The sequence below is a fragment of the Streptomyces sp. NPDC104226 genome (assembly GCF_055584085.1).
Window position 1 is genome coordinate 1 of record NZ_JBVJMS010000001.1, and the last position, 225,098, is coordinate 225,098.

The following is a 225,098-nucleotide window of genomic DNA, read 5'->3' on the forward strand; positions in this document are numbered from 1 at the left end:
CGCCGACCCGCCACCGCCGAGCTCCCCGGGCTCCGCTACGCCTTCGCACTGGCCATGGCCGCAGCACTCCGCGCAGCCGGCCTCACCGTGGAAGTCTGAGCCACATCCCGCGCATCGCCGCACACATCGACCAGTCCCAGCCCGAACTGCGCCCCCGCGGTATCGCCTGGGCCGAGATCGGTGAGGCCCTGGGCATCACGCGCCAGTCCGCATGGGAACGCTGCGCCAACCCCGAGTAACACGGCCAAGACAGAGCATCTTGTTGCCCCTCCGACGCCGCCCGACCGGCTCTTCACAACAAGACCGGACCAGCTGCGGCCCTCACGGCCCTGCGTGCATGTCCGAAGACAGGGACACCGCGTCACCAGCAACCTGCACCCAAGCCGGCTTCGCCGCCCGCAGCGGACGGCGAAGCCGGCCCTCGGGTCAAGTGACGGCGTCAGGAGCAGGTGTCGGCGTTGTAACTGGCCAGTCTGTCGTTGCCGTTGCGGTCATTGAAGTGGTAGCGGCCGTTCGAATCGACGCTGAGGCCGAAGCTGTTCACAGCCCCGACGTAGGCGTCAGCTTTGCCGTCGCCCGTCCAGTCCTGCAACGCACCGCCGGCCCAGCTCCAGACCGCGGGACCGGCCTTGCCGTCGGGGGTCAGACCGATGTCGTCCTTGAGTTCCTTGGTGGCCGTGCTGGTAGCGGGGCCGAAGTCTCCGTCGACACCGGAGGCGCTGAGGTATCCCTCGGCCCACAGGATCTTCTGCCACAGGCAGGTGGCGTTGGAGTGACGGTACGCGGCCGAGGAGATCGTGCCCTCGTCGTCGAAAGAGTAGTAGTAGGGCCCGGGGGTGCTGTCGACGAAGCCGCTCGCGATGCTTGCGGAAGCCGGAGTCGTGGAAAGCACGGTGAGGATCATGCCGGCGGCACCGGACGCAGCGAGTGCGGCAAGGCGAGTCCTGCTGGTACGCAACGATTCCTCCTGATATCTGCCAGTCCCGGATGCCATCGAGCACCACCCGGGGTCCGCGACCACCTGCCACGGACAGCAGGATCCTCACCCGATGCCGATACCGAGGTCTTGTACATTCCGGCCCGCAGCAGCTCACACCACCAAGCCCAGCCCACACGAGGCAGACCAGCCTGCGAGCCGGAGCTGCGGGGCCGGCACTACAGAAAAGTTGTCCAGCACATGCGTGTCGAGGCTCAAGTCGACCAGCCCGAAATACGGCGCCCCGTCATGGTCGCCGTACCGCAAGCATGCAGGAGGCTGCTCAATGGGCACCTCACATGCCATCAGCCGCGTCGCGTGCCTCAGCATCAATCCGATCGCGGGGGCGACTTGGCAGCGCGGCTCGACAGCCGCGTACTGCCTTCTTCCACACTTGTGGTCAGGCGGCCCAGCGGGCGGCGGTGACCAGGGCGAGGGTGATCGTGACGACCGCGCAGGATCCGTGGGCGACGACCGCCTTGAGGGGGAAGTGCCGCTCGGGAGTGGCCTCCGCCTGGGTGTGGAGGCCCGAGCTGGGCATCCAGCGCATCAGCATCATGAATCCGAACGCGGCAACGACAAGGAGCACCGCACACGCTGCCCACCCCGAGGCCTCGACCGCGCCCCAGATGTACAGGCCCCACATCAGCAGGCCGGCGACCGCGAACAGGACGTGGCCCAGGACCAGCCAGAGGGGCAGCCGTGTCACGCCCTGGCCGCGCTGGCGCAGGCCGCCGTTGCGGATCCAGACCGTCGCGAGGTAGGCACCCAGTGCGGCCGTCAGCAACCATGCAGCCAGGACAACGACTCCCACGGCCCTCCCCCCCTCCCCTGCGCCGCCGGTAGGCCGCAGTCCTCCGGACGGGGAGGACCGCGACGCCCAAGAACAACGCACGCCCGCCTTCGGGCACAGCGCATGCGGCCCACGATCACTCGTTCGGATGACAGATTGTTCGATTCCGCACGCGGAGACGACATCACGTGTGATCCGTAGCCGTGGGGCGATCAGGACCGTCGAGTTGTTTCTGGGAGGTCACCACCAGCGTGCGGGGTAGCGCTGCTGTCCACGCACCAGACGGGAGGTGAGGTACTGCACCAGGACGAGGATCGTCGCGGCACCCGCCAGGAGCGGGACGAAGTGCGCGGGAGCGGGGGACTGCAAGGACACGATGGCACTGGTCGCACACGCCGGGGCGTGCGCAACCCTCAACAGTCCGGTCACAGCGAACGTCGCCGCGGCCGCGGCGACGGCCGCCCCCGAGCCCGCGTGCCCCAGAGCCAGCACCCCGTACCCGGCGCCGGCTCCGATCAGGTGGCCGATCAGCACACTGCGGGGCTGCGCCGCCGCCGCGGTCGGGGCAGCATGCACGACTGCGGCACTGGCGGCCAGGGACGGGATCAGGACCGGTGCGTGGATGACCGCGCCCAGCGCCGCCAAGACCAGCAAGACCGTCACAACGGCGCCCAGCCCGTGCACCGAGCCCGCTCTCGCCCGCCACCGGGACCGTTCCATGGCAGTCGGTCCGGTATCCGCCGACGGCGACGACGGCTTGGACAGGACGACGGAATCGGTGCTCAAGAACACTCCCGTGACACGCGGCCCAGGGCCAGACGGAGGCTGGTGCGGCAGCCGCCACGAACCTAACAACGCTGATCGGGCCCGCATCAGTGGATGATCCGCCAGCCCTGCCGCAAGGACAACTGGATGTATCGGTGATCCATACCGCACAACGGTCTCAGAACACCGGCGATCAGACCACACCGATCAAGCGCCGCAAGGACCCCCGCCACACCGCGACGCCACCCGAACGTTCCGTCTCGTCGACGCATGATGACGCCTCCCACCGACAATCCGGCGGCCGAACCCGCGGGCCGGTGCGTTCCCTAGGTACGCCGAGGGCCCCGCACCGGAGGGGTTGGTGGGGGCCCTGGAAACGGCGGGCGGCCGGCCGGATCCCGAGGAGGGGAACTCCGACCGGCCGACGGCCGCGTCACCCGGCGCGGGAGGAGCCGACCGGGTGAGGTGGGGTGGATCAGGCGGCGGCGAGGGAGATCTCGGTGGCCTTGATCAGGGCGACGACCGAGCCGCCGGCCGCGAGGCCGAGGTCCTTGGCGGCGTCGGCGGTGATCGCGGCGGTCAGGCCGCCACCGTTGATGTCGACCTTGACCGAGGCCATGGCCGCACCGGCTGCAACGTCGGAGACGGTGCCGGCGATCTGGTTGCGGATCGAGACGCCCGTGACGGGGCCGGTGGCCAGGGAGACCTCGGTGGCCTTGACCAGGGCCTTGACCGCGGAGCCCTCGGCGAGGCCGAGGTCCTTGACGGCGTCGGTGGTGATGGCCGCGGTGATGTCCTGGCCGCCCTCCAGGCGCACCTTCACCGAAGTCATGGCCGCACCGGAGGTGATGGCGGTGACGGTGCCGGCGATCTGGTTACGGATGGACAGGCTCATGAGGGATGCCCCTTTAAGGAAGTCGAGGAAAATCTATTACTAATTGCAGCGGGGAAGTGAATTCCCTTGCCGCGCTTCCGACTCTAGGGCATCGGAAAACGGCCTGCTGGAGGCGCGTTGCAGATGCGGGACGGAATCCGCCGCTATCAGGCGCAGATGCCAGGGGGGCGTACGACCCCTCTTCCCTGGGACCTAAGACCCTGGTGACGTGGGGTTCTTCGGCCGTCCGGCCAGATGGCGATCGTCCTGCGGTATCGCTGCCCCTTGTAAATGCGAGATTCGTTGGCGATTCCGGTAGCAGATACGAGTTGAATCGAATAACGAGTTCGGCACATGCCGACATTGCCTTCTTCGCGCACTCGGGGTATTTCTGTACCCGGCGTTCCCCGGTCTTCCGCCGCGACCTGCCGGTCTGGCTGTGGTCATGAGCGCCTCTACAACGTCAGGCCGTAGGCAACGGCAAGGGACGGCAGCTTTGGGAGATCTCGACGAACCCGCGTCTAAGGTCCGGTGCCTTGCCGCGAAGCTGCGGGTGCGCCGTAGCCGGGCACCCTCTCGACCATCGACGATGCCCGCCATATGCACCGAACAGACCATCAGCCTTCTCTGGCCTGCACGCCCGGCACCGGTGGTGTTCAGAGTGGGAGCGGCCATCGGTGTTCTCGGGCGGAAGGACCGCCTTGGGCCGTGCGGATTTTCGCCTGCCGCTACTGACTGGCCGGGGGGACCCACGACACCAAGAAGGGTTGTACGGCGTTACGCACGCGCGGGTCCGACCGGCTGACACACCTGCGCGCTTGCGCAAGGCAGGATCAGCGCTGCGGCGTTCCTGGCCGTACTCCGTGACGTATGGTCAGGAACGCCGCCAGCTCATAGCGGCATCAGGCAACAGCGCCGGCTTCCAAAAGGATCATCGCGTGGATCGCGAAATCCGCGCCCACGGCAGGCCGCATGATCCGGCCGCCTGATACCCGGCCTGCGTTCCAGCGAATGCATTCGCTCCCTGCCGGTTACCGATCTCCTGCTGCGGGTCGGACGTCGGCGAGGAAGGCTCCGGATGCCGCCGGGCCCGACCCGCTTCCAGGACCAGGTCCAGCTACGCCTGCGTGTTAGTAGTTGAAGTTGCTGCTGAGCACCTGCTGAATGACGGCGTCCGAGTCCCATTGGTTGGTGAGGAGGTCGTTCCAGGCGTTCGCGGCACCAAGGTTTCCACCAGTGAGGGCGATGCCGAAGAGCTCGATGTCGCCGTAGCCGGAGTAGTCGCTCGATCCGAGCACGCTCCACGTGTTGGGGTCAACGCCTTTGCGCCCGTCCGGCCCAGCCGGCTCGGTAATGTTCGAGACGTTGGACAGTGCGACCAGACCGAGCTGGGTGTTTCCGCCGGCGTTCGCCGTCACCGCTCCGCGCACCTGGCTGATCCCTGATTCCAGGCGGACCTTGCACGCCGTACCCGCGCTGTCGCAGGCGCTGCCTCGGAACACGTTCTGGCCGGGGCCGCTGTCGGTCCACGTGAACCCGGCCTGCACCAGCGCCTGCTTGGACGCCGCACCGAATCCTCCAGAGGCCGGGTCGGCGACCGCGATCCGGTGGCCACTGGTCGCGAGCCAGGTCACCACCTCCGGCATCGTGTCAGGCTGGCCCCCGGAGATCGGCGGGGCGTCGCACCGAATGGAGTGCGGTTTGCCATTGCCGCTGCCGCTGGCGTCCACGCCGAACGCCAGCGGCGGACTCGCGCCGTCGGAGGGGTCCACGCCCGCGGTCGGACCCGAATAGTCGCCGGAGCAGCTAAAGAGCACCAGCCTCCCGATTGCCAGGACGTGCTTGCTGGTGACATCGCCGTTGCACTCGGTGCTCACACCCGCCGTGCACGTCCCACCGTCCGCGGTCGGGATGACCGCGTCCACCGTGGCTTCGTCGGCCCCCAGGAGCGCGTCAATGTGCAGGGGCCCATCGACGCAGTGGTTCGAAGAGGCCGGATTGCACGTGGCGTAGGGGCCTGCTCCCTGCAGCTGCTGGCGCAGATATCCCGGCGAGATCCCCCTCATCGTCGATGTATCGATCGCCGGCTTGTTCCAGAACCCGCCGATCTGCGCGGCGCTGTTCGCCGTGAACGGAGTAAACCCCTCCAGCGCGCCTATCCGCCCCTTCAACTCCTGCAGCACGGGATACATGTCACTCCCGACAGCGATCTGCGAATCCGTCGATGCGGACGCTGCCGGCGTCGCAGCGGCAATCAGTGCCGTGGCGACGGCGCCCGCCGCGAACACGTTCCTTACCCGGCGTAGCGCGGTACGGCCGGAGCCCTGGGCACTCCACGTGCGCCTGGACTGTCGTTGCATCTGATGCTCCTCATTGATCTGGTTGGCTACACCTGTCTCACGGACACCCTGCTCGAGAGGTCAGGAAAATTCCGAAAATGCATGGGCATATGCGAACTTTCAAGCGCGACAGCGCCGCACATGCCCAAAAGGTGATCACGCGGGAGACATGGTAGTCAATGATTGACTACCATGTCTGCTGTGGTCGTAGCGCACCTGCGCAGACTGCAGCGGGTCAGACGAGCGAGTGCCGTCAGCCGTTGCAGGGAAGGGGCCGCTGCACTCCTCATCGGCCGGGCCAGATGGGCGGCCTGGACCGAGCGCGCAGAGCAGCTCACTGGGCATGCTTGGCCTGTTTGAGGCGGCGCCCACGCTCGTCAGCGGCCGAATCGGCCGCCGTGGCGCGACAGCAGTCTGAGCCGCCGCCCTCGCCAACACCCCCGTCGCCAGGGCGCGGCGCGACCCCCAGACACCGGGCGAACAGTGTCAGGCCCCAGCGCCGTCCGCTCGGGCGAGGGCGGCCATGAAGTGGATGTGGCCGTCTGCGTGCCGTACGGCGATCCACCGGCCGGCCTGCACATTCGCGGTGCAATGCTCGCGGTGGCCTTCAGCGCGGCCGCGCGTACCCGTCCGTCAGCTGCTCACCGGTGCCAACGTCATCCAGTGCGCCCGTGACGTCGAGAAGGAAGGGCTGCTGAGGCTCGGTCCAGCTCCAGGGCTCGCTCGCGGACCGGCTCGAGCCGGTAGTGGACAGGACGGAGAGGACGAAAGAGCGGTGCTCTGGTTCCGGGTCGTACCGGTGTGAGGTCACCGCGGCGAACGTCTCCGCATCGAGGCAACGGGTGAGGACCCACAAAACCGAGTCCCAGTCGCTCGCCCCCTCCTCCCCCGCGAGAGCTCTGGCCATCAGCTCGGCCACGGGCGTGAGGCCGCCGAAGGCCCATTCCAACCGGGTGAGGACCGCACCGGTGGTCGCGAAGAAGGCCCAGGTCAGCGACCTGGGCCTTCTTCACTGTCCGAACGGATCGGACTTTGCCGTGTTCTCGCTCCTTGACTGTCCTTGCCAGTCGCTCCTACCAGGCGCCGGTGATGGGGGTGTCACCCGGGTTGCCGAACCGCTTGTTGTAGATCACCGTGTCGGAGTTCTTCGCGGCACCGATGAAGTCGGAGGTCGCGGCGCGGTAGATACCGACCTTGTCGGTGCCGTCGCCGTTCCAGTCACCCTTGATCGGGGTATCACCCGGGTTGCCGAACTTCACCGTGTGCGACACCGACGCCGTCGCGTTGGAGTCACTCAGGTAGAAAGTCGTGTCACCCGGCCGGTAGACACCCACCGTGTCGGTGCCATCCCCGTTCCAGTCACCCGTCATCGGCCTGTCACCAGCCACACCCATCCTGCGGGTCACCGCCACCGAAGCGTTGTCGTTGGTGAGGGAGAACGTCTGGTCACTCGGACGGTAGATACCGATGGTGTCCTTACCGTCACCGTTCCAGTCCCCCACCACCGGAACGTCATCGGGATTGCCCAGCATCCGCGACACCGCAACCGACGCGTTGTCGTTGGTGAGGTAGAACGTCTGGTTGCTCGGCCGGTACACACCAAAGGTGTCCTTGCCGTCACCGTTCCAGTCACCCGTCAGCGGCACATCCCCCGACGCACCGAACCCCGCATAGCCGGCCAGCCCACCCGACGCGTCCGAGATGTAGAACACCGACTCACCCGGACGGTACACACCCGCGAGGGAAGGGGAATCGGCGGGCGTCGCCGGATAGGGGTCGGCGTGGTCCGAGCCGAGTCCGGCCGCCGGGCCGCAGTGGGGCCAGGCGCCCTGGCCCTGGCCGGCCAGGACCTTCTCGCCTATGAGGATCTGCTGCTTCTTCGTGGCCTGGTGCGGATAGGCCGCGTACTGCGTGCCGCCGAACGCCTTCCACGTGCTGAGGCTGAACTGCAGGCCCCCGTAGTAACCGTTGCCCGTGTTGATGCTCCAGTTCCCGGTGGCCTCGCACTGGGCGACCTTGTCCCAGGTGCTGACCGAGGCCGCCTGGGCGGGCTGGGCCGCGACAGCCGTCAGGCAGGCGGCGGCCAGGGCCAGGGAACCTGCAGTGCGGAGGGCGGTCGACAGGGTGTGACGCATGGGTGGGAACTCCTATGGCGGTACGGGCAGGTAAATGTGTTCCGTCAGTGGACGGCGGCAGGGGTGCCGGCCGGTGCGCGACCCGGTCGTCGGGTCGGCGGCGCTGCGGCGGTGCGAGCCGGCAGGCGCGGGCCGTTCGCGGGCGCCTGCCGGGTGACTCGGGACTTGAGCGGGGGCTACCAGGCACCGGTGATGGGGGTGTCGCCCGGGTTGCCGAAGCGCTTGTTGTAGATCACGGTGTCGGAGTCCTTCGCGGCACCGATGAAGTCGGAGGTCGCGGCGCGGTAGATACCGACCTTGTCGGTGCCGTCGCCGTTCCAGTCACCCTTGATCGGGGTGTCACCCGGGTTGCCGAACTTCACCGTGTGCGACACCGACGCGGTGGCGTTGGAGTCGCTCAGGTAGAAGGTGGTGTCGCCGGGACGGTAGACACCCACCGTGTCGGTGCCATCCCCGTTCCAGTCGCCCGTGATCGGGGTGTCGCCCGCGACACCCATCCTGCGGATGACCGCCACCGAAGCGTTGTCGTTGGTGAGGGAATACGTCTGGTCTCCCGGACGGTAGATGCCGATGGTGTCGGTTCCGTTTCCGTCCCAGTCGCCGACCACCGGGACGTCGTCGGGGTTCCCCAGCATCCGGCTCACCGCCACCGTCGCGTTGTCGTTGGTGAGGTAGAAGGTCTGGTTGCTCGGCCGGTACACACCAAAGGTGTCCTTGCCGTCGCCGTTCCAGTCACCCGTCAGCGGGACATCGCCCGACGCACCGAACCCCGCATAGCCGGCCAGCCCACCCGACGCGTCCGAGATGTAGAACACCGACTCACCCTTCCGATACACACCCGCGGTGGTCGGCTGGCTGTCGTCGACGATCTTGTTGTAGCGGAGCGCCTTGTAGTCGCCGTTGGGGTGGCCGTCGATGCTGGAGGCGTTGATGGACATGCCGGTGATGTGCTTCACCGGGGTCGATCCGAAGGTGTAGTACGAGAACTTGGTGTGCGCGGCGTCGTCCCACTTGTCGAAGAGGATGACGTGGTCGTAGTAGCTGTTGAGGACGTCACCGGCCTTGAGCTGGCTGCGCGGAATCTCGTAGGTGTCGGCGCTGTCCCCGATGCCGTGGGTGCTCAGGCTGCTGGACAGGTGCCAGGTCATGGACACATAGCCGGAGCAGTCGGTGCGGTAGTTCTTGCCGGCGGAGTCGGGGTACGAGCCGCTCTGGTTGTACGTGAGGTTCTTGCCGAGCCAGTACTTGGCGCGCTCGATGACCTCGCTTCGGGATATGGCGCCACCGACGTTGGATGAGGAGGCGGTGGCCGCCGCGAGGGTCGTGGCCGTGGCGGGGGCGGCCTGGGCGGGGATCACGGTGGCGGTGCCGGCGAGACCGGCGATGGCCAGGGTGGCGGCGGCGCAGGCGGCGGAACGCTTCATGGACATGCGTGACTCCTGAAAGTGCTGGAAACAGGTGGGGTGGTGAGATCCGTTCGGGATCACTTGTCGAGCTGTGCGCCGAGGGTGCGCAGGACGGTGGCGTCGCCTCGGAAGTCGTAGGACGGGGGGGTGCCGGCGGTGCCCGGGGATGCCACCTCGTCGAAGTGAAGGAGGGCGAGGACGGTGCCCCGCTGTACGGCGTAGATGTGGTTGGCCTGGTCGCCGGGGGACGAGAGGCCCTGGACTGCCGTCCAGCGGCGCTGCCAGGCCGCACCCTCGGGGGTGGTTGCCGTGTCCCGGACGGTGGCGTCCTGGGGCAGTGCGTTCTGCTTCTGAAGGGCGCGGCTGGTCGCCTGGCAGTTCTTCATCGCCTCGGCGGTCTTGCGGAACGCGGCGGCGGCCGTGGCCTCGTCCGGGAAGGTGAGGGTGTCCTGGACGGCGACGGTGTCGCGGGAGGAGCCGAGGTAGCCCTGCTGCTTCCAGGCCGTCGCCTTCGCGACGCTCACACACTCGTTGAGCTGGAAGTCCCCGCTGAGCGGGAGCGACTTGACGTTGCCCATGGGCTTCCACTGCTGCCGGGTGCTGTCCGGGAGTTCGGTGGGGTTGAGCACGGGCTGCGAGGGGGCGGCCCCACTCGGCCTGGCCGACGAACTCGTGCTCGGCTCGGTGGCCGGGGCGGCGGGCGCGGTCGTAGGGGCCGGGTTCGCGGTACGGGTCGCGGTGGGCGCGGCCGGCACGGTGGCTGCGGCCCGGGGCGTGATTGCCGGGGCAGGGGGCGCCGGGGCGGCAGCGATCGGCACCGGAGCGTCCGTCGCGGAGGCACTGGCCTGCTGGCTCACGCCGTAGACGGCGGCCACCGCAACGAGGCTGGTTCCGGCGAGAACGGCGGTGCGGACGCGACGGGACGCGGCGGTGCGGGGCATGGCGGATCTCCTGGGAGTGGGCAGGCCGAAGGAAGCCTCGGTGCGGGGAAGTCGGGGGCTCGGCAGGAAGCCGGGGCCCGCAGGGCGGAGAGGACCGCCTCAGTGATGCGTGACGGTGGCGTGGTAGCCGTGCGCGGTAAGGGGCGCGTGGGCGTCAGCGAGGATGGCGCGAGCCTGGTCGAGGGCCGCGTCCTCGGACGCGGCTCGCAGGAAGAGGTAGACGTCGATGCCTTCGTCGGAGGCCTTGGCCCGCAGGTGCTCCAGATTGCGGGACGGGGCGGTGCGCGCCCAGATCAGGTCGGAGACAACGGCGAGTGCGCTCTTGTGTGCGGGGCCTGGAGGGGTTGCGGTGAGTGAGGCGCGGACGACGCGCATCAGGGTCAGTCCCAGTTGATGCTGTTGGTGCCGGCCATCGGGGCAGTGTCCCAGTTGATGCTGCCCGGAACAGAGACCGAGGGCTTGGCGGTTGCGCCGGTGGCGGCTGCCGAGGCCGTCGTGACGGTGGCGGCGCACAGGAGGGAGGCAAGGACGGCAACAGCGGCGATTCGGGCGGTGCGGGACATGGGATTCCTCTGGATCGAAGCTTGTGGGGTGGTGAGTGCTGCTGCGCGCTGCTCCGGACCGTCCTTGCGGCTCTGGCCTTGAGTCGGGGACTTTCGCCCCCGCCGTTCCGGTGATCACTATGTTGCTGCCCGTCTGACGTGCGCAGAAGGGGTTCAGGCAGGCACCAAGACGCCAGGCACCTTGGTGCCATCTGTGGCTTACGATCAAGGAATCGGCCGCTGATGCGCGCGGCCGGAAATCAGTTGGGGGACTGAAGAGTGCTGCAATCGCTAGGGCTGGGACCGGATGTCGAAGCCGTGTACCGGGGGATGCTGGCCGACCCTTCGGGGGGTGTGGCCGAACTGTGCGCGAGTCTCGGACTCACCGAGACGCAAGTCCGCAACGGCCTGGACCAGCTCGTTGATCTCGACCTGCTGCGGCCCTCACGGGACAGCCCGGGCGCACTGCGCGCGGTGACCCCCGATCTGGGCCTGGAGCTGCTGCTGCGCCGCCAGGAGGAGGACCTGGCCCGGCGCCAGGCGGAGTTGGCCCGCAGCAAGGCGGCCGCCGTGCGGGCCGTATCGGAATTCGCGGACCTCCGGCCGAACACGGAGGTCGACGGAGCAGAACGCCTCGTCGGCATGGACGCCATACAGAGCCGGCTGGAGGAACTGGCCCACGGGCTGGCACGGGAGTTCACGGCAATCCTGCCCGGGGGCGCCCTGTCCGAGGCCAGCCTGGAAGCCTCGCGCCCGCTCGACCGACGCGCACTCAAACGCGGCATCGAGATGCGCTCGGTCTACCAGGACAGCGCCCGCAACGACCCGGCGACACTGGCCTACGCCCGGTGGCTGACGGAGGAAGGCGGCCAGGTCCGCACCAGCCCGCTCCTGCCGCCCCGCCTGCTGATCTTCGACGCCGAGGTAGCCGTCGTACCGATCGACCCCACCAACTCCCGCCTGGGAGCACTGTGCACCCGCGCGCCCGGCATCGTGGCGTCCCTGCTGTCCTTGTTCGAGCAGACCTGGGGCTCCGCCGTCCCGCTCGGCGCGGACCGCGCCCGCTCCACCGACACGAAGCCCACCTCAGGCGAACTCGAACTCCTCAAGCTCCTGGCCTCGGGCATGACGGACGAAGCAGCCGGCAAGCGCCTGGGGGTCTCCCTACGGACCGTACGCCGCCAGATGTCCGCGCTGATGGAACGCCTCCACGCCAGCAGCCGGTTCGAGGCCGGCCTGAAAGCGGCCCAGCAGGGCTGGCTCTGAGGGGGCCGCACGACAGGACACCAAACTGCAGCGCGGCTTCAGCATTCCGCTCCACCGGAGGGGACATCCTATAGATGACCGCACGATGCTGCTGGCCCTCCCGTACAAGGAGAGGTGGCGCCGGCTTGAGGTCCCCTTCGCGGCCCCGGCACGGGTTCACCGCTCCGAGCGCTCCCTACGACGTCGGGCTCATCCGGCTCGGCGACGGCGTACTCGAACCCGGCCCTGTAGGCCACGCAACGGGTCCCTCTACCCGGAGCAGCGTGGCCGCCACGTACAGGGGCACTGTCCTGGGAGGCTGGTGGGTAGAGCTCGTCCGGGTCTTCCTTCGCACGTCGGTCCGGGCGGGCCGCCTTCTGGAACCTGGTGGGCGTGGTCAGCTGTAGGGGCTCCAGCGTCCGAGGCGTGCCAGGAGTCTGCGGGTGGCGTCCTCGTTGAGGCCGAGTTGGGCGGCTGCTTGCGTGGTGTCGAGGTCGTTGGCGGTGGCGCGGGCGGCCCAGTAGCCAACCCGTTCCGCCGTGACCTCCAGGCGACGGGCCGCCCGCACCGCGGCGACCGGCGCGGTCTTGGTCAGCCGGTCGATCTCCTGCTCCAGCTGTGCCAGCAGCGTGGTGACGGTCCCGGGCAGGGGGACCGTGCTCGCCTCAACCTGGTCGGTGTGCCCGTCCCAGTCGCCTTCGCCTGCGTCCGCCTGCTCGCTCCCGCCTTCGGCCAGATCCTGGCAGCCGATCACCTCCCAGTCCAGGCAGTGTTCGAGGCCTGTCCAGCCGCAGGAGCACACCGCGCGCACCGCGGCGGCCCGGGGGACGTGGGGCCAGCGGCCGTCGTAGACGCTCCACTGGGAGACCGGGTCCCCTCCCCCACCAGAGCCACTGTCGAAGTACACCGGCGCCGGAACCGTCCCGTCTCCCAGGACGGCCTCGACCGAGCCGGTGTGGGACGAGCCGAACTCCTCCGTCGTCCAGGTCTCACGCCTACTCACCACGACCCCACCCCTCTCCCCTGCCCCCGTGTTCAGACGGCCCACGGTGTGGGGCCGCCCGACCACGACGATGCCGCAGCCGGGCCGCCGGCCAGGCGGATTTTCACGAAGTGGTCGCGGGGACCTCAGCAGCGCCGATCAGGTGGGACAGCCGTACCGGACCCAACTCCCCAGGTAGCGATGCCGGGACCGTTTTCAGGATGCCGACTCGGCCGTACCGTCCGCCGCTGACCGAACGGTTTCCGGCTCGGGCCTGCTCGAAGGCCTCCGCCGCCGTCAGCCGCCCGCGCACCTGAGCGGGGGGTGTGCGCGGCTTGTGGCGGACCGTGCGCTGCCCGGGAATGGCGCAGCCCGACTTCTGCGTCCTGGAGCCCTTGGTTCCTCGCCGTGGGGGTTGCGATCATGGGCGGTCTTGGGACCATCGCAGAGCGAGGGGGAAGCGTGCACGAGGAATCGATGCCTCTTCAGTACGGCACCACGACGAAAACGAGGTCCATCGTCCTGGGCGTACTGGGCCTGTCCGTGGCCGGGTTCCTCATCAGAATCTGGACGGAGGAGTATCGCCTCTGGTTCCAGACATCGATGACCGTCGTTGCGGCGGTCACCCTCATCTTCGTTCTCTGCACGGCGCCGCGCACCTTCACCCGCGTCGACGACGACGGCATCACCTTGCGGTCGAGCGTACGAATTCGGCGCCTCGACTGGGCCGACATCTACGACATCCGCACCGTCGCCCCGCCCTACCCGGGATAGGGGAACCTGCCGTAGCCTCGACGGTGCTCTACGCCTACCGGGCCGACGGTCGACGCGTACTTCTGCCGAACCTGGACACCTCCGAACTCACACCGGAGAGCTTCCCCCGGGAAGCAGCTGCCCTGCAGCAGTTGCTTCATGACCGCCGGGCAGTCGGCTGGACGCCAGACCCGCAGGTGGAAGCGCATATCGCCCGGCACGAAGAACGGTACGCGCGGCATTACCGGGCCCTCACCAGCAGAGCCTTCACCAATCTGACCGTCGTGGTCATGGTCGCCGTCATCATCGTCTGTGTCGCCGTCTTCTGACAGCACATGGCAGGGCGGCTTGTTTGTCTCCGGCGAGGCACTCAGTCTGTCGACACGCTGAGCTGAACTGCTGCACGGCTCATGCAGCAGTCTCGCTGTCATCCGCGCGCGATCACCAATGGCGCCTGTCCTCTGGCGGGCGATGCTTGACCTTGCCACTGGCGGCAGGGTTGGACGCTGTGCGGCATGAACAGCACCGCACCCCGCACCAGCAGGATCGTCGCCGTCACCGGAGCCGGCACCGGGATCGGCCGGGCCACCGCCCGTGCCTTCGCCGCCGAAGGCGCCCACGTGGTGGCGATCGGACGGCGAGCCGAGCCTCTCGAAGAGACCGCTGCCTCGAGCGCCAGGATCACACCGCTGGCCGCCGATATCACCGCCGAAGGCGAGCCCTGCCGGATTCTCCGGACCGTCCTGGAGAGACACGGCCGGCTGGACGTGCTTGTCAACAACGCCGGCATCGTGCGCAGCGGCGCTCTGGACACCCTCACGCCACACATGATCGACGCTCAGCTCTCCACCAACCTCGTGGCCCCCATATTGCTGGCACAGGCCGCGCTGCCGCTTCTGGAGGCGTCGCGCGGAGTGATCGTCAACGTCAGTACGTCGGTGGGACAGCGCGCCTGGCCGGGCAGTTCGGTCTATGCCGCGACGAAGACCGCTCTGGAGCTGCTGACTCGCAGCTGGGCCGTCGAGCTGGCACCCCGGGGGGTACGGGTGGTGGCCGTCGCGCCCGGCGCGGTCGACACACCCATCGGCGAGCACCAGGGGCTGACGGCGGAGCGGATGGCCGCCGTGCGGGAATGGCAGCTGGCGCACACCCCCCTTGCCCGGATCGGCCGCCCCGAGGAGGTGGCCTGGGCGATCACCCAGCTCGCCTCTCCGGCGGCCTCGTTCATCACCGGAGTGGTACTCCCGGTCGACGGCGGAGCGGTCGTGGCGTGATAGGAGTGGACCGGGAGGTGGGGCAGGTGCGCATCGGCGAGCTGGCCAAGAAGACAGGAGCGACCGCTCGGGCACTGCGGCACTACGAGCAGGCCGGACTGATCTCCTCCGACCGGGCCTCCAACGGATACCGCGTCTACGACGAGCGGGCCATGGTGCGCGTGGGCAACATCCGCTACCTGCTGAACGCCGGGCTCACCCTGGACGACGTACGCATCTTTCTGCCGTGCCTGGACGGTGACGTGGCTACGGCACCGCCCTCGGACAAAGGGCTGCAGGTCGCGCGACAACGACTGGCAGTCCTCGATCGGCGGATCTCCGCCCAGACCGCCGCCCGCGACCGGCTGACAACCGCGCTGCAGCAGGCTGCCGGTGGCCAAGTCCGCCCGCAGCCCTGACCCTCCAGCCCGACACCGACAGGTGGCCCGAGACCAAACGGCGGGCGACAGGGCTTCACCAACGAAGGCAGCCGCACGTACCCGGACGGCAACTCCGACCCGCAGGGAGCGGCAGCCCTGAAGACCTCCGGCATCGGCGGAGGCTCGTGCAGCGAAGGGGCGAGGAATGCGCAGTAGGCGTTCCCGCGGGGCCTGACAGCCCTCGCGCGGTGAGTCGGGCGGGAAGGCGCAGCACGGCCGGTGCCGCGCGCCCACGGCGAGGGGTCGCGGTCGAGGGGGAAGCGGAGCCGGTGATCGTGAAGCTGGGCGTGTGAGTCTCCAACCAAGCTGGGGGTGGACTGGGCGTGACCGGATCGGCCCGGATCGAAGCCCGTGTCGCTGCTGGTTCCCTGGCGGCTGTTGCGGAACGCCGGCCGGTCCGGCCGGCGTTCCGCAGTGAGGTTGCCATCCGCTTTTTGGTCAGGTCCGCAGGGTGGTGATGGCCTTCTCGATGCGGCGTTGGCGTGTCTCGGGCTTCTTCGCGCTCTCGATGGCCCGCACGTGCTCGCGCTTGCGGCTGTGCGTGAGGGTGTCGTAGACGGCGCGGGCGGCCGGGTCTGCGTCCAGGGCCCGAGCGAAGTCCTCCGGCTCGACGACGACGCGCGGCTCGGTGTCGAGCTCGACCTCGACCTCGACCTCCTCGCCGATCTCGACGCCTGCGGCCTGCCGGTTGGCATGGCTGAGGCCGATCAGGTGGCGGCCGCGCAGGAGGGCGATCCTGCTCTGCCAGGAATGCCCGTTGATCGTGATCGTCACCGGCGGCCGCGAGCCCTCGCCGAGCGCTGCCACCACCTCGGGCGGAACCTCCAGGCCCCGCATGGGCTCGGGAGGCTCGACATGGGCGCGGAACTTCACGGTCTTCTCCCCTTTTACTCGGCGTAGGGCTGGTCGGTGCCCTGGTCGCTGTAGCCGAGGCTCCAGACGTAGCCGTCCAGGTCGGCGAAGGTGCCGCCGTAGCCGCCCCACGGCAGCGCACCCGCCGGCTTGAGGATCTTGGCGCCGGCCTTGTGGGCCTCTGCCATGACCTCGTCGACGCGCGCCTGACTGCGCACCACGTACGTCAGGACCAGGCCGCTGAAGCCGCTTCCTTCCTGGTCCGTGCCCACCTGCTGGGCGAGACCCTCACGGCTGTAGAAACCGACGGGCGAGGCACCGTCGGACTCGAAGAACACCGATATGCCGAAGTCGCTCTGTACCTTCCAGCCGAGCCCCTCGACGTAGAACCGCTTGGCGGCCTCCATGTCGCGGACTCCGAGCAGGATCGAGCTGACGTGCGCCTTCATTGCGTACTCCTTGCGCTGTGTGTGACGGATGGTGCTCATGGTGAGGCTAGAGGCGGCCCGATGAGCCCAGCTTCTCGATTTCTGATCGATCCGGCGAAGGTCACAGACCGGAGCCGCCGGTGGCATCAATCACCTTGCCGGTGACCCAGCGCGCGGCGTCCGAGGCGAGGAAGGCCCCCACGTCGGCCACGTCCTGCCGCCGGCCGACGCGGCCCAGCGCGGCCAGGGAGGCCGCCCGAGCCTCGGCCTACGGGTTGCCGCGCAGCCAGCCCGCGTTGACGTCCGTGTCGATGATCCCGGGCCCGACCGAGTTCGCCGTGATACCGCGAGCGCCCAGCTCCTTCGCAAGGTTGAGGATGAAATTGTCCAGAGCGCCCTTGGCGGCACCGTAGGCGATGATCTCGGGCATGGCGACGCGGGCTGCGCCGCTGGAAATGTTGATGATCCGGCGGCCGGCGCCGCGCAGTCGCTTCAGCCCTTGTGGGAGTTGTTCGAACGCGTGGTGCCCGTCGGCACCGGAACGTCCTCAGGTCGGTGGCCGGCGTCGGCATGGGGATCGGGAGGTGCTGGCTGCGATCATCTCCGTGGCCACCTCTGGGTGCACCTGGATGGCGGGCTGGACGCGCCGGACGGCTGCTGCTACTTACGGGTGAGGGTTTGATCGTCCCCGTTATCAGGATCTCCCACGCTGCGCCGCATCTTCGGATGCGCCTTCGAGCCGCCGAATTCCCATGGGTTGCCGTCGCAGACGGTGGTCCAAACCTGCTGCGCTTCCTTGTCGTCGGGATACGCGCCCCACTTGCCCGTGCCGCTGCACTCCGACACCTTGTCGCCGTCGTTGTTGAACTCGGCAAGGTTCGTTACGACGACGGTGCCGTCGTCCTTGAAGAGCAGGGTCCCGGTATCGCCCTCGGTCCAGGTGCCTACGATGTCGGCCCGAGCCAATGTCTGTGACTGCCCCATGCACCCCGTGGCCAGCGTCAACACCGCGACCGCCACGACCACTCCACGCAACCCCGCAGCGACTCGCCCTCGTTCATCACGCATGACTCCCCCTTGCGTACGCCAAACCCTGGTTCCTTCGGACACCAGATCGTCAAGCGCTCACGCTGCCACGAAATCTGAACATGTTCAACTCTACTCGGCGTGCATCGGCAGCCCCGCTCCGCACCGTATTGAGCGGTGCACCTTGGCCGCTCGCCGTAAGACGCCCTTCACGCCCTGGGGGCCGGCCGCGCCCTGGGCACCCGCGTCGCCGCGGTCACCCTTGGCGCCCTGGGCTCCGGCCGCGCCGGTGATAGCGAGCAGGTGCCGTGGTCTGCGGCGCGGCGGGAGGCATACGCGAACGACCAGGCATCCCCTGACACGCTGATCGCGGTCTCTGCGGTCTCGAACAGGAGCAAGTCGGACAATGATCCGGCCGAGTGGCTGCCGTCGGACGGCGCCTACCACTGCACGTACACCGCGACCTGGGTCGCAACCAAACTCCGCTGGGACCTCGCCGCCGACGAAGCCGAGGTCCAGTCGCTCCTGGGGCTCGCGGAGGACTGCCCGACCACGACCATCGCCTACGAGAAGGCCCTGTAGGCCGAGGGACGGATCCCTCTTCCCCGGAGCAGCGTGGCCGGCGCGTACGGGAGCGCTGGCCTGGGAGACTGGGGGCTGGAGCTCGTCCGGGTCTTCCTTCGCACCTCGGTCCAGGCGGGCCACCCGCTGGATCCGGATCGGCGTGATCAGCAGTAGGGGCTCCACCGTCCGAGGCGTGCCAGCAGCGTGCGGGCGGCGTCAGCCGGTCAGGAAGAGCGCGGCCTCGGCGGCCGTGGCCGCGACTCCGACGGGCACCCACTGCCCGGACTCGACGTCCAGCTCCAGGAGGACGCGGGGAGCATCGGGGGCGAGGTGCGCGGCGCGGCCACGGGCGGCGGGGTCGAGGGGTTCGGCGCGGCGATGGCCGGTGATCTGCTGGTCCGATGCGCGGCGTTGGTCGCGGCGGGCCGCCCACTGCTCCAGCGACGGTTCCTCACGCTCACCCACGACACTCCCCTTTCATCGCCACTGCGCGCCCGGCAGCAGGTTGCCCGGGTCGTCCAACCATGGTGTCTCACCGTCGGGGGTGACGGTAAGCCCGAAGCGGTCGAGAGCGGGGCGGCCTTGCTCCTCCCACCAGGCGCAGGCGGCTTCTACGGCGTCCCAGAGCCGTCGGGGTCCGTGCTGGTAGACGGTGCCCGGTCCGTCCTCCTCCGGCCAGCGCACGGCCGCCCACGACCGGTCGCTCAGGGAGTAGAACCAGGCGGCCAGGGTGCCGTCCTCCTCGCGGAAGACGGTGTGGGTGAGGTGGGGGACGGCGAGCCCGATGACGAACTCGGCGTCGGTGAGCTGTCCCGGCTGGAGGACCGTGCCGGCCGATCCGGGCCAGGTGGTGACGTAGTCGGTGTGGGTCGGCCACACGGTCCGGTGCGAGCGGGCCCGCATGAACTCCAGCCCGGCGCGGAACCGTCCGGACGCCTCGCCGTCGCCGAGGACATCGAGGCGCAGCAGGGCGTCCCGGTTGCTGTAGTGGGTGCCGTACGGGACGGCGATGACCCCACCTGGGCGGACCTGGTCCGTCCAGGCCCGGGGGATGGAGCGGACCCCGAACGTGCACAACAGCCGGTCGTACGGTCCGCCCGCCGGGTGTCCGGCGAGGGCGTCACCGGTGAGGACTTCGGCGTAGAGGCCGAGCCTGCACAGGTTCTCCCTCGCGGTGGCCGAGACGGCCGCATCCACGTCGATGGTGACGACGTTGGCGGCGCCGCAGCGGTGGGCGAGGAGGCCGGCTGTTTCCCCGGTGCCGGTGCCCGCGTCCAAGACCTGCATGCCGCTGTCGGCCTCCAGGGCGGCGAGGAGCTGAAAGACCGTGGTGGGCTGTGAGCTGGACGACGTCGCCACACGCCCCGGGGCGGTGCCGCGATGGGCGCCGTCGTCCCACTGCGTGACGATCGACAGGTCACTGTCCGCGAACCCGTACCAGGCCGCCGGATCCGTACGCCGGTCAACGGTGACGGCCCGGGCCGCCTCGGCCTCGCCGCCGGATAGAAACGGCCACATCAGGCGCGGCAGGAATGCCGCGCGGTCGACGGCGGCGAACGTGGGCGCCCAATCAGAGGTGAGGGCGCCGGATTCCATGAGGCCGCGCCCCAGCTCGGTACGGCTGGGGCGCTCCTGGCGTGCGGTTGCAGTCATCTCTACTTGCCGTGCTTCCCGCCACCGGAAGGGGTGGAGGTGTCGGGGTTGGACGGGGGCGGCGGGGGCGGGGTGGAGATCGGCGCTGACCCGCCACTGTGGCTCCCGCCGCTGCCTCCACCACTCCCGCCGCTCCCGCTGCCTCCGCTTCCGCTGTTGTTGTCCATGACGGTCTTCCTCTCGTCGGTGGTGCGGTACCGGCCGGGCGGGCGCCAGGCCGGCGGCTGGTTCACTCCACGCGCTCGACGTCCCGTAACAGCGCCTTGACCTCCCTGCCGGACGGCAGTCGGGCCCACAGAAACGCCATCTGCGCGTCTACGCCGGGCCACCCGGAGCCGAGTTGGACCACGGTGCCGGTGAACTCTGCCGAGGCTTCGCGGCTCCGGTCCTCGGGCTCGACGTACGTGGTCCCGGTGACGGTGTCACCGACCCGGTACGGCTTGATGGCCACCCGGCGGGCCACCGCAGTCACCGCTCACCGCCGGTCTCGTCCTCGATGCCGGCCGGGTGCTGGACAGCCTCGTGCACGGGATCGTCATCCCAGCGGGCGAGGAACACGGCCAGACCGTGATCGGCCCGTACGCGCAGAGCGGGACTCGGCGCGAACGGCGGCACACCGTCTCGGGGGTCCTCTGACACGGCGTACCTACCTCTCTGGAAGGCGCAACGGCGACGGCGAGCACTGGCCGGCATGCGTGGTGCCGACCACAGGAGCCGGCGGAAGCCCCTGCCGGATTCCTCGGGTTGACCGTACGGGCGCCCGTGGTGGAGTAGGACTGACTGCGGGTACGAGTTCGGGTAGCGGCCCCGCCCCAGGGAGCGTCATGACCGCAAAGGACACCGCCCGGCCACGGTCGGGATTCATCAGCGGCTTCGTGCTGCGCACCGCCCGAGAGTCGATCCCCGCCACGCAGCAGGGCCTGGCCGAGCTCCTCGACGTCGACCTGGCGACCGTGCAGGGCTGGGAGTCGGGGCGCCGCCCGCTGGCCAACATGAAGGCCGGAGCCCTCACCGGCATGCGCCGCCGCCTGGCCGTCCTCGGCGCCGATCAGCACGTCGTGGTGCTCCTGGACGCGGCCATGGACGCGGACCGGATCGTGGCAGCCTGCATGGCCCCAGCCGACGGCGGCCGCACGCTGGGCGAATGGGTCCACACCCGCGACACCACCCACATGCTCGCGTGGGCGCTCACGGGCACCCCGCCTCCGTCGCTCGCCGAGCGCCTGGAACGGCCCCGGCGCGGCCCCGTCCCCACCGCCCCGTTACTCGACCCCGGCGACCGGCAGACCGTCTTCGACCAGCTCCGCACGGCCGCCGAGTCCGCGAAGCGCACGGACCCGCAGGGCATCCTGCTGCATCGTCAGGCTCTCTACCTGGCCTCCTACGACCGCACCCCGCAAGCACGCGCGTGGACCGCCCAGGCCCTGCACGCCCGGCGTGCCGTCCTGGCCCGCCGCGGCTGGACCCCTCAGTGGGCCGAGGCCCGCTCCACGGCGACCGCCCTGGCCCGCCTCGGCGACCCCGTGCCCTTGTGGGACTTCATCGAGCGGGCCATAGCCGGCAGCGACGACGGCGAAGCCGCGAACCTGACCTACTGGGCGTACTGGCTCGGCGTCGCCCGCCAGCCCCAGGCCGACGACACCTTCATGCGCGACCGCACCCTGACCGGCTGGGACCCCGTCGCCCTGCTGCGTGCCCTCGCCGACGGCATGCACCTCGCACCCGGGTACGTCGACCTGTACGCCCACTCGCTGTGGGCGCTGCTCACCGCACACCCCTGGCTGCCCCGCGCTCTGCCCCAGGTCACCGCATCCCTGACCGGGCGCGCGGAAAGACTCCTCGGGGACGGCGTGATCTCCCCCAGATCCAGACGCGAACTCGGTTCCCTCCACTACGTTTTACGACAGAACGCATGATCCGAACCGGAGGTCACCACATGGCAGACGAGACGCCGAACGCCCAGGGCACGGCCGGGTTCCTCTTCGAGATGGGCGTCCTGAAGAACGCGAAGCGCACCGGCTGGTGGTTCACCGGGAACAACAACCCCGAGTCCATCGCCGAGCACTCCTTCCGCGTCGGGATCATCGGCTCCGTCCTCGCGATGATGGAAGGCGCCGACGCCGGCAAGGTCGCCCTGATGTGCCTCTTCCACGACACGCAGGAGACCCGGATCGGGGACATCCCGCACATCGGCCGCCGCTACATCCAGGCCGCCACCAACCAGACCGTCACCGCCGACCAGGTCTCCGCCACCCACCCGGCCGTCAAGGCCGGCGTCCAGCGCATCGTGGACGAGTACGAGACCGGCAGCAGCCTCGAAGTCCTCGTCGCGCACGACGCCGACAAACTCGAATGCCTCGTCCAGGCAGTCGAATACCGGGCCCAGGGCTACAGCGAGGTACAGGACTGGATCGACACTTCCCTCGCCAGCCTCAAAACACCCTCCGCGCAAGCCCTCGCCGAAGCCGCACTCACCATGTCCCCGCTCCAGTGGCGCCGCACGTTCCTCGGCGGCTGACACCAGCCCGCAGCAGGCAACGGGCAGCACAGCGCCGACGCCGTGCCACCCTAGGAGGCCTTTGTACGCCGCGGCGAACAAAGGCCTCCTAGGGTGGCTCCTCGCCTCCTCCAACAGCCACGGCTTCGCCTACTGGCTGTTCCTCACCCTGATCGTCGCCACCAACCTCGGCGCCTTCTGCGTGATCCCCTACGCCCTCGTCCTCGGCACCACCAGGAGCTGCTGACCCTCCGAGCCGGAGCCGCACAGGCCCGTGGCCTACGGCGTCCCGGGACGCGGTCCGGTCGTTCCGGCCTGAGGGTTGGCCGGGCAGCATCCGCCGTGTGGCGCGGGGCGTCTTACCTGCGGTTCCCGCGACGGGTGAGGGCCCACCTGGAGGCGACTCCGAGTACGAGGACGGCCGCGCCGGTGAGGGCGATGGCCGGCGTGGTGTTGCTGCTGCCGGTTTCGGCGAGGTTCTCGCCTTCGAGCGGGGCCGAGCCTCCGTTCGGCCGCATGCCCTGGGAGGAGGACGCGGAGTTGGTGGTGGGGTCGTCGTCGCCGTGGCCCGCGTGCTCGACCGAGGACATGCGTGCGCCCTGGGTGATCTGTGCGTCGGTGGGGGCTTTGGCGTAGGGGCAGTCCGGAGTGCCGATCCGGTCCCAGCGGCCCCGGCCTGGGCGACCGGGCTTCGTGGGCTTGCCCGGCCTCGAGGGCTTGGCGGTCGGGGTTCCGCCGGTCGATCCGGTCGACCCCGAACCGGGCGCCGGAGCACCCGGGCCGTCCGGGTTTCCCGTGGAGGGGGCCGCGGTCGGCGCGCCGCCCGTGCTTCCGCCGCCATCAGCGCCGAAGACCACGTCGGAGCAGCTGTAGAAGGCTTCCGGGCTGTCGGAGCGCTGCCAGATCGCGTAGATGAGATGGCGTCCGGTGCGTCGGGGAACCGTGCCGGTGAAGACGTAGTCCTGCCCCTGCATCTGGGGGTTGTTGACGGCAGCGAACGGCTGGTCCTCCAGGTCGGACCACTTCAGCGGCTTGGTCGGGTCGTAGCTGTCCTTGGTGATGTAGAGCTGGAAACCGCCGGCGTGCGGGGCGGTCCCCTTGTAGCGGAAGGTGTGCTGTCCGGACTTCATGGGGCTGGCGGGCCAGTCACCGCGTGCGAGGTCCAGGCCTTTGAAGGTGGGGTTGCCCGCCGAGCAGAGCTGTCCGTCGGGGATGATCTGGCGGCTTCGGCCCCCGGCTGCCGGGATGTTGACACCGTTCCAGTCGTAGAAGGCCTGCTTCCCGCTGGCGGCGACAGCCGCTTTGCATGCGGCGGAGACCGGGTTCTCCGGACCTTCCGCGTAGCAGGCCGCGACCCTGCTGACGGGATCGGTCATCGAGCCGTGTGCTGAGGCCGGGAAGGCGGCGTACGCGGCGATACCCAGCGGGGCGAGAGTGAGCGTGGCGATACGGACAGCGGATCGACGAGCAGGCACAGGCGGATCTCCTCACAAGGGTGGCGCACGTTCTCCGAGACCGGGGAGACCGCGCGGCACCGGCCTCTCCCCTGGACGCGGCGCCGCCGCGTGACTCCCCGGCGGACACGAACGTAGCCACCGCCCCGCTACCGGATCACGGGCTTCCACCGGGATTACGGCAGCCTTAAGATCCACCTAATCCGAACATGCGCCCCATCGCCGTGGGCCTCCCGCCTGTGGGAGCAGGCCGGGGCCGGAACAGGCTGCATCGGGTGCGCCGATGCGACCTCCGCCATGTCGCCTTGGTTCTCCTTTGCGGGTCGGTCGCAGCAACTCGATTCCCTGGCGGGCGAGTTGGTTTTCGAAGTCGCGGCCGAAGTCCGCGATCACCGTCTGGCCGGGACGGTCGGCGATGGGGGCGGGGTTCATCCGCGATCAGGGCTCTGGAGAGTTTCGCGTTCGTCGGCTTTGGCTCCGGTCGGGGCGAAGGTGACCGGCAGGCCCTGGTGCAGACCAGGTGCAGGCGCAGGCCCCAGAAGAAGCGGCTGTGGCTGGTGCAGTAGCCGCATTCGGCCCATCCGGCCAGGTCGGAGCGTTGACGGTCTCGCGGGAGCGGCCGCATTCGATCGGGGGTGTCCACGACCCAGGCGTCGTCGTTCCACACCGAGGTGCTGGCCGCCAGCAGCCGGGAGACCCTGCGCAGCCGCTTGTTGTAGCCGGGCTGCTGGGGCAGGTACGGGAAGTGGGGACGCAGATGGGGGCGGGCGTATCGCAGCCATCGGGCCTCGGAGGTGAAGCCGAACCCGGCCTGCATCACCGCCAGGGCAACCAGCTCGGCATCGGTGAGCCGCGGCGCGATCCCCACAGGCGGACGCCAGGGTGCCAGGTCCGGGCGTTGCTTCAGCACGTCGTCGGTCGTCGCATAGAGTGCCGTCGCGAGGGCGTCCAGGCCAATTGTCACGAAAAGATCTTGTATGGGAGGTACTTACCCCCAGTGCACCCCATCGAATAGATCATCCAGCCAGTCGTGCGGGCCACCGGCACGCCAGAAGGGACCGCACCATGTCCAGCGACCGTCTCATGCGCATCCACAGCGCCGAGTTCCAGGCCATGGCCGAGAGGGTCCTGCAGGTCACCGAGCTCACCGCCCGTCTGAATGTCTTGCCCTTCGAGGACGACGCCGGCAAGGCAGCTCTGTTCGAACAGATCCTCGGCAAGCCGCTGCCGCAGCGAGTGACGATCTATCCGCCCTTCTACACCGACCACGGCCTCAACCTCGAGCTCGCCGAGCGCGTGTTCATCAACCAGAACTGCACGTTCCTGGACTACGCCGGCATCCGGCTCGGCGAGCGCGTGATGGTAGGCCCGAAGGTCACGTTCATCACCAGCGGTCATCCGGTCGACCCCGAGGAGCGGCGGCTGTACCTCACAGGTGCACCCATCGACGTCGCGGAGAACGTGTGGATCGGAGCCGGCGCCACCATCCTTCCCGGCGTCAGCATCGGCCGTGACTCCGTGATTGCCGCCGGCGCTGTCGTGGCCGATGACGTTCCGCCCGCAAGCCTGGTGACCGGCAGCAAGGCCAGCGTGTACAGACAGTGGTGACACTCCGCAGGATCACGGACCCCTTGGAACTGATCCTCTAGACCGGGGTCGGGGGCTACTGACTTCGGCTTGCCAGGGTGAACCTTGGCGAAGTGCCTGATGGGCTTGGGCGCTGGCTGCACGGACGACCGTGCCAACGGGGTCGCTCGGGCCACCCGTCCTGCCGATGTCCGGCAACCGGACCGGCTCATGGGTGCCGCCAGCAGCCCGTGACCCCGCCGCGGAGCCCCACACATACTGTTGCCCCGTACGTGAGCAGGTCATACGGGGGTAGGGAACATGGTGGACGAGACGGTAGGTCAAAGCTCCGGGCACCGTACGGAAGTTTTCGTGTGGCTGGGTCTCGCGCTACTTCTGGGCGCACTGTCGGCCCTGGTATTGATCCCCCAGGCACAGCATCTGCGCTCGCTCCGAGACGGTGTGCGCGTCGACGCCACCATGCACACCCGCGGCACCTGCACGCTGGGACGGTGCAGTATCGCCTTCGAGGCACAGGGCCGCACCGTCGTGGCTGTCTTGCCGCCGGGCAGTAGTGGCAGCAAAATCCCCGTGGGCGCGCACCTCACCGTCCTCTACCGGGCGGACGATCCGCAGGTAGTCGCCGCCGCGGACGACGTGGATGGCGGTGTGGCGGCCTTGCTGGCCGCCTCGACCAGCGCGGGGGCCGTGTTGTTCCTGCTTCTGCCGGTCATGAAGTCGGTGGCCCGAGCGCGGCGGCGGCGCGCGGCGTCCAGCGCCGGTGGATGAAGTGCCCGCGCCACACGACTCGTCAAGGTGATGCCGGGGCGTCGAGGGTCAGGCTGGTGTCTGCTATGAAGCCGTCGAGGGTGTCGGGCCGGTAGTGAAGCCGTTTGAGACGGTTGCGGACGAGGGTTTCGAGCCGGTCGAGGACCATGATGGCGAGGTTGGCCAGGCTGCGCTTGACGCGCGCCCAGACGCCTTCGACTGGGTTCAGGTCGGGCGCCTAGGCGGGCACGTCCGCTCCGCGACGAGGTCCCGCATCTTGCGCAAGACATGGGTGTTCGGCCGGTCCCAGATCAGCACGATCGACGCCCTGACCAGCTGATGGACGCCGTCGACCAGCACGATGAAGGCCCGCTCGTCCATGCTGCGGCGCTTGCCCTAGCCTGCGAGGTGGTTCCGCAGCCGGTGGCACAGCCGGCTCCGGGAGCCGGGCCGCGTAGCGATCAGGCCGGCGACCGACAGCCGTCCCAAGCGGCGCCCGCTCACCGTCACGACCGGGGTGCGGCCTCGCCTGCCCCAGGTCCGCCCCCGGGGCGAGCGACGGGCGAAGCCGCTTCATCCTCGAAGCAGACATAGCCCCCGCAGGCGCCCGGGCGGCAGCGGCGACGACGACCTGGTCGACGCCGGCACGGTGCGCGTCGACGAGGATCCGGGCGACGACGATCCCCCGGGCATCGAGGCGGCCCATGCCAGCGGCGATGCCGGGCCGGGCCGGGGAAGAGCGGATCGCGTCGCGGACCACGCCCTCGGGCACCGTCGCCTTCGTCCGGCCAGCCAGACAGCCACAGCGTTACGGCGGTGAACGCGCGACGGGCAGCACCTCCCGATCGGGGAGTAAGCAGGCTTCCCGCGGCGGCCTGGGCCCCGGCCCGGCCCGGCCCGGCCCTGAGCCGATGCCGCGGCGTGCGGCGCCGGGGCATCGGGGTGGGCTGGGCGGTGCGGTGGAGGAGCGGACGGCGCACCCGGGTCCGTACGGCGTTGGTGGCCGGAATGACGGCTCTGGTGCGAACGGCGGTTGCTCGGCGGAGTTGTGCCGGGAACCCTCCGTTAGGGAACGACCACGGACTCCACGGAAAGGTCGATGGTGAACGCCACCCGGTCGAGTCCGGGGCCGTCGTAGTCCGGCTTCACGGCTGAGGCCGTAAAGCCGAGTCGGGTGTGAAATGCCTGCGACGCACTGTTCTCCGGGCTGGTGATGCAGTGCACGTAGCGGCGCCCGTGTGACCGGGCGAGCGCGAAGAAAGCCCGGTAAAGGGCACGCCCGACACCCTGCCCGTGCAGAGCCGGGTCGACACCGACGAAGTGCACATAGGCGGTTTCGGGCTCTGTCTGCGACAGGAAACCCACCAGGAAGGCGGCAACGTCTCCACTGGCGCGTTCGACCAGGAAACTGGTGGTGGTGAAGTGCTGGAAGTACAGCCGGGGCAGCAGCAACGCACGTTCCGTCGCCCCGGCCTCCCCCTTCAGGCCACCCCACCACACGTCCAGTACGGCGAGCACGCGCAGATGGTCTTCGTCGGCAAGGTGTCGAGCCCTCAGGCCAGCGGCAAGATCGTCGATCATCTGTGCAGTCTGTCAGCCGTGCGAGGCGCACCGCGAACCCGGCCGGCTGGGCGCGACGACTCGAAAGTGCACACGACAAGCCGACACTGACCGCACTCAGTTACCCCAGTAGCTGGCCGCCCTGGGGGAAATCTTGATGCCCTCCGTCACCCCCACCAGACCCCCTCTACGACCGCCGAGGACCCCGACCGGACGCCATGACCTCTCCGACAGGCACGTACGGCTCCCGCGCCGGGACCCGCGGCCCAGCCGCCGGATCGGCCGCCAGGACCGCCATCGCAAGAGAGGGGACGACGGCGACGCTCCGCGTCCTCACCGCGAACTCCTCCTCCCCCACACCCCGCAGACCCCTCCCACGGGCAGGCCGGCCACTTCGCCGCGGGCAGCAGCCGAAGGCCTACCCAGAGGGCGTCCGCCGCGCAGTCGAGCTGGGTCGAGCGTTCCGACAGGTCTATCCGCAGGCCCCGCCCCGGCTTGCGGCGGCCCGTCCGCAAGGATCCGGACGGACCGGGGTACGGGCCCGCGGTGCCCAGGTGGGTGATTCAGTCGTTCCAAGGAGTGGTGGAGGCCTTGGACCAGGCGTGCTCTGCTCCGGACGAATACGAGAGGTCCCAGGGCCGATGACGTCACCGTAAGGCGCCTGCCTGTTTCAGCAAGCGTGTACACGAGCAGCTGCCGGGTCTCCGACTCAGGCGGACGCATTCCGGCGCGTGCCGCCAACTCCTCGCGGACCACGTGGGCGTAGCCGGTCAGTTCCAGGGCGGCCAGGTCCAGGGCGCAGGGCGGCGGGACCCTCAGCGCCGTCCAGGACAGGACCTGAGCTGTCAGCGCCAGGTGGACCTCGCCGCCCCGGTGGCGCCGCTGACCGGGGAGGGCGGGAGAGGGCCTCAGCGCGCCGACGCCGTCACCGGTCCGATGCCGAACCCACCCGCCACGCCATCGACGCCGGTGGGAGGTAACGCCCCGAGAGCCGCGATGGAGACCGGCACCGGTGCCGCCCTCGTGCCCTGGTTCCCGCCCCCGCCGGGTGACCCGATGGTGTCCGTCAAGGGGCTGCCGCTGGGTCACGAGCTGAAGACAGAAGCCGCCGTCAACCCGTTCCTGCCCCCAACGCCCCCAGGGGGCTTTGGCGGACGTGGGCCGTCGGCTGGTTCCTGGTGTGCTTCGAGGCCGGTGGGGCCTTTACTGCGCCCCGCCCGACCGGTCACTGCCGGCAGGTGACCGGCTCGTGCACTCCGACCCGGCTGCCACCCACGCCACCGTTGTGCGGGACAACGACGTATCGCAGTTCGGCGCCCCTGCCACCTTCACCGTGCTCGGCGCCTCGCAACACCACGGACGGGTCGGCGCGACCCCGACCGGGGCGGGCCGACGCCAGGTCCCACGGGCACTCGCAGGCCGCACGGGGTCATCCCTTCAGAGACAGCACCTGTCCGGCGACCACGAGGAGCACCTCTTCGCAGGCGGCACCCACCGCCGCGTTGAGCCAGCCGAGCTCGTCGCGGTACCGCCGCTCCCGGGTGGGGCAGGGCCGGGAACCGGATCCCACCTCGCTGCTGACCAGCACCACCCGCCGCCGGGCAGCCCGGACCGCGGCAACCAGCTCGGCGGACCGGGCACGCAGCTCCTGCTGGCCGCCGCCCAGCCAGGCAGTCTCGTCCGCGGCGCCGATTCCCTCCATCCCGTGGGCCAGCCACGCCGACAGGCAGTCGATCAGCAGCGGCGGACCATCCTCGGCGAGGAGCGGAAGCAACTCGCGGGTCTCCACCGTCCGCCAGTGCGCGGGGCGCCGCTCCCGGTGGAGCCGTACCCGGTGCTCCCCTTCGGAATCCCCGTCGCCGGTGCCTCCGGTGGCGGCGTACACCACGTCCGGGTGGGCCTCCAGGAAGCGCTCGGCCTGGAGGGATTTGCCCGAGCGGGTTCCGCCCACTAGCAAGGTACGGCGCTGCGAGGCCGGGGCCGGCGCGGCACGGCCCGTGTGCAACGCGGTCCCGTCGGGAACGGCCCGGGCACCGGCCGCGACGCAGCGGCGGGTCAGTTCGGCGCCGAGCGGGTCGTCGTGGTCCAGGTGCACCGCGATCACATCGGTGCCGGGGCCGATCGCGCCGGAGGTCCGCAGCCGGGCCAGGGCCTCCGGGCGGCCCAGCACGTCCGCGAGGACCACCTCGTACGGGTGCTCGGCGATCCGCTCCACCCGGCCCGCCGCCTCCCCACTGCCGGTCGGCGCGGCAGCGGTCCGGGCAGGGGCCGCGCCGGGCGGCAGGTACAGGGCGCGGGCGCCGTCGGGGCCGGTCACCGCGTAGCCGGTGCCCGGTACGTCGACGCGGACCGCCCGCACCCGGTGCCCGGAGGTCGCCGTCAGTTCCTGCCCGGCGGACAGCCGCACCACGGCGGGCAGGCCGGGCGGCGGAGCTTCGCCCGGGCCGCCCTGCTCGGGACGGGCCGCCAGCACGCACCGGATCCCGTACGGCGCGTGCCCGGCCCGCGCGGCGCCGGCGCCCGCGCCGGGCGTCGCGTCGAGGAGCAGGACCCCGTCCACGAGGACCGCCGTCGCGGCCCGGGCGTGCGGACCGACGGAGGCGGCGCACCCCGCGCAGGGGCAGCCGGGCCTGGGCAGCCCGCCAGGAGCGGCGGTGCCGAGCAGGGTGAGTTCCACAGGTGGTCCTTCCGAAAGGGTGCGGTCCGGCATGCCGGGAGGCGTGGAGCGGGAAGGTACTTCCCCTTCCCCGCCGGTGCATCGCCGGTCCTTCCAGGGAACGTGCCGCGCCCCGAGGCCCGCGTCCTCCGAACGGCCCCGGGGCCGGGCGAACCGTCCGACTCGGGCTACGGTGCATTTCACCGAGGCGGGGATCGCGGGTGCCCGGCACCTGGCAGAGGCTCCCGTGGGCCGGCACCGGACCGTCCTATGGAGCAGTCGACCGCTCGGGACCCCGTTCAGACCGCTGACCTCGGCCCGGCCGGCCGATGGCTCGACCGCGGACGTGCTGATGGCCGGGGGGGGGAGAGTCGTACGCCGGGTCCTACCCGCAGGACTCTCCGGATCCACCGACCCCGCCGTGACCGCGGCGGCTGCCAAGACCGGCACGTGGGACGAGATCGGCGCTGGCAGCGGGGAACTCCTCGACGCCGTCCGGGCATGGGAACGGTGGGGTCGGCGGCTGAAGCCCTGCTTGAGCACGGCGGTAGCGATACGGCAATGCGCCCCACGTCGTAGCGAGTGGTGGGTCGCTGGCTCTTCGAGCCGAGGGGTCTGCCGGGGCCGGGCCAGACAGGGCAGGCGGGGGCGCAGGTTTCTGCACCGTCGGCAGACCGGGGCCGGGGTGAGTCTCCTGGGTTCCCCCGGCCTCTGCCTGGGCCGCCGCACTTCCTCCCCGAGACCAGCCTTCCTGTGTCCGCGGCGGCCTGCGCGGGCGTCTGCGGTGCGGTGGTCGGCCGCCGCTTTCCCCCTGCCCGCCGCCGCTGCCCAGGCTGGGGGCCAGCCTGTGGGAACGTGCCACTGCGTTGCTCTCGCGATGGTCGTCCGCCGTTTCGTTCGTTCGGAGGACGGGGTTAGAGAAGGAGGATCGCTGAGATAGAGGGACCGATTCCTTTCCCCTCCTTTCGTCCTCAGGAGATCGCCATGCCTACTGACACTTCTCCCACCGGTTCTCGCCGGTCGGAACCCGACTTCCTGGAGCTGCTTCGGATTCCGGTGATTTCCAGCAGGTATTCGCAGGAGCAGGAACTCTGTGTCGCCGCTTGCGGTGCCTTCTGTTTCCAGGGCGGCGGCGAGCGGCAGTCGCCGAGGGTCGGAACCCGAGCCGAGAGGCAGACACTTGGTTGACCCGCGTTCGGCCTTTAGTGCTCGGGGAGGTTTCCCGGCCTTGCTGCCTTGGGTTCCTCTACCTGGGCGAGGGTCTTCCAGGGCAGCTGCGGCTTGATCAACTCGGTTTTGTAGAGGCCGATGGTCGATTCCATCACGGCGTTGTCGAGCGCGTCGCCGACCGTGCCGATGCTCGCCGCGAGGCCGGCGGCGTCCAGGTGCTCGGCGAGCCGGAGACACGTGTGTTGCGACCCGGCATCCGGGTGATGTATCAACTCACGTCGGACGTCTGGGTGTTGGTCGCGGTCGCGTTGCCACAGGGCCATCTCCAGGGCGTCCAGGACGAGCTGGCTTTCCTTCAACGTGGCGGCGGACCAGCCGACGATGCGGCGGGAGATGCCGGTGAGGGATCAGGGCGCCGGTTCCCTGGTAGCCGCCGTCCGCCAGGACCGGCGCGTCCCAGCAGACCCGGTCGACACCCGACTCGGTGAAAGCCCGGCAGTCGTTGCGGTTGCCAGGCAGCGGCAGGCCGACAGCGACCACCAACCGGCTGTTGGCGTCGATCACCACCTGCAGGTTGGTTGAACAGCGGCAGTTCTTGCTGGAAGCAGCGACCGTCCTGTCCCGGGTGGGTACCACGGTGCCGTCCACGATCACCGCGGTGTCCTGCCGCGGCCGCCGCGCAGGCGAGATCGCCAGCAGCGGTGCGAGGTGGTCCAGCACCCCGTCCGCAACGGACTTCGAGATCCCGAACAGCGGCGCTACCTGCCGCAGGGTCAGGTTGGTCCGCCAGTACGAGGCCACCAGCAGAACCTGATCCTCCAAGCAGCGCCCCCACGGCCGGCCACGCTGGACGTCACCGCCACGACGGCGGACCAGCGCGACCAGCTTGCGGAACTGCTACTCGCTCAACCCCGAGGACGGCTCGATCCACATCGGATCGCTCGCCGAGATCAACCCACCCATGCTGTGACCAACACGGAAGCAGGACGCCGGCTACGGGACAACCTTTAGCCCGCCAGCGTCCACCCGTTGCCCGGCAAGCAGGACGCCGCCAAGAAGACAGCGAAGAGGCCAGCCGCCAAGAAGCCCTGCCGCAGCTCTCGCTGCAGGATTAGTGACCACCCAGCCGAACCCAGAACCTAGTTCAAGGAACCGCAGCCCCTCCAGCAAAACAGTGTGCCCGTCCAAGCGCCCACGCAGCAGCATCCCAATGCCCGACACACGCACCCCCGCCCATGCGCCGAACCACGCATACATGGGCTCGCTGCCCAGGCCCACACCCCCGCAGACCCAGGCACCCACGCCCGCACCACCCCTACACCCACACAAGAAAGTCCAGGCACTCGCCAGCCGCAGAACGTGGCCTCACCAGGCGAAATGCAAACCCGTCGCCTGCGCACCTTCCCCCCATATTTCCCCGGACTCTTCCCCTCACCCCTCCCCCAATACTTCCCCCCGCTCTTCCCCCGATGCTTCCGGTCGCAGGACGGTGCCGTGCAGGGAGCGGCGGTCTCCTGTGCGGGCGTAGTGGCGGACAGCGAGTCCCGCGCTCATGGGCGAGCTGATCTTCACCTCGGAGTACGAGGCTGCCAACTGACGGAGCGCCAGGGACATGGCGCGAGAGGAAGAAGGACGTGGATACGCGAGGAGCGCCGCCCATTTAGCCCCCGCCCTCGTTTGCCCCCGCCCCGGACGGGCCGCCGCGTCGCGGCCGTCTGGCGGCCCCCGACCCGGTGGCGCCCAGCGACGGGACATAAGCGCCCGCGGCTGTCCTACGGCCCCAGAGGCGGGCGCTCGAGGCGGGCAGCGCGGCCCGCGCCCAACGAGGGCCGAGACGGTTCCTCTCATCAACCGCATCCGGCGGCCGAACCGGCCCGGTCCCGCCGGGTATCAGCCGCCGGCCCACGCCGAGCCCATCACGTCCGGCCGTACCCGGCAGCGAACCTCACCAGAAACCTCCCCGTTGCAGGTCACGGGCCCGCGCTGGTCCTATCTGCCGTCCGGGCAACTGGTGGTGGACCGGGATCCGGAAACTCCCCGATAATCTCCCCAGCGCAGGTCAGAGCTGTGCAGGCGTCTACGTCACCGGATCCCCCTACCCCCGATACCAAGCCGGCAGCGGAGCCCAGGCCGGAAGCTCCATGCCCTCGACGGCAGCCCTTGCTCCTGTTACAAGCGCCGCGCCCTGGCCGGAGGAGTACCGTGTCGGACCACTCGGGTAGCCTCCGGGCAACGCCGACCGGGCACGGAAAGGGGGCTGCTGGTGAGCAGCAACTGGCATCGGGAGAGCAGCGCGCGACGGCGAAGACGATTTCGTACATGGCCGATGCCGAATACCTACGGAACGCGAGCACGCTGCTGCGGGCGCACCTCGCCGACCGGCGTCCACCCCGGTGGCTGTCGGTATCTCGCCTCTGGCCGTGGTTCCGCGACGTGTGGGAGGCACGAGCTGCAGACCGCCACGGCTGGGTATGGCGGGCCGTTCCCCGGGACGCCGACCTAGAGCAGATGCACAGCGCCCCTTCCACCGCTCTCCTTGCCGCCGTCGTCCAGCAGGCCGAGGCATTGCAGGCCAGCCTCCACGGCGCACGGAACCTGCACCGGCTGCACGAGTCGTACATCCCCGAACGCACCGGAAACCCGGTCGACGACCCGGCCGGTAGCGGCGGCAGATCAGCTCCCACGCTGCCCGGGTTCCCCGGACCCGGGCACTTCCTCAACCGCGCCTTCCCCCAAGGTGACGGCATCCGCATCCAGCCCGGTCGTGAGCAGGAGTTCGATCGCCTGGCGTACGACCGGTCCGCGGTGCACACACGAGCCCGCGCCTTCGGCGACGCCGTCCTCGCTCTCCTCGTCAAGCACCGCACCGACCACGTCATGCCGGAGCCTCCACGGCCTCGCGGCGCCGGTCACTGACCGGAACGCGAGAAGCAGCCGGCACCGAACCGGGCAAAATCTCCTGGGCAGTGGTCTTCTGGCCAGAGGCCTGCCCGGCATCGGCCATTCCTGAAGGCGTCGCCAGTTCTTACAAGAGGGATACCGGTCCTCCGCGCCAAGATCCTACCCAGCCCCCGACGATCACCGTCGGACGGTGATCTGGAGGTTTGTGACCGTGGCCGTTGGCTCTTACCCCGCTGGAGGCTGTGCCCGCGTGCCGCAGCACCGCGGCGCGGCGCTGACCGGCGGCCCTGACGTGGCCGGTTGCCTCGACGTTGGCCGGGCGGCCCACCAAGCGGCGCTGCCTGCCCAGCCGGTCACCGGACCGGCCCGGCCCGCTACGGCAACGGTGTACCGGATGAGACCGTTGGGCAGAGCCGGCGGCGGAGCCGCGCCCGGTCCTGTTGGGTTGGTGGCCTCAACAATGGGTGACTCGATCTCCAAAAGCTTCCACCGGCTCCGATGCGCGGGGCGGACGGCCTTCGGGGGCCTGCACCCACGCTCAGTGTCGGCCGGGCACGTCCGTAGGAGGTGCCCGGCCGGGTTACGGTCAGCAGCCGCTGTGCTTGAGGGCACTCCAGGTCTTCGGCCCGACGATGCCATCGACCGGCATGTTGCACATGGTCTTGACCCGGTTCTGGAACTCCCTGACCGCGCGCTCGGTGGCCGGACCGAACTGGCCGTCAACGCCAGAGCTGCCGATGTTCACGTTCCAGTACTTGAGCAGACACTGCGCCTGCTTGACCGCCGAACCGCTCGAACCGCGGCTGATCTGCGGCTGGGAGTCGGTGTAGTTGCAGCCGTACACACCCGTCACGGAGGCGCCCGAGTTCGTGGCTGCCACGGCGCCCGGGGCCATGGCTACACCGGTGCACAGCGCGGCCGAGGCAACGAGGAGCGTCAAGCGCTTGCTCAGCATCATGGTCAGTCGTCCTTTGTTTACGGACCGCCTGCCTCACGGGCAGTACCCGGCGGCGAGCTGTCCTGGTGCGGAACCGGTAGTTGAACGGTTCCGTGGTGGTGCCGGGACGTGAACCTACGGGGAGCGCGTCAGCCCCGTCGTCCCACAAGGGATTGATCCCCGTGGCCAGCCTCCACCCGGTGCGGGAGGCGGCTCATACCCACAGTGGACACCGGGAGTTGGAGACGGGCGCACGGCTCTGCTCGAAACCGGACCTGCACGCGGAAACCTGCCGGTCGGAGGTTGTACGGCATGTCCGGCCCAGCCGGCGCCACCCACATCGAGACGCAAGGAGTGATCGACCACCATGACCGGATCCGCACCGTTGAAAGTGCTCGTGGCCGATGACCAGTTCCTCACCCGGGCCGGGCTCGTCGGTCTGCTCACTGCCGCGCCAGGCTTCGTCGTCGTCGCTGAGGCCGGGGACGGGATCGAGGCGGTCTCGCTCGCTGCCGCCACCCGGCCCGACGTCGTCCTGATGGACGTTCAGATGCCGGGCATGGACGGCATCACCGCGACCGCGCGCATCCTCGCCGCAACGCCTCCGCCCCCGCCCCGCGTACTGGTCCTGACCACCTTCGACCTCGACGAGTACCTTTACGGGGCGGTGAAGGCCGGAGCCTCGGGCTTCCTCCTCAAGGACTCGGGCCCCAAGGCCCTGCTCACGGCGATCGAAGCGGTAGCGAGCGGTGACACGATCCTTGCACCATCGATCACACGCCGCCTCGTGGAGGCGTTTGCCGCGCAGAGCGCGGGCCCCCCGGGCAGAATGGGTACGCAAGGCCCAACATGGACGAGGGACAGTAAGGGCACCGCGGTCCTCGCGCCGTTGACCACGCGCGAGTGCGAGGTACTCGAGCTGGTCGGCCGGGGCCTGTGCAACGCGGACATCGCATGCCGGCTGGTCATCAGCGAGGCGACGGTCAAGAGCCATCTAAACCGGACGATGACCAAACTGGGCCTCGAAAGCCGGGCCCAGGCCGTGGTGACGGCCTACGAGAGCGGCCTGGTGGTCCCCGGAGGCAACTGCTGACCATGCAGTCGGGGACCATCTAGTGTGAACCGTCCCCCTGATCGTGGACACCTGGAGACTGGGATCTGAGGTTCCAGAGGGAGTAGCACCAATTGGGAATCAAGTACACGAAGCGGTACACCGATGAGTTCAAACGGGACGCGATCGCGCTCGTCGACTCCACGGGTAAGACGGTCACCGCCCTCGCCCGGAATCTGGCATAAGCTCGGAGTCCCTGCGCGGCTGGTTCACCAAGGCCGTCACCAAAGCCAAGGTCACCGGGCTCGGCACCCTGTCCCTCGGCTTTGACGACGGCACTCGACTCAGCATCGGTCCAGATCCCGACTACGAATCCTGGAGCCTCACCAGCTCAGGACTCGAACCAGTCCTGGTAGGCCCAGGCGGCGAAACCGACTGGCAGCACTGACCACTTCAGCTGTGTTGCAACGATCCCTGGAATCCGCCCTGGAGGGTGCCGCCGGAGCGGCGGGTTGCCCGGCAGGCGGCGAGTGCGGTCGCGCTGGCGCCGCAGGAGGCGAGGTCGTGGCCCATGGCGTCGACGAGGGTCAGGTGCAGGGTGCCGTCGGTGAAGTTGTGGTCGAAAGCATCCCCGCCGATGTCGTAGGCCGGTTCCAGGACCGCGGCGGAGGTGACCGTGGCGGTGCCGATGGTGCGTGGGGGCAGAAATGCCCAGAGCAGCTCGGCCTGGACGGTCATGGCCCGGGTCCGCTCGCGGCTGATCAGCGCGTCGCTGTAGGGGGACTTGGAGACGAGCAGCAGCGTGACCAGTCCGGCCAGGGCCCCACACGAGTCGAGCAGGCTTCGGGTCATCTCCGGTGCGGTGACCTTCATGACACCGATCCGCTCGATGCCGTCGATCATCGGTACCCACGCCGTGCCGCCGTGCCGCGGCTGTTGGACCTGCTGGGTGCGGTAGGCAAGGCCGCCCAGGGAGGAGTCGATGTCGACGATCTCCTCGCCCTGCCCGGTATCTGACGTGCCTGGCAGGGCGATGAGCCGGGTCTGCTGGAGGTCTGTGACGTAGAGTCGTACAGCGGACAGGCCCAGGCGCCGGCCTGTCTCATCGACAGTGGACGGGATGTCACGGACCTCGAGACGGTGCGAGCGTGCCAGAAGCTCCGACAGCACGGCATCGGATCCGTTCATCGGCCGCTTCCATGTCACACCTCGTATCTCCGACGACGAGCCGGAACCCGCTCGTCGTCCTCACCCAGGTGCTCCTGGACCCAGCCGACACGACGGCTCTACGCTCCCCAGTTTCATCCGCCCGGCGGCAGCCATGACGACGCAGAACCTGCCGCCGATCATGCGACGGCCGGCCCCGCGCCCTTGCCACGCAGCCCCCTCGGGTCCTGCGGCCGAACCGCACCGCATCTGCGCCACCGTGGCGATCTCCACCACCATGGCTGCGGCGCGTTGCTGAAGGAACGGCTGCTGAAGGCGGCCCTGCTGACCTCCTCGATGCACAAGACAGCCGGCGGCCCGCGTGATCAGCGCGGTCACGGTAGAACCTTCTGCCGCAGCGCGTGGCGCTGTCGGTGGCGCCGTCTACCCTTCCCTGCATGTCGGTCAACATTGATCTCGCCTTCACCGTTTCCGGTGTCACGGGTGAGCCGCAGGCTTGGGAGATCGTCCGTGCTCTCGAGGAGCTGCTGCGTGAGGAGTCCCTCATCCTCCAGGTCTCACTGGGGGTGGCGGTGGACGACGACGGCGCGTTCTTCGTGTCCGGTGAATCCGACTTTCCGCTTGCGATCAGCCGCTTCTACCTGTGGCGGCCGCATTTCGAAGGGCTCTTCACCGCGACCGTCGCAGAGGTAGCTGCCGGTGCGAACGGGAAGATTCAGTGGGGCTACCCCGACGAGGAATACTGATTCCCAGTCGGCAGACGTGATCCCCGGAGCCCCGGCGCGGGGACCGACACCCCCGTCGCCAGCCCTGCCGCGGGCAACGAACTGTTCCGGTCGGGTCCGCTCAACCTCTGGACCCGGCACCCGCAGCGTTGCTTGGCTGGAAACGCCGCGCGATTTCCCGCAAAACCCGTGATGCAGGAGACGACCATGGGATTACGGTTCTGAGGCAAGGATCCCGACAGCGACACCGGGCGGTGCCCGTCGGTGTGGGTGGACGAGGAAACCGGTGACCTGCTCGAGCGGGGACATCCCTACCTCCGAGGCGGTCGTCCGTGTCCCGGCCTCGCTGAGGAAGCTCCTGAAGGAGGCGTGCGATGACGCAGACCGACGGCGTCCCGTGCTTTGACGAACTCTTCGACGGCGCACGCGTCTACGCCCTCCGCCTCGAGATGCGCGACGCCTACGGGGTGACCGCCAAGTCGCCCGGGTTCGCCGGCTGGTTGGAGACCGGGGAGCGGGAGATGGACACGGAGTCGGAGTACTGGAGCTTCTGGGTCGGGCTCGTGCGTCGTACCGTCGCCCGGGGCGTGATCGTGCGGCGGGCACGGGTGGTGTCCGAGCCGCTGTCGGACTACGCCCGGTACGGACTGGCCGGGGCGGCCGTCAACCAGCTGGCGGGTGGGGAGGTCCGGTACCTGTCGCGTCGCCGCGCGTCTGACATCGCTCTGCCTGGGAACGATCTTTAGAGGCGAACCCTGATCGACGTCACCGAGCGTGAGGCCGGTAGATAGGCGTGGGCTGGTTGGCGTCGCGAGGGACGGGGTTACCGTTCGCGTCACTCCTGTGCCTCTGCATGGTGCAGGGGTTGCCATCGGCGTCGTACCAGTTCGGGAAGGTGGGTGCGCCGAAGAGGGAGTAGTCCTCACTTCCAGCGAGGATGCCCGGGGTGTATTTGCGCGGGTGCTGGTCGTCGTTGCTCTTGCTTGATCTCTCGTCTGGCTTGTCGGCGACGAAGAAGACGATCTCTACGCGTGGCCCGCGATGCTGCTCGGGCCGGAAGGCAGGGGGGCTCAGCAACGTCGAGCGCCGCCGTGCCGACGCCCTCGCCGAGCTGGGATACATAGCCCCGGGCGTACGCCGCCGCCGACACGGTCACCGGCCGGCCCGGCCGCAGTGCGATGACCTCTAGCTTGGGACCCATGGCACTGGACTGGAACACGCTCCTCGCCGAGCAGCTCGACTGGCACTGGCAGCACCAGCTGCGTTCGCGTCTGGACGGCCTCACCGACGACGAGTTCTTCTGGGAACCCGTACCGGACTGCTGGTCCGTGCGGCCGCGCGGCAGAGGGACGGCCCCGATTCAGGGCGGCTCTGGCGACTTCACGATCGACTGGTCCTATCCGGAGCCGGTTCCCGCGCCGGTCACGACGATCGCCTGGCGCCTCGGTCACGTCCTCGTCGGTGTGCTGGGGGCGCGCAGTGCCTCGCACTTCGGCGGACCGCCCGTGGACTACATGACGTACGCGTACCCGGGCACCGCGACGGAGGCGTTGGAACAGCTCGACGCGGCGTACGCGCGGTGGGTCACCGGGGTGCGTGGCCTGACCGTGGAGGGGCTGGCGCGGCCGTGCGGCGAGGCCGAGGGCGCGTACGCGCAGGAGCCGATGGCGACACTCGTACTGCACATCAACCGCGAGATGATCCACCACGGCGCGGAGGTCTCCCTGCTCCGGGACCTGTACGCGCACACACACCGGGCCTGAGGCCATCAGTGCAGGGAACTCGCCTCGCCAAGGGTGGAGCTCGGCATGGAGCTGGAGGGCAGGCGGTGGTGGAGCGCCGCTTGGCCGATCAGTGCACCGGGTTCGTCCGGCCCGGAGGTCGTCATCGTCGGACTGGGCGCGCAGTCGGCGGTCGCGGTCAGGCCGCTGGCAGGTCCGAGGGAATGGGGCGTACTTCGGTCGGGTCTCTGCCGGGTTCCCGACCGGGCCGTGGCATGCCGAGGCCCGGTCGGCGATCTCCAGGGCCCGGTCCTCGCCCTTGAGGTCGACCACCCAGTATCCGGCCCCGGCGTCCTCGGGCTGCCGGGCCTTCCTATCGGCCGGGCAGGGGGTCGACCACTACGCCGGGGTTGAGGATCGCCGCCGGGTCGAGGACGGCTTTGCCCGCCTGGACGGCGGCGGCGAAGAGGTCGGGGCGCTGCCGGTCGTACCACGGGCGGTGGTCGCGGCCCACCGCGTGATGGTGGGTGATCGTGGCTCCGCAGCCGATGAGAGCCTCGGAGACCGCTGCCTTGATCTCATCCCACTGTTCCACCGTCCTCCCCCACTTTCCGGTGGCGTAGATGCCGAAGTACGGGGCAGGACCGTCCGGATAGACGTGGGAGAACCGGCAGGTCACGACGCCGACGGCGCCGACCTGCCGCATGGCGTCCTGGGCTGCCCCGTTGACCGCCGCACGCAGTCGGTCGAACCGGTCCCATGTGCACGCGGTCTCGAACGTCTCCACGATCATGCTCTGCGCGGCGAGCGCGTCCCGCTGGTACGGCATCCGAAGGAATGAGGAGCGCCAGGTGTCCGCGGCTCCGCCGCGCGCGGGATCGTCGGCCCTGCCGGTATAGCGCGGCTGGTCGGAAAGGACACCGCCGTGGTCCCGGCACAGTTCCAGCGCCCGTTCCATCGGGGCGGTGACGGGGTGGTCGGCCGACTCGAAGCCGAGTACCAGGACGGCCGTCGGCGAACCCGCGTTGATCAAGGCTTCCACGGGATCCAGGAGTCTGCAGTTAGCCGGGTCGAGCCCGGACTGCGACAGCGCGCGTACCGCCCGGACACCCGCGTCGTAGTTCGAGAACCCGACTGAGGCGCCGGCCCGCCACCGGGGGCGGTCCTGGAGCCGGACCCATGCCTGGGTGATGACGCCGAGCGCGCCCTCGGAGCCGAGGAACATCCGGTCGGGGGAAGGACCGGCCCCGGAACCCGGCAGCCGCCGTGTTTCGACGGGCCCGGCCGGGGTGATCACCCGTAGCGATTCGGTGAGGTCGTCGATGTGGGTGAGCCGCGTCGCGAAATGGCCGCCCGCGCGGGTCGCCAGCCAGCCACCGAGGCTGGAGAACTCGAAAGACTGCGGGAAGAACCGGAGGGTGTAGCCGTGCGTGCGGAGCTGCGCCTCCAGGTGCGGGCCCAAAACGCCCGCCTGGACGAGCGCGGCCCGGCTGGTGAAGTCGACTTCGAGGACCCGGTTCATCGAGGTCAGGTCCAGGCTGACCACGCCGGAGTACCCATCACCAACACGGGGTTCGACGCCGCCCACGACGGACGTGCCGCCTCCGAAGGGGATCACCGCGATGTTCGCGTCCGTGCACCACTCCAGCACCCGGACGAGATCACCTTCGGACGTAGGCCTCATGACGAGGTCCGGCACGTGGGTCAGTTTCCCCAGCAGTGCCCGCGCTACGTCCCGATACGCCTGTCCGTGGCTGTGCGCCAGCCGGTCGGACGTAGCCGCCGATGCGTACGGCGCCAGAGCCGCGGGCGCCTGTACGCGGCCCGCGGCCACGTCGAACGAGGCTATCGGCGGCGCCTCGTGCACGGTCAGATCCGCGCCCGGAAGCAGCGCAGCGACGCGCCGGGTGAGTTCCTTCCGCTCGGGACCTGTTACCCGGTCCTCCACGTTGCCCCATCCCCACCACGATCGTGTCTTGCCGCTCACTGGGCACCTATCTGAACGTCGAGTAAGTTACCGGGTGGTCAGATTGGCATAGGGTGAGGCCATGAGCAAGCACGAGGAAGGCCCGGCACTCCGGCGCGCGGGCACGAAGGGGATGCCTCGCAGAGACCGGGAACGGCTGATCCTGGACGCCGCAGCGGAGGAGTTCGGCACGAAGGGGTACGCCCGCGGTTCGACCGCGGCCCTGGCGGCGCGGGCAGGGGTCACCAAGCCCATGATCTACGAGTACTTCTCGTCGAAGGACGGCCTCTATCTGGCGTGCCTCGACCGAGCGGGGTCCCGCCTCAGGACGGCCGTCGAATCCGCACAGACGGGACCGAACGACATCACGCGCGCCGCACGCACGCTGGAGGCCCTGTTCCGGACCCTCGAAGGACGGCTGCACGATTGGGGGCTGGTCTACGACCCGACCTTGCCGGCTGAAGGGGAGCTCCACAGCGCCGCCGTCGTGTACCGGCGGGAACTGAACCGCATGGGCGCAGTCGGCGTGGCCGAATTCCTCGGTCCCTCGGCGGCGGACGATCCGCTCGACGCCGAACTCGTCACGCACCTTTGGTATGGGGCCGTGAGCGCTGCCGTCGCGTGGTGGCGCGGCCACCCCGAGCAGACCGCCGAAGGCATGGTCATGCGCATTCAGCGCATCTTTGCCGTGCTTGCCGTTCCTGCGCCGCCACTGCCTCGAGGCTGACGCCAAGTCCCGGAGGGCAGATCCGTTGTGCCGGTCCTCGCGCCGGTGAACGGCGCCTACGTAGGTGATGACCACCGACGCGTAGGCGGTGTCCGCGCCGCCAGAGTGGCCGCATGAGAAGCGAAGTGGGTTGTGGGAAGGTCGTGTTGTGGGTACGGGACGGCGGCGGATCCGGGCCGGGAACCACGCGGCAGGGGGCGGCGGCGTCACGGGCATGCACGAGCCGGCCCGGAACGAGCGAATCGGGGGGGGCCGACGGTGTCCGAGACCGCCCGCGCGGCCTTCGTACGCACCGGCGGGTGAATCCGGATCGGCCCGACAGGTGAAGAGGGGACGTACGGAGTTACGACTCCGTGCCCGTTGCCGCTACAACGCCGCCTGTGACAACGACCCCGCGCCATGCGGCACCCGTCTTCGTCCTCTCGTTCCTCGCGCTCGTGGCGGGGACCGCTCCGGAAGTCCCCGCGCACGCGGCGACGCCGCCCGATCCGATCGTTTTCGTACACGGCTGGAACAGCGACGGCTCCACCTGGAACACCATGGCCGAACGGCTGCGCCGCGACGGCTGGCCGGCCGAACGGCTCCGGCAGTGGAGCTACCCCACCGATCAGTCCGACATCACGACCGCCTCGCAGTTGGCCGACGTCGTCGACCGTGCACGGGCGGACACAGGCGCCGGTCAGCCCCTCACGCGAACACGCTTGGGACTGACTGCGGTCTCTGCCGCGACCGCACTGGGAAGCGGTCACGCCATGGCGGGCCTGCTGAAACTGAAGAGCAGGGTGACTGTCGGGCCTCCTCAGCCCGCCGGGGTCCTGGGGACCGGCCGGACGAGGGTGCAGCAAGCGAGTCCGATCAGGAGCATGGCCACGGGGAAGGCCAGCGCCGCTTGGGTGGCGGTAGTGGGGGTGTCGCCGAGGCGTGCCTGGAGGAGGACGCCGGTGGCGGCGCTGCCGAGGGCTCCGCCGAGTTGCCGCGTGGTGTTGAAAACTCCTGAGGCCGCGCCGACCAGGGATGGCTCCAGGGTCCGGGTGGCAATCCCGGCAAGCGGCACCGAGACCAGGCCGACCCCGACACCGGCCACGAGGAGCAACGGCATCAGCACCCAGATGCTGATGCCGGGGCGCAGCAGCCCGGCGAGAGTGGCGGTGCCCAGGGTGAGCAGGGCGAAGCCCAGGGCCGCGAGGGCGCGGGGACATGTTGTGTCGGACCACTTCCCGGCCAGACGCGCGCACAGGGAGGACAAGGCGAACATCGGGACGGTGGCGGCGCCGGCCGCCAGGGGGCTGTAGCCGAGGTTGCTCTGCAGGTAGATCATCAGCGGCAGGAAGAGTCCTCCCATGGCTGCTCCCATGGCACCGCCCCCGACGGAGGCGGCCGAGAAGTTCCGGTTGTGGAAGAGCCGCAGCGGCAGGAGCGGCTCGCGGGTGTTGTGATGCTGCCACCACACGAACACCGCCAGACACAGGACGCCGAAGACCAGGATCGAGGGGATCGTCACCGGTCCGGCAACTGTGCCCCAGTCGTACGCTTCACCGCTCTGCACCCCGAAGACCAGCGCGGTCAGCCCCACACTGCTGAGCGCGATGCCCCACAGGTCGAGGCGGTGCTCCTTGGTGGGCCGCCAGTCGGGCAGCAGCCGGGCTGCCGCGATCCAGCCGAAGATCCCGACGGGGATGTTGACCAGGAAGATGCCGCGCCATCCGGTCCATGTGATCAGCAGACCTCCGATGACGGGGCCCGCGGCCATCGCTGCACCGCCGACAGCACCCCATACCCCGAGCGCCTTGCCGCGGCGCTCGGCGGGGAACATGTGCACGATCATCGACATGGTCTGGGGCGCGATCAGCGCGGCGGTCAGACCCTGCACGGCCCGTGCCGCGATCAGCACCTCAGGGCTCGGGGCGATTGCACAGGCCAGCGAGGCCACGGTGAAGCCGGCCAGGCCGGTCAGGAAGATCCGCTTGGGACCGTATCGGTCGCCGAGCCGGCCCGCGAGGATCAGCGGCACGGCGTAGCAGAGGGCGTAGGCGCTGTTGACCCAGACGGCCTCGTTGAGGGACGCCCCGAGCGAGGCCTGGATGTCGGGGACGGCCACGTTCACGACCGTGGCATCCAGGCAGATCATGAAGAAGCTGACGCACAGCGCGTACAGCGCTGTCTGAGGGCTCGCGGGCGAGCCGGAAGACGTGAGGTTACGAAGCAGGCGGTGCAATTTCAGTCGCGTCCTTGGCATGCCCGCCCCGGCCGCACCAAACGGCGCCGGAAACCGAAGCGGGGAACGAAAGCCCGTCACGGGCGATGGCGCTCACACACACTTCGATTCGCACAGCAGGACTCCAAAGACTCGACAACACACCGAACACCTGGATCGGTATCCCTTTCATCTTCACAGCCGACACCGACACCGGGCATCCCCCGATTGGCTTTAACGCCTTGCTTCGGGCTCTGGTCCACTTCTCGTGGGGGCTCACGGACAGTGATGTCAGTGGCGTGTGGTCGGATGGCCGGACTCTGTCGTTAATCCGCCGGCAGGCCCTCATGACGTCCTCGTACCCGTCTCTGACTCGCGCCTTGGCCGAAGCCTTGGTCGATGTCCTGTGGTTCATCGACGGTAGCGAGGACGAGCAGATGGACCAGGACGACGCGGTCAAGGTCATGGAGGGTGTGGGCCTCGTGGTCAGCACGCTACCTTGGCCCGGTCCGGGTTGATGGAGGCGAGCCGGGCGAGGGCCTCGTCCAGCGGGTGGCCGCGCAGGTGCGCGGTGTGCAGGCGGTAGAGCGCTTTGGAGAGGGCCTGCGAATCCCGGGCGGGGCCGAGGTCGCGAACGGGGGCGTATACGAGCCGGGCGTTGCCCTGGGCACAACGCACGGTGCCCTCGAGCAGGCCGGACAGGTGCCGGTCGGCTTCCCCGAGCACAGCATCGGCAAAGGCGCGGACGGCGTGGCCTTCAGGTAGCCGGAGGACGGCCCGGCGGACGTCGGCGACGACGAGGAGCGGCGCGAACTGGCAGAGTCCCGCGGCGGCAGGCCAGGGCTGCCGCCCATTCCTGCCAGCTTCCTCGCGCTCATCATCAAGGCTCTCTGCACCGGCTGTTCAGAACCACGATCGATTTCGACCTAGATTCGACGGCATCGCGGCGGAACCTCGACGACCGTCATCCCGGCACGGCGGGCACGCCATAGTCGATCGGACCCTGCCAGCGTCATGCCGTATGCCCTGCCCTCCCTCAACACCTTTGGAGAAGACGCACGTGAAGCGCACCCTGGTCGCTCTTACCACCCTCGCCGCAACCTTCGGGGGCGTCTTGGTCGCCATGGCCCCGACCGCCGCGGCAGCCGATGGCTATTGCAGCGTAGGTAAGATTGTTACCCGTGGCTCGTACTGGACCCAGGTCCCCGCAACCAGCGGTGGGTCCACCGATTGCCTCATGAGCCGTGGTTCCAGCAGCCCGGCAGTCGAGCAGCTCCAGTTCGCCCTGACCATCTGCTACGGCATGGACACCGGGGGCACCGACGGGGTCTACGGCGCCAAGACCGAGGCAGCCGTGCGATCGCTGCAAAGGGCAACGGGCCAGAAGGTCGACGGGGTCTACGGGCCCAACACCCGTAAGGTCGTGGAGTGGCGCTGGTACGCGAACATCGGTGCGAAGTGCGATCGCATCTGACGCTGTGTAGGAGGCAACACAGGCTGTCCTGCTCACTTCCCCGAGCAGTGCACGCAAGAAAGGCTCCTCCCCCATGTCCCTGAGAATCAAGTTCGCCAAGGGCGGTATCGCTCTCACGACGGCGGGCGCGGCGATACTCGCTAACGCGGACGGAATCGTAGGCAACGAAACCGGTACCCAGTTACTGGGTTTCGGGAGCCCCTACTACAACGGGACCTTCTCGACGGGCCCGGGAGCGTTCTACTGGAAGCTGCCCGGCACCAAGGAGTTCAGGAACTGAATCCGGGTCCGGTCTCACCACCCGCTTCCGAGGGGTTCCAGCTCAGGCGGCTGGGGTCGCTCGCCGTCGCCACCGCTGCGATCGCCCTCGCCATCGGATTCACCGGAAGCGCCAGTGCTGCTACCTATGGCGGACAGGTCCCGATCTCCAGCGGCTGCGCGAACTCCGCCGTTACCGCGAAGTCGAGCCCGATCTACGTCAACAGCACCCAGGGCGGCACGATCGAGCTGCGCTACAGCACCTCCTGCCGCACCGTCTGGGGCCGTGTGCGCTCAACCGGCCCCTACGGCGCGGCCACCGTCACCCGTACCTGGGACTGGGAGTGGAACCGCTGCGACAGCCTGTCGTGGAACTCCTGCATGGGCCAGTACTCCTGCTACACCGCGATGCTGAACGACGCGGGCGTCCAGTCCTACGCCACGGGCTCCGCCTCGATGTCCAACGGCTACAACTCGGTGACCTCAGCACCGGTCGCTACTGAGTGAGCCGCGGGCGGCAGCCGCTCGGCCCTGCCCCACTCATCCACACGACGAACACCGAAGGACCCAAGGAATGAACCTCAAGAAGATCGCCGGCGCTGCCCTCAGTGTGGTGATGCTCGCGGGTCTCGGCACCGTGGCCACCGCCACGAGCGCCTCGGCCAGTGGCAACTGCTACTTCATCCAGTACTGGAACTCGGACCTCGCGCCACGCAGCTACTGGGTTCCCGACCACAACCTCTCCTACAACCCCGGCCGCCAGGACGCCTGCGTCGTCATCGTGCAGCAGCAACTGAACTCGGCTTACAACGCCGGCCTCGCGACGGACGGCTATTTCGGCCAGAACACCCTGAACTGGGTCAGGCGCTTCCAGAGCGACTTCCACTGCGCCGGCGGCGTCGACGGCGTCGTCGGGCGCAACACCGCCAGCTGCCTGGACTGGGTCACCGGCACGTACCAGGCCTCCTAGTAGCCGTCTTGTCATGTCGGGTCTCTGGTAGTTCGCTGACTGCATGAGCGCTGGGGACCTTGCCGCGGTGCAAGTCCGGCTGGAGGGGTTCACGTCCGCGCTCTTCGCGCCGCTGGTTCGCCGGGATCAGCGGGCGAAGGACCAGTCGTATCTGCGTGGCCTGCCGCTTGACGGCCGGCGCATGTCGCTGCAGCCAACGGCCGAGCGGCCCAGTGTGGGGTTGGATCATCAGCGGTTGCAGCACTTCACGACTTCTTCGACCTGGCCCGTCACTGATGTGCGGGCCACGCCGGCCCGCCGGGTGGGGGCCGACGGTCAGGCCGGGCAGATCGCCGAGAATCGCACCCCTGCGCACCGCGCTTGAAGTCCATGGAGCTGTTGGAGACGACGAAGCCGGCCCCGGTAGACGACCAGCTGCATCGGCGCCGTGTCCGTGTACTCGGTCGCAGCCTTCGGGGCTTCGATCGTCTTCGTGCGGGTGCTGCCGATGGTGTAGGCGCGGCCGTCAGCAAGGAGAGCGAGCTGGGTCGCCGGCCTGGGGCGCCATGATCATCCCTGAACCAGCCGAGAGCCAGGGACGGTTCGGAAGCGGTGGACGCCCGCTCCGGCGCACTCCAGACCCTCGTCAGGTGTTCCCTGACGCCCTAGGGTGTCAGGGAACACCTGACACCCTAGGAGTGTGTGATGGCCCTTCCCGACCCCGCAGCCGAACTCGCCCGCTGTTCCTTCTGCGGCAAGCCCAGCACCGAGGTTGCCAAGCTCATCGCCGGTCCTGGCGTCTACATTTGCAACGATTGCGTCTCCCTGTCGTCCTCGATCATCGACGGCACCCTCAACAGCAGCGCGAAGGGCCCGCGCGGGCCCATCTGGGACTCGATGGCCGACGACGAGCTGCTGGGCCACATCCCGCGCATCGCCGCGCACATCGACGAGTCCCAGGCCGAACTGCGCGCCTGGGTCCAAGAACTGCGCCGCCGCGGAATCGCCTGGGCCGGGATCGGCGAGGCCCTCGGCATCACCCGCCAGTCCGCATGGGAGCGCTTCGCCGACCAGGAGTAGCACCGCTGGACACGGTCCTGCCCGTTCCCGCACCGCACCTGCAGCGCGGCCGGGCCGGCCACGCCGGTCTTCTCCGAGGCCGTGATCGAGCCGCCTGTGTCAAGCCATGACCGGAAGGTCGGCTACTGGGATGCAGAGCGGGCGGGCGGGTTACGTCATCTGCCGGTTGTCGGTAGCCCGGCCCTTGGTGGTGCCGGGAGCCCTCGGCCGCCGCACGGCCCTGGATAGCTTCCTGAAGAGCTACCCCGGGGCCGCCGGGTTCAGTGACCGGGCGGCGCCGTCTTGCGGCCCCGGCGCTTCTTGAGCACAGACCCATGACCCGGCGGTGTCAGTGCGGGCAGTTAGGATCCGCTGTTCGGTTGTCCGATCGGACGGGGTGGGTCGGCAGTGGGGGGCTGGGATGAGCGTGCATTTGCGGGGAATCGCGTCGGAGTTGGCGCAGGTGCTGTGGCGGGAGCACACCGTGTACCGGGACCGTGAGGGCGGGGTCGTCATCCGCGGCGAGCACGTGCGGCGATGGATCAGCCTGGCGCCGGCCGGCGGACCGGGTGAGGTCCGGGTGCGGGTCGGCCGGATCCTGGAAGGCGGCACGACGGCCCCCGCACGTGCCGAGGCCGTCGCGAGCCTGTCCGTCGGGCCGACGGAGCTGGCAACAGTGTGCCGTCGGCTGCTCGCCGAGGCGTCAGTCGATGCAACCACCGCTCCCCCGCCGGGCCGTGGCCGACGTACTCCCCGACGGGGCCGCCACACTGGCTCAAGCTCGTGGCTCGTGGTACTCGCCGTGGCCGGAACCATCGTCGGCATCTATCTGGCCCGGGCCTCCGGCACCCTCTGACGCATCGGTGATGAGACTCTTTGAAAGTGGGTCAGGCGCCGGGCTCGGTGCCCGCCTCGCGGGCGGCATGCCGCTGGACTTCTTCCGAGGGCGCCACCAGCGGCCCGGCCACCGGTCCGGCGGACTCCGGCCGGTCCATGGCGCCCCGGCACAAGGTGGCCACCCCGGCCGTGCCGGCCAGGACCGACAGGACGAAGTCCGCCTGCACCGAACCGAGGTGGCCCGCCCGCAAGGCGGCCACGAGAACAGCGCGCCGGTCACCAGCAGGCCCTCCACACCGATCCGGTCCCGGCCCGACAGCGACCACCAGGCCGCCCGTACCCGCTCCGGGCCTGCCCGCGCCGAGCGCTGCATCCACTGGGCGCAGCAGAGAGTCACGCCCTGCCGGAAGTTCGCAGGAAAAGACACCTCAGGCCGAGCCGAGAAGGTCCCCCGCGCGCCTTCGGCGGGACCTTCACGCTGCTCCGCTCCCAGCAGCGGCCCCCCAGAGCGATGGCTGCGGCAAAGCCGTGGACGCGACTACCTGGGACCTCACCGAATAGGGCCTGACCTGCCCATTTATCGTCAGATATCTAGGATGGGCATGCACCGGCGACGGCGTGGAAGCAGCTTCGGCTGCTTCGGCGACATCCGCTCGCACACATACTCAGGACGGCCCAGGGGAGGGTGTTTCATGACAGAGTCCGGCAACCTCAGTCAGCCCGCGAACGTGAACGAGTACAACGCCAGTCACATCCAGGTACTCGAGGGCCGCGAGGCCATACGCAGGCGCCCCGGCATGTACATCGGCTCGACCAGCGAGCGCGGCCTGCATCAACTCGTTTACGACGTTGTCACGTATGCCGTCGACGAGCACCTGGCCGGCCACTCCGACAGCCTCGACGTCACGATCACCGCGGACGGCGGCGTCCGCGTCGCTGACAACGGTAGGGGCCTCCCCGTGGAGGTGGAGGAGGCAACGGGCACGTCGGCCGTCGAACGCGAGCTGACGGAGCTGTCTTTCGGCTCCAAGCCCCACAGCGGCTACTGGGTCCCCGGCGGCCTCAGCGGCCTGGGCCTGTGCGTGGTCAACGCCCTGTCGAGCCGGCTCACGGTCGAGGTCCACCGAGATGGGCGCCGCTGGTCGCAGGAGTACGAGAAGGGCACCCCTGTGACTACCTTGACGAGGAACGAGGAGACGGGCGAACACGGAACCACGATTGCGTTCCTGCCCGATGCCGACATCTTCGAGACCACCCGCTACTCGTTCGCCACGCTGTCGCAGCGCCTCCAGGAACTGTCTTTCCTCAACGGGGGCCTGGCCATCTCACTGACCGACGAGCGTCCGGAACGGTCGGTCCGCTACCACCACCCGGACGGCCTTCGGGCCTACGTCGCCCACCTCAACCCCTACCCCGCGAGCCTGGTCCACTCCCCCGCCATCTCCTTCGAGTCGGAGAACGAGGACGGGGACAAGACGATCCTCGTGCAGGCCGCCCTACAGTGGAACACCTGCTCCACAGGCGGGTTCCACTCCTTCGCGAACAGCACCCGCACCCATGAGGGCGGCGCCCACGAACTGGGCTTCCGTACCGCGCTCACAGAGGTCGTCAACGACTACGCGCGGCATCAGCGACTGATCGGTGGAGGCGACGAAGACATCACCGCCGAAGCCATCTTCGAGGGGCTGAGCGCGGTCATCTCCGTAAAACTCGCCCACCCCGTCTTCGCAGGCTCCACCAGGACCAAACTCAGCAATCCCGAAGCAGACGCCTACGTCCAAGAAGCCGTCCGAGAACACTTCACCAACTGGCTGCACCACCACCCCGACCAAGCCGCTGCCATCATCCTCCACATCGCCAACGCCTCCACCTGACCTGCGAAGAAGCGACAACGGAGCTCCAGCCGGCGAGCAAGTCCACTGGACAGGGGCAAACACCTGGATAGACAGGTGCCGATTACCTGCGGAGTACGGGCTACTTCGCCTCGGTTACGTTCTTGGCGCAGTAGAGGACCGCGTAGCGATGGCTGTCCCAGGTCGCACGTGGATCGTCAACGTGGAGTTTCGTGGTGATCTCCGAGCGCTGCTCGGGGCCGCCGGCGAGGAACACCGTGAGCTCGAAGACGATGTCTTCGACGTCTTCCTCCACCTCAGCGGTGAGCTCGACGACCACGAAGTGAAGGACGATCTCTTCCGGCCGAGGCTCGACGGCGACGGCGAGAACATCCGGTCCGATGAGCCCCAGCGAGGCCTGGAGCGTTTGGATCAGCAGATAGTTCCTCCGGAGCAGGTCACGCTCCTCGGTCGCCGTGATCTCCGGGTTGTAGTACTGCCTGCCGGGATGATCCATCTCCTCAGCGTAGCCCCCGGGCCGAACAGGATTCACAGAAAGATCCCTAGCCCGCCGGTTGGTATCAAGGCCGCCTCTCAGCCGGAGCCCGGAAGCCGCGCTCCGGTACCGGGCGCGGGAACATGCCGTACGGGCACGTCGAGGGCGCTTTCCCGCTCGGCCGGTGGCCCTCCGACCAGCGCCGCGCATTCCGGGCCGGATCCATGAGCGGGGAGCACGCCGCCGAGCGGGAAGGGCTGGGAATCATACGGGACTCCGTCGGGACTCCGTCGACGCCAACTTCGAGACCAACCTCGCGGCCGCGCGGGCCTACAACCAGGTCCACGGGGCCCTGGCCACCCCGCGGCACGCCACCGCCCTGGACAAGCCCGTCGGACAGTGACTCACCAACGTCCGCCGGCCCGGCGGGCTCGGCCAGGACTCCGTACGCGCCCAGCGGCGGGCCGCCGCCTTCGCGGGGATCGACGAGGACTGGAACCCGGGCATACGAGGGTGGACGGTGGACTGGCAACGCCAGGGATCTCAGATCCAGAAGTCTCAGGCCATCGTCATGCCCGTGCTCGAATAGCAGCGGCAGAAGCAGTCGAAGGCCCCGAGGGTGAATCTCCTCGGGGCCTTCGGCATAGCTGGTTGCGGTGGGGCTGGTCAGTCGGTCTCGGCCAGGTCGGCCGTCGGGCCCGATGTGGCCTGCAGGCCCTGAAGGCCCGATCGCCCCCGGCCTGTGGCCGCTGTTTCATAAGTGGTCCCTCGTGAACCACCGCTTCGGACGCTGCTCGAACTGCGACCGCTACCTCAGGAATCCCACGGGCAGGACCTGCCAGCGCAAGGGGCGGACCCCCGGCGCCACTGGCCGCGCTCGCTGCCGCGCAGAGAGGATACGGGCCGGCCGTCACCTCCAGCAGGCTCGCCGACCGCTACGGCATCGGCACCCGCGGCGCCGAACGCCTCATCCACGAAGTCCGCACCGCTGCTCAGAGCTGGGGTCTGTCGTCGAACTCCCGCCAGCCCCGGTCACGCCACGAGGGCTGCGGGGGCCGGGCGGGCGGCGGTTCGGTGGTCGGGGGCCGGGAGTTCCAGGCGCCGCCCCGTGAAGCCGGCCCGTAGCCGCCGGTCGTGGGTGACCACCACGAGGGTCCCTGCGTACGGCGCCAGCGCCGCCTCCAGTTCCTCCACCACGGCGGGGGCCAGGTGGTTGGTCGGCTCGTCGAGCAGCAGCAGGTCCAGCGGGCCGGCGGTGACGAGGCGGCCCAGCTCCAGCTTCCGGCGCTGGCCGGCCGACAGGTCCCGGACCGGCCGGTCCAGGTCGGCGGCGGCCAGCAGGCCGAGCCCTGCCACCCGCGCCGCCCTGGCCTCCCCGAACAGTGCGGAAGCCGACCGGGCCTCGTCCGCGAGCAAGTCGTCCTGCCGCAGCATCCCGACCCGGCCCGGCACCCGCAGGGTCCCTCGGGTCGGAGCCAGTTCACCGGCGAGCAGGCGCAGCAGGGTGGACTTCCCGGCACCGTTGGGCCCGGTGACCAGCAGCCGTTCGCCCGGTTCAAGGCGCAGCGACAGCGGATCGAGTCGGCCCGGTACCGCGATCCCCTCGGCGTGGACGGCCCCCACCGCGTCGCCTCCAGTGAAGCCGCCGGTGAAGACGAGCGGCTCGGGGGGCCGGGGCACCGGGTTGTCGTCCAGGCGCTGGAGCCGTTCCCTGGCGTTGCGGATGCGGCTCATGGCGCCGTGGGCACGCGATCGCGCCCGGAACGCGCCTGCTCCGCTGAAGGCCGCCGGGGCCTTGCGCGGGATCACCGCGAGCCGGTCGATGTGCCGGTCGGCCAGCCGTTCGACGCGCCGGGTCTCCTCGCGCCATTCCTCGTACTCCCGCTCCCAGCGCGCCCGGGCGGCGGCGCGGGCGGCCAGGTGGCCCGCGTAGCCGTTGCCGTGGCGGTGGACTGTGCGGCGTTCCTGGTCGACCTCCAGGACGGTGGTGGTGACGCGGTCCAGGAAGAGCCGGTCGTGGGTGACGGCGACGACGGTCCCGCGATGGGTCAGGAGGCGTCGCTCCAGCCAGTCGACGGCCTCGTCGTCGAGGTCGTTGGTCGGCTCGTCCAGCAGGAGCAGTTCCGGTTCGGAGGCGAGGGCGCCGGCGAGGGCGAGCCGGGAGCGCTGCCCGCCGGAGAGGGTGCCGAGGACGCGGTCGGGGTGCAGCGCCTCGCGTTCGCCGAGTCGGCGCAGGGCGGTGGCGAGCCGCCGTTCGGCCCCGTGGCCGCCGCGTGCCTCGTGGCGGGCCAGCAGGACGTCGTAGGCGGCCAGTTCCTCCGCTCCGGCCAGGTGCATCCGCGCCTCGGCCGAGCGGATGTCGCGCTCCAGGGAGCGCAGTTCGGCGAGGGCGTGGTCGACGGCGTCGCCGACCCGCGCAGTGAGGGGGAGGTCGAGGGTCTGTCCCAGGTGGGCCAGACCGCCGGGAGCGCGGACGAGGACCTCGCCCCGGTCGGGGCGCTCCAGTCCGGCGAGCATCCGTAGCAAGGTGGACTTGCCGGAGCCGTTGTCCCCGACGACCCCGACCCGTTCGCCGGGCCGGACCGTCAGGCTCACGCGGTCGAAGACGGGACGCGCGTCGTAGCGCTTGCCGACCTCGGACAGGACGATCTGGGTTGCGGCGGGTGGAGTGCGCAAGCGCGTTCCTTTCGTTGACGACAGGGGAGGCGGGACCGGAAACCGTTGCGAGACGGACCGTCTCGTCTTGTTGCGTGGGAGACGTTACCCCACGCCGACCCGCCACGCAAGACGCTACGTCTCGCGACATCCGGACAAGGTCGAAAGGGGCGACCGCAAGAGCCCTGGGCCTCACGCCGACCCCATCTCCGGCCCCCTCCGGTGCCCGGCCGCCGCGGGGCCTCGTGGGGGGCCTGGGTGGGGGTTGTCGCCGAGCTCGGGGACCTGGACCACGGTGGCCAGCAGCTCCCGGGCCCGGACGGTGATGGTGTAGTCCAGGCAGTGCTTCACCACGGAGCACACCGCCTCGACACCGAGGTATGAGCCTGCGGGGTTTGAGCTCGGGGATCGGGAGCAGTAGCGGGCTACGACCAATCCGGTACATCACGAGGAGGTCCCGATGTCGGGCACGGAGAAGACCAAGGCCACCGTCGAGCAGGCCAAGGGCAAGGCCAAGGAAGCCATGGGCCGCATCGCCGGCAGCAGGCGAATGACCGCCGAAGGCCACGCCGACCAGGTCAAGGGCAAGACCCGGCAGACCAAGGAAGACATCAAGGACACCCTCCGCCCCTGAAAAGCCCGCGCACGGCCAACAGCCGTCGCACCCCATGCTGGGCCCCGACCTACCCCCCCCAGGTCGGGGCCCAGCCACATTCCGCACCTCCCGGCGTCAGGGAGGAGGCGCTCGCCGGCTACAGCACGTAGTGGTCTGTCGAGCCCGTCACGGTGGTCTATCCCGCCATCTCCCGGTTGGCCGGGTCTTCGAGGAGGTGCTCAGGGGCACGGGACCCGCAGCAGTGGCGGGCGTCGGCAGCGGTGCGAGGCTGGAGGAGAGGCCCCGAGTCGAAGTGTGATCGGGTGAGGAGGCGATCACGGTGCCTGGAATGGACTCGCTGGTGTCGTTCGCGCCCTTCTTGGTGCCCGTGATCACCGGCCTGGTCGGAGCGGTCAGCCTTCTCGTCAGGGACCGTCGCGAGGCGCGTAGCGCCGACCACCACTACCGCCGAAGGCTGGAGAAGGCGCAGATGGAGGTGCAGTTCATCACCGGCTGGATCGAGGCGAAGAAGTCAGCTCCGAGCGACGGCCCCACCCCTGAGCCGGGCCGTTGGCTGGACGAGTGCTACGCCTCGGTACGCCGCTACGAGGAGGCCTCGCACCGCCGCCCCGGTGGCCCGGGCAGGTTCCGGCGACTTCTCCTGCTGCGCCCGCTGCGGGAAGGACCGGCCAGACTCGTACGGATCGCCTACTGGCTGGTCCTGCTCGCCTTCAACGCCACCCTCGCCTGGTGGGTGAGCTTGATCGTGGGAGGGCCGCCGAGCTTCCTGAAGACCGACGCAGGGTCCCATACCGAGGAGATCGAGTCGGTGCTGGGCCTGGCCGGCGGATTCCTCTTTGCCGCCGTCCTGCTGTGGGTGTGGACGGTACGTCTGGACGCGTCCGATCCGCGGGATGCCGTCCCGTGCATCGACTCGGCGGCCTGGTCGGCGCGGGAGGCCGAGCGTCGGCGTGGGACGGCTGCGAAGCCGCGGCCAGCGCGTAAGCAGTAGACGGGGGAGGTCCCCGGCGGCGGGAGCCGTGTCCTTCGCGGTGTCCGCTCGGCCGGAGGGCACCGGCGACCGAGGGCACGATCTCCCTGCCCGCCTGTGAGAACGCGTGCATGGAGGCGAGGGACCACTGCACGTACGCCGCGACTTGGGTCGGCACCAAGTTCCGCTGGTCCCCCGCCGCCGATGAGGCGCAGGGTCCAGGCGCTCCTCGGCGACGCCGTGATCAGTCGCCGTACCGCCTTTGGTACTCGTCGACAGCCACACCCACCGAGTCGCCTCCGCGCACCTCCCCGATACCCAGGGCTTTCAACTTCGCCTTGGTCTCGGCCTCGGCCTTATCCGACGGAGTCTTCTCCGCCGCGGCCTTATCCGGATCCGGTTGCGGGCTCGCGTTCTTCTCACTCACGTCAAACCGCCTTCCAGACAGGAGAGGGGCGCTTCCATCGTCACACCGCGTCCGAGCCCCTGCCCGGTGGAGCCCCCACCCCACGCCGCTCCGACGCAGCAGAACCGGGCCCTCAGGCCCGGTTCGTGCCGCTTCTTGCCCGTCCCCGGTCGGCCTCAGCGGCCGGTGCGGCGTGCCGGCGCGTGGGCGGTGTTCCGCGCGAAGCAGCCGTGGGCGCAGAGCGCACCACAGGCGCCCTTGCGCAGCGTGGTGTCGGCGAGGGCGCGCCATGTGGGGAGGGGCGTCAGGCCGAGCGTGATGTCGGAGACGTCCGCGTCTCCTCGTGTGTTCGTGGCTACCGTGTTCACTGTTCCTCCTCCGAAGAAGTCGTCCGGTCCTCTCCAGGACACCACCGGAGCGCCGGCCCGCCTGTCCTCCAGACGGACGATCGGCGAGAGGAGGTACCCGTCCGGGCTCGGGCAGGAGTGTCCGTACCGGTCGGGGGGCGGGTAGCGGGTCAGCCGACGATGCCGACGATGGCGGCGTTGCTGAGATTGGCGAGGGTGCCCGCCAGCAGGGCCAGGAGGCCGAACCTGGCGACGTCGGGCCGGCGCTCGGGGGCCAGCGCTCCGAAGGAGCCGAGCTGGATGGCGATCGAGCTGAAGTTGGCGAAGCCGGCGAGGGCGAAGGTCGTGATGAGCACGGTCTTGTGCTCCAGGCTGGGGATCTCCGGTCCGAAGGAGGCGTAGGCGACGAACTCGTTGATGACCAGCTTCTGCCCGAGGTAGCTGCCCACCGTCGTGGCTTCGCCCCAGGGCACCCCGATGAGCCACGCGACCGGGGCGAAGAGCCACCCCAGTACCCGCTGGAACGTCAGGCCGTCCACGCCGACCCAGCCTCCGACCGCGCCGAGGATGCCGTTGGCCAGGGCGATGAGCGCCACGAACGCGATGAGAAGGCAGCCCACGATGACCGCGAGGCGGCCTCCGCTCAGGGCTCCACGGGCGATCGAGTCGATGGCGTTGGCCGACTCCGTGTCGCGCACGCCGCGGATGTCGGCCTGGTCTTCGGGCTTCTCCGTCTCGGGGTAGATCGCCTTGGCGATGACGAGCATCGCCGGGGCGTTCATGACGCTCGCCGCCAGCAGGTAGGGCAGGGGGGCACCGAGCAGTGAGTATCCGACCAGCGTGGAGCCGGCCACGGAGGCGAAGCCGCCCGTCATGCAGGTGAACAGCTCGGAGCGTGTGAGTCGGCGCAGGTACGGGGCGATGAGCAGCGGCGCCTCGGACTGTCCGAGGAAGATCACTGTGGTGGCCCAGATCGACTCGACCCGGCTGGTCTTGAGCAGCCAGGAGATGGCGCCGCCCACGATCTGCACGATCCACTGGATGACGCCGAGGTAGTAGAGCAGCCCGACGAGTGCGCCGAGGAAGATGATGACGGGCAGCACGCCGAGGGCGAAGGGGATGTTCGAGCCCTTGGCGAGCGAGCCGAAGAGGAACTCCGTTCCCGCCGTCGTGTAGGCGATCAGCTTGGCGATCATGTCGGCCAGCCCGCGCAGCGCCTCCCGGCCGGGTCCCCATTTCAACACCAGCAGGGCGAAACCCACTTGCAGGGTGAAGCCGATGCCGAGGGTCCGCCAGCAGATCCGGCGGCGGTGCCTCGAGATGGCGTAGCACAGGCCGTAGATCACGATCAGGCCGAGCAGTCCCTGCAGCCGTGTCATCGGACGCGTTCTCCCCATCGGGCCGGTCCGGCCCCTCGCGGCCTGGCGACTCGCGTGTGGGCCGGACGGTACCGGGCGCACGCCGTCCGACCCTTCGGACCACAACCCGGACAAACAAGACGGTTCGAACCTACGAGACAGCTCCTCCTGAACCGTCCAGGACACGCCCGATCTCCCTCGCTCGCGTCGCGGGGATCGCGCCAGCGCGAGCTAGTGCGCGTCGCCGACGGCGCCGCGCAGCTCGGCCTCCAGGTCCAGCGGGCCGAGTGGCTGGCGCCCCTTTACCCAGGTGTCCCGTGGAGTGAGCCACATGACCTCGAATTCCAGGCCGTCCGGGTCCTTGGCGTAAAGGGATTTGGTGGCCCCGTGGTCAGTACCGCCCAAGAAGGCATCCGCTGCTATGAGACGCTTGCGTATTCCCACCAGGGAATCCAGCGAGTCGCACTGCCAGGCCATGTGGTACATGCCCGTACCACCGGGTGGAGCGCTCGCTTCGACCTCGGCACGAAAGAGACCGAGGTCGTGGTGGTTGGGGCTGACGGGAGAACGAAGGAACGCCTTTTCGTCTCCGTGCTGCTCGATCACAGACAGGCCGAGCACCGAGCAGTAGAAATCGGCAGAACGATTCACGTCCCGGACCCAGAGAACCACGTGGTTGACTCGTTCGACGGTCATGGTTCGCTCCTCGCTCCGAACTTCGCTGATCTCTCCTATTTCAACACTCCGGGGGCATCCAGGATATTCGCGTGCGTGAAACCTGACGGAGCACGGTGAGGACGATCCGCGGTCATCCGCCTGTTGACCGATCGGATGACGCGGCAGGGGCCAACAAACCGGAGTCTGGACCGTATTCGAGACGGGAGGACCCTGATGCCGCACTACAGGAATGTGGGGTGCTACCCACCGAAACGCCACATCTACTGGGCGGGACCGGAGGGGTCGCCCCTGGTGGAGGAATTGCTGGGTGATGACGGATTCGACGGTGAGTCGTCGCTGCTGTACCACGTGCACGATCCGGCAGGGGTAGAGGGACATGCTCCGTGGGAACCGCCTTCCACTGACACCCGATCCGGTTCGGCGGCTCTGCATTCCGCTCTTCATTTCCCTCGCCGGCCGGCCCCGGCGGACGGTAGGCCGGCCGATGCCGTGCGACACCGCGTCATGTTGGTCGGCGGGGACAGGCTTCGCGTCTGGCGCGCCGTGGCCACGGATCCCTCCCCTCTCTACCGCAATGCCTGCGCCGACGAGTGCGCTTACGTCGAAGCGGGAAGAGCCCGGCTGGACACCGCCATGGGCAGCCTGGAGGTCGGCCCCGGCGACTTCGTCGTCATCCCCGCAGGCGTCGTGCATGCGTGGCACCCCACGACGGACGCGGGGCACGGGCCCATCCCCTCGGCCGACCCGGGACGGCGCACACCCCCTGCGGCGCGGGACACGACGCCGCCTCTGCGCCTGACCCTCTTCGAGGCAGCGGGCCGCATCGGGCCTCCGGCCCGCTACGTGTCCCCCAACGGGCTGCTGCTGGAGGGCAGCCCGTACTGCGAGCGCGATCTGCGGCATCCGGACTCGCCGCGCGTCGTCGACGCGCACCGTGCCGCCGTGCTGACCCGGCACGGCCGCCACGGCACCGCGATCACCTACCGCCACCACCCGTTCGACGTGGTCGGCTGGACCGGGACGCTCTACCCGTACGCCCTCAACGTCGCGGACTGCGAGCCGGTGACCGCCCGCCTGCACGCACCGCCACCGGTCCACCAGATCTTCGCCATGCCCGGCGGAGATCTGCTGTTCTTCACCCCGCGCCTGCTGGAGTACCACCCGCAGGCGGTCAAAGTGCCCTACCAGCACGTCAACCTCGGTGGCGACGAACTGCTCCTGTTCGCGGACGGCGATTTCGGCTCCCGCGCGGAGAGCGGCGTACGCCAAGGGTCGGTGGCCGTGTTCCCGCCGGGCGTTCCCCACGGTCCGCCCCCGGGTCTGGCCGAGGCGACCAGCGGTCACCGTTCGACCTCCGAGTGGACGCTGCTGCTCGACGGACACGAGCGCCTCGAACCCGGCCGCGAGGCCCTGCCCCTGCTGGACCCGGGCTACCCGTTGACCTGGTAGCCCCGCACGACGGGAGCTCTCACATGAGCACGAGCCCGCTGCCCCTCCTCCACACGTGCCACCTCCCCGCCACGGGCGAGGAGCTGCGGTCGGCGACGGCCGAGGTCGACACGTTGATAGGTGATCGCAGACCGCCCGCCTCGGAAGCCGAGTACGCCCGGCTGCGGCAGTTGCTGGTTCCGCTGCACTACGAGCCCGCCGGCCCTCAGGAGCCACCCGCGGTCGACGAGCCGTTCAGCGAGCACGACGCCTTCTTCGGCGTCACCCGGGCGCACGGTCCCTTCGGCCTCTTCCTGCGCAGCCTCCTCGCGGCGGAGATCGACACCGTGTCCGACCTGGCCCGCACGGTTTCCTCCCTCTCCCCCGCTGAACGTGCCGCGCTGGTGGGAGGCGGTTCGGCCCTGCTGTCAGCGGCGCGTGCGCACCGCGGATCGGGCACGCTCGTGGCGCCACCGGAGTCGTCCGCGCCGACCCCGGCCGACCGACGCACCGCGCGGCTCCGCTGGATGTCGGGGCACCGTCTCTTCTTCACCCACCTCCAGGCGATCACCGTGACCAGCAACTGCGCCGTCGCCGCGCGGACGGCCGCCGAGCAGACCGCGTACCTCGAGTACACCGTGCTGTTCTGTGCGAGCACGGCCCTTGCCATGCGGCACGCGGCCGACTTCGCCCCCGAGCTCTACGCCCGCTCCGTACGGCCCATGATGACGCCGCCGCTCGTCAGCCCGGGGTTCAGCGGGCTCCAGACCCGGGACCACCACTATCTCGTGCGCTCCCTCGAGAGCCTGGGCACGCACCTTCGGCCGGAGGTCCTCGCAGGGCAGGCGTACGAGCGCCTCATGGCCGAACTTCAATCTCTCTACGCGGCGCACGTCCACGTGTGCAGCCGCTTCGGCGGTGACACGCATGCGAGTCTGCGGATGGAGGCCAGCAAGGAGGACAGCGGCACGACGGGTGCGGAACGCGCCCAGCAGTACGCGCAGAGGCGGCTGCGCAAGCTGCACCGCAAGCAGCCCGCACGATGACCACGACCGTCACGGACTGGCACGCCCACCTCTGGCCGCGCGCCTACCTCGACTTCCTCGACGCGCACGGCCAGGACTGCCGGCACCAGCGCAGCGTCCGCGCGGGGGACGACAGTTCCGCGATGCTGCGTCTGCGGTTGCAGCAGATGGACGAGAGCGGCATCGACCGCCAGGTCTTCGACGCGGCCGCCCTCTACCCCACGCTCGGCACATCCGGGCAGAACGCCCGGGCAGCCCGGATGGCCAACGAGGCCACGGCCGAAGCGGTCCGTTCGGCTCCCGGCCGGTTCGCGTTCCTGGGCCTGCTGCCGCTCCCTTCGGTAGCGGCGTCGCTGCGCGAGCTGGAGCACCTCGTGAGCGGACTGGGAGCGCGCGGAGTCGTTCTTCCCCCGGCCTTCCAGGGAACGTCCGTCCTTGCCCCCCGGTACCAGGCCCTCTACGCGGCCCTGGACGCCTGCCGGGCAACCGTACTGTTCCACCCCGCCGGAACCGGGGCCGGGCCGTCGGTGTGCGACCCCGCCACGGTCAGGTGGTCGGTGGGGGCGATCGCGGAACAGACCACGGTCGTCCTGGACTGGCTGGCCGCAGGCATGTCCGAGCGGTTTCCGCACATCCTGCCGATCGTCACCAGGGGCGGAGGCGCCTGCTTCCTGCTCGACCCCGCCACCGTGCACCGCATCGCCGGATCCACCCTGCACTTCGACAGCCACGTTCAGGGCAACGCCGCGAGCCTCGCACTGACCGCACACCACACGGGCCCACACCGGCTCTTCCTCGGTACCGACTACCCGCTCGTCCACGGCGCGCGCCTGCACGCTGCCGTCCGGCAGTTCCACACGGTGCTCGACCCACACGGGCAGGGGGGAGGCGGCAATGTGCCGGCGTACGAACTCATCGGCGGACTCATCCGGAAGGGGGACCGAATGGATGACAGGTGGGGCGGCCCGGACGGGGTTCTGTAGTGGGGTCGGTGCACAGCAGATCCAGCCCCCGCCCCCTGGGGTCCGCCACACCACGGTGCGGCACCGACGGACCCCATCGTCCTGGAGGACCTGAACCATGCGCCTCATCCGAACCCTTGCCACCGCCGCCCTGACCGTCAGCGCCCTGGGCATCGCCGGAACCGCGACCATCGCCTCGGCCGCGACCACCAGCAGCGTCAGCAGCACCACGACGGCGTTCCCCCACACCGCCCCCAGCGGCAACCAGGTCCTTGCCTCCACCGTGCAGGGCGGCTGCAGGGGATGCCTCCCGTAGCCTCCGGCGGAACCTCGTCGCGCGGCGGCGGCTGCCCCACCAGGGCAGCCGCCGCCCCTTTGGGCGTCCCCGTGGGTGTCGGAGCCCGGGGCGCAGCCGGCGGTTCGGAGCGGGTCCGCACGGCCGGCAGGACGAGGTCAGGACAGCAGCAACAGACAGTCCCAGGCGGTGCGCGGCGTACGGGAGGGCAGGTCCGCGAAGTCGGCCAGGGCCAGGGCCGCACCCGAGGCTCCCGTCAGGAAGCCGGCGTCCCGGACGAGGGACTCCGGCCGCTCCCCCGCGAGCAGGCGCACGGTCCGTCCGGCGGCGCTTTCGGCCAGTGACGGGCAGCGGCAGCGCACCGCTGCCCGGAGGAGCCCGGCGGCGCCGTGGCACAGGCCCGGCCCCCGGATGTCCCAGGAGCCGGGAGGGCGGCCGGCGAGCGCCCGCAGGACGCCGACCGCCCCGTCCGCGTACCGCTCCTGTCCGGCTGCGGACGCGGCGAGGTCCAGAGCGCGGGCGATGCCCGGTGCGCCGTAGCACCAGGCGTCGCGGCGGCCGCCGGCTGGTCCGTCGGGTGTCCACGGCGGCCAGGAATCGCCCTCCCGGTGATCCAGGAGCCAGTCGGCGGCGACCTCGATGGCGGTCTGCTGGTCCGGTACGGACACGCCTGCGGCCTCGGCCAGGGAGAGCAGGGCCAGCGGGCCGCCGATGCCGTGGGCCATGCCGGTGTCGGCGCTTCCGGCGGGCGCGGCGGACGGGACGCGGGTGGCTGCGGTCACGGTGGACCAGCCCGGCCTTCCGGGCGTCCCGTCGAGGACCATCCGGGTCAGCAGGGTCAGGGCGGCCGTCAGCCCCGGAGCCGCGTCGGCCGCCCGGCCTCCTTCCGACGCGGCGAGCAGGAGGCGCCCGATGCCGCTGAGGCCGCGGACCACGTCGTAGACCGGCGGGGGCAGCGGTGCGCGAGCAGGCCCGTCGCACGGTGGTGCGCCGGCCGCGATCGCCTCGGCGCGGCCGGACAGCCACCGGATCCCGGCCCGTACCGCCTCCTCGGGGATGGCATCCCCGGGGAGGTATCCAGATCCGACGATCAGGGAAGCGGCGAGGCCGCCCGGGCCGCGGAACGCGCCGTCGACGCCGAGGGGTCCCCGGTGGCGCAGGGCGGCCGCGGCCATGTCCCAGTGGGCCCGGGCACGGTCGGCGGCGGCCGGGTCGGCCGTGCTGAGGCGGGCATGGAGCAGGGCGGTGCCGGCGAGTCCGTCGCTGAGGGTGTGGACGCGCTCGGCGGGGAGGCTTCCGGCGATCCCGGCCGGATCGGACAGGGCCGCGGCGATCTCCAGGACGGTCGTGGCGGCGCGTGCGGCGGTCACGGGCGGTGCAGGGCGTCCGCGGCGAGGGACCGCACCAGGCGTTCCGTCGCGGGGTCCGGACCGAGCAGCCGGTTGACGTGGAGGTGGATGACGTCGGAGGCGCAGAGTTCAGGGATGCCGGGGGAAAGCGGCCGGCCCGGCACCGTCGGCGGGCCGCCTTCGGTCGTGCGAGGCGCCGTCAGCGCCGCACGGTAGGCCACCAACGCGGTGTCGCGGGCCTGCCAGGCCTCACGGAGCGCCGTGCCGGGAGCGGTGGATTCGGGCAGGAGGGCCCGCAGGGGGCCGCGGAGGGCTTCGCGGTGGCGGCGTTCCCCTCGGCTCAGCCCGGGCGCCGCGACGGCGCGGGGCGAGCCGTCGGCCAGCAGTCGGGCCACGGACACGGCGCCCGCCGCGGCGAGCGCGATCCGCTGGTCCTCCCGGACGGTGCCCTCCGTGCCGGGGGCGGCCGCGTCGGCGGTGATCACGGCCAGCGCCAGGGCGCTGTCGGCGGTGAACACCGCTTCGGCGGCGGCCAGGCAGGAGGGTCCGCCGTACCGCTCGGTCTCCGGTGCGTACGGTTCCCAGCGGGCCTTGCCCGCCAGCCCGTCGGCCCGGAGGGTCCGTGCCCACTCCTCGGCCACGGACCGCACAGACGTGTCCGGCCGGCCCGGCCGAACGCCGAAGCGGACCCTGAGCTGCGGGCCGAAGCCGGGGGTGGCGTAGCGGATCCAGAAGCAGGGGTCGCAGTCCGCTGGCGCGAGAGCGGCCAGGGCGCCGGCCAGCCGGCGCAGTGCGGAGTCCTGTCGCGGGCCCGCCACCTGCACGGCCAAGGAGAGCCATCGCCGTCCGGCCGTACGGGCCGGGTCCGGGGCCTCGCGGGTCCGGAGCGCACAGCGCGGGTCGAGCCGTACCCGGTCTTCCCCGGCGCCGGCCCGGCGTAGTGGGACCACCACTTCGAGCAGGTGGGCGCCTTCGCTGCCCTGGACGACCGCGGGATCCGCCGCGGCGCCGAGCGGCTCCAGTACGGCCCGTGCCCCGTGCCGGGTCCGGGCGCGCAGGATCTCCCGGTCCCGGGGGTCGTCGAGGTCCAGTGGCAGCAGCCGGTCAGCCTCCTCCACGACCACGTGGCGCGGAGGGAGCGGCCGGGTATCCGTGCGCCAGGCATGCAGTCGGGCGGCGAACTCCTCGGGCCGGTCGGCCGCTTCGGTCAGGGGCAGGGGGAGGGTCCAGCGGGCCGGGGCGAGGATCACGTCCCGGTGGCGGACGCGGGGGGTGGCGGGCAGTTCGGCGTACGGTCCCCAGGACCAGGTCCGCCAGGGGCGGGTGCCGGCCTGGCCGAGGAGCCGCAGCAGCCGGACCTCGACGGGCAGGAGCCCGGGGGCAAGGCGCTGCATGACGACGGGAACGACCTGGCGCCCGTGCCGCGGCGACCAGAGCACGAGCCGCCGTCCGTCGGAGGCGACGTACAGGTCTCCCGGTACCAGGTCGCCCGGCCGTGGCGGGACGCCGACGGCAATGCGCGGCCCGGGGCCGTCCGCGGGCGGGGCGAGTGCAGCCGCGGCGGGGTCCGCGAGCCGGCACACGACGGGGGCGACGAGGGCGTCCGGGGCGTCGGCCGTGGACGGACGCCCCGGGTCCGAGGCGAACGGGTGGCCCGGGCAGTCCTCGACGGAACGAGGCTCCTGGACGGGTGGCTCGGACGGGGTCTGCGGGGTCGCCGGGACATGCAGCGGGTCCCGGGAGGCGTCGATGAGACCGAGCGCGGCGAACCGGGCGGCCGCGGAACCGGCCTGTTGGGATCCCGCGCCGGGACAGACCGCGAGCCGCAACGGCCCGGTGGCGTCGCGGACGACCCGGACGTGGATCTCCGCCGAGCGCGGCGGGGGTTCGGTGCCGGGGGCGGCGAGCCGGTCCACGAGGGCCTCGGTGAGCACGACTTCGTTGTCGGGGCCGTGGTGCACGGCCAGTTCGGCGAGGAGTGCCAGGCGGGCGGGTGCGGGGTCGGTGCTCGCACCCAGCCCGTCGTCGGGATCCGGCGGGCCCAGGCCCGCCGCGGTGTCCAGTACCTCGGCCAGGGGAACCATGCGGTGGGGCCCGTACGCCGCGAGGAACCGCCGGTGGTAGTCGGTCAGCGGGGGCTTGGTGTGCGCCGTCCGCCACAGCACGCCCGCGGCCTCCGCGGCCTCTTCGGCCAGGCGTCGCGGCAGCACGATCTCGGCGTCGGCCCTGGTGTCGGCCACCAGGGGGCGGGCCGGCCGGGCCGGGCCCCGCATCAACTGTCCAGCCCGTTGCAGCAGTTCCAGGCGCCGGGCATCGCCGGGCGGGTGGGCGTCGGCTCGGACCAGCAGTTCCTGCAGCCGGGGCAGGACCCGCCACGCGTCGCCCGGACGCGTGAACGAGGCGAGGAGGGCGAGCGTACGGGCCAGGGTGCCGCCGGCGGTGAGATCGGTCAGAAGGAGGCCGGACCGGATCATCTGGAGGAGCAGGGTCCGTGCGGTGCGGTCGTACGACCGCTCATCGGCGGCGTGTTCGGCCGGTGTGCGTCCGGGCAGGGCGAGCGGCGGGTCGCAGGCGGTGGCGGCACCGTTGAGGATCCCGCGCAGGAGGGCGAGGACCTCGACGGCCGGTCTGCCGTTGGCGCAGACATGGAGCAGCATCCGCGACACCGGGGTGACTCGGACACTGTGGACGCCCGCGCCCCCTCCCGGAGGCGCGCACTCGACTTCGAACCTGCCGTCGACGACGCGGAAGGTGTTGTCCGTGGTCACGATGGCACGGTCGAGAACGTGCGGGTCGTCGAGCATGCGGTGTGCGAAGTCCGCGAGCCACGGACCGCTCGGTGCGGTGACCGCCCGGTGGGCCGTACCCAGGGTCAGCCGTTCCGTACGGGCATCCCCGTGGCCCGCCGGGCCGGGGTCCGCGAAGCGTACGGGGGCGACTGCGCTGAACACACCGCTGGGGGTGGGGCGCGTGCGCGAGCGGATCTCGTAGGACCGCAGGGACCGCTCGCTGCCGGCGTCCCCTCCGCTTACGGCACCCGCTCGTCCCGGCCTCCGGGAGCCGATCGGATCCGGGACGGCGGGCGGAGCGGACGGCGGAACGTACAGGTCAGGGGCGGCCAGGAGGAGGGCCTCTCGCAGTACCTCCCGTGCGCGCTCCGCTCCCCCACCGTCCCCGGGGCGGGCCTCGAAGGGTCTCAGGGGGATGCGGGCCAGCGCTCCCGGCACGGGCTCGAACACGCGTCGTCGCATGGCGTGGTCCTCTTCCTCCGTAGGGCCGGAGCACGCCGGCGAGTTGCGCTGCCGGTGACCGTGAACCGCTGCCGTGCTCCGGTCCCGCCGGGTGGGCCTTACCGGACCTCCTGCCGTCCCCGCCCAGCACCCGGGTCGACACAGCCCGTGGTCACCCATTCGGGGACGGACAGGTCCCGGGTCCCGGCGGCCGCCGTGTCGGCCGTGCGGGGACCCGCCGTGTCGACGCGGGGGTCGAGCCGAAAGGCGTCGGCCAGTTCGTGTGCACTCATCGGATCTCCCTTCGCCTGCCGTTCGGGCAGGCCTGTCGGTGTTCGGCTGCCAGGCTAGGAACAGGCCGTGCGGGACGGTGTCCTCCGTTCGTACGGTGTGCGGGACGAACGGAGGGGACGGGGCACCGCCGATGCCTTGAGTGCTCCGCCACCACGCCCTATCGTCCGACGGTCGGAAGAACTGCTCGGCGGGTGCGACCGGTGGGAGAGCGGACATGGCGCAGGCGAGGCGTGTCGAAGGCGGGGCCGATGCCGGGCTGAACGGGCAGGTGGCCCTGGTCACCGGCGGATCGGCCGGGTTGGGCCTGGCCATCGCGGAGGGGCTGGCCCGCGCCGGATGCACCACCGTGGTGGCCGGCCGGCGACCCGAGCTGTGCCAGGAGGCCGCGGCCTCGATCACGGCCCGCACCGGTGGGGTCGCTCACGGCGCGCCCTGCGACGTGACCGACGAGAAGGCGGTTCACGAGCTCGTGCGGGCCGTCCACGCCGAGCACGGCCGGCTGGACGTCCTGGTCACCAGCGCCGGGATCCAGCCCCGCGGCGATCTCGCCGCCCTGGACGCCGCCACGTTCCGGCACTGCCTCGACGTCAATGTCGTCGGCACCTTCCTGGCCTGCCAGGCAGCCGTCCCGTTGATGCGTGAATCCGGATACGGCCGCATCGTCACGCTGACCAGCGCCCTCGGGCTCGTCGGCGCCGCGGGCAGGGCGGCGTACGCGGCCAGCAAGGGGGCGGTCATCCAGTTCACCCGCAGCCTCGCGGTCGAACTGGCGGGCACCGGCATCTGCGCCAACGCCCTCGCCCCGGGCCCGTTCCGTACGCCGATGACCGCCGGCACGGAGGACCACCCCCGCATACAGGAATTCCTGGCCCACCACATCCCGCTGGGCCGCTGGGCCGACCCCGAGGAACTGGTCGGCGCAGCCCTCCTCCTGGCCGGGCCCGCCGCCTCGTACGTCACCGGCTCGGTTCTCACGGTCGACGGGGGCTGGACCGCGCAGTGAGCCGCGGTCAGATCGTGGAGAGCCCCCACCACGGTGCGGGGTCGACGGCTTAGGCGTAGGGACAGTCCGGGGTGCCGATCCGGCCCCCGCCTCCAGGTCGGACCACTTCTCAGGGCGGCCGCGTAGGTGCCGGGCGCAGTTGTGGCTCGGTCCGGCCCGGGGGCGAATGCGGCTTCCGCGAGACCTGCCGCAGTCAGGAGTCGGGAACAGCGGCGATCCCCACGCCGAATTCGAACCCGAACCCCAGGTCGGGGCCCGGTGTGCAGCCAAGGTCGGGAACGAGTACCCAGCCAGGTTCCACGTCCGTGCCGAAACCGGACCCGGAGGTCGTCAGCGACCCGTCCGGCCCACCCCGCTCACGTGCCACGGCACCTCGATGCCCTTGCCATCGACGGAAAACGCCCACTCTCGATCACCCTTCCACAGGAGCTGCACCGGCACGCGGGGCTGCATGCCGGAACCAGCCTCAAGCCCGAACAAGACGGAACAATGAGACGGGTATGCGGAAGAACCACCCAGTTGGTGATGGTTTGATGACGAAAGCCCTGACGGACAGCCCTGCCGGCCACCGCGAGCAGGGGACACAGGGCCGGGACCTCGGGCGGGAGCCACCCAGACCGATCCCTACAGGCGGCTTGTTGCATGGTTTCCATCAATATTTGCAAAGCCCTGCATCAGTATTGCGTCTGCGTGTTCGCGTCAATACGCTCTCCCGCATCGAGCTCGCGCTGCCGCCGCACCGTTCGCTGACCACCCCCTTCCGGCAGCGGGGTTGACGACCAGCCGGAGGAGATCCACATGGGTGTCACGCGTCGTACGGTCCTGCAGGCCGCCACCGCGGCAGGGGTAGCCGGAGCCGTCGGTGTCGGACCGGGCGCGCTCGTCGGGCAGGCCGTCGCGGCGAGCGCACCCGGCGACGTGGTCGGCAAGGTGACCGTGGGCTACCAGGGCTGGTTCGCCTGCGCCGGGGACGGTGCTCCGATCAACGGCTGGTGGCACTGGTCCCAGAACTGGGGCCAGACCCCGTCGACGTCGAACAAGGCCATCGTGGCCTGGCCCGATGTCCGCGACTACCCGGCGACGTACCGCACCGCCTTCGGCAACCTCGGCAACGGACAGCCGGCTTCACTGTTCTCCTCCTACGACCAGTCGACCGTCGACGTGCACTTCCGCTGGATGAAGCAGTACGGCATCGACACCGCCGCACTGCAGCGGTTCAACCCCACCGGTGGCGAGGGTCCGACCCGCGATGCGATGGCGGGCAAGGTCCGCGCCGCGGCCGAGTCGGCGGGCGTGAAGTTCTACGTGATGTACGACGTCTCCGACTGGACGTCCATGCAGACGGAGATCAAGGCCGACTGGACCGGCAAGATGCGGGCGCACACCGCGTCGTCCGCCTACGCGCGCCAGAACGGCAAGCCGGTCGTGTGCGTCTGGGGCTTCGGCTTCAACGACAACCAGCGCCCGTTCGCCCCGGAGGCCTGCCTGGAGGTTGTCAACTGGTTCAAAGCGCAAGGCTGTTACGTGATCGGCGGGGTGCCGACGTGGTGGCGGACGGGTGACCGGGACTCCCGGCCCGGATTCTCCGGCGTCTACCACGCGTTCGACATGCTCTCGCCGTGGATGGTCGGCCGGATCGGCAACGCAGGGGACGCCGACAACTTCTACAACGTCGCGACCGTGCCCGACCTCGCCGAATGCGCCGCTCACGGCATCGACTACCAGCCGTGCGTCCTGCCCGGCGGGGTGGGTGACCGTCAGCGTGCCCACGGCGACTTCATGTGGCGCCAGTTCTACAACATGGGCCGGGCCGGGGTCCCGAGCGTCTACATCTCGATGTTCGACGAGTACAACGAGGGCAACCAGATCGCCAAGACCGCCGAGTCCCAGGTCTGGGTGCCGACCGGCTCGGGCTTCCTGGCCCTCGACGAGGACGGGACCGCCTGCTCGTCCGACTACTACCTGCGGCTGACCGGTGACGGCGGCCGGATGCTGAAGGGCCAGATCGCCCTCACCGCCGTCCGGCCCACCCCTCCGGTCCTCGGCGGTGACACCGTGCCGCCGACCGCCCCGGGGAACCTGCGCGTCACCGCTCTCACCGACACCACCGTCGCGCTGGCCTGGACGGCCTCCACCGACAACGTGGGCGTGACCGGCTACCGGATCCGCCGGATCATCGACGGTGCCGCCACCCCGGTCGGCACCGCCGCAGGGAACACCACCTCGTTCACCGTGGCCGGGCTCACCGCCTCCACCTCCTACACCTTCGACGTACAGGCACTCGACGCGGCCGGTTCCGTCTCCCCGCCCTCCGGGCAGGTCCTGGCCACGACCGCTGCCGGCGGCTCTCCCACCGTCAACCTCGCCCTGAACCGGCCGACTTCGGAGAGCAGCCACACCCAGGTGTACGGCTCGGGCAACGCGGTGGACGGCAACGCGAACACCTACTGGGAGAGCTCCAACAACGCCTTCCCCCAGTGGCTGCAGGTGGACCTGGGGAGCACGGTCGGTGTGCGCCGCGTCGTCCTCGCCCTGCCCCCGGCCGCGGCCTGGGCCGCCCGCAGCCAGACCGTGGCCGTCCACGGCAGCACCGACGGTGCCTCCTTCGGCCAGCTGCTCGGCGCCACGGCCCGTACCTTCGACCCTTCCACCGGGAACACGGCGACCCTGACCCTGCCCGAGGGTTCGACCACCCGCCACCTGCGACTGGTCTTCACCGCCAACACGGGCTGGCCGGCAGGCCAGGTGGCCGAGCTCGGGGTGTACGGCAGCTGAGGATTCACGCTCGGGCGGAAAGGGCCGCAGCGACCACGGAGCGGGCCGCTTCCTGGACCTCCGCGAGGTGTTCGGGGCCGTCGAACGACTCCGCGTAGATCTTGTACACGTCCTCGGTGCCCGAGGGGCGGGCCGCGAACCAGGCCCGGTCGGTGGTCACCTTGAGCCCGCCGAACGCCGCCCCGTTGCCCGGGGCGTGGGTCACCACGCCGGTGACCGGGTCACCGGCCAGGGTGTCCGCGGCGACCTGCTCCGGGGAGAGCCTGCCGAGGACGGCCTTCTCCTCCCGGGTGGCCGGGGCGTCGATGCGGGCGTAGGCGGGCTCCCCGAAGCGGGCCGTGAGCGAGGCGTACCGCTCGGAGGGGCTCTGCCCGGTCACGGCCTGGATCTCCGAGGCCAGCAGGGCGAGCAGGATGCCGTCCTTGTCGGTGGTCCACACCGAGCCGTCGCGGCGCAGGAACGAGGCCCCGGCGGACTCCTCGCCGCCGAAGCCGAGGGAGCCGTCGGTCAGTCCGTCCACGAACCACTTGAAGCCGACGGGTACTTCGACGAGTGGGCGGCCGAGGTCGGCGGCGACCCGGTCGATCATCCCCGACGACACGAGCGTCTTGCCGATGCCCGCCGCGGCCGGCCAGCCCTCTCGGTGTCGGTAGAGGTAGTCGATCGCGGTGGCGAGGTAGTGGTTGGGGTTCATCAGCCCGCCGTCCGGGGTGACGATGCCGTGCCGGTCGGCGTCCGCGTCGTTGCCCGTGGTGAGGTCGAAGCGGTTCCGGCCCTCAATCAGGGAGGCCATCGCGTACGGGGAGGAGCAGTCCATCCGGATCTTCCCGTCCCAGTCCAGCGTCATGAACCGCCAGGTCGGGTCGGTCAGCGGGTTGACGACGGTCAGGTCGAGGCGGTGCTCCTCCGCGATGCGCCCCCAGTAGCCGACCGAGGCCCCGCCCAGCGGGTCGGCGCCGATGCGGACGCCCGCCGCGCGGACGGCGTCGAGATCGAGCACGGAGGGGAGGTCGCGGACGTAGCTGCCGAGGAAGTCGTACCGGCCGGTGGTGGCGGCCGTGAGGGCCCGCGCGTACGGCAGCCTGCGCACCTCCTTCGAGCCGCCCGTGATGATCTCGTTGGCCCGGTCCTGGATCCAGCCGGTCGCCTCGGAGCCGGCCGGCCCGCCGTGGGGAGGGTTGTACTTGAACCCGCCGTCGCGGGGCGGGTTGTGCGAGGGCGTGACGACCACCCCGTCGGCGAGGGCTACTGTGCGGCCTCGGTTGTGCGTGAGAATGGCGTGCGAGACGGCGGGGGTGGGGGTGTACCCGTCGTCGGTGTCGAGCAACAGCGTCACGCCGTTCGCGGCGAACACCTCGATGGCGGTGACTCTGGCCGGTTCGGACAGTGCGTGCGTGTCAGCGCCGAGGAACAGCGGCCCGTCCACCCCTTGGGCGGCCCGGTACTCGCAGATGGCCTGGCTCGTCGCGGCGATGTGGTCCTCGTTGAATGCCGTGTCGAGGGACGAGCCCCGGTGGCCCGAGGTACCGAACGCGACGCGTTGCGCCGGGTCGGCGGGATCCGGGTGCAGGGCGTAGTACGCGGTGACCAGCCGGGACACGTCGACAAGATCCTCCGCGCGCGCCTGCTGACCCGCTCGCTCGTTCGCCATCCGCTTGCTCCTCCGTACCGGTCGGGACTCCCGCGCGGGGTCCGCGCCACTCCATGGTCGGGCGGGCGCCGCCCGGGACCGGGGCACGACGCCCCTCCCCCACTGCTCCGCCCACCACACGGCCTACCCAGGGGCACCGTACCTAGGCCATCGCGCTTCTCCCGAAGCGCGCGGACGCCCGGGCCGCGAGGAGGTCCGGAGCGTGGACCTGTTCGCGGGCCGGGCGGCCGGGCGGAACCGGGAGTGCGGCCCGGCTACTCCGCGGCCTTCTTCAGTGCCGCGAGCCACGAGACGAGCGAGTCGTCGAGGGCCGCCGCAAGGGCGTCGCGGTCGGCGTCGACGGGTGCGCCGGCCCAGGACTCGCGGGTGCGGACCACGACGGTGTCACCGTCCTGGGTGAACGTCCACTCGTGGATGCCGGTGATGCCGTGGGCGGGGCCGCCCCACAGGATGCGGTGCCGGGTCTCGTCGACGTCGTCGACCTCGTAGACGGTGGAGTCGATGGACAGTCCCGCCGTCGCCCAGTGGAAGGTGGCGCCGGGGGCGACGGGGCCGTCGAGCCGGGCTTCGGTGATGGCCGGCTGCCAGGCGGGCCATGTGCCGATGCCGGTGTGGAGCTCCCAGACGCGCGCCAGGGGGGCGGCGATGCGGACGGTGTGGTCGGCGATCACGGGCGCGTTCTCGTCGATGGTCGTGGGGTGGTTCATGACAGCTCCTTCGGGAAGAGTGCAGGTTCTTCGGGTCGTGGCAAGGGCGGCGGCGGGCCGGCTGGCCGGCCCGCGAGGGGTCAGGGGCGGGCGGGCTCTTCGGTGTCCGGGATCCAGTGGCCGTGGATGCCGGCGGGGACCCGGTGCGGGAGTTCCACGACGGCCACGGTGCTGAGGTCCCGCGCATCCAGCACCATCAGTTCGGAGGAGTCGGTGGTGAGGTCGCTGACGAGGGTGAGCAGGTAGCCGTCGTCCTCCGCGGTGGCGCCTTCGGCCGGGGCGAAGACGGCCTCGCCCGGCATCCGGCCCGCGCCGTGCTCCAGCAGCCGCTCCCGGCCGGTCCGGGAGTCCAACTTGACGGTGTGGTAGCCCGACAGGCCGGCGCCGGGGAAGCCGATCGCGTAGCTGTAGCGGTAGTCGCTGCCGGTGTGGGCGTCGTTGATCGACGGGAACTCCGTGACCAGGCCGCTGAGCGGCTCGGAGGTGACCGTGCCGGTGGCCGGGTCCACGACCCACCGCTGGAACGTGGAACCGGTGGCCGGGCTGCTGCCGAAGCCGGGGGCGCCGACCCACCACTTCCAGGAGCTCTCCCAGGCGGACCGGTCGAATCCGGGTGCTTCGAGGACGATCCGGCCGCGTGCGTCGGTGTAGGCGTTGGACACGTGGAGCAGGACCGCCTGGTCGGGCACCTCGAACCAGCGGGCCGGGCCCCCGGCGCGCGGCATCACGCCCAGGCGCAGCGGGACGTCGTCGTGCCAGCGGTAGGGGATGCCGGAGTGCTCCGCGTGGTCGAAGACGACGGGTGTGTCGATGAAGACGACGTGTTCGCGGGTGATGGCGAAGTCGTGCATGAGGGAGGGGCCGGCTCCTTCGACGACCTGCGAGCGGACGATGGCGCCGGAGGCGTCGGCCACGTAGTAGGTGAGGTGGGGCGGGAAGGGGCCGTATCCGAAGAAGTGGAGCTCGCCGGTGACGGGGTCCTCCTTGGGGTGGGCTGTCATCGCCCCGGTGAGCTTTCCTCCGAAGTCGTGGACGCCGATCGTGTCCAGCTCGGCGCTGACCTCGTAGGGCAGGTTCGCCTCCTGGAGGGCCAGGTAACGGCCGCCGTGGAAGATGATGTTGGTGGCTGCCGCGCTGACGTCGAGCTCGGTACCGGTGAACGGCACGCCCTCCAGGAAGGGGGTGCGCACCCAGCGGTTGCGGTACCACTCGGCGCGGCCGTCCCTGAGGCGGATGCCGTGGATCATGCCCTCGCCGCGGAACCAGTGGCTGGGGGTGATGCCCGGCTTGGGGTTGTGTCCGTTGCGGAAGTAGCGGCCGTTCAGTTCGGGCGGGAGGGTGCCGCGCACCTTCAGGTCGTGGCCGGTGATCTCGTCGGTGACGGGGGCGAAGTGTCCCGCGATGTAGGGCTTGTCGAGGCGCGGCAGTTCGAAGGCGGGCTGGTCAAGGGTCGGCTGGCTGAGAGTCGGCTGGTCGAGGTTCATGGTCATGCCTTTCGTACGGGCTGCGCCCGGAGGGCGGGGAGGAGGGAGAGCAGGGAGATGGCGAGGGCGAGGGCGGCGCAGGCGAGGAACGCCGAGCCGTAGGTGGGGAGCAGGGTCAGGAAGGACAGGCCGACGGCGCCGCCGATCTGCCGGGTGGCGTTGACCAGTCCGCCGGCGAGGCCGTTGTCCGGGGCGGCGACACCCGCCGAGGACAGGGCGGTGAGCCGTACGAAGGCCACTCCCAGGCCGGTTCCGATCAGGAGGGTGGGGCCGAGCAGGTCCACGGGGAAACTGCCGTCGGCCGGTGTCCGTGACAGCCAGGCCAGCCCGGCGGCGAGGACCAGCAGGCCCAGGGGGAGCACCCGCCGGCCGGAGAGCCTGCCGGTGGCCCACGAGGAGAGGCTGGTCATGAGGGCGAGGGGCAGTTGGGTCAGTCCAGCCTCCAGGGGCGAGTACCCGAGCACGCGCTGCTGGTAGAGGGGGAGGAAGTAGAAGAGGCCGAGCCAGACCGCACCGAGGAGGGCCATCAGGACTCCGGGCAGCGCCACCGCCTTCATGCGGGCCGGTACCAGGGGTGCGGGGGCCCGGCGCTGGAGGGCGGCGAACACCCCGAGCAGCGCCAGCCCGGCCAGGGCGACCGGCCAGGGGCCCGACAGGCCGTAGGCGAGGGCGACCAGACCTGCCGTCACCGTGACGGCACCGGGTGCGTCCAGACTGCCGCCGCGCGGCCGGTCGGCCGGTACCAGACGGCGCGTCGCCAGCAGAACCGCCAGGGCGAGGGGTGCCAGGACCGCGAACACCGCACGCCACCCGTACAGCCCGGTGAGCACTCCGCCGAGCAGCACGCCCGCCGCCCCGCCGGCGCCGGAGACGGCTCCCCAGACGCCGAGTGCGGTTCCGCGCGCCCTGCCGCCCGGATGGAGCGTCAGCACCAGGGCGAGGGAGGTGGGAGCCAGCAGGGCGGCGCCGATTCCCTGCACCGCCCGAGAGGCGATCAGTACGGCCGCCGAGGGCGCCAGGGCCGCTCCGAGGGAGGAGACGGCGAACAGGCCGATGCCGGTGAGGAAGACCCGGCGGAGCCCGTACACGTCCCCGGCCCGCCCGCCGACCAGCAGCAGCGCGCCGAAGGAGAGGACGTAGGCGTTGACCGTCCAAGCCTGGCCGGTCTCCGACAGGCCGAGCCCGGTCCGGATCTCCGGGAGGGCGACGTTCACGATCGAGGCGCTCAGGACGACCAGGAACTGGGCGGTGGCCAGGACCGCCAGCGGTGTCCAGCCGGTGGCGGTCCGCGGTGCCGGGCCGGTGCCGGCCGGAAGCAGTGCGGTGCGTTTCATGGCTTGAGCTTCGCCGCCGCGGCGGGTCGCTCGCGTCGGTGGTCATCACCTATGCGCGTCTACGTGTCTACGCATCTGCGCGTCTACGCAGGCGCGTAGACGCGGGTTGCGCACGGAGGAAGGGAGGGTGATGCGCGGCTCGGACGGGCGGCCGGAACGGAACGTCCTGTTCCCGATTCCCCCGCGGCGTACGACCGCATAGGTTGTCGATCATGCCCGAAACGCACACGGACACCGCCGTCCCGATCGGCCGCCAGGACGAGATGCGCCGGCTCGACGCCCTGCTCGACGAGGCCCGCCGTGGGCGGGGCGGCGCCCTGGTCCTGCGGGGCGAGCCCGGCATCGGCAAGAGCGTCCTGCTGGAGCACCTGCGCCGCGCCGCGAACGGATTCCTCGTGATCGGGGCCTCCGGCGCGGAGTTCGAGATGGAGCTGCCGTTCGCCGCGCTGCACCAGCTGCTGGCGCCGGTCACCGGCCGGCTGGCGGACCTGCCCGCCCCCCACCGCTCCGCGCTGCGGATCGCCTTCGGCCTCGACACCGGCACCGCCGACCCCTTCCTGGTCGGCGTCGGCTCCCTGGGCCTGCTGACGGAGACCGCGGCCGAACGCCCGCTGCTGTGCGTCATCGACGACGCCCAGTGGCTGGACCGGGCGTCCGCCCGGGCACTGGCCTTCCTGGCCCGCCGGGTCGCGGCCGAGCCGATCGCCCTCGTCCTCGCCGCCCGCGAGGCCGACAGCACGCCCGAACTGGAGGGGCTGCCCGCCCACCACCTCCGCGGCCTCGGAGAAGCGGACGCGCGGGCGCTGCTGGGTGCGGCGCTGCGCGCCCCTCTGGACGACAGGGTGCGCGACCGGATCCTGGCCGAGGCGCGCGGCAACCCCCTCGCCCTGGTGGAGCTGCCGAGGACGGCGGGGCTCGCCGGGATGGCGGGCGGTTTCGCGCAGCCCGACTCGGTGCCCGCCGTCATCGAGCAGAGCTTCCGTGCCCGGCTGGAGCTCCTCGCGCCCTCCGCGCGGCTGCTGGTGACCGTGGCCGCGGCCGACCCGATCGGGGATCCCGGCCTGCTGTGGCGCGCGGCCGAGCTGCTGGGTGTCGACGCGGCCTCGGTCGCCGGGTCCGTGCCGCTGGTGGAGTTCGGTACCCGGATCCGTTTCAGCCATCCTCTGGCCCGCTCCGCCGCCTACCGGGCCGCCGCGCCGGAGGACCGGCGCCGGGCGCACGAGGCGCTGGCCGCCGCCACCGACCCCCTCGCCGATCCCGATCGTCGGGCCTGGCACCGCGCCCAGGCCGCCACCGGACCCGACGAGGAGGTCGCGGCCGCGCTCGAAGCCTCGGCCGCCCGCGCCCAGGAGCGGGGCGGCGTCGCAGCGGCGGCCGCCTTCCTGGAGCGTTCGGCGGCCCTGACGGCCGCTCCGGTGCGGCGGGCCGAACGGGCCCTGGCCGCCGCCCGGGCGAAGCTGTCGGTCGGGGAGTTCGACGCCGCGGCCGACCTGCTGACCACCGTCACCGGCGACGATCCCGGGACGGCCGCACAGGCCGATCAGCTGCGCGGCAAGCTGTCGTTCGTGCGCCGTCGCGGCGACGAGGGCCCCACCGCCCACCTCCTGCGCGCCGCCGAGCGGCTGGCCTCCGAGGATCCGGCCCGGTCGCGGGAGTACTCGCTGGACGCCGTCGAGATGGGCATCCTCCTCGGTGGCCTCGACCAGGTGGTCGAGGCCACGAAGAACACCCCGCTGCCGGACGGCCCCCCGACCGCCACGAGCAGGCTCCTGAGCGGCGCGATCGCCCTGGTCGGTGAGGGACACCGGGCGGCGGGAGAGATCCTCGGGCCCGTCGTCGGCGATCCCGACGACGCGGTCTGGGCCTCACGCCCGTCGCTGGGGTACCTGCTGGCCGCCGAGTTCTGGAACTTCGACGCCATGCACGGCATAGCCGCCCGGGCCGTAGCCGCCGGCCGCCGCTCCGGATCGTTCCACGCTCTGCCGGTCGGGCTGGCCATGCAGGCCACCAGTACCGTGCACACGGGTGACTTCGGTGCCGCGACGGAGCTGATCTCCGAGGAGGAGGCCATCGCCGACGCCACCGGCGCCGCCCCGCTCGTCTATCCGCGCCTCCATCTGGCGGCGCTGCGCGGGCGGCGCGCGCAGGCCCTCGACCTGTTCGCGTCCGTGGACGACCGGATGAGCCTGAGCGTGCAGTGGGCGACGGCCGTGCTCTGCAACGGCCTGGCCGACTACCCCGCCGCGCTGGAAGCGGCCCAGCGGGCGGTCGCGTACGGAGCCGTGGGAACCGCCGGGCTGGCCCTGCCGGAACTGGTCGAGGCGGCGGTGCGCTGCGGCGAACCCGAGACCGCGGCGGCGGCACTGGCGGCCCTCCGGGAACGCACCCGGGCCGGGGGCCACGCCTGGGGCCTGGGCGTGGAGGCCTGCTCCCGCGCGCTGGTCACCGAGGACGAGGAGGCCTACCGGGAGGCGATCGACCTGCTCCAGGACGGCACCCTCGCCGTCTACCGGGCCAGGGCGCACCTGTTGTACGGGGAATGGCTGCGCCGCCAGGGCCGGCGCAGAGATGCCCGCGCCGCTCTGCGCAGCGCCCACGAGCCGTTGACGGACCTCGGCATGGAGGCGTTCGCCGAGCGTGCCGCCGGGGAACTGCGCGCCACGGGCGAGCAGGCGCGCAGCCGTACCTCGCAGGCGTCGGACCAGCTGACGCTGCAGGAGACGCACATCGCGCGCCTGGTGGCCGAGGGCGCCACCTCCAAGGAGGTGGCGGCGACCCTCTTCCTCAGCCCGCGCACGGTCGACGCGCACCTGCGCAACATCTTCCGCAAGCTGGGGCTCACCTCACGCAGGCAGCTGCGCGGGCTTCCCGGGATCCGTTAGCCACAGGGTGGTGGCCGCGGCCTCGTCGCCGTTCATGGAGGCGACCGGGCCCGGCCACTGCAACCCGTACGTGGACCGGTAGGCGTCGGAGACCCGCGCGACGAGAGCAGGGATCGGCCACCGGCCGGAGCAGGACCTCCCGCCGGTCCCCGGGTTCCACCTCGACCTCCACCTCGACCCGGCACTCCGCGCCGGCCCCTGCCTCCGTCCCGGCCCGCTCCAGGACCCGGCGGTACCAGGCGCTGCGCCGCCCGAACGCGGAGCGGATGTACGCCTCCCCGTCGACGACCACCACCCACACCGTCCGGCCGGACCATCTGCCGCTGCCGTCCCGGATCCACAACACGATCGCCGTCCGATCCACATCACCGTTCATGGAGCCACCTTCGCGGTGCGGAGTCCGCCTGCGCGTCGGTGGTCATCACCTATGTCGGCACCCGTGGCGGGCCGGCATCCGGACCCGGTGGCCGGCCGGACGGGGATCTCGGCAGGAGTTCGGGCACGGGGTCTTCGTCGGGACGGCACATGGCTTGCGTGAGACGGGGCAGAGGCAATGCACGAACCAAGGAGGCTTCATGTCCGCGTTGTTGACCCGTATCAAGCAGTTCGCGCGCAGCCCGCAGGGGCAGCGGTTGACCGTCTCGGCCCGCCGGGCCGCCGCCGACCCGCGCAAACGAGCTCAGGCCGGACGGCTGCTGAACCGCCTGCGCGGGCGGCGCTGAGCCGCACGCGGCTGCCGAGGGTGCCACCCACCGACTGGCTCGTGCGTGCGAGCAGGTACTCGTTCGGGAAAGGTATGCCGGAGGCAACATCACGGCGTGAAAAATGGAGTTTGCTCCAAGGCAGGCTTCGTTGCAAGGAGGTGAGGGCCCGCCCTTCGGGCCCCCGACATGACGACTTCCACCGGGCCGACGCGCCCCCTCACATCAGCCGTTGACATTCCCTGGCATGCGGCGCCCTATCCGGTCCTCGCGGCGGACGGCAACGGAACCATCCTGTTCTTCAATGATCTGGCGCGACTCCTCTTCCCGAGAGCGCGCCCCGGGTCCCTGATGGCACAAGCCGTCCCCGGCTGGCTCGCCGTCCCGGCTCAGGGGCCCGCAATGGTGCAGGGACCCGTCGGTGATCGTCTCTACGAGGCGCATCCGTCCGTCGGCGAGGACGGCGTCGTGGTCTGGTGGCTCGTCGACGACACCGACCATCGGCTCGCCCGTGATGCCCTCAAGCTGGAACGGGAGCGGACGGCCTTCCTGACCGAGGCATCGAACCTGCTCCTGTCCTCCTTGAACCTGGAGCGGTGCATGGACGTCACAGCACGCATGGCGGCAGAGCACCTGGCCGACGCCGCCCTGGTCATCGCTCCGCCCCGGGCCCGGGGGCTGACGATCGTCACGTGCCTGCACGGCGGCGACCCGTCCTGCGTGCGGGTCGATGCCGACCCTGACGAGGTGCCCGGGTTGGGCGAGGCTCTGCAGGGGTTTCCACCGGTCCCGTCCCGCTGGATCGACCCTTCCACCGCTCCCGGGTGGCTGATCCCCGAAGGGTTCGGTCCGGTCGGCTCGATGGTGATCACTCCGCTGCCGGGTCACGGTGTCCCCGCGGGTGCCCTGGTTCTGCTGCGCCGTACGACGAACACGGCGTTCACGGAGGCCGAGGAAGTCTTCGCCCGGCTGTTCGCCGCCCGGTCGGGTGCCGCGATGTCCGCCGCCCGCCTCTACGCCGAGCAGACGTCGATCTCCGACATCCTGATGCGCGAGTTCCTTCCCCCCGTTCTCCACCAGATCGCGGGCGTCGAGTACGCGGGTGGCTACCGGCCCTCGCAGGACCACGAGCGGGTGGGCGGCGACTTCTACGACGTCCACCCCGCCACTGTTCCCGGGGACGCCTCCCTGATCGTGCTCGGCGACGTCGCCGGCAAGGGACTGGAAGCCGCGGTCATGACCGGCAAGATCCGCAACACCATGCAGGCCCTCCTGCCCATGGCGGACGATCACCTGCGGATGCTGAACCTACTGAACACCGCCCTCCTGGACTCACACCACACCCGCTTCGCCACCATGGTCATGGCCTCCGCCGTCCGCGAGGACAGCCTGGTACGCCTGCGCCTGACCAGCGCCGGACACCCCGCCCCTCTGATCGTGCGCGCCGACGGACGCGTCGAGGAAGCCTCCACGAGCGGAACTCTGGTCGGTGTGCTGCCCGAAGTGACGGCCGACACCGTCGAGGTCACGCTCGCTCCGGGCGAGGCCTGCGTGCTGTACACGGACGGGATCAGCGAAGCCCGCGGCGGCGCGCTCGGCGGCGACATGTTCGGCGAGGACCGGCTCCAGCGCATCCTGGGCGAATGCGTGGCCATGCCCGCCGAGGCGATCGTGGAGCGGATCCAGATGCTCGCCTCCCAGTGGGTCGGCACCGGCCAGCACGACGACATGGCCGTCGTCGTGATCTCCGCCCCCCGCACCCATCACCTCAGCGCGGTGGACGGCCACACACGCGGCAGGTTCACCGCATGACCGATCAGCTCTCCCCCGCAGGCGAACGCGGTGAAGACGACTCGAGCGGGTTGGACGGCCTCGCGCAGCAGTTGTGGGAAGCCGCGCTGGGCTGTGAGGAGTCGGTCGCCACCGAGCTGGTCCGCAAGGCCCTCGACGGGGGTGTCGATCCCGAGGTCGTGCTGTTGGATGTCATCGCCCGTGTGCAGAGCCGGGCCGGTCAGGAGTGGGCGGCGAACCGGATCTCGGTGGCGCAGGAGCACGCGGCGACCGCGATCAACGAACGGGCCGTCGCCGTCGTGGCCCAGCACCCGGCCGCCAGGACCGGAGCGAGCCGCGGCAGGGTCACCGTCGCGTGCGTAGACGGCGAGTGGCACGCCCTGCCGGCCCGGCTCCTCGCCGAGGTGCTGCGGCTTCACGGCTGGCAGGTCGACTATTTGGGTGCCCAGGTTCCCGCCGCGCATCTGATCGGGCACCTGCACCGCACCGACCCCGCCGCCGTCGCGCTCTCCGGCTCGATCGCGACGCGGCTGCCGAGCGCACACGCCACGATCACCGCCTGCCAGGCCGTCGGATTTCCCGTCCTCGTCGGTGGCGCCGCCTTCGGCCAGGACGGGCAGTACGCGCGCCTCCTCGGCGCGGACGCCTGGGCGCCGGACGCCCGCGCCGCCGCCGACACCCTCGCGGCCGGTCCGCTGCCGCGCCCGCGCCGCGACCACCAGACCATCGACGACCTCCCGCACCTGGCCGACCAGGAGTACACCCTCGTCGCCCGCACCCGTACCCAGCTCGTCCGGGCCGTCTTCAACGGGCTGGAGAACGCCTACCCGCCCATGCGCGACTACGACGAGGTCCAGCGCGAGCACACCATCGATGACATCTCCCACATCGTGGAGTTCCTCGCAACGGCCCTGTACGTCGGTGACGAGGACCTGTTCCTCGGCTTCCTGCACTGGACCGCCCTCGTCCTCGGTGCCCGCGGAGTCCCCGCCCAGTCACTGCCACCAGCCCTGGCCATCCTGGAGCGGGAGTTGAAAGACCTGCCTCGAACCGCCGCGATGCTCCACTCCGGCGCCGAGCAAATCAACGCCGTCCCCACACCTGCTACCAGGATCCCCCGATGAACTCCTACGTCCCCAAACCGCTTCGGCTGACCCGTCTCGAGACCTCGGACGCCGTCCGGATCGAGCTCGACGGCGCCCTCGACCACGAGTACGCCCCCGCCCTCCTGGACATGGTCACCACCGTGCTGACCGACCGCCCCGGCCTTCAGGACCTGTACCTCCACTGCGCGGGAATCACCGCCGTCGACTCCACCGGCCTCTCCGCCCTCCTCACGATCCGCAGGCGCACAGATGTCACCGGGACGCGACTCCACTTACAAGAACGTCCCCCACGACTCGAACGCCACCTGGAACTCACCGGAACCCTCCGATACCTCTCCTCGCAGCCCCACCCCACGCACCACGGAGACCAGACCGCCGGTCCCGACCTCACCGGAAGCTCCGACCTGCACCCCTGAGGCTGCGGCTCAGGGGTGCAGGTCGGACGTCGGACATCGTCTCGACCTGTACCGGCCCCGACAGACAGGCCGTATCCCAGGGGCAGCAGGATCGTTTCCCAGACCATGAAGAAGATCATCGCCATCACCGCGCTCACCCTGGCCGGCATCGGCCTCGCCGCCCCCGCCCACGCGGACAACGACTCGAACTTCGGCGGCGGGGTCAACGCCGCCAACAACTGGAACTTCACCGCCGCGGCCGTCTGCCTCCAGGAGGTCGCCGTCGTCCCCGTCATGGGTGACTGGGTGGGCGACCACGCCAACAACTGCTCCAACGGCAACGTCATCGACCACTCCGGGCGGTAGGAAGCCACCGCGCAACCCCGCCACATGGCCGACGAGGGCGGGCAGGTCCCGGCGGCGCCGGGGTCAGCCGCCGCCCGAGCCGGCCGAGGCGGAACCTCCGGAGGTCCAGCCGGAGTTGCGCTGCGGCCGGTCGCGCGTGCTCCGCTCGGTGCGCAGCCACACCACGACCCCGGCCGGGCCGAGCAGGGCCTTCAGGCCGTCGGAGAGCTGCTGCGGGTCGCCGCCGCCGCCGAACGGGACCGTGAGCCGCTCCCGTTCGCCCCGCAGGACGAGTTCCAGCTCGAGCGTGGAGACGGCCGGCTTGCGGTCCCCCTGGTACGGCTCGACCACCTTGTGCGTGAGCCGCACCTCGCTCAGGGTCTTGACGGGGAGCCAGTCGCCCGACCCGGCGGCCCGGACCAACCGCAGAGACCCTGGCACCCCGGCAGGCGCGAACTCCACCCGCAGGATCTCCCGGGACCGGGAAGAGGCCAGCGCCAGCCAGCCGATCAGGTACTCCAGCCCGGCGATCACCCCCACCACCACGAGCACGGTCGACGCCCGCGCCCCGGCCAGTGCCATCGCGAAGGCGACGATCAGGGTCAGCGCGCCCAGAGCGAGCGGGGTGAACAGCGCCAGCCCCGCCGAGGCGAGCACGTTCCGCACCGCCCCGGCCTGGCCGACGTGCAGGACCAGATCCGTAGAGTCGGGGCCTTGTCTCAGCAAGGGATCGGTGGCCATGCCTCCAGCGTAGGACCGGTCCACAAGAGCGCCTCGACCACGTCCGGGCGACGGGGTTCCGGGGCACCGCCCGCGGGTCTGCCGGGGCCGCTCGATGGTTGACCACAACTCAGAGCCGGGCACCCGGTGTTGCGTCCCCTTCCTGCCGTGGCCGGGTTCATCTGTGGCACGGTGAATCCACATGACCGTGGAAGACGCCTGTGGTCAGTACGATGAGCTTGTTGCGGACGGGAGGTTGACGACGGTGAGAGACGATGTGAACGGTGGAGCCGGGCAGGCGTCCCGCCGTCGCGGCCAAGGCGAGCTGGAGGCTCAGGTACTGGCCGCCCTGGGGCAGGGGTCGCGGCCGGTCACGGCCGGTTGGGTGCAGGAGCGCATCGGCGGCGGGATCGCCTACACGACGGTGATGACGATCCTGACTCGGCTGCACGCCAAGGGCGCTGTGGTGCGGGAGCGGGTGGGCCGCTCGTTCGAGTGGACGGCTGTCGCCGACGAATCGGGGCTGGCGGCGCTGCGGATGCGCAAGGTGCTGGACGCGGAATCGGACCGTCAGGCCGTGCTGGCGAGCTTCGTGACGGCGCTGTCGCCGGGGGACGAGCAGCTGTTGCGGGATCTGCTGGCGCAGGCATCGGACAAGGACGAAGACTGACGGCATGGGGGTTTTCGTCTTCCTGCCACTGGTGCTTCCACTGACCGCCTGGCCCATCGCCCGGCTGGCCGAGCACCGGCTCCACCCGCGGACCGCGACCTGGCTGCTGACGTGGACGGCCGCGCTGCTCGCGGTGTGCAGCACGCTGTGCCTGGGCTTGCTGATGGTGGTCGGTACCGCGCAACTGCCCGGCAACCCCCTGCCGGACGGCTGGTCGGATCCGGAGGTCCGCGAAGCGGTCCCGTACGACGAGGTCGCCGGTCGGGCTGCCATCCCTGCCCTGCTTTCCGTCCTCGTGGCGTGCCTGAGTTCGGGGTGGCGGCACTACCGGGTGCGCGGACAGGCCACGCGCGCCGTCGCGGGGCTGCCCGGCCGGTCGGTGGCGGTGCTGCCCGATCAGCTTGCCTACGCGTACGCGCTGCCCGGCCGACGGGGTGACGGACAGGTGGTGGTCAGTACGGGCATGCTGGCCGGTCTCACTCCGGGTGAGAGGCGGGCGCTGTTCGCCCACGAGCGGGCGCACCTGGTCGGGCGGCACCACCGGTTCCTCTTGGCGGTCCAGCTGGCGGCGCAGGCGAATCCGTTCCTGCGCCCGTTGCGGACGGCGGTGGCGTTCACCGCGGAACGGTGGGCGGACGAGGAGGCGGCAGCCCGGACCGGCAGCCGCCGCACCGTCGCCCTGGCGGTGGGCAAGTCCGCCCTGGTGTCCAAGGGAGCGCCCGTCGCGTCCCTGGCGCACTTCGCCGTCGGGCCGGTGCCACGCCGGGTCACGGCCCTGCTGGGCCCGGCCCCTGTGGCCAGGAGCTGGCTGTCGGTGTTCACGACGCTGGGCCTGGCCATGTGGACCGCCGCTGCCGGGATGACGGTGTCGGCCCTGTCGTCGGCCAACTCGGCGGTGACACTGTTCTTCATCCTGCACGCCGCACTCGACACATAGTCGGAGAACCACGGCGCGAGGCCGGTGAGGGCCGCTCGGGGCGTGACCTCACCGGCCTCGCCGCTCCCTACAGGTCGAACTCGTGCGGGGGAAGGTCGAGGGCGTAGCAGGCTTCGCGGACGATGGCCTGCTCGGTCTTGTCGAAGTCACCGTCGGCACCGCCGATGACGATGCCGATCTGGATGACGGCGCGGGCCTCGGTCGGCTTCTTCTTCGCCTTGGCGATCTCCTGCAGGACACCGACCTTGCCGAAGGCGAAGTCGGCGGTGAGCTTGTTCAGGTTGTCGTCGAAACGCCGCTGCAGGTCGGTGGCGTCGAAGTTCTGCAGGACCTCGTTCGTGGCGATCAGCTGACCTACCCGCTGCCGCTCGGCAGGGTCGATGCTGCCGTCGGCCGCGGCGACCAGGGCGCACATGGCCATGGAGGCGTCGCGGAACGCACCGGACTTCAGATCGTTCTTCTTCGCAGTCAGCTGGGTCTGCATCGTCGATGCGGACTCCTTGATGCGGTCCCACAGTGCCATGAGAACTCCGTAACCGTCAGGGGCGGGCCAGCCGGATGAGACACCCCAGGCTCGACCGCTACAACTTCTACAACACTGTAGAAGTTACCAGGCTGGTTGATGTCGGGCCGATGCCCGGAAGCCGCCATCCGCCCGACTCGACCTTGAGGCCCGACCCGGCCTTGAACCGCTCGCGCGTGTGGTGGTGTTCGTCGACGGCGCGGGGCGCGACCAGGGCTGCGACGAGGCCGCTGCCGCACCTGCCGAACACAGGACTCCTCCCGCCGGCGAGACATCCGGGGTCGCGGGCACGCGAAGGCGCACCCACACGCCGGCAGATGCGCCTTCAAGTCCCAGGGCCGGATGCGGCGCCGCAAAGGCACAAGAGTGGCGTGACACGGCCGGGCGCCCCCTTCAGCCGTAAACCGGCAGCGGCGGGCCGTCGGCCTTACGACTCGTCGTCGCCTTCGTCCTCGTCCCCCTCGAAGAAGTCCCCTACCTCGTCCACCACCTCGGCGGCGACGATTCCGCCGACCACTCCGACGGCCAGGCCCGCAGCGCCAGCGGCGACGACGGTACCCACGCCCGGGCCCGAGCGGTGGTCTCCGCCGTGGTGGCCGTGGTCACCCTTCCCGGCTTGCCCGCCCCCGTGGCCGTACGGGTCATGGCCGTAGTGGGCGGGCGCGGCCTGGCCGGCGCGGGAGGAGAGCAGGCGGTTGATCCACGAGTCGACCTCGGCGTTCCAGTCCGTGCCCGCCACTTGGCCGTGACTGACGGTGTAGCGGGCGAGGGCGTCGTGGCCTCCGGAGAAGAACCCGCCGCGCTTGTCCGCCTCGACGACGACCTCCATGCCCGCGGGGTTCGCGAGGAAGGTCACCTCGATCTCGTTCGCCTGGCCGGCATACCGCGGGGCGGGGGTGAGCTCGATCTCCTGGTAGAACGGCAGCTGCTGGCCGGTGCCGTTGATGCGCCCGTACTCGAGATCGGCGGACTTGAAGCCGCAGCCGAGCTGCCCCAGAGCCTCCAGGACCGCCTCCTGCACGGGCAGCGGGCGGACGGTCAGCATGTCGAGGTCGCCCTTGTCCTTGGCGCCCGCCACGCCGAGCTCGGTGCGTACCCCGAGGACGATGCCCAGCGGCTGCCCGTACAGCTCGGTGATGGGGGTTTCCCACGGCAGGGTGACCGCGAAGGGCACACTGCGCTGCTCGCCCTCGCGGAGGCGGAAGCCGCCGCCGACACCGAAGCGTTCGAAGACGACGACGCCGTCGTGCTCGCCGTGCTCGGTCTCGGCCTCCACGCGGGCGACGAGCTCGAGCGTGATGTGCTCGATGTCGAAGTCCGCGCGCCCTCCGGTCATGCGGACCTCGCCGGACAGGCTGCCGCCGGGGGTGGCGCCGGCGAGGTCGAGGACCGTGTCCACGGACGGGCCGCCTACACCCACCGAGCCGAGCAGTCGCTTCAACACCATCGTGACGTTCACTCCTTCAGTCATGGTTCACAAAGGCAGGCGCCCCGGCGACGGACCGCCGGGGCGAGAGCGTGCGTCGGCAGCGGCGCGGGGTACTACTTCGCGGAGTCCAGCGCGGCGAGCGCCTGGGCCCAGCGGGCGAACTTCAGGTCGGCCAGGTCCGCGACGGTCTTGATCCCGAACGCCTCCTTGAGCAGCTCCCCCTGCCGCTCACTGACGCCCTTGAGCGCGTCCACGGGAGCCGCCAGTACCTCCGCCACGCTCTTGTCCGCCCACGCCTTGTCCAGCACCTTGTCGAGATCGATCGAAGCCATGAAAGGTCCCTCCCTGAAGAACAATCAGCCAGCACGTCCATGAACCAACAGGCAGTCCAGCACGCCCGGTTGCGGGCATGCGGGCACGCCTGCGGGCCGGTGCGCGAAGATCACCACTAGCGAAATCTACACACATGTAGAAGCATAGGAGCAGCCAGGCCACCGCGAAGCGTTGTCACCGAAAGGGCGCAAAGGATTCCCCCCTAACCGCCCCGCCGGCCGGACGAATGCGGGTCGGCAGGTCAGGAGTTTACTTTCCCTTTACCAAAGGGTGCGGATACTGTCCGTAATCAAACACGCATCCGGGCCCTTGAAGCCCGCCGAGAAGAAGACGGAGCAGCAGACCCGCAATGGGTGAACCTCCCAGTCCCAGCCGTGCCACGCCTTGCCCGAAGACTCTTGAGCCGGGAGCGGGGGTGGCACGGTGACCGAGATCCTGCTGCTGCTCCTCGCACTCGGGCTCACCTTGGCGTGTGCGGTGTTCGTCGCCGCCGAATTCTCCCTGACCACCGTCGAACGCAGCGAGCTCGAGCGGGCCGCGGCCCAGGGTGAGCGCGGTGCCGCGAGCGCCTTGAAGGCCGCCAAGCGGCTGACGTTCCAGCTCTCGGGCGCCCAGCTGGGCATCACCGTGACCTCACTGGTCATCGGCATGCTCGCCGAGCCTTCGGTCTCGGCCCTGCTGCGCGGGCCCCTCGAAACCGTCGGCGTGCCCGCTGGCGCCGTGGCGACCACTGCAACCCTGCTCGGGGTCGCGATGTCCACGATCGTGCTGATGGTGGTCGGCGAACTCGTCCCCAAGAACTGGGCGATCTCCCACCCCCTGGGTGTCGCCAAGGTCGTGGCCGGCCCCCAGCGCGCCTTCACCTCGGCCTTCGCGCCGCTGATCCGGCACCTGAACAACGCCGCCAACCGCCTCGTACGCAGGTTCGGGCTGGAGCCGGCCGAGGAGCTGGCCTCGGCCCGCACGCCGGAGGAACTGGTGGCGCTGGCCCGGCACTCGGCCCGCGAGGGCGCCATCGCAGCCGATTCGGCCGAGCTGTTCGTCCGTACCCTGCACCTGGGTGCGCTGACCGCGGAGAACGTGATGACCCCGCGCGTGGACGTGCGCGCCCTCGAAGCGCACGCCACCGCCCTGGACGCGGCCAACCTGACGCTGGCCACCGGGATCTCCCGCTTCCCGGTCTACCGCGACAGCCTGGACGAGGTGATCGGAACCGTCCACGTACGCGACGTACTGGCACTGGAGGAGGAGAAGCGCGCCCTGACCGCAGTCACCGCGCTCATGACCGAACCTCTGCTGGTGCCCCACTCCCTCCCCGTGGACACCCTCCTCGGACGGCTCCGCCGCTCCCGAACGATGGCCGTGGTCATCGACGAGTACGGCGGCACCGCCGGCGTCGCCACCGTGGAGGACATCGTCGAGGAAGTCGTCGGCGCGGTCCGTGACGAACACGACCCGCCGGAAGTCCCCGACCTCATCGAAGCACCCGAGGAGAACGGCCGCCGAGCCTGGGAAGCAGACGGATCCGTCCGCCTCGACCAGCTCGAAGAGATCGGCCTGGAAGCCCCCGGCGGCCCCTACGAAACCCTCGCCGGCCTGATCGCCACCCACCTGGAACGCATCCCCGCCGCCGGTGACACCATCACCATCGCCGGCTGGACCCTGACCGTGCTCGACATAGACCACCACACGGCAGAGCGCGTGGCCCTCACCGGACCCGCCCAGCTCGACGAGACAGAGGAGGAGGAACGATGACCGCGATCCAGCTGCTCATCGGCGCACTGACCCTGGTCACAAACGCCTTCTTCGTCGGTGCCGAGTTCGCCCTGATCTCCGTACGGCGCAGCCAGATCGAGCCGGCCGCCCTCAAGGGCAACCGCCGGGCGAAGTCCACGTTGTGGGGCCTGGAACACCTCTCCGCGATGATGGCCACTGCCCAGCTCGGCATCACCGTCTCCTCCCTGGTCCTCGGCGCCGTCGCGGAGCCGGCCATCGCCCACCTGCTGGAACCCCCCTTCGAGGCGATCGGCGTGCCCGAGGCGCTGATCCACCCCATCGCCTTCGTCATCGCCCTGGCCCTGGCCACCTACCTCCACATGCTGATCGGCGAGATGGTCCCCAAGAACATCGCACTCGCCGCCCCGGCACCGACCGCTCTGCTCCTCGGCCCACCGCTGGTCGCCCTCACCCGTGCGCTGCGCCCGCTGGTCTTCGGCATCAACGCCTTCGCCAACACCCTGCTGCGCCTCATGAAGGTGGAACCGAAGGACGAGGTGGCCTCCGTCTTCACCGACGACGAACTCGCACGCCTGGTCAAGGACTCACGAGACGCCGGCCTGATCGCCCCCGAAGGGGGCGAACGTCTGCAGGACGCCCTCGAACTCGGCACCCGGCAGGTCGGCGAGATCATGATCCCGCGCGGCCGGTTCGTCAGCGTCTCGGAGGGCATCACCCCACGAGGACTGGAGCGGACCGCCGCCGAACACGGCTTCTCGCGCTTGGTCGTCACCGGCGCCGGCGCCGAGATCCTGGGGTTCCTCCACATCAAGGACGCCCTCGCCGCCACCGAACGTACCGCCCCCTTCCCACGCACCGCCCTGCACACGGTCACGAAGGTCGCCAAGGACACGCCCCTGGACGACACCATGACCGCCATGCGCACGGCCGGCACCCACCTGGCCGCCGTCACGGGCGACGGCGGCGATGTCATCGGCTTCGTCACCATGGAGGACGTGCTCGAGGAACTCGTCGGCGAGGCCGCCGCCCCCGGCGCCTGACCGACGGGCAGGGGCGGCTGGCGGGCGGCGGCGCTTCACACCGCACCGGCCACCAGCCGCCCGCCGACGCTGGCGTGCCGCACGTACCGCGCGGCCCGGCCGCAGCTGGTAGGTCCGAGCCGAGGATCAGGCGGGGCCGTCGACGAAGTGCTGGATGTCGGCAGCGAGCAGCGACATCTGCTCGCCCGCTTCACACCACGTGGTCACCGAAGCGCTCCATCCGCCCGCGGCACCGCGCCAGGGGCGCAGCGTCCACGTCAGGCCGACGTAGCCGCCCGACCTGCACACCGCGGACACCGTCAGGTCGCGGTCATTGGTGGACCAGACCCGCTCCCCCTCCCAGCCCGCGAAGTCGTCGGCCAACGTCCCCAAGAAGGCTGCGAGGTCCTTCGGGTCCCCGATCCATCCCACCACCTCGTCGGCGCGGGCGCTGAGCCCTGGTGCCTGGACCTGGACCGAGTAGTGGACACACCAGTCGTCCTCGGATTCCCGCTCGCAGAATCGCACTCCCACGGAGGCGTTGTCCCGGCAGACGACGCGGACCGCGCCTGATTCATCGGAATCGCCGCTTGGGAAAGTCACGGCAACAACCATAGGTCGTCCTGCCGTGCGCGGAGCACATCCACGGCCCCGGCAGTCCGTCGGTGCCGGGCTCGTTCAGAGCGATCGTCATATCCGGGATTTCACGCCACCACAGCACCCGGCCGGAACCTGCGAGGCACTGGTATCGGATGATCTTCTCCTCCATCCTGGGGGCGGAGCCGAACGGCCCCGGTCGACCTCGTGAAGGAGCCCCGTGCCGCAGATGGAAGACCTCCCCCGCTCCCTGGACTTCGACCGTGTCCGGCTGCCCGAACAAGCCGTCCGCTACCGGGCGCAGGGCTGGTGGCGGGCCACGACGCTCAGCGACGACCTCCGTGAGGTGGCTGCCGCGGATCCTGGCAGGCCGGCGCTGGTGACCGGGCGGGACGGCGGGGTACTGACGCTGGGGTACGGGGAACTGGACCGGGCCGTCGACCGCTTCGCCGCAGGGCTGACCCGGCTTGACCCGCCCGTCGGGGTGCTGGCGTACCAGCTGCCCGACTGGTGGGAGAACATCGCCCTCGTACTGGCCTGCATGCGCGCGGGTGTCGTCGCGCTCCCGCTGCTCCCGGTGCTCGGAGAGCGGGAGCTGCGCCGCGCGCTGGCGCTGGCCGGTGCCGACACCCTCGTCACGCGGGGCGGCCCGCAGGCCGAGACCGCCGCGCGGGCCGTCCACGCACTGCCCGGCTTCCGTCGGCACATCGTCCACGACGGGCCGGACGCCCTGGCCCGCGCGGGGCTCGAACTCGACGCCGCGCCGGTACCCGCGCGCGGCTCTGCGGACCGGGTCTGTCTGGTGCTGTTCACCTCCGGCACCACCGGCCGGGCCAAGGCCGTCCTGCACAGCCCGAACACCCTCTATTCCGGCGGATCCGCCCTGGCAGGCGCGATCGGCGTCGGAGAGCGGCCCGTCATCGCCGCCGCGAGCACGGTCAGCCACATCGCCGGCCTCGGGTTCACCCTGCTCGCACCGCTCGCCGTCGGCGGCACCGGTGTCTTCCAGGACTCCCCCGACCCCGGTGCGCTCCTGTCCCTGCTGGAGGCATCGGCCGCCGAGCACCTTTTCGCCGCCACCATGCGGCTACCGGAACTGGCCCGGGAGCAACGCGCCCGTCCCCGCGGTCTGGACACGCTCCGGAGCGTACTCACCGGAGCGACCACCCCGACCGCCGTCCTGGTCGAGGACGCCGAGAAGGCCTTCCCCGGGACCGCGGTGCGATCGGCGTTCGCTTCGACGGAGACCTGCCTGGTGTCGATGGTCTCCCCGCACGCCCCCGCCGGAACGTCCGCGCACAGCGACGGCCTCCCCGTGGCAGGGCTGGAGATCACGGAGCCGGAGTCCCCGGACGCGCCCGCCCGCCTCCGTGTGCGCGGCCCTTCCGTCTGCCTGGCCACGGGCGGCGCCGACGGGCTGAGGTCGACCGCGGATCACGACGGCGGCTGGTACTCCAACGGCGACCTGATGCGGCACACCGCTGACGGCGCCCTGCGCTACGTCGCACGTACCAGCGAATGGATCGGCGTCGACTTTCTCGTGCCGGCGCGCGACGTCGAGGACGTCCTGCACCAGCATCCCTCGGTCGCCGAGGCCGTCCTCGTCGGCGTCCCGGACGGGCAGGGCACCGAACACGTCTGCGCCGTCGTGGTCGCGAACGGACCCGCCCCCGACCTCGACGAACTCCGCCGCCACCTGACCGACCACGGCGTCACCTCCTGGCACCAGCCGACCCTGCTCCGGCTCGCCACCGCCATCCCCCGCGACCACCTCGGCAAGCCCCGCCGCGGCGAACTGCGCGAGACGACCGCCTGACGCCGCACCGGCGGGGCGGGCTCGGCCCGTCAGCGGGGCAGGTGGCGTGTGGCGGCGGGCTCGCTTCCGGTCGGGCCCGGAGCACGCCTTGACCAGGTGTCCCCCGCGCCCTGCCGGGGAACGTACCGCCCCGGGAAGGCCGTCACGATCAAGGACAGCGCGACGGTGTAGGTGATCATCACGACGAGCGGCCGGCCGGGGAAGTCGATGCCCGCCGCCCGGAGGCCGATCAGGAGGTCGGAGACGACGAAGAGCGCGCCGCCCCAGGCCGCCCGCCGGCCCAGGGCGTGTGCCGTGGCCGCCATCGTGAACAGCGCCAGGCTGTACGCCGCGAGGGCAAGCGCCATGACCGGCCCGAGGGCCGGTGCGAGGACGGCCGCCGCTGCGCCCCAGACCGCGAAGTACGCGGCGCACAGCCCCCGGCGTGCCTTCAGGTGCGCGACCGCCCCGGCCCGTACGAAGGCGGTGGTCCAGCACAGTTGCAGGCCGAGGAAGAGCCCCAGGCCCGCCCCGAAGGCGACGGGGCCGGGAAGCAGCAGGGCGATGTCGCCGGCCGCGGCGAAGGCGAGTCCCGCGAGGAATGGGCCGTGGCGAGTGCCGGTGGAGCGCACCAGGTGGAGCGCCAGCACGGGCGCGAGCAGCGGCTTGGTCGCCCACATCAGTACGGGGGCGTCGAGGGCGACACCGGTGACGTCGACGGCGGCCAGGGCGGCGAAGAGGAGGAGCAGGGGCGGCACGTCAGCGCTTCCTCGGTGGGGCCGGGGTCCAGCCGGGAGGGGCGAGGAGGTATCCGGCGCGGTCGCGGCTCCGCCGGGCGGCGCGGACGTCCCGCCACGTGGCGGCGTACTCGTGGAAGGCGACCCGGACCGGGTTGTGCGTCGTGATGTTCTTGGTCAGGCCGTAGACGACCGGCTCGTCCTCCGCCTGGAAGGTACCGAAGAGGCGGTCCCAGACGATGAGGATGCCGCCGTAGTTCCGGTCGAGGTAGCGGTTGTTGGAGCCGTGGTGGACCCGGTGGTGGGACGGGGTGTTGAAGATCCACTCGATGGGGCGCCACAGCTTGTCGACGCGCTCGGTGTGCAGGAAGAACTGGTAGACGAGGCTGATCGACTGCTGCAGGAGGATCATCCACGGAGGGATGCCCAGCAGGGCGAGCAGGAGCCAGTAGGGCAGGGTCGTCATCGGGGTCCAGCTCTGGCGCAGGGCGGTCGACAGGTTGAACCGGACGCTGGAGTGGTGGACCACGTGGCTCGCCCACAGCACCCTCACCCGGTGGTGAGAGCGGTGGAAGGCGTAGTACGTCAGGTCGTCGGCGAAGAAGAGCAGGAACCAGGTCCAGGGCGAGGCCGGGGACAGGTGCCAGGGCGCGAGGGTGTACGCGGCCGCGTAGGCCAGGACCGCGAACGCCTTCCAGGGCAGGCCGATGACCTGGCTCCCGGCACCCATCGACAGACTGGTGACGGTGTCGCGCAGGTCGTAGCCGCTTTCCGCGTCGTCGGGCCGGTAGCGGTAGGACAGTGCCTCCACCACTACGAGCAGCACGAACACGGGTATCGCGTACACCACGGCGGGAATCATCCGCGCGCCTCCGCCCGGAGCGGGTCCGCGGCGGAGGGTTCCGCGGGGACGCTGCGGCCGAGCAGTTCGCGGGCCAGCCGCTCGGCGGCCTCCGGTTCCCGCGCGGCGATGTGGCCGGCGAGCCGCATGTGCGCCTCGAAGTCGAGGAGTTCGGCCGTCCGCGCCTCCATGGGCACTTCGCCGAGGTGGAGGGTGCCGCCCACCAGGGTGTTGAAGGCGAGGAGGTAGGCCAGGTTGCCCGAGCCCTCCACGATCAGCCGCCACCAGGCGACGTCCGCGGCCCCGAGCGCCGCCAGGTCGGGTCCGGCCGAGGCGTAGGCTCCGGCCGCCTCCACCACCGCCGCCGTCTGCCGCGCGGAGCCGCGGGCGGCGCAGAGCCGGGCGGCGTCCGCCCCGATGCAGGCCCGCATCTCCAGAGCGTGGCGGGCCAGGTCCGGGAGGGTGGGGCCGGCGCCGGACTGCGCGATGCCGATCGCGAGGTCGAGGCCCGCGGTGTGCCGCCAGTCGAGGACGAGGGTCCGTCCGCCCTGGCTCACCGCGACGAGGCGCGCCTGCTGGAGGCGCTTGACCGCCTCCCGGACGGCGTGCCGGTTGACCGCGAACTCGGCGGCGAGGTCGCGCTCGGCGGTCAGCGCCGAGCCCGCCGGGAGGGCCCCGGCGAGGATCCTGTCCCGGAGCACCGCGTAGAGCTGGTCCGAGACCGCCTCGCGCCGGATGGGTTGCTGTGTCATGGCGCTCACCTTGGGGCACGCCTCGTCACTGGTCAACTGGTTGGACCAGTAATTCTCGTGCGCATACCGCCCGTTCACGGCACCAGGTGGGGCGATTCTTCACTGAGGCTCTCCCTCAGCCCTCCCAGCACGGTCGACACGGCTGCCCTGTGGCACGCGTTGCGCAGTCGCGGATCAGCGATCGGGCAGAGGGGGCGCTCCTGCGGGATCGCCGACGGAGTCGACGGCCGGGGCGCAGGCGAGTGCGCAGCGGATCTCGCTGATGGGGTCCGTCTCGTGGTACGGCCGCTCGCTGGTCTCGATGTGGTCCAGGAACTCCTGGTACCGCACCGCGTACGCGAGGTGGAACAGCGGCGCGATCAGCTCCAGGGCGCGTTCGGGCTCCGAGCCGGGCAGGTGCCGACGCCAGGCCCGCGCCCACACGTCGGCGATCTGCGTCCACCGTTCCTCTGCGACGAACTGACGCGGTCGCAGACCGTCCATCGCCGGGTGGCCGAACGCGGAGTCGGCGTAGTCCACGATGACGGCCCGGGCACCGTCGGACCGCCAGTTGCCGGGGTGGAAGTCGCCGTGGACGAAGGTGTCCGGCAGGCCGCAGGCGGCCAGTTCCTCGGCCAGCGCGGGAAGCCGCGCCGCCAGCGCCCGGGCGGCCGCCAACTCCGCTGTGGTCAGCCGGTCCTCCGACGCCGCACCGGTCTCCGTGTCGAGCCGGTCGAGCCGGTCGAGCCGGTCGAGCAGGGCGTGTACGTGGACGGCCAGGGTGGCGGGGGTCCGGTCCCGCAGCCCCGCCGCGGCGGCCCGGCCGTCCGCGGCCAGGGCGGCCTGGGCGGCGACCAGCCGGGGCACGACGGCGGCGACCTGCTCGGCGGACGGGCTCCACAGGTCCTCGCCGGCGACGTGGTCGAGCAGCAGCCTGCCACGCCGGGGATCGGCCCCCAGCACGGTCGGCACCAGGCCGGGGTCGACGGAGCCGAGCAGCGCGATGACCTCGCCCTCACAGGCGTTGAAGGCGGGGTCGATCGTCTTCAGCCAGGCCTCGCCGCCGTCGGCGGTGCGGAAGCGGAACAGTCCGGACAGGTTCCAGGTACGGACCTGCACCGGCCTGCCGGTGGGCGGTCGGCCCGCCCGGTCCAGCACCGCCTCGGCCCAGTCGAGCGCTTCCCGCAGCCCGCCGGTGTGGGCCCAGGGCGCCCGGCGCTCGGCCGGCCCCAGCAGCGACACCACCTCCGGGCTCATCTGGCGGTGCGTCGTCCCGGTCGGCCGTTCGAGCGCTTCGGCGTGGTACACCACGTGGCCGCCGTACCCGCTGCTCCCGTCGCTGGGCCCGTACGCGAGCCGGAGCACCACGACCGGCACCCCCACCTCCTGGGCCACCCTCACGACCACGGGCCCGGTGGAGGACCACCATCCCTCGTCCATTTCGTACGGGCCGAAGAGCCCGAAGTACTCCTCCCCGTGCGTGAGGTGAACACCGACCGTACGACCGCCCGCCTGCTCCATCCGATCCCCTCTCCTCTGCGCTGCCGGTCACCACCGTGCGCGGCGCTCACGGCCGGAATGTACAAGACCTCCGCGCCCATGGGGTGGGGCTCAAGCTCGGGGGCGGCCCTCCCGGCGGCGACGGGCACGTTCGCGTTCCAGGTCGGCGACGTCCGGCAGCCAGGGGCCGTGCCCGTCGAGGGCGGCGCAGCCTCCGTGGACGAAGGCGTTCACCAGGGCCCGGTATCCGGGCATACCGTCGACCAGCCGGTACTCGACCCGGTACTGCGGATCCGACCCTCCCGAGCCCGCGCGCAGGGTGGTGATCCGGGCCAGGGAGTCGGCGTAGAAGTGGAGCTGGATCCCTTCGCCCCTCTGCTCGTCCTCGATGGTGAACACCTCGTTGTCGGCGGCGGAGCGCTCGCTGACGAACTCCCAGAACGCGGCGGCGGCCGTGCGGGGAGCATCCCGTGGTCCGTCCCGTAGCCACTTCTCCTCGGCGCCCTTGTCGTCGGTGAACGTCAGGGCCGTCTTCCGCGCGTTCCCGGTGTCCGTGCGCGGCTCTGCCGTCTCCTCCTCCTGGGACTCGTCCTCGTCCGTGGGGGCGCTCAGGGAGCGGTGCGCCGCCTCCGAGCACATCAGGAAGCTCACGGTGCGCACCGCGTCGTCGGCGAGCCCGGGGTGCGCGCGGCGTACCGCGGCTTCGACCGCCGCCTCCATCCGCTGCCAGTCGCGCTTGTCCGTGGCACGCCGTCCCCGCCGCGGGTCGCGGCCGATCCGCATCCCGGCGCACGTCCGCTCCGCCGTACTGATCACCTGTAGGACCTCGGGCAGCAGGGCGGGGTCGACGGTGTCCGGCATCCGCTTCGGGACCGCCCCGCCGTGGACGTACCGGCCCGTGTACTTCAGGATCGCGGCGTCGAGCGGGCCGAGTACGGTTCCGCGGCGGGCGCGGCGGAGGTTCGCTTGGTGCTCCTGGGCCCGCTTCTCGTTCGGCGCCTCCGTAGCCGTACGCATCGCCTCACACAACCGTCCGCGTTCCAGGAGCGCGAGGTCGGCTCCGTGGGCGACGAGTCGGCTCCTTTCCCACGGGATGCGGCGGAAGAGCGCGTCGACGTCCGCGGGCGCGCCCAGCAGGACGGGGTCCAGGAGTGCGGCGGCAGCGCCTTCGTCGAGCGGGGCCCGGGTCCCGGCGGCCTCGCAGAGCGGAAGGACCGCGCTCCACAGCAGCAGGTGCCGGGCGAGATCTTCCCGGATCACGGTGAGATGGGCTTCGGCGATCGCGAAGGTGAAGGTGCGCGGGTCGTGGTTCGCGTCGGCTCCGGCACCGAGCATCAGTTTCAGTTCGCCGCCCTCGCGGACCACGCTCGGGATCCAGCCGGTCCTACGGAAAACGATGTCGTGCATGAGCTCAGGCCTCCGCACAGGGGATCCGCTCGGCGCGCCCGCGTGGTGGCGCCGTCCCGCACCGGCCGCTCGCGGCCCTCATGCGCATGCGGCGTCGAGGCGCGGGTCGGTACGCACCCAGACCTCGCCGGCGGCCGCGCCGGTGGGAGCGTCGACTCGGTCGAGGCCGAGGAAATCGATCAACGCGAGGAGTACCGCTCGCTCCGCCTGGTCCTCGTCCGCCCCGTGCCCGTCGAAGAAGACGTAGTACTGGTCGCTCGGGTCCACGAATCCCGCATCCGCCCAGATCCGGGCGACTTCCGCGATCGCCGCCGCTTCCGTCGTGATGGCGGCGGCGCGGGCGGCGCCGCGCGTCTGCGGTGGGGCGTCGAGGGAGCCGGGATCCGTGAACCACTGGCCGAAGCGGTCGAGGCCCGCGTAGCCGTTCTCGAAGAACAGCATCGCGCTCGGCATGTAGCGATTGGCCCTGTCGACCTTGAGGTACTCCGTCCGCGCCGGGGCCGCGGTCCTGATCCGGGAGATCACGCCCTGGCCGGGCATGAGGACGAGTCTCTGGCCCGACGGTTCGTCGTCGATGGTGCAGGTGTCGGATTCCCGGCCGCGGAAGAAGGCGGAGAACGCGACGTAGGCTTCCTGGGCATCTCCCACGGAGACGGTTTGGTCGTTCCCGTCGCCGACGGCGAAGACGAACTGTTTCGGTCCGGGGCGGTAGGGGCGGGCCATGATGTCCTTCGGTCGCACGGACGAGCGCCCCCAGCGTAGTCGCGGAGGAACGGGCGCCTCCGCCGGGGTGCCCGGCCTGTCCATTCGGCCGACCGGTCTCCGGCTGTTCTGTGACCCATCTGGCTCGTACTCCTGTGAACTTGGTGTTCTCGTCGGATGCCTCGTGCGTCGGAGACGGGCGCGGAGGCACTCCCGGAGGCGAGGGGGCACCTCCATCTTCGGGCCCGGTTCCCGGGGCGCTCACCTACGGAAGTCCGGCGCGCGGACCACCACTTTCGTCGGGCCATCCGCCCGATAACGGAACGGTCAAGACCTGCCGTGCGCCGCTCGCCCCAGCCGCGGAGCCAGGTCCGGGTACGAGGTCCCGGTCGGGCGCGAGCCCGCAGGGACGTACGGCCCGGGTGGGCCCGGGTACAAAGCCCTGCCGCCGCAGGGGAAGAAGTTCCGACCCGGACGGGAGGCCGCCGGGGCCTGGCCGGAGATCCGCCTAACCTCATGGAGCAGGCCGGGATCCGCGGCGGTCGGTTGCCACCGCAGCGGTCCGCTCCGTACGGCTCCGTGTGGCGCCGGCAGCGATGGGCAGGCCGCCGCAGACCCTGCGGCACGCCCCGGGGAACCGTCCGACGGAAGCGGAACCACCGCAGTACGGCGGTCCGGTGGAACCCGACGCGGCCCAGCCCGCCCCGACCGATCCCGGCACGCTCCGACCGGCTCCGACGAGCCGCGGGCCGCCACCTACACCCTTTCCCTGGAGGACTCCCGTGCACACCCGTGTCCCCGATGCGCTCGCCGACCCGCGCCTCAACCGCGGAACGGCCTTCACCCCCTCCCAGCGCGATGAACTCGGTCTCGTAGGGCGGCTCCCGGACGCCGTCTCGACCCTCGACGAACAAGCGGTCCGCGCGTACGAGCAGGTGCGCGCCCAACCCGACGACCTGGCCCGGAACGTCCACCTGGAGCAGCTCCACGACCGCAACGAGGTCCTGTACTACCGTCTCCTCACCGACCGTCTGAGCGAACTCCTGCCCGTGGTCTACGACCCGACGGTCGGTCAGGCGATCAAGCACTACAGCCACGAGTTCCGCCGCCCCCACGGCGTCTACCTCTCCATCGACCGTCCCCAGGAGATCCGGCGCGCGTTCGAAGGCCTGGGCCTGGGCCCCGACGACGTGGACCTCCTCGTGGTCACCGACTCCGAGCAGATCCTCGGCATCGGGGACTGGGGCGTCAACGGCATGCAGATCTCCGTCGGGAAGCTCTCCGTCTACACCGCGGCCGCCGGCATCGACCCCGCGCGGTGCGTGCCCGTCGTCCTGGACGTCGGCACCGACAACATCGACCTCCTCACCGACCCCCTCTACCTGGGAGCGCGCCACGCACGGGTGCGGGGGGAGCGTTACGACGCGTTCGTGGCGGCCTACGTCGAGACCGTCCGCGACCTCTTCCCGCACGCCCTGCTGCACTTCGAGGACTTCGGCCCCGGCAACGCCCGCCGGATCCTGGAGACCTACAGCTCCCGGGCGCGCGTCTTCAACGACGACATGCAGGGCACCGGAGCCATCGCCCTGGCCACGGTGACCTCCGCGCTCCGCGTCACCGCCACCTCCTGGTCCGGGCAGCGCGTCGTGGTCTTCGGTGCGGGCACCGCCGGCGTCGGCATCGCCGACCAGCTGCGCGACGCGATGGTCCGGGACGGACTGACCGGGCGGGAAGCCACCGAGCGGATCTGGCTGGTGGACCGGCAGGGCCTGCTCACCACGGCCATGGACGGCCTGCGCGACTTCCAGAGCCCCTACGCCCGCTCCGACACGGCCGACGCCCTCGACCTGGCGGCAACCGTGAACGCGGTGCACCCCACCGTCCTCGTCGGAACGTCCACCGCGCCGGGCGCCTTCACGGAGGAGATCGTCCGGGAGATGGCCGCCGAAGTGCACCGGCCGGTGATCCTGCCGCTGTCCAACCCCACCGAGCACATGGAGGCGACCCCCGCCGACCTGATCGCCTGGACCGACGGGCGGGTCCTGTGCGCCACGGCGTCCCCGTCGATCCGGTGGTGCACAAGGGCACCACGTACGTCATCGGGCAGGCCAACAACGCCCTGCTCTACCCCGGTCTCGGCCTCGGCACCCTGGTCAGCCGCGCCGAGCACGTCACGCCCGGCATGCTCCGGGCCGCCGCCGAAGCGGTCTCCGGGCAGGTCCAGGACCGTACACCGGGCGCAGCCCTGCTCCCGGACGTGCGCCTGCTGCGGACTTCCTCGGCCGTCGTCGCGGTCGCCGTGGCCGAAGCGGCCCGGCAAGACGGGGTGGCCCGCGCCGCTCTCGCCGACCGTGCAGCCACCGTACAGGCGGTCCTCGACGCCATGTGGGAGCCCGCATACGCCCCGATCACGCAGGAGCGCGACCGATGACCGGCAACGGACACCGCGCGCGCACCGGCCCCGGAACCCCGGGCACGGCCGCGGCACCCGACCTTCCCGTGGGGCTCGACGGACGCGGTACTCGGATGGAGAACGATTCCATGGGCTCCGTGGAGGTGCCCGCCGACCGGTACTGGGGAGCCCAGACCCAGCGGTCCCTGGAGCACTTCGCGATCGGCGACGACCGGATGCCCAAGGAGTTGTACCACGCCTACGGCTACGTGAAGAAGGCCGCGGCGCAGGTCAACGGCGCCGACGGGCGGCTGCCCGGCGAACTGGCCACGCTCATCTCGCGGGTGGCCGACGAGGTGATCGGCGGGCTGCTCGACGACCACTTCCCGCTCTACGTCTGGCAGACCGGATCCGGCACCCAGTCGAACATGAACGTGAACGAGGTGATCGGCAACCGGGCTGCCCAGCTCAGCGGAGTTCCGCTCGGCTCGAAGGCCCCGGTCCACCCCAACGACCACGTCAACATGAGCCAGTCCTCCAACGACACCTTCCCCACCGCCATGCACGTCGCCCTGGTCCTCGCGTTCCAGGAGAGCCTGCTCCCGCGCCTGCGTGAACTCGCCGGCGCCTTCCAGGACAAGGCCCTGCTCTGGCACGACATCCCGAAGGCCGGCCGCACGCACCTCCAGGACGCGGTCCCCCTCACCGTGGGCCAGGAGTGGTCGGGCTACGCCGCGCAGCTCACCGACGCCGTCGCGGCCGTCGAGCGGGCCCTGCCGGGTCTGTACCGCCTCGCCGCGGGCGGTACGGCCGTGGGCACCGGGCTCAACGCCCCGGAGGGCTTCGGTGAGCGCGTGGCCGCGCGCATCGCCGAGCTCACGGGGTACCCCTTTGTGACGGCGCCGAACAAGTTCGCCGCCCAGGGCTCCCTCGACGCCGTCGTGGCGGCCTCGGCGGCCCTGCGCGCAGTGGCCGTCCCCCTGATGAAGATCGCGAACGACATCCGCTGGCTGGCCTCCGGACCGCGCTGCGGGCTCGGTGAGCTGCGCCTGCCCGCGAACGAGCCGGGGAGCTCGATCATGCCGGGCAAGGTCAACCCGACCCAGTGCGAGGCCGTGGTCATGGTCTGCATCCAGGTGATCGGTGAGGACGCCGCCGTCGCCTTCGCCGGTTCACAAGGGAACTTCGAGCTCAACACCATGCGGCCCATCGTGATCGCCGACGTCCTGCACGGCGCCCGCATCCTCGCCGACGCGAGCGAGAACCTGCGCAGGTTTTGCATCGAGGGCATCGAGCTGAACCGGGCCCGCATCGACGCCTACCTCGGACGCTCCCTGATGCTGGTGACCGCCCTGTCGCCGCTGCTCGGCTACGACCGTGCCTCCGCCATCGCGCACAAGGCCGAGGCGGAGGACACCACGCTGCGCGAAGCCGCACTGGCCACCGGCTGGATCGGTGCCGACGACTTCGACCGGATCGTGGACCCGCGCCGGATGGCCGGCCTCCCGGAGCCCACCGGGACGCGCTGAGCCACCCCATCCCCACGGTGGCGGGCGAGCCACCGCCCCGTCGTGCAACGGGCCCAAGGTCCCTCCGGCATCCCCGCCGGGGGGACCGAACGGCTGATGTCTCGGACTCCGGGCCCCCCTAGCCTGGAACGATCCCCCTCCACGATCCGGTCCCCGAAAGGCAGGCCCATGGCTCCCGAACCCGGCACACCGACGTCCTCCGAAGGCGGCGGCACGCCTCCGGAGCCCACGACGCCGGGCATGGTCCGCGTGGTCATCGCGGATGACGAACCGCTCGTACGGCGGGGCTTGCGCACCTTCGTGGAGTCCTCGGGACGGTTCCACGTCGTCGCCGAGGCCGAGGACGGAGCGCGCGCGGTGGAAGCCGTACGCCGCTTCGTGCCCGACATCGTCCTGCTGGACATCCGGATGCCCCGCACGGACGGTCTGGAGGCCACCCGCCAGATCATGGGCCTGGGCCTGCCCGTGCACGTCGTGGTGATGACGACCTTCGCCCTCGACGAATACATCGAGGAGTCGCTGCGCGCGGGCGCCGCGGGCTTCCTGCTCAAGGACACCGCACCCGCGCGCCTGCTGGATGCCCTGGAATCGGTGATCGACGGCAACACGGTGCTCTCCCCCAAGGTGCTCCGCTCCGTCGTCGACAGCTACCGGCTCCCGGCCCGCCCCGGCACCCGCCGCTCCCGCGCCCCGCTCGACACGCTCTCCGCGCGGGAACGCGACGTGTTCGAGCTCGTCGCACAGGGCGACGCCAACGCGGTCATCGCAGAGACCCTCGGCATGAGCGAGGCCACGGTGAAGGCACACGTGAGCCGGATGTTCGACAAGCTCGGCGTGACCAACCGGGTATAGCTCGCGATCCTCGCCTACACGGCGGGCCCGGTCGGATCCACGCGGTGAGGCCCGGCCCGAACATCGCGACCGCCGCCACCGCTACCGCCCCAACAGGCCCCGCCCCCGGGTCTCTGCCCCGTGGCGACGTGGCTCTGGCAGGTGCAGTGGCGGCCTTCGGCGTGCTCGACGCGCTCACCGACGTGGGCCACAGCGGCCTGCTCACGGGCGTCAGCCCCCGCTACTCCTGCCTGCTGGCCCTCGTCATCGGCCTCGTCTTCCTCCTGCGCAGGCGCTTCCCCGCCACGACCATGGCGCTGGTGCTGGTGCTGACAGCCGACGTACTGCGGGCCGACCCGGTCACCCTGCTCGTCGCCGGGTTCACCATCGGTACCCTCGTGGAAGCCCGCCGCCGGCCCGCCCGCGCCGCACTCGTCCTGCTCGGCATCGCCTCCCACACCGTCGCCCAGCAGGTCAGCCACGGCCACGTGCTCAGTCTCAAATGGGGGCTGATCTACGCCACGGTGCTGATGGGCGCCGCGTTCACCGCCGGTCTCTACGCCCGTGCCCGTCAGGAACTCAAGGCACAGCTGACCGCCCAGCGGGCACAGTGGCAGCGGGAGCACGAACTGCTGGCCGACCGGGCCCGCGGAGACGAGCGGCGCCGCATCGCCTGGGAGATGCACGACATCGTCGCCCACCGGGTCATGCGGATGGTGATGGACGCCGAAGTCCTCGCCCTGACACACGGCAGCCGCCTCCCGGAGGCTGCCGAGGACGCGGCACGGATCAGCGCCACGGGTCGTCGCGCCCTGGACGAGCTGCGCACGAGCCTGGGCGTGCTGCGCGACGAGGACGCCCCCACCGCCCCCCAGCCCGGCCTGTCGGACCTGCCCGCGCTGGTCGAGGAGCACCGGGTGGCCGGAAACGCCTCCGTGGACCTGTACGCGGACCCGGGCACGGCCTCCATGGCCCGCACCACGCAGCTCACCGCGTACCGGATCATCCAGGAGGCTCTGACCAACGCGGCCAAGCACGCGCCCGGCGCGCCCGTCACCATCCAGATCCGTGACGCCGGCCCACCGGAGAACCCCGCCGGGCAGTGCTGGGAGGTCCACGTGGGAAACGGCCGGTCCGTCCGCGGGTCCGACGCGCCCCGCTTCCCCGCGGGCGGTCACGGCCTGATCGGGATGCACGAGCGGGTCGCTCTGACCGGGGGCACCCTCACCACCGGCCCCAGGCCTGATCGGGGCGGCTTCGACGTGCGGGCCCGGCTCCCCGTCCGCGACCTGCCGTGAAGCCGGTGCGGTCGCTTTCGGGAGCCTCACCGCTCTTAACGGCCCGATGTCTCGGAACCCTCGGAGCCCCCGGAAGCTTCCGGAACCACCGCCAGTGGGCACCCCGCGCCACGGACCAGCGCGTGCACCGTTCGACCCGCGGAACCGAGCGCCGGATACGGACGGGTGCGCCGGCCCACGACGAGGAGACGGGCGTGCCCCGACGCCTCGTCGAGCACCCGGGCCACCGGCCCCGGCCGGGTCTCCAGAGCGATGTCCACACCGGGGAAATCACGGGCGACGCCACCGACGGCCCGCTCCAGGATGCGTGCCCGGGCAGCCGCCTCGCCCCGGAGCTCCTCCTGCGTGACGCGCCAGGGCTCGGCCGGAACCGGGCCCTGTGGCCAGGCGCGGACCACTACCAGGGCCGTCTCCTGGCTCCGGGCCTGCCGGAAGGCGAATCGGAGCGTCCGCTCGCATTTCTCGTACGGGTCCACCGCTGAGATCACCGGCCCTTCGCCCCCCGGCATGGGTGCGTCGGCCGTCCGCGGGGCCCGCACCAGTACCACCGGTATCCGGGAGCGCGCGACCACGGTCGCGGCGGTGGAACCCACCACCGGAAACGCGTGCGCACCGCTACCGCGGTTGCCCAGGATGAGGGCCTCCGCACCGGGCGGCGCTGCGGCCGCGCCGAGCAGGCGCGTACAGGCTCGTCCGGCGACCACCTCGGTCGAGATGACTGCATCGGGATGAGCGGCGCTCAGTTCGGCCACCGTGCTCGACAGCACGGCGCCGCTCACGTGCCGCTGCTCTTCGAGGCTCCCGGGCGACACGGGTTGCACGGGCGGCCACGGATGCGTGACGTGCACGAGTTGCAGGGGTGCCCCGAGTGCTACGGCGCTGCGGGCCGCCCAGCGTGCCGCGGCGCGGCTCTCCTCGGAACCGTCCACGCCGACCAGAAGGGGTTGTGCCACGAGACGGGCCTCTCTCAAAGGGGGATGGGATGAGGCACCCGCCATCGACGAGCGCCCGTTTCGATTCTGGGCGCGTCAACGGGGCATCCCACGCGACTTGCGTAGGACGCGCACCCCGGACCGAAGGCGGGTACCGGACCACGACTTTGGTCTTACTCCTGGCCGCGTGCGCGGACCTAGCGTGGAAGGACGGCCCGTCAACGGATCTCCACGGTCCGCCGCCACCTCCGAAGCCCTGAAGGACCCTCATGCCCAGCACGTCCAGCACGTCCAGCAAACCCGGCAAGCCCAGGAGGCCGAGTACACCCCGTGCCGTGGTCGCTCCGCACGCAGGTGGGCTTCCCGTGGTTCCCGCCGTCCCCGACGCGATGGCCAACGCGTTCACCAACCACGGCACCGCCTTCACCCTGGCGGAACGTCGGTCCCTGAACCTCACCGGCCGCTTCCCGGACGCCGTCACGACCCTCAAGGAGCAGGCCGAGAACGCCTGGGAGCAGGTGCGGCGCCTCGGTGACGACCTGTCCCGGAACCTCTACATGGAGCAGCTCCACGACCGCAACGAGGTTCTCTACCACCGGCTCCTCGCCGATCGGCTCTCCGAACTCCTCCCGGTCGTCTACACCCCGACCGTCGGAGAAGCGATCAAAAGGTACAGCCACGAGTTCCGCGCACCCCGGGGCGTGTTCCTCAGCATCGACCGCCCTCAGGACGTCCGGCGTTCCTTCGAAGAACGGGGGCTGGGGCCCGGCGACGTCGACCTGCTGGTCGCCACCGACTCCGAACAGATCCTCGGCATCGGGGACTGGGGCGTCAACGGTGCTCCCATCTGTGCAGGAAAGCTCGCCATCTACACGGCCGGGGCGGGCATCCGCCCCGAACGCTGCCTTTCGGTCGTCCTCGACGTCGGCACCGACAACCAAGAACTCCTCAACGATCCCGGCTACCTGGGCCTGCGGCACCCCCGGATCCGCGACGAGCGCTACGAGGAGTTCATCGACCACTACGTCGAAACGGTCCGCTGCCTCTACCCCGACGCCCTCCTGCACTTTGAGGACTTCGGCTCCCGCAACGCGCGCCGCGTCCTGGAACGCCACGCCACACGGGCCCGCGTCTTCAACGACGACCTCCAGGGCACCGCCGCCGTTTCCCTCGCCGCCGTGTGCTCGGCCCTGCACACGCTCGACCAGCCGTTGGGCGCACAGCGCATCGTCGTGCTCGGCGCCGGTACGGCCGGCGTCGGCGTCGCCGATGCCCTGCGCGACGCCATGGTGCGCGGCGGGCTGCCGGCCCCGGAGGCGAACCGGCGGATCTGGCTCGTCGACCGCAGCGGCCTGCTCGCCGAGGACACCCCGGCCCTGCGCGACTACCAGCGCCCCTACGCCCGCCCCGCCGGGATACCGGGCCCGGGAGGCGGCGCCACGCTCCTGGAGACGGTACGGGGCGTCCGTCCGACCGTACTCATCGGAACGTCCACGGCCACCGGAGCCTTCACCGAGGAGATCGTCCGCACCATGGCCGCACATACCGAACGCCCGGTGATCCTGCCGATGTCCAACCCCACCGAACGAATGGAAGCACGCCCCGCCGACCTGCTGGAATGGACCGACGGCCGCGCCCTGTGCGCCACCGGCGTCCCCAGCGAACCCGTCCTCCACAACGGCGTCGAGCACGTCATCGGCCAGGCGAACAACGCCCTCGTGTTCCCCGGCATAGGCCTCGGCACCGTCGTCTCCCGAGCCGACCACGTCACCCCCGGCATGCTCGTCGCCGCTGCCGACGCGGTGGCCGCACACACGGGAAAGCCCCACCCGGGCTCCTCCCTGCTGCCGTCGATCGCCGAACTGCGCGAGGTCTCGGTCACCGTCGCCGTCGCGGTGGCCGCGGCCGCGGTCCACGACGGTGTCGCGCGCGCCCACCACCCCGACCTGTCGGCCGCGATCCGTGCGGCGATGTGGGACCCCTCCTACGCGACCGCCTGACCGGGCACCTTCCGATCCCCCGCACACATCGCGCACCGTGCCCCGCCAGCCCCCGGAGGAGACGACCACCATGTCCGCACTGAGCGCCCACAACGTCATCGAGCAGGCGGTACGGCTCATCTCCCACAACGGGTCGGTGACCGCGACCGCACACACCCTGCTGCGCCCGGCCCTGACGGCCCCTCTCGTGTCCGGGGCCATCGCCCTCGTCGCGGCGGCCTACGGAATCCGGTCGCTCGGGTGCTCCCGTGCTCCGCTCAGACCGCTCCCAGGTACCGCAGGACCGCGAGGATGCGGGGGCTGTGGCCCTCGTTGCCGCGTAGGTCCAGCTTGTCGAAAACCGCGTTGAGGTGTTTCTCCACCGCGCTCAGGGACAGGTGGAGCCGTCCGGCGATGGCCGCGTTCGTGTAGCCCTCCGCAAGGACCTGCAGCACCTCGCGCTCGCGCGGGGTCAGCCGGGCGAGCGGATCGACGTGGGCACTGCGGACGACGAGGTGCCGTACGACCTCCGGGTCGATCGCGGCTCCGCCCGCGTGGATCCGCTCCAGCGCGTCGAGGAACTCCTCCACCTGCGCCACCCGGTCCTTGAGCAGGTAGCCGACCCGCTGCGCGCCGGTCTCCAGCAGCCGGGCCGCGTAGCTGCGCTCGACGTGCTGGGAGAGGACAAGGACCCCGGTCTCCGGCAGCCGTTCCCGGATCTCGACTGCCGCCCGCAATCCCTCGTCGGTGTGGGTCGGCGGCATCCTGATGTCGACGACGGCCACGTCCGGGCGGAGCGTACCCGTCTCGGCGACCAGCGTCCGTGCGTCGCCGAACGCCCCCACGACCTCGTGCCCCTCTTCCGCGAGGAGACGGGCCAGGCCCTCCCGGAGCAGGGTCGAGTCTTCGGCCAGGATCACACGCACGGCAGCTCCGCGACGATGGTGGTGGGTCCCCCGAGGGGGCTGTCGATCCGCAGAACGCCGTCGAGCGCGGCGATCCGCCCGCGCAGTCCCGTAAGGCCGCTGCCCTCCGGGTCCGCGCCGCCCCGGCCGTCGTCCTCTATCCGTACGCTCAGCGGGCCGCCCGGCACGCCCGCGACCCGGACCGAGACGGCCGAGGCGCAGGAGTGCTTGGCCGCGTTGGTGACGGCCTCGGAGACGACGAAGTACGCGGCCGTCTGCACCGGGAGGGGAAGCGGACCCGTCACCTCGTACGCGATCCGCAGCGGCAGGGCGCAGCGCTGCGCGACCCCGCCGAGCGCCTCTTCCAAGCCGAGGCTGTCCAGCGCCGAGGGGTACACCCGCCAGGCCACCTCGCGCAGTTCGGCGAGTACCTCCTGAGCCTCCCGGTGCGCCTGGAGCAGGAGGTCGGCGGCCCGCTCCGGATCCCGGGCGGGTCCGCCGCGGCGGGCCCGCCCGATGAGCATCGCGAGCGCCACGAGGCGCTGTTGCACCCCGTCGTGGAGGTCGCGTTCGATCCGTCGCCGCTCCACGTCCACGGCTCGTACGACGGCGGCCCGGCTGACCGAGAGCTCGTCGATGCGGCGTCGCAGCACCTCCCGCTCCGACGGCCCGAAGCATTCCCGGGCGAGCCGGGTGTCGAGCGCGGTCAGCGCGAAGAGCCCCTGGAGCGCGAGGAACAACAGGACGCCCCCGAGGAGCAGTTGTGTGAGCAGCTCCAGCGTTCCGGTCGTCCCGCGCACCACTCCGGCGGCCAGTAGTCCCCCGAGCACCAGGCCGTAGCCGAGCAGTGCCAGAACGATCCCGCACACCAGCCCCGACCAGGAGCGGAGCGCCAGGTAGCGGACCGCGTCCGTGCTCCCGCCCTCGTACGCCTCGGGGAACCGGTCGCCGAAGAAGCGCGTACGCCGGCTGCGCTCCACCTCGGCGAGCCGCCGGGCCCCGGAACCGAGGAGTCGCAGGGCGTACGGACGCGTGCGCGGCCACAACAGGAGGGCTCCGAGCGGCAGCCCGGCGAGCAGGAGGTACAGCAGGCCGACCGGCGCCGTCAGGCATCCGGCGAGCACCCCGACCGACCGCCGGACCGCCGACCGGCCTCCGCTGTCGCCTTGTTCGCCCCCGCTCACGCTGCCCACCCTATGCGCGACGGTGACGGGCGGCCGCCCCGCGGGCACGGACCCGTACCACCAGCCAGGTCGCGCCGGCCGCGCAGACCAGGACGAGGACGGCCTTGGAGGCCACGCCCACGTACGACTCGACCAGTTCCCAGCGGTCGCCGAGGGCGTAGCCGGCGAGGACGAGGACGCTGTTCCAGGCCAGGCTGCCCACGGTGGTGAGCAGGAGGAAGAGCGGGACCGGCATCCGTTCCACCCCGGCCGGCACCGAGATCAGGCTGCGGAAGATCGGCACCATCCGTCCCAGGAGCACCGCCTTCGTGCCGTGCCGCCGGAACCATTCCTCGGTCCGCTCCAGGTCCGATACCTTCACGAGCGGCAGCCGTGCCCACAGCGCGTGCATCCGCTCCCGGCCGAAGAGCGCCCCGATCCCGTACAGGGCAAGGGCGCCCACCACCGAACCCAGCGTCGTCCAGAACAGTGCGGAGGCGAGGCTCAGCACGCCCTGTCCGGCGGCGAAGCCGGTGAGCGGCAGGATCACCTCGCTCGGCAGCGGCGGGAACAGGTTCTCCAGGGCGATGGCCAGTCCGGCGCCCGGGCCGCCGAGCGTGTCGACGAGGCCGGCCGCCCAGCCCGCGATGCCGCCGGAGGGCTCCTGGGCGAGGATGGTCGAGGTCGAAGTCGCGGCCGAGAACGGCGTCATGAGCCCTCCAGGTCTCAGGGATGGGTCCCCCGGCGGGCCTGCCGGACGACCCTTCCCAACCTAGGAACCGCAGATCACGACCGGTATGCGTGTTCCCGCCCGGTGCCCCTGCGGAAAACCGCAGGGGCACCTCGGTCGGCACGTCTCCGCCCGGCGATGACATCGGCCGGTGGCCCGACAGCCGCGGCACCGGCTTGGGCAGCTGAACGCCGAGCGGCGCGGGCCGGCGCGGTCAGCGGACCGGGCGCAGCGCCATGTATCTGCGGCCGTAGGCGAAGAGCCTGGTTTCGCCCACCCGATCGCTGTCGGCCACCGCCGCACGGTACTCCACGCCGTCGACGTAGAGGTGGCTTCCGTTCTCGATGCCCGGGGTGTCGGACACCGACCGGGGAAGGCCCGTGTCCCGGGCCCATGAGGTGCGTTCCTCGCGGGTGAGCCAGAAGACCCGCTCCTTCGGCGGCCACGCCGGGACGATCCTCACGTCCTCCAGGGTGTCGGCGGCGGCACCGGCAGGGGTGTTGGCGGCCTCCCAGGCGATCAGCCCCGGCACGCCGTGGTAGGTCAGGAAGAACGTCTGCTGGGGCGGGTCGGTCAACCCGAGGGGGCCTGCCTGGGCCAGGAGGGCTGGAATGATCCGGTGCCGGTAGAGGTCCAGGACACTGAGCACCGTTGCGCCGTGTGTCGCCTGCGCCTCGTCGATGATGTCCAGCGGGTCGACGCGCTGGAACGTCCTGAAGGCCACCAGCGTGGACAGGTCACCGTCGACGGCGGGGCGGGCTGGGACGGCCGGCCGAGGCGGTAGTTGCGCCGGATGAACGGCCTCGGGGCCACGGCTCCGCAGGGCCTCGAGTAGGGCCGCCAGCCATCGCGCGCGCTCCCCCGAGTTCGACACGCGGTTCGCCGGGGTGGTCTCGTAGCCCGCGAACTGCTCAACGGCGTCCGCGCAGGCACCTGTCATCAGGTGAGCGCCCCAGTCGTGCACGGAACTCCCCACGGTGGCAACGCGGATCCGGGCCGCACTGCGGACGTACTGCTCCTGGCGGTCGAGGGCTACGTGCTCGTCGGGGCGGCGCAGGTAGGCGAGGACCAACCCGAGTCGGGCGTCGTCGGACCGCACGTCCTGACTGATCTCCCTGAGCAGGTCACCGGCGGGTGCCACGTGGAGCTCCAGTTCGTGCAGCAGGGTGACCGCTGCCTGGCCCGGGTCGGTTCCCGGGCCCACCAACACGGTCACCTTGATGAACGACTCGTGCGGCGCGAGGATCATCTGCGGTGCCAGCAGGAAGGCCTCCGCGATCAAGGTGCCCTGCGGGGCCTGGGGCGGACTCACGAACACACCGGTGGACCCGTGCGCGTCGCAGCCCGAAGCGAGTGCGTCGATGAACAGGTGGCAGGTGAGGTTTCCGTCGACCAGGTCGAGGAATTCCCGTAACTGCGGGCTGAACGATTTCCGATTGTCGATCAAGGACTGCAACGACGATTTGACGGCGGCCGGAACGGCGGGCTGACCACTGAACTTCATCATTTTCCCGACGATAGCCTCGGCCCGAGGAGCTGAACAGACGGCCGACGCCGGTGCGGCGAGCCGCTTTGGTTCTGAGTCTTCCCAGGTGAGGAGGTACGCGCGGCAGCGATGGGTTTGCTGATGCAGTGGCGACTGCGCGGGCGGAGCGGAACACTTCCACGTACGCGAGTACCAGCAGTGCTTGCTTTAACCGCCCGAGGTGAAAACAGTCCGCAGATTCATTCCACACCCGGGCCGCCAGGAGAAGATCTCCTCGATCTCCTCGTCGGGGAAGAAGCGATCCCTCAGGCGTGAGAGAGCGTTGCAGGGCCGGATTCGCCCATGACCGCGAGTGCCTCGGCGAGGTGTCGGTGGACGCGTCGGCCTGGACGATGCGCTCGAAGTAGGCGTTCAGCCGGGGGTACCGCCCCAGGGATCGCACCGCGTTCAGTGCGGACCGGTTGTCCATCCCCATGACGAGGAGGAGCCCGTCCGTCCCCGGCGATCGGTTACCTGCTTCATCTGGGTCCAGTTGCTTCGGCCCCAGGGCAGGAAGAAGCCCATGACCTTGAGCGCCGCTCCTGATCTCCTCGCGGTCGGCGATGAGCCGTACTCGGAGGTGCTCTCCCCGCCCTTGGTGCACTGCCGCCGCCTCGGGCGGGTATTCGCGACGGCCGTTCCCCCGACTACCGCTCGGCTGATCGAGACCGCGAAGGAAGCGGACCGACTGGGCGAGCGTGAGAACCACGGCGTATGGCAGCCCGTCTCGCGGGGCTTTGTCGAATTGTCGGCGCTGTACCCGGCGTCATCGGCTGTCCGCGGACTGCTCGTGGATCGGTAGTGCGATGCCGTGGCGGCGGCCGGGGCAGCCGCCGCTACGGGCTCTGTGCACGAGGCTCTTCGGAGGTTCGCTCGGGGGCCGGATCAGTCGCTCGGCGACAGTGCCGCCGCGTGTCGGCGGGCTTCCTCCAGCCAGGCCGCTCGCTGCGCGTCGGAGGAGTCCGCGATCGTCCGGAAGACGACGCGCCGCACGGTGTCGACCCCGACGTACGGGAGGACGCACGCCGACCAGACCTGCTCGAGCGGGTCGCCGAACTCCTCCGCTTCCCGGGTGGCGGGTGTGTCGGAGGTGTTCAGCACCAGGGCCCGGCCCGCCGTCAGAAGCCCCGTAGGCTCCCCCTCCCCGGAGCCCAGCTTGTAGGCGACGCCCGGTACGAGCACCCGCTGGATCCACCCCGTCATGACGGCGGGCGGCAGGCCCCACCAGTTCGGGTGGATGAAGACCAAGGCGTCCAGATCGGACACTTCCGCACGGTGCAGAGCCACGTGCGCGTCACCCGTGTCCGGTGCCGATTCGACGGTCCCCGTCTCCTGGGCCGGCACCAACGGAGGAAACCCCTCGGCGTACAGATCGTGCGCCGCCACCTCCCAGCCACGCCCGCGCAGCTCGTCGACGACGGCAGCGAACAACGCGTGGTTGAAGCTTCCTGACCGTGGATGTGCGAGATACACCCCTGCGCGCATGACTCCCCCTCGTTTTCCCGGATGTTACCGGCTGCCCTGCGCCCTCCGAGGCGCCGTGGCACCTCGTCACCCGCTCCGTGCCTGGGCCCTCTGGGCGGCTATCGGTTCGCCGGTGCGCGCGGTGCGAGAACCGGTCCGCGCCCGTGGCTCCCAGGCGGTGCACGGCGTCGGTGAGCCGGGCGCGTCGGGTGCCGAGGTCCGCGGTGGTCGCGTCGTCAACGGTGACCACGTACTCGATGCCGTCGGTCATACGGACGCCGAGTGCCTCGCCCGAGCGGAGTACGACACCGCGCCGGCCGGGGCGCAGGCGGTAGCCCCAGCCGCCGAAGTCGGCCACGGGGTCGATGCGGGTGGTCGCGGAACTGGCGATGGCAGCCAGCGGCAGGACCAGGCGGGGGCGGGGCAGGAGTGCCGGGCCGACCGTGACACCTCACCGGTCCACGGTCACCCTGACCGTCGCGATCACAGCACAGAACAGACCGAGAGCGAGCGGTGCGAGGCCCACGGGCCAGAATCGGGAGACCGGCGAAGGGGGCGCGAGGCTCAGGAGGTCGGGTCGGGTGCGGGCATGAGGCGGCCGACCGAGTTGACCATCTGGCGGCGGCTGAGCAGGCGGCCGCCGACGGCCATCACCCGGTTGAGGGCGCCGGAAATCACGCTGGGCCCGGGGTTCTTGCGGTCCAGCGCCGCCAGCGCCGTGTGGACGACCTCCTCGCACGTCTGGACCCTGGTGCCGCCGCTCACCTCGGTCGTCCCGACGACGTCGAAGAACTCGGTCTTCGTCGCGCCGGGCGAGAGCGCCAGCACCCGCAGTCCGGTGCCCTGGGATTCGTGCCAGAGCGCTTCGGTGAAGCTCAGTACGAAGGCCTTGGTCGCGCCGTAGACCGCCATCTGGGGTATGGGCTGGTAGGCGGCCATGCTCGCGACATTGACGAGGACGCCCTTGCCGTGGGCACGCAGGGGCCCGATGAAGGCACGGCTGATGTCGACCACCGCGCCCACGTTGACGGCGAGTTCCTGGCGCAGGCGTGCGGGATCCTCCTGGTGGAGCGGGCCGAAGGTGCCGAAGCCGGCGTTGTTGACCAGGCTGGTGACCGTGATGCCGCGTCGCGCCAGCTCTTCGAGGAGCACCTCGCCGATCCGGTCCGCTCCGAGGTCCATCGGGACGGCCGTGGCCTCGACCCCGTACTCCGCCGAGAGTTCCGCCGCCAGCCGCTCCAGGCGGTCGGCGCGGCGGGCGACCAGGACGAGGCCGGATCCTCGGGCGGCCAGCCTGCGGGCGAACTCCTCGCCGAGACCGGAGCTGGCACCCGTGATCAGCGTGGTCTGGCCCCGGTAGTCGACCGCGTTCATGGCCCGTCTCCCCTGCGTCTGGTGGCGTACCTTCCGTACGGGGTCACCGTACGCGCCGACCACCGCCGTTCTGCAGCTCCTGCGACCGACCGGCGGGACACCCCGGGGGGTGTCGGGTGTGGTTGTCGGGCATGTCCGGACCTGCGGCCGGTACGTCGCGCAGCGTTCGGTCGCCGTTCAGCGAAGGGCCCCCTCTCGGAGGGTGGCGGTTCGGGGCGGGACGCGAGCCTCGTGCCGCCTCGCACACCGCAACCACCTGAGGGATGTCCCCGTGACCGCATCGCGCGCCCCCCGTCGGCGCCACCGTCTCACCATCGTTCTCGCCGCCGTACCGGCACTCGCCGCGGGCATGCTGGTCGCCGCTCCCGCGCAGGCGGCACCCGCCGACGACATCCGCATCAACGAGGTGGTGACCACCGGGGACGTCGACGACTCGATCGAGCTCTACAACAAGGGCACCACGGCCGTCGACCTGTCCGGCTGGATCCTGAAGGACGAGAGCAACAGCTCCAAGTACAAGATCTCCTCGGGAACCACCCTGGCTCCCGGCGCGTTCCGGGCCTTCGACGTGCACGGTTCCTTCGGTCTGGGCTCCGGGGACAAGGCCCGTCTCTACCTGGCGGACGGCAGCACCCTGGTCGACAGCTTCACGTGGAGCGAGCATTCCGACCCCTCGTGGTCCCGCTGCGCGGACGGCACCGGCGCGTTCAAGAAGGCCTCGCTGACCCTCGGCGCGGCCAACGCCTGCGGTACCGGCGGCGGGGGCGGCACCACCCCGGTCGCCTGGCCCGGCGGCAGCTCGGTGGCCACCGCCGACGGCACCAACGTCTTCGGCCAGGACCTCAGCGGCCTGTACCAGGAGGGCGGGGTGCTGTGGGCCGCCCAGAACTCCGGGAAGCTGTGGCGGCTGCTGCCCAACGGCTCCGGCTGGACCCCGGACACCGCGGGCGGCTGGTCCTCCGGCAAGACCCTGCGATTCCCCGGCGGCGGCTCCGGCAGCCCCGACTCCGAGGGCGTCACCCTCACCGGCAGCGGCGCCGCGGGCGGCGTCTTCGTCGCGAGCGAGCGCAACAGCGCCTCGTCCGGCACCAGCCGGCTCTCGGTCCTGCGCTACGACGTGAGCGGCAGCTCCACCACGCTGACCGCCACCAAGGAATGGAACCTCACCTCCGACCTGCCGTCGACCGGCTCCAACGAGGGGCTTGAGGCGATCACCTGGGTCCCGGACAGCGCCCTGACCGCCGCCGGCTTCAAGGACGCCTCGACCGGCTCCGCGTACGACCCGGCCCACTACGCGGCCCACGCCGGCGGAGTGTTCTTCGTCGGCGTCGAGGGCACCGGTACGGTCTACGGCTACGTCCTGCTCGACTCCGGCGCCTTCACCAAGGTGGCCACCGTGTCCAGCGGCATGTCCGGCGTGATGGAGCTCCAGTGGGAACCGCAGGCCGCCCGCATGTGGGTGGTCTGCGACGACACCTGCGGCGGCCAGCACCGCACCCTCAAGGTCGACGCCGGCGGCGCCCTGGCCACCGTCGCCGTCTACAACCGGCCCAGCGGGATGCCCGACCTCAACAACGAGGGCTTCGCCGTGGCCGGCGCCGATCAGTGCGTGGGCGGCACCAAGCCGGTGACCTGGTCCGACGACGGCAACACCAGCAGCCACGCCCTCCGCCGGGGCACCCTCGCCTGCTGACAGCGGGGGCCGAGGGCCGGGGGCAGGGCGGGCGAGCGGTCAGGGCGGGTGACGTGACCGACCTCACTCCGCCCCGCCTCCGTCGCCCGGTCCCCGGGCGGAGCGGCGATTTCGGGCGTTCCGGACGGCCGGAGCTCCTTCGGATGGGCCGATCGGGGGAGGACGGCACCGAACCGGACGGCCTAGCCTGGACCCGCAGCTGACGTGAGCCGGGGGGCCGAGCACGAAGGAAGACCGTCTCCATGGGCATCACCCGCAGTTCCGCACGCCGCCTCCGGGCCGGATCCGCCGTCTCGGTCGCCGCCCTCGGCCTCCTGGCGGCCCTGGGCACGCCGGCCGTCGCCGCCCCGGCGGGCTCGGCCGACCGGAACGCACCGGACCGGGCCTCCGCCACGGTCGCCCACGGTCCCGCGCGGGTTCCGCTGGGCATCTCCCGGCTCGCGCAGGGCACGGGCCGCGACATCGCCATCACCGTGGACGACGGCCCGGACCCGCGCTGGACCCCCCAGGTCCTCGAGGTGCTGCGGCAGAACCACGTCAAGGCCACCTTCTGCATGATCGGGACTCGCGCGCAGCAGTACCCGGACCTGGTGCGTGCGGTCGCAGCCGACGGGCACCGCCTCTGCGACCACTCCGTCGACCACGACGTGACCATGGACCACAAGCCCGTCGCCTATCAGGAGCAGCAGATCCTCGACGGCAAGGCCATGATCGAGAAGGCGGCACCGGGCGTGCCGGTCGACTACTACCGGGCTCCGGGCGGCGCCTTCACCCCCGACAGCCGGGCGATAGCCGCGGCGAGCGGGATGCGCCCCCTGGGCTGGAGCGTGGATCCCAAGGACTGGAGCAGGCCGGGCCTGCCGGCGATCGTCGCCACCGTGGAGGGGAAGCTGCCCGCGCAGCCCACGGTCCTCTTCCACGACGGGGGCGGCGACCGCAGCGAGACGGTCGCGGCACTCAAGGAGTACCTGCCGTGGCTCAGGTCGCAGGGCTACACCTTCACCTTCCCGGAACGCACCACCCCGTAGGCCCGACCGGTGCGTCGAGGGCCCGGCCGAGGTGGTGGCCGGGCCCTGGTCGGGGGGAGGATCAGCGGGTCGGGCAGGAACTCTGGGTGACCTTGCCGGGCTTCGCGCTGATCGTCGCCGGGTCCATGGTCAGGCACTTGCCCGTCCACTGGTTGATGAAGTAATAGGCGCGGGTACCGCCGTACTGGTCGACCGGGATGACGTTCCACAGCTGGCTGCCGGAGAAGTTCTTGGTCTCGCACGGCCACCAGAAGAGCTGCGTCCCGTTGCCGGGCGGCGTGCCGTTGTTCCAGGGCACGGTCAGGCAGCTGCCGTTCCCCGCCTTGATCCAGTAGAAGCCCTTGCCGTCATAGGTCGGCTTGGTGGCCGTCCACTGGTGGCTGCTGGGCGCCGGAGTCGCACAGACCCGCTGGGTCACCAGGCCGCCGCTGCCGTCCGCGAACTCGTCACCGCGGACCATGCACCGGTTGGTGGCAGTGGTCTCCGAGGTCTGGCCGATGTACTGCTTGGAGGCGTTGACCGTCCACAGCGCCGGGTGCGGTGCGTAGGTGTAGCTGGTGTCGTTGAGCTCGTTCACCACCGACAGGGGCGTGACACCGTTGCTGTCGCCCTTCTCGTAGAAGTTGACGGCGGCGTAGTTCGGGTTGCGCTTCGCGACGCCGTCGCGGCATTCCTTGATGCGGGACTTGAGCGCCGCGCCGTTGTCCCCCGGTGCACGGGCCTCCGGGTTCGGCACGCTCGAATCGAACTGGTTCATCGTGTACAGCGGGGTCAGGGACGTGCCCGGCATGGGATTGGTCCCGAGCCCGTTGCCCGTGCGCGCCTCACAGCCGCCGGGCCGGTCGGAGTAGTCGTAGAGCGTCTCCACCGTGCGGTTCCAGGTGTACATGAGGGTCCCGTACTGGGCGCCGCCGGCCCCGGTGACGGGGACGTCTTCGGCCCACTTGTCCTGGAGCACCACCAAGCGGTGGTTGTCGGCAACCATGGAGCGCAGGAGCGGCCAGTTCTTGCGGTCGATGTCGTAGTCCGTGGACGAGAACAGCAGGTCCTTCGCGTTCTTGGACTCCAGCACGTCCGCGACGGCCTGGGTGAGCGACGCGCGGCTCGCGTAGTTCTCCAGGAAGACGGTGACCACTTCCTCGCGGTGGGCCTGCAGGTAGTCCACGACCCTCGCGAGTCCGCCGCGAAAGCTCTCGAAGCAGACCGCCGTGGAGTGGCAGAGCATCAGGTCGACGTCGCCCTCCTGGTTCACGGAGACGTCGTAGGTATCGAGCATCAGCGCGCGCACGCCGTCGCCCAACTGTCGCGAAATGTCGCGCGACTGGTTGCGCGGCGGCAGGATCCCCGAGGTCGCGTACGAGTTGTGGGTCGTCACCCACGACCACTGGTCGAGGCGCGCCATTCCGTACTTGTTGCCGGACGCGGCCGACGCGGACGTGGCGGCGGGCAGGGCCGCCGCCAGAACGAGCAGCGGAAGGACGGACAAAGCGAGCCTTCGCAGCACGTGGAAGCCTCTTGCGAGCATGTGGTTCCTCAGGGCAGGACGTTCGTCGGAGCCCCCATGGCTCCGCTATCGGTCCAGCAAACCCAGTGCACCGGATTCGGACCACGAAAATGCACCTGCAAAACTAGGGTGCGGCCTACTTTTGCAGGTCGGCCCGACCGGCCCCACTGTTTCAAGGCCGACCAGGGGGCTTGCGGTCCGGGCCGCGCACCAAGGCCCGGGCGTCCGCCACGCGTGTCCCGGCGCGGGCGACCACCATGTGGCGGTGGACGGCCCCTGACCGGGCCGGGCAGGGGCCGTCCGCTCCGTGGGCCGCGCCGCTCAGGCGTCCGTGACGGGGGACGTCGACAGGCGGACGTTGTCCACGGCCCAGAACCAGTTGTTGCCGGCCTGGTGGACGCGGAAGGCCGCCTTGGCCGAGGTCGCGCCCGGCGGCACGGGCACGGAGCCGGTCACCAGCCGGTTCCGCTGGTCCTGGCCCGCGTTGGTGTTCCCCGACTGCGCACTGGAGTAGTGGATCACCCGCGAGGTCTCGCCGGTGTCGAAGACGACGGTCACCTCCGCCTCCTGGGGGCTTTCCTGGCGGTAGTGCGAGTCGAAGGCCAGGTACAGCGTCCCGGTTCGCGCCGGGATCGGGACCGGGGGCGTGGTCAGCGTCGAATCGAAGGTGCCGCGCGCGGAAGGACTGCCCGTGTCGTCCCAGTCGTCGGGGTCGGCGACGGCGATGATGCCGAGGGCGCGGTCGAAGGCGGGACGCTCCTGGCCTCCGGGGAACCAGAACTGCCGGGTGAGGAAGGTCCAGCCGTTCAGCTCCCGGGTGCCCTGCGGCATGCCCGGGGCGTTGGTGACCGTCCAGCCCTCCGGCGGGGTACGGGTCCAGCCGGTCAGGCCGGGCCGGGAGAGGTCGGCGGCCGGTGCGAGGAGGGGCGCGAGGGACTCGAAGTCCTCGGCCAGGAGGTGTCCGGTCATGACCGGGCCGACACGGCCGGCCAGCGTCGCCGACGTGTTCCGCTCGCCGGGGGCTCCCGCGCGGACGGTGACGTCGAGCCGCGCCGCGGTACGGGCCGCGGAGGCCGGGGCGCTCACGTTCCACACGACCGTGCCCGAGGAGCGGGGCGCGATCGAGGCCGGGACCGCGGAGGCCGGGGTGGCGGTGAAGCCGTCCGGGGCGGCGAGGGCGACCGACAGGCCACGGAGGGGCGTGCTGCCCGCGTTGGTCACGGTCGCGGTCACGGCGAGCGGCTTGTCCGGTGAGAAGACGCAGCCGTCGGTGCCCGGCGAGGACGCGGGCGCGGTCAGGGCCACGCTCACCGCGGGGGCGACGGCCGCCCGCACCCGGGCGTCTGCGTGCCGCAGCAGACCGGAGCCCTCGCCGTGCACGGCGGCCAGCAGCAGGCCGGTGGTGGCGTCGGGGGCCGGGGTGACGGTGAAGCGGACGTCGACGGACGCGCCCTGGTCCAGACCCCGCGGAACGTTCCCGTGCGGCTTCGCGGTCCAGCCGGGCGGCACGACGAGGGCCACCGCGAGGTCGCGCAGCCGGCCGGCCTGCTGGTTGCGGACGGTCACGACGACCTCGGCCGGGTCGTTCTGCACCAGGGGGGCGTCCAGCGGAGGGAGCGGCTTCGGCAGTGTGATCGTGGTGGTCAGTGGCGCCGGGGTGCCGGTCGCCGGGTCGCTGGTTCCCTCCCGCTCGTCGGCGAGGCGCCCGGTGGCGCGGCGCAGGTAGCGCGGGTCGTCCTGGTCGAGGACCACGACGTCGTACCAGCCGTGGGCTGCGACGGGCAGGCTGACGGTGCGCTTGCGTCCGGGCGCCAGGCGCACGGTCTCGACGCGGTCGTGGCCTCGGCGGGCGTAGGTGCTCTCCCCCACCAGCAGTGTCCGGGCGCGTGCGGACGGGTTGACGCACTCGATGTCGACGGTGCGCTTCCCGGGCTGCTGGGAGACGGTCGCCTCGGCGCCCGCGGCGGAGCCCCGTAGCTCCCACAGCGACCAGCCCGGCCCGTGGACCTGCACATCGTACCCCTCGGCTCCGTGCGCGAGCGTGGCCGAGGCGCTGTCCCGGCCCGCGACGGTCCAGTTCCGGGGGGCGGTGGCGTCCCCCGGGTACGCGGTGAGGGCGGCGGCCCGTGAGCCGTTGTTGTCCAGGCGCAGGCGGACCTCGCCGGCCGTGACGTCGGCGCGCAGCGACAGCCGGTACGGGGAGGGGCGCGTGGGCCGTACGCCGGTCTCCTGGGTCGGCAGCACCTGCTGGGCGGGGGGTCCCGGGTTCCAGCGGCCGGTCGGGGCGGGTACCGGGCCGGGGGTCTTGACCTGGGGCTTGCGGCGCGCGCGGTCGAAATCGAAGGCTGAGGTGAGGTCGCCGAACACGCTGCGGCGCCAGGCGCTGATGTTGGGCTCCTGGACCCCGGTCCACTTCTCCAGGAAGCGGATGACCGAGGTGTGGTCGAAGGCTTCGGAGTCGACGAACCCGCCGACCGTCCACGGCGAGACGACGGTCATGGGCACGCGGGGGCCGGGACCGACGGGCCGCCCGCCGGTCCAGTCGTCGCCGTCCCCGCTGTCGGGGCGGGGCGCGGTGGGCGACGGAACGTGGTCGAAGTAGCCGTCGTTCTCGTCGAAGTTGATGAACAGCGCGGTCTTCGCCCACGTCGCGGGGTCGCTGGCGATCGCGTCCAGCAGGTCGTAGACCAGGCCGGCGCTGCCCGCCGGGGTGGAGGAGCTGGGGTGCTCCGACAGGGCCGCCGTCGGTACGACCCAGCTGACCTTGGGCAGGGTTCCCTTGCGGATGTCGTCCTTGATGCGGGTGACCAGGGTGCCCGGCGCGGAGCGCTGTGCGCCGCGCAGGAAGAGGCGGCGTTCGCCGTCGGGCAGGGAGTCGACGCCCTTCTGGAAGCGGGTCAGCGCGGCTTCGCGCTCGGCGTCCCCCAGGTCCCAGAGGCTGTCGTAGAACTCCTCGGTGGTGTGGTGGGTGAACCCGCCGGCGGCCAGGATCTTGGCGCCGATCCGCTTCCACGGCTTGAAGTACTCCACCGCGTTGTCGGTGAAGTTGTCCCACTCCTGGTAGATCTGCCAGGAGACCCCGGCGGCCTCCAGCCGCTCCGGGTAGGTGGTCCAGTCGTAGCCGGCGTGGGTGTACGCGTACGCGGCGTTCGTGACCGCGCGCCCGCCGCCGCCCGGCTCGAATCCGGTGGTCCCCGTCCACAGGTAGTTCCGGTTGGGGTTGGTCGAACCGAACACGGAGCAGAAGTACGAGTCGCAGATGGTGAACAGATCGGCCAGCTCGTGCTGGAGCGGGATGTCCCGGCGGTCGTAGAAGGCCATCGTGCCCTGGCCCTTGGCCGCGATCCAGTCGTTCCACCAGCCGCCCGCGCGGGCCTGGACCCCGTCGGTGAACCCGTGCGGCAGCGAGCCCAGGTACTGGATGTCGCCCTCGGGCCGTCCGGCGTCGAGGGCGGCCTTGCGCGCGGAGAAGGGCAGGACGGCCTGGCCTCCGGGGCGGGGCTGCTCGAAGACGCCGGCACCGTTGGGCAGGCGCAGGGCCCGGCGGTCGCCGAAGCCGCGCACCCCGCGCAGGGTGCCGAAGTAGTTGTCGAAGGAACGGTTCTCCTGCATCAGCACGATCACGTGCTCGATCGACCGGAGCCCTCCGCGTGGCAGGGGCGCGGCCATGGCCTGGTGCAGCGAGGGCGGCAGGAAGGACAGGGCGGAACCGGCCGCGAGTGTTCCGATGATCTGACGGCGGGAAAACGTGTGCATGCGGCGAGGCTAGGACGCAAGATCGACTGTCCGAAACCACCCAGACCGGGTATTTGACCACTGTTCACGCGCGCGTCACGGACCCCTCGGGCGGCGGAGCCACCGGCAAGGGCGACTCCGGTGACGGCCCGGCCGGCTCCCACCGGCCGGAACACACATGGTCCTCAAGGCGGTTGTGCGACGGAGCGGCCCCACGCGCCTGCTGCCGGCGGATGCGCGGCGTCTACACTCCGCGATCATGAACGCTTCTTCAGCATCCGCCGAGTCCACCGGCGCGGACACCCGCACCCAGCCGTCCCTCTTCGACACCATGTCCACCATGCGGGCGATGCGCCGCATCAAGCCCGATCCCGTCTCCGCCGACCTCGTGGAGCAGCTCGTCCAGGCTGCGGTCTGGGGCCCCAGCGGTGGCAACATGCAGCGCTTCGAGTACGTGGTCGTCACCGACCGGGAGGTCATGGCCCGCCTCGCCCCGCTCTGGAAGCGCTGCGTGGACGCCTACCTCGCCACCACCGGCGCCCTGGCCCCCGAAGGGATGGACAAGGCGGCCTACGGCCGTATGGTCGCCGCCATCGAGTACCAGCGCGACCACTTCGCCGACACACCCGTACTGATCGTCCCCTGCTACCAGTTCCCCGAGCCGCGGGTCACCGGGGAGGGCTACGCCGCCTCCGCACAGGCCCTCGGGCCTGAGGCCACCGAACGCATGATGGTGACGCAGGAACGTTTCATGGCCCTGGCGGAGGGCTCCTGCGTCTACCCCGGAGTGCAGAACCTGCTGCTCGCGGCCCGAGGCCTCGGACTCGCCGCGAACATCACCATCTGGCACCTGATGCTGGAACAGGAGTGGAAGGAAGCCCTCGGCATCCCCGAGGGCATGCGCACCTTCGCGGCGATACCCGTGGGCTGGCCGATGGGCAACTTCGGCCCGGTACGCCGCCGTCCGGTTTCCGAGGTGGTCCACCACAACCACTGGTGACCGCAGGGGACGCGTGTCCGCCCGGGGCCTACGCGGCGGGGAGGTGCAAGTCCGGCGCAGCCGCTCATCAGGAGGCACCGGCCGAGCGCGCCTGCGCCTGATCCGCGTCGATGCTCGCGTAGCGTTCCGAGTTCCGCACGATGCCGGCAAGGAAGGACGTCCGCGATGGGGATGACAGACGGCCCGAGCCCGGACGTGGTCGTCGTCGGGGCGGGCGCCGCCGGACTGGCGTGCGCGACCGACCTCGTCGCGGCGGGTCTGCGGGTCCGCCTGCTCGAAGCCTCCGATGCCGTGGGCGGCCGGATGCGCACCGACCGGATCCAGGGGTTCACGCTCGACCGCGGGTTCCAGGTCCTCAACACCGCCTACCCACAGGTCAAGCACCGCCTCGACCTGCGTCCGCTGCGGCTGCGGCCGTTCACGCCCGGTGTCCTGGTGCACACGCCCGACGGGCGCCGGCGGTTCACCGACCCCACCCGGCGTCTGCGGGACAGCGGTGACCTCCTCCCGGGCCGGCTCGCTTCGGCCCGGGACCTCGCGGCCCTCTCGGTACTGTCCGCCCGCGACGTACTGACCGCCCCGGCACGCCTTCGCAGCCGTCCTGACGCCACCACGCTCAGCGCACTGTCCGCTGCCGGATTCTCGCCCCGCTTCGTGGAGACGTTCTTCAGGCCGTTCCTGTCCGGCGTCTTCCTCGAGGACCGGCTCGAGACCTCGGCGCGGTTCTTCCACTTCGTCTGGCGTACGTTGCTGCGCGGCACGGTGTGCCTGCCCGCCGAGGGCATCGGTGCCGTGCCGGCCCAGCTCGCCTCCCGCCTCCCCGATGGCGTCCTGCACACCGACACCGCTGTCGCCGCGCTCACACCGGACGGCGTGTCGCTGGCCGGCGCGGGCGAGCTGCCCGCGCGCACGGTCGTCGTCGCCACCGGACACGCTGCCGCCGCACGGCTGCTTCCCGGGCTGGAAGTCCCCCGCGGCAGGACGGTCACGACCCTCTATCACGCCGCGGAGCGATCGCCGTTGGCGGAGCCGACGCTGGTCGTCGACACCGAGCGTCGGTTCCTGAACACCTGCGTCCTCACCGAGGTTCACGCCGGCTATTCCCCGGACCGGAGGGCGCTGGTGGCGACATCGGTTCTCGGTACGCCCGGGCCCGCGGAGGAACTGGCCGTCCGCGCGGCCCTGTCGGACGTGTACGGCGCGGACACCGAGACGTGGGAGCCGCTCCACCGTACGACCGTCCACGACGCGCTCCCCGCCATGCCCGCGCCGCTGCCGCTCTCCCGGACCACCCGCTTCGCCCCCCACCGGTACGTGTGCGGCGACCACCGGGCGACCGGTTCGCTGCAAGGCGCCCTCGCCTCCGGCACGCGGGCCGCCCGAGAGGTCCTCGCCGACTTCCGCAGCTGAGGGCGTCGGTACGGGTCGGGCGGACCGCTCTCAGGCCGGACCGTCGCCCGCATCGCGGTGCGCGCGCACGACCTCGGCCAGGTCGCCGAGCCGGTCCAGGCCCTGTACGGCGCGCGCCATGCGGGGGTTGGCCGCCAGGCGCGGGCGGTGCCGGTCGAGGAAGGACCAGTAGCCGACGGTGTACGGGCAGGCCCGTTCGCCGGTGCGGTCGGCCGGTCGGTACCGGCAGCCCTTGCAGAGGTCGCTCATCCGGTGGATGTAGGCGCCGCCCGAGGTGTAGGGCTTGGTGGTGATCAGGCCGCCGTCCGCGTACTGGGACATGCCCACCACGTTGGGCAGCATCACCCAGTCGTAGCCGTCGACGAAGCACCGGTGGAACCAGTCCGTGACCTGCGCCGGGTCCCAGCCGCGCTGGAGCGCGTGGCTGCCGAGGACCATGAGGCGGGGAATGTGGTGCGTCCACCCGGTGTCCCGTACCTGCGCCAGCACCGTGGACAGGCATCGGGCCTCCACGGCGTCCGCGTCCAGCTCGGCGAACCAGGCGGGGACCGGCGCGGTGTGGTGGAGCTCGTTGCGGTGCCGGTACTCCTCGCCGAGGTGCCAGTAGAGGTGCCACACGTACTCGCGCCAGCCGCAGACCTGCCGGATGAAACCCTCGGCGCTGTTGAGCGGTACCAGCCCGGCTCGGTAGGCCTCCTCCGCCCGGCGCACGCACTCCCACGGGTCGAGGAGGCCCAGGTTGAGCGATGAGGACAGCAGGCTGTGGCTCATCACGGGGTCGGCGGCCAGCACGGCGTCCTCGTGGGCGCCGAACCCGGCGAGCCGGTGGGTGACGAAGTGGTCGAGGGCGGCCAGGGCCTCGCGGCGGCTCGCGGGGAAGAGGCGCGGACCGTCGCGCCCCACGAAGCTGATGCCCTCCTCGCGTTCCCAGCGGTCCAGGTCCCGCCGGACCTCCTCGTCGATCTCGTCCTCGTGCGGCCGGTACGGCTTCGGCGCGCCCAGGGTGGCGCGACCGCTGGGCGGGGGCTCCCGGTTGTCGTGGTCCAGGTTCCACCGGCCGCCCATCGGCCGGTCCCCCTCCATGAGGATGTCGTGAGTGCGGCGCGTGTGCTGGTAGAGGTTCTCCTGCAGGAGGCGGTGGCCCTGCTGCCGCGCCGCCCAGTCGGCGAACTCCCGGTGTCCGACCACGAATCCGCGAGCCGGGTGGACCGTGACCTGCGGCAAGGACGTCACCAGCGCGAGGGCCGCGCGGGAGGTGGGGTGGTGCACGGTGACGGGCGCGTCGCCCACGGCCCGCGCCAGTCCCTCCCGGTAGGTCTCCGCCTGGATGTACTGGGCTCGCTCGCCCAGGTCCGCCGCCCGGTGCCGCATGGCGCTGAGCACGAGATGGGCCTTGGCGCGGTGGAACCGGCGCCGCCGCAGCACGGCCAGGGACTCGATCAACAGCCACCGGGTGTTCCTCGGTGTCCCGCCGGCAGCGGTGGCGGTGAAGTGCGGGCCGAGCTGGTCCCCGAACAACCAGTGCACTGAACTCATCCCCGCATCCAATCCGTACGGACCGGGCCGGCCCCGGCAGACGCGGCCGACCGGCAGTCCCCGGAACGCACGTGCGGAGCCGTCACACGCGTCACAGTCTGCCCAGCACCTGGGGCATCACCCGCTCCACCTCGTCCGCCAGCCGGTCGAAGTCCTTCCGCAGGAACGGAGCGGCGAGCTTGAGCAACCCCTTGAAGTCGAGCCGCGCCCGGTACGTGATCAGTGTTCCCGTCGCGGCGGAGGTGAGGAGGAGATCGTCCGTCGTGGTCACCGACGAGTTCTCGCCGACGAAGGACACATGCTCCTCGTCCAGGCGGACCAGCCGGTACGTGAGACGCGTTTCCCGGCCGCGGAACACGGACACATTGCTCCACGTCGATCCCACCCGGACAGGCCCCTCGTCGAGCCGATCGCACGTTCTGGTGCCGGGATCCCACTCCGTGGTGTGGGAGAAGTCCTTCAGGTAGTCGACGAGTACCGCCCGCGGGGCAGGAACGACGAACGAGCGCTGGACGGCGACCACGGCGGCTGCTCCTCAGAAGGGGCGGAACGGTTTCTCTTTGCTCTTCCCTTCGAACCAGGCTGTCGGATGCACCTCGCCGACCCGCTGTGGGGCTGCGTTGCGTCGTGCGATGTCGACGTTCAGCGCCGTGGCGAAGGCGCACCATGCGGCGTAAGGGCCGAGGGCGCGGGCTGCGGACGGATCACTGCGATGCATCCGGCGCAGGAGCTGGAGATTCGACAGGTCGAGCAGCACGGTTCCCACCACCCCGGATGCCGGACTCCTACGACCGAAGAACGCCCAGCTCCATGCCGCGTTCAGGGCCAGGTTCGCACCGAGGCCGAGCCCCAGTGCGCGGCGTTCGGAACCGGGTGCTCGTGCGAGCGCGTGCCCACCGGCCCAGGCGATCGTGGCGTACAGGGGGGTCCAGACCAGGCCGAAGGCCCAGGCCGGCGGCTGCCAGGGCGGCTTGTGCAGCGCGCGGTACCAGTCGCTGTCAGGGTCGACGGCCACGCCGCCCAAGGCGGCGCCGGCGGCTACGGCCACCGCGCACGCTGCATATGGCTTCCATCGTTCCACGACCGGACCGCCCCCGAACCGCTCTACAGGCCCGCGACGCGTGCCACGAAGAAGCCCGCCACCAGGACAGCGCCGAGGACGATCAGACCGAGGAAGAACCACGGGTGCTCCCACACTCCGCCGTCGGGACGCTCCTGGTGGGCCTCGGCCGTGGAGCCCTCCACGGCCGGGGTTTCCTCCGGTACCGCAGGATGGACGTTCATGCCGCCTCCTCCGCGAGATGAGGTGGACCGTTCACTCCACTGTCCGGTGTCGGCCGGGCTGCCGCATCGTGCACCGTTCGTGCACCGTTTGCCCGCCACGCCCCGTCCGGTCCGCCCGCTTCGCGGGTTCAGCCGCCGGTGCCACCGGCGCCGTGCCGCAAGCGGGTGAAGGTGAGCACGGCGTACGTCTCGCCCTCGCGCGGTGCCCGGGACCAGGAGCGCGTCGTGAAGGAGCTGAGGCTGCCCCGCGCCAGGGCGAACCGGGGCAGGGAGAGACCGAGTTCGCTCTGCAGGGCCCGGAGGGCTGCCCGCTCATCCTCGGGCTCGGTGGTGCTCCGGGGGAAGAGGGCCGCGGGATCCAGGCCCGGCGGTATCGCACCGGAGCGCTCGATGTCGGCGCCCCGGACGGTGAAGGCGAAGATTTCCTTGCCGTCCTCGGCCACCGATACGTGGAACGCGCTGGGAGCCGCGCCCGGGTGCTCGCTTCTCGGCTCTCGCCACACCGCCACCGCACGGCCCGCCACGGAGGCGCCCGGCGCGAGGGACACGTACCGCCGCCCGTCCAGGTGGCGCGCGCTGCCCTCGAAGGCAAAGGCCCAGCCCTCGGCCGTCCGGCCGAGGGCGACCCGGGCCCGGTCCTCCCATGCGGGGACGTCCTCACGCGACTGCCGCGACATCCCCCAGTACCCGAAGGGAGCCGTCGGCGGCTTCGCCACGGCCCCCGGCTCGCCGATCAGGGCGGGCAGCGCTGCCGGTTCGACCCCTTCGACCCACAGGCACCGGTACCCGGAGTCCGGACGGTAGTTGCCCGCGGAGTCGGTCAGCCACGACAGGCCCGGCGGGTCGAGCCCCGGGAGGGGCACGGGCAGCGGCCCCGTCTCCCCCGACCGGGGGACCGAGAGCAGCTCGCGGCCGCGCTCCGCGGTGACCAGCGGGCCCAGCACCGGGTCGGCGAGCAGGCCGACGGGGGCGATCAGGTGGGGCCCCGGAGACTGCCAGGCGGGCAGCGCTTCCCGGAGGGCGGACCACGCGGAGTCGGTCTGGCCCCAGCGGGCCGCCTCCCTGGCTCCGGCCACGGCCCGGCCCCATGCACCGGGCGGCGCGTAGCGGTGGGTGCCGTCCCGTACCCCGTCCAGCACGGCCGCGGCGGTGTCCCGCGCGATCCCGCGCGCGGCCATCATCCGCAGCCAGCCGTCGTCCCCGCCGAACCGCCCGGGGCTGTGGGCCGGTTCTGAGGCCTCCAGCGGGAGGAGTTCCGCCGAGTAGTGCGGATCCGCCACGAGCAGACCGTACGCGTGGACCGCGCTGCCGCCCGACAGCCCGCGGATCTGGCCGGCCAGGAAGTGACTGAAGGGCCGGCCGAAGGCGGCTGCCTCCTCCAGCAGGGGCAGCGCCTCCTCGTGGCGTCCGCGCAGGGCCAGGAGCCGTGCTTCCTCGACGCGTGCGTCCTGCGCCCGCGTGGTCGCGTTCACGAAGTCGGGCTGGGCGGCCCGGTCGCCGTGGAAGCCGCGGTACATGGCCTCCATGTACGCCCGGAACGACGGGTAGCGGCGCGGGGTCTCACCGTTCCAGCCCCTGTAGACGTACAGCGCCCATTCGCCGTCGGGGCCGGTGTCTCCCGGGTCGAGGAGCGCGTTCGTCATGTCGGAGTCCGTCTCCAGCCGCAGCGCCCGGCGCCACATCCCGGCCAGGAGGACTTCCTGCGGGTCCGGGTCCCGCCCGAGGGTCTCCTCGTCCGTCGGGGTCATGCCGAACGGGTCCCCGAACCAGTCGATGTCCGCGACGCCGCCGAGCCGGTACACCCCGGCGGTCTCGTCCACGTACCATCCGTCGCTCACCGCCAGGAACGCGCGGTACGAGGGCGGCAGCCGCCTGCCCAGCCGCTCCTCGGCCCCTGCGATCGCCGCCTCGTCCGCGCCGGGACGACCGGGCAGTCCACCGTCGTCCACGGCACCGTCCGACTCGTCCGCCTCGTGCGCGTCCTCGCGCGGTACCCACTCGGCCTGCCAGCGCCCAAGGAAATCCTGCCAGTTCAACGACTCGTCGCTCATGCCCCGAGAGTGCCACCCGGCACTGACAGCCACGACTGCGGCAAACGGATGCGCACCGCCTGCTGTCAGAGGAAACGGCGCAGCGGCTGGACGGCCAGTTCCCGGGCGCGCTGCGGCAGTGAACGGCGCCGCCAGCGCTTCGCGTCGATCCGTGTGCTGACGGTCAGGTCCTGGTCGTACTGGTCGTCCAGGGTCCGGGTGAAGGCCGGGTCCATCACGGCGAGCATCACCTCCTCGTCGTGGTCGAGGGAGCGGCGGTTGAAGTTCGACGAGCCGATGAGGGACAGCACCCCGTCCATGGTCATGATCTTGGCGTGCATCATCGTCGGCTGGTACTGGTGGATGCGCACGCCTGCCGCGGCCAGTTCCTCGTAGTGGTGCTGTCCCGCGAGCTGGCAGACCCGCTTGTCGGTGTGGGGTCCGGGCAGCAGGATCTCCACCGTCACGCCCCTGCGCGCCGTGTCGGCGAGCAGGCCGACGAAGTACTCGTCGGGGGCGAAGTAGGCCGTGGCCAGGCGGACCCGCTGTTCGGCGGATTCGAGGACCACCCGCATGAGGGTCTGCATGTCCTGCCAGCCGAACGCGGCCGAGCCCCGGACCACCTGGACCACGGCGGAGCCCGCGGGGGCGTGGTCCACGAAGCGGTCGCGTTCGTCGAACAGTTCGGGGTGGCACTCCGCCCAGTTCTGGGCGAAGGCCGCGGCGATCCCGTCCACGGCGGGTCCGCGGACCTCGGCGTGCGTGTCGCGCCACTCCCCCGGGCCCCGGGCGTCGCCGCACCATTCCTCGGCGATGCCCACGCCTCCGGTGAAGGCGGTGGTCTCGTCGACGACGAGGACCTTGCGGTGGCACCGGTGGTTCTGCTTCAGCGGGGAGAGGAAGGCGGGTTTGCGGAACCAGGCGACGTCCACTCCGGACTCGGCCATCCGGTCCAGCAGGTCCCGCTCGATCAGGCGACTGCCGAATCCGTCCAGGAGCAGCCGTACCCGTACGCCCTCGCGCGCCCGTTCCGCCAGGGCCTCCGCGAAGCGGCGGGCTATGTCGCCCTTCCAGTAGACGAAGGTCATCATGTCGATGGTGTGGCGGGCACCGCCGATGGCGTCCAGCATCGCCGTGAAGATCTCGTCGCCGTTGCGCAACGGGAGCACGGAGTTGCCCTCGGTCGCGGCGATGCCGATCAGCCGCTCCAGCCGCCGGCGGATGCGGCGGATCTGCTCGTCGTGCGGCGCCGCACCGGCACCCGCGCTGGCCGTGGCGTGGGCGGGGGTCGTGTCGGTCCGGGTCAAGGCGGGGCCTCCTCGAGGTCGTGGCGGGCGGGTCCGTTCGCCCGGGCGCGGCGCGGTGCCGGATACCGGTCCCGCGCCGCGCCCGTGCTGTTCGACGCCCGTATGGCCGGGCTCGCGGGATCCAAACCCGCGCAGCCGCATCGGAGTCGGGCCCGGGGCAACTCCGCCGGGGCCGGGGACCGGTCAGAACTCCCTGGGCGGGACGGTCATGACGCTCGCCTCGGCGACGCTCTGCGCGGTGGCGAACGCGATCTCGGCGCCGGTGAGTTCGAGGAGCCTGGCGAGCCTGGGCGGGACGGTCCCCGCCAGGATCACCGGCCGTTCCCTGGCGGGTTGCAGGAGAACGCCGAGTGCGGTGGAGTCCACGAAGGTCACCTCGGCCACGTCCAGGACGTAGCGGGCGACGCCCTCCGCCTCCGGGTCCATGGCGGCCCGCAGGGCTGCCACGTTGTCCATGTCGAACTCGCCCGCCATGACCACGATGCGCACGTCCCCTTCGGACCGTGTCGTCACGTGGCTGCGCGGTTTCGGGTCGTGTGCATCCATGTGCGTCTCCGCCTTTCCACGTCTCTGATCGTGTTCTCGGCCCATGTGCCGGTGCCCCTGCCCTACAGTCCGCGGGGCAGTTTGACCACGGTGACGAAGAAGTCGTCGATCTGCTGGATCGCCCGGATGAACTGGTCGAGGTCCACCGGCTTCGTCACGTAGGCGTTGGCGTGCAGTTTGTAGCTGCGCAGGATGTCCTCCTCCGCGGCGGAGGTGGTGAGCACGACCACCGGGATGTGGCTCAGCTCCGGGTCCGTCTTGATCTGCTGGAGCACCTGCCGGCCGTCGTACTTGGGCAGGTTCAGGTCGAGGAGGATCAGGTCGGGACGCGGGGCGTTGGTGTGCTCGCCGCGCCGGTAGAGGAAGTCCAGCGCTTCCAGGCCGTCCCGCACCACGTGCAGGACATTGCCGATCTTGTTGTCCTCGAAGGCCTCACGGGTCATCAGCTCGTCGCCGGCGTCGTCCTCCACCAGCAGTACCTCTGCGGGGGTGGCGCGGCGGCGGTCGTCGGATTCGGTCATCAGGGGGTTCCTTCGGCTGGTACGGGTGCCTCGTCCGCGGCGGCGGAAGCGGAAGCGGGCCCGTCGGTGGGCCCGTCGGCGGATTCGGCGGCGGGCTCGATCACGGGCAGGGTGAAGACGATCCGGGTGCCCACCTGCTGGGCCGTGTCGAGGTGGATGTGACCGCCCGCGTGCTCGACGATCTTCTTGCACAGCGAAAGCCCGATCCCGGTTCCGCCGTACGCCTCCCGGCCGTGCAGCCGCTGGAAGATGACGAAGACCTTCTCCGCGAACTCGGCCGGGACCCCGATGCCGTTGTCCGTGACCGCGAAGGTGTGCAGGCCGGATCCGCCGGCCGGAGCCTCGACCACGGACACCTCGACCCGTGGCGGACGGTCGGGCGACCGGAACTTGACGGCATTGCCGATCAGGTTCTGCCAGAGCATCGTCAGCAGCGTCGAGTCGCCCAGCACGTCCGGGAGCCGGTCGGGGCGTACGATCTCGGCGCCGCTCTCCTCGACGGCGGTGCTCAGGTTGCGCAGCGCCCGGTCCAGGGCGGTGTCCAGGGCGACCGGCTCGCGTCCGTCCTGGACCCGGCCGACCCTGGAGAACGTCAGCAGGTCGTTGATCAGCACCTGCATCCGCTTGGCACCGTCCACCGCGAAGCCGATGTACTGGGTCGCGCGGTCGTCGAGCTGGTCTCCGTACCTCTTCTCCAGGAGCTGGCAGAAGGAAGCCACCTTGCGCAACGGCTCCTGGAGGTCGTGCGAGGCGACGTACGCGAACTGCTCAAGTTCGGCGTTGGAGCGGCGCAGCTCCACCGTCTGGGCGTCGCGTTCCGCCGCGATGCGGTCGAGGCGCTCCGCGTTGCGCCTCGACGCGGTGAGCTCGGTGACGGTCCGGTGCCGCATGGCCTCCACCGCGCCGGCCACGGCCCGCAGGTCGGCGGGGCCGCGGAGCGGGATCTCCTCGTCGAAGGCGCCGTCCGCGACCCGCTGCGAGGCCGTGCGCAGCTGGGCGAGCGGCCTGAGCACGCCCACGTGCAGCAGGACGGCGAGGCCGGCGGCGACGAGCAGAAAGGCCGCGGCGATCGCGAGCAGGATGTGGTCGCGCTTCGAGCGCGCCTCGCCGAAGGTGGTGCGGGCCTCGGCCTGGATGCGGTTCAGCCGGTCCTGCTGGTCGGTGATCCGGTGGCGGAGCTCGTCGAACCGGTCCTTGCCTGTCTGGACCGAGGGCGGGGCTCCCCCGTCGTCCACGGCGGCGATGGCCGGTGCCGCGAACTGCTCGCGCCAGAGGCGGGCGGCCGCTTCCACGGCCTCCAGGTCCGCCCGGGCCCCGGCGTCGTCGTCGAGCACCTCGGAGAGGCGTTGCACGGCCTCGCGTTCGTTCGCCAGGCCGCGTTCGTAGGGTTCCAGCAGTTCCGGCTCGCGGGCCAGCAGGTAGCCGCGGATGCCGGTCTCCTGGTCCAGGAGGGCGCTCTCCAGCCGCAGGGCGTCCCGCTGTGCGGGCAGGATCCCGTCGACGAGCCGGTTTCCGGCCGTGGTGGTGTGCGAGAGGAGGGTGGCCCCGAGGGCGCCCGTTCCCACGATCATGAGGGCAAGGACCGCCAGTACGGCGGTGAGCCACCCGCGCAGGCTCGTCCGGTGCCGGCCCGGGGGCCGGCCGCCGGCCCGTTCCGGGGGCTGTTCGGGGGGCTGTACCGAGGGGTTCACGTGGGGGTGTTCCATTCGAGGTGGAGGACGGCGACGTCGTCGGCCAGGCCGCCCCAGTCCGCGGCCAGGCCCTGTGCCTCCTGGATGAGCGAGTCGACGAAGGGTTCGGCGGGCAGGTCCGGGTGCCGGCGGGCGATCGTGAGGAGTCCCCCCTCGTCGAGGCGGTCCGGCCCGGGGCCGACGCGTCCCTCGATCAGGCCGTCGGTGAAGAGCACCACCGCGCCGTCCGCCTCCAGCGGGACCTCCGTGACCGGCCAGCCGGCTCCCCAGCCCGGCAGTATCCCGAGCGCGGGCCCGCCGGGAACCACCTTCAGCTCGACGTCGCCGGCGCGGCGGATCAGGAAGCCGGGGTGGCCCGCGCGCTGGACGTGGACGGCGCCGGCGCCGGACGGGCGGGTGAGGGAGACGAGCGTGGCGAAGATCTCCGGGCCGGAGCGCTCGGCGAGCAGGATCCGCTCCAGCAGCCCGAGGAGCTCGGCGCCCCGGGCTCCTGCCATGACGAAGGACCGCCAGGCCACGCGCAGGCACACGCCGAGCGCGGCCTCGCTCGGGCCGTGGCCGGAGACGTCGCCGACGACCGCGTGGGTGGCCCCGTCGGGTGTCTGCACGACGTCGTAGAAGTCACCGCCGAGCAGGGTCTGGGAGCGGCCGGGCTGGTACCTGGCGCAGATGGTGACGGCGTCACCGCCCGGGTCGTCGAGCAGCAGCGGGGTCGGCAGCAGGCCGCGTTCGAGGCGGGCGTTCTCCTCGGCTCGGAGCCGGCCCGCCTGGAGGGCGGCGGCGGCCAGCTCGGTGCGCTTGCGCTGGATGGCGTAGCGGATGGCCCGCATGAAGACGTCGGGTTCGAGACGTCCCTTGAGCAGGTAGTCCTGGGCTCCGGCGGCGACGGCGGCAAGCCCCGCCCGTTCCTCGGAGAGCCCGGTGAGGACGACCACGGCGGTTTCGGCGGCCGCGGCGAGGATCCTCTTCAGTCCCTCCAGTCCCTGGGCGTCGGGCAGGTGCAGATCGAGCAGGACGCACTGCGGGGCCTCGGACTCCAGCAGTCCCAGGGCGCCTGCGAGGGAGCCGGCCCTGCCGAGGCGGACCTCGATCCCGCTGTCCTCCACGAGTTCCTCGACGAGCAGGGCGTCGCCCTCGTCGTCCTCGATGAGCAGGACGTACGGCGGTACCCCGCTCCACAGGGCGAGGGAGTCGTCGGCTTCCCCCCGTGCGGACCCCGGGTCCGGATTCGGCTCCTGCGGCGAGGGTATGCGGGCCTTCAGGTGCTGGGCCCCCAGCCCGAGAGTGCTCCCCATGGCGTCGCGTTCGTCCCTTCCCAGCGCTGGTGTGGAAGCTCCCCGGACGCCTGGCCACGTCGAGGCAAGCGTAGAGCGATCATTTGCCGTTAGGCAATGTTTTACGACGTCAATGATTGTGTCATCCCTCCGGTCCGGCGGTGCACCCGCCTCCGGAATGCGGCGCAGGGCCGCGGCGGAGCGCCGCCTACGTCTCGCGCGGCTCCGTACCGGGGCGTCCGTGCCAGTCGAGGCAGACGACCAGGGCGTCGTCGACGGCCTCGATCCCGCCGCGGTGGCCGGCCAGTTCCTCCAGGAGCGCCCTCGGTACCTGGGAGGGCGGCAGCAGCCGGGTCCTGAGGACGGCGCGGGCCAGGGCGTGCAGGCCGTAGGCCTCCCCCGCCGGGGACAGGACGTCGTAGACGCCGTCGCTCAGGAACAGCAGCCTGTCGCCGGGCAGCACCTTCATGCGCTGGCAGGTGTAGACGGTGTCCTCGAACATGCCGAGCGGCAGCTGGGCCTCCAGCGCCACCGGTTCCACCACGCCCGCGCGCAGGCGCCAGATGCGGGGTGACCCGGCGTCCACGACGTCGACCTCGCCGGTGTCCAGGTCGAAGCGGAGCAGCAGGAGCGCGAGGTGGCTCCGCCCCTGGTACTGGCCGTAGACCGCCTGGTCCGCGAGGGCCGCCTGGTCGGCGAGGCCGAGGTCGGCCCGTCGCGCGTTGCGCAGTGCGCTGACGGCGAGGCTGGTGAGCAGGGCCGCATCGATCCCCTCGCCCGTGCCGTTGTTGACGGCCAGCGTCAGGTGGTCGGCCGACGCCGACCAGTCGAAGCTGTCGCCGTGCACCGCGTAGGCGGGCTCCAGCTGGCCGCCGAGGTCGTACTCGGGCCGGGAGGTGGAGCGTCCCGGGAGCAGCTGCCACTGGATCTCGGCGGCCAGGGTGAGCCGCTTGGCCCTGCGCGCCTGGAGGAAGACGTCGGTCTCGCGGTCCGCGACGAGGATCTCGTGGGCGAGTGCGTCCGCCACCTCTCCGAGCGGGCCGAGTCTCCCCGGGGTGTACGCGCCGTCCTCGTAGCGGACGCTCAGCACGCCGAGGCGGTCCCCTCGCACGCTGACCGGCAGGTGCACCGTGACGCCGCCCGGCCCGTCGGCCACGTACGGTTCCTGCGAGCCGAAGGCGCGGCCCTCGGCTCCGTTGCGGGCGGAGACGGACTCGGTCGTGAAAGGGTGCCGGGTGACCGTCTGGAGCCGCGTCGAGGCGTAGTCCGCCATCAGCAGTTCGGCCCCGCTCGCCCCGTGCTCGCGCACCAGGGCGGCGCGGACCTCGTCGAACAGCGCGTGGGGGGCCGCGCCCCGCAGTGCGCGTCCCGTTCCTTCGTCTCCGGCCACCGGTCCGATGCCGCCTCTCGTGCAAATGACAAAATGGGGAGCCGCGAACCGCTGGTCCGCCACCACCGGGGAGGGCGACCTGTTCGCCCGGTAGGGAGTGTCACATGGATCAACCGCAGATCGGCACGGACGGACCCGCCGTGTCCGCGGTAGCGGTTGCGGAGATGAGTGCGCTGATCGAGCTGCTGGAAGTGGTCTGGGAACGGGGCCGCGACACGGCGAGCGCCCCGCCGGTCTCCTCCGCCCAGGCTCGGGTGCTGTTTCTCGTCGACGGGCACGGGGAGCTGAACCCGGGGCAGCTCGGCAGACTGCTGGAATCGGCTCCGCCTTCGGTGACCAGGCTCTGCGACCGCCTCCAAGCGGTCGGATTCCTGGAGCGCCGTCCGGCTCCGGACAACCGCCGCGAGGTGCTCCTGCGCCTGACGCCGGCCGGACGGGCCTACCTCGACCGGCTGCGCGTGCGTCGGCGCGAGGCGCTGTCCACGGCCATGGCCACCATGTCCGCGGCCTCGCGGGCCGCGCTGGCGTCGGGGCTGGCCGAGTTCTGTTCGGCGGTCGCCACCCCGCTGAGGCTGCCTTCCCGGCAGGACGCGGTCCCCCGGTCGGCCTGAGGCACCCGCGAGCACCGTCCCCGCGCACCGCCTCGGCCGGCGTCGCGGCGGTCCGGGAGGCATCAGGTGAGGCGCAGGACGACGGTGATGGTCTTGCCTCCGGGGTGCCGGTGTACCGCCGGGTCCGCGGTGAGCTGCTGGACGAGCCGCCAGCCGTAACCGCCCGGATGCCCCGGGGCCGGCCTGCGCACGATCGGGAGCTCCGGGCTCGCGTCACTGACGGACATGCACAGGGTGCCGTCCTCGGTGATCTCGGCATGGAACCCCGTGAGGCCGCCTCCGTGACGGATGGCGTTGGCCACGAGTTCCGAGGTGACCAGGAGCGCGTCCACCGCGGGGACCGCGTCCGGATCGAGGTCCGCGCACCGCAGAAGGGCCCGGACCACGGCACGGGCCTCGGAGGCGGTGCCCGGCACGACGCCGGCCGCTCCGTCGTTCTCCCCGCCTCGGGTGGGACTCCCGGTGGCGTCGGCTGTGGGGTGGCTCATACCGTGACCGCCTGCCCCGCCTCGTATCGGTCATGCCGCCGCCCTGACGTTTGGCGGCGGGCTGGTGAACTCAGCATGTCAGCGCGGTCTCCAGGCTGTCCGTCATGCGGAACACGGATCCGGTGCCGGTGACGTCGAAGAGTCTGCGAACGGCCGGGCGCAGCGGTCCGGCCAGTACGAAGAGCGTCCCCGCCTCACGGTGGGTCTGGTGTGCGTCCAGGAGCGCGTGGAGCACGGACGAGTCGACGAATCCGGCTTGCGAGAGGTCGACGACGGTGCGGGGGGACCCGCTCGCCGCCGCCTTCGTGAGGATGCGGCCGAGATCCGGAGCGTTGTCCGCGTCGACCTCTCCGTGCATGTGGACGACTGCCACGCCGTCGCGGGTGGTCGTGGTGACCACTGGTTCGTCTCCGATCACCCCGACATCCTCCTACACCGCTGTCCCCGGTCGCGACCCAGCCTCCCGTTCCGGCCTCCCGTGGGCGACGCGGCCCACTGACGAAGCAGCCTGCAACCACGCGGCGCGAGCGCGGCTTCCTCATGAGCCGTGCGGCAACTTTCCGACATTCCGCTGCTCTTGGGACGATGTGCTGTGCGCATCATGTGCTCATTCGGTGCGGGGCGCGGCGGCGAGGGTTGCAATTGCCATTTGCGTGGCGGATGGAGGATGGTTGCCATGAGGCAACCATTTCCTTCGAGACGGTGAGGTGAGGGGTTCGCGTAGCGGGCCTTCGACGTTTGGTGAAATTCGCCCAGTCAGCATCGACTCCGACCGCGGTGGGCATTCCGTGGCGTGAAGCCCCCTACCCCGTGTTCGTGGCGAACGACCAGGGGACCCTCGTGGACGTCAACGACGCGGCGGGCCTCGCCTTCCCCCTTGCCCGCCCCGGTGTGCCCGTGGCGCAGGCCATGCCCGTGTGGCTGTCCTCGGCGCACGCAGAGGCGGTTTCCTGCATTCCCCCTCAGCGGCCGCGGAGCGACCGGCCCTGCGTGGTACGGGGCCTGGTGGGGGACCGTGCGTACGAGGCCCGTTCCACGGTGCCCGGCGACGGCACGGTCGTCTGGTGGCTGATCGACGACACCGACCACCGGCTCGTCCGCCAGGCCCTGCAGATGGAACGGGAGCGCACCGCCTTCCTGACCCGGGCGTCCAATCTGCTGCTGTCCTCCCTCAATCTGGAGCGCTGCACCGACGTCACCGCGCAGATGGCCGCGGAACACCTCGCGGACGCGGCGCTGGTGATCGCCCCCGGCGGCGGGCGTGAGCTGCCCGTGGTGGCCTGTCTGCGCGGCGGGGCCCCCTCGCGCTCCCACGTGATCGCCGATCCGGAGCAGGTGCCGGGGCTTGCCGAGGCACTGCAGGGCTTCCCTCCCGTGCCCTCCCGCTGGATCGATCCGAGGTCCGCCCCCACTTGGCTGATCCCCGACGGGTTCGGGGAGGTCGGGTCGATCGTCATCACTCCCCTGCCCGGCCACGGGGTGCCCGCCGGCGCCCTCGTCCTGCTCCGGAGCACCGAGAGCGACACGTTCGCGGAGGGCGAGGAGGTCTTCGCCCGGCTCTTCGCCGCCCGCGCGGGCGCGGCCATGTCGGCCGCACGGCTGTACGCGGAACAGTCCTCGATCACCGAGACCCTGATGCGTGCGCTGCTGCCCCCCGTACTGCGCCAGGTCTCCGGGGTGGAGTACGCGGGCGGGTACCGCCCTTCGAAGGATCACGAGCGGGTCGGCGGGGACTTCTACGACGTCCACCCCGCTGCGGCAGAGGGCGAGGCCTCGCTCGTCGTCCTCGGTGACGTGTGCGGGAAGGGCCTGGAAGCGGCCGTGATGACGGGGAAGATCCGCAACACGATGCAGGCACTGCTGCCCCTCGCCGAGGACCACCACCGCGTACTGAGCCTGCTGAACACCTCGCTCCTGAACTCGGACAACACCCGCTTCGCCACGATGGTGCTCGCCTCGGCGGCACGCGAGGGAAGCACCGTGCGGCTACGGCTGACCAGTGCCGGGCACCCCGCTCCGCTGATCCTGCGCTCCGACGGCCGCGTCGAGGAGGCCCCCACACAGGGGACCCTGATCGGCGCTCTCCCCGACGTCACCACCGAGACGGCCGCGGTGACCCTCGCACCGGGCGAGACCTGCGTCCTGTACACCGACGGGATCACCGAGGCCCGCGGCGGTCCGATGGGCGGATCCATGTTCGGGGAGGCCCGGCTGCGCCGGGCCCTCACGGAATGCGCGGGGATGCCCGCCGAAGCGGTGGTGGAACGGGTGCAGATGCTCGCCTCGCAATGGGTGGGCAGCGGTCGCCACGACGACATGGCGGTCGTGGTGATCTCCGCTCCGCGGACGCACCACCTGAGCGCGGTGAACGGGCACACACGGGGCAGGTTCACGGCATGATCACGGACCTGACGCGGCCTCCGACGCTCGCACACCTGACGGATCGGCTGTGGGAGGCCGTCCTCCGCGGCGACGAACCCGCCGCGACGACAGCGGTCCGCCGGGCTCTGGACGAGGGGCTGGACCCGGAGAGCGTCCTGCTCGACGCCATCGCCCCCGTCCAGGGACGCATCGGCGCCGAGTGGGCCGCCAACCGCATCGGGGTCGCCAGGGAACACGCCGCCACGGCCATCAGCGAGCGGGCCGTGGCCGTGGTCGCACAGCACCCCGCGGCCCGTACCGAACCGTCCCGCGGGCGGATCGTGGTCGCGTGCGTGGACGGCGAGTGGCACGCCCTGCCCGCCCGCCTCCTGTCCGAGGTGCTGCGGCTGCGGGGCTGGACCGTCGACTACCTCGGCGCGCAGGTCCCGCCACAGCACCTGGTCGCGCACATCCACCGCACCGGGCCGGACGCCGCGGCCCTGTCCGGCTCGATCGCCACCCGCCTGCCGACCGCACACGCGACCATCACCGCCTGCCAGGCGGCCGGTACGCCCGTCCTGGCCGGCGGAGCGGCCTTCGGGGCGGACGGGCGGTACGCCCGCATGCTCGGGGCCGACGCATGGGCCGGCGACGCCAGGGCCGCGGCCGACACCCTGGCGCGCGGCCCGCTCCCGCCTCCCCGGCCACACCATCAGGCCATCGACGACCTCCCCCACCTGAGCGACCAGGAATACACGCTCGTCACCCGCTCGCGCCCCCAACTCGTACGGGCGGTCCTCAGGAAGCTGGAGGCCGTCCGTCCGGCGATGCGCGAGTACAGCGAATTCCAGCGCGAGCGCACGGCCGAGGACCTCTCGCACATCGTCGAGTTCCTCGCCGTGGCCCTCTACACGGACGACGAATCCCTGTTCTGCGACTTCCTGCACTGGACGGCCGGCATCCTCTCGGCGCGGGGCGTGCCCGCCCACCTGCTGGCCCCGACGCTGGAGTTCCTGGGCCACGAGCTGGGGGACTTCCCCCGTGCCACCGGCATCCTCAGAGCCGGCGCCGCCCGCTTGACCAGTACCCCTCTCACCGCCGCCGGGACATCCGAATGACCAGCCTGCCCTCGACCCCCCTCGGTCTCGTACGCGTCGACACGGACGGGACCGTGCGCATCGAGCTGCGGGGCGACCTCGACCACCTCAGTGCCGACGCCCTTCCGCAGGAGGTCACCGTCCTCCTGGCCGAGCGGAGCGGCATGCTCGCCCTCCATCTGCATTGTGCGGGGCTCACCGCGATCGACTCGTCCGGGCTGTCGGCCCTGCTGATGGTCCGACGGCTCACCGACACGGCCGGTGTGCTCCTGTACGTCGAGGACCGGCCCGAACAGCTCGACCGCATGCTGAGGGTCACCGGTACGTTGGAGCACCTCACGGCCGCCGAAGGGGGCAGGCCCGGAACCATCGCCCCGGCGCGACGATCCACCGCCTCGGAGGACCCCGTACCGCCCCGTTCGAGCAGGCCCGACACGGTCATCTGACCGGCACCACCGGCGGCTCGCGCCGTGGGTACGGCGGACGACGCGGCTCGGATGGAGCATCTGGCATGCACGGGGGTCGAAGTTGGCGCCGGGCTGTTTGCCCGGGTCAGGCCTCCAGGTCCGCCGTCACGGGCAGGCATTCGGCGAGCAGGTCGACGACGTCGCGCCAGGCGCGCTGCGCGTGCAGGGGGTGGTGGCCGACGCCGGGGACCGTGGGGTGATCGACCGTCGGATGGTGGAAGGCGTGCAAGGCGCCTCCGTAGACCGTGAGGCGCCAGTCGAGGCCCGCGGCCTGCATCTCGGCGGTGAACGCGTCCCGTTGCCCGGGCGGCATGATCGGGTCTTCCGATCCGACCCCGGCCCACACCGGGCAGCGGATGCGCGCCGCCTCGCCCGGGCGGCCCGTGGTGGTTGCGTTGACCGTCCCGATCGCGCGCAGGCTGACGCCGTCGCGCCCGAGTTCCAGTCCGATGGCGCCTCCGGTGCCGTAGCCGATGGCGGCGATGCGGTCGGGGTCGGTCCGCGGTTCGGTGCGCAGCACGTCGAGTGCCGCATGGCCGATGCCCCGCATCCGGTCGGGATCGGCGAGCAGGGGCAGGCAGCGGGCCAGCATCTCCTCGGGGTCGCCCAGGTAGCGCCCGCCGTGCAGGTCGAAGGCCAGCGCTACGTAGCCCAGCTCGGCGAGGGCATCGGCCCGGCGGCGCTCGACGTCGCTGAGCCCCATGCCCTCGGGCCCGAGCAGCACGGCGGGCCGGCGGTCGACGCCGGCCGGGAGCGCGAGGTGCCCGATCATCGTCAAACCGTCGGCCGGGTACTCGACCGCACGTGTCGTGATCATCGTCATGGGACCGGACGGTAGTGATCGTCGAGCCCGGTCCCCCGCTGTTCCGCCACCGGCAGAACAGCGCAGGTGACCGGCGACGCCGGGGCGCGGTCGCGTTCGGCGTTGAACTGGGCTCCGGCGAGCATGGCCAGGTTCGTCAGCCAGAGCCAGATGACGAAGACCACGGTGCCGGCCAGCGAACCGTAGAGCCGGCCGTACGTGTTGAGCTCCGTGTACACGGTGAAGAGCCCCGTGGCCGCGAGCCAGAGCAGGGCCGCCAGGATGCCGCCGGGCAGCCCCCGGCGGGTGCCCCGGCTCTGTGCGGGGCCGCTCCGGAAGAGCATCAGCACCAGCAGGGTGACGACCGCCAGCAGCAGGGGCCAGCGCAGGAGCGCGATGCCTTCGGCGCCGGGCAGGCCCGCGGTGTGCGCCGCCCATCGGGCCGTCGGCCCCGACACCACCAGTACCGCGGCGGCGGCGACGAGCAGGAGGAGCAGCGATGCGGCGTTGACGAGCAGCATGTGGGCGGCGCGCAGCGGGGGCCGGGTGTCCGGCACCTGGTGCATCGCGTGCAGGGCGCGGCGGAACACCGCCAGGTAGCTGCACGCCGACCACAGGGCGCTCAGTGCACCGCTGATCAACAGGGCCCACATCGAGGCGTGTTCCGACGTCAGGCCGCCGAGTGCGTCGCGCAGGACCTGTGCCGACTGGGGAGGTGCGTACGAGGTGAGCCGGGTGATCAGCCGGTCCCTCGACGCGCCGCCCAGGAACCCGACGAGGGAGACGGCCATCACGAGCGCGGGCAGGAGTGTGAGTACGGCGTAGTAGGTGAGGGCGGCGGCGTGGTCGGCGAGGTTGTCGGTCCAGACGCGGACTCCCGTGCGGCGTAGATCGGCTGCGGTGCGTGCCACGGTTTCGGTCATCTTGGTGTACTTCAGCGCCTGCGGCCCCGTCTGCGCGATGCCCACCCGGTCGTGCCGATGCCGGCGATGTGCAGGGCGAGTGCGGCGAGACCGAGCAGCATGAAGTTGGTCGAGGTCAGTACCTCGTTGGTGGCGATGTCGGCCGCGTTGATCAGGAATGCGATGAAGAACAGCACTGCGGCGGTGATGCCGAGCATGTCCATGCCCCCTTTCGGTTGATGACGGCCGTGTTCCCCGTACGGGCCGGATCATGAGCCGCTACCGGAGACGTACTCCCGCCGACGGAATCGGGCACGGAGTGCGTCCAGCCGCGGGTGGCGGGCACGGCGGTCGTGGGCGTGTCGGTCCAGTTCGTGCAGGAGGCGCTCGGAGCGCTTCTCCACGCTCAGTTCCTCGAGGACTCGGTCGGCCTCGGCGAGGAGCGCCCCGTAGAGCTGCCACTGGGCGGGATGGCGGTCGATCTGTTCGGGGAGGAGTCCGGCGAGGCGACCGCGGCAGGTCCGGGCCGTTTCGAGCTCTTCGATGAGCTTGTTCTCGGCCTCCTCCGCGTTGGAGGTCACCTGGGCCGTGATCAGTTGTGCGAAGGACTCGACGCATGCGGCCGTGTGCTCGTACAGGTTCCGCAGGGCGGCGGCCACCGGTGGAGGGAAGGGCGGTTCGTCGCCGTGCGCCTTCGCGAGGTCGGCGAGCGTACGGCAGGACACGCGCAACACCACCGCGCAGATCTCCAGGGTGTCGAGGCCGGTGCGCAGGACGAGGCGGAAGAGGACTCCTTCGCGCACGCGGGGGTTCAGCCGCAGGCTGTCCTCGGCCTGCTGGAGGGCGGCGTCGACTGCGGAGATGTCGTTGTCGAGCCGGCGGGCCTCCTGCAGCCGGGCCACTGCCCGCTCGACGGTGGTGGCATTCGCGGACTCACTGCCGATGTGCACGAGCAGCGTTGCGATGCGGCCGGCGAGGTCGGTGATCGCGTCGCTCGCGGGCCGGATCCAGACGGGCGGCACGAACAGGACGTTGAAGCCGAGGCCCACCGCCGCGCCGATCAGGGTCTCCAGAACCCGGTCCCAGGCGGTGTCCGCGACTTGGGTGACCCCGAGGACGAGCATGGCGCTGATGGCGACTTCGGAAACGAACTCGCCCGCGCGCACGAGGCGTCCCACGACGAGCGAGGCGAGGATGATCAGGCCCAGGCTCCACCAGGTCAGACCGACCAGGACGCTGAACCCGATCGCTATCAGGACCCCGGCGACGACGGCGTTGACGCGCCGGACTCCGGTGGTGAGCGTCGAGTACAAGGTCACCTGGACCACGAGCAGCGCCGTCAGTGGCGCGGTGAGCGGCGCCTGTTCGCTGCTGAGGCGCAGCGCGACGACGTAGGAGACGACGGCTGCGGCCGTCGAGCGGACGGCTTGGACGACGGCGGGCTCCCGGTGCCGTCGGACGAGTTCCAGTAGGGGGGCAAGTGCGTCTGACATGTACCGCCCCTGCCCCGCTCCTCGGCAAAACATCATGGCGGAGCGGACAGTTCCGGCCTGACATGTCGCTGCCTCGATCCGCCGGTCCGTCCTGTACGGCCGATCCGGCAACGAGGTGATGCGGCCTCTTGCCCGGCTGGGCGAGGGTGCCCCACACTCGTGAGTTGACAGTCGTCAACTCCTGTTGGAGGTGGGTTCGTCATGCCCGAGAGCGCTCACTCGAAGGGTTCGACCGCCGGCTGGGTGGACCGTGCCTCGGCGATGACCGATCGACTGGCGGACGAGCTGGTGGACGAATTACGGCACGGGGGACGGCAGACCCGGATCGACCTCCAGCGCGGTCTGGCCCGCGGCGCACGGGACCTGACGCGCCCCTCACCGGCCTTGGCCGCGTTCCTGCACGACCTGGAGCACCGGCCCGCCCACCTCGATCCGGACGTGCTCGACCACGGGTCCCGGGCCTGGTTCACCCACCCCGGCTGGGCTCACGCGATCGCCCTGTCGGCCGGATCGTTGGTCAAGGTCTACCGCTGCCCCTCCATCGCCGCGACCCTGACTGCCACCGGGTCCCTCGTCGACACCGCCGGCGCCCGCCTGGACACGACCGGGCTGTGGGTCAACTCCGCGCTGCTGCCCGGCTCCCTGCACCCGGGGAAGCCCGGTTACATCGCCACCGCCCACGTGCGTCTGGTGCATGCCAGGGCCCGGCTGGCCGCCCTCGCGGGCGGCTACGACCCGGCGGTGCACGGACCGCCCGTCAACCAGGCCGATCTCCTGCGTACGTGGTTGGCCTTCACCCACACCTCGTTCCGGGCCGAGGCCATGCTCGGCTACACCTGGACCGGATCGGAACTGGCAGGGCTGTACCGCTACTGGCAGCACATCGCGCACCTGATGGGAATCGAGCCGTCCCTGGTGGAGCACCTGACCGGCCCGGCCGCGGCAGCCGAGGCGGATCGTCAGCTCTCGTCGCAGGGCCGCCTACGGGCTGCCCCCGAGGCCGATGTCCTCACCCGGCACACGATCGAGGCCGTGGCCAGGACCCTGCATGCCGAGTTGGGACTTCCGGCCGTCGTGGGCCGGCCTCTTCTTCGTGCGCTCGTCGTACGGTTCCATGCCGATTCGACGGCCGAGTCCCTTCCGGCACGTCAGGTCCAGCCGGCCCTGGCCGCGATGCGTCCCGTGATCGGCCTCGGACACCGCTGGCGGAGCCGACCGGCGCGCCAGGCCGCACTCATCACGGAGAACCTCGCCGTCACCCGGGCCTACATCCGGTCCCTCGAGGCCCACCACTCCCCCTCCTGAACTCTCGCCTCCGGCCCATGCCCCCCGGCGGCCCGGAACGCCGGATAACCTGGCCCCATGCAGCACGCCCCCACCGAAGGCGCCCTCAAGGCCCGGCGCCTGGTCCCCGAAGGTGAAGTCCTTCGAGCCGCGCTGACGGCCTTCTCCCGCCACGGATTCGAGGGCGTGTCGCTGCGGTCGCTGAACGCGGAACTCAACGTCAGCCACAACATGCTCACCAAGCGGTACGGATCCAAAGAAGCCCTGTGGAGGGCCGCCGTCGACGACGCCTGCGCAAGCCTGACCGAGGCTCTCGACCGTGCGGAGGATCCGACGGGCTCCCCCCTCGACCGCCTGCACAACATGATCGTCGCCTTCGTCCGGGCCGCGGCCCACCAGCCGGACCTGCTCCGCCTCGTCACCTCCGAGGCCACACACGACTCCGAGCGCGTCACCCACCTGTGGACCCGTCACATCCAGCCCACCATCAACCGCTTCGCGCCCTTGTACGCCCAACTCGTGGCCGAGGGGACCCTCAAGGACGTTCCCCTCCCGGCGGTCTATTTCATGATCACTTCAGGTGGGACCGCACCCTGGGCCAGCCCGGCGCTGAGCACCCGTCTCGGCCACCCGCCGGACTCCCCCGCCACCATCCGCGCACACGCCCACCACGTCGCCGACCTCATCCTGAGCGGCCTGCGCACCCACCGCTGAGACCGGAGCCACCCACTCGCACGGGCCTCGGGCTCATGCCTCGGAAGCCGACGACAAGGTGGCCGGATCGACTCCGGAGAGTTCGATGATCCGGTGGGCCGGAACACCGGCTGCGAGTGCGCGTCGCAGCAGCACGTCCCGGTTGGCCTCCCCTTCGCGGAAGGCGAGGAGTTCTTCCTCGACTCCCGCCACTCGGTCGGTGGCACCGGCCCGGCGCAGCAGTTCCAGCTCCTCCTCGCTCAGCGGCACGGGGAGCCGCTGGGCACCCTCGGGAATCAGCCCGGTCTCTTCCGGTGGCACCACGCGGACGGCCGGAGAGTCCGCGCTCACTCCCAGCGCCGCGAACCAGGCCTGCACGGCGGCGGTGTTCAGGCACTCCAGATCCCCGACAAGGGCCAGCGACGTTCCTTGCCAGCCTTCCGTGGTCACGGCCAGGTAGAAGTAGGCGTCATCCGTCATCGTGGTCACACTCCAGGTACACCGTGGCGGCAGTCGATCACCCGGCGGTTACCCCCTCGCTCCGCGGTCAAGCCGACCCGTCCTTGTAGATCATGCGTGCGAGCGGCGACGGCTCCGCGACCCCCTCGCACGGAGTACTCCGACCGGCCGACGTCTCGTCGCCGGGTGCGGTTCCCGCTTAAATCCCTGGATGGACCCGTGAAGGTCACGTACCGTGTGGCTCGACGCCCGAGACGAACGGAAGGAGGCGAGTGCCGTGCAGTCCACACCTTTCAGCGCTCCCCCTTCCACCGTCCCGGCGTAGTACGCGATTTCTGACCGGGAGCGCTTCCAGCAGCCTGTATCCCGGAGGAATCCATGACCGACGTGGTCATCCGTACGCTCTCCGCGAGCGACGCCCATCTCTTCGACGCACTCCCCGACCCCCTGGGCGCCCGTGAAGCCCATCGACGCACGCAGTTCCGCCCCGACTGGAAGCGCGTGGCCCTGCGCGACGGCCAGGTCGTCGCGCGCGGCGCGTGGTGGGGCGGCGCCCAGGACTCCGAACCCGTCAACATCAACTGGTTCGACGTGGCCGAGGGCGAGGAGGAGGCAGGAGCCGCACTCCTGCGTTCCGCTCCCCGGCGGGTCGAACTCGAGATCAACCTGCCCGGCCGCTGGCGGGACGACCCCGCCCTGCGGGCCGCCGCCGAGACGCGCTTCGCCGCCGCACGAGCCGCCGGGTACGAACTCCTGGTGGAACGCTTCTTGTACCTGTGGACCCCGGAGCGAGGTCTGCCCGAGCGGCCCGGACGCCTGCGTTTCAGCACCGAACCCGACGACAGCGTGTTCTTCGACGCGCTGCGCCGCATCCACTCCGTCACCCTGGACGCCCACTCACTCCGGGCCACCGAGGAAGGCGGCGTCGACCGGGCCGCTCAGGAGGAACTCGACTTCTTCCACTGGTGCCCCTCCCCACGGGAGTGGTGGCAGATCGCCCACACCCCCGAGGGCGACCTGGCCGGCATCCACATCCCGGCCCGCAACACCTCGGGCCCGACCGTCGGCTTCATCGGAGTCGTCCCGGAGCAGCGCGGTCACGGCTACGCGTACGACCTCCTCGCCGAGTGCACCCACTTCCTCGCGGAACAGGGCGCGCAGTCCGTGAGCGGGGCGACCGACCGGGGCAACTTCCCCATGGCCGCCCACTTCGACAAGGCGGGCTACCCCGTCGTCAGGGAACGCATCAACTTCCACCCGACGGGCCGGACGGCCTGACGGCCTGACGGCCTCACGAGGACCAGTTCGGCGCGCGAGGCCCCGGTCAAGACGGGTGCATCAAGGGCCCGGCCGAGGGTATCGGCCGGGCCCTGCTCGGTTCGAGGTCGTCCCGCTGCCCCTTCCGGGACCACCTGCGCTGGACGTTACGACCAGCGCAGGATGGTTCCGGCCCAGCTCATTCCCGCGCCGACGGCGGCGTGCAGGACGGTGCTTCGCGGGCGGAGGCGTCCTTGGTCGCGTGCCACGTGCAGGGCCATGGGGATGCTGGCAGCACCGGTGTTGCCGAACGTGTCCGCGGTGACGACGAGTTGTGTGTCGGAGATGCCCAGCTCGGCGCTCAGGGCCCGCAGCATGCGGGGATTGGCCTGATGCGGGATGACGAGGTCGATCTCGCTCAGGGGCAGACCGGACTGCTGGAGGAGTCTGTCGACGATCCTGGGGAAGACGTCGTGGAAGTAGGCCGCAACCGCCTTGCCGTTCATGTGGAGGTAGTGACCGCCTTCGGAGAGGGTGCGGTCGGTCGTCGGCTGTGCGCTGCCGCCGGCTTTGATCCCCACGATGTCGGCCAAGGCCCCGTCGGTTCCCAGTGCGCTGCACAGGATTCCCTGTCCCGGGGCTGCAGGACCGATCACCACGGCGCCCGCACCGTCCGCGAACAGGACTCCCGTGGACCGGTCGACGGGATTCTGGAACTTGGAGAACGTCTCGGCTCCGATGACCAGGGCGTGTCCGTGGGGGTGGGATGCCATGAGGATGTCGTGGGCCGTCTTCAGGGCGTAGAGGAAGCCCGCGCAGGCCCCGCCCACGTCGGTGGCCCAGGCCCGGTCGGCGCCCAGACGGTGCTGGACCCGGCAGGCCGTGGCGACCGCGAGCTGATCGGGTGTGCTCGTGGCCACCAGGACGACGTCGATGTCCCGGGGTGAGAGGTCGGCATCGGCGAGGGCGCGCTCGCCGGCCGAGACGGCGAGATCGGACGTGGCCTGTCCCGGCTCCGCGTACTGCCGGTGCCTCACGCCCGTCATCCGCTCGATCCACTCGGGGGCCACACCGTACTGGTCGGCGATCTCCGCGTTGCCGATGCGCCGCTGCGGGACGTGGACACCGAGGCCCAGGATCCCGAAGGGGGTGGACGGCCGGCCGGTCACGTGCGGATTTCCCGGGCGTTCGCCTCCTGCACCACGTGCGCGCAGTGGGCCACGGTCACGCCTTCGGCGGCCAGCCGCGAGTCGTCGACGGGGGCGCCGAACTCCTCCTCGGCCCGGACCGCGATCTCCACCACCTGGAGCGAGTCGAGGTCGAGGTCTTCGACGAGCCGGGATTGGGCGGTGATGTCATCGACGGGGCGATCGGCGACGGCGGCGACGAGGACCGTGACCCGCTGCAGGAAGTCGGTGGGTGTGGACATGGTGGGTTTCCCATCTCGGTGGACCGGGTGGAGGGTGGTGTTCTGGCCGGGGTGACGTCGCCAGGGCGTGCGCGCTCGCACAGAGCGTCGGGGCATGCGTCAGGCGACGGTGCTGCGGGCGCCCGCGGTGAGGACTTCCAGGTCGGTGTAGAAGCGTCCCGACGGGCGGGGCTGGCCCAGCAGGATGCGGCGCGCCGCGTCGGCGGTGAGGGCGCCGCCCAGCGCGACTCCCGAGGCGAGTTGCGGCCAGCTGCTGAGGGTGACGCCGATCTCTGCGATGGAAGCGGTCAGCTCCGGGCTGATGCCCTCGCGGTCGACCATCGTGAGGATGACGTCGACCATCTCCTGGGGGGTGAGGTTCTTCAGGTCGCCGGAGGTCGCCTCGCCGAGGAGGCCGTGCAGGAGGGGCCGGTCCGGTTCGAGGTCGAAGCGCTCCACGTCCAGCAGGCCCCGGTCGTTCGCGTCCATCACGACCGGGATGCCCAGAGCCCGGGCGTGCTCGCGCGCGGCGAGCTTCACGTAGGGGGTGTCGCACTCCTCGACGAGGAGGTCGATGGGGCCCGTGCCGCCGCTGAAGAACGCCTCCATCGTGTCGTCGGTCAGACCGTCCTGGTAGAGCTCGATGTCCAGCCAGGGGTCGATCTCCAGCATCTGCCGGGCCGCCAGCACGCACTTGTTCAGTCCCAGGTGGTGGACTCCTGCGCGCAGGCGGTTGAGGTTCGAGACGCTGAGGGAGTCGAAGTCGGCCAGCTTGAACGATCCGCCGATGCCTTCCATGGCGAAGGTCAGGGCGGCGCTGCTGCCGACCGAGAGACCGATGATGCCCACACGGCGTCCCAGCAGCCGGCGCTGCTGAGCACGGTCGATCCGCCCGCGGTTGCGGTCGGTGCGCACGAGGCGGAACTCCTCGCGGGGCAGCAGGTGCACCAGGCGTCCTGACCACGGGTACCAGACCCAGGTCCCGTACTCCTGCGCACTGGCGCCGGCCAGCTGCTCGGCCACGGCCCGTCGTACCGCGTCCGGTGACGAACGCAGGCGGGGCTCACGGCTGGTGACCAGCTCGGTCAGCTGCTCCGCGATCGTGTCCATCACTTCCCGGACCTCACCCGAGTCGATCAGGCTCTGCAGGGCGGTCCGGTCCTGCTCGTTCCGGGGATCGAAGAGCACGGGCTGCCAACACGTGCCGGAGCCAGGACGGCCGCTGGTGGCCGAGGAGGCCGTGAGGTGGGTGGAGGACAGCCGGGAGGACAGGCGTACGAGGCTCTGCGGGGCCGTGGCGGGCCGCGACGCCGGCTTCAGCCCGGCATTCTGTGCGGGGACCACTGCGGAGGGAAAGGATTCTTCCAATTGCTCGACGAGCCCGCTGAACTCGCCTGCCGAAGAGCCGGCCCGGTACAGCATGATCACGACGTCCTCGGTGTAGTGCTCGACGTAGCGGCGCGTACCGGGCACGGCGCGGAAACCGAACCGCTCGTGGAACCGGTCCTGCCCGTCGGCGGTGCCCGAGGTCCCGATCATCGCCTTGGCTCCCAGGAAGCGCGCGGCGCCCATGGCGAAGGCGTTGAGATGGATCCCCAGGCCCAGCCTGCGCGCCTGGTGCTCCACCACCAGACGACTGTGCTCGAACGTTTCCGCAGCGCCGAGACCGTTCTCCCTGAGTACCTCGTCGTAGCGCTCGACGCCCAGGTACGCCCGGGTCTGGAAGAGACCGCCCGTCTCCGGCGTCGAGAGCCGCACGTACCCCAAGGGCGAACCGCCGGCCTCCCGCCTTCCGACGAAGTGCCAGGCCCCGAAATCCAGATCCTGATCGTCGGCGTAGCCGCCGCCGGGAGTCCGGAAATCGGGCCGGCGTCCGCGGTCGAAGAGGATCCTCGCCCTCAGCTCACGAACCTGACCGACCAGCTCCGACGCCTCCGACTCGCCCGTTTCGACGCGGAACGCGGACACGTGCCACGGAACGCCCGTGGCCGTATGCATGCTCTTCACAACCAGTAACCCACTTCGCCCAGCGCATGGCGCTCGAATGTGCTCCGGGGCGCACGCCCTGCGCACCCAAGATCACAACGAGTGCGCCGATGATCGGTTGCGCACCGCTGTCGGGATCGCCAGGAACGACTCGACACGGGGCACGGGTTACGACCTAGACCGCGGTCACGGCGCGCATGGAGCCTTTGTGGCCTCGGAGTTGGCGCCCTCGCGGCCGGTCCGTGCCGCGGCCGCCGGGTTCACCCGGGCATCGAGCCGTCTGATCCCACCCCGAGCGGGCAACCACCGGATGTCTGTTCCCCGCGTCCGGACGGGTGATGGATGCGGGTGCCGGTGATCGGCCCTGCCAAGGATGGGCCGCGACCGCTTTGACGCTTGCCGCTACGTGGAGGAGCCCTCGTGCCCGATACCGCCACCCCTGTGCTGACCCGCAAGATGCACTACATGTTCACGTTGCTCGACGCCGACCGCGACGGCCTCCTCGGGGAGGGCGATCTGGACGCTGTCGCGGACCGGATGGCCGAAGTGTTCCCGGGGCAGCCGGACCGGATCCGCACGCTCCGCGACGCCCTGCACCGGCTGTGGGTGGACCACCTCGTCCACGCCGGTCCCGGGGGTGGCCGCCTCGACATCGAGGCCTTCGAGCAGGGCATCCGACGGTCGGTCGCCTCCAGCCCTCTCACCCTGCTGGAGACCCTGCACGCGGGAGCCTCGGCTTGGCTCGCCCTCACGGATGCCGACGGCGACGGCCTGATCACACTGGACGAGTACCTGCGCCTCAGCCAGGCCATCGGCGGGGTGCCCGCGCCGCGGATGGAGGAAGCGTTCCGCCGCCTGGACCGCGACGGGAACGGCACGTTGGACCCGGCCGAAATCGACGCCGCCGTCGTGGAGTTCTTCACCAGCGAGGACCCCGACGCCCCGGGGAACTGGCTCTACGGCCCGTTCTGACAGCCGACACCTCGCGACACGCTGATCGCGGCCTGTGACCGGGGCCGCGACCGGCACGGGACGGTTCCGGGCTCCGCGTCCCAGGGCCACCGAGGCCGGTGGTGTCAGACGTTGGCGTAGCCGGGGATGGCGGTCTTGATGCGTTCGAGTTCCGCGGGGTCGGAGACGCCCTGGAAGTCGTGGCGCGGGGTGTACGGGGTCTGGAGGCGGCGGGCTTCGTCGTCGGTGAGGTGGAGGTCGAGGGAGGCGACGGCCTCGTCGATCTGCTGGATCGTGCGTGCGCCGACCAGGGGTGCGGCGACCACGGGGTTGCGGCGCAGCCAGGCCAGGGCGATCTGGGCTCGGGAGACGCCGCGGGCCTCGGCGAGGGCGCCGACCTCCTCGATGATCCGGCGGTCGCTGTCGGCGTTGGCCTTGTAGAGGAGGTCGGCGTAGCCGCCGTCGGTGGCCGCGCGGGCGCCGGCGCCCGCCTGGTCGAAGGGGCGGGCGAGGCGGCCGCGGGCGAGCGGGCTCCAGACCATGGTGGCGACGCCTTCGTCCGCGCAGAGCGGGAGCATCTCGCGTTCCTCCTCGCGGGCGAGGAGGTTGTAGTGGTCCTGCATGGTGACGAACCGGGCCCAGCCGTTGCGTTCCTGCAGGTGCAGCGCCTTCGCGAACTGCCAGGCGTGCATCGAGGACGCGCCGAGGTAGCGGGCCTTGCCGGCCTTCACCACGTCGTGGAGGGCCTCCAGGGTCTCCTCGATCGGGGTCTGGGCGTCGAGGCGGTGGATCATGTAGACGTCGACGTAGTCGGTGCCCAGGCGGCGCAGGCTGGCGTCGATCTCGGACATGATCGCCTTGCGGGAGAGGCCGCCTCCGTTGGGGTGGCCCGGTCGCATGTCGTGGCGGACCTTGGTGGTGATGACCACGTCGTCGCGGTCCGCGAAGTCCCTCAGCGCCCGGCCCAGGATCTCCTCGCTGGAGCCGTAGGAGTACATGTTGGCGGTGTCGAAGAAGTTGATCCCGGCGTCGAGTGCGTGCTTGATCAGAGGGCGGCTGGACTCCTCGTCCAGGGACCACTCCGGGTGGCCGCGGTCGGGTTCGCCGTACGTCATGGCGCCGATCGCGATCGGGGAGACGTCCAGGCCGGTGCGGCCCAGCTTGATGTAGCGCATGGGGAAGCTCCTATGATGAACGCGGGCGGAGAGCTCTCCGCTTCGCTTTCGACCGTAACGGAGAGTTCTCCGGTAGGCAACCCGAGCCGACCGCGCACACTCCGGAGGAGGACCCATGGCCGGCACCGCTCCGCAGCGCTCCGACGCGCTCGCGAACCGTGAAGCGATCCTCCAGGTCGCCCACGACGCCCTGTCCGAGAGTCCGGACGCCTCCCTGAACTCCATCGCCAAGCGCGCCGGCGTCGGCGCGGGGACGCTGTACCGACACTTTCCGACCCGCGAGGCCCTGATCCTGGAGGTCTACCGGCACGACATCGGCCGCCTGGTCGCCTCCGTACCGGAGCTGCTTGCCGCGCTGGACCCCCTGGACGCGCTCCGGCAGTGGTTCGCGGACCTCGCCGGGTACGTCCGCCTCAAGCACGGCCTCGGGGAGGCGTTGCACTCCGCCGCCGCGCAGCAGGTGATCAGCGAGTCGTGGCCCCCCGTCACCGCCGCCGTACGGCAGCTCCTCGACGCCTGCGAAGGAGCCGGCGCCGTCCGCCCCGGAATCGACCCCGTCGACGTCGTCATGCTCCTGAGCTGCCTGTGGCGCACTCCCGACACGCCGGACGGCGCTCTGCAGACCCGGCGCCTCATGGAACTCGCGATCCACGGCTTCCGGCCCTGACCTTAGGATCACGGTCGGCGGTCATGCGGAACGCCGTACGAGGACTGGACGGACCGGGAGACGGAATGGCGATCGACAGGCCCGGGCGGCCGGAGGACCTGCCGGCGGCCGAAGTGCTGTGGGCGCGCTGGGCCTTGGCCGCCGTACTGGAGGCCACGGCGGCGGCGGCGGCGAGGGGCGGCCGCCGCAGCGGCACGTGGATCGACGGCCGGGGCCTGCACCTCGACGACCGGGGCTGCACCTGGTGGACGTTCCAGCAGCTGGGAGAGGGTCGCTACCTGTTGTACGGCGAGGACGAGTCCAGTGCCGTGAAATGGCACGAGCCCGCGATCGACATGCTGGCCCAGGGCCCGGACTGGCTCCCGTACGGGCGTCTGCGGGAGCTGTTGGAGGGCTGGGAGCTGGGCTGCGTGTACTGGTACGAGAACGGCGCCTGGGCGCGGGCGCCTTACCCGGACGCCCTGGACGACGACGGCCTCGACTGCGGAATGAGCCGCTTCGCGGTGCGCGAGGAGGCCTTGCGGGACCTGATCGCCTCGGAACGCGGGCTGCCCCGGGGGCGGGCCGACGACCTGCTGGCCGCGGCCGAGGCGCGCAGCCTCACTGCCGCCGAGGTCCGGGAACTCCTGGACGCGGCCGCCGCCGCGGAGGAGCACGTGCCGGCCGACCGGGAGGCGATGCTGAGGTCCCTGGAGCTCGCAGCCCTGACGGCCCCCGTTTCCGCTGCTCCCGCCCCGTCGGACGGAACCGGCTGACGGCCCCCGCACCGAACGACCGCGGTTCCCGTACGGAGCCGCCGGTCAGGGCTTCGGATGCCGGCCGGCGAGGGCCTGCGGGAGGGCCGCGCGGATGGCCGTGATCAGGGTGCGGCTGGACTTGAAGGCGGCGGCCATGCCCGCTGCGGGGGTGGTGTCCGCCTGCTGGTGGAGGACGACGCCCAGGATGAGACGGGGGGCGCCCGCCGCCTCCTGCGTGGCGGCCCACATGAGGTTGCCGCCCGCCGGGGTGGAGGAGCCCGTCTTCAGGCCGATGACTCCGTCCTGGCCGAGCAGTTTGTTGCTGTTCTGGATCTGCGTGCCGGCGCCGGGGGCCGTGACGGCCGGTGTGGCGACGATCCGGCGGAAGGCCTCGTTCTTCATGACGGCACGGGCCAGCTTCAGCTGGTCGGCCGCGGTGCTCGTCGTGTCGGTCTCGATGCCCGAAGCCCCGGTGTAGGTCGTGTGGTTCATTCCGAGTGCGGCGGCGGCCTTGTTCATCTTCTCCGTGAAGCGCTGCTGATCGCCGGAGTCCCAACGCGCCAGCAGCCGGGCGACGTTGTTCCCGGAGGGCAGCATCATGAGTTCCAGGAGCTGGCGCTGGGTGTACTGGTGCCCGGCCAGCACCGGTGCGGTCGACTCCGCGGTGGAGAAGGACTCGTCGGCGGCCTGCTGGTCGGCCTCCACCTGCTCCCCCGGGCCGTCGCCGGACATCGGATGCCCGTCGAGGATCACGTAGGCGGTCATGACCTTGGTGATGCTGGCGATCGGCACCGGGACCTGCGCGCCCTTGGTGCCCAGGCTGCCGACGCCCTCGACCTCCGCGCTCGCCTGGCCCTCCGAAGGCCACGGGAGGTCCGGCAGCCCGGCGAGCGCAGCGGCCACCGCTCCGTCGGGGCTGCGCGGCTCGTCGCCGCCTGAGACATACCAGGCGCCCGTACCGGCCATCAGGGCGAGGGCGACGGAGAGCGGTACGAGCACGGACCTGCGCGACATCGGGGAACCTCCAGGAATTCGGGTGCGGATCCCGCACTCGAATCACCTTCGAGGAGCCGTACTTCCGGGCCCGTACGAGCCTGTTTCCACCGCCGCGAGGGCCTGTTGCGGTTCTGTTTCAGGCCCCGGAGGGAGCGGGTCCGCCCGTCGGATCGAGGTCGAGGGTGGCGACCGCGCCTCCTTCCGGGGCGTTCGCGAAGGCCAGCCGGGCACCGAGGACCTCCGCCTGCCCGAGCGCGATGGTCAGCCCGAGTCCGTGCCCGCGCCCGCGCTCCGGGGTTCCCGTACGGAAGCGCTGCGGGCCTTGGGTGAGGAGTTCGACGGGATAGCCGGAGCCGTGGTCCCGTACGACGATCCGTGCGCCCGTGGCGGTGGCCTCCACGGCGATCTCGACGGGGGCGGCCCCGTGCCGGTGGGCGTTGGCCACGAGGTTGGACACGATGCGTTCCACCCGGCGCGGGTCGGTCTCCAGGATCGTGTCGGCACGGACCGCCACCGAGGTGGGCATGCCCGTGCGGCGGACGATGTCGGTGACGAGTTCGCCCAGCGGCACCGCGTCGGTCCGGGCGCGTTCGGCTCCCGCGTCGAGCCGGGAGATCTCCAGGAGGTCCTCGACCAGCCCGTTCAGGGCCCGGGCCCGGTCCCTGACGAGCTCGGCCGCCTCGTCGTCCTCCGGGAGGAGCCCGGCGGCCGTGGACAACCCCATCAGAGGGGTGCGCAGTTCGTGCGCGACGTCCGCGGTGAAGCGGCGCTCACCCTCCAGTTTGTGCTGCAGGGCTGCGGCCATCTCGTCCACGGCCGCCGACATCTCGCTGATCTCGTCACGGGCCCGGCCCCCCGGGCCGATCCGGGCGTCGAGGTCGCCGTCGGCGATGGCCCGGGCCGTACGGGACCCCCGGCGCAGCCGGCGGTTCATCGGCTCGGTGGCCAGGGCGGCGAGCGGTACGACGACCAGGAGCGCGGCGAGCACGGCCTTGACGATACTGCGGTCCAGAAGCTGGAGCCCGCGTACCTCGAAGCTCATGTCCGTCCGGGCGACGAGCACCCGGCCACCCTCCACGGGCATGACCCCCCACTTCCAGTACCAGTTGGGGGGTTTGCGGTCGTACCAGGTCCCGTACAGACCGGCCGGGTCCTTGGCGGCGAGTGCGCGCGCGAGGGGTGCGTCGAGCTGCTCCGGCGTGAGGAGTTCGACGCCGAGCGACACGCTGCCGGTGCGGTTGTACTCGCGCTCCGCTTCTCCCAGTTGCACGGTGAGGCGCTCGTCGCCGATGCGGTCCCCGCGTTCGGCCATCGCCTGGTGGACCAGGACGCCGATCACGGCTGCCACCGCGCAGCAGGCGGCGGCGGTCAGAGCGGCGATCTTCCAGCGCAGGGCGCGTGGGTTGAGGAGTGTCATGGCGGCGGACCGCCCCTCAGCCGCGGACGAGTTTGTAGCCGAAGCCCCGGACGGTCTCGATCCGCTCGGCTCCGATCTTCTTGCGCAGCCGGAGCACGCACAGGTCCACGACCCGGGTGTCGCCCTCCCAGCCGTAGTCCCAGACGTCGCGAAGGAGCCTGCGTCGGTCGAGCACGGCGCCGGGAGCCGCGGCGAACTCCAGCAGCAGCCGCAGCTCGGTGGGGGTCAGCGGAACGGGCCGGCCGCTCCGGTGCACCTCCAGGCCGAGGGTGTTCACGGTCAGGTCCCCGAAGACCAGCTTCCCGGGGACCGCCGCGGGATCCGCGGGGGCGGCCGCGGGAGCCACCGGTCCGGCCGACCGCCCCGCCGTCGGCACCGCCGACGTCGGCTCCGGTTCGGCGGGCCGGAAGGTGGCGCGGCGCAGCAGCGTACGGATGCGGGCGACGAGGACGGGGGTGTCGACGGGTTTGACGACGTAGTCGTCGGCTCCCGCCTCCAGTCCGGACACCACGTCGAGGGCGTCCCCGCGCGCGGACATCATCAGGACCGGGACCAGGCTCTCCTCGCGGATCCGGCGGCACAGCCCGATGCCGTCGAGTTCGGGCAGCATCACGTCCAGGATCAGCAGGTCGTGGCTGCCCGCCCGGAACGCCTCCAGGCCCTCGAGTCCGTCCGCGGCCACCGCGACCTGGTAGCCGTACCGCTCCAGGGAGAGCTGTACGGCACGGCGGATGGTGGCGTCGTCCTCGACGACGAGGACACTGACGGGGTCAGGGACCCGGGGTACCGACACGCCACCTACCTGCCTAAACATGGATATATGAGGAGCCCCCATCGTAGTCAGTGGGCTCGGGGTGTTGGTCACAGCCGGAAGGAGGCGGCGACGGGGAGGTGGTCGCTGCCGGTGGCGGGGAGGGTCCACGAGCCGGTTGCGCTCATCCCCTTCGCCAGGATCTGGTCGATGCGGACCACGGGGAACCGGGCGGGCCAGGTGAAGCCGAAGCCGGCCCCGGCCTCGTCCTGCGCGGAGCTCAGCCGGGAGGTCACGGGGCGCAGGGCCGAATCCTGCGTCGACCCGTTGAAGTCGCCCATGACGACGACCCGGGCCAGGGGTTCCGCGCGCACGGCCTCGGCCAGTTTCCGGGCCGCGTCGTTGCGGCGGGCGGTGGTGAACCCGGCGTCCGGGGTCACGCGTACCGAGGCGAGGTGGGCGGCGTACACCACGACGGGGCCGCCCGGGGTCGCCACGGTGGCCCGTACGGCGCGCGTCCAGGGCATGATCGGCACCGCTTCCACGTCGTGCAGCGGATGCTTGCTCCAGATCCTGACTCCGAGGGTGTCGGAGCGGTACGGATAGCCGGCGGCCAGCGCGCGCTCGTAGACGGGCGTGGCCTTCGAGGACATCTCCTCCAGCGCCAGCACGTCCGCGCCCGACGCGGCGAGCGCGCGCGCCGTCCCCGCCGGATCGGGATTCTCCTCGTCCACGTTGTGGCTGACCACGGTCAGCGTCTCGTTGGCCGCATGCTCGGACCGCTTGTCGGTGAGGGTTCCGCCGAAGAGGCAGGCCCAGACGACCGCGGGAGCGAGGACGGCCACGGCCGCGAGCCGGGACCGGCGTACCGCCGCCGCCACGAGGAGGACGGGGACGCTGAGCCCGGTCCAGGGGAGGAAGGTCTGGAACAGGCTGCCGAGGTTGCCCACTGCGTTCGGGACCCAGGCGTGCAGGGCCATGATCAGGGCAGCGCACACCGCGGCGACGGCGATCAGCAGGCCACGGCGGTGTGCCTGCAGGGTGCGCCGGCGCCAGACCGGGGGAGTCGGAAGCGGGCCGGGCGGCTCCTCTTCGGCGGTGGCCTCGGAACGGTACGGGGTGCTGAGCACGGCAACTGCCCTCCGGTATCGCGTACGCCGGTGGTCGGGTACGGGCACAGCCTCGGAGAGGCGCGCTTCCAGGGCGTCAGGAGAGCCTTTCGAGGGCCCCGCGGTTGCGTTTCAGCTGGGTATCGGTGTTGCGGGAGCAGACTGCCGACGTGCAGCACCGGGCCGCCACGCCCGGTCACGGGTCGGGCCGGGCCCTCACCGGTTCGGGTGGTTCTCCGTACCGGCCGATTCCTTACGGCACCCCCTCCCACCGGGCCGTACTCCCTTCGGACGGGCCCGGAGCGTCAATCCGCGGGTTTGCTCGCGTTGTGACCGAATGCGAGAAAAGGGCAGCGCAGGTGCGATTGCCTGGGGCAACGAAGGGAGCAGTACGTGGGCGGTATCACTCTGGTGACGGACGAGCAGGCTGCGCCGCGGCCGGCTCCCGTCCGTTTCGACAAGGAGGGCGGTCCCGGGTCGGCCGGCCTGGACACCACGGCGAGCGGACCGCCGCCCTCCGCCGAAGTGGGCCCCGTACGAGAAGACTTCAGCCCGCGCCGGGTCCGGCTGGTGTTCTTCGGGCTGATGCTGGCCCTGCTGCTCGCCGCTCTGGAACAGATGATCGTCGCCACGGCGCTGCCGAAGATCGTCGGGGAACTCCACGGGCTCGACAGGATGTCGTGGGCCATCACGGCCTACCTGCTCACCTCCACCATCGGCCTGCCGCTCTACGGAAAGCTCGGAGACCTCTTCGGCCGCAAGAGGGTCTTCCAGTTCGCCATCGTGGTCTTCATCATCGGCTCCGCGCTGGCCGGCTGGTCGCGCACCATGAACGAGCTCATCGCCTTCCGTGCGGTGCAGGGCATCGGCGCCGGCGGGCTCATGATCGGCGTGCAGGCGATCATCGCGGACATCGTGCCGCCCCGGCAGCGCGGCCGCTTCATGGGGCTGATCGGTGCGGCCTTCGGCCTCGCGTCCGTCGCCGGACCGCTGCTCGGCGGGTTCTTCACCGACCACGCGTCGTGGCGCTGGTGCTTCTACATCAACGTCCCGTTCGGGCTGATCACCCTGGCCGTCATCACCGTCGTACTGAAGCTCCCCAAGCCGGCGGTCCGGCCGCGGCTCGACGTCATCGGCGCGGTCCTGCTTGCCGCGGCCTCGACCTGCCTCGTACTGCTGACCAGTTGGGGCGGCACCGAGTACGCGTGGGACTCGCGGATGATCCTGGGACTCGCCATCGGCGCTGCGGGAACGTCCCTCCTCTTCGTGGTCGCCGAGCACCACGCGGCCGAACCGATCATTCCGCTGCGCCTCTTCCGCGACCCCGTCTTCGCGGTGACCGGCCTGGTCGGCGCCGTCGTCGGCATCGCGCTGTTCGGCGCCGCCAGCTATCTGCCGACCTACTTCCAGATGGTCGAGGGCGCCACCGCCACCGAGTCCGGGCTCCTGATGCTGCCGATGATGGGCGGGGTCGTCGTCGCCTCCATCGGCTCCGGCCAGCTGATCAGCAGGACCGGCCGCTACAAGATCTATCCGGTCCTCGGCGGGGTGCTGTCCACCCTCGGCATGTGGCTGCTGTCCTGGCTGGACACCGGGACGACCCGGCTCGCCTACAGCCTGTGGATGGCCGTTCTCGGCGTCGGCATCGGGCTGGTGCTGCCGGTGCTGGTCCTCGCCGTACAGAACTCGGTGCGCCCCGCCGACCTCGGCACCGCCACCAGCGCCAACAACTACTTCCGGCAGATGGGCGGCAGCATCGGGGCGGCCGTCTTCGGCACGGTCTTCGCCGGCCGACTGACCGACGCCCTGGCCGACCGCCTGCCGGACGGCGGCACCGGGCTCCCGGACCCGTCCGCCATCACCCCGCAGCTCGTGCACTCCCTGCCTCCGGCCGTCAGGGACGCGTACGTCGCGGCCTATGCCGAGGCGATGCCGCGGATCTTCCTCTACCTCGTGCCGGTGCTCGTCGTCGGCCTGCTCATCGCCTGTTTCCTCAAGGAGAAACCGCTGGTGTCCCACAACGCCCCCGCAGCCGATTCGCCGCTCCCCGAAGCCCTTCCGCAGCCGCTCCCCGGTGAGGTGCCCGCCGCGCGGACCGCGGTCGACGCCTCCCGTCCGGGCGGGCTGCCGATCGGCGGAACCGTCCAGCACCCCGACGGCAGTACGGTGCCCAGCGCCGCCCTGACCCTGATCGACGTCGGCGGCCGGCAAGTCGGCCGGGTGGCCAGCGGGACCGACGGACGCTTCGCGCTGAGCGTGCAGGGCCCCGGGTCGTACGTACTGATCGCGGCGGCCGGCGGCCATCAGCCGCAGGCCGTCAGCGTGACGGTGGGCGAGCGGCCCGTAGAGCTCGACGTGGTGCTCGGCGGCACCGGGCGGCTGGCCGGCGCGGTCCTCACGGCCGACGGCACCCCGGTCCACGACGCGGCCGTCACCCTCACCGACGTCCGGGGCGAGGTGGTCTCCTCCACCCGGACCGGCCCGCAGGGCACGTACGCCCTCTCGGATCTGGTGGCGGGCGAGTACACCCTCGCCGCGAGCGCCCCGGCGTTCCGGCCGGCGGCACTGCCGGTGAGCGTGCAGGCCTCCCGTGAGACCCGCCAGGACGTGGAACTCGCGGGAGGAGCCGTCCTCCGCGGCACGGTGCGCGCCGGTGCGGGAAGGCCGGTCGAGGATGCCCGGGTCACCCTGCTCGATGCGGCCGGCAGCGTGGTGGACACCCTGACCACCGGTCCGGACGGGACCTTCCGGTTCGTCGACCTGCCGTCGGGCGAGTACACGGTCATCACGGCCGGCTATCCCCCGGTGGCGACCGTACTGCAGGTCGCGGGCGGCGGGCGGACCGAGCGGGACGTACGGCTCGGACACAAGGACTGACGAGCGGTCAGGGGGGCAGATCGAGCCCCCTTGTACGTCGCGATCTCTCAGAACAGGGATCCATGTGGACATCTTCTGATTCAGTTCGACAAGTGGGCGCGATATGTACGGAACTTCGAAACCATCGAGGGGTTCGTCGTGCCCGATCCTGCGGGTGCGCGAGCAGCTCGCCGTCGCCACCCGCACCGGGCGGTGACGGCGACCGCACCGCTGCGGTTCCCGGGGCCCGCCGGTTCCCGCCGTCGTGGTGCGGCCCTCGGAAGGAGAGACAGTGGCCTCTTCCCGAATGCGCGGCGCCTGGCCCTTACGCCGGATACGGCGCTCCGGGCCCCGCTCCCTGATCGCCGCGGCGTGCTCCGCCGCCCTGCTCCTGACCGGCCTGACCGCCGTGACCGCGACGCCCGCCCAGGCGAGCGCCGGAGGCCGGATGGCCTATGTCACCAACCTGCGCGGCAATTCGGTCTCCGCCATCGACACCGCGACCGGCACCGTCGCCGCGACCATCCCCGTCGGCAGGTTCCCCGAAGGGGTGGCCGAGTCCCCCGACGCTTCCCGCGTGTACGTCGCGAACAACGGGGACAACACCGTCTCGGTCATCGACACCGCCACCAACACGGTCACCGCGACCATCGCCGTCGGCCGGATACCGGGTCCGCTGGCGGTCTCCCCCGACGGCTCCCGGGTCTACGTCGGCAACAACCTCGGCGCGGGCGCGGGCGTCGGCGGCATTTCCGTGATCGACGCCGTCAGCAACACGGTCACCGCGACCTTCACCACCGGCAACCAGCCCTTCGGCATCGCGTTCACGCCCGGCGGGGACAAGGCCTACGTGGCCAACTTCGTCGGCAGTTCGGTCTCGGTCGTCGACACCGCCACCAGCACGGTCACCGCGAACATCGCCACCCCCTCGGCCAGGACACCCACATCGGTGGCCGTGACCCCCGACGGGGCCCACGCCTACGTCGCCAACTTCAACAGCAACAACGTCTCGGTCATCGACACCGCCTCCGACACCATCACCGCCTTCATCAGTGGTTTCAGCGGGCCGGAGGGCCTGACGATCACACCCGACGGGTCCCGCGCCTACGTGGCCAACGCCAACGCCAACACGGTCTCCGTGATCGACATCGCCACCAACACCGTCACGGGGACCGTCCCGGTCGGCTCGGCACCGGTCAGCGTCGTCGCCGACCCGGTCGGCAGCAACGCCTACGTGGCCAACGCCGCCTCCCACACGGTCTCGGTCATCGACACCAGCGCCAACACGGTCACCGGCACCATCGCGGTGGGCAACACCCCGTTCGGCATCGCCCTGACTCCCGCGCAGGTGGCCGTGACCGGGCTCAGCCTCACCCAGGGCCCCGCCTCCGGCGGAGGAACCGTCACGATCACGGGCACCGGTCTGGCCGGCGCCGGCGCCGTACGCTTCGGCACCATCCCGGCCACCGGCGTCACGGTCATCAACGACCGGACCATCACCGCGACCGTACCGGCCCACGCGGCCGGCACCGTGGACGTCACGGTCACCACCCCGGCCGGCACCAGTCCGACCTCCACGGCCGACCGGTACACCTACTTCGCCCAGCCGGCCGTGACCTCGGTCAGCCCCGCCGGCGGACCCACCGCCGGGGGCACACCGGTCACCGTCCACGGCACGGGCCTGAGCGGCGCCACCGCCCTCACCTTCGGGGCCGGCAACCCCGCCACCACCGTGTCCTGCCCCACCGACACCAGCTGCACCACGACCTCCCCGGCCCATGCGGCGGGCACGGTGGACATCCAGGTCACCACTCCCGGCGGGACCAGCCCGACCAGCAGCGCGGACCGGTTCACTTACGCCGACCCCACCGCCGACATCGCCGTCACCGTCACCGGCCAGCCCCACCTGGGCATCCTGACGCCCTACCTCACCTACACCCTGACCGCCCACAACAACGGCCCCGACCCGGTCACCTCGGCCACCGTCACCGCGACCCTGCCTCCCGGAGCCACCGCCACCCACCTGCCCTCCGGCTGCACCACCGCGACGGGTCACGTCACGTGCGTCTACGGCAGCATCGCCAACGGCGCCGGGACGGCGAAGTCCTTCCGCATCCCGCTGGGCGTCCTGTCCCTCGGCCCCGTCCCGGTCACCGCCGTGCGCACCGCCTCCGCGCCCGCCGACACCACCCCGGCCAACGACACCGGCACCACCACCTGCACCGTCGTGTCCGTGCTCCTGGCCACCTGCCCGTAGCTCCTCCCCCGCCAAGTGGTCCGGCCCGCTCGCACGGCCGGACCACCTGCGGGGGCTGTCAGGCTGCGGAGGTCCGTCGCGGCGGGCTGGTCTCGAGAAGGGCCCATACCCGGCGGCCTTCGGGGCTGGAGTCGGTTCCGCAGCTGGATGTCGAAGGGATGGCGGCGAGTTGGGCCAGCAGGCCTTCTTCCGGCTCGGCCGCGGTGTGGCTGAGGACCACGACCAGGAGCAGGTCGTTCTGGTCGGCGAGGTGGATGCTGATCCGCCTGCCCCGGTCCGCGAGGGTCGCACCGACGAGCAGGTGCACGGTCCCTTCGATCGCGCTGTCCCCGGGGCAGGTGTAGCCCCAGCTCCGTACCGCCTCCAGCACGAGGCGGGTCGCCTTGGCCGCCGCCCAGCGGTCCCCGTGCAGAGCCCAGTTGTGGACGCGCCGGTTCTGCATGGCCATCCGGGGGCGCCGTGCCACGACCCTCTGTGCGCCGGACGACGGCAGAGGCAGGCCGCCGGGCAGGAGGCTCGCCGGTTTCGTGGCCGGCTTGGGCCGGGGGGCCTCGACGGGCTTCTTCTGCGGCGGTGGTGTCCTCGGCGGGTAGGACGGCGGCACCTTCGGGCCCTGGCTCCTGGGCGGCTCGTCCATGGTGACCTCCGACCTGCATCGTTCAACGGGGGATCCCGCGCCAACTGTCCATGGTGGCAGCTCGATCCCTCTTGTCGGTACCGGTTCACCTCATTGGCGGCATCCCGTGCACGTACGGCGGCCGTGCGTCCGATCACCGGCGCAGGCAGCCCGGTTCGCCGGCATCCGGCTCACCCGGGACCTCCCATCGGGCATCGCCCGCGGCGCGACCGGGGCGGCTTCGAACCGCGCACGCTCCGTCGTGTCTCGGCCAACTTGCCCGTTTGCTCCCGAGCGCCCCCCGCAGTGACGTTCCATCGATGCCGTGCGGGGCAGCCGCATGGTGCTTGGTTCGTCCGCTGGAGGGAGCACACGATGACAAAGGTCCTCGTCCTGCACAACGTGACCTTGGTCGGGTCCGCACTGGCCGCCCTGCTGAGATCGGAGGGGTCCTTCGAAGTCACCTCCGCGGGCTGGCGGAGTGCCACGCGCCGCGCCGAGTCCTTAAGGCCGGACGTGATGGTAGTCGACCTCGACTGTCCGGGTACGACGGCCGTCCTGACCGACGGGCCGCGCGCGGACCGCCAGGTCCTCGCCTCCCCCTCGGCCGTACTCGTCCTCGCGTCGGCCGGTGCTCCCGGTGCGCTGCAGCGCGCCTTCCGGGCCGAGGCCCGCGGCTACGTCGACAAGGACGGCTCGCCCGGACGGCTCGTGCGGGCGGTGCGCAAACTCGCCGCGGGGGAAAGGTTCATAGACGCCTCACTGGCCTCCGCCTTCATGGAGGCCGATCCCGTGCCGCTGAGCCCGCGGGAGCTCAGCGTGCTGACCCGGGCGGCACAGGGCGATTCCATCGCCGAGATAGCCCGCACCCTGCACCTCGCGAGCGGGACGGTGCGCAACTACATCTCCGCGGCGACCCGCAAGACCGGCGCGCGCAACCTCATCGACGCGATCCGGATATCCCAGAGGGCGGGCTGGGTATGAGCGGCGGACCGGCCCGGAGTTCCCGGGTGACGGTCCGGGCCGGATCCGGCCGCGCGGCGGGCCGCGTCACACCTCCGTAGCGCGGTCCCAACTGCCCACCAGATCGCGGTACATCGCCGAGACCGCGGGGAGTTCCTCGTGCGTGCCGCACACGGCTCGGGTCCCGTCGAGGACGAGGACCCGGTCGGCCCGGGCCGCGGACGAGACGCGGTGGGCCACGACGACGAGGGTGCCGGAGCGGTCGGCGAGGGCCCGCTCGGCGCGCTCCTCCGTACGGGGGTCGAGGTGGCACGTGGCCTCGTCCAGCAGCAGCAGCGGAGCCGGTGAGAGGTAGGCGGCTGCCAGCGCGAGGTGCTGGCACTCTCCCTGGGACAGCAGTCGGGGGGACACCTCGCCGTCCAGGCCGCCCAGCCGTTCGACGAGGTCTTCCAGTCCCAGGGCGCCGATGGCACCGCGGAGCAGCTCGTCCCCGGGTGGCGTACCGTCCGGGCTCACGGACAGGTGGGACAGGTTCTCCCGGACGGTTCCGGTGAACACGTAGGCCTGCTGCGGCAGCAGGGTCCGCCGCGGGTCCGGAATCCGGGCGGCACGTTCCCGGCGGGCAGCCTCACCGTCGACGAGGACCGTGCCCGCGTCGGGTGCCAGCATCCCGGCGAGCAGTGCGGTGAGCGTGGACTTGCCGATGCCGCTCGGCCCGACCACGGCCAGGTGCTCCCCCGGCCGCACGACCAGGTCGAGGGAGTCGAGGACGGGCAGTGCTCCCGGGCCGTAGGCGAAGGTGACGCCCCGGAGCTCGGCCGCCGGGGTGGTGCGCGGGTGCGGCAGGTCGGGCCGCGCGGGCTTCACCTGCCGTACGGGCCTCGTCGCCGGGTCGGTGGCGGCGTCCGCATCCGCCGCCGGGGGCGGGATCGGCGGTGGCGGCTCGGTGAAGCGGTCGAGGACCACCAGCAGCCGGGTACCGGCGGAACCCAGTGCCGTCATGAGGGAGTCGAGGGCGGGCAGCAGCGCCTGCATCAGGTACGCGAGACCGCCGGCCAGGGTGCCCGCGGTGACCCCGCGGCGGAGCAGCCAGGGCGTCGCCACGAGCAGGGCGACGACGGGGAGCCGGCCGGCCGCGCCCAGGGCCAGGGTGCGCAGGGCTCCCCAGTGTGCGAGCCTGCCCGCCAGCCGCTCCTGGACGGCGATCAACGGCTCGACCCGGGCCCCGGCTGCCGTCTGCCCGCCGCAGGCCACGATGTCGCGCAGCCCGTCCCCCAGCGTGGCCACCCGGTCCGACAGGGTCTCGTCGGTGTCCAGGGAGCGGCGCTGTACGGATGCCATGGGGCGGAGCGTGGCCAGGAAGGCGACCGCGCCCAGCAGCAGGGGCGGCAGCACGATCATCAGCAGTACCGGGTCCAGCGCCGCCATGCCCGCGACGGCGCCCACGGCGGTGAACACGAACGAGCGTGTGGTGAGGACCAGTCCGGCGAAGGAGTCCCTGGCCATCTCCGTCTGCTGCGTGAGCCGGGACACCGCGCCCGCTCCGGGGGCGCGCGCCGGGTCGGTGAGCGCGCGGTCCAGGGCGTGGCGCACCGCGCGCCGGACCAGGCCGTCCCGCAGTGGTTCCACGAGGTCGGCGAGTCCGGTGAACACCCCGCGCAGCGCGACACCGCCGAGCAGGGCTCCCGCTCCGGCCGCGCCGAGCCATGCGAGACCGGTGCCGGTGTCGCCGGCGAGGAAGCCGTCGTCGAGGGCGCGGGCCACGCCGTAGCCGCCGAGGAACGTGTGCGCCGACTCCAGGAGCGACCATGCGGCCAGCCTGCCCACTGCCCCCTTCCGTCCGCGCAGGAACCGTCGGCCCTCGGGGGCCAGCCGTCGCCAGGTCTCGGACTCGGTCGCCTGCCCGGTCCCGCCCTTCGGCTCGCTCCCGCCCTTCGGCTCGCCCCCGGTCACGGGGCGACCTCTTGGGTGCCGGCCGGTGCCCGGTCGGCGTCCGCTTCGGTGGCGAACACCGCCCGGTAGTCGGGTTCGCGCCGCCACAGCTCGCCGTGCGTGCCGCTCGCCCGGACCCGTCCGTCGTCCAGCCACACGACGAGGTCGGCGTGGATCGCGGACGAGAGCCGGTGGGCGATCACGATCCTGGTTCCGGGCCGGACCTCGTGGGCGAGTGCCCGCTCGACCTCGCGGGCCGTGACGGTGTCGAGGCTGGACGTGGCGTCGTCGAGGACGAGGAGGCGCCCCGCACCGCGGAACGCCCGCGCCAGTCCGAGGCGTTGGAACTCGCCCCCGGACATCGGGGCATCGGAAAGGGGCGTGTCGTAGCCGTGGGGCAGGCGCCGTACGAAGGTGTCGGCGCGGGCGGCCCGGGCCGCGGCACGGACCTCCGGCGGACCGGCGCCCCGATCCGCGCCGAAGCCGATCGCGTCGCCGATCGTGTCCCCGAGCAGCACGGGCCGGTCGAAGGCGTACCCGACCTCCCGGCGCAGCTCTTCGGCCGTCAGCTCGGGCAGGGGCACGCCGTCCAGCAGGACCCGGCCCGCGTCGGGGTCGGTGAGCCGGCCGGCCACGGCGGCGAACAGCGTCTTGCCCGCTCCGGAGCGGCCGACCACGGCCACCGTGCTGCCGCCGGGGACGACCAGGTCGATGTCGCGCAGGACCGCGGTTCCGCCGCGCAGGACCTGGACTCCGCACAGGTGCAGGGTGCCGGGGCCGTCCTGCGGAAGTTCGGCCCGGCCGTACTCGAAGGGCGGCAGGGTCAGGAGGGCGGCGGTCCGGCGGGCCGCGGCGCGTCCCCGGACGAGGGCGGCCAGGACGCCGGTCACCGCGCCGATTCCGGCCGCGAGGCCCGCGTACCGCATGGCGGCGAGGAGTTCGCCGACGCCGATGGCTCCGGCCGACAGCCGGATGCCGCCGACCGCGAGGACCGCGTACAGGAGCATCGGCATCAAGGTCGCGGACCGGGCCGTCGTGCCTCCGTAGACCTGCCACATGCGCCTGCCCTCGGCGCCGAGTTCGGGCAGCTGCGCCAGGATGCGGGCGCGCTCGCGGTCCGCGGTGCCGGCGGCGGCGATGGTGCGCGCTCCGGTCAGTGCTTCGACGAGGCGGCCGGCGGTCGCGAGCTGCACCTGCTGGTAGCGGGCGACACTGCCCAGGGTGGAGCGGGTGAAGGTCCGCAGGAGGAGCAGGAGCAGGGGCACGCCCGCGAGGAAGGCCAGGGCGGTCCACAGGTCGATCAGGAAGAGCGCGGTGAGGGCGCCGAGCGGGGGCAGCAGCGCGACGACGGCGTGGGCGGCGGCGGCCGGGACCTTGCCCGCCTCGGCCGTGTGCGCGGTCAGTCGGGCGGCGGTCTCACCGGGTGTGTGGCGGGCCGCGTGGTGCGGGGCCGTCCCCAGGAGTCGGGCCAGCCCGAGCCTGCGCAGCCGGGCGGTGGAACGGCCGTCGACGGCTCCGCCCAGCCGGACGGCGGCGGCATCGAGCAACACCTCCGCCATGATGAGGGCGGCGCACCACAGCGCCCAGCGGGAACCGGCGGGGTCCTGGCGCAGCAGCAGGTCGAGAGCATGTCCGAGGACGGCGGGCTCGGCCACGGCCGCCGCGGCGGCGGCGAGCGCGCAGCCGAGGACGGCGGCGGTGCGCCCGCCGCTGTGGCGGGCCGCGGCCACGAGCGCCCTGTCGGCGACGCGGGCCTCAGCCTGTGTCTGCGTCCGGGCGTCCGTCTCGGGCCGCAACCGCGCCTGCGCCGTGTCGGCCGCCTCGTCGGGGGGGCTCATCGGCGCGTTCCTCCAGTGATGTGGTGCGGGCCCGGGCCCGGGTGCCGAAGCACCCGGGCCCGAGGCGACCTGGGTCAGTTACAGGTCGTGATGCTGAGGCTGCTGTCGCCGCAGAGCAGCAGGCTGGCGCGGCTGCCGCCCCCGCCACCGCCGTGCAGCTCGGTGGTCTCTTCCTTCGGGGTCTCCATCGACTGCAGGTCAAGAAGCGTCATGTCGGTTCCTCTTCTTCTGTCGAGTGGTGCGATGGGTCACGGTCCCGGACGGGACCGGCTCTGGGGCCGCCGCGCGCGTGCGCGGGGGCGGGAGGAACGGCAGGTGCGCGCGCCCGCCGGGCGCGGCGCTGCCGAGGGCGAGGAGAGCGCCGGCCGTGCCCGTGACGAGGTCCATGGACAGGCGCATCATCTGCTCGCCGGGGAAGGCCAGGTGCCCCTGGTACGGCACCGCGTGCCGGGCCAGTGCGTCGATCTGGCGGGCGATCGCGTCCGGCCCGCTGCCCGGGCCGGGTGTGGTGGTCCGGGCCAGGTGCAGGATCATCCCGGCGGCGCCGCGCATCAGCCCGGGCTGGGCGTAGAAGGTCGCCTGCGCCGCCCGTACGATCTCGCGCCGGGACTGTTCGAACCGCTCGTCGGAGCCGTGCTCCAGCCAGTCGTCGAGCACCATCCCGATGCCGACACTGCCTTCGCCGAGGTACGGCATCGTGCGCCGACCCTCGTCCACCTGGAGGGTGCCGAAGGCGCTGGTGACGCAGCGGTCCAGGTCTCGGTGGAGCGCCTGGGCGGCCTGGGCCAGGAGTTCTTTGTCGCCCGTGCGTTCGTACAGCCGGACGAAGAGCAGGGCCGCCCCGGAGTTGCCGTACAGGAGTCCGGCGCGGGCGGGCCGGTGCTCCGGCCGGGCCAGCAGGTCGGCGCAGCGCAGGGCGGCGGTGTGCAGTTCGCGTTCGCCGCTCGCCGCACCGAGGGCGTCCAGGGCCAGACCGATGCCGGCGAGCCCGCCGTGCAGGTCGGGGCCCGCGCTCTGCCAGGGCTGGTGCAGCAGTCGCTCGGCGAGGGAGAGGGCCCGATCGTGGTGTCCGAGCCGGTTCAGGGTCCAGGCGGTGCCGGCCAGGCCGTCGTAGAAGCCGAGCGGGGTGCCGGACTCCGGGTCGGCGGTGCGGTCGAGGAGCCATTGCTCGGCCTCGGGCCAGGGTCCGGCGCCGGTCTCGGAGAGGGCGTACAGCACTCCGGCGATGCCGTAGCCGAAGCCGACTCCTCCCCCGGCGGCCGCGAACTGCGCGATGTCTCCCGGGACCAGGCGGTCCTCGCGGTCCGGGGTGGCGCTCGCACGCACCGCAGCGGTCATGGAGGTACGGGCGGCCGGCCATTGCCCGGGCTCGACGGGCAGGTAGTGCCCGTCGGGCGGGGTGGCCCGTCCGCTCGGCGCGCCCTCGGGGACGCTCCCGGCGAGGATCTCCTCGACGGCTTCGTCGAGGAACCGGCGCGGTACGGGGAACTGTTCGGCGGCGACGGCCGCCAGGTGCACCGCCTTGGCCCGGTCCAGGACGAGCAGGCTGGTCAGCGGCAGGAACAGGGCGAGCCGCAGGCACGCGAGGGCGTACCGGTCGACGGAGAACCCGCGCCGGTCGGCCGGGGCGACGAAGGCCGGGTTGGCGACGGTCTGCCGCAGGCCCTCGTCGACGTGCGCGGCGGCTTCGAAGTCCAGGAGTGCCACGGAGGGTTCGCCGGTCTCGTCCTCCGACACCATGATGTTGAAGAGGTGGAGGTCGTTGAAGACCACGCCGCGGGCGTGTACCGCTTCGATGGCCCGCGTGACCTTCCGGTGGATGGTCAGGGCCCACTCGGTGTAGGCGGCGAGTTCCGCGGGGTCGGGATCCGCCTCGATCAGGGGGTGTCGGCGGGCGAAGTAGGTGTTGAGCGGCTTGCCCTCGAGGTGTTCCATGACCAGGAAGTGGTGGTCGCCGACCGTGAAGGTGCCGTGCACGGTGGGGACGCAGTCCAGGTCCGACAGCCTTTCCAGCGCGGCCTGTTCGCGGTGCAGCCGGGTCACGGCGTCGGCTCCGTCGGCGGCGAGCCCGGCGTACGGCCGGGCCTCCTTGAGCACGACCGGCGCACCGGTGCGGGTGTCCTTGCCGGCGTAGACGCCGCCGCCGTTGGAGAAGTGCAGGGCCCGCTCCACCGTGTAGGGGACGCCGGCCAGGGTGAGCGCGGAGCGCGCCTCCAGGTGGGGGCGCAGGAACTCAGGCAGTTCGAGCCATGCGGGCGGCTGGAAGGACGGGCCGCGCGGGTCCGGTACGAGACTTCCGTCCGGGGCCTCGATCGCCGGGACCAGTGCGCCGTGTTCGTCGTAGCAGTGCCGCAGGGTGAAGCTGCCGTAGCGCAGGTGGACCGGCCCGGCGCCCCAGCGCAGGTCGCTGAGGATGTACGGGCCCGCCGCTCCCTCCAGCGCGGTGTCGAGGTCCTGCGCGATCCGGTGGCACTGCGTCTCGTCGGCCGGGTACACCGTGATGAACTTTCCGCTGCCGGCGCGGTCGGCGTACTTGGCGTTGCGCAGGTGCAGCAGGTAGCGGCCCGGTATGAACTTGAAGGCGATGTCCCGGGCGGTGCAGTAGTCGTACACCTTCGCCAGCAGGGACTCGGCGTTGTCGAGGGTGGCCGACACGTGGATCTTCCAGCCCTGTGCGGGCAGTTCGGTGTCGGCCGGCCGCAGGGCCAGCCAGTCTCCGCTCCGGTGCGAGCGCCACCCCGCCGGTACGGGAGCGAGGGCCTGCGGATAGCTCTCGCCGGCGCGCCGGTACGGGGCGTCGTAGAACCAGCGGTCGGCGTCGCAGAAGGCTGCGTACCCCTTGTTCACTCCTGCTCCCTCGGTCGGTGGCGGTAACGACCGTGTCACGCGGAGCGGAGGCGGCGACAGTCTCCGATGTCACCGTCGGGGTGTGCAGAACCCACGAGTAGCGGGGCTCGGCGGGAGGGCGGATCCAAGTGTCGGAGGGATCAACCGGCCGATAAATGTCACCCATCGTGTTTATGAGCCCGGATTCCGGTCACACCAAGTAGTTACAGGAAGTCGGAACCCGACGGAAGGCGGAATCATGACGCTCATCACGGTGATCATCCTCGTCCTGGCCCTCGCGGTCATTGCCCTCCTGGCCCTTGCTCCCAGCGTCCCCGCACGGCGCAACCCCTTCCCCGGCCGCCGCCGGCGTCAGGGCCCGGCCGGCCATCGCCGCTCCCGGGGTCCGCGGCTGAACCACGTACCCCACCAGTAGGAGTTCCACCGGGACCTCCCGTCCCGACCGCTCCTGCCGCGGATCCCGGTCCGAAGAGACGGCCTAGCGGAGAACCGCGTCGGGGCCGGCCGCGAGGGCCTCGCTGAGCCTGCGGAGCGGGGCGAGCAGGAGGTGTCCGGCGTGCTGCACGGGCATCGCGTGGAGGTGTTCGGCCGCGAAGGCGTCGAGGGCGTCGCTGAACGGCTGCCAGTCGGGGACGCGCTGCTCGCGCACTGCCTGCGCCGCCCGTTCGGCGGAGTCGCGCAGGGCCGTGGCCAGCGGCGCGGCCCCCGGCACGGTGGCCTGCGGGGTGTTGGGGAGGTGGGCCTCCAGGAGGAGGGCCACCCGGGCGACTTCGGCCAGCGCCTGCTGGGCCTCGGCCTCCGCCGCGTGCGGGAGTCCACCGGGGCGTACCGGTTCGTTCCCGGCGCGCAGCACGGCCTCCTGCCAGGCCATCCGGGCCGTGCGGGCGGCGAGGAGGGCCTGGCGCAGTTCCCGGTCGGCGGTGTCGGTGGGGTCGGCGCAGCGTGCCAGGACGGCGGCTGCGTAGCCGAGGTCGGCGTGGAGCCAGTCGGCGAGGCGCAGCCGCAGGCCGGGGGTTTCCCAGGCCGGGTAGAGGGCGTAGGACAGCATGGCGAGGGCGCCGCCGACGAGGGTGAGGGTGAGGCGTTCGGGGGCGGCGCGGGTCCAGGGCTCGCCCGCCATGCCGAGGGTGAGGACGACGTAGCAGCAGCCGAAGGTCTGGGCGACGAGGTAGCCGGAGTTCATGAGGAGGAACACCAGCGTCGCGCAGACGGCCGCCAGGACCCCGGCCAGGACGGGCCGTGGGTGCACGAGTTGGGTGAGGGCAATGCCCGCCCCGACTCCGCACAGGGCCCCGCCGAGGCGGGAGACGGCTCGGCTGTAGGTCTGCGAGAAGTCCGGGCGCATGATCAGGACGGCGACCATCGGGACCCAGTAGGCGTGCCCCAGCGGCAGCGCGTGCCCCAGGAGACAGCCCGCCACGACCACGACGGTGGTGCGGATCGCGTGGCGCAGGACGGGTGAACCGGCGTGCAGGTGCGGGCCCAGCCGGCGCCGTACGTCGGCCGACAGCTCGGCGGCGCGCGGCCGGGCGAGCGGTACACGGGGCTCCGTGCACCCGCGGGTGACGGGGTCCACGGCCTCGACCACCTCGCACAGCAGGGCTCCGAGGCGGACGGCGGGGGCGGCCGCGGAGGAGGGCATCCCGTCCTCCACCTCGCCGAACACCGTGTGGGTTGCGGGCAGGAGGACGGGCCGCCCCCGGCGGACCGCGAGGGCGGCGGCGTCCAGGACTCCGGCCGCCGTGGCGAGCAGGGTGCGGGCCTCTTCCCTGCTGACGGCGGCCGTCGTGAGGGTGGGGTCGGCGAGGGAGGCCAGGACCGGGCGCAGGCGCTCGGCCAGCGCTCGCGGTCCGTGGAGTTCGGCGGGTCGGCAGCGGGCTTGGAAGGGGCTGAGGCCCGTGGCGGCATCGCGGGCCAGGACGAAGGGCCGCGGGTCGAAGGGGGCGGCCGGGTCGTCACGCAGCCGGCGGGCGTAGTCCGCCTCGGCTGCCAGGGCGTCCGCGAGCGCGTCGCGATGCGGGGCCCACCTGCGGACCGGGAAGAGTACGACCATCAGCGCGGGCATCAGACCGCCGCCGAGGGCCAGCGCCGCTTGGCCGAGGCTCGTGGACATCGCGGTGGGCAGGGGCACGGTGGCGACCATCATCACCACGTTCATCACGGCGATGCTGCCCGCGTTCGGGCCGAAGGCCCAGGCCAGGCCCGCCAGGAAGGTCCATGCGCCCAGGAGGGGCAGGAACAGGGCCGGGTGGGCGCCGGTGAGGAAGCCCAGGAAGGTGGTCAGCCCCAGGCCGAGGGCGCAGACCGTCGGGTAGAAGGGCCGGGGCCGCCAGCCGCGCAGACAGACGGCGATGCCGGTGAGGAAGGCGCCGAGCGCGGCCATGGAGGCCGCGCCGACGCCGAACAGCCACCACGCCGTGCCGCCGGCCAGTGCCAGCCCGAGGCCGGCCCGCAGGGCCGTCGGGGGGTCCAGACGGACCCGCCGGACGATGAGGCCGGAGCGGACCGACGCCTTGAGCGAGTCGAACCATGCCATGGGACGGCGATCCTTCGGGTCTGGAGGGTTTTCGATCACGCCGGCACTGGTCCGGGGCGGGGTGACGAGAGGCTCAGGCGGGTTGAAACCCGGCCGACCGCTACCAGACCTTTCCGAACACCCGCATGAGGTTTTCGCCGAGAATCTTCTTGATGTCCTCGGGGGTGAATCCACGGCCTCGTAGCGCGGTGACGAGCTCGATGGTGTTCGTTCCGTCGAGGGGGTAGTTCCAGGGCGGCGGCGGGTATTCGTCGCGACCCCAGTTGCCGAGTTCCACGTATTCCGCCCAGGACGATCCGAAGAAGAAGTCGGTGCCGAGTGAGACGTGGTCGATTCCCGCTACGTCGACCATGTGTTCCAGGTGGGGCATCAGGTCGGCGACGGTCGGATTCGGGTTGTCGGAGATGAAGTCGGGGAATGCGCAGAGGCCGACCACTCCGCCCTTGTCGGCCGCGGCCCGGATCTGCTCGTCGGTCAGGTTGCGGGGGTGGTCGCGGATCACCCGGGAGTTGGCGTGGGTGAAGACGTCCGGGCGGTTCGAGTGCTCCATCGCTTCGAGGGTGGTGCGCTCGCCGGTGTGGGAGAGGTCGACCAGGATGTCCCGGTCGTTCATGGCGCGGATCGCCTCGCGGCCGAACTTCGACAGGCCGCTGTTCGCGGGCTCCAGACAGCCGTCGCCGAGGTTGTTGCGGTAGTTGTACGTCAGCTGGATCGTCTTGACCCCGAGTCGGCGGTACAGCTCGACCAAGCCGACGTCGCGGCCCAGGGGTCGGGCGTTCTGGAACTGCAGGGAAATGCCCAGGCGGTTGCTCCGCTTGGCTTGGAGGATGTCCTCGGCGGATTCGACCAGGAGGAGCTTGTCGGGGTTCGACTCGATCAGCCGGTGGAACTTCGACAGGGCCGCCATCGTCCCCGGCATGTCGTCGGCCGTGGTGACCGTACCGAGGATCGTCGTCACGCCGTTCTCGTAGAAGCGCTTCCACTCCCTCAGGTCCTGCATCAGAACCGGTGCGCAGCCGTCGATCACGATACTGCTGTCGAGCAGCTCCCGATCGGACGGGACTTGAGCGCCTGACTCTTGCACGGAATTGCTCCACTCTCAGAGGTGGTTCACGGCTCCGGAATACCGGCCGGTTTGCCCGGCCGGCGATTCCCGATGGAATCCCTTCGGGGCCGTCTTCCGTTGTACGCCTTGCATCCACCCTGCGCAAATTAGCCTGAGGCAACCATTTCGCTCCCGCGGTCCGACATTCCGATGATTGAACTGCGGCTTATGTATCCGCGTTTTATGTGCGCACGTCGATCCGCGTATTGGCGACCAAACAGGACCTTCTCCCTCATAGCACTGAGGGGAGATCCTCAAACACATGGGAATACTCGATCCGCAAGAGCCGGACCGGCGGCCGGGTCAGTTCTCCCCGGACGTCGGCGTGGGGGTGGGAGTTGGGGTGGGGGTGGGGGGCTCGGCCGGAGGGCCGAGGTGGATGCGGGGGCGGGCGCCCAGGCGGGCGCCGGCCAGGATGCCGAGACCGATGGCGACGAGGGTGACCAGGGCGTTGACCAGGAGGCCCAAGCTGGAGGCGTTCTGCCGGGTGAGGAGTTCGGAGAGCCCCTGCAGGCTGCCGGCACCGGGCACCAGGACCCAGTAGCAGGGCAGGAAGACGAGCAGCTCCGGGATGCGGTGGTGGCGCTGGATCCATGCGGCCATGGGGGGCAGCAGCATGCCGGCGGCGAAAGCGCCCAGGGCCAGGCCGCCCACGGCCTCACCCGCGGTCTGGACGGCGCGGGCCAGGAGCAGGGCTCCGACCATCCAGGGCAGGGCGCGCAGGGGTGTGGAGAAGTAGAGGACGAAGCCGACGAGGAAGAGGACCGCCCCCGCCCAGCCCGCCCACCCGCCCATGAGGTGCGGTGGCGGCCCCGTCGCGGGACGGGCGTCGACGGCCTGGACGCCGACGAGGATGCCGACCGCGAGGAGCAGCAGCACGTTGAGTGCGCCGGCCAGCCGTGAGACGCCGGACAGGGTGTAGCCCAGCGACAGCTCGATGGGGCCCATGGACAGGGCGGCGCCGGGGAGGAATCCGACGAGCGGCGCGATGAACAGGTACTGGGGCTGTTCGTGGAGCAGCGGGCCCGCGAAGGCCTGGGCCAGACCCGCGGCCAGGGCGCCGGAGAGCAGGGGCAGCGCCGGGGCCAGGAACGGCATGTGGCGCGGGATGAGCACCCGGAGGAGGCCGATGAGCAGGCCGAGTGCCGCGTATCCGGCCAGGGCAGGCGCCGTCGGGTGGAAGAGCATGCCCAGGCCGACGGTGGCCACGACGTAGCCGGAGACCGCCACTGCCGGGCTCAGACTCTGCGGCATCGAGCGCATGTCCTCCAGCGCGGTGCGCACCCGGGCGAGGGGCATTGCCTCCTCGCGCAGGCGGGCCATCAGGTTCTCCAGGGCCTGGGCCTGGTCGAGCCTCAGGTCCCCGCCGCTCAACAGCGCGAAGTCGAGCTCGCCTTCCGTCTGCGCCGTCAGGGGTTCCACGCGGACGAACAGGCCGGTGGGGACGACGAAGCTGCGCGCCAGCATTCCGTAGCAGGCGGCCACTTCGGCCAGGTCCGTCTCCACCGAAGCGGTGCGCTTGCCCGCGCGCAGGAGTTCCACGCCGAGCTCGCACAGCGTCCTGGCCAGCTCGCGCATCCAGGTCCGTTCCGCGGTCAGTACGCCCGGGACCGTGACCGGGGCCGGGGCGGGGCCGCCGGCCAGGCGGGCCCGCAGCGGCCTTCCCCACCGGCCCGCACGGGCCGGATCAGCAGCAGACAAGGCGCAACCTCTTCCCTCTCGAAAACCGGTCGGATCCCCAGCCGAAGGGCGACGGGACGCCGAAGGACACCCCCGGTGCGGCGGGCGGTCCTGCACGGCCCCGCCACCGCTCCCCCGGCAGCGGCGAGCGGACCAAGGAGGGAGGAAAGGGGCATCTGCACCCTTACCGTACGCCTGGTTCGGAGTCGCCAAAGGCCGCTCCTCACCCGAAGGGCGGCCGTTCGGCAGTTCGACGACAGGTTCGACGACGGGTCCGGCGACAGGCCCTAGCCCAGGTGCTTGCCGAAGAACTCGGTTGCGTAGCGGATCGCGGTCTCGCGTTGCGCGGTGGGGATGAGCTGCTGGACGGTGCCCGTCCCGTTCGTGCTCTCGCATCGACCTCCGGGGCGGTTGCGGTTCTCCACGGCGACGTCGTCGGTGGCGAAGGCCGGCCCGGTACCCGGTGTCCAGACCGTGTTGAAGAAGTTGTGGTTGCCACCGGGCACGTCGTGATGCTCGACGTCCGGGTTTCCGGCGGCCATCGCGACGGGCACCTTGCTGTCCTCCCACATGGCGTCGCAGGTTCCGGCCACGAGGGAGAGGGGGACGCGGGTGATGTGGTCCTTGCCGGGGTCGATGCCGTTCATGGCCGGCGCGAGGGCCATCGTGGCGCGGATGTGCACGCCGGCCGGGAGCCGGTGGCCGTCCAGGGCCTGGGCGAGGACCCCGCCGCCGCCGCGCGAGTGCCCGAGCGTGCCGACGCGGTCCAGGTCCACGTGGCCCGTGAACTGCTTCAGCTCGCTCAATGGCCCCTCACCGTCGGAAAGCTGCTTCCACATCTCCAGGTGCTTGTCCAGCAGGGCCGCGCGCGCGACGTGGCCCTGGTCCTTCTCCTGGGCCTGGATGCCGTTGGCCGCCACCGACACCACGACGTAGCCCTTCTCGGCCAGTGCGTCGGCGAGGTACGAGTAGCCCAGGTAGTTGTCGACCGGCTCGGCTCCCTTGCCGCACGGCCAGCCCTTGCCGCGGACCGGTTCGTCGCCCGCCGCGCAGGTGTCGGCCCAGCCGTGGAGCAGCATCACCAGGGGGTGCTTGCCGGTACCCAGCTCGCTCGGGTAGGTCACGGCGGCCTTCAGCTCCGTACGCTTGCCGTCGCCCAGGCCGGGTGGCGCGTAGGCGGTGTCACCGAAGTCGTAGGTCAGCCGGGACGAGTGGGCCGTTCCGGCCTGTACGGAGACCTGGGCCGAGCCTACGACTTCGGGCTCCGGCTCGGGACTGCCGCACGAGGCGGCCCCCAGGGTCAGCGCTGCGACGGCTGCCAGGGAGAGGACGCGGCGGCGCGGGGAGGGCAGGGGCATGCGCATCGGCGAGGAGGCCTTTCGGGACACGGGGTTTCCGGCTGGGACTGCCGCGGCCCGTGGGAACCGAGGCGGCCTTCGGAAGCTATGCGCCCCGGTCATCAGGGGCGCATCGGGAAGACGCTCAGCCATGTATCAACGGCAGGCCGGAGGAGGGTCAGGTCCGCGTCGTGAGGCGTGCGACCGCCGCCTCGTACCGTGCCTGGTGTTCCGTGTCCGTCGGTACGCGCAGCAGTGCTCCGAGCGCCCGTACCGCGCCGTCCTCGTAGCCGGAGGACTCCGCCTCGCGGGCCGCCGGGTCGAGTTGCGCGATGCCCCCTGCCCGGTCCCCGAGCCCCGGCAGCGCCTCTCCCCGGACCATGAGCAGCCGGATCCGGGGCACATCGACCGTCCCCGGATTCCCGTCGCAGGCCAGGGCTTCAGTCGCCGGCCTTGCGCGCCAGCTCCCACGCCCGCTCGCATCCCTCCGCGGCCTCGTCCGGGGAGCCGAGCCGCGCTGCGCGACGCCCAGGACGATCAGGGCGTTCGCCTCGGCCACCGCGTCCCCTCCCCGGGAGGCGAGCAGGGAGGCGGTCTCCAGGTGCGTGAGCGCCTCCGGGATGCGGCCTTCTTCGGTGAGGACCCAGCCGAGCACGTTCAGCAGGCGCAACTCGCCGTGCGGGTCGGCGTCGGGACCTGTGTCGGGGGTGCGTGCGTAGAGCCGCACAAGGTCGTGCATCCTCCATCGGCCGGAGGCCGTCTCCGTGACGAGGTGCGCACCCGTCAGCCGCTCCAGGGCGGTCTCGGCGGCTGACGGGTGCGTGCCCGCCAGGGCCGCGGCCGCATGGCGGTCCACGTGCGTGCCGGAGTGGCGGCCGAGATGGGCGAACTGCCGGGCCGTTTCCGGCGGGAGCTGTGGGGCTCGGCTCGCCCGTGTCGCCGAAGCCGCGCAGAGCAGCCCGTCGGGGAATGCTGACCGCTCCTGGTGGGCCCAGTGCAGCATAAGGGCCGTCTTGCCGACGTCGGCCGGCCCGACGGCCAGGCAGACGGGCGCCTCGCCCGTGGCCGCGTGCGACAGCTCGGCGAGTTCCGCCGTCCGCCCGTGGAAGCCGCGGTGCGCGGGGCAGCCGATCGGGAGCGCCGTTGCGCGCGGCGGAGTCCGGTGGTGCGGCGGGGCTCGGATCGTCTGCCGTGGAGGCCGGGTGGGGGCGGCCCAGGCTCGCGAGGTGTTCCAGTTCCGCGGCGGCCGCTTCGTGCAGGCCCCGCAGCAGCGCCGAACCCCCACCCGCAAAAGTAGGCGGCACACAGTTTTGCGGGTGGAACTTCCTGGTCGGGGCTCGTCCCGTCGGCTTGGCTTTACCCACGAGGGCAGGCGGCACCCGGACCTTCCGGAGCGTGCTTGCGCCGTTCTACGCATCCCCCCGCATCAGGACTGGAGTTCCATGCCCCGCACGACCCCCCACACCGTCGGCGCCGGACCGCGCCGGCGGTCCCGCCCGCTGGCCCGTTTGATGACGGTCTGCCTCGCGCTGGGCGCGGCACTGATGACGCCTGCCGCCGCCGGAGCGGCCGGGTCGACCAACGCGGACGCCTACCGCAACCTCGGGCAGGCGGACCGGGCCGAGTGGATGTGGGGCCTCGCGAACGACACCCCGCTGTCGGCGATGTCGATCCCGGGCACGCACGACACGCTCGCCCTCCACGGGGGCGCCGACGTGCAGACGCAGGAGGACTACGGCGACAGCGCGGACACGCTCAGGGCGCAACTGGACCGGGGCATCCGGGCGATCGACATCCGGGTCCGCGTCACCGAGAACCAGTACTTCGCGGTCCATCACAGCGCCTTCTACCAGCAGGCCAATTTCGACGACGTCCTGTCCAAGACACGGTCGTTCCTCACGGCGCACCCGACGGAGACCGTCGTGATGCGGCTGGCGGCCGAGTGCCCCTACGAGAAGCCGTCCCTCGTCGACTGCAGGAACGATCCGACGACGGTGACCGCGGAGAAGGTCCGGTCCATCTTCGCCTCCTACGCGGCGAAGTACCCCGGACTGTTCTACGGCGCCTCCGCTTCGGGAGGCGGCCGGGTGGACGTTCCCACGCTGGGGCAGGCCCGCGGCAAGCTGGTCCTCGGCAGCTTCGACGGGGTGGAGAGCGACGCCTACGGGATCAAGGGCTTCAACCTCCACAAGGAGGACACCTGGTCGGCGCCGACCGTTCCGGAGAAGTGGGGCCACGTCAAGGACAACGTCAACAAGGCGTTCACCGGCAGCCGCAGCGACGTGTACCTGACGTACTCCTCCGCCTCCACCTCCCCTTTCGGCCAGAACCCGGCGAACTACGCCGGGGGCTACCGGTCCGTCCAGGGCGGTGTCACCACGGACATCGCGGGCATCAACTACCAGCTCATGAAGCACCTCGACAGCACGGTCGGCCGGGTCGGCATCGTCATGTCGGACTTCCCCGGCTGGGGCCTGGTGAACGCGATCATCGCGCACAATGCCGTCAACGGAGACCGGGCCGTCTGGCTTGTCAACGCCGACAAGACCTACGTGAACAGCCGGTACAACCGCTGCATGGTGCGGGGTCCCGAGTTCGACAGCTCCAAGACCGGCGGGCTGGTCACCCAGCGCGCCTGCCAGTCGAGTGCGCCCAGCAGTCACCAGTGGGAAGCCGTGACGCCCTCGTACGACGGCAAGGGCCATTTCTGGATCAAGGCGAGCAACGGCAAGTGCCTGACCGTTCCGTACAACAACGGCACCCCGCCGGGCGCCGGAACCCAGCTGTTCTGGTGGGACTGCGAGGGCCGCTGGTTCTCGGGTAGCCAGTTGTGGAACATCATCCCGACCAAGGTCGACACCGCGGCCGGGTCGCGGCAGGCCTACACGTTCATCAACAACTGGACGGGCAAGTGCCTGTCGATGGACCCGTCCACGGCCTCCGACTCGGGCGGCAAGGTCACGCAGGACACCTGCCCCAAGTAGCACCGCCCGACGCGCCCGCCGGCCGCCCCTCCTCGTGGCGGACGGCGGGCGCGTCGTGTCGGGGCGCTACATCTCGAGGGCGGGTTTCACCCGGGCGAAGGTCCAGGTGCGCCGGCGGTGGGCGATGAGGACGGCCAGGGCGAGCGCCCCCGCGAGGAAACACGTCAGCACCATCACGTCGAACCAGTAGTCCTGTTCGCGGCCGCCCGAGATCGACACGCGCAGGCCGTCGATGAGGTAGGACATCGGCAGCACCGGGTGCAGGAACTTGAAGGGCTGTGAGGCGGTCAGGACCGGGTACGTACCGCCTCCCGAGGTCAGCTGGAGCATCAGCAGGACGAGCGAGAGCAGGCCGCCGACCACGCCGAGGGCGGCCCGGAGCGCGTAGGAGATCGCCGTGAACGCCCCCGCCGCCAGCAGCATGATGCCGATCGTGTGCACGGGGTGCAGCGGGTCGAGCCCGAGGCCGAGGTCCACCGACAGGTACAGGACCGCGACCGCGAGGGTTCCGACGGCCATGATCGGCAGCCAGCCCCCGAGGGCCACGGTCGCCGCGGGCAGGCTTCCGGCCAGTGCCCTGGCGTTGAAGGTTCCCAGGATCTGGTAGCCGAGCAGGCCGAGGACCCACAGGGCGATGCCGAAGAAGAAGGGGGCGAGACCGCGGCCGTTGACGCGGGCCGGGTTCTCGACGTCGGTGCGGATCTCCACCGGGTTGGACAGGACGTCGGCCATCTTGGCGCGCAGATCCGGACGGATCGTCGGGATCTTCTTCACTCCCGCGTCGAGGCCGTCCGCCAGTTCGTTCGCGCCCGTCTTGAGCTTGACCAGGCCGGAGGAGAGTTCGTTCGCGCCGTTCTGCGCCGTGCCGAGGTTGTCCCGGAGGAGGTTCGCCCCGTCCGCGACCTGATGCGCCCCGTCGTTGAGGAGCTGCACCTGCGACTTGGCCTCGGCGATGGTGTCCGGCAGCTCCGCGAGGCGGGCGGCGGCCTGGTCCACAATGGCCGCGAGGCGCCGTACCGAGGCCTCGATCCGGTGCTGGGCCCTGTTCAGCCGGTCGGCCGCGGACTTCACGTCCTTCGTCAGCGCCACGAGTCCGGTGCACACCGGTCCCGGGTCTCCAGCGCAGCGTTGCTTGACGTGCCGGTGGACCGCGTCGGCCACCCTGGCGGCCTTGCTGGTGGCCCGGGTGAGGTCGTCGGCGATGCCGAGCACGGTGCGTTCGCCCGTGACGAGCAGTTTCGCCAGCGCGTCGAGCGTCGGCGGCACGGTGGCGGCCTTGTCGAGCAGCCTCTGCAGGGCGTGCAGGTCGTTCGAGATCCGCACGGTGATCCGGTGCGCGGCGGTCGCCGCGGCGACAGCCTCCCGGCAGACGGGCCCCGGGTCGCCGGCGCACAGCTGCTTCACCGTCGTCAGTACGGCCTGGGTGTCCGCCACGGCCTTGTCCGCCATCAGGGTCAGCACGTCCACGGCCGAGGACGCCGCTCCCGCTCCTTCCCGTACGGCGGAGGCGATGTGCGCGACCTCCCCCTCGAAGGCCGCCTCGGCCTCGTCGACGGCGTCGACCAGCTTCTGCGTGCCGTCGGCGACCTGCCCGGCACCGTCGGCCAGGGTCTTCGAGCCGTCCGAGAGCTGGGTGATCCCGTCGGCGAGCTTCTGGGCCCCGCCGACCGCGGTACCCGTTCCCTTGGACAGTTTCGCCGCTCCGTCCGCCGCCTTCGCCATCTGATCGTGCAGCTCCGGCAGCTTCCCCAGTACGCCCTGGGTGTAGGCCGCGAAGGCCGCCGAGTTGACGCGCCGCTGCAGCTCCGGCTCGGCGGACTCCCCCATCTTGCCGATGGTGAACCCGCGCTGGTCGTTGAGGGTGAAGGTGAGGTGGGCCCGGCGGGGCTCCAGGGACAGCGGGCTGGCCAGGGCCGCGCTGAAGTCCCGGGGCACGGTCACGATGAAGTAGTACGTCCCGTCGTCGAGCCCGCGCCGCGCCTCGTCCTCGCTGACGAAACGCCAGCCCAGGGTGTGGTCCTGGGTCAGTTCCTCGACGAACTTGTTCCCCGCGTCCACGGTCTTGCCCAGGGCCGTCACCGGTTCGTCCAGGTTCACCACCGCCACCGGTACGTCCTTCAGCCTGCCGTACGGGTCCCAGTTGGACCACAGGTACAGCCCGCCGTAGAGCGTCGGCAGCAGGACCAGGGCCAGGGGGACCAGGCGGCGCACCAGGGGTCCGGTCGTGAAGCGGGCGAGCTCGACCGCGGCGAGGCGCAGTGCGCTCATCCGGCCGCCCCCCGCCCGAGGTCGATCACCCCGTCCACGACGGGCGGGGCCGCGCAGGCGCTCGCCACGACGGCCACGCCCGAGTCGGCCACCTCGCGCAGGTAGGCCCAGGCCCGTCGCAGTTCCGTGGGCACCAGGCCGTCGTCGACGTCGTCCACGAAGACCGCATCGGCGCCGGAGGCCAGGGCCAGGCGCACGTCGACCCGCAGCCGGTCCGCCGCGGACAGTTCGCCGTAGCGCCGGCCCTGGTCACCGGGGAGCGTGCCGCTCAGGCCCTGGTCCCGTAGGAGTTGGCCCACCTTGCGGTACTCCTCGGTCTCCACCACGCCGGTGATCCGGGCCAGGGAGGCGACCTCGCGCACCCCGTGCTCCGGGCCCTCTCCGCTGCCGCCCCGCAGCCTGCCCGCCAGGGCCATGAGCAGACTCGATCTGCCGGAGCCTCCCGGTCCGACCACGGCGATGAGCTGACCTTTTCCGATCTCTGCGTCGACGGGACCGAAAACGGGGCCCTCCGGCCCCTCCAAGCTGAAACCCTTTACCGAGATCACCGGCACACAATAATGGTCGATATTGAACATTTTTGGAATTGCGGGGCGTATTCCACGAAATACGCATTTGTCGTATGAGCCTTAATTCCGCGCTCATCCCCGCGGATCACTCATGTCGGTCGGGCAAGCGCTCGGAGGGGGTGCAGGGCGAAGGAAATGCCGGCCAATCCGCAACCGTATCGGCGCCGAATGGCGAAGGAACGGCAGTACCGGGTCGTCGTGCCCGCATCCGAGCAGCGAGAGGGCCAGATGAACGCGAACGATACGCACAGCGTCCTGCACGATCCCGAGGGACGGATGGGATCGGAGTTACTCCCTCTCGACCGCGAGCCGAACGAACTGCTCTCCCGGGACGTGCTCGCCTGGCGCCTCCCGCACACCGCACTCCCACCCCACGACTACGAACGGATCGCCCTCCAGCTCACCGGCCACGCCCGGGCCGTGGCCGAGGACATCCACCACCACGCACGCCGCCGGCCCGGCGGCTCCACCCGCCTCGCCCGTGCCGCCCTGGAGGAGGCCGAGCGGTGCCTGGCCGCACCGTTCGAGGCGACTGCGGCCTGCGTCCAGGACCGGGCCAGGGTGGTGCTCGACCTCTACGCCCGACTGGACCGCCTCAACGCCCCGGGGACCGCCACCGCGTGAGCTGACCGCCCCCGCCGACGGGACGGGACCCGCCAGGAGATCGGTTAGCGTGGGAAGTACGCACATACCGGCCAATCCGGCCATTCATCTCGAAGGGCGTCTTTCCGTGCACGGTGAGTACAAGGTTCCCGGCGGCAAGCTCGTGGTCGTCGATCTGGAGTGCGCGCAGGAGGTGTTGCGCGGGGTGCGGGTCTCGGGCGACTTCTTCCTCGAGCCCGACGAGGCGCTCGACGCAGTCGACCAGGCCCTCGAAGGAGCCCCGGCCGACACCGATGCGGCCGCGCTCGCCGCCCGGATCACCGCAGCGCTGCCGTCCGGGACCCAGATGTTCGGAGTGACCGCGGAAGGCATCGCCATCGCCGTGCGCCGTGCGCTGGCGCAGGCCACCGAGTGGTCCGCGCACGACTGGCGGCTCGTCCGGATGCCTCCGCAGGATCCCGCCCTGCACATGGCCCTGGACGAGGTCCTCACCCATGAGGTCGCCTCCGGGCACCGGCCGCCGACCCTGCGGGTCTGGGAATGGGGTGCGCCGGCCGTGGTCATCGGCAGCTTCCAGTCCCTGCGCAACGAGGTCGACCCCGGAGGGGCGGAGCGGCACGGCATGACGGTGGTGCGGCGGATCTCCGGCGGTGGCGCCATGTTCATCGAGCCGGGCAACACCATCACGTACTCGCTCTCGGTCCCGGAGTCCCTGGTCTCGGGGCTGTCCTTCGCCGATTCCTACGCCTACCTCGACGACTGGGTGCTCGGCGCACTGGGTGAGATGGGCGTGAAGGCCTGGTACCAGCCCCTGAACGACATCGCGACCGAGGCGGGAAAGATCGCCGGCGCGGCACAGAAGCGGTTCGTGGCGGGCGGCGGCGCCGTGCTCCATCACGTGACGATGGCCTACGACATCGATGCGGACAAGATGACCGACGTACTGCGGATCGGCCGCGAGAAGCTCTCCGACAAGGGGACGAAGAGCGCGAAGAAGCGGGTCGACCCGTTGCGGCGGCAGACCGGCCTTTCCCGCGAGGAGGTCATCGAGCGGATGATCGGCGTCTTCCGGAGCCGCTACGGGCTGACGGAGGACACCGTGACGGCCCAGGAGATGGCCAGGGCGCGCGAACTGGCGAGGACGAAGTTCTCCACCGAGGAATGGACCGCCCGCGTCCCCTGAGCGACCGGCGATCCGCCGCGTCGGGCCGGGCCGGTTGGTCGGCGCCTGGGCGTGCGGTCCCGGTGCGTCGTCGGGTGCACCGGTGCTCGGGCGGTGCCGTCGAGGCGTACTTCCCCGCCCGGCCGGGCTCCTGCATCATGGCCCGGCAGCGGACTCCGTCTCGTGCGGGCCGTCTCGCGTCCCGCCACAGCAGCGCCCGCCGTCGACACCGGAGGCCCCGTGCCGTCTCAGGACCAGGCAAGGCGTGACGATCTGTACGCCGACCCGTACCCGTTGTACGCCCGCGCCCGCGCGGCCGAGGGCCTGATCCACGTGCCCGAGGTCGACGCGTGGCTGGTGGCCCGCGACGAGGACGTACGGGAAGTACTGCTGCGCGCGGACGACTTCTCTTCCGCCAACGCGCTGCTGCCGGACGTCCAGCTCTCCGAAGCCGCGCTCGGGGTGCTGCCCCGCGGGTTCGCACCGCGCCCCACCGTCGTCAACACGGGTGGCGCCGAGCACAAGCGCCACCGGGCCGTGCTCAACCGCGGGCTGAGCGCCACGCGTGTGGGCGCCCTGCTGCCGTACATCCGGCTGTGCGCCCGGGAGTTGGTGGACGGCATCGTGTCGGACGGGTCGGCCGAGCTCGTGGAGGCGTACGCCCGCCGGCTGCCGGGGCAGGTGGTCGGCAGGCTGATCGGGCTGGATCCGGCGGACGTGCCCGCCGCGGTGCACGGCGGGTACCGGGCGGAGGAACTGCTGTTCAGGCCCATGTCCCCGCAGGATCAGGCGGCCGCCGCCGAGGACGTGGTGGCGCTCCAGCACCTGCTGGACGGCTACCTGCGCGACCGGCGGGCCGCTCCCCGCGACGACCTCTGCTCGGCGATGGTGGCCGCGCTGGCCCCGGGCAGCGGCGAACTCACCCTGGAGCAGCGCCACGAGCTGGTGGCGAGCGTCCAGAACCTCCTGATCGCCGGGTTCCTCACCACCAGCGCGATGATCGGCACCACGCTCATGCACCTGCTGCGCGACCGCTCCCAGTGGGAGCTGCTGTGCGCCGATCCGGGGCTCGTCCCGGCCGCCGTGGAGGAGGCCGCACGCTTCGACACGGCCATCCAGGCCTTCCGCCGCACCACCACACGGCCGCTGTCACTCGCCGGTACGAAGCTTCCGGCCGGTGCCAACGTGCTGGTCGCCTACGGTTCTGCGAACCGGGACGGGGAACGGTACGAGGACGCCGACCGGTTCGACATCCGCCGTCCGGCCGAGCACCGGCACCTCGCCTACGGCCACGGGGCCCACCGCTGCCCCGGCTCCCAACTGGCCCGCGAGCAACTGCGGCTGACGCTGGAGCTGTTCGTCCAGACCTTCCCGGGTCTCCGGCTGGACCCCGACGCCCCCGCGCCGGCCATGCGGCCCACTCTGATCCACCGCTCACCGCACACCCTGCACGTCGTCTGGTGAACCGGACGGGCGGCGGCCCCGGCCCGGGTCACGGCGTACAGGGGCTGTGACCGAGGAGGGCGCGAGCGGGCGTTCGGGGGGACACACGTCCGGGTGGAGGCCCGGGCGCGGGTCGGTCGGGCACGAGGCGGGGGCGTTGTACGGGGTGCTGGTGTCCCCCGTAGAAAAGGAACTTCCTGTGACCTCTGTGCCCGCTGTGCCGCCCGTGGACTTACCCCCCGTCGAAACCCTGCTGCGGCAGACCCTGGGCGAGCGGCGCATGGGGCTCGTGGCATGGCGGTTGTTGGTGCTGCAGATCGCCCATCCCGTCGTCGCCGCGGGCATGGACCGCTATTCCACCTACCGCGCCCATCCCTGGCGGCGGATCGAGCACACCATGGAGAGCGGCAGCAGGCTGTTCTTCGCCGGGCCCGAGGAGCGGCGCCTGGAAGTGGCACGCCTCCAGCGCACGCACCGGCGCATCCGCGGGACCGACTCGGCCGGGCGGCCGTACAGTGCCGAGGATCCCGCGGTCCGCGCCTGGGTGATGGTGACGCTGTACGAGTCCATGACCGCCATGCGCGAACTGTCCGGAGATCCGCTGTCTCCGGCCGAACGTGACGTGCTCTACGGGGAGTTCCTGGAGGTGTGCGCCGCCCTCGGGATCCCGGAGGAGGTGCTCCCGGTGAGCGCGGCCGATGTCCCGGCGTACGTCGAGCGGATGGTCCGGGAGGTCCTGGAGTACGGACCCGAGGTCCGGGACATGTTCCAGGGCATGCTCCGCCAGTCCCCCGCCCCGCGCCGGCTCGGACGGCTGGCACCCCTGTGGCCTCTGCTGCGGGTGCTGATCGCCCGCGCCCTGGACGCGCTCACGGTCAGTGACCTGCCGCCGGTCTGGCACGAGAGGTTCGGTACGTCGCGCGGGGTCGGGGGCGCCGCGCTGTCATGGACGCTGCACCACGGGATGCGTCACGCGATGGCCCTGGCTCCCGACCGGGTGCGCTACCGCCACCGCTCCGTGGTCGGCTCGCCCGCGCGGGCCACGGTGCCCCGGACCCGGAGCAGCGGCGACTCCCGCCCGGTCCGGCTCGAGGCGTTCTTCCGCCAGGTACTGGACCAGACCGGCAACGGCCGGGTCGACTCCGCGGACCTCCAGGCCATGGTGCACGCCATGTGCTGGCGGCTGGAACTGCCGGCCGAGCGGGAGGACGAGCTGTACGCCGCGTTCGAGGGCTGGTGGCAGCAGCTCCTGGCGGCCGCCGACGGAGGCGGCAACGGAGACGGCGACGGGAGCGTGGACTGCCGCGAGTTCGTGTCCGCGATGCTCGCCGGGGTGGACCGCGACCCCGAGTATCTGGCGAAGGGCCTCGTACCGGCGGTGCGGGCACTGTTCCGGGCCGCGGATGCCGACGGCAGCGGCTACCTGGGAGCGGACGAGTACCGGATGCTGTTCGGAGGCCCCCGGGTGCACCCGGCCGAACTCAACGTCGGATTCCGGGAACTGGACGCCGACGGAGACGGACGTGTCGACGAGACGGAGTTCGTCGAGGCCTTCTGCGACTTCTTCACCGCCCGGACGGACAACACCGCCGGCGCGGGGCTGCTCGGCCGCGCCTGAACCACGGCGATCGGGGCCGCGCCGCCCGCACCGCGAGCGCGGCGTCCGTCAGGTGGCCGCCTCCTCGGAGGGGGCGACGCGGCCCCTGCCGCGCCGGTCGGCGAGAAGTGCGAGGGCGATGCCCAGAGCGACCCAGGCCGCCAGGGTGAGGGCCGGGAATCCGGCGCCGGAGCCGTCGAAGAAGGCGTTGGCGCGCAGGAGGCTGCCGGAGGCGCCCGGGGGCAGGAGCTGGCCGAGGGTGGCCCAGCCGGTGGGGAGCCAGTGGGGTCCGGTGGCGAGGCCCGCGAGCGGGTTGCCCAGGAGCATCATCAGTGCGCCGCCGAAGGCGAAGCCGGCCATGCCGAAGAGGGCCTGGAGGCCCAGGAGGGTGGTGGACAGGGCAGCCGTGCCGAGGATGAGGCCGAGGGCGGTGAGCCAGTAGCTTCCGTCAACGGAGTGGGTGGCGAACTGGAGGACGGCGCCGATGGCGGCGCCTGCGACGACGGAAAACAGGAGGACTCCCGCGATGCGGGTGCGCAGTCCGCGGTGTCCGGGGAACATGCCGGCGAGGATGAGGGCGGGGAAGATGCCGCCGAAGATCATGGGCAGGAGTGCGGCGGTCATTCCGGCGCCTCGGGGGTCGTCCGCGGTGAAGGGCACCAGGTCGTGGACGGTGGCCCGGACGCCGCGCTGAGCGGCGACGCCGTCGCCCAGTGCGGTGAGCGCGCTGGTGGCGGAAGGACCGCCCGCGGTGGCCGTGTACACGTCGACGCGGTGGGCGGTGACGTCGAGGCCGCCGGCTATGTCCCGGTGCTCCACCGCGGCCCGGAGGGCGGCGGTCGTCGGGTAGGGGCGGAGGTCGAAGGCGTCGCCGTCGGTGCTCCGCGCGAGAGCCGCTGCGGATTCCCCGGAGCCGGTGACGCCGACGGGGACGCGGTGCGGGCCGCTGTGGAGCGAGGGCAGCGCGAAGGCGCACAGCATGGTGGTGATCAGGGCTGCCAGGCCCAGGACGACCATGGTCAGCTTGCGTCCTGTGGCGGACGGGGTGTGGTTCGGCATCGTGGGTCCTTCGTTTCCGGGTGCCGGACGCCGGGGCGGACGGCCCCGGCGACCGGCAAGGAGTGTCAGGCGCGGGCGGCTGCGGCGGCGACGATCCAGTTCCTGAACTCGACGGCGTAGTGCCGCAGGTGGTGGTCCAGGACCTCGTCCGGGCACGTGACGGGGAAGTAGACCGTCAGGTTCGCCGTGAAGCCGTCGGCGGTGTCGCCGAACTGGATCAGGGCCCGGCCCACGACGGTGCCGTCGGCCAGGAAGAGGTTCGAGGACATCTTGCGAGGGAACTCCGACTCCGGGAGGAGCTCGGCCGCGTCCTTGGCCCAGTCCAGCGCGTCGGTGCCCCAGCCGCCCATGTAGAAGTCGGCGACGTGCGGGCCGATGTTCTCCACCACGCGCGCGCCGATCTCATCCGTGCCCATCACGTAGTGCTCGGGGTGCGCCGCGAGGAGTACGCGCTCGTCCCCTGCGAAGGCCTGGTCCATCCAGGCCAGGAACTCACCCGAGGTCAGCCCCTTCGCCGCGAGCACGGTGGTGCCCCCCGTGAAGACGCCGTCGGAGGTACGGGCGCTCTCGCGCAGGAAGGCGTTGCCCTTCTCGATGTCCGCGGCCAGGAGGTCGAGGAGCCCCTGGCGGCCCAGCAGCGTCCGGAAGCGGTCCACGGCGCGGCGGGCGTAGAAGAGCTCGAAGTCGTCGATGCTCCCCGCGCCGCGGGGTCCGGCCTCGAGCGTCACGGTTACGGGCGCCACGGCTTCGGGCGTCACGGCTACAGGCGTCACGGCTACGGGCGGGGAAGTCTGGTCGTCGATCATGGTCGAACCTCCGATAAGAAGTGAATGTGAATTCACGTTCGCATCACGAGAGTACGCCGAAGGGACCGGCAGTTGTCAAAAGCCCCCGGTGGGAGCACTGCGGATACCATGCGAGACATGATCGAGGAACCGGAGCGCCCGGCGGCCTACCGGGAGCCCCAGCAGGCCCGCAGCGCCGCAACCCTGGCCCGCGTGCTGCGGGCGGCCGAGGAGATCGCCTCCGATTCAGGCCTGGAGGACATGACGATCGCCGGCGTCGCACAGCGCGCCGGCGTCGCCGTCGGAACGATCTACCGCCGCTTCCAGGACAAGGACCAGCTGATCAACGCCCTGACCGAGCGGATGCTGGAACGCCGCGAGGAGTACGTGGCCGAGCAACTGCGCGCGGCCGAGCCCTCGCTGCCAGGCGTCATGGACGCCTACGCGCACGCCCTGCTGCAGTCCTTCGCCGACAGCAGCAGCCTCTTCCCCGAGCTGCTGCGCACGCGCGGGACCCGGTCGCTGGACCGCGGGGCCCGCACCATCACCGCACTCCACCGCCTCCTGCTCGAAGCGGCAGCCCCGTACGCCGGCCAGATCCGGCGTTCCGATCCCCAGCAGGCACTGGACACCGCGGCCCGAGCCATCCTCGGCGCCTGCTTCCACAACTCCCTGCGCCCCGACTCCGCCGCCGGCGAAGCGGCCAGACGCCGGTACGCCGACGAGCTGGCCGACATGGCGACCGCCTACCTCCTCACCCCCGACCGGCGCCGCAGCGCCGAGACCTGAGCTCTCACTCCGCCGCAGCAGCATCGAGGAGAATCCGCGCCAGCTCGCGCGGCTGGGAGAACATCGGCCAGTGACCGGTGTCCATCCTGGCCAGCCGCCAGCGCCCGCTGTGCACCAGCTCGGCCACGGCATCGTCGGGCTCGGCGTCATCGGGCTCGGTCCCCGGCATCACGCACAGGATGTACGTCGCCGGAAGTTCGCCGAGCGGCCCCGCCAGCACGGCGGGCTCGGTCAGCGTGGCACCCGGGTGAGGCGTCGAGCCATGGACGAGGCGTGCGATCTGCTCCTCGGTGAGACCTTCGCCGTCGAAGTGAGCGGCCGGCGCGAGCGGCCAGAACCCTCCGTTCTCGGCGATCGATGCCACCAGGGCCGCTCCGCCGTCCGGCCAGCCGGCGGCAAAGGAATCCCCGTCGGCCGGAACGCTCGAGTCGACGAACACCACGCGGGCCAGGCGGTCACCGATCCGCTCCGCAGCCTGACCGACCGGGATGCCCGAGTAGCTGTGACCGACCAGGACGACGTCACGCAGACCCTGGCGTTCCACCTCGTCCACGACGTCCTGGACGTGAGTCGCCTGCCCCGCCGGTACACCCTGCTTGTCAGCAAGACCGGACAGCGTCAACGGATGGACGCCGTGGCCGGCCGCACGCAGATGCGGCACCACGTCACCCCACGCCCACGCCCCGAGCCGCGCACCTGCCACAAGTACGAAATTCACCATGCCCGCACGGTAGCCGGGCAGCCTCACGACCTCCTAGTCGGCTGTGAGCGCCTTGCCTTCGACCCCTGACCGCGCGACCCCGTCGACTGACGCGCAGATGCCGAAGACACGATCGTGGCTGGTCCAGCCGTTGATGCGGCCGCGGTTGTTGCTGATCTGCACCCGCTTCTTGGCGGGGTCCACGGACGACACCACGTGCAAGTACACCGTCCCGGCGACACGGGCGAGGACGATGTCCCCGACCTCCAGCTTCGACGGGTCGACCGGAACGACGACCACTTGCTGCCGACTGCGTATCAGCGGGACCATCGAGGAACCGCTGGGCCGGAACGTCACGGTGGCGCCGCCGGCGACCCTGCCCGCCACTGCATCCAATGCACCCATCCGGTGATCGTGGCAGATTCCCCCGCATCGCCCCACCGAATACTTCGCGGTCGGCGTCGGCGGGTCAGCGGTCCTGGCGGAAGCGGTGGACGGCCGGGTCGTAGGCGGGGGCGGGGAAGCGGGTGCCGGTGATGGCGTCCGGGACGGGGGTCCCGGGGGCGGTGGTCAACGGGATCCAGCCGGCCCATGCTTCGACGGCGTCGTCCTTGGGTTCGTCGCGGGCGAAGCCGGCGCGGACCTTCATCGAGAACTCCTCGATGGGAAGGGTGAGGCACGCCGTGTAGTGGGCTTCCTCGACGCTGGGGCGGCGGGCGGCGTAGGGCCCGTCCAGGCGGCCGGGGACGACGCTTTCGACGACCCGGGCGAGCGCTTCGGCGCGTTCCGCAGGATCCTCGATCGGGGTGGCCCTGCCGAAGATCATGACGGAACGGTAGGCGGCCGAGTGGTGGGAGGAGGCCCTGCCCAGGATGACACCGTCGATCAGGGTCGCCGTGACACACAGCGGCGCCCCCGACGCGGCGGTGGTGATGAAACGGCCGAACGCCGAGCCGTGCAGGAGGAGCTGGTCGCCCTCGCGCATGTGGAGGGTCGGGATGACGACCGGCCCGTCCTCGGTGGCGAAACCGACATGGACGGCGAGAGCTTCGTCGAGGATGGCGTAGACGGCGTCGCGGTCGTAGGTGACCCGCTCGGGGTAGCGCTCGGCGGTGGTACGCGCGGTAGCAGACATATCGGGCACTCTAGGCATGGTGGGGAGGTCCGCCCGGCAGGTGGGGCCGCCGCTTCTGCACGTGTCTGCGAGGGGGCAGCCCCTGCCCTCCCCCTGTGCGACCATCACAGCGCGAACGCCCGCAGGGGCAGCCGGAGGTTGGCCTACTCCTCCACCCCGTCGGCGCACGCCGACCGGAGCTCCTCCAGCAGCTCCGGGTAGCGCTCACCGTAGGTGTTCACCGCGTGCCAGACCGCGTCCAGCGCCGCCTTCAGCGGGTCGGGGTCGGCGGCGGCCGAGCATGCCCAGTCCCCGGCCGAGGCGCCGCTCGTCGCCCGCCGGCTTCGCCGCGGGGATAGGCGCCCAGTCGGCCGCCTCCGGGGACGTCGGGGGACCATACGGCGGCCGTTCGGGAGGTATCGCCTCGGCCACCGACCGGCTCGGAGCAGACCGTAGACATTGCCGCCGACACCGCGCAGCCTGTCGCTCGGGAGCCGACCGCCCCACCGCCAACGCTCGTGGTGCAGTCGCTTCTCCTCGGCGGCCCGCAACTGGGCTTCGCGGGCCAGTCGTTCGGTCTCGGCCCGCTGCTCCGGTGTGGGGGGTGGTGGAAGTTCGCGCGCGTAGCCGTGCCAGTAGGCGGCGTGCTGCGAGGTGTGGCGGATCACGCGGTCCGCGCGGGGCGGTGCGGGCCAGAACTGCAGGAGGTGGCTGTCCGCCTGCGGATCCCCTGACGCTCCGGTGTCGAGGTTCCGTGCTTCGTCCATGCCCCGGGCGCAGTACCGCACCCGGTGCAGGTTCCTCGTCGTGGACCTCCACGACGAAGCCGACGTTGCCCGTGTGCAGCCCGGTGATCAGCCAGAGCGCACCCCGGGACCGCCGCCCCGCGCTCTGGCCGGCGAACGCCTCGGAGAGGTCCGGGAAACCGTTCTCCTGACAACCGGTCGGGCAGGATGGCTTCGTGCAGACATCGGAGCTGATCGAGAGGGCCGCCCTGCTGGCCGAGCAGGGCTCCCGGCGGATTCTTGGGATCGCGGGACCGCCCGGAGCCGGGAAGTCGACCCTGGCCGCGCTGATCGCGGAGGCGCTCGGGCCGGAGCGGGCCGTGGTCGTGCCGATGGACGGGTTCCATCTCGCGCAGGCCGAGTTGGAGAGGCTCGGGCGGGCCGAGCGCAAGGGTGCTCCGGACACCTTCGACGCGGCCGGGTACGTCTGCCTGCTCCGCCGGCTGCGGCAAGCCGGCGGACCCGCCGTGTACGCGCCGGCCTTCGACCGCTCGCTGGAGGAGCCGGTCGCCGGCAGCATCGCCGTCGCCCCGGGCGTCCCCCTGGTGATCACCGAGGGGAACTACCTGCTCCACGAGGCGCCGGAGTGGGCACCCGTACGGCCACTGCTGGACGAGGCCTGGTACCTCGCTCCGGAGGAGGCCCTGCGCGTGCGGCGCCTCGTCGACCGGCACGTCCGCCACGGCAAGGACCCGGCGTACGCGAGGGCGTGGGTGGACCGGTCGGACCAGCCCAATGCCCGCCTCGTCGCCCTCGGCCGCCACCGCGCCGACCTCGTCCTGGACATCGGCTGACGCCCGGCCCGTGGCCGGCACCCACCCCGGCGCCGGTTCAGGTCGCGGGGAGGATGCGGCGCGTCTCGTAGGCCCACATGGCGATCTCGACGCGGTTGCGGGCGCCGAGTTTGGCCATCAGGCTGGCCAGGTGCGTCTTCACCGTGCTGAGGCTGATGTGCAGGGCGTCGGCGATCTCGGTGTTGGTCAGCCCGCGGGCGACGGCCAGCAGGACCTGCTCCTCGCGGGCGGTGACGGGGGCGATCGGCTGGGCCGCGGGCCGGCCGGCGGGGAGGTCCGCGAAGGCCTGGAGCAGGCGGACCGTGACGCTGGGGGCGATGAGCGCCTCTCCGTCGGCCGCCGACCGGACGGCCTGTGCCAGAAGGTCTGGTCCCGTGTCCTTGAGGAGGAATCCGCGGGCGCCTGCGCGCAGCGCGCCGTAGACGTACTCGTCGAGGTCGAACGTGGTGATGACGACCACGGCCAGCGGGTCGGCGACGCCCGGACCGGCGACCAAGCGGGTGGCCTCGAGCCCGTCGATCACGGGCATGCGGATGTCGAACAGGCAGACGTCGGGGCGTAGTTCGCGGGCCAGACGGACCGATTCCTGTCCGTCGGCGGCCTCGCCGACCACCTCGATGCCGGGCTGGGCGTTCAGTATGATCCGCAGCCCGGTGCGGATGATGGTCTGGTCGTCAGCGACGAGGACGCGAATGGGCACCGCTCTCGGTCCTTCCTCTCGGCAGCTCGGCTTCCACGTGCCAGCCCCGGTCGGGGCCGGGGCCGGCTCGTAGTGTGCCTCCGAGCAGGGTCGCGCGCTCGCTCAGGCCGGCAAGTCCGTATCCGGCACGGCCTCGGCCGGTGCGTTGGCCGTTGTCGCGCACGCTGACCCGTACCGTGTGCCGTTCGCCGGCGATCCGTACGACGACCTCGGTCGCCTCGGCCGCATGGCGCATCGCGTTGGTCACCGACTCCTGCACGATGCGGTAGACGGCCGCGTCCACGGCCCGGGGCAGCGTGTCCAGCTCGCCGTCGAGTCCCAGGTCCACGCGGAGGCCGCCGGCCGGGGTCCGCGCCAGGCGTTCCAGGTCCGCGACGCCGGCAGGCGGCGCCAGCTCGGCGCCGTCGCCGCGGTCCCGCAGTGCGGCGACCATGGCTCGCATCTCCTCCAGCGTGCGCGCCCCTTCCTCCTCGACGCCCTCCAGCGCCTCGACGGCGGCGGACGGGTCGGTGGCTGCGAGCACCCGGCCCGCCTGGGCGATGATCACCATGGCCGACACGTGGTGGGCCACCGTGTCGTGCAGTTCCCGGGCGAGCTGCTCGCGCTCGCTGGAGCGGACCTGGTCCAACTGCCGCTCGCGAGCCGTCACCCGGAACCGCACGGCAGCGCCGGCCTCGCCGTTGAGCAGCAGGAAGACGAAGCCCGCGACCTTTTCGACGAGCGGGCCGTCGTCCGTGACGGTCACCAGGGTGCAGGCCGCGAGGATCAACGCCCCGCCGAGCACGATCTCCCGTCCCGATCCCCAGCGCGTCAGCGCGTACACCAGCACGAGCACGACCGCGCCGGTGTCCAGGCCGACCGACGCGTGCGGTGCGAAGGCGAGCGAGGCCACTTGAAGCACGATCACCGAGCCGAAGGCCAGCTTGACCATCGCCAAGGGACGGGTCCGGCGCCACAAGGTCAGCAGGCACAGCCCTACGGCGAACACCACCGCCACCGGCCGCCACACGACGTCCTCCCGCAGGGTGGCCTCCAGCGCCACAGCGGCCAGGCCCGCGGCGAGCAACGCCCAGTCCCGCCACACCCGGACGGGCGCGTCGGGCGGCCGGGGTTCGGTCCACAGGGTTCGGAGGTCGTCTCGTAGCACGGTTCTCAGCCTAGGCACCGCGGCGCGGTGCGCATCGGCCGAAAGGACGGGTCGTCACTCCGCCCCAGGGCTGACGGATCCGCGGCCCGCGGGTCGATGCCGCGCAGCGCCGTGGCGGCGAGCCTCTGCATCGGCGGCCGTACAAGGACGGCCGACGAGTCGGCTGGAGGAACCGATGCTCTCGAAAGCCCTGTTGCGCCTCGGCTGGGGCGCCGCACGCCATCCCTGGCGGGTGATCGCGGCATGGCTGGTCGCCGCCGCGCTCGCCGTCCTCGCCGCGGTCGCCTTCGGCGGGCGGACCGCTGACTCGATGACCGCTCCGGGGCTGGACTCCCAGCGGGCTGCCGAACTCATCGAGCGGGTCGGCACCGGCCAGGAGGGCATGACCGCCCAGGTGGTCGTCACCCCCCTCGACGGCGCTGCGACGTTCTTCGACCACGGCACCGCGCGCACCGCTCTCGCGCGGCTGCAGAGCGAGGTGCAGCGGCTGCCGCACGTGCTCGGCACCAGCGACCCGGCGGGGGTACTCGACGCACGCGGGGAGAGCGCCGTGCGCGACGGCCTCGTCTCGGCCGACGGGCGGATCGCAGTCGTCCGGGTGCAGTACCCCGACCAGAGCCGGCTGTCGGCCGCAGACCTGGACGCCCTCGTCGGTCTCGGCGACCGGCTGCGCGCCGAACTGCCCCTGCGCATCGAGATGGGCGGGAACCTCTTCTACGCCTTCTCCGACCCCGACGGCGGCGTGAGCGAGCTGATCGGCCTCCTCGCCGCGGCGGCGATCCTGTTCCTGTCGTTCGGTTCACTCGTCGCCGCCGCGCTGCCGATCGGTATGGCGGTCTTCGGGCTGACGATCGGCGTGGCCGTGATGACGGTACTCGCGGGGGTGACGGACGTCCCGACCTTCGCCCCCGTCCTGGGCAGCATGGTCGGTCTCGGAGTGGGCATCGACTACGCGCTGTTCGTGCTCGCCAGGCACCGGGAGTACCTCGGGCGCGGGCTCGACCCCGATGAGGCGGCGGGGCGGGCCGTGGCCACGGCGGGGAGGCCCGTGGTCTTCGCGGGCGGCGTCGTCGTTGTCTCGATCCTCGGACTGGCGGTCGCGAACGTGCCGTTCATGACGGTGGGCGGGCTCGCCGTCTCGGTGGTCGTTCTGATCATGGTGGTCGCGTCGGTGACGCTCCTGCCGGCCTTCCTCGGAGCTGCCGGCCCACGCGTGGCCCAGGTCGGCAGGATCGGCCGGGCCCTGCAGCATCGGAGGCCGGGCCGACTCGCACGGCGGCGGGACACGGTGGCGGGTGCTGCTCCCGCCGCCGGTTGGCGGCGCTGGATCGGGCACGTCAGCCGGCACCCGGTGGTGTACGCGATCGGCGCGGCGGGGCTGCTGCTGGCCGCGACGCTGCCCGTGCTCGGCCTGCGCGTCGGCCTGCCCGACGACGGCTCGCAGCCCCGCAGCCGTACCGAGCGCCGCGCCTACGACCTCGTCGCCGAGGGGTTCGGCCCGGGCACCAACGGCCCCCTCGTCATCGCCGCCGACCCCGCCGGTGATCCGGCAGTGCTGGAGCGGCTCGTCGGGGCGGTCACGGCGGATCCGGGCATCGCGTCCGTCGCGCCGACGCACATCGACCGGGCCACCGGCATCGCGACCTTCGTCGTGTTCCCGACCACCAGCCCTCAGGACAGGGCCACGGCCGACACGATCGCCCGGCTGCGGACCGGCGTGCTGCCCACGGCGATCGGACCCGGCCCGGCCAGGGCCCACGTCGGCGGCGCCACCGCGAGCCTGTCCGATGTGGGCCGACGCACCAGCGGGCGCCTGCCGGTGCTCGTCTCCGCCGTGCTGGGGATGTCGTTCCTGCTGCTGATGCTGGTCTTCCGCTCGATCCTCGTACCGCTCAAGGCGGTACTGCTGAACCTGCTGAGCATCGGCGCGGCCTACGGCATCATGGTCGCGGTCTTCCAGTGGGGCTGGGGAGGCGCACTCATCGGGCTGGAAGCGACGGTTCCGATCGTGTCGTTCATCCCGATGTTCCTGTTCGCCATCCTGTTCGGCCTGTCGATGGACTACGAGGTGTTCCTCCTCTCCCGCGTACGCGAGGAGTACCTGCGCACCGGCGACAACCACACGGCGATCGTCGAGGGCATCTCGTCCACCGCCCGGATCATCACTTCGGCCGCCCTCATCATGGTGGCGGTCTTCCTGTCCTTCGCCGTCGCCGAGGACCCGTCCACCAAGATGTTCGGGCTCGGCCTGGCCACCGCGATCTTCATCGACGCCACGGTGGTGCGCATGGTGCTGGTACCGGCGACGATGACGCTGCTCGGCCGGGCCAACTGGTGGCTGCCGAGCCGGCTGGACCGGATGCTGCCCCGCGGCCCGGTCGGCACCGACGGCGCCGCCGTCGACGCGGAATCCACGGGTGGGCCCCCCTCGCCCACGGCTGGTTGACCGTTGGAGGTCCGGAGCGGTGTGCGCGGGGTGACGCTCGGTGCGCCGTCCGGGGCGGGGGCCGATCGAACGACACGCGGCCAGGGCCGCAGCGGGTCTGCTGGTGTTCAAGTCCACCACGCTTCCCAGGAGGAAAGCCATGACTGCCATGACCACCATGACCACCGCATCCGTGCGCACGCCGTCCGCCGACGCCGAGTACGTCGACGTCCGCCTGGTTCCGATGGCACTGCCCGTACGCACCGAGGAGGAACGTGCCTGCTCGTGCATCTACTGCTTCAAGTCCAAGGCGACCGTCACCGCGCCGCCGATGCGGTACGCCGCGGACGGATCGGTTTCCGGCCGCTGACCGCTCCCCCGGAAGGCCACCCGGCCTACCGCTGCGAGCCGGCCCCGTACGGGGCCGGCTCGTGGCGCTTCCGGGCGGACGGTCCTCTCCCGGGCGGCTTCGCGCGGACAGCCCACCGCCCCGGTCGCCGCCCTCGAAGGGCGGCGACCGGGGCGGTGGGTCGCGGTCCGCGGTGCGCGCGGTGGCCGGCTTCAGCCGAAGGAGGGCCCGCCTTCGGGCGCGTACGGCCGCACCGCGGCGGGGACGGGGGTGAGGTGGTGGCGGACCGCCCACTCGGCGGAGTCGAGGGAGAGGTACTCCGCAAGCACGCGTCCCTCGGATGTGGACACCTGGTAGCGGTCGGCTATCGGGCTGATGCGGTAGGCCACTGAACTCTCGGCGCGGATCACGGTCCGCTCCCTTCCTCGATGACGTCGTGTTCTTCGTCTCAGAACCGAGAATGGCCCCTGTCGCCCCCGGTCGGCTTCGACCGTACGAACGAGCGAGGGGATGACACCGAGCCCCTCGATCGTCCAGGGCCCGGACCGCTGGAACGGCGCCCGCAGGGCCCCTCGGAGCGTGCACGCGTGAGCGGCGTGCCGCGCTTCGTCCGTGCCCTCCTCCGGTCGGTCGTCGTAGCCCGGAGGCGGTACCTGGTGTGCTGGTGGCGGCGGCCGGGCCGGGCCCGCATCCCGCGGGCGCCGGCGCCTCGGCGGCCGGACGGAGGGCGGCCATGACACGTACGCGCGAGCACGAGCCCCGCGCCGCGGACCTCTGGGAGGACCACGCGGCGCTGTACGTGCGGACCCTCGGCGCCGCCTGCGCCGGGCCCGTGCACCTGCTGCTCGATGCCGTTCGCGTGGGCCCCGGCACCCAGGTTCTGGACGTCGGCACCGGTCCCGGGACCGTGGCCGCCGCGGCCGTGGAACGCGGCGCCTCGGTGACGGCCGTCGACTCGTCGGCAGCCATGGTGGGACTCGCCCGCGAGGCCGCGCCCACCGCCCGGACGCTGGTCGGCGCGCTCCCGCGGCTCCCCTTCCGCGACGGGAGTTTCGATGCGGCAGTCGGGAACTTCGTGCTCGGGCACGCCGGTCCCACCGAAGCCGTCGTCACCGAACTGCGCCGGGTCGTGCGCCGCGGCGGCGCGGTGGGCCTGACCGGCTGGACGGACACCCCCGGCGCCGGGCAGACCGTGCTCGGCCGGGCGCTGCGCGCCGCCGGGGCTCAGCACGCGGCGCCGGACCGGCTGCGGCCCCCGGGTTCCGGATACCCCGGCGACCCCGCGGGGCTGGCCCGGGTGCTGCGCACGGCCGGGCTGCGCGAGGCCGTCTGCCGGACGGTGGCCTGGGACCACCGGGTCGACGCCCGAGCCTGGTCCGACGGCATCACGCAGATGCTGCGGACCGGGCTGCTGACACCGGACGCCGCGGATCCGGCCACGGCCGCCCGTATCGTGCGGCACGCCGTCGAGCTGAGTGCGCCGTTCCTGTCCTCGGGCGGGGAACTGCGACTGCCGCACGTGGCGCTGCTGGCCCACGGGTGGCAGTGATCCGCCTCGCGGCGGGCGGCCGCGCCCGGATGCGCGTACACAGGAAGGAAGGGGAGGTCGAGGTGTGGTGCGGGACGGCTGGAAGGGGAGCGGTGTGCATGGGGACTGCGGAACCCGGGCCGGCTTCGGTCCGGTACGGGGGCATTAGATGATCGGCGAGGTGGTGCCGATGGCCGTCGTGATCGCGGTGTCCCCCTTCACGGTGATCCCGGCCGTGTTCATGCAGTTCACCCCCCGGGCCCGCCCCACCAGCAGCGCCTTCCTCGCCGGATGGGTCATCGGGGTGGCCGTCCCCGCCATCGGGTGTGCGGTGCTGACCTCGGTGGTGGGGTTCGGCTCCCACGAACGGCCCTGGACGGCCTGGGCGCGGATCGGGCTGGGCCTGTGCCTGGTCGCGCTGGGGATCCGCCAGTGGCTGGTGCGGCACGGCAGACCGGCCCCCGGGTGGATGCGGCTGCTGAGCGAGGCCGGGCCGGGCAAGGCGTTCCGGCTCGGTGTTCTGCTCGCCCTGGCCAATCCGAAGATCTTCCTGCTGTCGGCGGCGGCAGGGCTCGCCGTCGGCTCCGCCGGTCCCTCGCTCGCGGGAGCCGTGGTCGCGCTGGCCGTGTTCACGGCGGTCGCCGCCAGCACCGTCGCCCTGCCGGTGCTGCTGCACACCGTGGCCGGCCCGAAGGCGCTGGGGCCGCTCGCCGTGGTCAAGGAGTGGCTGGAGACCCATGCGGCGGCGGTCATGGCCTGGGTGATCATGGCCATCGGCGTGCTGCTGCTGGTGGAAGGCGCGGCGGGCCTCTGACCGTGACGGCCGGGGCCGCTCCCGGTCAGCCCGTCCAGTGGACGCCGGTGAGTTCCTCCGACACCCTCCACAGCCGGGCCGCGGCCTCCGGATCCCGGGCGGAGCCGGCCATCGCGGTCAGGGACGGGGCTCCTTTCAGCGCGCCGAGTCCGATCGGACCGAAGTACTGGCCGCCGATCGCCGCCGGATCGGTGGCGGCGCGGACCACGGGCCAGGCGCCGCGGTCCTTGCCCTGGGCGAGCAGGGCCAGCGGAGCACGGCGCACGGCGGCGAGCGGGCCGGGCTCCCACAGGGGCGGCCTGGCCGGGGTCAGGCCCTGGACGGCCCAGCCCGGGTGCGCGGCCACGCTGCGGACGGTGCTGCCGCTCGCGCGCAGCCGCCGGTCCAGTTCGGCGGCGAACAGCAGGACCGCGAGCTTGGACCTGCCGTAGGCGGTCATCGAGCGGTAGCGGGTGCGGCTCTGCAGGTCGTCGAAGTCCAGGCGGGCCCGGGTGTGGGTGAGGCTGCCCAGGGAGACCACGCGGGCGTACGGGCCCAGGGAGGGGCCGAGCAGGAGGGTCAGCGCGAAATGTCCCAGGTGGTTGGTTCCGAGCATCAGCTCGAATCCCTGCGCGGTTTCGGCGCGCGTCGCGGAGGCCGTGACTCCGGCGTTGTTGACCAGGACGTCCACTGGTCCGGCCGCCGTGAGCTCGGCGGCCGCGCGGCGGACGGAGTCCAGATCCGCGAGGTCGAGCCGCACGTCCGTCGCCGAGGCGCCGGGCACGGCCCTGCGCAGGGCGTCGAGGGCGGTGCGGGTGCGTGCCGTGCTGCGCCCGGCGAGGACGACGTGCGCCCCGGCCCGGGCCAGCTGCTCGGCCACGTGGTAGCCGATTCCTGCGTTGCCTCCGGTGATCACGGCGGTCCGGCGGTGCTGTCCGGGCACATGCTGCGGGTCCCAGGTCATCGGTCTGCTCCTTCCGCTGCCCGGGCCGGCAGGGCCTGTCGCCCGGGTCGTGATCGGCCGGCGGTCCCGGCGTCCGTGCCGCACGGAAGCGCCGGCCGGGACGCACACCGTAGGCGGGAGGGCGGGTCCGGGGTGTCCTCCCATCGGTCAGTCGGTCGGGCGGTCCGGTCGGGCCGTCCGGTCGGGCGGGCTTCGCTGCGACGGCCTTACGAGGTAACCGCGTCCCCGTGCCGGCAAGGGGCGGGGCGCACGGCGGCTCCGGCGCCGACGGACGACCCGGTGCGCCCCCGGTTGCCCCGTCCCCCGCCCGGTCCCGCTGTTCGGCGGCCCGCAGCCTCAGGGGGCCTCCTCGGCGGGAACCCCGAGGCGGTGCGCGTCCCGTTCGGGGCGCAGGAAGACGGCGGCGAGCAGGCCGGCGAGCGCGAGGAGGGCTGCCGTGAGGAGCCAGGCACGCTCGTAGCCGACGGCTGCTGCAGGGGCGCCGTCAACGATCCGCCCCAGGACCACCGGGGAGACCACGCCGCCCACGGACGACAGGCCGACGACGACACCGAGGGCCGCACCCCGGCGGTGGGCCGGTGCGATCCGGGCGCAGGCCGTCTGGCCGACCGTCATCATGACCGCGGACAGTGCCATCGGGCCGCACATCATCGGCAGCTTCAGCCACGCCGGACCGGCGACGAACACTGCGACCGCGGAGGCCGCTGCCAGCATCAGCAGGCCCGCCCCCGATCCGGCGGGCAGCCTGCGCAGGCGCCGGGCTCCGCGTGCGGTGGCGGCCCGCGCCAGCAGGCCGTGGGTGAGCAGCACCGCCGCGTTGGCGAGCGAACCCGCCGCCACCGCGAGGCCGGTCGCGCCGGCCGACCAGCCCAGGGCCGTGTGCAGATAGTCGGGGACCCAGGTGAGCTGCGCGCTGATCTGCCAGTAGACGGCGAAGCAGGCGAAGCCCGCCGCGAGCACGCTCGGGGTGACCAGGATCCGACGCAGCGGGGGCCCGGGGTCCGCCGTGTCCGGACCGGCCGCGGCGGCGTGGGCGCCGAGCGGCGGTGCGAGCGGCCCTTCGCGGCCGCGCACCGCCCACACCGCTGCCCATCCGAGCCCGGCCAGCCCTACGGCTCCGAAGGCCCACCGCCATCCCCACAGGGCGATGACCCAGGTCAACACGGGTGCGGCCAGGGCTACTCCGGCCGCCGCACCGACGAGCAGCACGGCCGTGGGCAGGGTGCGGTCCCGCTGCGCGAACCATCCGTACAGATGGTGCGCAGCCACCGGGGCCGCCGGTCCCTCCGCTGCTCCGAGGAGCACCCGGGTGGCGATCAGCATCCCGAGTCCGGCAGTGGGCCACAGCATCGGGAGCTGGGCCGCCGACCAGGCGAGGGCCATCGCCAGCAGCAGGACGGTGGTGCGGATGCGGCGGGTCAGCAGCGAGACGCCGATGGCCGAGAGGGAGAAGAGCGCGAAGAACGCCGCTTGGGCGGAGCCGAACCGGCTCCGGTCCAGGCCGAGATCCTCCATGATCCGCGGCCCGGCCAGGCCCAGTACGGCCTTGTCCGCGAAGTTGACCACCATGAACAGCAGGAGCAGCCGTGCCGTGGGCCAGGCACCGGGAGCGTGCGGGGCGGGGGCCGTCCGCCCCTTCGGGGCGGCAGGCCTCACCGTACGGTGTCGCCCGCCACGGTGCCGGCCGCGTCGTCCGCGAGTCCGACGCCGACCCGGCCCGCCACGTGCCCGGCGCCCTGTGGGGTGCGGGCCAGTTCGGTCGCCACGTCCGTCCCCTCCACCACCGCGGAGGACTCCGCCGCCGCCCAGGCGAAGATGCCCCGGGCCATGGTCGAGGTCTCGTGCCCGGCGCGGCGGGCGTAGACCTCGGCCCGTATCCGGGCGACCTCCTTGTCCCGCGGCGCGGCGAGCGCCGCCGTCTCCGCCAGGTGCGCCGCCAGGCGCAGCCGGCCGGATGCCAGCAGTTCGGCGGCCCGGGCCGCGAGGGCCTGCGCTCCGCCCGCGGCGGCGGCGAACTCGGCCGCCACGTCCGACTCCGGTGCCGGCTTGAGGTGGGCCGGGTTCTGGTCGTACCAGCCTCCCCACAGGCGCCACAGGTTGCGTACGACGAATTCCGGTTCGTCGTACGCGGGCCGCAGGTAGGGCTTGGCGAGCAGGTCGGCCGGCACCTGTACCCGGCGGACGACCTCGTCGAGGCGCAGCCCCCGGTTCATGAGGTCGCGGGTCTGGTCGCACAGGGTCTGGAGGACGAATGCCGTGTCCAGGAGGGCTTCCCGTACCCGTCCCGACCCGATGACGGGAATGCCGTGACCGGGCAGCAGGAGCTCGGCCCCGAGGTCGGCCATGGCCCGCAGGGCGGCGGCCCACTCCTCCGGATAGCGCTGCACCTTCTGCGGGTTGCCCGCGTTGGGGGTGTTCCAGATGAACAGGTCGCCGGTGCAGAGCACCTTGGACTCGGGCACCCAGACGTAGGTGTGGTCGTCGGTCTCGCCCCGCGCGTGCACGAGTTCGAAGGTCAGGCGTCCCTGCCGCAGGGTGCGACGGCTCCGGTAGGTGGTGTCGGGGTAGCGGTACTCGGTGGGCCAGTCGAGCCACGGGACGCCGAACTGCCTCCGGTTGATCCAGGAGTTGTATCCGTCGGTGCGGCGGTAGCGGTCGAAGCGGGCGGCCACGGCCTCGTGGGCGTGCACCTCCGGGCGGTGTTCCTCGGCGTCGAACGGGCCGAGCCCGCCGACGTGGTCCACGTGGCCGTGGGTGAGGATCGCCGCGGCCACGCGGTCGGAGGAGAAGTTCCTTACGGCCGCGTGCCGCTGGGCCGCGGACATGACGTCCCCGGAGTCGACGAGGACCAAGCCGTCGCCGGTGTCGAAGACCACCGAGTTGGCGAACCCGGGACAGAAGCCGACCTCCTCGCGCAGCCGGATCAGCCGGTCCCCGGAGTAGACGCCCGTGAGGTGGTCCTGGAGGTCCGCCGTCCCGTACCAGACGCGGTCGGCGTAGGCGAGGTACTCCGCGGAACGGTCGGGCGGGACCGGGCCGTGGGAGAGCGGCTCGGGGGCGAGGGGTGCGCTCATGGGGCTGTCTCCTTGGTTCTTTCCATGCTCTTCACTCGTGCGCTGGCACGCCGAGTCTCGGCCGCGCGGGACGTGCACGAAACCGTCCCGCATCCCACCCGGTGACGCCGGTTAGGGTGACGCGTCACATCACCGGCATCTGGAGGGCACGTGGTCTCCGACGACGCCCGCGCACTCGCCCTGCGGTGCGAAGCACGCGCCAACTCCCTGGCCCGGAAGCTGAGCAGAGAGGTCTTCGACGGCATACCCGGCTACGCGGAGCTGCCGGCGGAGGTCAAGGACGTGGAGATCGCGGCCACCGTCCGGCACGGGGTCCGGCTGTTCCTTCGCGGTGCGGTGTCCCCGCCCGCGGCCCCGGACGGGTACCGGCTCTTCCAGGAGCGCGCCGCCCGACGGGCAGAGGAGGGGGTTCCGCTGCACCTGCTGCTCCGTACGTACGCCCTCGGCGTGCACGGGTTGTGGCAAGTGATCCGCGAGGAGGCCGGGCCGCACGAGAGCGGGGCCGTGGCCGAACTCGTCGACCTGCTGCTGCGCGCCCAGACCGAGGTGGTGGGGCTGGTGACGGAGCGCTATCTGGAGGAGCGGGAGGCGCTCGCTTCGGAGCGGGCCGCGGACGGGACCCGGCTGGCGCACCGGCTGCTGGACGGCGGGCTCGGCCCGGAGGACGTACGGCAGGCGGGCATCGACCTCGACGGCCCCTTCCTCGTACTGGCGCTGGGGACCGGCCCTGCGGCACCGGACGGCGGTCCCGTCGGGCACCGGCGGCGCTTGCGCGGGCTGCGCACCGCCCTCGGCAGGACGACTGCCGTCGGGGCGCCCGTACTGCTGGCCGGTGAGCCGGAGGGCGGGGCCCTGGCCGGGCGAGCCGTGCTGCCCGGGTGCGGGAAGGTCCCGCCGGGCCTGGCCGGGCTGCTGTCCGAGGGGTACGGGGGCCCTCTGTACGTCGCCGCGGCGCCCGCCCGGGACGCGGCCGGGGTACCGGAGGCCGCCCGGATCACGGAGGAGATCGTACGGATCGCCCGTGCGGGGGGTCTCCCGGTCGGCCGGGTGCACCGGCTGGAGGACGTCCTGCTGGAGTTCCACCTGTCCCGGACCGGCCCCGGCAGCGACAGCATCGCCGGGCTGCTGGATCCGGTCGGGCACCGTCCGGAACTGCTGGCCACCCTGCGCAGCCATCTGGAGCTCTCCCTGGACCGCCGGGCCACCGCGACGGCCCTCGGCGTGCATCCGAACACCGTGGACAAGCGGCTGGCCCGGCTGACCGCCCTGACCGGCCTCGACCTGTCCTCGCCCCGGGGCACCGCGCTGGCGCTCGCCGCCCAGCTGCTCCGCGAGACGAGCCGTCCGGTCCGTGGTGGCAGCAGCGGCGACGGCAGCGGCCGCTGAGTATCCCGTGTCGGGGAACTGCACGGTCCCGCTCCTCAGGCTTCGACGGCGACGGGCCGCCGGGTGGCGGCGACGGTGTGGCGCGGCCGCACGCACCCGGGGCTCGTGACGGGCCCGGCGGGAGCGGTGGTCCGGGTGCGGACCACGGCGACGACGGCGAGCACGGCGATCCCGGCGCAGGCGGCGCCGGTGAGGGCGAAGGCACAGCGCGGCCCGAAGGCTTCGGCGAGCGTGCCGACGAGCGGGGCACCCGCCGCGGCCGAGCCCAGGGTCACCAGCATGGCCAGTCCGGCCACCCGGCCCTGCAGGGCGGGGCCGACCCCCATCTGGATCGCTGTGGCGGCGGTGGTGGTGAAGCACAGCGCGGCCGTTCCGACCGGGACCAGCAGGGCCCCGAAGGCCGCCATCGAGGGGACGAGGGCGGCGCAGGCCTGGAGGGCTCCCACGGCCAGGGCGCAGCCGGCGAGCGTGCGCAGCGGGCAGGTCCGCAGCCGGGCCGCCAGCAGGGCGCCGAGGACGGAACCGACGGCCAGCAGGGCGCTGAGCAGGCCGAAGGACTCGGGCGCCGCGCCGAAGCCGTCGGTGGCCAGGGCCGGCAGGAGGACCGGGAGGTTCAGTCCGAACAGGGCCATGAGCCCGCTCAGCACCAGCGTCCACCGCAGGCGCGGGTGGGCGGCGAGGAGCCCGAGCGTACCGCGGGCCCTCACCCGGTCCGCGGCGTGCCGGACGGGGGTCCGGTCCAGGGCCGCCGTGTGCCGCAGGGCGAGCAGCCCGGTGGAGCAGGCCACGGGGGTGAGGGCGCAGAGGAGGAAGGCCCAGCCGGTGCCCAGACAGCCGATGACGAGGCCGGCGAGGGCGGGCCCGGCGATCCGGGCGAGCTGGAAGTTGGCCGTGGCCAGACCGGTCGCACGGCGGCGGTGCTCCGGCGCCACCAGGCGCGGGATCAGGGCCTGGCGGGCCGGTCCCTCGACCGCGGTCATCACGCCCAGGGCGCCGGCGAGCAGGCACACCGTCCACATGCGGGCGGTGCCGGTCACGACGAGCACGGTCGTGGCGAGCGCCAGCGCGGCGGCCACCGCGTTGCACAGCATCATCAGCCGCCGGGGCCGGTACCGGTCGGCGATCGCGCCGCCCCACAGCCCGAGCAGCAGCGCGGGCAGGCACTGCACGGTCACGACCAGGCCGACGGCCGCCACGCTCCCGGTGAGTTCCAGCACCAGCCAGTCCTGTGCGGTGCGCTGCACCCAGGTGCCGGTGCCCGCGACGGACTGGGAGAGGAGGAAGAGCCGGAAGGCCCGGGAGGCGAGCGGACCGTCCTTGCGGCCTGCCGCGCGCAGTGGGCGTACGGCGCGCCGGAGGACGATGCGGGACAGGGCGGTGCGGGGCTTGGCGGTGCGGGGCAGGGCGGTGCTGCGCGGGGCGGTGCTGTGCGGGGAGGGGGACATGGCACGTACGCTCCTGGGCGTTGCACGGGGATGCCGCGGCGTCAGCCGCGAACGCGGCGCGGTCCACCCGGTGCGCCTCCCGCCGTACGCGCCGCGCGCTGTGCGCGGGCACGGTCGGGGCGGGTCGGCTCCGTCCGGTGGGCCTCCTCGACGCTAGGCGCGCCGGCCGCTCCCCCGGTTCCTCCCAACGGTCGGTGGGGAGGAGGAGCAGGTCGGTCCCCATCGTGTCCGGCACCCGCACCGGGAGGCCCGCAGCCTCGCGGTGGCCACCGGGACGGACCGAACGGAGGACACGGCCGCCACCGCACCGCTCCTACCGTCGTCAGGAGCCGGTGTTCCACGGTTTCGCACCCTCCCCCCCCGACGACGATCCGAAGGACGGCCGTCCCATGACCGCCACCACCACGCGTCCCGCGCCGCACCACGCACTGACCGTCGAGCGTCTCGGCACCCATCGGGCGGCCGCGGCCGAAGAGACCTGGCGCCGTCTGGAGCCGCTCTTCCCGCGGGCCGGGATCACGCGGGTGGCCGACGTGACGAAGCTCGACGACATCGGCCTGCCGGTCTGGCAGGCGGTACGCCCGAACGCCGCCAACCTGTCCGTCGCACAGGGCAAGGGGTTCACCCACCGCCTGGCCCGCGTGTCGGCGGCCATGGAGGCCTACGAGTCCTACGTCTCCGAGCAGCCCCGGCCGGACGCGGTCACCGCGTCCGTCGCCGACCTCGCCGACGCCCTCACCTACGACCCGTACGTCCTCGCCCCCTCCGCCGACCGCACGCCGCTGCCCGGTACACCGCTCCTCTGGTGCCCGGCCGAGGACCTCACCGGCAGCCGGGCGACCTGGCTCCCGGTGGACGCCGTCCGCACCGACCTGCGCGTACGGCCGCACTGGTCCCCCGGCACCTTCGCCGCCGTCACGAGCAACGGCATAGCCGGCGGCAACACCCTCGTCGAAGCCACCCTGCACGCCCTCCAGGAGGTGGTCGAGCGCCACGACCTGGCACTCGCCCTCACCGCGGGCGGCTCCTGGGCTGACGCCACCGCGCTGCGCCCCGGCCGCCACGGAGCCGCCGCAACCGTACTGCGCCACTGCGCCGCGGCGGGCGCGGTGGTGCAGGCCGTGGACCGTACCGGCCCCTGGAGACTGCCGACCTTCGAGGCGCGGCTGTGGTCCCCCAGCCTGCCCTCGTGGTTCTCCGGCTCCGGCACCCACCACGACGCCGACGTCGCCCTGTCCCGCGCCGTCACCGAGGCGGTGCAGTCCCGGCTCACCGCCGTGGCCGGAGCCCGCGACGACCTGCCGTTCATCACGTACGCCGTCGAGGCCGCCGATCCGGCCGCCCCCGACGCACCGGACAGCGACGCCTTGATCGCGCGCCACCACGCCCCGCCGCCCCCGGAGCCCTGCGGCCGCGACCTCGACGCGGACCTGGAGGACCTCCTGGGCCGTCTCGCCGCCACCGGGCACCGCGTCCTGCGCGTGGTCCTCACCCCCGCGGGCTCCCCGGTGCCGGTCGTCCGGATCGTCGTACCCGGCACCCTCCGCTCGCACAAGGCGGGCAGCTGACGTGACCTCCCCGACCGGCACCCACACCCGTACCCGCACCGCGAGCAGCCTCCGCGGCCGCACCGTCGTCACCACCGGGCCCACCCTCACGCCCGACGAGGTCCGCTCCCACCTCCCCGCCGCGGAGGTCCGACCGCCCGTGGCCGCGGACCAGGTCCTGCGCTGGGGGCTGCGGTCCGGCGACCGCCTCCTGATCGTCGACGGGCTCTTCCTGCACTCCCGGGCCGTCCGCCACAAGGAACTCCTCGCGCTCCTCGACGACGGCGTCGAGGTGTACGGAGCCGCCAGCATGGGGGCCCTGCGCGCCGCCGAACTGGCGCCCTTCGGCATGACCGGCATCGGCAGCGTCTTCCGCGCCTACCGCGACCAGGAGGTCACCGGTGACGACGAGGTCGCCCTGCTCCACGCCGGCCCCGAGGACGGCCACCGGGCTCTGAGCTGGGCCCTGGTCGACCTCCGCCACGCCGTCGGCCACGCCCTGCGCGCCGGCGTCATCGGATCCGGATGCGCCCGGCTCATCGTCGACACCGCTGCGGACATGCCCTTCACCACCCGCGACAGCGCCACCGTCCTCACTGCCGCCCGCACCCGGGGAGCCGACGCGGACGAGGTGCGGGCCTTCCACACCCGGTACTCCCGCGGCGGCCCCCGCATCAAACGGCGCGACGCCGTCACCGCCCTGCGCCGGCTGGCGCTCACCGAGGCCCCGCGAGCCGGGTCGACCGAAGGCCCCGGGGAGACCGCAGGACCCGGGGAGACCGCGGGCCCGGGGAAGAGCGCGGCGCGCGGCCGGCTCACCTACCTCGGGGCGCCGACCCCCCTGGCCGAGACGGTGTTCCTGCGCTCCTGGCGCAGCAGCCCGCTGCCACAGGGGTTCCCTGCCCGGGCCGACGCTTCGGTGGGCAGCGAGCAGGTCCTGGAGGCGTTGGCCCTGTGCTGGGACGGCTTCCCGGACGCGCTGCGCGACATCGCCGCCGCCGAGATCCTGGCCGCGCTCCCCCGCACCGGCGCCGCCCCGCCACCGACGGCCGGGGCGGGCTGGCCCGCACTCGCGGCCGCGCTGTCGGAGCACCTGGCGGAGCTGCGGCTGCCGGCCGATCCGGCGGCGGCCCGCCCGTACGCGGAGCTGCTGCGCCCCGCCGAACGCGAACTGCCCTGGCCGCAGGCCGGCCCCCTGCTGGCGACGCGGCTGTGGCGGACCACCTCCCGACTGGACTGGGCCACGGCCGCCGTCGCCGTACTGCACGACCACCCCGTCTTCGCTTCGACGGCCGCCTCCCTGATCCGGTGCGGCGCGGACGATGGCCCGGCGGATTCGGCGGCCGAACGGCAGTGGACGCAGACCCATTGCGCCCGCCTGCTCGGCGCCTGGAAGGTCACCGGCCCGGCGGACCTGCTCCCGGCACTGCGCTCTCACGGCTTCCTGGGCCTCGCCGACTTCGTCCGCACCGTACGCGCCCACCTGCCCCTCCTCGCCGATGAAGGCCGGCACGCAGCACGGGGGGAAGGAGCCCCCGCATGAGCGGCGGAAAGCCCGCTCGGCGCCGAGCAGCCTCCACGGCCCCGGCGCCGGGGACCTTCTTCGGACACCCCCGGGGACTGGCCACCCTGTTCCTCACCGAGATGTGGGAGCGGTTCAGCTTCTACGGGATGCGGGCGCTGCTCCCGCTCTACCTGATCGCGGGCGGGCCCGCCGCCGCCGCGGGAACGCAGGGGCACGGTCTGGCACTGAGCGCGACGACCGCCATGGCCGTCACGTCGCTGTACATGGCCATGGTGTACCTGCCCTGCATGGCCGGGGGCTGGCTGGGCGACCGGCTGTGGGGGCCCAGGCGCACCGTGATCGTCGCCGGCTGCGTGATCGTCGCCGGGCACCTGCTGCTGGCGGCGCCGGGGCTGCCGCCGTTCTTCGCCGGCCTCGTGCTGGTGGCCGTGGGGTCCGGCCTGCTCAAGGCCAACATCTCCACGCTGGTCGGCCACCTCTACGAGGGGTCCGACGATCCGCGGCGCGACGCCGGCTTCACCGTGTTCTACATGGGCATCAACCTCGGCGCCCTGCTGGCGCCGCTGGTCATCGGTACCGTCGGCCAGCAGGTCTCCTGGCACCTGGGCTTCGGGCTGGCAGCGGTCGGCATGGCCGCCGGGCTGGCACAGTTCGTGCTGGGCACCCGGCACCTGCGCGGCCGCGGCGACCTCGTGCCCGAGCCGCCGGCACCCGGTGAACTCGCCTCCGTCGTGCGCAGGTTCTCGCGGTGGCTGGGCGTCGCGGCACTGGGCTATGCGGCCCTGGTGCTGTCCGGGCACTTCACGGTGGGCCGGGCACTGATCCCACTGGCCCTGGCGGGCATCGCGATCCCGGTGGCGGTACTGGCGAGGATCAAGCGCGACACGTCGTTGGACTCCGGTGAGCAGTCCACGATGAGCGGATACATCTGCTTCTTCGCCGCCGCCGCCGTCTTCTGGATGATCTACGACCAGGGTGCCTCGACGATGGCCGTGTTCGGTGCGCGGCACACCACCGACGAGCTGTTCGGCCTCGCGTTCCCGAGCTCTTGGTACCAGTCGGTGAACCCTCTGTTGATCCTGGTGCTGGGGCCCCTGTTCGCCTGGGCCTGGGTGTGGCTGGCCCGGCGCCGCAGGGAGCCGGCGGCCGTGGTGAAGTTCGCGCTGGGCCTGTGGCTGGTCGGGATCTCGTTCCTCGTCTTCGTCGTCCCGATGGTGAGGGCGCAACGGGGCCTGGAGGTGGGCCCGATGTGGCTGATCTCGGTCTACCTGGTCCAGACGGCCGGCGAGCTGAGCCTGTCGCCGGTGGGGCTCTCGCTGACCACGAGGACGGCGCCGCCGAAGTACGCGAGCCAGATGATGGGCGTCTGGTTCCTGGCCGTGACCGCCGGGGACAGTGCGGCGGCCCTGCTGCTGCAGACGGGCGTCGATCTGGGCACGAGCCCCGTGGTGGCCGTGGAGGGGCTGCTGGCCTTGGCGGCGGGCCTGGCGATGTACCTCGGGCGCGGCCGGATCCAGCACCTGCTGGGGACGGTGCGCTGAGCCTGCGGGGTGCCGGGCGGGGCGGGCGCGTGTCGTCCCCTTCGTGGTCCGTACGGAGGACAGTCGGACCCGGCGCCGGCTGGTGGACTTGCCGTATCGAGCACGGACATCCCGTCCGTGAACCTGACGAAAGGCCGGACATGACCGTCATCCAGGAGCTCGCCCTCGCCCTCGCCGCCGAGTTCGGCGCCGTCAGCGCCGGAACGTTGTCGGAGTAGCGGACCCAGGGGGCTCACCGCCTCCGGCTCCCGGTACCGGCCCCGCCGGTACCGGGAGCTTCTTCATGCCCGCACGAAACGCCCCGTCCGGGCCGGCGTCCCCAGGGAGACGGGCTCCGGAGCCGCGGCCGTACGAGGCCACAGGGCGTGCCCGGCGACGAGGACGACGGCGCAGCCGATCAGGCTGTCCCACATCAGCTGGCCGACGAGTTCCGTACCCTCCAGGTTGGCCACGTCGGACAGCAGCAGGACGATCGGGGTGACGGCGGCGGTCTGGGCTCCGTATCCGCGCCCGGACAAGGCGGGGACCAGGGCGCCGAGCAGGACGAGGACGGGCACGTCCCACCAGCCGCGCGGTACGCCGGCGAACACGGCGACGGCCGCCAGGAGGCCCGCGGCGGTGCCGGCGGCCCGCAGCAGGGCGCGGGACAGCACCGGACCGAGGTCCGGTTTGAGGACGAACACCACGGTGACCGGCACCCAGTAGGCCCGCTCGAAGGGCATCAGGACGGTCAGGGCCTGGGCCAGCCCCACGCACAGGGCGAGCCGCAGGCCGTAGTCCCAGGGGGCCGCCGAGGAGCAGAACGCGCGCGGGCTCCTACGGGGCACCGGACGGGTCGCGGAAACGGGCGGCCGGCCCGTACGCACGCCGGCCGGGGTGCAGAGGACCAGGACCAGCAGGCCGCCGCCCGCGATGAGCAGCGGCGGGACCCATCGGGGGCCCGATGCGGGCGGTCCGGCCGCCAGGACCGCGTTCAGCAGGAGCATCAGCCCGCCGAGCGAGGCGGTGCGGCTCAGGGAGGAGAGCATCCCGGACACGAGGGCCAGGCCGGTCAGTGCCGCGCAGGCGACCCATCCGTGGCCCTGGACGAGCCCGCCGAGGGCGGCTCCGGTCCCGCCGAGCAGCAGGCAGGCGGTGACGGTGCGCAGCCGGGTCCGGAGGTCGGGTGCGGTGGCGGCGAGGACCCCGAACAGGGCTCCCAGGGAGGCGACGGCACCGTAGTCGGGCCGGTGCACGGCCAGGCCCGCGGCGAGCGGAACCGCCAGTGCGAGGGCGGCGCGGGCGGCGGGCGGGATCGTGGCGCTCCTGCGGGAGCTGGGGCCGGGGCGGGTGCCGGGGCTGTCCATGGTGGCGTCCTCCGACGTCGTACGGGACGGTCGTCGGCCAGCACACCAGTGGTCCGTGCGGTCGCGGGTCATGCCTTCGGGCGATCCGCGGGACGAAGGACGGCGCCGGTGCGCCGTGGCGGCGCACCGGCGCCGTTCGCCGGGTGCCGCGCGGGCCGGGACCGGCCCGCGCGGCGGGATCATCGTGCGGGAGTCACTCCGCCGTCGTCACGGGTCGATCTGCAGCGTCGCCATCATGCCCGCGTCCTCGTGGTTGAGGATGTGGCAGTGCAGGACGGTCTTGCCCGGGAAGTCGACGAAGCGCGACCGGATCACGATGTTGCCGCGTGCGGGGACGTCCACGGTGTCCTGGAAGCCGTAGTTCACGGCGGGCTTCCCGTTGACGCTCATGACCTGGAAGTCGTTCGTGTGCACGTGGTAGGAGTGGACCTCGTCGCTGTCGTTGCGGATCGTCCATTCCTCGACCGTGTTCAGCTTGACCCGGAAATCGATCCGGTTGTGGTCGAACTGCTTGCCGTTGACGTAGAACAGCGTGCCGTCCTTGTTCTCCGTGAACACGACCGTCTTGCGCCCGGCGATCGGCTCCTTCCCCAGGTCGTCCACGGGGGCGAAGGCCGTCGGCAGGGCCGCCTGCTCCACCGGCGTGCCGGAGGTCTCGACGGTCGCGAGGGTCGCCTGCGGGAACTGGTTGCCGGCCTTGCCCGAGTTGTAGGGCTGGGTGATCAGTTCCTTGGTGCCCGTCTCGCCGCCCTGGACGAGGACGTCGTAGCGGGCGCCGGCCGGGATGACGATCGAGTCGACCGGGAAGACCTTGTTCACCGGGTAGCCGTCCTGCGCCACGACGTGGAACGTGGTGCCGGGCAGCGCGACCTTGTAGAAGATGTTGGCGCCGATGTTGGCGATCCGCCACAGCTGGGTCTCGCCCGGCTTGATGCGGATGCGCGGGTTCAGCTGTCCGTTGACGGTACGGGTGGTCGGTGCGCCCATCTTCAGGTCGGTGGTCTTGATCTGATCGCCGACGAGCTGGAAGTCCTTCAGGGCGATGGAGTGCTCGGTGATCCCGCGCAACGGCTCCGGCATGTACCGGTCGAGGCCGTCGACGACGATGAGGCCCGCCATACCGCCCGCCGTCTGCGCGGCGGACTGGGTGTGCGGGTGCGGGTGGTACCAATAGGTTCCCGGTTCCAGCGACTTCAGGAACTGGAACTTGAAATCGAAGGTCTTTCCCGGATCGATGGCGAGGAAGATGTTGTCCGAATTCCCGCCCGGCGAGACGTGCATGCCGTGGACGTGGAGATTCGTGGTATTGGTGACCTTCTCCGGAAGCCTGTTCTCGAAGGCGATCTCCATGCGGTCGCCGGGCTTCAGGCGCAGGGTCGGTGGCATGTAGAGGCCGTTGTACGTCAGCGCCCAGACGTCCTTGCCCGCGAGCCGGACCTTCTTACGCTCGACCACGATCCGCGTCTTGAGCAGGCCGTTCGCGCTGACCACCTCGGCGGGGTCCCGCAGGTCCTCGGTGGCCGCGCCGGTGATGGCGGGCGACGGGCTGACCGGCGCCGACGCGGCGGCGGACGGGGCCGCCTGGCCGCGGTCCGGCTGGGCCGTACCGCAGCCGGAGGCGAAGGCCAGGGCCGCCAGGAGGGACCCGACCGCGGTCCACCTGCCGAAGGGATTTCTGATCATCCGGACACTCCGAGAGAAAAAGAGGAACAACGCAGCCACCGGGGCCGATTCCGCGCCATCATGCCGCGCATGGTCGGAAAAGCCTTCCAACGACCCGCGTTGCGGAAAGAGTTGTCGGATCGGACCGCCGCAGGCCCGGGAGAATGCGCGATGGTCGTACGACTTTCATTCCGGCAGCGGGTTCATTTCCGTGCCGGAGCGTTCCGGGTCGGGGCCGTTCCGCCTTTCTCCCCTCCGATCGGATGACAGGTCCGGCGCTCCGCCCGTGGGCTACTCGTGGAACCGGCGGCACTCCGCCACCCGCCACCCGCCACCCGGAAGGCCACCTGCCATGAACAGCCACCCCGACCGCGGCACGGACACCCCCTCCTACGGCGACGGGCCCGTGCTCGACACCGTCGAACGGGCCGTCGCGGAGATCGCCGCCGGCCGCCCCGTGGTCGTGGTCGACGACGAGGACCGCGAGAACGAAGGCGACCTGGTGTTCGCCGCGGTCCACGCCACCCCCGAGCTGATGGCCTTCACCGTCCGGCACACCTCCGGGGTGATCTGCACCCCCATGACCGGGGCGGCCCTCGACGCCCTGCGGCTGCCCCCGATGGCCGCCGTCAACGAGGACCCCAAGGGCACCGCGTACGCCGTGTCCGCCGACGCCCGCACGGGAGTCACGACCGGCATCTCGGCGGCCGACCGGGCCCGGACCGCGCGCCTGCTCGCGGACCCCCGCACCGGCCCCTCCGACCTGACCCGGCCCGGCCACGTCTTCCCGCTGCGCGCGGCCGCGGGCGGGGTCCTGGCCCGCCCCGGGCACACCGAGGCCGCCGTGGACCTGACCCGGCTCGCCGGGCTGCCGCCCGTCGGCGTGATCGCGGAGATCGTCGACGACGACGGCTCCATGGCCCGGTTGCCGCGGCTGCTCGGCTTCGCCCGGGAGCACGGGCTGGCGATCATCTCCATCGCCGACCTGATCCGGCACCTGCGGAACTCCGCCTCCCGCGTCGAGCGCGCCGCCGCCGTGTGCCTGCCCACTCCGTACGGGACCTTCACCGCGGTCGGTTACCGGGACGCGGCGACGGGCTCCGAGTACGTGGCCCTCGTCGCCGGCGGGCTCGACGCGGACGGCCGTGTGCCCGACGGCACCGACGTCCCGGTACGCCTCCACTCCGGCTGTCTGACCGGGGACGTCTTCGCCTCCCTGCGCTGCGACTGCGGACCCCAGTTGCACGAGGCGCTGCGGCGCGTCGCGACGGGCGGCCGCGGCGTGGTGGTCTACCTGGCCGACCACGAGGGGCGGGGCATCGGACTGGTCCAGAAACTGCGCGCCTACGCCCTCCAGGAGACCGGGCGGGACACCGTCGACGCCAATCTGGAACTCGGGCTGCCCGCCGACGCCCGGGACTGGACGGCGGCCGCCCGCATCCTCTGCGACCTGGGCGTGCGCTCCTGCCGGCTGCTGTCCAACAACCCGGACAAGGCGCGGGCGCTGGCCTCGCTGGGGCTCCTGGTCACGGGTGTGGAGCCGCTGCCCGCGCCGGCCGGCGCCGACAACATCCGCTACCTCGTGACCAAGCGCGACCGCATGGGGCACCGCCTGCCCTGGCTGGCCGACGGCAGCGGCCACCCCGCCTGAGGCCCGTCCCGGCGGGCGTCAGGTCTCGCGGTCGCAGGCCGCGCAGATCCGGACGCCGCTGATGGGCGGCCACCAGGCCTCGCCGGCCGCGCCGGGCCGGTCGCCGGGCGCAGCCGGCATGCCGGCGGTGCTGCGCCCGCACAGGGTGAGCGGCCCCGCACGGAGCCCGCCGTCGTCGGTCTCCGCCGCGTGGACGGTGCCGATGCGGTCCGCCGCGGTCGGGCCGGCCGGGCGGTGCGGCGGCTGCGCCACCACCTCGTAGACGGCCGCGTATCCGTTCACCCCGGCTCCCTTCGGACCTCGGCAACCGGCCGTGGCAGGGCCGCGGCGATGGCCCGTACGTCGTCCTCCATCCGGCGCACGTGCATCAGCACGCGCGCCTCGTCCGGATCGGGGGGCACCGGGCCCGGCGCACCGGCCGCACCGGCGGGCTCCGGGCCGTCCGCGTGCCCGGCGGCCAGCCCCTCCAGCCGGACCACCACCGTCCGTGCCCGTTCCTCCAGCAGCGGCCGGGCGGGCGAGGCCGACCAGCCGCCGGGGGCTCCGCGGCCGGCCTCCACCGCGAGGACCCGTACGTGGTAGGCGCAGGTCTCCAGCAGTCCCAGCACGTAGAGGGAGGTCCGGCGGCGGGCCCGGTGGAGTGCGGCGGGGTGCACCAGCGGAGTGAGCGACCGCGTCAGTTCCTCCACACGCAGATCGGCGGTGTGCGCGGCGCGCACCGGCGCGTCGGGCGGCTCCGTCGGCTCCGGGGAGGTCAGCCGGGTGACCGTCGCGGTGACCGCGTCGGCGAGCGCGCGCAGGGCCTCGGCGAGCAGGGCGTCGGTACGCTGCCCGGTCGCCCGTGGCAGGACCAGGACGGCGGCCGCGACCCCGCACAGGACCCCGAACGCGGTCTCCGCGATCCGGATCAGCAGCAGGCCGTCCGTGTAGGTGCCCAGCAGGTCCGAGAGCAGGGCGATCATCAGGGTGATGAAGAAGGTGGCCGCGGTGTAGGACAGGGCGGCCGTGTAGGCCATGCCGAAGACACAGAGGAGGGTGAGGACGAAGGCCGCCCAGGGGTGTCCGGCGAGGGCCGAGGCGACGAACAGTCCGACGAGCGCACCTGCCAGGGTCCCGGCCACTCTGCGGGAACCCTTCAGGGCGATCTCTCCGGTGGAGGAGGTGTTGAAGAAGACCATCCAGCAGGCGAGCACCGCCCAGTACGCGTGGTCGGAGGAGATCAGCTGGCCGCCGACGGTCGCGACGGCGGCGCCGCAGGCCACCTGGACGGCCGCCCGTGTCGTCGGACGCTCCATTCCGCGGCTCCGCGCCTCCGGCTCCGGGTGCGGGGGCCCGGAGGCCTGCGCCGCCGGGGCGGGCAGGGTTCCGGGCTCCCACCGGAACGCCTCGCGGAGCCCGGCCGCGGCCTGCTCGAAGTCCGTCAGTGCCTGATCGGCAACGGCGACGGCCTCGGCCGTGACCGCCTCTCCGGGCTCCTCGGGCCGCGATAGCGGGGTGGGGGCGGTGGACGTGTCCCGCGCGAGACCGGCCGCCGGGCGGGGAGGCCCGCCCCGGGCAAGGACCCCCGGGAGGGCCCTCAGCCGGGCCGCCAGGCCGTCTCTTTCGGATCTTGTCGGCCGAGTCCGCGGTGTCTGGTGCCGTGCCTGGGCGTGCTGTCGGGGCGCTCTCGTACTGGGCGTACGTGGTCGCCCCGGCAGTGCGGCCAGGCGCGGTGCCGGGCGCCGCGGACCCGACCAGATCCGAAAGAGACGGCCTAGAGCCGTCCCGGCCACGGGAGCGCCTCCGGTGTGCCCGTCGGCGCCGCGCAGGTGCAGCCGGTGTGCGAAGTCCTGCGCGGCCGAGTCTCCGGAGGCCCCGCCGGTCCGCAGCAGCATCACCGCGAGCCGTTCGGCCCGTACGTCCGTCTCGGTCATCCTGGTCCGCACCCGCGCGGCGACCGCCGGGGCGGCGCACGCTTCGACGCTGTCCTGGAGCATCAGCGCGCACGTGTGCAGCCTGCGCAGCCGCCGCCGCAGCACAGTGATCCGGCCCGGCCGGTCCCCGGGGTCCGCGAGCGCCGCCAGCGCCTCGGCCACGTCCGCGAGAGCCGCCCGCACGGACCTGCGCAGCCGTACGAAGGACCGGGCGGGCGAAGTCCGCAGCAGGACAAACCGCACCACGGCCCCGCACCCGAAGGCCACCAGCAGCGCCGCCCACAGCCGGGGCAGTTGTCCGTCCGGCAGGGGCACGAACTGCATGACGAAGTACATCTGGAAGGCGTTCATGCCCAGGGCGGTGCCCCGGGGGCCGTAGCGGCGGACGTACACCGTCACGAACAGCAGCACCACGAAGACGGCCCCGGACCAGACCGGGTACGGCGCGAGCAGCACGGCCGCCGTGGCGGCCAGCAGCGCGGCGGGCAGGCCGAGCGCGTGGGTGACGGCCTGCTCCCCCTCCTTCGGCCCCGTCAGCACCATGGACCACACCAGCGCGGACGAGCCTGCCGCCACCAGGAAGGGCGTGTCGAAGCCGAGGGCCCACAGCACGGCGAGGGTCAGGCAGATCGCGCCGACGGTGTGGGCGGCTCCGACCAGCCGCACCAGCCCGGGGTCGGTCGCGTCGAGTACGTCCCGGACGCCGCGCAGCGCCCCGCGCGGCGGCGGGAACGTGTCTCCGTCCGTGTCGGGATCCACCTCCCCAGTGAACCCCGACCTTGCGGCGGGAGCGCGCGGAACGTCCCGGCAAAGGGACCCGGGCACAGGGAAAAGGCCGGCGGGTGGCCGGCCTCCGAGTGCAGGTGCGTTCCGAAATGTGCTGTGGGGGTCTACTCACGGTCTGATCACCGCCGGTTCGGATGCCCGGTGAGCGGTTGCCGTCACAGCCGCGCATGCTCCCCATGTCGCGGACGTTCCGGTGCTGTCCTGCTGTCCCTGCTCTTGTGTTGGTCCTGCTGTGTGCACGCCTTCGACACTACGGATGCCTCCTGGCCCTGTGACCCTCCGAACGGACGGACGGGGGGACGGCTCCGTTCATCCGTTCGACCCCCCGGAGGGTGGCCTCCCGGTCCCCTCCCCCGGGAGCCCTCACCCCCGCGGTCACCGGTTGCTCCGGGCCCGCGGGCCACCGGTCAGCCGCGCGGGACGATGAGCCCCGCCCTGGCCAGGGAGAGCAGCAGTGCGCTCGCCCGGGTCGGCGGGGCGCCCGCTTCGGCGGCCGCCCGCCGCGCCGTGCGGGTGCCGTCGCACAGGGCGAGCAGGTCCCGCGTACCGGGGTCGAGCCGGAACGCGCGCACGGGTTCCCGCCACACCCGTTGCAGGGCCACACTCACCGGGCCGTCCGGAACGTCCGCGGGGGCGTCGGGGGCGGTCACGTCATGGGCGTACGAGAGGACGAGGACGGTGGCCGGTACGACGACGACGCCCCGGTCCATCCAGGCATCACCGCGCTCGCGCCGCTGCCGGACCCCGGTCTCGTGCCAGTAGCGGGCGGCCTCGGACGTGATCTCGTCGCGACGCAACCGGAAGCGGTCCAGCTCGAACCGGCCGAACTCGACCAGCCCTGCGGGGAGCCGGGGGGCGCCGTGTGCCAGGAAGGCCTCCGCCGCCCGCTCCGCTCCGACCGGGTCGTCCGGATGGGGAACCCGGACCGTTCCGGTCACGTAGTCCTCCAGGACGGCGGCGTGTCGTGCCGTCACCTCCGTGACAGTGTCCGGCATCGCCTGGGCGACGACCAGGCGGTGTTTGGCGGCGACGTCGCGGGACACCCTGCCGTACACCTCGTCGGGGACGGCGGCGAGGAGTGCCAGCTCCTGCTCGCTCAGGCCGAAGCGGGTGCGTACCGCCTCGGGATCGTCCCGGAGTTCGGCGGCGGTCAGCAGGGGGCCGGCGAGCAGTGCGGCGAGCGCGTCCATCACGGTCATCGCTCGGCCCTCCCCCGTCCGGGGAGTGCTGCCGGCGCTCCCGGCACGCCCGAACCGGCGCCCCATCCTGCGGTCTCCCGGGCACGGGCGATCTCTGCGGTGATCTCGGAGAAGTCCTCGGGGAAGTCCTGGTCGCGTTCCAGCAGGGTGGCCTTGATCTCGGTGCGCGCGGTCAGTTCGGCCAGCAGCTCCCACACGCGTTCGGGTACGGGGGCGCTGTGGGTGTCCCGGGCGGTGCCGTCGGCCTCCTCGGTGCCGCCGGCAAGGTGCACCTGGACGATGCGTTCGACCGGGATCGTGTCGAGGAAGTCACCGACGTCGTAGTGGTGGTTGCGGGAGTTGATGTCGAGGTTGGTGAGGTCCAGCAGCAGTCCGCACTCGCAGTGCTCCATCACCTCGGCGATGAACTGGGCTTCCGTCAGGGGGTTCGGCAGGTCGATGTGGTAGGTGATGTTCTCCAGGATCAGCGGGACGCCCACCTCGTCCTGGACCCGCTGGGCGCGCTGGCCGACGAGCCGGGCGACGGCTCCGCTGCGCGGCAGGGGTGCCAGTGTCCCCACGGAGACGGCGTCGGCCCGGGTGAAGCACAGGTGGTCGCTGAACCAGGGGGCACCGATCTCCTCGACGAGTCCGGCGAGCTCCTCCACGTAGCGCGGGTCGGGGGGTTCGGGTGAGCCCAGGGAGAGTTCCAGGCCGTGCGGGACCAGCGGGTGGCCGCGGCGGAGCTCGCGCAGGGCCTCGCGGGTGTCCGGGGGTGCGAACAGGTAGTGCTCGGTGATGACTTCCAGCCAGTCGATGCCGAGGCCCGATCCGGTGATCCCGTCAGCCAGTTGCCTGCGGTATCCGAGCCCGGAACCGAGGTGCGGCAGGTAAGCGGACATGCTGTCTCCTCCGGCGGTGGTCGCGGGCCGGACGGCGT

At 71.7% G+C, this 225,098-nt stretch carries 205 protein-coding genes and 7 pseudogenes; 87 read left to right on the forward strand and 125 right to left on the reverse strand.

Annotated features, from left to right (window positions below; genetic code table 11):
- Positions 1 to 439: 439 nt before the first annotated feature.
- The 11 genes from ACZ60J_RS00005 to ACZ60J_RS00055 form a co-directional block, all read right to left on the reverse strand.
- Entirely contained in the window at positions 440 to 892 is a 453-nt protein-coding gene (locus ACZ60J_RS00005) for a peptidoglycan-binding domain-containing protein (RefSeq protein ID WP_469677444.1), read from the reverse strand.
- A 484-nt stretch (positions 893 to 1,376) separates the two neighbouring features.
- Positions 1,377 to 1,790, reverse strand: a complete 414-nt coding sequence (locus ACZ60J_RS00010) for a hypothetical protein (RefSeq protein WP_469677446.1) — start codon at positions 1,788 to 1,790, stop codon at positions 1,377 to 1,379.
- A gap of 219 nt (positions 1,791 to 2,009) precedes the next feature.
- Positions 2,010 to 2,642: an HPP family protein gene (locus tag ACZ60J_RS00015; RefSeq protein WP_469677448.1), complete on the reverse strand. Its 633-nt coding sequence runs from the start codon at positions 2,640 to 2,642 to the stop codon at positions 2,010 to 2,012.
- Between the two features lie 367 nt (positions 2,643 to 3,009).
- A complete protein-coding gene (locus ACZ60J_RS00020) occupies positions 3,010 to 3,429 on the reverse strand; it encodes a TOBE domain-containing protein (protein ID WP_469677450.1) in 420 nt (139 codons plus the stop codon).
- Between the two features lie 1,109 nt (positions 3,430 to 4,538).
- Positions 4,539 to 5,768 (reverse strand): hypothetical protein, encoded by a 1,230-nt coding sequence (locus tag ACZ60J_RS00025; RefSeq protein ID WP_469677452.1) that lies wholly within the window; start codon positions 5,766 to 5,768, stop codon positions 4,539 to 4,541.
- Positions 5,769 to 6,354: 586 nt separating this feature from the next.
- Positions 6,355 to 6,666 carry a hypothetical protein gene (locus ACZ60J_RS00030; protein WP_469677454.1) on the reverse strand — a complete coding sequence of 104 codons (312 nt, stop codon included), beginning with the start codon at positions 6,664 to 6,666 and terminating at the stop codon, positions 6,355 to 6,357.
- A 154-nt stretch (positions 6,667 to 6,820) separates the two neighbouring features.
- Entirely contained in the window at positions 6,821 to 7,882 is a 1,062-nt protein-coding gene (locus ACZ60J_RS00035; RefSeq protein ID WP_469677456.1) for a transglycosylase family protein, read from the reverse strand.
- A 176-nt stretch (positions 7,883 to 8,058) separates the two neighbouring features.
- Positions 8,059 to 9,312, reverse strand: coding sequence for an FG-GAP repeat domain-containing protein (locus tag ACZ60J_RS00040; RefSeq protein WP_469677457.1), 1,254 nt, complete (start codon positions 9,310 to 9,312; stop codon positions 8,059 to 8,061).
- Positions 9,313 to 9,365: 53 nt separating this feature from the next.
- Positions 9,366 to 10,229 carry a hypothetical protein gene (locus tag ACZ60J_RS00045; protein WP_469677459.1) on the reverse strand — a complete coding sequence of 288 codons (864 nt, stop codon included), beginning with the start codon at positions 10,227 to 10,229 and terminating at the stop codon, positions 9,366 to 9,368.
- Positions 10,230 to 10,328: 99 nt separating this feature from the next.
- Positions 10,329 to 10,604, reverse strand: coding sequence for a hypothetical protein (locus ACZ60J_RS00050; RefSeq protein WP_469677461.1), 276 nt, complete (start codon positions 10,602 to 10,604; stop codon positions 10,329 to 10,331).
- A gap of 5 nt (positions 10,605 to 10,609) precedes the next feature.
- Positions 10,610 to 10,792, reverse strand: coding sequence for a hypothetical protein (locus ACZ60J_RS00055; protein ID WP_469677462.1), 183 nt, complete (start codon positions 10,790 to 10,792; stop codon positions 10,610 to 10,612).
- Between the two features lie 258 nt (positions 10,793 to 11,050).
- Here ACZ60J_RS00055 and ACZ60J_RS00060 point away from each other — a divergent pair, with 258 nt between their 5' ends.
- Positions 11,051 to 12,037 (forward strand): helix-turn-helix transcriptional regulator, encoded by a 987-nt coding sequence (locus ACZ60J_RS00060; RefSeq protein WP_469677464.1) that lies wholly within the window; start codon positions 11,051 to 11,053, stop codon positions 12,035 to 12,037.
- Positions 12,038 to 12,413: 376 nt separating this feature from the next.
- Here the strand turns inward: ACZ60J_RS00060 and ACZ60J_RS00065 are convergent, their stop codons facing one another.
- The gene (locus ACZ60J_RS00065) at positions 12,414 to 13,022 is read right to left on the reverse strand and encodes a hypothetical protein (RefSeq protein ID WP_469677466.1); all 609 of its coding nucleotides are present in this window, start codon (positions 13,020 to 13,022) and stop codon (positions 12,414 to 12,416) included.
- A gap of 453 nt (positions 13,023 to 13,475) precedes the next feature.
- Here ACZ60J_RS00065 and ACZ60J_RS00070 point away from each other — a divergent pair, with 453 nt between their 5' ends.
- The 4 genes from ACZ60J_RS00070 to ACZ60J_RS00085 all read left to right on the forward strand — a co-directional run bounded on the left by ACZ60J_RS00070 (position 13,476) and on the right by ACZ60J_RS00085 (position 15,423).
- The gene (locus ACZ60J_RS00070) at positions 13,476 to 13,772 is read left to right on the forward strand and encodes a PH domain-containing protein (protein ID WP_469677468.1); all 297 of its coding nucleotides are present in this window, start codon (positions 13,476 to 13,478) and stop codon (positions 13,770 to 13,772) included.
- A gap of 23 nt (positions 13,773 to 13,795) precedes the next feature.
- A complete protein-coding gene (locus ACZ60J_RS00075) occupies positions 13,796 to 14,080 on the forward strand; it encodes a hypothetical protein (RefSeq protein ID WP_469677470.1) in 285 nt (94 codons plus the stop codon).
- A 186-nt stretch (positions 14,081 to 14,266) separates the two neighbouring features.
- Positions 14,267 to 15,025 carry an SDR family NAD(P)-dependent oxidoreductase gene (locus ACZ60J_RS00080; RefSeq protein WP_469677472.1) on the forward strand — a complete coding sequence of 253 codons (759 nt, stop codon included), beginning with the start codon at positions 14,267 to 14,269 and terminating at the stop codon, positions 15,023 to 15,025.
- A 26-nt stretch (positions 15,026 to 15,051) separates the two neighbouring features.
- Positions 15,052 to 15,423 carry a MerR family transcriptional regulator gene (locus ACZ60J_RS00085; protein ID WP_469679069.1) on the forward strand — a complete coding sequence of 124 codons (372 nt, stop codon included), beginning with the start codon at positions 15,052 to 15,054 and terminating at the stop codon, positions 15,421 to 15,423.
- Positions 15,424 to 15,882: 459 nt separating this feature from the next.
- On the opposite strand, the gene ACZ60J_RS00090 is transcribed toward ACZ60J_RS00085, so the two are convergent.
- From ACZ60J_RS00090 to ACZ60J_RS00100, 3 genes and pseudogenes are all read right to left on the reverse strand, one after another.
- Positions 15,883 to 16,317, reverse strand: a complete 435-nt coding sequence (locus ACZ60J_RS00090; RefSeq protein ID WP_469677474.1) for a YdeI/OmpD-associated family protein — start codon at positions 16,315 to 16,317, stop codon at positions 15,883 to 15,885.
- 14 nt (positions 16,318 to 16,331) lie between these two features.
- The gene (locus ACZ60J_RS00095) at positions 16,332 to 16,784 is read right to left on the reverse strand and encodes a VOC family protein (protein WP_469677476.1); all 453 of its coding nucleotides are present in this window, start codon (positions 16,782 to 16,784) and stop codon (positions 16,332 to 16,334) included.
- Positions 16,785 to 16,845: 61 nt separating this feature from the next.
- Positions 16,846 to 17,223 (reverse strand): annotated as a pseudogene (locus ACZ60J_RS00100) (SDR family NAD(P)-dependent oxidoreductase); the annotation flags it as partial.
- Here ACZ60J_RS00100 and ACZ60J_RS00105 point away from each other — a divergent pair.
- A pseudogene (locus ACZ60J_RS00105) lies at positions 17,224 to 17,353 on the forward strand (transposase); the annotation flags it as partial.
- Between the two features lie 31 nt (positions 17,354 to 17,384).
- On the opposite strand, the gene ACZ60J_RS00110 reads toward ACZ60J_RS00105, so the two are convergent.
- Positions 17,385 to 17,744: a hypothetical protein gene (locus ACZ60J_RS00110; protein ID WP_469677478.1), complete on the reverse strand. Its 360-nt coding sequence runs from the start codon at positions 17,742 to 17,744 to the stop codon at positions 17,385 to 17,387.
- A 309-nt stretch (positions 17,745 to 18,053) separates the two neighbouring features.
- Between ACZ60J_RS00110 and ACZ60J_RS00115 the strand changes: the two genes are divergently transcribed.
- On the forward strand, positions 18,054 to 18,332 hold the full coding sequence (locus ACZ60J_RS00115; protein WP_469677480.1) for a hypothetical protein: 279 nt from the start codon (positions 18,054 to 18,056) through the stop codon (positions 18,330 to 18,332).
- A gap of 198 nt (positions 18,333 to 18,530) precedes the next feature.
- Here the strand turns inward: ACZ60J_RS00115 and ACZ60J_RS00120 are convergent, their stop codons facing one another.
- The 4 genes from ACZ60J_RS00120 to ACZ60J_RS00135 all read right to left on the reverse strand — a co-directional run bounded on the left by ACZ60J_RS00120 (position 18,531) and on the right by ACZ60J_RS00135 (position 20,606).
- Complete coding sequence (locus tag ACZ60J_RS00120) at positions 18,531 to 18,779, reverse strand: DUF6087 family protein (RefSeq protein ID WP_469677482.1); 249 nt, start codon at positions 18,777 to 18,779, stop codon at positions 18,531 to 18,533.
- A 12-nt stretch (positions 18,780 to 18,791) separates the two neighbouring features.
- Complete coding sequence (locus ACZ60J_RS00125; RefSeq protein ID WP_469677484.1) at positions 18,792 to 19,967, reverse strand: methyltransferase domain-containing protein; 1,176 nt, start codon at positions 19,965 to 19,967, stop codon at positions 18,792 to 18,794.
- A gap of 229 nt (positions 19,968 to 20,196) precedes the next feature.
- Positions 20,197 to 20,439, reverse strand: a complete 243-nt coding sequence (locus ACZ60J_RS00130) for a hypothetical protein (RefSeq protein ID WP_469677486.1) — start codon at positions 20,437 to 20,439, stop codon at positions 20,197 to 20,199.
- Positions 20,436 to 20,606, reverse strand: a complete 171-nt coding sequence (locus tag ACZ60J_RS00135; protein WP_469677488.1) for a hypothetical protein — start codon at positions 20,604 to 20,606, stop codon at positions 20,436 to 20,438. Before ACZ60J_RS00135 ends, ACZ60J_RS00130 begins: the two co-directional genes overlap by 4 nt.
- A gap of 185 nt (positions 20,607 to 20,791) precedes the next feature.
- On the opposite strand from ACZ60J_RS00135, the gene ACZ60J_RS00140 reads away from it, so the two are divergent.
- From ACZ60J_RS00140 to ACZ60J_RS00150, 3 genes are all read left to right on the forward strand, one after another.
- Positions 20,792 to 21,883, forward strand: a complete 1,092-nt coding sequence (locus ACZ60J_RS00140) for a helix-turn-helix domain-containing protein (RefSeq protein WP_469677490.1) — start codon at positions 20,792 to 20,794, stop codon at positions 21,881 to 21,883.
- A 20-nt stretch (positions 21,884 to 21,903) separates the two neighbouring features.
- The gene (locus tag ACZ60J_RS00145) at positions 21,904 to 22,485 is read left to right on the forward strand and encodes an HD domain-containing protein (RefSeq protein WP_469677492.1); all 582 of its coding nucleotides are present in this window, start codon (positions 21,904 to 21,906) and stop codon (positions 22,483 to 22,485) included.
- Between the two features lie 61 nt (positions 22,486 to 22,546).
- The gene (locus ACZ60J_RS00150; protein ID WP_469677494.1) at positions 22,547 to 22,711 is read left to right on the forward strand and encodes a hypothetical protein; all 165 of its coding nucleotides are present in this window, start codon (positions 22,547 to 22,549) and stop codon (positions 22,709 to 22,711) included.
- A 112-nt stretch (positions 22,712 to 22,823) separates the two neighbouring features.
- On the opposite strand, the gene ACZ60J_RS00155 is transcribed toward ACZ60J_RS00150, so the two are convergent.
- Entirely contained in the window at positions 22,824 to 23,939 is a 1,116-nt protein-coding gene (locus ACZ60J_RS00155) for a lytic polysaccharide monooxygenase auxiliary activity family 9 protein (protein WP_469677496.1), read from the reverse strand.
- A gap of 273 nt (positions 23,940 to 24,212) precedes the next feature.
- A pseudogene (locus tag ACZ60J_RS00160) lies at positions 24,213 to 24,882 on the reverse strand (transposase family protein); the annotation flags it as partial.
- A gap of 101 nt (positions 24,883 to 24,983) precedes the next feature.
- Here ACZ60J_RS00160 and ACZ60J_RS00165 point away from each other — a divergent pair.
- Both ACZ60J_RS00165 and ACZ60J_RS00170 read left to right on the forward strand, forming a co-directional pair.
- Positions 24,984 to 25,526: a sugar O-acetyltransferase gene (locus tag ACZ60J_RS00165; protein ID WP_469677498.1), complete on the forward strand. Its 543-nt coding sequence runs from the start codon at positions 24,984 to 24,986 to the stop codon at positions 25,524 to 25,526.
- Positions 25,527 to 25,805: 279 nt separating this feature from the next.
- Positions 25,806 to 26,273: a hypothetical protein gene (locus tag ACZ60J_RS00170; RefSeq protein WP_469677500.1), complete on the forward strand. Its 468-nt coding sequence runs from the start codon at positions 25,806 to 25,808 to the stop codon at positions 26,271 to 26,273.
- Between the two features lie 22 nt (positions 26,274 to 26,295).
- Here the strand turns inward: ACZ60J_RS00170 and ACZ60J_RS00175 are convergent.
- From ACZ60J_RS00175 to ACZ60J_RS00195, 5 genes and pseudogenes are all read right to left on the reverse strand, one after another.
- Positions 26,296 to 26,851: pseudogene (locus ACZ60J_RS00175) on the reverse strand (transposase); the annotation flags it as partial.
- A gap of 466 nt (positions 26,852 to 27,317) precedes the next feature.
- On the reverse strand, positions 27,318 to 27,833 hold the full coding sequence (locus tag ACZ60J_RS00180) for a GNAT family N-acetyltransferase (protein ID WP_469677502.1): 516 nt from the start codon (positions 27,831 to 27,833) through the stop codon (positions 27,318 to 27,320).
- 1,408 nt (positions 27,834 to 29,241) lie between these two features.
- Entirely contained in the window at positions 29,242 to 30,489 is a 1,248-nt protein-coding gene (locus ACZ60J_RS00185) for a bifunctional adenosylcobinamide kinase/adenosylcobinamide-phosphate guanylyltransferase (RefSeq protein ID WP_469677504.1), read from the reverse strand.
- Positions 30,490 to 31,670: 1,181 nt separating this feature from the next.
- Positions 31,671 to 31,910, reverse strand: a complete 240-nt coding sequence (locus tag ACZ60J_RS00190; RefSeq protein WP_469677506.1) for a hypothetical protein — start codon at positions 31,908 to 31,910, stop codon at positions 31,671 to 31,673.
- Between the two features lie 124 nt (positions 31,911 to 32,034).
- Positions 32,035 to 32,601 (reverse strand): annotated as a pseudogene (locus ACZ60J_RS00195) (transposase); the annotation flags it as partial.
- A gap of 1,545 nt (positions 32,602 to 34,146) precedes the next feature.
- Between ACZ60J_RS00195 and ACZ60J_RS00200 the strand changes: the two are divergent.
- Positions 34,147 to 34,554 (forward strand): hypothetical protein, encoded by a 408-nt coding sequence (locus tag ACZ60J_RS00200; protein WP_469677508.1) that lies wholly within the window; start codon positions 34,147 to 34,149, stop codon positions 34,552 to 34,554.
- 571 nt (positions 34,555 to 35,125) lie between these two features.
- Here ACZ60J_RS00200 and ACZ60J_RS00205 read toward each other — a convergent pair.
- Positions 35,126 to 35,497, reverse strand: coding sequence for a peptidoglycan-binding domain-containing protein (locus ACZ60J_RS00205; protein WP_469677510.1), 372 nt, complete (start codon positions 35,495 to 35,497; stop codon positions 35,126 to 35,128).
- Positions 35,498 to 35,843: 346 nt separating this feature from the next.
- Here ACZ60J_RS00205 and ACZ60J_RS00210 point away from each other — a divergent pair, with 346 nt between their 5' ends.
- Positions 35,844 to 36,569, forward strand: coding sequence for a response regulator (locus ACZ60J_RS00210; protein WP_469677512.1), 726 nt, complete (start codon positions 35,844 to 35,846; stop codon positions 36,567 to 36,569).
- Positions 36,570 to 36,783: 214 nt separating this feature from the next.
- Positions 36,784 to 36,975, forward strand: a complete 192-nt coding sequence (locus ACZ60J_RS00215) for a DUF6188 family protein (RefSeq protein WP_469679070.1) — start codon at positions 36,784 to 36,786, stop codon at positions 36,973 to 36,975.
- A gap of 5 nt (positions 36,976 to 36,980) precedes the next feature.
- On the opposite strand, the gene ACZ60J_RS00220 is transcribed toward ACZ60J_RS00215, so the two are convergent.
- A complete protein-coding gene (locus tag ACZ60J_RS00220; protein ID WP_469677514.1) occupies positions 36,981 to 37,715 on the reverse strand; it encodes a hypothetical protein in 735 nt (244 codons plus the stop codon).
- 416 nt (positions 37,716 to 38,131) lie between these two features.
- On the opposite strand from ACZ60J_RS00220, the gene ACZ60J_RS00225 reads away from it, so the two are divergent.
- From ACZ60J_RS00225 to ACZ60J_RS00240, 4 genes and pseudogenes are all read left to right on the forward strand, one after another.
- Positions 38,132 to 38,440 carry a hypothetical protein gene (locus ACZ60J_RS00225; RefSeq protein ID WP_469677516.1) on the forward strand — a complete coding sequence of 103 codons (309 nt, stop codon included), beginning with the start codon at positions 38,132 to 38,134 and terminating at the stop codon, positions 38,438 to 38,440.
- A gap of 353 nt (positions 38,441 to 38,793) precedes the next feature.
- On the forward strand, positions 38,794 to 39,165 hold the full coding sequence (locus ACZ60J_RS00230; RefSeq protein WP_469677518.1) for a DUF6879 family protein: 372 nt from the start codon (positions 38,794 to 38,796) through the stop codon (positions 39,163 to 39,165).
- 295 nt (positions 39,166 to 39,460) lie between these two features.
- A pseudogene (locus ACZ60J_RS00235) lies at positions 39,461 to 39,545 on the forward strand (dienelactone hydrolase family protein); the annotation flags it as partial.
- A 73-nt stretch (positions 39,546 to 39,618) separates the two neighbouring features.
- On the forward strand, positions 39,619 to 40,182 hold the full coding sequence (locus ACZ60J_RS00240) for a DinB family protein (protein WP_469677520.1): 564 nt from the start codon (positions 39,619 to 39,621) through the stop codon (positions 40,180 to 40,182).
- Positions 40,183 to 40,513: 331 nt separating this feature from the next.
- On the opposite strand, the gene ACZ60J_RS00245 is transcribed toward ACZ60J_RS00240, so the two are convergent.
- Positions 40,514 to 42,127: an FAD-binding oxidoreductase gene (locus ACZ60J_RS00245; RefSeq protein ID WP_469677521.1), complete on the reverse strand. Its 1,614-nt coding sequence runs from the start codon at positions 42,125 to 42,127 to the stop codon at positions 40,514 to 40,516.
- Between the two features lie 61 nt (positions 42,128 to 42,188).
- Here ACZ60J_RS00245 and ACZ60J_RS00250 point away from each other — a divergent pair, with 61 nt between their 5' ends.
- Positions 42,189 to 42,833 carry a TetR/AcrR family transcriptional regulator gene (locus ACZ60J_RS00250; protein WP_469677523.1) on the forward strand — a complete coding sequence of 215 codons (645 nt, stop codon included), beginning with the start codon at positions 42,189 to 42,191 and terminating at the stop codon, positions 42,831 to 42,833.
- 799 nt (positions 42,834 to 43,632) lie between these two features.
- Here the strand turns inward: ACZ60J_RS00250 and ACZ60J_RS00255 are convergent.
- Together ACZ60J_RS00255 and ACZ60J_RS00260 are read right to left on the reverse strand one after the other, a co-directional pair.
- The gene (locus ACZ60J_RS00255) at positions 43,633 to 45,069 is read right to left on the reverse strand and encodes a DHA2 family efflux MFS transporter permease subunit (RefSeq protein ID WP_469677525.1); all 1,437 of its coding nucleotides are present in this window, start codon (positions 45,067 to 45,069) and stop codon (positions 43,633 to 43,635) included.
- A gap of 444 nt (positions 45,070 to 45,513) precedes the next feature.
- On the reverse strand, positions 45,514 to 45,753 hold the full coding sequence (locus ACZ60J_RS00260) for a hypothetical protein (RefSeq protein WP_469677527.1): 240 nt from the start codon (positions 45,751 to 45,753) through the stop codon (positions 45,514 to 45,516).
- A gap of 511 nt (positions 45,754 to 46,264) precedes the next feature.
- On the opposite strand from ACZ60J_RS00260, the gene ACZ60J_RS00265 reads away from it, so the two are divergent.
- The 7 genes from ACZ60J_RS00265 (at position 46,265) to ACZ60J_RS00295 (ending at position 49,623) form a co-directional block, all read left to right on the forward strand.
- Positions 46,265 to 46,501, forward strand: coding sequence for a peptidoglycan-binding domain-containing protein (locus ACZ60J_RS00265; RefSeq protein WP_469677529.1), 237 nt, complete (start codon positions 46,265 to 46,267; stop codon positions 46,499 to 46,501).
- A 73-nt stretch (positions 46,502 to 46,574) separates the two neighbouring features.
- Positions 46,575 to 46,781, forward strand: coding sequence for a hypothetical protein (locus ACZ60J_RS00270; RefSeq protein ID WP_469677531.1), 207 nt, complete (start codon positions 46,575 to 46,577; stop codon positions 46,779 to 46,781).
- Positions 46,782 to 46,924: 143 nt separating this feature from the next.
- Positions 46,925 to 47,266: a DUF2690 domain-containing protein gene (locus tag ACZ60J_RS00275; protein ID WP_469679071.1), complete on the forward strand. Its 342-nt coding sequence runs from the start codon at positions 46,925 to 46,927 to the stop codon at positions 47,264 to 47,266.
- A gap of 67 nt (positions 47,267 to 47,333) precedes the next feature.
- On the forward strand, positions 47,334 to 47,729 hold the full coding sequence (locus ACZ60J_RS00280) for a peptidoglycan-binding domain-containing protein (protein WP_469677533.1): 396 nt from the start codon (positions 47,334 to 47,336) through the stop codon (positions 47,727 to 47,729).
- Between the two features lie 43 nt (positions 47,730 to 47,772).
- Positions 47,773 to 48,093, forward strand: coding sequence for a transposase (locus ACZ60J_RS00285; RefSeq protein ID WP_469677535.1), 321 nt, complete (start codon positions 47,773 to 47,775; stop codon positions 48,091 to 48,093).
- 320 nt (positions 48,094 to 48,413) lie between these two features.
- On the forward strand, positions 48,414 to 48,788 hold the full coding sequence (locus ACZ60J_RS00290) for a ClpX C4-type zinc finger protein (protein WP_469677537.1): 375 nt from the start codon (positions 48,414 to 48,416) through the stop codon (positions 48,786 to 48,788).
- Positions 48,789 to 49,188: 400 nt separating this feature from the next.
- Complete coding sequence (locus ACZ60J_RS00295; protein WP_469677539.1) at positions 49,189 to 49,623, forward strand: hypothetical protein; 435 nt, start codon at positions 49,189 to 49,191, stop codon at positions 49,621 to 49,623.
- Positions 49,624 to 49,654: 31 nt separating this feature from the next.
- Here the strand turns inward: ACZ60J_RS00295 and ACZ60J_RS00300 are convergent, their stop codons facing one another.
- A complete protein-coding gene (locus ACZ60J_RS00300; RefSeq protein WP_469677541.1) occupies positions 49,655 to 49,864 on the reverse strand; it encodes a hypothetical protein in 210 nt (69 codons plus the stop codon).
- Positions 49,865 to 50,296: 432 nt separating this feature from the next.
- Here ACZ60J_RS00300 and ACZ60J_RS00305 point away from each other — a divergent pair, with 432 nt between their 5' ends.
- Positions 50,297 to 51,478 (forward strand): ATP-binding protein, encoded by a 1,182-nt coding sequence (locus ACZ60J_RS00305; protein ID WP_469677543.1) that lies wholly within the window; start codon positions 50,297 to 50,299, stop codon positions 51,476 to 51,478.
- 100 nt (positions 51,479 to 51,578) lie between these two features.
- Here the strand turns inward: ACZ60J_RS00305 and ACZ60J_RS00310 are convergent, their stop codons facing one another.
- The 3 genes from ACZ60J_RS00310 to ACZ60J_RS00320 form a co-directional block, all read right to left on the reverse strand.
- Positions 51,579 to 51,953, reverse strand: coding sequence for a hypothetical protein (locus ACZ60J_RS00310; RefSeq protein ID WP_469677545.1), 375 nt, complete (start codon positions 51,951 to 51,953; stop codon positions 51,579 to 51,581).
- Positions 51,954 to 52,964: 1,011 nt separating this feature from the next.
- Positions 52,965 to 54,608, reverse strand: a complete 1,644-nt coding sequence (locus tag ACZ60J_RS00315; RefSeq protein ID WP_469677546.1) for an ABC-F family ATP-binding cassette domain-containing protein — start codon at positions 54,606 to 54,608, stop codon at positions 52,965 to 52,967.
- A gap of 171 nt (positions 54,609 to 54,779) precedes the next feature.
- Entirely contained in the window at positions 54,780 to 54,941 is a 162-nt protein-coding gene (locus tag ACZ60J_RS00320) for a hypothetical protein (protein WP_469677548.1), read from the reverse strand.
- A gap of 106 nt (positions 54,942 to 55,047) precedes the next feature.
- On the opposite strand from ACZ60J_RS00320, the gene ACZ60J_RS00325 reads away from it, so the two are divergent.
- Together ACZ60J_RS00325 and ACZ60J_RS00330 are read left to right on the forward strand one after the other, a co-directional pair.
- On the forward strand, positions 55,048 to 55,221 hold the full coding sequence (locus tag ACZ60J_RS00325) for a CsbD family protein (protein WP_469677549.1): 174 nt from the start codon (positions 55,048 to 55,050) through the stop codon (positions 55,219 to 55,221).
- A 301-nt stretch (positions 55,222 to 55,522) separates the two neighbouring features.
- Positions 55,523 to 56,194 carry a hypothetical protein gene (locus tag ACZ60J_RS00330; RefSeq protein WP_469677551.1) on the forward strand — a complete coding sequence of 224 codons (672 nt, stop codon included), beginning with the start codon at positions 55,523 to 55,525 and terminating at the stop codon, positions 56,192 to 56,194.
- 223 nt (positions 56,195 to 56,417) lie between these two features.
- On the opposite strand, the gene ACZ60J_RS00335 is transcribed toward ACZ60J_RS00330, so the two are convergent.
- The 4 genes from ACZ60J_RS00335 to ACZ60J_RS00350 form a co-directional block, all read right to left on the reverse strand.
- Positions 56,418 to 56,600, reverse strand: a complete 183-nt coding sequence (locus ACZ60J_RS00335) for a hypothetical protein (protein ID WP_469677553.1) — start codon at positions 56,598 to 56,600, stop codon at positions 56,418 to 56,420.
- Between the two features lie 155 nt (positions 56,601 to 56,755).
- Positions 56,756 to 56,947, reverse strand: a complete 192-nt coding sequence (locus ACZ60J_RS00340; protein WP_469677555.1) for a hypothetical protein — start codon at positions 56,945 to 56,947, stop codon at positions 56,756 to 56,758.
- Between the two features lie 149 nt (positions 56,948 to 57,096).
- Complete coding sequence (locus ACZ60J_RS00345) at positions 57,097 to 58,305, reverse strand: NupC/NupG family nucleoside CNT transporter (RefSeq protein ID WP_469677557.1); 1,209 nt, start codon at positions 58,303 to 58,305, stop codon at positions 57,097 to 57,099.
- Between the two features lie 210 nt (positions 58,306 to 58,515).
- The gene (locus ACZ60J_RS00350) at positions 58,516 to 58,980 is read right to left on the reverse strand and encodes a VOC family protein (RefSeq protein WP_469677559.1); all 465 of its coding nucleotides are present in this window, start codon (positions 58,978 to 58,980) and stop codon (positions 58,516 to 58,518) included.
- A gap of 525 nt (positions 58,981 to 59,505) precedes the next feature.
- Between ACZ60J_RS00350 and ACZ60J_RS00355 the strand changes: the two genes are divergently transcribed.
- The 4 genes from ACZ60J_RS00355 to ACZ60J_RS00370 all read left to right on the forward strand — a co-directional run bounded on the left by ACZ60J_RS00355 (position 59,506) and on the right by ACZ60J_RS00370 (position 62,693).
- Entirely contained in the window at positions 59,506 to 60,411 is a 906-nt protein-coding gene (locus ACZ60J_RS00355; protein WP_469677561.1) for a cupin domain-containing protein, read from the forward strand.
- Between the two features lie 23 nt (positions 60,412 to 60,434).
- Positions 60,435 to 61,436: a hypothetical protein gene (locus ACZ60J_RS00360; protein ID WP_469677563.1), complete on the forward strand. Its 1,002-nt coding sequence runs from the start codon at positions 60,435 to 60,437 to the stop codon at positions 61,434 to 61,436.
- Positions 61,433 to 62,398: an amidohydrolase family protein gene (locus tag ACZ60J_RS00365; RefSeq protein WP_469677565.1), complete on the forward strand. Its 966-nt coding sequence runs from the start codon at positions 61,433 to 61,435 to the stop codon at positions 62,396 to 62,398. Before ACZ60J_RS00360 ends, ACZ60J_RS00365 begins: the two co-directional genes overlap by 4 nt.
- A 97-nt stretch (positions 62,399 to 62,495) precedes the next feature.
- Positions 62,496 to 62,693, forward strand: a complete 198-nt coding sequence (locus tag ACZ60J_RS00370) for a hypothetical protein (protein ID WP_469677567.1) — start codon at positions 62,496 to 62,498, stop codon at positions 62,691 to 62,693.
- A 137-nt stretch (positions 62,694 to 62,830) separates the two neighbouring features.
- Here the strand turns inward: ACZ60J_RS00370 and ACZ60J_RS00375 are convergent, their stop codons facing one another.
- From ACZ60J_RS00375 to ACZ60J_RS00385, 3 genes are all read right to left on the reverse strand, one after another.
- Entirely contained in the window at positions 62,831 to 64,042 is a 1,212-nt protein-coding gene (locus ACZ60J_RS00375) for a lanthionine synthetase LanC family protein (protein WP_469677569.1), read from the reverse strand.
- A complete protein-coding gene (locus tag ACZ60J_RS00380; protein ID WP_469677571.1) occupies positions 64,039 to 67,272 on the reverse strand; it encodes a lantibiotic dehydratase in 3,234 nt (1,077 codons plus the stop codon). Before ACZ60J_RS00380 ends, ACZ60J_RS00375 begins: the two co-directional genes overlap by 4 nt.
- A gap of 98 nt (positions 67,273 to 67,370) precedes the next feature.
- Positions 67,371 to 67,544 carry a hypothetical protein gene (locus tag ACZ60J_RS00385; RefSeq protein WP_469677573.1) on the reverse strand — a complete coding sequence of 58 codons (174 nt, stop codon included), beginning with the start codon at positions 67,542 to 67,544 and terminating at the stop codon, positions 67,371 to 67,373.
- A gap of 215 nt (positions 67,545 to 67,759) precedes the next feature.
- Between ACZ60J_RS00385 and ACZ60J_RS00390 the strand changes: the two genes are divergently transcribed.
- Entirely contained in the window at positions 67,760 to 68,548 is a 789-nt protein-coding gene (locus tag ACZ60J_RS00390) for an SDR family NAD(P)-dependent oxidoreductase (RefSeq protein WP_469677574.1), read from the forward strand.
- A 798-nt stretch (positions 68,549 to 69,346) separates the two neighbouring features.
- Complete coding sequence (locus ACZ60J_RS00395) at positions 69,347 to 71,323, forward strand: discoidin domain-containing protein (RefSeq protein ID WP_469677576.1); 1,977 nt, start codon at positions 69,347 to 69,349, stop codon at positions 71,321 to 71,323.
- Between the two features lie 4 nt (positions 71,324 to 71,327).
- Here ACZ60J_RS00395 and pgm read toward each other — a convergent pair whose 3' ends face one another.
- The 4 genes from pgm to ACZ60J_RS00415 all read right to left on the reverse strand — a co-directional run bounded on the left by pgm (position 71,328) and on the right by ACZ60J_RS00415 (position 76,499).
- On the reverse strand, positions 71,328 to 72,974 hold the full coding sequence (gene pgm / locus ACZ60J_RS00400; RefSeq protein WP_469677578.1) for a phosphoglucomutase (alpha-D-glucose-1,6-bisphosphate-dependent): 1,647 nt from the start codon (positions 72,972 to 72,974) through the stop codon (positions 71,328 to 71,330).
- A 254-nt stretch (positions 72,975 to 73,228) separates the two neighbouring features.
- On the reverse strand, positions 73,229 to 73,681 hold the full coding sequence (locus ACZ60J_RS00405; RefSeq protein WP_469677579.1) for an SRPBCC family protein: 453 nt from the start codon (positions 73,679 to 73,681) through the stop codon (positions 73,229 to 73,231).
- Positions 73,682 to 73,761: 80 nt separating this feature from the next.
- The gene (locus ACZ60J_RS00410) at positions 73,762 to 75,165 is read right to left on the reverse strand and encodes a carotenoid oxygenase family protein (RefSeq protein WP_469677581.1); all 1,404 of its coding nucleotides are present in this window, start codon (positions 75,163 to 75,165) and stop codon (positions 73,762 to 73,764) included.
- 2 nt (positions 75,166 to 75,167) lie between these two features.
- Positions 75,168 to 76,499 carry an MFS transporter gene (locus ACZ60J_RS00415; RefSeq protein WP_469677583.1) on the reverse strand — a complete coding sequence of 444 codons (1,332 nt, stop codon included), beginning with the start codon at positions 76,497 to 76,499 and terminating at the stop codon, positions 75,168 to 75,170.
- Between the two features lie 212 nt (positions 76,500 to 76,711).
- On the opposite strand from ACZ60J_RS00415, the gene ACZ60J_RS00420 reads away from it, so the two are divergent.
- The gene (locus ACZ60J_RS00420; protein WP_469677585.1) at positions 76,712 to 79,381 is read left to right on the forward strand and encodes an AAA family ATPase; all 2,670 of its coding nucleotides are present in this window, start codon (positions 76,712 to 76,714) and stop codon (positions 79,379 to 79,381) included.
- On the opposite strand, the gene ACZ60J_RS00425 is transcribed toward ACZ60J_RS00420, so the two are convergent.
- Entirely contained in the window at positions 79,338 to 79,757 is a 420-nt protein-coding gene (locus ACZ60J_RS00425) for a DUF2255 family protein (protein WP_469677587.1), read from the reverse strand. The genes ACZ60J_RS00420 and ACZ60J_RS00425 overlap by 44 nt on opposite strands.
- A gap of 199 nt (positions 79,758 to 79,956) precedes the next feature.
- On the opposite strand from ACZ60J_RS00425, the gene ACZ60J_RS00430 reads away from it, so the two are divergent.
- From ACZ60J_RS00430 to ACZ60J_RS00450, 5 genes are all read left to right on the forward strand, one after another.
- Positions 79,957 to 80,103 (forward strand): hypothetical protein, encoded by a 147-nt coding sequence (locus ACZ60J_RS00430; RefSeq protein WP_469677589.1) that lies wholly within the window; start codon positions 79,957 to 79,959, stop codon positions 80,101 to 80,103.
- A gap of 168 nt (positions 80,104 to 80,271) precedes the next feature.
- Positions 80,272 to 81,894, forward strand: coding sequence for a PP2C family protein-serine/threonine phosphatase (locus ACZ60J_RS00435; RefSeq protein ID WP_469677591.1), 1,623 nt, complete (start codon positions 80,272 to 80,274; stop codon positions 81,892 to 81,894).
- A complete protein-coding gene (locus tag ACZ60J_RS00440) occupies positions 81,891 to 82,997 on the forward strand; it encodes a cobalamin B12-binding domain-containing protein (RefSeq protein ID WP_469677593.1) in 1,107 nt (368 codons plus the stop codon). Before ACZ60J_RS00435 ends, ACZ60J_RS00440 begins: the two co-directional genes overlap by 4 nt.
- A complete protein-coding gene (locus ACZ60J_RS00445; RefSeq protein WP_469677595.1) occupies positions 82,994 to 83,395 on the forward strand; it encodes an STAS domain-containing protein in 402 nt (133 codons plus the stop codon). Before ACZ60J_RS00440 ends, ACZ60J_RS00445 begins: the two co-directional genes overlap by 4 nt.
- 105 nt (positions 83,396 to 83,500) lie before the next feature.
- Positions 83,501 to 83,740 carry a hypothetical protein gene (locus ACZ60J_RS00450; protein ID WP_469677596.1) on the forward strand — a complete coding sequence of 80 codons (240 nt, stop codon included), beginning with the start codon at positions 83,501 to 83,503 and terminating at the stop codon, positions 83,738 to 83,740.
- Between the two features lie 63 nt (positions 83,741 to 83,803).
- Here ACZ60J_RS00450 and ACZ60J_RS00455 read toward each other — a convergent pair whose 3' ends face one another.
- Entirely contained in the window at positions 83,804 to 84,460 is a 657-nt protein-coding gene (locus ACZ60J_RS00455) for a hypothetical protein (protein ID WP_469677598.1), read from the reverse strand.
- 181 nt (positions 84,461 to 84,641) lie between these two features.
- On the opposite strand from ACZ60J_RS00455, the gene ACZ60J_RS00460 reads away from it, so the two are divergent.
- Both ACZ60J_RS00460 and ACZ60J_RS00465 read left to right on the forward strand, forming a co-directional pair.
- A complete protein-coding gene (locus tag ACZ60J_RS00460) occupies positions 84,642 to 85,109 on the forward strand; it encodes a BlaI/MecI/CopY family transcriptional regulator (protein ID WP_469677599.1) in 468 nt (155 codons plus the stop codon).
- 4 nt (positions 85,110 to 85,113) lie between these two features.
- Entirely contained in the window at positions 85,114 to 86,046 is a 933-nt protein-coding gene (locus ACZ60J_RS00465; protein ID WP_469677601.1) for a M56 family metallopeptidase, read from the forward strand.
- Positions 86,047 to 86,113: 67 nt separating this feature from the next.
- On the opposite strand, the gene ACZ60J_RS00470 is transcribed toward ACZ60J_RS00465, so the two are convergent.
- The 3 genes from ACZ60J_RS00470 to ACZ60J_RS00480 form a co-directional block, all read right to left on the reverse strand.
- Positions 86,114 to 86,569, reverse strand: a complete 456-nt coding sequence (locus ACZ60J_RS00470; protein WP_469677603.1) for a tellurite resistance TerB family protein — start codon at positions 86,567 to 86,569, stop codon at positions 86,114 to 86,116.
- A 427-nt stretch (positions 86,570 to 86,996) separates the two neighbouring features.
- Complete coding sequence (locus tag ACZ60J_RS00475; RefSeq protein ID WP_469677605.1) at positions 86,997 to 88,016, reverse strand: sporulation protein; 1,020 nt, start codon at positions 88,014 to 88,016, stop codon at positions 86,997 to 86,999.
- Between the two features lie 95 nt (positions 88,017 to 88,111).
- Positions 88,112 to 88,330 (reverse strand): hypothetical protein, encoded by a 219-nt coding sequence (locus tag ACZ60J_RS00480; RefSeq protein WP_469677607.1) that lies wholly within the window; start codon positions 88,328 to 88,330, stop codon positions 88,112 to 88,114.
- 424 nt (positions 88,331 to 88,754) lie between these two features.
- On the opposite strand from ACZ60J_RS00480, the gene ACZ60J_RS00485 reads away from it, so the two are divergent.
- Entirely contained in the window at positions 88,755 to 90,086 is a 1,332-nt protein-coding gene (locus ACZ60J_RS00485; RefSeq protein WP_469677609.1) for a hemolysin family protein, read from the forward strand.
- Positions 90,083 to 91,108, forward strand: coding sequence for a hemolysin family protein (locus tag ACZ60J_RS00490; RefSeq protein ID WP_469677611.1), 1,026 nt, complete (start codon positions 90,083 to 90,085; stop codon positions 91,106 to 91,108). The genes ACZ60J_RS00485 and ACZ60J_RS00490 overlap by 4 nt, the downstream gene beginning before the upstream one ends.
- 126 nt (positions 91,109 to 91,234) lie before the next feature.
- On the opposite strand, the gene ACZ60J_RS00495 is transcribed toward ACZ60J_RS00490, so the two are convergent.
- Positions 91,235 to 91,690, reverse strand: a complete 456-nt coding sequence (locus ACZ60J_RS00495; protein WP_469677613.1) for a DUF6228 family protein — start codon at positions 91,688 to 91,690, stop codon at positions 91,235 to 91,237.
- A 223-nt stretch (positions 91,691 to 91,913) separates the two neighbouring features.
- On the opposite strand from ACZ60J_RS00495, the gene ACZ60J_RS00500 reads away from it, so the two are divergent.
- Entirely contained in the window at positions 91,914 to 93,500 is a 1,587-nt protein-coding gene (locus ACZ60J_RS00500) for an AMP-binding protein (RefSeq protein WP_469679072.1), read from the forward strand.
- 29 nt (positions 93,501 to 93,529) lie between these two features.
- Here ACZ60J_RS00500 and ACZ60J_RS00505 read toward each other — a convergent pair whose 3' ends face one another.
- The 6 genes from ACZ60J_RS00505 to ACZ60J_RS00530 form a co-directional block, all read right to left on the reverse strand.
- Positions 93,530 to 94,237, reverse strand: coding sequence for a lysoplasmalogenase family protein (locus tag ACZ60J_RS00505; RefSeq protein ID WP_469677615.1), 708 nt, complete (start codon positions 94,235 to 94,237; stop codon positions 93,530 to 93,532).
- Position 94,238: 1 nt separating this feature from the next.
- Positions 94,239 to 95,078 (reverse strand): sterol desaturase family protein, encoded by an 840-nt coding sequence (locus tag ACZ60J_RS00510; RefSeq protein WP_469677617.1) that lies wholly within the window; start codon positions 95,076 to 95,078, stop codon positions 94,239 to 94,241.
- Positions 95,075 to 95,809, reverse strand: a complete 735-nt coding sequence (locus ACZ60J_RS00515; RefSeq protein WP_469677619.1) for a FadR/GntR family transcriptional regulator — start codon at positions 95,807 to 95,809, stop codon at positions 95,075 to 95,077. The genes ACZ60J_RS00510 and ACZ60J_RS00515 overlap by 4 nt, the downstream gene beginning before the upstream one ends.
- Positions 95,810 to 95,983: 174 nt before the next feature.
- A complete protein-coding gene (locus tag ACZ60J_RS00520; RefSeq protein WP_469677620.1) occupies positions 95,984 to 97,309 on the reverse strand; it encodes a phosphotransferase family protein in 1,326 nt (441 codons plus the stop codon).
- Between the two features lie 90 nt (positions 97,310 to 97,399).
- Positions 97,400 to 98,695: a DUF6357 family protein gene (locus ACZ60J_RS00525; protein WP_469677621.1), complete on the reverse strand. Its 1,296-nt coding sequence runs from the start codon at positions 98,693 to 98,695 to the stop codon at positions 97,400 to 97,402.
- 78 nt (positions 98,696 to 98,773) lie between these two features.
- Positions 98,774 to 99,436: a hypothetical protein gene (locus ACZ60J_RS00530; RefSeq protein ID WP_469677623.1), complete on the reverse strand. Its 663-nt coding sequence runs from the start codon at positions 99,434 to 99,436 to the stop codon at positions 98,774 to 98,776.
- 557 nt (positions 99,437 to 99,993) lie between these two features.
- Between ACZ60J_RS00530 and ACZ60J_RS00535 the strand changes: the two are divergent.
- From ACZ60J_RS00535 to ACZ60J_RS00550, 4 genes and pseudogenes are all read left to right on the forward strand, one after another.
- Positions 99,994 to 101,828, forward strand: a pseudogene (locus tag ACZ60J_RS00535) (NAD-dependent malic enzyme).
- Positions 101,825 to 103,318 (forward strand): class II fumarate hydratase, encoded by a 1,494-nt coding sequence (fumC, locus tag ACZ60J_RS00540; RefSeq protein WP_469677625.1) that lies wholly within the window; start codon positions 101,825 to 101,827, stop codon positions 103,316 to 103,318. Before ACZ60J_RS00535 ends, fumC begins: the two are co-directional and overlap by 4 nt.
- 168 nt (positions 103,319 to 103,486) lie before the next feature.
- On the forward strand, positions 103,487 to 104,170 hold the full coding sequence (locus tag ACZ60J_RS00545) for a response regulator (protein ID WP_469677627.1): 684 nt from the start codon (positions 103,487 to 103,489) through the stop codon (positions 104,168 to 104,170).
- 128 nt (positions 104,171 to 104,298) lie between these two features.
- Complete coding sequence (locus tag ACZ60J_RS00550; protein ID WP_469677629.1) at positions 104,299 to 105,447, forward strand: sensor histidine kinase; 1,149 nt, start codon at positions 104,299 to 104,301, stop codon at positions 105,445 to 105,447.
- A 35-nt stretch (positions 105,448 to 105,482) separates the two neighbouring features.
- On the opposite strand, the gene ACZ60J_RS00555 is transcribed toward ACZ60J_RS00550, so the two are convergent.
- The gene (locus ACZ60J_RS00555) at positions 105,483 to 106,400 is read right to left on the reverse strand and encodes a universal stress protein (RefSeq protein ID WP_469677631.1); all 918 of its coding nucleotides are present in this window, start codon (positions 106,398 to 106,400) and stop codon (positions 105,483 to 105,485) included.
- Positions 106,401 to 106,744: 344 nt separating this feature from the next.
- On the opposite strand from ACZ60J_RS00555, the gene ACZ60J_RS00560 reads away from it, so the two are divergent.
- On the forward strand, positions 106,745 to 108,379 hold the full coding sequence (locus ACZ60J_RS00560; RefSeq protein WP_469677633.1) for an NAD-dependent malic enzyme: 1,635 nt from the start codon (positions 106,745 to 106,747) through the stop codon (positions 108,377 to 108,379).
- A gap of 257 nt (positions 108,380 to 108,636) precedes the next feature.
- Here the strand turns inward: ACZ60J_RS00560 and ACZ60J_RS00565 are convergent, their stop codons facing one another.
- The 4 genes from ACZ60J_RS00565 to ACZ60J_RS00580 all read right to left on the reverse strand — a co-directional run bounded on the left by ACZ60J_RS00565 (position 108,637) and on the right by ACZ60J_RS00580 (position 112,663).
- Positions 108,637 to 109,284: a response regulator transcription factor gene (locus tag ACZ60J_RS00565; RefSeq protein WP_469677635.1), complete on the reverse strand. Its 648-nt coding sequence runs from the start codon at positions 109,282 to 109,284 to the stop codon at positions 108,637 to 108,639.
- Complete coding sequence (locus ACZ60J_RS00570) at positions 109,275 to 110,447, reverse strand: sensor histidine kinase (protein WP_469677637.1); 1,173 nt, start codon at positions 110,445 to 110,447, stop codon at positions 109,275 to 109,277. Before ACZ60J_RS00570 ends, ACZ60J_RS00565 begins: the two co-directional genes overlap by 10 nt.
- Positions 110,448 to 110,457: 10 nt before the next feature.
- Positions 110,458 to 111,138, reverse strand: a complete 681-nt coding sequence (locus ACZ60J_RS00575; protein WP_469677639.1) for a DedA family protein — start codon at positions 111,136 to 111,138, stop codon at positions 110,458 to 110,460.
- A gap of 232 nt (positions 111,139 to 111,370) precedes the next feature.
- The gene (locus tag ACZ60J_RS00580; RefSeq protein ID WP_469677641.1) at positions 111,371 to 112,663 is read right to left on the reverse strand and encodes a hypothetical protein; all 1,293 of its coding nucleotides are present in this window, start codon (positions 112,661 to 112,663) and stop codon (positions 111,371 to 111,373) included.
- Between the two features lie 541 nt (positions 112,664 to 113,204).
- Here ACZ60J_RS00580 and ACZ60J_RS00585 point away from each other — a divergent pair.
- Complete coding sequence (locus tag ACZ60J_RS00585) at positions 113,205 to 113,483, forward strand: hypothetical protein (protein WP_469677643.1); 279 nt, start codon at positions 113,205 to 113,207, stop codon at positions 113,481 to 113,483.
- A gap of 83 nt (positions 113,484 to 113,566) precedes the next feature.
- Here ACZ60J_RS00585 and ACZ60J_RS00590 read toward each other — a convergent pair whose 3' ends face one another.
- Positions 113,567 to 114,166, reverse strand: a complete 600-nt coding sequence (locus tag ACZ60J_RS00590) for an NAD(P)H-dependent oxidoreductase (protein WP_469677645.1) — start codon at positions 114,164 to 114,166, stop codon at positions 113,567 to 113,569.
- Between the two features lie 543 nt (positions 114,167 to 114,709).
- Positions 114,710 to 115,519 carry an SDR family NAD(P)-dependent oxidoreductase gene (locus ACZ60J_RS00595; protein ID WP_469677647.1) on the reverse strand — a complete coding sequence of 270 codons (810 nt, stop codon included), beginning with the start codon at positions 115,517 to 115,519 and terminating at the stop codon, positions 114,710 to 114,712.
- Positions 115,520 to 115,790: 271 nt separating this feature from the next.
- Here ACZ60J_RS00595 and ACZ60J_RS00600 point away from each other — a divergent pair, with 271 nt between their 5' ends.
- Positions 115,791 to 117,212, forward strand: a complete 1,422-nt coding sequence (locus ACZ60J_RS00600) for a lamin tail domain-containing protein (protein WP_469677649.1) — start codon at positions 115,791 to 115,793, stop codon at positions 117,210 to 117,212.
- Positions 117,213 to 117,454: 242 nt separating this feature from the next.
- Positions 117,455 to 118,240 carry a polysaccharide deacetylase family protein gene (locus ACZ60J_RS00605; protein ID WP_469677651.1) on the forward strand — a complete coding sequence of 262 codons (786 nt, stop codon included), beginning with the start codon at positions 117,455 to 117,457 and terminating at the stop codon, positions 118,238 to 118,240.
- Positions 118,241 to 118,301: 61 nt separating this feature from the next.
- Here the strand turns inward: ACZ60J_RS00605 and ACZ60J_RS00610 are convergent, their stop codons facing one another.
- Both ACZ60J_RS00610 and ACZ60J_RS00615 read right to left on the reverse strand, forming a co-directional pair.
- Positions 118,302 to 119,765, reverse strand: a complete 1,464-nt coding sequence (locus ACZ60J_RS00610; protein WP_469677653.1) for a phosphatidylinositol-specific phospholipase C domain-containing protein — start codon at positions 119,763 to 119,765, stop codon at positions 118,302 to 118,304.
- Between the two features lie 300 nt (positions 119,766 to 120,065).
- Positions 120,066 to 123,500: a phosphocholine-specific phospholipase C gene (locus ACZ60J_RS00615; RefSeq protein ID WP_469677655.1), complete on the reverse strand. Its 3,435-nt coding sequence runs from the start codon at positions 123,498 to 123,500 to the stop codon at positions 120,066 to 120,068.
- Between the two features lie 238 nt (positions 123,501 to 123,738).
- Between ACZ60J_RS00615 and ACZ60J_RS00620 the strand changes: the two genes are divergently transcribed.
- Both ACZ60J_RS00620 and ACZ60J_RS00625 read left to right on the forward strand, forming a co-directional pair.
- Entirely contained in the window at positions 123,739 to 124,479 is a 741-nt protein-coding gene (locus ACZ60J_RS00620) for a nitroreductase family protein (RefSeq protein ID WP_469677657.1), read from the forward strand.
- 171 nt (positions 124,480 to 124,650) lie between these two features.
- Entirely contained in the window at positions 124,651 to 125,889 is a 1,239-nt protein-coding gene (locus ACZ60J_RS00625) for an NAD(P)/FAD-dependent oxidoreductase (RefSeq protein WP_469679073.1), read from the forward strand.
- A gap of 30 nt (positions 125,890 to 125,919) precedes the next feature.
- On the opposite strand, the gene ACZ60J_RS00630 is transcribed toward ACZ60J_RS00625, so the two are convergent.
- From ACZ60J_RS00630 to ACZ60J_RS00680, 11 genes are all read right to left on the reverse strand, one after another.
- Positions 125,920 to 127,425, reverse strand: a complete 1,506-nt coding sequence (locus ACZ60J_RS00630; protein ID WP_469677659.1) for a cryptochrome/photolyase family protein — start codon at positions 127,423 to 127,425, stop codon at positions 125,920 to 125,922.
- A 91-nt stretch (positions 127,426 to 127,516) separates the two neighbouring features.
- Positions 127,517 to 127,948 (reverse strand): SRPBCC family protein, encoded by a 432-nt coding sequence (locus ACZ60J_RS00635; RefSeq protein WP_469677660.1) that lies wholly within the window; start codon positions 127,946 to 127,948, stop codon positions 127,517 to 127,519.
- A 12-nt stretch (positions 127,949 to 127,960) separates the two neighbouring features.
- The gene (locus tag ACZ60J_RS00640) at positions 127,961 to 128,473 is read right to left on the reverse strand and encodes a TspO/MBR family protein (RefSeq protein ID WP_469677662.1); all 513 of its coding nucleotides are present in this window, start codon (positions 128,471 to 128,473) and stop codon (positions 127,961 to 127,963) included.
- Between the two features lie 56 nt (positions 128,474 to 128,529).
- Entirely contained in the window at positions 128,530 to 128,709 is a 180-nt protein-coding gene (locus ACZ60J_RS00645) for a DUF6480 family protein (RefSeq protein WP_469677664.1), read from the reverse strand.
- Positions 128,710 to 128,837: 128 nt separating this feature from the next.
- Positions 128,838 to 130,760 (reverse strand): SMI1/KNR4 family protein, encoded by a 1,923-nt coding sequence (locus ACZ60J_RS00650; protein ID WP_469677666.1) that lies wholly within the window; start codon positions 130,758 to 130,760, stop codon positions 128,838 to 128,840.
- Positions 130,761 to 130,825: 65 nt separating this feature from the next.
- Positions 130,826 to 132,046, reverse strand: coding sequence for a phospholipase D-like domain-containing protein (locus tag ACZ60J_RS00655; protein WP_469677668.1), 1,221 nt, complete (start codon positions 132,044 to 132,046; stop codon positions 130,826 to 130,828).
- Positions 132,047 to 132,229: 183 nt separating this feature from the next.
- Positions 132,230 to 132,592 (reverse strand): STAS domain-containing protein, encoded by a 363-nt coding sequence (locus tag ACZ60J_RS00660; RefSeq protein ID WP_469677669.1) that lies wholly within the window; start codon positions 132,590 to 132,592, stop codon positions 132,230 to 132,232.
- A 62-nt stretch (positions 132,593 to 132,654) separates the two neighbouring features.
- On the reverse strand, positions 132,655 to 133,113 hold the full coding sequence (locus ACZ60J_RS00665; RefSeq protein WP_469677671.1) for a response regulator: 459 nt from the start codon (positions 133,111 to 133,113) through the stop codon (positions 132,655 to 132,657).
- Entirely contained in the window at positions 133,113 to 134,804 is a 1,692-nt protein-coding gene (locus ACZ60J_RS00670) for a sensor histidine kinase (protein WP_469677673.1), read from the reverse strand. Before ACZ60J_RS00670 ends, ACZ60J_RS00665 begins: the two co-directional genes overlap by 1 nt.
- Positions 134,801 to 136,099, reverse strand: coding sequence for a PP2C family protein-serine/threonine phosphatase (locus ACZ60J_RS00675; RefSeq protein ID WP_469677675.1), 1,299 nt, complete (start codon positions 136,097 to 136,099; stop codon positions 134,801 to 134,803). The genes ACZ60J_RS00670 and ACZ60J_RS00675 overlap by 4 nt, the downstream gene beginning before the upstream one ends.
- A gap of 187 nt (positions 136,100 to 136,286) precedes the next feature.
- Positions 136,287 to 137,468: a PP2C family protein-serine/threonine phosphatase gene (locus ACZ60J_RS00680; RefSeq protein WP_469677677.1), complete on the reverse strand. Its 1,182-nt coding sequence runs from the start codon at positions 137,466 to 137,468 to the stop codon at positions 136,287 to 136,289.
- Between the two features lie 104 nt (positions 137,469 to 137,572).
- Between ACZ60J_RS00680 and ACZ60J_RS00685 the strand changes: the two genes are divergently transcribed.
- A complete protein-coding gene (locus tag ACZ60J_RS00685) occupies positions 137,573 to 138,079 on the forward strand; it encodes a MarR family winged helix-turn-helix transcriptional regulator (protein ID WP_469677679.1) in 507 nt (168 codons plus the stop codon).
- Between the two features lie 62 nt (positions 138,080 to 138,141).
- Here ACZ60J_RS00685 and ACZ60J_RS00690 read toward each other — a convergent pair whose 3' ends face one another.
- Positions 138,142 to 138,567: an ATP-binding protein gene (locus ACZ60J_RS00690; RefSeq protein ID WP_469677681.1), complete on the reverse strand. Its 426-nt coding sequence runs from the start codon at positions 138,565 to 138,567 to the stop codon at positions 138,142 to 138,144.
- A 70-nt stretch (positions 138,568 to 138,637) separates the two neighbouring features.
- Positions 138,638 to 138,985: an STAS domain-containing protein gene (locus ACZ60J_RS00695; RefSeq protein ID WP_469677683.1), complete on the reverse strand. Its 348-nt coding sequence runs from the start codon at positions 138,983 to 138,985 to the stop codon at positions 138,638 to 138,640.
- 392 nt (positions 138,986 to 139,377) lie between these two features.
- Between ACZ60J_RS00695 and ACZ60J_RS00700 the strand changes: the two genes are divergently transcribed.
- From ACZ60J_RS00700 to ACZ60J_RS00710, 3 genes are read left to right on the forward strand one after another with little or no spacing between them, the layout of a single operon-like run.
- Entirely contained in the window at positions 139,378 to 140,967 is a 1,590-nt protein-coding gene (locus ACZ60J_RS00700) for a PP2C family protein-serine/threonine phosphatase (RefSeq protein ID WP_469677685.1), read from the forward strand.
- On the forward strand, positions 140,964 to 142,046 hold the full coding sequence (locus ACZ60J_RS00705; protein WP_469677687.1) for a cobalamin-dependent protein: 1,083 nt from the start codon (positions 140,964 to 140,966) through the stop codon (positions 142,044 to 142,046). Before ACZ60J_RS00700 ends, ACZ60J_RS00705 begins: the two co-directional genes overlap by 4 nt.
- Positions 142,043 to 142,471: an STAS domain-containing protein gene (locus ACZ60J_RS00710; RefSeq protein WP_469677689.1), complete on the forward strand. Its 429-nt coding sequence runs from the start codon at positions 142,043 to 142,045 to the stop codon at positions 142,469 to 142,471. Before ACZ60J_RS00705 ends, ACZ60J_RS00710 begins: the two co-directional genes overlap by 4 nt.
- Before the next feature lie 106 nt (positions 142,472 to 142,577).
- On the opposite strand, the gene ACZ60J_RS00715 is transcribed toward ACZ60J_RS00710, so the two are convergent.
- From ACZ60J_RS00715 to ACZ60J_RS00730, 4 genes are read right to left on the reverse strand one after another with little or no spacing between them, the layout of a single operon-like run.
- Positions 142,578 to 143,315, reverse strand: coding sequence for a dienelactone hydrolase family protein (locus ACZ60J_RS00715; protein WP_469677691.1), 738 nt, complete (start codon positions 143,313 to 143,315; stop codon positions 142,578 to 142,580).
- The gene (locus ACZ60J_RS00720) at positions 143,312 to 144,205 is read right to left on the reverse strand and encodes a YihY/virulence factor BrkB family protein (RefSeq protein WP_469677693.1); all 894 of its coding nucleotides are present in this window, start codon (positions 144,203 to 144,205) and stop codon (positions 143,312 to 143,314) included. Before ACZ60J_RS00720 ends, ACZ60J_RS00715 begins: the two co-directional genes overlap by 4 nt.
- Before the next feature lie 23 nt (positions 144,206 to 144,228).
- Positions 144,229 to 144,414 carry a hypothetical protein gene (locus ACZ60J_RS00725; RefSeq protein ID WP_469679074.1) on the reverse strand — a complete coding sequence of 62 codons (186 nt, stop codon included), beginning with the start codon at positions 144,412 to 144,414 and terminating at the stop codon, positions 144,229 to 144,231.
- Positions 144,415 to 144,465: 51 nt separating this feature from the next.
- The gene (locus tag ACZ60J_RS00730) at positions 144,466 to 145,689 is read right to left on the reverse strand and encodes an FUSC family protein (RefSeq protein WP_469677695.1); all 1,224 of its coding nucleotides are present in this window, start codon (positions 145,687 to 145,689) and stop codon (positions 144,466 to 144,468) included.
- 201 nt (positions 145,690 to 145,890) lie between these two features.
- On the opposite strand from ACZ60J_RS00730, the gene ACZ60J_RS00735 reads away from it, so the two are divergent.
- On the forward strand, positions 145,891 to 146,994 hold the full coding sequence (locus ACZ60J_RS00735; protein ID WP_469677697.1) for an oxygenase MpaB family protein: 1,104 nt from the start codon (positions 145,891 to 145,893) through the stop codon (positions 146,992 to 146,994).
- Positions 146,995 to 147,051: 57 nt separating this feature from the next.
- Entirely contained in the window at positions 147,052 to 147,687 is a 636-nt protein-coding gene (locus tag ACZ60J_RS00740; protein WP_469677699.1) for a TetR/AcrR family transcriptional regulator, read from the forward strand.
- Positions 147,688 to 147,720: 33 nt separating this feature from the next.
- On the opposite strand, the gene ACZ60J_RS00745 is transcribed toward ACZ60J_RS00740, so the two are convergent.
- Positions 147,721 to 148,146: a DUF6003 family protein gene (locus tag ACZ60J_RS00745; protein WP_469677701.1), complete on the reverse strand. Its 426-nt coding sequence runs from the start codon at positions 148,144 to 148,146 to the stop codon at positions 147,721 to 147,723.
- Positions 148,147 to 148,503: 357 nt separating this feature from the next.
- On the opposite strand from ACZ60J_RS00745, the gene ACZ60J_RS00750 reads away from it, so the two are divergent.
- On the forward strand, positions 148,504 to 149,403 hold the full coding sequence (locus ACZ60J_RS00750) for a GNAT family N-acetyltransferase (RefSeq protein ID WP_469677703.1): 900 nt from the start codon (positions 148,504 to 148,506) through the stop codon (positions 149,401 to 149,403).
- A 146-nt stretch (positions 149,404 to 149,549) separates the two neighbouring features.
- Here ACZ60J_RS00750 and ACZ60J_RS00755 read toward each other — a convergent pair whose 3' ends face one another.
- From ACZ60J_RS00755 to ACZ60J_RS00765, 3 genes are all read right to left on the reverse strand, one after another.
- Positions 149,550 to 150,551, reverse strand: a complete 1,002-nt coding sequence (locus ACZ60J_RS00755) for a 3-oxoacyl-ACP synthase III family protein (protein ID WP_469677705.1) — start codon at positions 150,549 to 150,551, stop codon at positions 149,550 to 149,552.
- Complete coding sequence (locus tag ACZ60J_RS00760) at positions 150,548 to 150,811, reverse strand: acyl carrier protein (RefSeq protein WP_469677707.1); 264 nt, start codon at positions 150,809 to 150,811, stop codon at positions 150,548 to 150,550. The genes ACZ60J_RS00755 and ACZ60J_RS00760 overlap by 4 nt, the downstream gene beginning before the upstream one ends.
- 99 nt (positions 150,812 to 150,910) lie before the next feature.
- A complete protein-coding gene (locus tag ACZ60J_RS00765) occupies positions 150,911 to 152,788 on the reverse strand; it encodes a ThiF family adenylyltransferase (RefSeq protein WP_469679075.1) in 1,878 nt (625 codons plus the stop codon).
- A 408-nt stretch (positions 152,789 to 153,196) separates the two neighbouring features.
- Between ACZ60J_RS00765 and ACZ60J_RS00770 the strand changes: the two genes are divergently transcribed.
- Entirely contained in the window at positions 153,197 to 153,748 is a 552-nt protein-coding gene (locus ACZ60J_RS00770) for an EF-hand domain-containing protein (RefSeq protein ID WP_469677709.1), read from the forward strand.
- A 104-nt stretch (positions 153,749 to 153,852) separates the two neighbouring features.
- On the opposite strand, the gene ACZ60J_RS00775 is transcribed toward ACZ60J_RS00770, so the two are convergent.
- Positions 153,853 to 154,902, reverse strand: a complete 1,050-nt coding sequence (locus ACZ60J_RS00775; RefSeq protein ID WP_469677711.1) for an aldo/keto reductase — start codon at positions 154,900 to 154,902, stop codon at positions 153,853 to 153,855.
- 115 nt (positions 154,903 to 155,017) lie between these two features.
- Here ACZ60J_RS00775 and ACZ60J_RS00780 point away from each other — a divergent pair, with 115 nt between their 5' ends.
- Together ACZ60J_RS00780 and ACZ60J_RS00785 are read left to right on the forward strand one after the other, a co-directional pair.
- On the forward strand, positions 155,018 to 155,569 hold the full coding sequence (locus ACZ60J_RS00780; protein ID WP_469677713.1) for a TetR/AcrR family transcriptional regulator: 552 nt from the start codon (positions 155,018 to 155,020) through the stop codon (positions 155,567 to 155,569).
- A 65-nt stretch (positions 155,570 to 155,634) separates the two neighbouring features.
- On the forward strand, positions 155,635 to 156,324 hold the full coding sequence (locus tag ACZ60J_RS00785; RefSeq protein ID WP_469677715.1) for a hypothetical protein: 690 nt from the start codon (positions 155,635 to 155,637) through the stop codon (positions 156,322 to 156,324).
- 45 nt (positions 156,325 to 156,369) lie between these two features.
- Here the strand turns inward: ACZ60J_RS00785 and ACZ60J_RS00790 are convergent, their stop codons facing one another.
- The 4 genes from ACZ60J_RS00790 to ACZ60J_RS00805 all read right to left on the reverse strand — a co-directional run bounded on the left by ACZ60J_RS00790 (position 156,370) and on the right by ACZ60J_RS00805 (position 160,510).
- Positions 156,370 to 157,320 carry a D-alanyl-D-alanine carboxypeptidase family protein gene (locus tag ACZ60J_RS00790; protein ID WP_469677717.1) on the reverse strand — a complete coding sequence of 317 codons (951 nt, stop codon included), beginning with the start codon at positions 157,318 to 157,320 and terminating at the stop codon, positions 156,370 to 156,372.
- 118 nt (positions 157,321 to 157,438) lie between these two features.
- On the reverse strand, positions 157,439 to 158,719 hold the full coding sequence (locus ACZ60J_RS00795; RefSeq protein WP_469677719.1) for a sensor histidine kinase: 1,281 nt from the start codon (positions 158,717 to 158,719) through the stop codon (positions 157,439 to 157,441).
- Positions 158,720 to 158,735: 16 nt separating this feature from the next.
- Positions 158,736 to 159,533 carry a two-component system response regulator CseB gene (gene cseB, locus ACZ60J_RS00800; protein WP_469677721.1) on the reverse strand — a complete coding sequence of 266 codons (798 nt, stop codon included), beginning with the start codon at positions 159,531 to 159,533 and terminating at the stop codon, positions 158,736 to 158,738.
- A gap of 47 nt (positions 159,534 to 159,580) precedes the next feature.
- Positions 159,581 to 160,510, reverse strand: coding sequence for an endonuclease/exonuclease/phosphatase family protein (locus ACZ60J_RS00805; protein WP_469679076.1), 930 nt, complete (start codon positions 160,508 to 160,510; stop codon positions 159,581 to 159,583).
- 462 nt (positions 160,511 to 160,972) lie between these two features.
- Here ACZ60J_RS00805 and ACZ60J_RS00810 point away from each other — a divergent pair, with 462 nt between their 5' ends.
- Positions 160,973 to 163,456, forward strand: coding sequence for an MFS transporter (locus ACZ60J_RS00810; RefSeq protein ID WP_469677723.1), 2,484 nt, complete (start codon positions 160,973 to 160,975; stop codon positions 163,454 to 163,456).
- 271 nt (positions 163,457 to 163,727) lie between these two features.
- Complete coding sequence (locus ACZ60J_RS00815) at positions 163,728 to 165,692, forward strand: IPT/TIG domain-containing protein (RefSeq protein WP_469677725.1); 1,965 nt, start codon at positions 163,728 to 163,730, stop codon at positions 165,690 to 165,692.
- A gap of 58 nt (positions 165,693 to 165,750) precedes the next feature.
- Here the strand turns inward: ACZ60J_RS00815 and ACZ60J_RS00820 are convergent, their stop codons facing one another.
- Positions 165,751 to 166,329 carry a hypothetical protein gene (locus ACZ60J_RS00820; RefSeq protein WP_469677727.1) on the reverse strand — a complete coding sequence of 193 codons (579 nt, stop codon included), beginning with the start codon at positions 166,327 to 166,329 and terminating at the stop codon, positions 165,751 to 165,753.
- Between the two features lie 354 nt (positions 166,330 to 166,683).
- On the opposite strand from ACZ60J_RS00820, the gene ACZ60J_RS00825 reads away from it, so the two are divergent.
- Positions 166,684 to 167,292 carry a response regulator transcription factor gene (locus ACZ60J_RS00825; RefSeq protein ID WP_469677729.1) on the forward strand — a complete coding sequence of 203 codons (609 nt, stop codon included), beginning with the start codon at positions 166,684 to 166,686 and terminating at the stop codon, positions 167,290 to 167,292.
- A 66-nt stretch (positions 167,293 to 167,358) separates the two neighbouring features.
- Here ACZ60J_RS00825 and ACZ60J_RS00830 read toward each other — a convergent pair whose 3' ends face one another.
- The 4 genes from ACZ60J_RS00830 to lanKC form a co-directional block, all read right to left on the reverse strand.
- A complete protein-coding gene (locus ACZ60J_RS00830; protein WP_469677731.1) occupies positions 167,359 to 169,224 on the reverse strand; it encodes an ATP-binding cassette domain-containing protein in 1,866 nt (621 codons plus the stop codon).
- A complete protein-coding gene (locus ACZ60J_RS00835; RefSeq protein WP_469677733.1) occupies positions 169,221 to 171,041 on the reverse strand; it encodes an ATP-binding cassette domain-containing protein in 1,821 nt (606 codons plus the stop codon). Before ACZ60J_RS00835 ends, ACZ60J_RS00830 begins: the two co-directional genes overlap by 4 nt.
- Before the next feature lie 74 nt (positions 171,042 to 171,115).
- Positions 171,116 to 171,253: a SapB/AmfS family lanthipeptide gene (locus ACZ60J_RS00840; protein WP_112449185.1), complete on the reverse strand. Its 138-nt coding sequence runs from the start codon at positions 171,251 to 171,253 to the stop codon at positions 171,116 to 171,118.
- The gene (lanKC, locus tag ACZ60J_RS00845) at positions 171,240 to 173,888 is read right to left on the reverse strand and encodes a class III lanthionine synthetase LanKC (protein ID WP_469677735.1); all 2,649 of its coding nucleotides are present in this window, start codon (positions 173,886 to 173,888) and stop codon (positions 171,240 to 171,242) included. The genes ACZ60J_RS00840 and lanKC overlap by 14 nt, the downstream gene beginning before the upstream one ends.
- Positions 173,889 to 174,126: 238 nt before the next feature.
- Between lanKC and ACZ60J_RS00850 the strand changes: the two genes are divergently transcribed.
- Positions 174,127 to 174,303 carry a hypothetical protein gene (locus ACZ60J_RS00850; protein WP_469677737.1) on the forward strand — a complete coding sequence of 59 codons (177 nt, stop codon included), beginning with the start codon at positions 174,127 to 174,129 and terminating at the stop codon, positions 174,301 to 174,303.
- 63 nt (positions 174,304 to 174,366) lie between these two features.
- Here the strand turns inward: ACZ60J_RS00850 and ACZ60J_RS00855 are convergent, their stop codons facing one another.
- The 5 genes from ACZ60J_RS00855 to ACZ60J_RS00875 all read right to left on the reverse strand — a co-directional run bounded on the left by ACZ60J_RS00855 (position 174,367) and on the right by ACZ60J_RS00875 (position 181,831).
- The gene (locus ACZ60J_RS00855; protein ID WP_469677739.1) at positions 174,367 to 176,424 is read right to left on the reverse strand and encodes an FUSC family protein; all 2,058 of its coding nucleotides are present in this window, start codon (positions 176,422 to 176,424) and stop codon (positions 174,367 to 174,369) included.
- A 100-nt stretch (positions 176,425 to 176,524) separates the two neighbouring features.
- Complete coding sequence (locus ACZ60J_RS00860) at positions 176,525 to 177,508, reverse strand: dipeptidase (RefSeq protein WP_469677741.1); 984 nt, start codon at positions 177,506 to 177,508, stop codon at positions 176,525 to 176,527.
- A 324-nt stretch (positions 177,509 to 177,832) separates the two neighbouring features.
- Entirely contained in the window at positions 177,833 to 179,230 is a 1,398-nt protein-coding gene (locus ACZ60J_RS00865; RefSeq protein WP_469677743.1) for a threonine/serine exporter family protein, read from the reverse strand.
- 266 nt (positions 179,231 to 179,496) lie between these two features.
- Positions 179,497 to 180,597, reverse strand: coding sequence for an alpha/beta hydrolase family protein (locus ACZ60J_RS00870; protein WP_469677745.1), 1,101 nt, complete (start codon positions 180,595 to 180,597; stop codon positions 179,497 to 179,499).
- Positions 180,598 to 180,724: 127 nt separating this feature from the next.
- Complete coding sequence (locus ACZ60J_RS00875) at positions 180,725 to 181,831, reverse strand: hypothetical protein (RefSeq protein WP_469677747.1); 1,107 nt, start codon at positions 181,829 to 181,831, stop codon at positions 180,725 to 180,727.
- Positions 181,832 to 181,988: 157 nt separating this feature from the next.
- Here ACZ60J_RS00875 and ACZ60J_RS00880 point away from each other — a divergent pair, with 157 nt between their 5' ends.
- Positions 181,989 to 183,530 (forward strand): phosphatidylinositol-specific phospholipase C domain-containing protein, encoded by a 1,542-nt coding sequence (locus ACZ60J_RS00880; protein WP_469677749.1) that lies wholly within the window; start codon positions 181,989 to 181,991, stop codon positions 183,528 to 183,530.
- Between the two features lie 66 nt (positions 183,531 to 183,596).
- Here ACZ60J_RS00880 and ACZ60J_RS00885 read toward each other — a convergent pair whose 3' ends face one another.
- Positions 183,597 to 185,798 (reverse strand): YhgE/Pip family protein, encoded by a 2,202-nt coding sequence (locus ACZ60J_RS00885; RefSeq protein ID WP_469677751.1) that lies wholly within the window; start codon positions 185,796 to 185,798, stop codon positions 183,597 to 183,599.
- The gene (locus ACZ60J_RS00890; RefSeq protein WP_469677753.1) at positions 185,795 to 186,376 is read right to left on the reverse strand and encodes an ATP-binding cassette domain-containing protein; all 582 of its coding nucleotides are present in this window, start codon (positions 186,374 to 186,376) and stop codon (positions 185,795 to 185,797) included. The genes ACZ60J_RS00885 and ACZ60J_RS00890 overlap by 4 nt, the downstream gene beginning before the upstream one ends.
- Before the next feature lie 159 nt (positions 186,377 to 186,535).
- On the opposite strand from ACZ60J_RS00890, the gene ACZ60J_RS00895 reads away from it, so the two are divergent.
- The 4 genes from ACZ60J_RS00895 to ACZ60J_RS00910 all read left to right on the forward strand — a co-directional run bounded on the left by ACZ60J_RS00895 (position 186,536) and on the right by ACZ60J_RS00910 (position 191,193).
- The gene (locus ACZ60J_RS00895; RefSeq protein ID WP_469677755.1) at positions 186,536 to 186,991 is read left to right on the forward strand and encodes a restriction endonuclease; all 456 of its coding nucleotides are present in this window, start codon (positions 186,536 to 186,538) and stop codon (positions 186,989 to 186,991) included.
- Between the two features lie 106 nt (positions 186,992 to 187,097).
- Positions 187,098 to 188,153 (forward strand): lipoate--protein ligase family protein, encoded by a 1,056-nt coding sequence (locus ACZ60J_RS00900; RefSeq protein ID WP_469679077.1) that lies wholly within the window; start codon positions 187,098 to 187,100, stop codon positions 188,151 to 188,153.
- Between the two features lie 219 nt (positions 188,154 to 188,372).
- Complete coding sequence (locus tag ACZ60J_RS00905; protein ID WP_469677757.1) at positions 188,373 to 189,596, forward strand: cytochrome P450; 1,224 nt, start codon at positions 188,373 to 188,375, stop codon at positions 189,594 to 189,596.
- Positions 189,597 to 189,801: 205 nt separating this feature from the next.
- The gene (locus ACZ60J_RS00910; RefSeq protein ID WP_469677759.1) at positions 189,802 to 191,193 is read left to right on the forward strand and encodes an oxygenase MpaB family protein; all 1,392 of its coding nucleotides are present in this window, start codon (positions 189,802 to 189,804) and stop codon (positions 191,191 to 191,193) included.
- Between the two features lie 48 nt (positions 191,194 to 191,241).
- Here the strand turns inward: ACZ60J_RS00910 and ACZ60J_RS00915 are convergent, their stop codons facing one another.
- Entirely contained in the window at positions 191,242 to 192,231 is a 990-nt protein-coding gene (locus ACZ60J_RS00915) for a GumC domain-containing protein (protein WP_469677761.1), read from the reverse strand.
- A 65-nt stretch (positions 192,232 to 192,296) separates the two neighbouring features.
- On the reverse strand, positions 192,297 to 193,037 hold the full coding sequence (locus ACZ60J_RS00920) for a hypothetical protein (RefSeq protein ID WP_469677763.1): 741 nt from the start codon (positions 193,035 to 193,037) through the stop codon (positions 192,297 to 192,299).
- 117 nt (positions 193,038 to 193,154) lie between these two features.
- Between ACZ60J_RS00920 and ACZ60J_RS00925 the strand changes: the two genes are divergently transcribed.
- Positions 193,155 to 193,805, forward strand: coding sequence for a TetR/AcrR family transcriptional regulator (locus ACZ60J_RS00925; RefSeq protein ID WP_469677765.1), 651 nt, complete (start codon positions 193,155 to 193,157; stop codon positions 193,803 to 193,805).
- Positions 193,806 to 193,809: 4 nt separating this feature from the next.
- On the opposite strand, the gene ACZ60J_RS00930 is transcribed toward ACZ60J_RS00925, so the two are convergent.
- From ACZ60J_RS00930 to ACZ60J_RS00945, 4 genes are all read right to left on the reverse strand, one after another.
- Positions 193,810 to 194,526: an alpha/beta fold hydrolase gene (locus ACZ60J_RS00930; RefSeq protein WP_469677767.1), complete on the reverse strand. Its 717-nt coding sequence runs from the start codon at positions 194,524 to 194,526 to the stop codon at positions 193,810 to 193,812.
- 33 nt (positions 194,527 to 194,559) lie between these two features.
- Positions 194,560 to 194,910 (reverse strand): S26 family signal peptidase, encoded by a 351-nt coding sequence (locus ACZ60J_RS00935; RefSeq protein WP_469677769.1) that lies wholly within the window; start codon positions 194,908 to 194,910, stop codon positions 194,560 to 194,562.
- Between the two features lie 64 nt (positions 194,911 to 194,974).
- Positions 194,975 to 195,640 (reverse strand): pyridoxamine 5'-phosphate oxidase family protein, encoded by a 666-nt coding sequence (locus ACZ60J_RS00940; RefSeq protein WP_469677771.1) that lies wholly within the window; start codon positions 195,638 to 195,640, stop codon positions 194,975 to 194,977.
- A 143-nt stretch (positions 195,641 to 195,783) separates the two neighbouring features.
- Positions 195,784 to 196,386, reverse strand: coding sequence for a hypothetical protein (locus ACZ60J_RS00945; protein ID WP_469677773.1), 603 nt, complete (start codon positions 196,384 to 196,386; stop codon positions 195,784 to 195,786).
- Between the two features lie 194 nt (positions 196,387 to 196,580).
- Here ACZ60J_RS00945 and ACZ60J_RS00950 point away from each other — a divergent pair, with 194 nt between their 5' ends.
- A complete protein-coding gene (locus ACZ60J_RS00950) occupies positions 196,581 to 197,198 on the forward strand; it encodes a nucleoside/nucleotide kinase family protein (protein WP_469677775.1) in 618 nt (205 codons plus the stop codon).
- A 37-nt stretch (positions 197,199 to 197,235) separates the two neighbouring features.
- Here ACZ60J_RS00950 and ACZ60J_RS00955 read toward each other — a convergent pair whose 3' ends face one another.
- Together ACZ60J_RS00955 and ACZ60J_RS00960 are read right to left on the reverse strand one after the other, a co-directional pair.
- Positions 197,236 to 197,898, reverse strand: a complete 663-nt coding sequence (locus tag ACZ60J_RS00955) for a response regulator (RefSeq protein ID WP_469677777.1) — start codon at positions 197,896 to 197,898, stop codon at positions 197,236 to 197,238.
- Positions 197,873 to 199,045: a sensor histidine kinase gene (locus ACZ60J_RS00960; protein WP_469677779.1), complete on the reverse strand. Its 1,173-nt coding sequence runs from the start codon at positions 199,043 to 199,045 to the stop codon at positions 197,873 to 197,875. Before ACZ60J_RS00960 ends, ACZ60J_RS00955 begins: the two co-directional genes overlap by 26 nt.
- A 175-nt stretch (positions 199,046 to 199,220) precedes the next feature.
- Here ACZ60J_RS00960 and ACZ60J_RS00965 point away from each other — a divergent pair, with 175 nt between their 5' ends.
- Both ACZ60J_RS00965 and ACZ60J_RS00970 read left to right on the forward strand, forming a co-directional pair.
- The gene (locus ACZ60J_RS00965) at positions 199,221 to 201,491 is read left to right on the forward strand and encodes an MMPL family transporter (RefSeq protein ID WP_469677781.1); all 2,271 of its coding nucleotides are present in this window, start codon (positions 199,221 to 199,223) and stop codon (positions 201,489 to 201,491) included.
- A 139-nt stretch (positions 201,492 to 201,630) separates the two neighbouring features.
- A complete protein-coding gene (locus ACZ60J_RS00970; protein ID WP_469677783.1) occupies positions 201,631 to 201,840 on the forward strand; it encodes a hypothetical protein in 210 nt (69 codons plus the stop codon).
- 191 nt (positions 201,841 to 202,031) lie between these two features.
- On the opposite strand, the gene ACZ60J_RS00975 is transcribed toward ACZ60J_RS00970, so the two are convergent.
- Positions 202,032 to 202,229 carry a hypothetical protein gene (locus tag ACZ60J_RS00975; RefSeq protein WP_469677785.1) on the reverse strand — a complete coding sequence of 66 codons (198 nt, stop codon included), beginning with the start codon at positions 202,227 to 202,229 and terminating at the stop codon, positions 202,032 to 202,034.
- 323 nt (positions 202,230 to 202,552) lie between these two features.
- Here ACZ60J_RS00975 and ACZ60J_RS00980 point away from each other — a divergent pair, with 323 nt between their 5' ends.
- Complete coding sequence (locus tag ACZ60J_RS00980; protein WP_469677787.1) at positions 202,553 to 203,368, forward strand: class I SAM-dependent methyltransferase; 816 nt, start codon at positions 202,553 to 202,555, stop codon at positions 203,366 to 203,368.
- Positions 203,369 to 203,537: 169 nt separating this feature from the next.
- Positions 203,538 to 204,161, forward strand: coding sequence for a GAP family protein (locus ACZ60J_RS00985; protein ID WP_469677789.1), 624 nt, complete (start codon positions 203,538 to 203,540; stop codon positions 204,159 to 204,161).
- Positions 204,162 to 204,186: 25 nt separating this feature from the next.
- On the opposite strand, the gene ACZ60J_RS00990 is transcribed toward ACZ60J_RS00985, so the two are convergent.
- From ACZ60J_RS00990 to ACZ60J_RS01000, 3 genes are all read right to left on the reverse strand, one after another.
- On the reverse strand, positions 204,187 to 205,104 hold the full coding sequence (locus ACZ60J_RS00990; RefSeq protein WP_469677791.1) for an oxidoreductase: 918 nt from the start codon (positions 205,102 to 205,104) through the stop codon (positions 204,187 to 204,189).
- Positions 205,105 to 205,440: 336 nt separating this feature from the next.
- Entirely contained in the window at positions 205,441 to 206,760 is a 1,320-nt protein-coding gene (locus tag ACZ60J_RS00995; protein ID WP_469677793.1) for an MFS transporter, read from the reverse strand.
- Positions 206,757 to 208,178 (reverse strand): alkyl sulfatase dimerization domain-containing protein, encoded by a 1,422-nt coding sequence (locus ACZ60J_RS01000; protein WP_469677795.1) that lies wholly within the window; start codon positions 208,176 to 208,178, stop codon positions 206,757 to 206,759. Before ACZ60J_RS01000 ends, ACZ60J_RS00995 begins: the two co-directional genes overlap by 4 nt.
- 150 nt (positions 208,179 to 208,328) lie before the next feature.
- Here ACZ60J_RS01000 and ACZ60J_RS01005 point away from each other — a divergent pair, with 150 nt between their 5' ends.
- Complete coding sequence (locus ACZ60J_RS01005; RefSeq protein WP_469677797.1) at positions 208,329 to 209,564, forward strand: PucR family transcriptional regulator; 1,236 nt, start codon at positions 208,329 to 208,331, stop codon at positions 209,562 to 209,564.
- A 35-nt stretch (positions 209,565 to 209,599) separates the two neighbouring features.
- Here the strand turns inward: ACZ60J_RS01005 and ACZ60J_RS01010 are convergent, their stop codons facing one another.
- Complete coding sequence (locus ACZ60J_RS01010; protein ID WP_469677799.1) at positions 209,600 to 211,009, reverse strand: MFS transporter; 1,410 nt, start codon at positions 211,007 to 211,009, stop codon at positions 209,600 to 209,602.
- Positions 211,010 to 211,398: 389 nt separating this feature from the next.
- On the opposite strand from ACZ60J_RS01010, the gene ACZ60J_RS01015 reads away from it, so the two are divergent.
- Genes ACZ60J_RS01015 through ACZ60J_RS01025 form a run of 3 tightly spaced genes read left to right on the forward strand, consistent with a single transcriptional unit; the run spans position 211,399 to position 215,622 of the window.
- Positions 211,399 to 212,577, forward strand: coding sequence for a YcaO-like family protein (locus ACZ60J_RS01015; RefSeq protein ID WP_469677801.1), 1,179 nt, complete (start codon positions 211,399 to 211,401; stop codon positions 212,575 to 212,577).
- 1 nt (position 212,578) lies between these two features.
- Positions 212,579 to 214,099 (forward strand): TfuA-like protein, encoded by a 1,521-nt coding sequence (locus ACZ60J_RS01020; protein WP_469677803.1) that lies wholly within the window; start codon positions 212,579 to 212,581, stop codon positions 214,097 to 214,099.
- Positions 214,096 to 215,622, forward strand: coding sequence for a peptide MFS transporter (locus ACZ60J_RS01025; protein WP_469677805.1), 1,527 nt, complete (start codon positions 214,096 to 214,098; stop codon positions 215,620 to 215,622). The genes ACZ60J_RS01020 and ACZ60J_RS01025 overlap by 4 nt, the downstream gene beginning before the upstream one ends.
- A 281-nt stretch (positions 215,623 to 215,903) precedes the next feature.
- On the opposite strand, the gene ACZ60J_RS01030 is transcribed toward ACZ60J_RS01025, so the two are convergent.
- Together ACZ60J_RS01030 and ACZ60J_RS01035 are read right to left on the reverse strand one after the other, a co-directional pair.
- Positions 215,904 to 216,968 (reverse strand): FUSC family protein, encoded by a 1,065-nt coding sequence (locus ACZ60J_RS01030; RefSeq protein WP_469677807.1) that lies wholly within the window; start codon positions 216,966 to 216,968, stop codon positions 215,904 to 215,906.
- 207 nt (positions 216,969 to 217,175) lie between these two features.
- A complete protein-coding gene (locus tag ACZ60J_RS01035) occupies positions 217,176 to 218,651 on the reverse strand; it encodes a multicopper oxidase family protein (RefSeq protein WP_469677809.1) in 1,476 nt (491 codons plus the stop codon).
- Positions 218,652 to 218,982: 331 nt separating this feature from the next.
- On the opposite strand from ACZ60J_RS01035, the gene ACZ60J_RS01040 reads away from it, so the two are divergent.
- Positions 218,983 to 220,281 carry a bifunctional 3,4-dihydroxy-2-butanone-4-phosphate synthase/GTP cyclohydrolase II gene (locus ACZ60J_RS01040; RefSeq protein WP_469677811.1) on the forward strand — a complete coding sequence of 433 codons (1,299 nt, stop codon included), beginning with the start codon at positions 218,983 to 218,985 and terminating at the stop codon, positions 220,279 to 220,281.
- Between the two features lie 18 nt (positions 220,282 to 220,299).
- Here ACZ60J_RS01040 and ACZ60J_RS01045 read toward each other — a convergent pair whose 3' ends face one another.
- The 4 genes from ACZ60J_RS01045 to ACZ60J_RS01060 form a co-directional block, all read right to left on the reverse strand.
- A complete protein-coding gene (locus ACZ60J_RS01045) occupies positions 220,300 to 220,563 on the reverse strand; it encodes a hypothetical protein (RefSeq protein ID WP_469677813.1) in 264 nt (87 codons plus the stop codon).
- The gene (locus ACZ60J_RS01050; protein ID WP_469677815.1) at positions 220,560 to 222,953 is read right to left on the reverse strand and encodes an FUSC family protein; all 2,394 of its coding nucleotides are present in this window, start codon (positions 222,951 to 222,953) and stop codon (positions 220,560 to 220,562) included. The genes ACZ60J_RS01045 and ACZ60J_RS01050 overlap by 4 nt, the downstream gene beginning before the upstream one ends.
- 434 nt (positions 222,954 to 223,387) lie before the next feature.
- Positions 223,388 to 224,179 (reverse strand): hypothetical protein, encoded by a 792-nt coding sequence (locus ACZ60J_RS01055; RefSeq protein WP_469677817.1) that lies wholly within the window; start codon positions 224,177 to 224,179, stop codon positions 223,388 to 223,390.
- Positions 224,176 to 225,060, reverse strand: coding sequence for an MbnB/TglH/ChrH family RiPP precursor modification enzyme (locus tag ACZ60J_RS01060; RefSeq protein ID WP_469677819.1), 885 nt, complete (start codon positions 225,058 to 225,060; stop codon positions 224,176 to 224,178). The genes ACZ60J_RS01055 and ACZ60J_RS01060 overlap by 4 nt, the downstream gene beginning before the upstream one ends.
- Positions 225,061 to 225,098 lie beyond the last annotated feature (38 nt).

Excerpts from the sequence above, each read along its gene's own strand:
- ACZ60J_RS00015 (WP_469677448.1), bottom strand. The coding sequence starts at position 2,642 with ATGCGGGCCCGATCAGCGTTGTTAGGTTCGTGGCGGCTGCCGCACCAG.
- ACZ60J_RS00020 (WP_469677450.1), bottom strand. The coding sequence starts at position 3,429 with ATGAGCCTGTCCATCCGTAACCAGATCGCCGGCACCGTCACCGCCATC.
- ACZ60J_RS00025 (WP_469677452.1), bottom strand. The coding sequence starts at position 5,768 with ATGCAACGACAGTCCAGGCGCACGTGGAGTGCCCAGGGCTCCGGCCGT.
- ACZ60J_RS00035 (WP_469677456.1), bottom strand. The coding sequence starts at position 7,882 with ATGCGTCACACCCTGTCGACCGCCCTCCGCACTGCAGGTTCCCTGGCC.
- ACZ60J_RS00040 (WP_469677457.1), bottom strand. The coding sequence starts at position 9,312 with ATGTCCATGAAGCGTTCCGCCGCCTGCGCCGCCGCCACCCTGGCCATC.
- ACZ60J_RS00045 (WP_469677459.1), bottom strand. The coding sequence starts at position 10,229 with ATGCCCCGCACCGCCGCGTCCCGTCGCGTCCGCACCGCCGTTCTCGCC.
- ACZ60J_RS00050 (WP_469677461.1), bottom strand. The coding sequence starts at position 10,604 with ATGCGCGTCGTCCGCGCCTCACTCACCGCAACCCCTCCAGGCCCCGCA.
- ACZ60J_RS00055 (WP_469677462.1), bottom strand. The coding sequence starts at position 10,792 with ATGTCCCGCACCGCCCGAATCGCCGCTGTTGCCGTCCTTGCCTCCCTC.
- ACZ60J_RS00070 (WP_469677468.1), top strand. The coding sequence starts at position 13,476 with ATGCCTCTTCAGTACGGCACCACGACGAAAACGAGGTCCATCGTCCTG.
- ACZ60J_RS00080 (WP_469677472.1), top strand. The coding sequence starts at position 14,267 with ATGAACAGCACCGCACCCCGCACCAGCAGGATCGTCGCCGTCACCGGA.
- ACZ60J_RS00095 (WP_469677476.1), bottom strand. The coding sequence starts at position 16,784 with ATGAGCACCATCCGTCACACACAGCGCAAGGAGTACGCAATGAAGGCG.
- ACZ60J_RS00125 (WP_469677484.1), bottom strand. The coding sequence starts at position 19,967 with ATGACTGCAACCGCACGCCAGGAGCGCCCCAGCCGTACCGAGCTGGGG.
- ACZ60J_RS00140 (WP_469677490.1), top strand. The coding sequence starts at position 20,792 with ATGACCGCAAAGGACACCGCCCGGCCACGGTCGGGATTCATCAGCGGC.
- ACZ60J_RS00145 (WP_469677492.1), top strand. The coding sequence starts at position 21,904 with ATGGCAGACGAGACGCCGAACGCCCAGGGCACGGCCGGGTTCCTCTTC.
- ACZ60J_RS00165 (WP_469677498.1), top strand. The coding sequence starts at position 24,984 with ATGTCCAGCGACCGTCTCATGCGCATCCACAGCGCCGAGTTCCAGGCC.
- ACZ60J_RS00170 (WP_469677500.1), top strand. The coding sequence starts at position 25,806 with ATGGTGGACGAGACGGTAGGTCAAAGCTCCGGGCACCGTACGGAAGTT.
- ACZ60J_RS00180 (WP_469677502.1), bottom strand. The coding sequence starts at position 27,833 with ATGATCGACGATCTTGCCGCTGGCCTGAGGGCTCGACACCTTGCCGAC.
- ACZ60J_RS00200 (WP_469677508.1), top strand. The coding sequence starts at position 34,147 with ATGCACAGCGCCCCTTCCACCGCTCTCCTTGCCGCCGTCGTCCAGCAG.
- ACZ60J_RS00205 (WP_469677510.1), bottom strand. The coding sequence starts at position 35,497 with ATGATGCTGAGCAAGCGCTTGACGCTCCTCGTTGCCTCGGCCGCGCTG.
- ACZ60J_RS00210 (WP_469677512.1), top strand. The coding sequence starts at position 35,844 with ATGACCGGATCCGCACCGTTGAAAGTGCTCGTGGCCGATGACCAGTTC.
- ACZ60J_RS00220 (WP_469677514.1), bottom strand. The coding sequence starts at position 37,715 with ATGAACGGATCCGATGCCGTGCTGTCGGAGCTTCTGGCACGCTCGCAC.
- ACZ60J_RS00225 (WP_469677516.1), top strand. The coding sequence starts at position 38,132 with ATGTCGGTCAACATTGATCTCGCCTTCACCGTTTCCGGTGTCACGGGT.
- ACZ60J_RS00230 (WP_469677518.1), top strand. The coding sequence starts at position 38,794 with ATGACGCAGACCGACGGCGTCCCGTGCTTTGACGAACTCTTCGACGGC.
- ACZ60J_RS00240 (WP_469677520.1), top strand. The coding sequence starts at position 39,619 with ATGGCACTGGACTGGAACACGCTCCTCGCCGAGCAGCTCGACTGGCAC.
- ACZ60J_RS00250 (WP_469677523.1), top strand. The coding sequence starts at position 42,189 with ATGAGCAAGCACGAGGAAGGCCCGGCACTCCGGCGCGCGGGCACGAAG.
- ACZ60J_RS00255 (WP_469677525.1), bottom strand. The coding sequence starts at position 45,069 with ATGCCAAGGACGCGACTGAAATTGCACCGCCTGCTTCGTAACCTCACG.
- ACZ60J_RS00265 (WP_469677529.1), top strand. The coding sequence starts at position 46,265 with ATGAGCCGTGGTTCCAGCAGCCCGGCAGTCGAGCAGCTCCAGTTCGCC.
- ACZ60J_RS00270 (WP_469677531.1), top strand. The coding sequence starts at position 46,575 with ATGTCCCTGAGAATCAAGTTCGCCAAGGGCGGTATCGCTCTCACGACG.
- ACZ60J_RS00280 (WP_469677533.1), top strand. The coding sequence starts at position 47,334 with ATGAACCTCAAGAAGATCGCCGGCGCTGCCCTCAGTGTGGTGATGCTC.
- ACZ60J_RS00285 (WP_469677535.1), top strand. The coding sequence starts at position 47,773 with ATGAGCGCTGGGGACCTTGCCGCGGTGCAAGTCCGGCTGGAGGGGTTC.
- ACZ60J_RS00290 (WP_469677537.1), top strand. The coding sequence starts at position 48,414 with ATGGCCCTTCCCGACCCCGCAGCCGAACTCGCCCGCTGTTCCTTCTGC.
- ACZ60J_RS00295 (WP_469677539.1), top strand. The coding sequence starts at position 49,189 with ATGAGCGTGCATTTGCGGGGAATCGCGTCGGAGTTGGCGCAGGTGCTG.
- ACZ60J_RS00305 (WP_469677543.1), top strand. The coding sequence starts at position 50,297 with ATGACAGAGTCCGGCAACCTCAGTCAGCCCGCGAACGTGAACGAGTAC.
- ACZ60J_RS00310 (WP_469677545.1), bottom strand. The coding sequence starts at position 51,953 with ATGGATCATCCCGGCAGGCAGTACTACAACCCGGAGATCACGGCGACC.
- ACZ60J_RS00325 (WP_469677549.1), top strand. The coding sequence starts at position 55,048 with ATGTCGGGCACGGAGAAGACCAAGGCCACCGTCGAGCAGGCCAAGGGC.
- ACZ60J_RS00345 (WP_469677557.1), bottom strand. The coding sequence starts at position 58,305 with ATGACACGGCTGCAGGGACTGCTCGGCCTGATCGTGATCTACGGCCTG.
- ACZ60J_RS00350 (WP_469677559.1), bottom strand. The coding sequence starts at position 58,980 with ATGACCGTCGAACGAGTCAACCACGTGGTTCTCTGGGTCCGGGACGTG.
- ACZ60J_RS00360 (WP_469677563.1), top strand. The coding sequence starts at position 60,435 with ATGAGCACGAGCCCGCTGCCCCTCCTCCACACGTGCCACCTCCCCGCC.
- ACZ60J_RS00365 (WP_469677565.1), top strand. The coding sequence starts at position 61,433 with ATGACCACGACCGTCACGGACTGGCACGCCCACCTCTGGCCGCGCGCC.
- ACZ60J_RS00370 (WP_469677567.1), top strand. The coding sequence starts at position 62,496 with ATGCGCCTCATCCGAACCCTTGCCACCGCCGCCCTGACCGTCAGCGCC.
- ACZ60J_RS00380 (WP_469677571.1), bottom strand. The coding sequence starts at position 67,272 with ATGCGACGACGCGTGTTCGAGCCCGTGCCGGGAGCGCTGGCCCGCATC.
- ACZ60J_RS00385 (WP_469677573.1), bottom strand. The coding sequence starts at position 67,544 with ATGAGTGCACACGAACTGGCCGACGCCTTTCGGCTCGACCCCCGCGTC.
- ACZ60J_RS00390 (WP_469677574.1), top strand. The coding sequence starts at position 67,760 with ATGGCGCAGGCGAGGCGTGTCGAAGGCGGGGCCGATGCCGGGCTGAAC.
- ACZ60J_RS00395 (WP_469677576.1), top strand. The coding sequence starts at position 69,347 with ATGGGTGTCACGCGTCGTACGGTCCTGCAGGCCGCCACCGCGGCAGGG.
- pgm (WP_469677578.1), bottom strand. The coding sequence starts at position 72,974 with ATGGCGAACGAGCGAGCGGGTCAGCAGGCGCGCGCGGAGGATCTTGTC.
- ACZ60J_RS00405 (WP_469677579.1), bottom strand. The coding sequence starts at position 73,681 with ATGAACCACCCCACGACCATCGACGAGAACGCGCCCGTGATCGCCGAC.
- ACZ60J_RS00410 (WP_469677581.1), bottom strand. The coding sequence starts at position 75,165 with ATGAACCTCGACCAGCCGACTCTCAGCCAGCCGACCCTTGACCAGCCC.
- ACZ60J_RS00415 (WP_469677583.1), bottom strand. The coding sequence starts at position 76,499 with ATGAAACGCACCGCACTGCTTCCGGCCGGCACCGGCCCGGCACCGCGG.
- ACZ60J_RS00420 (WP_469677585.1), top strand. The coding sequence starts at position 76,712 with ATGCCCGAAACGCACACGGACACCGCCGTCCCGATCGGCCGCCAGGAC.
- ACZ60J_RS00425 (WP_469677587.1), bottom strand. The coding sequence starts at position 79,757 with ATGAACGGTGATGTGGATCGGACGGCGATCGTGTTGTGGATCCGGGAC.
- ACZ60J_RS00430 (WP_469677589.1), top strand. The coding sequence starts at position 79,957 with ATGTCCGCGTTGTTGACCCGTATCAAGCAGTTCGCGCGCAGCCCGCAG.
- ACZ60J_RS00435 (WP_469677591.1), top strand. The coding sequence starts at position 80,272 with ATGACGACTTCCACCGGGCCGACGCGCCCCCTCACATCAGCCGTTGAC.
- ACZ60J_RS00440 (WP_469677593.1), top strand. The coding sequence starts at position 81,891 with ATGACCGATCAGCTCTCCCCCGCAGGCGAACGCGGTGAAGACGACTCG.
- ACZ60J_RS00445 (WP_469677595.1), top strand. The coding sequence starts at position 82,994 with ATGAACTCCTACGTCCCCAAACCGCTTCGGCTGACCCGTCTCGAGACC.
- ACZ60J_RS00450 (WP_469677596.1), top strand. The coding sequence starts at position 83,501 with ATGAAGAAGATCATCGCCATCACCGCGCTCACCCTGGCCGGCATCGGC.
- ACZ60J_RS00455 (WP_469677598.1), bottom strand. The coding sequence starts at position 84,460 with ATGGCCACCGATCCCTTGCTGAGACAAGGCCCCGACTCTACGGATCTG.
- ACZ60J_RS00460 (WP_469677599.1), top strand. The coding sequence starts at position 84,642 with ATGACCGTGGAAGACGCCTGTGGTCAGTACGATGAGCTTGTTGCGGAC.
- ACZ60J_RS00465 (WP_469677601.1), top strand. The coding sequence starts at position 85,114 with ATGGGGGTTTTCGTCTTCCTGCCACTGGTGCTTCCACTGACCGCCTGG.
- ACZ60J_RS00470 (WP_469677603.1), bottom strand. The coding sequence starts at position 86,569 with ATGGCACTGTGGGACCGCATCAAGGAGTCCGCATCGACGATGCAGACC.
- ACZ60J_RS00475 (WP_469677605.1), bottom strand. The coding sequence starts at position 88,016 with ATGGTGTTGAAGCGACTGCTCGGCTCGGTGGGTGTAGGCGGCCCGTCC.
- ACZ60J_RS00480 (WP_469677607.1), bottom strand. The coding sequence starts at position 88,330 with ATGGCTTCGATCGATCTCGACAAGGTGCTGGACAAGGCGTGGGCGGAC.
- ACZ60J_RS00490 (WP_469677611.1), top strand. The coding sequence starts at position 90,083 with ATGACCGCGATCCAGCTGCTCATCGGCGCACTGACCCTGGTCACAAAC.
- ACZ60J_RS00500 (WP_469679072.1), top strand. The coding sequence starts at position 91,914 with ATGGAAGACCTCCCCCGCTCCCTGGACTTCGACCGTGTCCGGCTGCCC.
- ACZ60J_RS00510 (WP_469677617.1), bottom strand. The coding sequence starts at position 95,078 with ATGATTCCCGCCGTGGTGTACGCGATACCCGTGTTCGTGCTGCTCGTA.
- ACZ60J_RS00515 (WP_469677619.1), bottom strand. The coding sequence starts at position 95,809 with ATGACACAGCAACCCATCCGGCGCGAGGCGGTCTCGGACCAGCTCTAC.
- ACZ60J_RS00520 (WP_469677620.1), bottom strand. The coding sequence starts at position 97,309 with ATGGAGCAGGCGGGCGGTCGTACGGTCGGTGTTCACCTCACGCACGGG.
- ACZ60J_RS00525 (WP_469677621.1), bottom strand. The coding sequence starts at position 98,695 with ATGCACGACATCGTTTTCCGTAGGACCGGCTGGATCCCGAGCGTGGTC.
- fumC (WP_469677625.1), top strand. The coding sequence starts at position 101,825 with ATGACCGGCAACGGACACCGCGCGCGCACCGGCCCCGGAACCCCGGGC.
- ACZ60J_RS00545 (WP_469677627.1), top strand. The coding sequence starts at position 103,487 with ATGGCTCCCGAACCCGGCACACCGACGTCCTCCGAAGGCGGCGGCACG.
- ACZ60J_RS00575 (WP_469677639.1), bottom strand. The coding sequence starts at position 111,138 with ATGACGCCGTTCTCGGCCGCGACTTCGACCTCGACCATCCTCGCCCAG.
- ACZ60J_RS00580 (WP_469677641.1), bottom strand. The coding sequence starts at position 112,663 with ATGATGAAGTTCAGTGGTCAGCCCGCCGTTCCGGCCGCCGTCAAATCG.
- ACZ60J_RS00585 (WP_469677643.1), top strand. The coding sequence starts at position 113,205 with ATGACCTTGAGCGCCGCTCCTGATCTCCTCGCGGTCGGCGATGAGCCG.
- ACZ60J_RS00590 (WP_469677645.1), bottom strand. The coding sequence starts at position 114,166 with ATGCGCGCAGGGGTGTATCTCGCACATCCACGGTCAGGAAGCTTCAAC.
- ACZ60J_RS00595 (WP_469677647.1), bottom strand. The coding sequence starts at position 115,519 with ATGAACGCGGTCGACTACCGGGGCCAGACCACGCTGATCACGGGTGCC.
- ACZ60J_RS00605 (WP_469677651.1), top strand. The coding sequence starts at position 117,455 with ATGGGCATCACCCGCAGTTCCGCACGCCGCCTCCGGGCCGGATCCGCC.
- ACZ60J_RS00610 (WP_469677653.1), bottom strand. The coding sequence starts at position 119,765 with ATGCTCGCAAGAGGCTTCCACGTGCTGCGAAGGCTCGCTTTGTCCGTC.
- ACZ60J_RS00615 (WP_469677655.1), bottom strand. The coding sequence starts at position 123,500 with ATGCACACGTTTTCCCGCCGTCAGATCATCGGAACACTCGCGGCCGGT.
- ACZ60J_RS00620 (WP_469677657.1), top strand. The coding sequence starts at position 123,739 with ATGAACGCTTCTTCAGCATCCGCCGAGTCCACCGGCGCGGACACCCGC.
- ACZ60J_RS00625 (WP_469679073.1), top strand. The coding sequence starts at position 124,651 with ATGACAGACGGCCCGAGCCCGGACGTGGTCGTCGTCGGGGCGGGCGCC.
- ACZ60J_RS00630 (WP_469677659.1), bottom strand. The coding sequence starts at position 127,425 with ATGAGTTCAGTGCACTGGTTGTTCGGGGACCAGCTCGGCCCGCACTTC.
- ACZ60J_RS00645 (WP_469677664.1), bottom strand. The coding sequence starts at position 128,709 with ATGAACGTCCATCCTGCGGTACCGGAGGAAACCCCGGCCGTGGAGGGC.
- ACZ60J_RS00650 (WP_469677666.1), bottom strand. The coding sequence starts at position 130,760 with ATGAGCGACGAGTCGTTGAACTGGCAGGATTTCCTTGGGCGCTGGCAG.
- ACZ60J_RS00660 (WP_469677669.1), bottom strand. The coding sequence starts at position 132,592 with ATGGATGCACACGACCCGAAACCGCGCAGCCACGTGACGACACGGTCC.
- ACZ60J_RS00665 (WP_469677671.1), bottom strand. The coding sequence starts at position 133,113 with ATGACCGAATCCGACGACCGCCGCCGCGCCACCCCCGCAGAGGTACTG.
- ACZ60J_RS00675 (WP_469677675.1), bottom strand. The coding sequence starts at position 136,099 with ATGGGGAGCACTCTCGGGCTGGGGGCCCAGCACCTGAAGGCCCGCATA.
- ACZ60J_RS00685 (WP_469677679.1), top strand. The coding sequence starts at position 137,573 with ATGGATCAACCGCAGATCGGCACGGACGGACCCGCCGTGTCCGCGGTA.
- ACZ60J_RS00690 (WP_469677681.1), bottom strand. The coding sequence starts at position 138,567 with ATGAGCCACCCCACAGCCGACGCCACCGGGAGTCCCACCCGAGGCGGG.
- ACZ60J_RS00705 (WP_469677687.1), top strand. The coding sequence starts at position 140,964 with ATGATCACGGACCTGACGCGGCCTCCGACGCTCGCACACCTGACGGAT.
- ACZ60J_RS00710 (WP_469677689.1), top strand. The coding sequence starts at position 142,043 with ATGACCAGCCTGCCCTCGACCCCCCTCGGTCTCGTACGCGTCGACACG.
- ACZ60J_RS00715 (WP_469677691.1), bottom strand. The coding sequence starts at position 143,315 with ATGACGATGATCACGACACGTGCGGTCGAGTACCCGGCCGACGGTTTG.
- ACZ60J_RS00725 (WP_469679074.1), bottom strand. The coding sequence starts at position 144,414 with ATGCTCGGCATCACCGCCGCAGTGCTGTTCTTCATCGCATTCCTGATC.
- ACZ60J_RS00730 (WP_469677695.1), bottom strand. The coding sequence starts at position 145,689 with ATGTCAGACGCACTTGCCCCCCTACTGGAACTCGTCCGACGGCACCGG.
- ACZ60J_RS00735 (WP_469677697.1), top strand. The coding sequence starts at position 145,891 with ATGCCCGAGAGCGCTCACTCGAAGGGTTCGACCGCCGGCTGGGTGGAC.
- ACZ60J_RS00740 (WP_469677699.1), top strand. The coding sequence starts at position 147,052 with ATGCAGCACGCCCCCACCGAAGGCGCCCTCAAGGCCCGGCGCCTGGTC.
- ACZ60J_RS00745 (WP_469677701.1), bottom strand. The coding sequence starts at position 148,146 with ATGACGGATGACGCCTACTTCTACCTGGCCGTGACCACGGAAGGCTGG.
- ACZ60J_RS00750 (WP_469677703.1), top strand. The coding sequence starts at position 148,504 with ATGACCGACGTGGTCATCCGTACGCTCTCCGCGAGCGACGCCCATCTC.
- ACZ60J_RS00760 (WP_469677707.1), bottom strand. The coding sequence starts at position 150,811 with ATGTCCACACCCACCGACTTCCTGCAGCGGGTCACGGTCCTCGTCGCC.
- ACZ60J_RS00765 (WP_469679075.1), bottom strand. The coding sequence starts at position 152,788 with ATGCATACGGCCACGGGCGTTCCGTGGCACGTGTCCGCGTTCCGCGTC.
- ACZ60J_RS00775 (WP_469677711.1), bottom strand. The coding sequence starts at position 154,902 with ATGCGCTACATCAAGCTGGGCCGCACCGGCCTGGACGTCTCCCCGATC.
- ACZ60J_RS00780 (WP_469677713.1), top strand. The coding sequence starts at position 155,018 with ATGGCCGGCACCGCTCCGCAGCGCTCCGACGCGCTCGCGAACCGTGAA.
- ACZ60J_RS00785 (WP_469677715.1), top strand. The coding sequence starts at position 155,635 with ATGGCGATCGACAGGCCCGGGCGGCCGGAGGACCTGCCGGCGGCCGAA.
- ACZ60J_RS00790 (WP_469677717.1), bottom strand. The coding sequence starts at position 157,320 with ATGTCGCGCAGGTCCGTGCTCGTACCGCTCTCCGTCGCCCTCGCCCTG.
- ACZ60J_RS00795 (WP_469677719.1), bottom strand. The coding sequence starts at position 158,719 with ATGACACTCCTCAACCCACGCGCCCTGCGCTGGAAGATCGCCGCTCTG.
- cseB (WP_469677721.1), bottom strand. The coding sequence starts at position 159,533 with ATGTTTAGGCAGGTAGGTGGCGTGTCGGTACCCCGGGTCCCTGACCCC.
- ACZ60J_RS00820 (WP_469677727.1), bottom strand. The coding sequence starts at position 166,329 with ATGGACGAGCCGCCCAGGAGCCAGGGCCCGAAGGTGCCGCCGTCCTAC.
- ACZ60J_RS00825 (WP_469677729.1), top strand. The coding sequence starts at position 166,684 with ATGACAAAGGTCCTCGTCCTGCACAACGTGACCTTGGTCGGGTCCGCA.
- ACZ60J_RS00835 (WP_469677733.1), bottom strand. The coding sequence starts at position 171,041 with ATGAGCCCCCCCGACGAGGCGGCCGACACGGCGCAGGCGCGGTTGCGG.
- ACZ60J_RS00840 (WP_112449185.1), bottom strand. The coding sequence starts at position 171,253 with ATGACGCTTCTTGACCTGCAGTCGATGGAGACCCCGAAGGAAGAGACC.
- ACZ60J_RS00850 (WP_469677737.1), top strand. The coding sequence starts at position 174,127 with ATGACGCTCATCACGGTGATCATCCTCGTCCTGGCCCTCGCGGTCATT.
- ACZ60J_RS00855 (WP_469677739.1), bottom strand. The coding sequence starts at position 176,424 with ATGGCATGGTTCGACTCGCTCAAGGCGTCGGTCCGCTCCGGCCTCATC.
- ACZ60J_RS00880 (WP_469677749.1), top strand. The coding sequence starts at position 181,989 with ATGCCCCGCACGACCCCCCACACCGTCGGCGCCGGACCGCGCCGGCGG.
- ACZ60J_RS00885 (WP_469677751.1), bottom strand. The coding sequence starts at position 185,798 with ATGAGCGCACTGCGCCTCGCCGCGGTCGAGCTCGCCCGCTTCACGACC.
- ACZ60J_RS00890 (WP_469677753.1), bottom strand. The coding sequence starts at position 186,376 with ATGTTCAATATCGACCATTATTGTGTGCCGGTGATCTCGGTAAAGGGT.
- ACZ60J_RS00895 (WP_469677755.1), top strand. The coding sequence starts at position 186,536 with ATGGCGAAGGAACGGCAGTACCGGGTCGTCGTGCCCGCATCCGAGCAG.
- ACZ60J_RS00915 (WP_469677761.1), bottom strand. The coding sequence starts at position 192,231 with ATGCCGAACCACACCCCGTCCGCCACAGGACGCAAGCTGACCATGGTC.
- ACZ60J_RS00920 (WP_469677763.1), bottom strand. The coding sequence starts at position 193,037 with ATGATCGACGACCAGACTTCCCCGCCCGTAGCCGTGACGCCTGTAGCC.
- ACZ60J_RS00925 (WP_469677765.1), top strand. The coding sequence starts at position 193,155 with ATGATCGAGGAACCGGAGCGCCCGGCGGCCTACCGGGAGCCCCAGCAG.
- ACZ60J_RS00930 (WP_469677767.1), bottom strand. The coding sequence starts at position 194,526 with ATGGTGAATTTCGTACTTGTGGCAGGTGCGCGGCTCGGGGCGTGGGCG.
- ACZ60J_RS00935 (WP_469677769.1), bottom strand. The coding sequence starts at position 194,910 with ATGGGTGCATTGGATGCAGTGGCGGGCAGGGTCGCCGGCGGCGCCACC.
- ACZ60J_RS00940 (WP_469677771.1), bottom strand. The coding sequence starts at position 195,640 with ATGTCTGCTACCGCGCGTACCACCGCCGAGCGCTACCCCGAGCGGGTC.
- ACZ60J_RS00945 (WP_469677773.1), bottom strand. The coding sequence starts at position 196,386 with ATGGACGAAGCACGGAACCTCGACACCGGAGCGTCAGGGGATCCGCAG.
- ACZ60J_RS00965 (WP_469677781.1), top strand. The coding sequence starts at position 199,221 with ATGCTCTCGAAAGCCCTGTTGCGCCTCGGCTGGGGCGCCGCACGCCAT.
- ACZ60J_RS00970 (WP_469677783.1), top strand. The coding sequence starts at position 201,631 with ATGACTGCCATGACCACCATGACCACCGCATCCGTGCGCACGCCGTCC.
- ACZ60J_RS00980 (WP_469677787.1), top strand. The coding sequence starts at position 202,553 with ATGACACGTACGCGCGAGCACGAGCCCCGCGCCGCGGACCTCTGGGAG.
- ACZ60J_RS00985 (WP_469677789.1), top strand. The coding sequence starts at position 203,538 with ATGGCCGTCGTGATCGCGGTGTCCCCCTTCACGGTGATCCCGGCCGTG.
- ACZ60J_RS00990 (WP_469677791.1), bottom strand. The coding sequence starts at position 205,104 with ATGACCTGGGACCCGCAGCATGTGCCCGGACAGCACCGCCGGACCGCC.
- ACZ60J_RS01000 (WP_469677795.1), bottom strand. The coding sequence starts at position 208,178 with ATGAGCGCACCCCTCGCCCCCGAGCCGCTCTCCCACGGCCCGGTCCCG.
- ACZ60J_RS01010 (WP_469677799.1), bottom strand. The coding sequence starts at position 211,009 with ATGTCCCCCTCCCCGCACAGCACCGCCCCGCGCAGCACCGCCCTGCCC.
- ACZ60J_RS01015 (WP_469677801.1), top strand. The coding sequence starts at position 211,399 with ATGACCGCCACCACCACGCGTCCCGCGCCGCACCACGCACTGACCGTC.
- ACZ60J_RS01025 (WP_469677805.1), top strand. The coding sequence starts at position 214,096 with ATGAGCGGCGGAAAGCCCGCTCGGCGCCGAGCAGCCTCCACGGCCCCG.
- ACZ60J_RS01030 (WP_469677807.1), bottom strand. The coding sequence starts at position 216,968 with ATGGACAGCCCCGGCACCCGCCCCGGCCCCAGCTCCCGCAGGAGCGCC.
- ACZ60J_RS01035 (WP_469677809.1), bottom strand. The coding sequence starts at position 218,651 with ATGATCAGAAATCCCTTCGGCAGGTGGACCGCGGTCGGGTCCCTCCTG.
- ACZ60J_RS01040 (WP_469677811.1), top strand. The coding sequence starts at position 218,983 with ATGAACAGCCACCCCGACCGCGGCACGGACACCCCCTCCTACGGCGAC.
- ACZ60J_RS01055 (WP_469677817.1), bottom strand. The coding sequence starts at position 224,179 with ATGACCGTGATGGACGCGCTCGCCGCACTGCTCGCCGGCCCCCTGCTG.
- ACZ60J_RS01060 (WP_469677819.1), bottom strand. The coding sequence starts at position 225,060 with ATGTCCGCTTACCTGCCGCACCTCGGTTCCGGGCTCGGATACCGCAGG.